This is a genomic window from Polyangium spumosum (genome assembly GCF_009649845.1).
Taxonomy (GTDB): Bacteria; Myxococcota_A; Polyangia; order Polyangiales; family Polyangiaceae; genus Polyangium; species Polyangium spumosum.
This window is the reverse complement of sequence record NZ_WJIE01000003.1, coordinates 1-230,686: the sequence shown is the minus strand read 5'-3', so window position 1 is coordinate 230,686 and position 230,686 is coordinate 1. Positions and strand designations below refer to the sequence as shown.

Below are 230,686 nucleotides of genomic sequence, written 5' to 3'. Positions count from 1 at the left end.
CGCCATCCGCGCCTCTTCGCGCAGATCCGCGACCGGACGACCGCTCACGCCGCGGCCCCCTTCGCCGCGCCCTTGCCCTCGTCTTCCCCGGAAGACGCCGTCGTCTGATCGAGGATCGATCGCGCCGCGTTCGCGCGCGCCGAGCCGCTCGACAGGGTCGCGTGGTCGACGACCCAGTGCGTGTCGAGCAGGTCGAGGTAGTCGAGGTCGAGCTTGCCGCCCGAGGGCAGGATGAACACGGCCGCGATGTGCGCCGAGCGCCGCACCGCCTGCACCATCTCCCGCGGGATGTAGAGCGCCGCGTGCGTGAAGAGGTGCACGACGGGCGTGCGTGGATCGCGGTGCTTGTGGAGGTCGAGCTCCGTCGCGAGCTCCGCGAACACACGCGCGGGGTTCCTCCCTCGCTCACCCTTGAACGAGAGCACATGCGCCGTCGGCAGCTTGTCGCCGTGCGCCCGGTGAATCTCGTAGAGCCGCGCGTCGAAGAAGCGGAACGCGACGTCCTCGCCCTCGAGCAGGAGCTTCTTCGCGGTCGCGATCGCCATCCCGCGCGCAAATGTCTGCCGGTCGCCGCGCATCGAGGCCGACGCGTCGACGAGCAGGTAGTGCACCCGCCGCTGCTCGTCGCGGCTCTGCTCGCGCGCGTAGTAGAGCACCTCGTTGTCGAGCAACCTGCGCGCGAGCTCGAGGTCGTCCCACGCGAGCTCCGTGAGCACGAGCCCGTCGATCGATCCACGCGTCCCGATCCCCGAGTAGCCGTGCGCCGCCGTCGTCCCAGCCGCGGGGCGCGTCTTCGTCTCCAGCACGCTCGGCAGGATCTCCAGCGAGAAGTTCACGATGTCGTTCGCCTCCGGCGACTCCAGCGCCGCGAGAAGATCGACCTGCGTGAGCGCGCCGCCCGCGCCATCGGCGCCGAGCATGCCGAAGAGCCGCAGCGTGTCGAGGTCGAGCGCGTCCGTCATCGTCAGCACGAAGAGCCGCGAGACCTCCAGCGCCGCGAGCGCCGACGCCTCGAAGCCACGCCGCGCCGTGGAGAAGAGCTGCGGGAGCTGTTGATCGATCCGTTCGAAGAGCGACGCATCCATCGGCACCGTCGCGCGGTACGCCGGCGGCACGTTCACGCGCGACGCCACGGCGCCGAGCAGCCGCGAGAGCAGCACGATGACGAGGTCGTCGCTCATCTTGAGCTCGGGCGCGCGCCGCGCCGCCTCGCTCTGCCCGAGCTCCTCGAGCACGCGCCGGTAGCTGTCGAGCAGCCGCAAGAGATCGGGCATGCCCCGCGCGATGGACGCCGGCTCCACGCGCGGGCCGAGCTCCACGTGATCACGCGACGTCGCGAAGAGCAGCCCCACGTCGTGCACGAGCGCGAAGGGCAAGACGACGCCGAGCCGCCCGAGCCCCTCGTGCCACTTCACCGCCCGGAGCGCGAGCACGGTGCTCCCAGGGCGCACCTGGGACAAGGCGAGGGAGCCGAGCGGCCCCGTCACCGACGTTTCGCCGAGGAGATGGTCCGGGACCGGCACGGGCAGACAACCTAGCAGGGGTTTGGGGCGTAGGGCGCCAAAGGCGAGCCGAAGCCCCAACCGTCGACCGCAGGGGCCTCGCGAGACTATCCTTCGGCGCTTTGCACCTCCTCGATGTGATCTCCGCGGCCGACGAGGCCCTCCTCCGCGCCGCCCACGGCTCGCCCGCCTGGGCCACGCCCCTCTTCGTCGCCGTCACCGTCGTCGGCGGCGGCTGGGGCATGTTCGGGCTCGTCCCCTTCCTCGTGCGCGAAGAGACCCGCGCCACGACGGCGCGCCTCATCGCCGCCCTCGTCGCCACGAGCGCGCTCGTCTCCACCGTGAAGGCCCTCGTCGGCCGCGCCCGCCCTTGCGACGTGCTCGCCGCCTGCGAGCCCGTCTTCATCAGCTCCCCGGGCGGACACTCCTTCCCGAGTGGACACGCCGCCGGCTCGTTCGCCTTCGCGGCCTTCGTCGCGTCCGCGTGGCCTCGCTTCGCCGTCCCCGCGTTCGTCTTCGCCGCGCTCGTCGCCTGGTCGCGTTGTTTCCTCGGCGTGCACTACCCGAGCGACATCCTCGCGGGCGCGCTCGTCGGCACGTCGATCGGCTTGCTCGTCGCGCGTTACGGCCCGCGCTTCGAGCTCAAAGGTTCATCACGCAGCGGAACCCGATCACCGGCGTCGTCGCGTCCGGCACCTGGTGGAACCGCATCGCAGGATTGAGCCACAGCAACACGCCGCCGTTGAAGCCGCCGCCGCGGATCGCCTTCCGATCACCCGCGGGCGCGCCCTTCGGGTTGATCTCCTCCTCGGCCTTGTACGTCTCGTACCAGTCCGCGGTCCACTCCCACACGTTGCCCACGAAGTCGTCCGCGCCGAAGCGCGTCTTGCCCTTCGGGAAGCTGCCCACCGGCGCCGTGCCCGCGTAGCCGTCGTCGATGTCGTAGAGCGTGCCCGTGAGCTTGAGGCCCTGCGCCTTCTCCCACGCCGCCCACTCCTTGCCGCCCGCGTTCATGTGCCCCGCCGCGGCGTCGTCGTCGCCCCAGGGGAACTTGCGCCCGTCGGAGCCACGCGCCGCGTACTCCCACTCCGCCTCCGTGGGCAGGCGCTTCTTGCGCCACTTGCAGTACCCGTCGGCCTGGAACCAGCTCACGCAGTTGACCGGGTGGCTCTCGCGGCCCGCCTTGCCGAACGTGCAGAGCTCCGCGTATGCCTCGCGCTTCTTCTCGTGCTCCTCGTCCGTGCTGCCCGCGACCTTCGGCCAGTTCGGCGCGGCCTCCGGGCGCTTGCATTCGCCCTGGTCCGAGCACTCCTTGTACTCGGCCGCCGTCACCTCGTGCAGGTCGACGCAGAACGTGTCGAGGATGACCTTGTGCGCCGGTTGCCACAGCTTGAACGACGGTTCGTCCGAGCCCATGAAGAACTTGCCGCCCGGCACGAGCACCATCCCCGCCGGGCACTCCGTCGGCCGCGCCGCCGTCGCCATCACCGACGCGCTCGCGCTCGGCAGAGCGCTCGCCACGGGCGCGCTCGATCCCACCGTAGGCGTGTTGCCCGCGGGCTTCGTGAACATCTTGTACGCCGCGAAGCTCCCGCCGAGCAGCGCGATCGCCGCGACGGCCGCGAACGCCATCAGCCCCTTGCCTTGATCCGCGACCGGCGCGCGGTCCGTGTTGCTCGTCGCCATCGGCACAGGGCCGGTGAACGGCGCTTGCGGCGCGTTCTGCGTCGGCCCCGGCAGCGCCGGCAAGGACGGCGCTCCCTCCATCATCGCCGTCCCGCCGCTCGGGCGCGGCAGCGTCTCCTGCAGCGGGCCCGGCATGCTCGCGCGTGACGCGCTCCTGCCGCCCGGCGACGACGTGATCGACGACGACACGCCGCTCGTCGTCCCCGGGTTCCACGCGATGTCCGGGAACACCGCCTCGTGCAGCGCGGCCCAGAAGCGGCCCATCGACGGATACCGATCGGTCGGCGCGACCGCGAGCGCCTTCTCGAACACCGCCTCGACCTCGGGCGAGACGGGCACGCCGAGCGTGCGCGGCGTCGGCCTGCGGGTCGGATCGCGGCTCGCGACCGCGAACTGGATGAAGTCGTCCCCCTCGAACGCCGGGATCCCGCCGCGCAGCACCTCGACCACGATGAGCGCCATCGCGAACACGTCGGTCCACGGCCCCGTCGCGCCGTACGATCGGCTGAACTGCTCGGGCGCCCCGTAGTTCGGGGTGAACGCCGTGATCTCCTTGCCCGTCTGCGCGAGCTCGGCCGTCGCCGCCGCGTGATCGGCCATCACCTTCGCGATGCCGAAGTCGAGGATCTTCGTGAACGGCGAGGCCCCGCGCGGGTCGCCGATGACGAAGACGTTCGCGGGCTTGATGTCGCGGTGCGCGATGTTCTTCGCGTGCGCGATCTCCAGCGCCACCGCGACCGGCTCGAGCAACGCGAGCGCCTCGTGGATCTCGCGCGGCTTCGCGCCCGCGACGCGCTCCTCGAAGAGCACGTGATCGAGCGTCTTGCCCTCGAGCCACTCGAGCACCATGTACGGGATCCACATCCCGTCCGCGGTCGTGAACTTGCCGATGTCGCGCGCTTGCACGATCGCCGCCGAGCGGCTCGACAGGCTCGCGAGCAGGCGGCCCTCCTGGATGAAGCCGTCGAGCAGCTCGTCGCGCTTGTTCTCGGGCGCCTGCGCGAGGATGCGGAAGCACTTGATCGCGACCGGCTGCTGCCAGATGAGGTGCTCGGCGCGGTAGACGACGCTGAAGCCACCCTCGCCGATCATCGAGTCGATCCGGTATTTCTCGGCGAGGATCGTCCCCGTGATGCCGAGCGGGTCGTTTTGCTGGCTCGTCGTCATGGGCAAACGCTGAGGTGCCTTCGGCTCATTGTTCGCCCGCGACTATACCGCGCTCGGTCCCCGCGTGCGTGATCGGATCGTGATTTCCGTGCTCGGCCGCGCCGAGGACCACCCCGCGCTCCCCGAGGTCCGCGAGCACCTCCGCCGTGCCGCGCAAGACGGCCTCGCCGAGCGGCTCCCCGCGCTCCGCGCACGCCTCCGTCACCGCCTCCCCGAGCCGCGCTCCCCCGACGAGCCGCGCGAGGATCGTGGCCGCGAGCGGCGAGAGCACGAGGCACCGGACCTCGTGCGCCCCGTCCCGGTAGAGCAGGAGGGCCGTGGGTTCTTCCTCGGGCGCGCCCGGCGCGTCCTCCGCCCACCTGTGCACCGCCCACCGGTACGAAACGACGCGCGCCCCAGCCCCGAAACACACCGCCCGATCGAGCGCGAGTGCCGCGCCGCTCGGCTGGCTCGCCGCGGGCGCCGCCGCCACCTCGAACCGTACGACCTCGTAACGTCCTAGATCCGGAATCCACGGCGAAACCGCGGGATCCTCCGCCCAGCGCGGCGCCGCCCAGCCGACGAGCTCGGCCGCCGCGTCGCGCAGGTACGGCGAGCTCGGCAGCGCCTCGTCGAGCCATCGATCGACGGTCGCCTCGAACCGCGCCCCGAGCGCTCGCGCCGTGCGTGGCATCTGCGCCCGCACCGCCGACACGATCCCGCGCCGAACGAGCGACCTGTAAATCCCGACGCGCCCGTCCTCCGGCGGACCCTGCACGACCGCCGCGAACACCTCCGCGACCTCCGCGATCGCGGCCCGCCCCTCCTCCTCTTCAACCACGATCCCGCGCCTCCCACGCCGCGAGCCCTGCCTGGTAGGCCGCCTCCACGCGCGTGACCTCCGCGAGCAGCTCGTCGAGCGGCGGGATCGCGTGATCCCGCTCCAGCACCACCGGCACGGGCCCCGTCCGCTCGACGGTCCACGTGAGCAACGACAGCACCTCGCCCACCACGTCCGCGCCGTGCGTGTCGATGACGAGGTCCGTCCCGGCGCGCTTCTCGTGGCCCGCCACGTGGATCGCGGCCACCCGATCGAGCGGGATCTCCGCGAGGAACACGAGCGGATCCTGCCCATCGTTGATCGCGTTCACGAACACGTTGTTCACGTCGAGCAGGAGCTTCGACCCCGAACGATCGAGCACCTCCGCGAGGAACGCCGCCTCGCCGAGCTCGGGCCTGCCCGGCACGACGTACCGCGTGATGTTCTCGACCACCATCGGCACGCCGAGCCGATCCTCGGCCTCCCGCGCGCGCGAGGCCACGTACTTCGCGGCCCCGACCGTCAGCGGAAGCGGCAAGAGCTCGTGCGCCATCCGCCCTCGTATCCCCGAGAAACACAGGTGATCCGAGTGGAACGGCACGCCGAACCTCCGCGTGAACGCGGCGAGCTCGCGCATGTAGGCGTCATCGAAGGGATCGAGCCCGCCGAGCGACATCGACAGGCCGTGCGAGAGCAGCGGAAAACGCGCGGCGATCCGCTCGAGCGCCGCCGGGATGAACCCGCCCCGGCGCATGTAGTTCTCCGGCGCGACCTCGAAAAAACGCACGGGGCCGAGCGGCGCGTCCGCCTCGACCCGCGCGAGCACGTCGTCGAGGAAGTCGAACCGGAGCCCCAGCCCGACCCCTGTGATCATCGTCCCGAGAGCCACCCTCTACGCGCAGGATCCTTCGCCGCAGGCCGCCTCCGCGCCGGCCTTCTTGGGCGCCGCGGCCTTCTTCGCCGCGGGCTTCGGCGCCGGCGCCGCTGCCTTCGCCGGGGCCGGCGTCGCTGCGGGCGCGGGCGCTGCCGCGGGCGCGGGCGTCGTCGTCGCCGCCGGAGCCGCCGCTTCTTTCGGCGCCTCCGCGGGCGCCGCCGCCGCGTTCGTCGCCCCTGCGGCCTCCGTCCCCGCCGCCTCCTCGGTCTTCTCTGCCGGCGCGGCCTCTGCGGGCGCCTCGGCCTGCGGCTCCTCCGCGGCCTTCACCGGCTCCTGCGTCCCGGCACAACCGGCGATCATCGCGCTCGCGCCGAGCGCCGCGAGGGTCTCGTAAATGCTCTTCGCGTTCATCGTCTGCTCCTCGATCCTTGGTCCACCAACTACGGCCTCCACCCCCTCGCGGTTCCGCTGCCCTGGATCCGCGCCCCTCCCGAGGCCTGCGCGTCGCTCCGTCTACTCTCTGCCCGAAGCCCCCCGGGCGGCAACAAGAAAGGCTTGACACCCGCCCTCGCGCCGCCGTGCTCCTTGACCACGCGCCTCGCGCGGCCGCCATCCGCCCTCGTTACATCCCTCGGGTCCGGGTCGCCCGTCTGGACGTGCAGGGTCCGACCTGCACAGCCCTCGTGGCCCGCAGCGTGCACCGGGACGCACCAAAGGCGAGGCTCGTTCCCGGCAACGCGCCTCGATCCATAGCTGAGGAGGAAGCAATGACCACCGGACGAATCGTGGCGGCCGTGCTCGCTTTCGCCGCTCTGGGAGCGCCGACGTTGGCTCACGCGCAGAACAACCAGGGAGGCATGCCTCCTGCCGATGAACCCGTCATCCAGAGGGTCCCGCGGCCGCAGTCGTTCTCCGTGGAAGGCGGCGCCGGTGTCGTCGGCTTCCTCGGCGGCGTCGGCAGCCTCGGCGTCGGCTGGAACGTGCGTATCACGGGCGCGATCAACGATCGCTGGGCCCTCGAGGGCAACTACCTCGGCAGCGCCAACACCCGCGCCGACACGCGCGACTCGCTCGTGATGACCTCCCTCGACGCGGGCCTCCGCTACAACCTCGCCGCCGCCAACGCTCTGCCGCTGCAGCCCTTCGTCGTCGGCGGCGTCGGTTACGCCGGCTTCGCGGGCAACTACGGCGACGCCTTCACGCTCGTCGTGCCCGTCGGCGTGGGCGCCGACCGCTTGCTCACCGAGAACATCAAGGTCGGCGCGCGCTTCAACTACCGCCCGGCGTTCTTCGACAACCTGGGCTCGCCCATCACGCCTGCCGGCGACGAGCCCGGCGCCGACACCTGGAGCCTCCTGGCGCAGGTCGGCGGCGGCTTCTGAGCGCCTGAACGACCAAGAGGCGGACCCCGCGGGCGTCCGCCTCATTTCGTCCAGGACGCACGTCCCGTCGACGCCACGATCCGCCGCGCGAGCGCGCGAACGGTCAGCGGCGCCGAGCCCTCCACTTTGTTGTTCACCAGCACCATGAGGCTCCGCCCCTCGTGGGCGCAGCGCTTCGCGACCTCGACGACGTCGCCGCGGCTCTCCTCGTCGGGGGAGACGATCTTGTCGAACGGCGCGCAGATCCGCCTCCTCTCTTCGTATCGCTCGCCGGGCCGGATGGACAGTCGGCACACGACGAGCGGCGCCGTGAGGATCTTCGGCACGGCGAGCTGACGGCCGATCGTGGGCATTCGCTCCCAGAGCCCGAGCACGTGGGTCACCCCGTGTCGCGCGAGCGCGTCGAGGTACGCCCTCGAGAGCAGCTCCGGGTTGCGGAGCTCCACCGCGTAACGAAACGATCGTGGCGCCTCTTCGAAGAACCGATCGAGCCGCTCGGCGAGCTCCGCGGGATCCATCCGCTCCTCGGCGCGTATCGGCGAAAGCACGAGGAGCAACACGCCCACGTTCCGGGAGAAGCTCCGCTCGATCGGCGCGAGCACGTGGTCTTCGAACGCGCGTGGATCGAGGAACGAGCGGGAGCGCTCGCCCGTGTGTGGATCCCGCCGCGCCACGATACCGCTCCACACCTTCATGGCGCAGCCGTACCCGTCGGGCAGATCGTCGCGGTACCGCGCGAGCTCCTCGCTGCGCAGCGGCGCGTAGTAGCTCCGATCGATCCCCACCGTGCGGAAGAGCGGGTTCTGTGCATAGAGGTGGAGCCCGCGGGTCGTGATCTCGCGCTCGGCGATCTCGCGCGGGTAGAAAATTCCGCGCCACCCGGGAAACGTCCAGGTGGACGTCCCGAGGCGGACCTCGGGCGCGAGCTCTCGTGCGAGCGCGCGGTCTGCATCGATCTCGGGGAGCTCGGGCTCTGCCCTCCCCGAGAACAACACGAGCTGCTTCATCGTAACCACCTTGGGCTGGGCGAGCCGCGACGAACCTAGCACGTGATGGTTGTTCCGTCTCGCCGCGGACAAACCCCAGGGTTTGGCGGTGGATTTCAGGTGTGCCGCGCTACGTTCGTATGTAGCTTCTACGGTTCGGCGCCGCCTGACGTGGGCATCGTGCTTTGGTGAACGGACTGTGTTGACTCGTGATAGGGGTGGCATGGTAGCTGCTACCCGCGCGTGCGCGAACGGTCACTTGCAGAGCATGTTGAGACACGTCGCGAGTAACCACGGTTGGACAGACGGCACTCGACGTCGACGTCGGGACCGGCTAGCCTTTCTAGGCCGACGGTCGGCCGCCTTCGAGGTCCCGATGTCGATTGTCAAGACCATCACACCGGCTCCGCCCATGGAAGCCGACTTCGCCACGAGCCGATACAGGATGATCATGGCGGCTCGGTTTACGGTAGGCGGCTTTGCGCGGGAGTGGGGTCACTGCCACCTGCTCGCCAACTATCTCGCCCGTTACGTGAGCGCGAACGAGGGTGACCCCGAGCGTCATGCGACGCTGCTTTCGACGTTCATCAACGAGCTGCTCGAGGTCATCTATCGCAACCACGCGCCCGAGGGGCAGATCGACCTCATCTTCCGCAAGCGAGGCCGGCACGTGGTCCTGCAGCTCACGCTCCCGGTCACCGAGCAGAATCGAGTGTTTTACCGTATGGCCGTGCAGATCGTGAATCAACCCGATCTGAAGAGCTGGTATCGCGCCAGGCTCGAGGAGCCGGCGGAGGGCGAGGATACGATGCTCGGTTTGCTCGAGCTTGCTGCCGTGTACACCTGCACCCTCACCATATCCGAGCCGCCGGGGCAGGACAGGTTGAGCCTCTTCCTCGAGCTGCCCGAGGTGGACGAAATGGGGGAGGTATGAGCAACTCCATCGCTCCCGCGTCTTCTGGTACGCCTTCCTCAGGGGTCCCTCCTTCATGTATGCCCGTGGCGCTCAACATGCGCCTGACGGGCAACGAGGAGCAGGAGGTGACCCTCACGGGGACGCTCCGCCCGTTCGTCGCCGAGGAGATGGCCTCGGTCCGGAGCTCGCTCGAGCAGGCCGCGCGGAGCGCGCGGGGCACGTTGTGCGTGAACTTGAAGCGCCTCAAGTACATGAACAACGTCGCGTTCCTCGAGCTGAACCGCTTCGTGCGGTGGGTGGCTCACGCGCGCCCCGACCTGCGCATCAAGTTCGTCCTTTCGAGCGTCATACCCTGGGCCATACGGAAGTTCCAGGTCATCGCCGAGCTCTATCCGGCCGTCACGATCGAGGTCTATGACAAGGCCCTCTATCCGACCCAGCCGGTGCTCGAGGACGACGAGTTCATCAACGTCCTCCGGATGCAGGAGAAGCTCATCTGGAACCACGAGCAGGACATCCTCGTGCAGCACGGCTTGCGGCCGGGGCTCCGGGTGGCGGACATCTGCTGTGGCCTCGGCTGCTTCGACATCTTCATCCAGCGTGACTTCCGGCCCGAGTATCTCGTCGGGGTCGATCATTCGAGGCCTCTCCTCCGGTATGCCCGTCAGGTGGTATCGGATTACGGCCTGGAGAACATCGAGTATCAATACGGCGACGCCGCGGCGCTCCTCCTCGCGGACAACTCGTTCGACTTCGTGGCTTGCCGGCTATCGCTCCAGATCTTCCACCAGCCCGAGAAGATCCTCCACGAGCTCGTGCGGATATGCCGCCCCGGCGGTCGTATCTACATCACGAACGAGATGCTTTCCTGTATGGTGGGATACCCGAATGAGGAGGTCATCCAGCAGGGGTACAAGAGCTTCCTCCAGGTGAGCCGTCAGGGCGGCGTCGACCTCGACATGGGCCCGAAGGGTCGGTTCCTCCTCCAGGGCGCGGGGCTCGAGGACATCAAGATCAGCCAGATCAACGTCAGCAACACGAACTCCGATCCGAACGACCTCGCGCGCGTGGTCGAGCTCTGGATCCGCGTCGCCTGGCAGTTTGGCGCGGCGGCTGGCGCCGATCCTTCGCTGCACGCCGACGTCGAGAAGGGCCTGCGGGCCCACATGGAGACCATCCTCAGCGACCGCGGTTACGCGGTATGGCCCATCATCGCGGCGTCCGGGCGCAAGCCGTTCCGGACCAGTTGAACCCATGCGCCAAGCGCCTGGCGGGGTCGGCGGATCGATCGCCCAGGCGAACGTCGCCCGGGAAAGGACGCATGTTTCGTGTGGATCCCGGAACGCAGACGGTCTAACGTCGCAAATCTGCCGGAAGCCCCGTGGGCGTTGCCAGGAGATAGGTAGACGTGTCGTCAGACGCTCGTGAGAGTCTCAGGGGAGCGGGAGCCAGCGGCCTGCTCGCGAGATTCAAGAAATTCAACACCAAGTTTCTTCTGGTCACGGGCGTCAGCGTTCTGCTCGGCGCGATCCTCAACATGCTCGTCGCCCGGCAGGGCATCCACAAGCTGAGCCTCGAGGCGACCCGCGAGATCGAGGCGGGCCTCAATATCGCCTACCGCGAGTCGCTGACGAACCACCTCGTCGACACGAGCCAGCACGTCAACTCGAGCTTCCAGCACGCCATCGCCGACATCGAGGTCGTCTCCGACATCGCCCAGACCGTCGCGGATCGGGGCGAGGACATGAACGGCATTCACGCGACGATCTCGGGGATGCCGTATTTCAAGGATCGGTTCACGTTCACGCCTGCGTTTCAGCGGAAGGACAAGGACGGCAAGGAGCAGCCCGCGGGCGGCTGGCTCCAGAACGACGCTGCCGAGCCCGCGGTCATCTCGGCCTGGGGGTACATGCAGAAGGACGGCGCGATCGTGCCCGAGGCGCAGGCGGCGATCGAGAGGTCGGCGTACCTCGACCTCATCATGCCGGCCTTCACGCGGCATGGCGCGCCGAAGCTCCAGATCTACATGGTCGGGCCGCCGGCGCTGCCCTTCGTTCGCCTCGCCCCGTACGCCGACCTCGGCAAGGTCTTCGACGAGCTCTACCCGGGCCATAACGCGACGAACTTCTACGAGTTCTTTTATGCCGGCCTGGTCCCGAGCTGGGAGACGTGGATCAAGGAGCCGGGAGGCGTCAAGGCTCGCAAGAACTACGTGACGATCTTCCCGCCGTACATGGATGCCGGCGGCGGCGGCCTGATCATGACGATCTTCCACCCGGTGTGGTCGAAGGATCGGACGGGCATCGAGGGCGCGTTTGGGGTCGATCTCACGCTGGAGACGCTGATTACGTACATCAAGGACGTGAAGCTCGCGGAGACGGGCTTCGCGTTCCTCGCGCAGGCGAACGGCAACGTCGTCGCGGTGAACGACGAGGGCGTGAAGAAGCTCGGGCTGAAGACGAAGGCCGACAAGCAGGGCCTCGAGCTCTTGCAGCGGTTCTTGAAGGACAGCACCGAGCCCCAGGTCGCGGCGATCGCGCTCCCGAGCGACGGCGCGGTGCACTACCGCGAGGACGTGCAGATCGGCGGCCAGCCGCACATCATGGTGCTGAAGCAGCTCACGACGTTCCAGACGCTGGCGGACGGGAAAATCGCGCCGGAGAACTGGACGCTCGGCTTCGTGGTGCCGAAGAAGGAGATCTACGCGTCTCTGTTCAAGGCGCAGGACGCGATCGAGACGAGCCGGACGAGCATCGTGGCGAGCCAGGCGTTCGTCTCATTTGGCTCGATCCTCGTGCTCATGGCGGGCGTCTTCCTCGTCTCGCGGAAGATGACGGGCACCTTGGTGGCGCTCTCCGAGGGCGCGACGCGTATGCGCCAGGGCGACTACGCCGTGCGCGTGCATGTGACGAGCGAGGACGAGATCGGCCAGCTCACGGGGGCCTTCAACGAGATGGCCGCCGAGATCCAGGCGCACACGAACAACCTCGAGCAGCTCGTCAAGGCGCGCACGGGTGAGCTCGAGGATGCGAACAAGGAGATCATGAGCCTCAACGCCCAGCTCGCGCAGGAGAACCTGCGGCTCGGCGCGGAGCTCAACGTGGCGCGGCAGCTCCAGCTCATGGTGCTCCCGCCCGCGCAGGAGCTGCAGGAGATCAAGGACCTCGACATCGCGGGGTACATGTCGCCTGCGGACGAGGTCGGCGGTGATTATTACGATGTGCTCCGCGGCAACGGCGTCATCAAGATCGGCATCGGCGACGTGACCGGGCACGGCCTCGAGAGCGGCGTGCTCATGTTGATGGTGCAGACCGCGGTCCGTACGCTGCTCGCCAGCAACGAGACGGATCCGATGCGGTTCCTCGGCATCGTCAACAAGGTCATCTACCAGAACATCCAGCGCATCAGCTCGGACAAGAACCTCACGCTATCGCTGATGGACTACAGCGACGGCAAGCTCCGGCTCACGGGTCAGCACGAAGAGGTCATCGTCGTGCGGGTTTCGGGCGAGCTCGAGCGCGTGGACACGACCGGGCTCGGGCTGCCGGTGGGCATGGACGAGGACATCACCGAGTTCCTCGCCAACATGGAGATCGCGCTGGAGTCGGGGGACGTCGTCGTTCTCTTCACGGACGGGGTGACGGAGGCGGAGCGCACCGACACGGCGCAGTATGGCGTCGAGCGGCTATGCGAGGTCATCGCTCAGCACCACAAGAAGACGTCGCAGGAGATCAAGGACGCGATCATCGAAGACCTGATGAGCCACATCGGTACGAACAAGGTCTACGATGACATCACCGTGTTGGTCATCAAGAGGCTATGACGCGTAGGAGACCGGCAACACTATGAGTGAGATCATTGGCGTCTATTCGCTGGACGACTCGTTCAGCGAGCACATGTCGTTGACCCTGTACCCGGATTCGTTCGCGGTGCGGTGGAGCCTCTGCAACCTCACGGCGAACTTCATGGCGGAGTACTTCGCCGAGCTTTTTCCGGACGCGGACAACGACGGGAAGCTCATCAGCCGGGCGGAGGTGAGCGGCGCGGTGAGCTACGTGCTCAACGAGCTCGTGGAGAACGCCGTCAAGTTCAACCGCAGCGGTGACATCAACGTCACGGTCGGGATTGGCAAGGAAGACCTGGTGTGCCTGGTGAGCAACCACATCGCCAACGGCGAGGTCCCTCCGTTGCGGGAGAAGCTCCTCGAGCTCTCGCGTGAGGATCCGGGTGAGCTCTTGCGTCGCCAGGCCGAGGCCAACGCGGAGGACGTCGAGGCGACGGGCTCCGGGCTCGGGTATCTCATCATCATGAGCGATTACGGCGTGAGCCTGGGGTGGAAGCTCGATCCGGTCTCAGCGCAGAACACTTGCATCAGGACGATGGCGCGGCTGCCCATCTTGAAGGAAAGGGCTAGAATGGAAATCAAAGGTGGTAACTATCGAGTCTGGTACGATCCCGCGGAGGTCACGGTCTACTTCGAGGGTATCCTGCGCCTCGGCGGGCCGCAGGAATACCAGCCGATCGAGGATCTCCTCGAGAAGGTCCTCCTGGGGAACGCGAAGTCGATCACGATCGACATGCGCACCCTGAACTTCCTGAACAGCTCTGGCATCAACGTGCTCTACAAGTTCGCCATCGCCATGCGGAAGAAGGGTGACGTGCAGCTCGTCGTCCGGGGCTCGAAGGCGATCCCGTGGCAGGGCAAGTCGCTCCCGAACCTGAAGAAGTTCAACCAGAACTTCGAGATGATCTTCTGTGACTGATAGGAGAGGGGAACGAAGGGCGCCCGTGGCGGAGGATTTCTTCGAACGATGACCGCATCGAAGGACAGCTCGTCGGATCCGGTGGCCGAAGCTCGGTCGGAGCAGACGGATCTCGAAGCCGTCAAGGCGCTCCTATCGGATGACGCTGCTTGCAAGGCTTTGCTCGCGCGCGAGGGTGGGGCTCTGGAGCTCCTCGCTCGGTGTCGAGGGCTCGTCTTGCATAACGAGCGTATGCAGGCCGACATGGACGAGATGTCCGTGGTGCACGAGCTCACGCTCGAGCATGCGACACGTATCGAGAACGAGCTCGAGCTTCAGAACCGGATCGTGAGCGAGGACCTCGAGGTCGCCCGAGGCATCCAGCAGGCGCTCTTGCCAGATTCGTCGACGCTCTCCGCGGACCTGGAAATCGCCATTTACCACAAGCAGCTCGCGGAGGTTGGAGGGGACTACTACGACTTTTCCCAGCTACCCGGGGAACGCTTTGCGGTCAGCGTGTTCGACATCTCGGGGCACGGGGTGTCGGCGGCGCTCATCATGGCCTTCTTGAAGTCGCAGATCGAGAATGCGACGCGGCGCTCCGATAGCCCGAGCGCGATCGTGGATTGGGTCAACCGTGCGTCGTATGCCTTCCTCCGCGGAGTGAGGCGTTACGCCACGGTGAACTTCGTCGTGTTCAGCGATCGGTTCATCCGGTACGTATCCGGCGGCGGTTACGGACTTCTGGTCCGGCACGGGATGCAGCGAACGTTCAACAGGGTGGGCAATTACATCGGTTTGAGGACCAAGCCGTTTCGTGAGTTCGAGCTGCCGTTCGAGCAGGGAGACGTCCTGGCGCTATACACGGACGGTATGGTCGAGGCTTTAGATGCAGAGGGAAAGGGTTATACCGTGCAACGTCTCAACGACATCATCGCGCGGCATAGCGAAGAGCCCGTCCAGGATATCCTGAAAAGATGTGTAGACGATTACACAGCCTTCAGGGCCGAGGACATCGACGACATCACGCTCCTCATCATGCGAAGGTGCGCTAAATGAGCGCCGGGGGCAACCGGACGCAGACGGCGGTTGGAGCGTCGATTTCCATCGCGCCGCTCGATCACGTCGCCGGAGACGTGGCAGGCCTGCTCGGGAACTTTCTCTTCGACCTCCTGGGGATGTTCTACCCGCGGCAGATCTGCTCGAAGGCGAACGTGGTCGTCATCGAGCTGGTCACCAACGTGATGGAGCACTGCTCGATCCGCGACGGCGCATTGCGCGTCGACCTCAAGATCGACGGCGACGAGCTCATGATCACCGTGGCGAATCCCGCCACGGAAGACGAGTTCAAAGCCGTGCAGGAACGCTTCACCGTCATCGCCAACGCCGAGGACCCGCGGAAGCTGCTCGCGGACACGGTCTATCGCCGGCGTATCGACAAGGCGAAGGGAGGCCTCGGCCTCATGCGGCTCACCGCGGAGAGCAAGTTCAAGCTCACGGCTGAGTACGAGCAGGGGTTCCTCGTTGTCAAAGCGCTATTCCCGATGAGAGGTTTCGCATGAAGGTCCTCACCTACGGTGAAATCATGGACGGCGGCCTGAGCGTGTTCCACTCGGTCGCGAAGCTCGATGATCATCACCTGATCCTGACGTTCGAGGGCGTCATCCGGGTGGACAACCCCTACCGCTACCTCCACACGTACCTCGAGGAGCTCGCGAAGGTCCTCCCCCGGCAATCCGTCACCGAGACGACGATGGACTTCGTCAAGATGCGCTTCTGCAACTCGAACGGGTTCTACGTCATCATGGATATCGTCGACGCGGTCTACAACCTCGTCCCCGGCCGCGTCACCGTGCGCCGTATCGCCGATGACGACTGGCAATGCGAGACCTTGCCCATCCTGCTCAACCTGAGCGAGGAGCACATTGCCGCGAGGACGACCTTCGAGGACGTCAAAGCGCCCTGACGGAGCGCCCAGACCGCCCCGCTCGTTCGTCACGCCCGGGCCTCCGGCCCACGCCCGAAATTCGCCGCGCCCGCGCCGAATTCCTTTGATTCCATTCCAGTCCGGACCGTCCACGCGCGCGCCTTCGCGGGCTCGCGGAATCGCCCCAGCGCGAGATCCGTACTACCCTAGAAGAGCATTTGAACCAGACGAACGACGTCGAGAAGGCATTGGACCGGTCGAAGCCCGCGCCGCCCGATGCGTGGAAACGATACGCGGTCGCCGTGCTCGCGGCTGCGATCGGGCTCGTCGTGCGATGGTCGCTGAGGCCGCTCCTCGGCGATTCGAACCCTTTCATCCTGCTCTTTCCCGCCGTCGTCGTGAGCGGTTGGTATGGCGGATTTCGCGCCGGTATCCTCACCACGCTCCTCGGGGCCGCCGGGGTGTTCGCGTTTTTCCTGAATATCCAATCCGTGGACCACGGCGGCGAGACGGAGTGGTTCAGCGGCGTGCTCGTCTTTTTCATGATGGGCACGCTCATCAGCTGGGTCACGCACCAGCGGAACGTCGCCATCAACCACCTCCGTGAGGCCCACGAGAGCGAGCGCCGAGCGCGGCTCGACGCCGAAGAGCTCATGGCGCGCGAGGAGTCCCTCCGGAGCCAGGCCGAGGCGGCGAACCGCGCCAAAGACGAATTTCTGGCAATGCTGGGGCACGAGCTGCGCAACCCGCTCGCCCCGATGGTCACGGCGCTCGAGCTGATCCGGATGCGCAGCGGCGGCCATCTCGGCCGCCCGGAGCAGGTGATCGAGCGGCAAGTGCATCACCTCGGCCGGATGGTCGACGATCTGCTCGACGTCTCGCGCGTCGCGCGGGGCCTCATTTCGCTCTCGAAGCGCCCGACCGAGCTCGAGCCGATCATCACGCGAGCGCTCGAGATGGCGAGCCCGCTGCTCGAGAAGCGCCGCCACCACGTGAGCGTGAACGTGCCCCGGAGCGCGCTCTGCGTGGACGCCGATCCCGACCGGCTGGCGCAGGTCTTCGCCAACCTGCTCACGAACGCGGCGAAGTACACCGATCCCGGCGGGCGCGTCGAGGTCTCGGCCGAGCGGCGCGGCGACACGATCGTGGCCACGGTGCGCGACACGGGCGTGGGCATGTCGAAGGAGCTGCTCGCGCGCGTCTTCGAGCCGTTCGTGCAAGGCGCGCAGAGCATGGAGCGGAGCGCGGGCGGGCTCGGCATCGGCCTGACGCTCGTCAAGAGCCTGGTGTCGCTGCACGGCGGCGAGGTGTCGGCGTACAGCGACGGCGCGGGCCGCGGCAGCACGATCGAGGTGCGGCTGCCCGCGTGCGAGCAGGCGGCGCTCGGCGAGGCGGAGCCGGCGCGAGCGGCGGCCGAGGCGTGCCCTGCGCATCGGGTGCTGGTCGTCGACGACAACGAGGACGCGGCGACGCTCCTGGCGGAGATGATCCGCGCGCAAGGCTGGCCCGTGGCCGTGGCGTTCGACGGGCCGCAGGCCCTGGCCATGATCGAGTCGTTCGCGCCGGACGTGGCGGTGCTCGACATCGGGCTGCCCGTGATGGACGGCTACGAGCTCGCCGCGCGGATCCGCGAGCGGCTCGGGCCACGAGCGCCGCGGCTCCTCGCGGTGACGGGTTACGGGCAGGAGGAGGATCGCAAACAGGCGAGCGAGGCGGGCTTCGAGCACCACCTCGTCAAGCCGGTCAGCGTCGACGAGCTCCTCGCTGCGATGGCTCCGAGGAACGGGGGTTGATGAACTACGTTGCGCGCCACAGTGGATTCGAACCACTGGCCTTCGGCTCCGGAGGCCGACGCTCTATCCAGCTGAGCTAGTGGCGCACGCCGCGTCTCGGACGCGGGGCCAGCAACCTAGCGGGAAGTTTGCCCCTGCGCAAGTCCTTCGAGCATCGAAGCGCGGAGAGGCCGTCGGGGTCGGTTTTTGGGGGCGGGCCGCAAAGTTGGCCCTCTCGGCCGACATCCGGCATCCGGGCCTCATGGATGCACGCAAGCGGCTCTCTCTCCTGGCCCTCGGGGTGCTCGCGCTCGCCGGGTGCAAAGGCAAGAGCTCCCCCGAGGGCATCGTCAGCCTGTCTGCGCCTGCGGAGCAGGTCGCGCTCGATCCGGCGACGGTGCCCAGGGAGGGCGGCCCCCGCATCGGCGCCGTGGAGATGGCGGCGATCATCTACACGAAGCCGGATCGGAGGTCGCCGAAGCTCGGCTACCTGCGCGCGGGCGCGACCGCGGTTCGCGGCGAGAAGCCCGCCGCGTTCGACGACTGCCAGGGCGGCTATTACCGCGTGCTGCCGGCCGGATACATCTGCGCCGAGGGCAGCGCGACGATCGACATGAAGCACCCGATCCTGCGGGCGCTCACGCGGCGGCCGGACCTCTCGAAGCCCATGCCGTATCCTTACGCGTTCGTACGAGCGATCGCGCCGAACTACTACCGGCCCCCGAAGAAGGCAGAGCAGTTCCAGTACGAGATGCGCCTCAAGGAGCACCTGCGCAGCTACAAGCGCCTCAAGAAGAAGTGGGACGCGATCGAGGTCGGCGCGAACGACGTGCCGCTCGACGCCGAGGGCAACGCGATCGGCGATCCCCCGAGCGAGCCGCCGGAGCTCTCGGATCCGGAGCTCTTCGGCGGCGACGGGAGCGACGCGATCCCCTGGTTCTTCCAGGGCGGCCGCAAGATCCCGAACATCAGCTCGTTCAAGGTCCCGGACTACGCGATCATCACGAACCGGGTCGCTCGGCACGCGGGGCTCGCGCTCATCGGCACGTTCGTCGGCGACAACGATCGGCGCTTCGCGATGACCACGGACGCGCGCCTCGTGCCGACCTCGAAGCTCAAGCCCGCGCGTGGATCGACGTTCCACGGCGTCGACATGACGAAGGGCTGGGAGCTGCCGCTCGCGTTCGTGCGCGTGACGGGCGCGTACAAGTACGACACGAGCGAGCGCTCGCTGAAGAAGGCAGGCAAGCTCGCGTTCCACGTGCCGATCCAGCTCACGGGCAAGAGCACGCGGATCGGCAAGACGCGCCTCGTCGAGGCCAAGGACGGGTCGTGGCTCAAGGACAGCGACGTGGCGATCGCGGTCAAACCGTCGGAGCTGCCGAGCTTCGCGGCGAAGACGAAGAAGTGGATCGACATCTCGATCCTGAGCCAGATCCTCATCCTCTACGAGGGGACGAAGCCCGTGTACGCGACGGCGGTGGCGACGGGGCGCGACGGGCTCGGGGATCCGAAGAAGACGTACTCGACCGTGCGCGGCACCTTCAAGATCCGCGAGAAGCACGTCACGACCACGATGGACTCGCACGAGGTCGGCAACAAGTTCGAGCTGCGCGACGTGCCGTGGGTGCAGTACTTCGAGGCGGGTTACGCGCTCCACGCGGCGCCGTGGCACGACGAGTACGGCAAGCCCCGGAGCCACGGCTGCATCAACCTCTCGCCGATCGACGCGCGCCGCGTCTTCATGTGGACCGATCCGCCGCTCCCGACGGACTGGCACGGCGTGCAGGCGAGCGAAAACACGGGCGAAGGCACCGTGGTGCACATCCATCCCTGAGAGGGTGTTCCACAGGCTGCTGCGCGGCGCGATGCGTCGGTCGGACTCGCTCAGCGTACAAAGTACGCCTCGCTCGCCCTCCCTAGCCTCGCGCCGCTCGCGACGCCTGTAGAACACCCTCTGAGAGAAACCGCGCGCGAGGCGCTCTCCGCCTTCAGGGTTTGACGGCGGAGAGCGTCCAGTGCCGATCGCTCGTCATCCGCACCGCGGACGCGGGGATCCCGAGCGGCGCGACGAGCGCGACGACCTCGGCCACGGTGAGCGCCGCGGCGAGGGAGGCGCGGAAGAGGGATCGTTGGTGCTCAAACGAAGGCAAAGCAGCGGGATCGGCCGGGGGCGCGCCGCCGTGGAGCGCGACGAGGTGATCGATCTCGGCTTCGCTGTCGGGCCGGTGCAGGTCGCGCACGAAGAGCACGCCGCCGCGCGAGGTCACGCGCCACATCTCCGCGAGGACCGCCGCGGGCTCGGGGATGTGGTGGACGATCGAGTTCGAGAGGACGGCGCCGAAGGAGCCGTCCGGCCAGGGCAGGGCCTTCGCGTCGATCTTCGCGACGGTCACGCGTGACGCGAGCCCGGCGCGCGTGATGTTCTCCTGCGCGAGGGCGAGCATGTGGTCGGCGAGATCGATCGCCACGACCTCGGCGCCCTCCGCGAGCCTGCAGAGCTCGATGGGGATCCGCGCCGTTCCCGTGCCGACGTCGAGCACGCGCCCGGGGCTCGGCAGGACCGCGAGCACGTCCTCGCAGAACGCGCGGTTCACCGCGGCGTGGTCCATAGCGTCGTAGTCACGGGCCTCCTCGGGCGTGTCCATGACCTCGGGTTCGAGGACGCGCAGCAGCATGCCTTCGCCTCTTTCGTTTGAGTGCAAACGAGTTTATCCGTCCAGACCGAGCGCGTCCTGGAACGTCGCTCCTTGCGCCAGGAGCCCCGGCAGTCCGCCCGTGTGCACGAACAGGATCCGCTTGCCGGCGAGCGGGCCTTTGGCCCCCGCGAGGTCCATCAGCGCCGAGAACGCCTTGCCCGTGTAGACCGGGTCGAGCACCATCCCGGACAGACCCGCGACGCTCGTGATGAGGCGGCGCTGCTCGGGCGTGCTCACCGCGTAGGCCGGGCCCTTGTGGGCGTCGTCGACCGTCACGCGCGTGGGCTCGGGCAGGCGCGGGTCGAGCGCGCGCGCCTCCCGCACGATGCCCTCGATCCGCGCCTGGAACGTCGGCGCGTCGTCACACACCGCCACGGCCACGACCTCGCTCGCGACCCCGTACAGCGCCGCGCCGAGCGCCGCGCCCGCCGCCGTGCCGCCCGATCCACACGCGACCACGATCGCGTCGAACGCCTTGCCGCCGCCGAGCCCGAGATCGAGCTGCCTGCGCACCTCGCCCATGGCCTCGACGTACCCGAGCGCGCCGAGCCCGTTCGAGCCTCCCTCGGGGATCACGTAGGGCTTGTGCCCCTCGCGGCGCAGCTCCTCGGCGGCCGCGTCGAGGATGCGCTCGCGATCCCGGTACTGCTCGGGCGAGATGAGCCGGATCTCCGCGCCGGCGAGGCGGTCGATCAGCACGTTGCCCTCGAGCGGCGCGCGGGTCGGGTCGAGCGACGGATCGTTCGACCTCAAGAAGAGCACCGCCCGCAGGCCGAGCGAGGCGGCCGCGAGCGCGGTCGCGCGGGCGTGGTTCGATTGCAGGCCCCCGCAGGTGATCACGGTGTCCGACTCGAGCGAGAGGGCCGCGCCGAGCAAGAACTCGAGCTTGCGGATCTTGTTGCCCGCCTCGGCGCCGCCCGTCATGTCGTCGCGCTTGACCCAGAGGTCGATGCCCGTCGCGACGGCGAGCCTGCGCGGGCGCTGGAGGGGGGTCGGCAGGTGAGCGAGCGGGAGGCGCTTTCGAAGAGTCATTCGATCTCGACGAGCTTGGCACCCCCCTCGACGGTGGCGCCAGCGGACACGTAGACCTTCTTCACCCGACCGTCGCGGGTGGACGCGAGCTCGTTCTCCATCTTCATCGCTTCGACCACGACGAGCGGCCGCCCCGCGTGCACCTCGTCGCCCTCGGCCACGAGGACCTTGAGCACGCGCCCGGGCATCGGCGACGTGATGAGCCCCTCGCCGCCGCCGCTCTTGCCGCCCTGCACGCTCGAGAGCGCGCGCAGCCGTTCGTTCTCGACGCGCGCGTAAAACCGCCGCGAGGACGTCACGACGCCGACCTCGGGCGGCGTGCCCTCCATCCAGAGCTCGACCGAGCGCCCGCCGATGTCGAGGTGCACCGCGCCCTGGTGGTCGTAGGCGTCGATCTCGATCGTTCGTCCCTCGACCTCGGCGCGGATCTCGCCCGAGGGCAGCACGGTCAGATCGACGGGGACCTCGCGTCCGGAGGGGAACTTGACGAAGTAACGCATGGATCTCAGTTGGGCTTCGGCACCAGAGCGCAGCGGCCCTCGTGACACACGCAGGGGTTCGCGTCGACGCTCTTGCAATCGAGCATCGTGGAGCAGACCGTGTCCGGCGTGCGCGGCTTCGCGTGGGCGACGGCGACACACGCGTGCGCATGGCAAGGCTCCGAGGGCGCGCACTCGGCGTCCTTCGTGCACGGGTCCTCGCTCACCACGGGCGCGGGCAGGCCGCAGGTGATCGGGCCCGCGGCGGGAGGCGGCTCGTTCGTGGCGGGCTCGGTCGACGCGGGCTCTTTTGCGCCGGGCTCGCTCGACCCCGGCCCCTCGGCAGCGGAGCCGGCGCACGCGGCCAGTACGAGCACGAGCGCCGCGCAGGACCATCGCAGAGTTTGCATGGGGCCGGAGCTTAGGCGAAGAGCTCTCACCGTGAAAGGTTCCGCTTTTGTCCGTCCGTCCCTCGCTCCCTTCACGTGCCTCTCGGATGTACTAAGGTCGGCCCCGTGTTTACCCAGGAGCCGCTTCTCGTCGGGCGCCCGATCACCCTCGCCGATCTCGAGGACGTGAGCCGTCGCGGCCGCCCCGTCGCCCTTTGCCCCGAGGCCCGCGCGTGTATCCTCGCCTCGCGCCGCGCCGTCGACGCCATCGCCGAGGCTGGCGACGCCGCCCCCGCCGTCTACGGCATCAACACCGGCTTCGGCGCGCTCGCCGAGACGCGTATCGCCGAGCGCGACGTCATCGCCCTGCAGAAGAACCTCGTGCGCAGCCACGCGTGTGGCGTCGGCCCGGACCTCGGCGAGCCCGAGGTCCGCGCCATGATGGTCCTGCGCGCGCAGGTCGTCGCGCTCGGCCACTCCGGCGTGCGCGTCGAGGTCGTCGATCTGCTCCTCGCCATGCTCAACGCCGGCGTCGCGCCGCGTATCCCTTCGCAAGGATCCGTCGGCGCCTCGGGCGACCTCGCGCCGCTCGCGCACCTCGCGCTCACGCTCATGGGCGAGGGCGAGGCCTCCTTCCGCGGCGAGCGCATGTCGAGCGCCGAGGCCCTCGCGCGCGCCGCTCTCCGCCCTGTCGTCCTCGCCGCGAAGGAGGGCCTCGCGCTCATCAACGGCACGCAGTACATGGCCGCCGTCGGCGCGCTCGCCGTGCGTGACGCGCTCGATCTCTGCGCGATCGCCGACGTCGCCGGCGCGATGAGCCTCGAGGCGAACAAGGGCTCGAAGCGCCCCTTCGACGAGCGCCTCATGGCCGTCCGCCCGCACCCCGGTCAGGCCTCCTGCGCCACGAACCTGCGCGCCATGCTCGGCGACAGCGAGATCATGCAGAGCCACGACGGCTGCCCGCGCGTGCAGGACGCCTACTCGCTCCGCTGCATGCCGCAGGTGCACGGCGCCTCGCGGGACGCGCTCGGCTGGGCGGCCGACGTCCTCACGCGCGAGATCAACAGCGTCACCGACAACCCCACCGTCTTCCTCCGCGAGGACGGCGGCGCCGACCTGCTCTCCGGCGGCAACTTCCATGGCCAGCCGCTCGCGCTCGCGCTCGACCTCGCGGCCATGGCCACGGCCGAGCTCGCCAACATCAGCGAGCGCCGCGTCGAGCAGCTCGTCAACCCCGCGCTCTCGAGTGGCCTCACCCCGTTCCTCGCGCCGCAGAGTGGCCTGCACTCGGGCTTCATGATCGCCCAGGTCACGAGCGCCTCGCTCGTCAGCGAGAACAAGGTCCTCTGCCACCCCGCGAGCGTCGACTCGATCCCGTCGAGCGCCGGCCGCGAGGATCACGTCAGCATGGGCAGCGTGAGCGCCCGCAAGCTCGCGCAGGTCATCGAGAACGTCCGCACCTCGCTCGCGATCGAGATCCTCACGGCCGCCCAGGGCATCGATCAGCGCCGCCCCCTCCGCTCCTCGGCCGCCGTCGAGCGAGCGCACGCGACCGTACGCGCCGTCTCCCCCACGCTCGACGAGGACCGCCCGCTCTACCGCGACATCGCCGCTGTCCGCGACATCGTCCTCTCGGGCGCCCTCCGCCGCGCCGTCGAAGAGGTGACGGGGCCGCTCCGGTAAAAGCCCCGGCTCGCCATTTCGACACGGATCCGATACATTCGTTCAGGTGATCTCCGGGCGTGAAGACCCTTTTCCTGCGGCGGCCGTGCGCGACCTCATCGGCATCGTGCGGGCAATGTATGCGGCCGCCAAACTCGCGGGGGCGGGGCGCGTCGAGCTCGAGCGCATCGAGCGGGTCGGGCGGGACCTCGCGTCGGCGCTCGCCCTCGCGCAGCGGAGCGGGCCGAACACGATCGGCGCCGCGGCCGCGTGGAGGCGGGCCGAGGAGGCCGCCCTGCGCGCGGGCGACCTCGTCGACGCGCTCACGCCGGCCGAGCCGCTCATGCGCGCGGCGCGCGCGCGTATCGCGGGCAAGGCCGTGACCGAGGGGAAAAAGAAGGCAAGCGCGCGGTGAGTTCGCCCGCGGCGGAGCTCTGATATCCTCGCGGCTTCTCCCGAGGGACCCCTGGACCAAGCGATGCCCCGTTCGCCGCACGACATCGGCGAGGCCGTGATCGGCCCGCGCGCCGAGCTCTCCCTCGCCGCCGTCCGCTCCGACCTGCCCACGCTCGTGATGGGCATCCTCCTCGCGTCCGCGGGCGTCTTCGTCCTCGCGCTGTTCCTCTCCGGGCGTCGCGAAAGGTCGAACCTCGCGTACGGCCTGCTCGCGCTCTCGCTCGGCATCTACCTCCCCGCGGCCGCGCCCATCCGCGGCTTGCTCTTCGACGCGCCGATCGTCTGGGTGCACGTCGAGCTCGTTTGCCTCTACCTCGCGCCGATCTTCCTCGCGTCGTACTTCGAGCACGTCTTCGGCCCGGGCCGCTTCCGCTTGCTCCGCCACCTGCAGTGGGCGCATGGCGCGTACTTCCTCGGCGCGGCGCTGCTCGTCGCGACGGGGCTCGTGCCCGTACAGCGGACGCTCCTGCCGTTTGGGGTCCTCCTGCTCGGCACGATGGTGGTCATGAGCGCGCGCGCCGTCCTCGCTGCGGCGCGTGGCAACCTCGACGCCCGCATCTTCACCGTCGGGTTCCTCCTGGCGGCGGCGGCTGCCGTGCACGACGTGCTCGAGGAGATCGGCCTCGTCCCGCGTGGCGACGTCTCGCTCGGGCACGTCGGCCTCTTCGCCTTCACCCTCTCGCTCGGCGTCATCCTCGCGCGCCGCTTCTTCGAGGCGCACGACCGCATGGGCCGCTCCTTGCGAGTCCTCGAGCTCAGCCTCGCCTCGGCGCAGGCCCCCGATCGTGGTGGCCTCTCGCGTGTCGTGCTCGACGAGATCATCCGCCTGCTCGGCGCCCGCGCCGCGTTGCTCTTCGTCACGCGTGAGGGAGGCGCCGTCGCCGGGGCCGAGCTCGAGGTCGCGGCGGGCAGCGAGGCTGGCGGCGCGGAGACCCCGCTCGCCTCGGTGATCGCCGGCTTCGCGCCCGTCCTCGACGACCTCGTCGAAGAGGTCCGCCTCCGCCGCGAGGCGCGCGTGTGGAAGCACATCGAAGGCACGCGCCGCAGCGCCATGGCTGCGCCGCTCCGCGTCCGTGACGAGCTGCTCGGCGTCCTCTACCTCGAGAGCGACGCGTCGCGCCGGCCCTTCGACGCGGCCGACCTCTCGCTCCTCAACGCCCTCGGCGAGAAGCTCTCCATCAACATCGTCTCCACGCGCGCCGTCCGCGCCGAGCTCGAGAGCGCGCTCCACCAGAAGCGTATCGCCGAGCAGGCCGTGCTCCTCGAGGCTGCGTCGCGCCTCGCGTCGGGCGACATCAAGACCCCGATCCCCGTCGACGAGAAGAGCGAGTTCGCCGACCTCGCGCGTGGCCTCGACCAGATGCGCCGCGACGTGCAGCAGAAGATCCGCACCATCGAGGCCAAGAAGGCCGAGGTCGAGGTCCTGAACGAGGAGCTCCGCCGCAAGATCCAGCAGCACACGACGAGCCTCCTCTCCTCGCTGCGCACCGACGTCGACGTCGACGAGGACGACCTCGTCACGAGCGCGCCGAGCTTCGAGGTCGGCGCGCTCATCGCCGAGCGTTACCGCGTGATCGAGGAGATCGGCCAGGGCGCGATGGGCGTCGTCTACGAGGTCGAGCGTGTCCGCGACGCGCGCCGCTTCGCCATGAAGGTGCTCACGAGCCGCAGCGACAAGCTCGCCATGGCGCGTTTCGTGCGCGAGGCGCAGATCCTCTCCCGCCTCGACCACCCGAACCTCGCCTCGATCACCGACGTCGACGTCACGCCCGAGGGCCTGCTCTACCTCGTGATGGAGCTCTGCGAGGGCAAGCCGCTCCACCGCTGCAAGGAGCGCCATCGCGACGTCGCCTGGTGCCTCTCCGTGCTCCGGCAGATGGCGGCGGGCCTCGCCGCCGTGCACGCGCAGGGCGTGATCCACCGGGACCTCAAGCCTGGCAACGTCATGGTCTCCGCGGACGCCGAGGGTCATGCGCAGGTCAAGCTCGTCGACTTCGGCATCTCCACGCTCACGGGCGAGCACGGTCCCGAGCGCCCGCCCGTCTCCGAGCGAGGTCGCGACCTCGACACGCCGCCGTCCACGCGCCGCAGCCTCCCGCCGCCGCCGCAGGAGGTCACGCGGACGGGCATCCTCGTCGGCACGCCGACCTACATGGGCCCTGAGCTCGCGCAGGGCTCACGCCACTGGAAGGCGCACTCCGACGTCTTCAGCCTCGGGGTCATCGCCTACGAGATCCTGACGGGCAAGCGCCCCTTCAACGTGCCGCCGATCTTCGTCGGCATGCAGGGCCAAACCCTCCCGCGCCCCGCGGGCCTTCGCCGCGTCGAGGGATTGCAGGGCGGGCTCGCGCTGATGTTCGAGCGCTGCATGGATCCGGATCCAGCGGCGCGGCCGACGGCGCAGGAGGTCGCGGAGATGATCGGGCAGTATGGGGTCAGGTGACGGGGGGCCTTCCTCGACCCCATGGGGTGGTTGACGCAGCCGGAACGCCGAGACTAGGACCACATCGTGCTGAGCCACCTGGAGCTGGAGAATTTCACGGTCTTTCATGCCTTGAGCCTGGACTTCGTCCCGGGGCTCAACGTGTTCGTCGGTCCCAATGCGACGGGGAAGACACATCTGCTCAAGCTCCTCTACGCGGTGACGGAGGCGCATCGCCTCGAGAACGACATCGCGCAGAAGCTCTTGCGTGTCTTTTTACCCGAGCCGCGGCGCCTGGGGCGGCTCGTTCGCCGTACGAACCAGGCGCAGTCTGCGAGGGTGCGCCTCGTACGAGATGGCCACGACCTGTCCTTTCGCTTCAGCAGCAATCAATCGGTGGATTCGTTTTCGGATTTCACCAGCAAGTGGGCGACGCCGACGCCGAAGGACGGCAAGGGCGTGTTCATCCCTCCGAAGGACATGCTCGCGCATGCACCGGGATTCCGGTCTCTTTACGACCAGAAGGAAATCTATTTCGAGGAGACCTACCGCGACATCCTCGTGCACGCGTTCTCGCCCGTGAACAAGGGCAAGCCTTCGAAGGAGAGGATCGCGCTCCGGAAGAAGATCGAGGCGCTGATCAGCGGCAAGATCGAGATCAGCAATGAACACTTCTACCTGAGCAACGACCAAGGCAAGCTCGAATTCACGCTGCTGGCCGAGGGGCTACGCAAGTTCGCGCTTTTGCTCCAGCTCATCGAGAACGACACCTTGCGCCAGAGCTCCCTCCTGTTCTGGGACGAACCGGAGGCGAACATCAACCCGGTACGAATCAAGGACCTGGTGGACCTCCTGCTCCACCTGTCGCGGGAGATCGGCGTTCAGATCTTCCTGGCGACGCACAGTGATTTCCTCCTCAAGGAGCTGGATTTACAAGAGCGTCCTGGCGAGGCGCGCTTCTTCGCGTTTTATCGGGAGGCGGACAAGGTCCAGGTAGAAGTGGCCGAGCGGGCAGATGCGTTGACGCGCAACGCCATCGACGAGGAGAATTTGCGCCTGTATGACGAGGACATCGCTCGCGTGCTCGGGAGGGCGAAGTGACCGCAGAGCGGTGGTGGCGTGACGAGGAGACCGGCGACCTCGAGATCGACGTCTCCGCGGTATCCGAGCCCTGGCGCTTCGACGACGAGGAACACGGGATCAAACACTGGAAGAAGGTCGACTTCGTATTTCACTGGCCGGAAACGAAGGAGCTGTGGCTCGTCGAGATCAAGGATCCCGACAACCCCTACGTGCAGGGAGATCCCGCGCGCTCGATCGAAGACTTCAAGCAAAAGAAGCTCATTCACGAGAGCTTGGCGCCGAAGGCGAAGGATACGTTTCTTCACCTCCTCCTCGATGACGCGCTCCCGGCGGGCACCAGCATCACGTACATCGTCCTTTTCGCGTGTGACGCGCTCCCGCCCGCGAAGCGGGCAAAGTATTACCGAACCGCTGCCGATGAACTGCGCAGGGCACTCGGCCTGCCCGGACCCCGGGGACGAAGCTGGGTGAAGGCGGATCTCTACATCAAGGACTGTCTGATTCTCTCGCTCCACGAGTGGAATCAAGAGTTTGGAGACCGGGTGAAGGCGCGCCGGTTGTCGACCGTGTAGGTTGCCTGGCGACCCCCACCAAAACCCCACCAGCCAGTATCCTCGCCTACATCAACCCCCACCCAGATACCTCCTGCAGGTATTTCTGCCGACATCAACCCCCACCAAAATACCTCCTGCCGGTATTTCCGCCGACATCAACTCCCACCCAGAGACCTCCTGCCGGTATTTCCGCCGACATCAACCCCCACCCAGAGACTTCCTGCAGGTATTTCCGCCGACATCAACCCCCACCAAAAGACCTCCTGCAGGTATCCTCGCCGACATCGACCCCCAGCGATCCTCCTCCGCCAGGTCTCCTCACTCCCCCCGCATCACCCGCACCGGCTTCCCATCCGGCCCCATCTTCACCTCCCCCGGCGCCGGCGTCGCGCTGGGCGCCCCCGCGTTCACCGTGAACGACTGCACCCGCTCGCGCACCCGCCCTCCGAACGTCCCTCGCACCCGCACCGCCAGGTCTGCCCGCGTCGCCGGCGCCGTGAACGACACATCCACGTCCACCTTCTCGCCTCGCGCGAACCGCTGCCCTTGCACCGGCTCCTTCTCGCTCGTCACCACGAGACCGTCGACGCCCCAGACCTCCACCGTCACGTCGCTCGCGTCCTCGCCGAACGCGACCACCAGCGCCGCGCTCGACGTCGCGAGTTTGCCCTCCACCTTCACCGGCGCGCCCGGCTTCTGCGTCCGCGCCTCGCGCGTCTCGCGCCCCTTGCCCGCGTTCGCCTCCGGCGCCCCGTGATCGGGCTCCTTTCGATCCACCGTCCCGCAGGCTGCGATCGCCACACCCGCGAGCAGCAAGAGCGCGTGTTTCACGTTCGTCGTCTTCATGGAAGGACCTCGATCGTCGCCTCGTACGGGCCCGAGACCTCTCCGTAGCCCTGCACGTTCACCACGTACTCTTCCCCCTCCTGCGTGGCGAACGAGACGCTCTCCTCGCCGCTCAACGACGCCGAGCCATCGAGCTCCTTGCCGCGCAGGTACACATACAGATCCACGTCGTGCAGCGAGCTCGAGCGCACCTCGAGCGGCGCGCCCGTGCCCTTCACGCGCAGGAACCGGTTCTGCCCGAGCAGCGCCGGATCGATCCCGCCGATCAACGTGAGCTTCACCGTCGCGCCCGCCTCGACCGGCACGAACACCGGCAGCGCCCCCGGATCTCCCGCCGCGTGCGACTCGCCCGTGCCCCACGCGTCCTTCACCGGATCGATCCCGAACGCCGCGCCCGCGCCGTGGTGCGAGACCAGCGCGTCGATCGCCGTCGCCGCGTCCGGGTGCGCGCTCTTCAGCCCCGCGACGAACGGAAACAGCGTCACCATCGCCGGCGTCGTCTTCAGCTCGCCGATGAGCACCGCATAGACGCCTTGTAGCCCGAGCTCGACGCCGTCGAAGGCCTCGACGTTTTTATCGTACACGTCGAAGACCACGTTCTGCACCGTCGTCTCCGCGTACCAGCCCGGCTTCGCGCCCTCGCTCGTGTCGTTCTCCTCGATGTCCTCCCAGAACCCGTGGCCTTGCCCCGCGCCCATCGAGTCGCTGTAGATCGTGTCCGGATCCAGGATCATCGCCGAGAGCGCGTTGCAGAACCCCTCGCTGTAGGCGAGGCGCGGATCCAGCACGTCCCCGTAGCCGTGCGAGCCGCCCCAGCTATCCGAGCGCGTGATCCGATCCTCGAACGAATGACCCCACTCGTGCACCAGCACGTGCGTGTCGAACTCGTCCGTGTCCACGTTCTCCTTGCCGAGCACGTAGATCTCCTCGCCGTCCCAGTGCGAGGTCCCGATCTGGCCGAGCAGGACGAGCCCGTCCTCCGGCCGGTTGTCCACGCTCCAGTTGATCTCGAGCCGCGGGAACGCGGGCTTCGGCGTGGTCTCGTCGAGGAACCGCCGCGCCGCCGCGAAGGCCGCGTCGAGGATCGAGAACGGCGCCGCCACCCGCGCCTTGCCGTACGAGACCCCCGTCCAGCCCGTCGTCGCCACCACGTCGAGCGTCGTGTCGTCCTCCGCCACGACCTCCGCGCTCTCGAGCACGTACGTCGCGTCGCCCGAGGTGTTGTCCACGACGACGATCGGCGGCTCCATCGTCTGCGCGTAGACCCAGAGTTTCACGCGCGCCGTGCCCTCCCAGTCGAAGCCGTAGTGGCCCGCCCCGTCCGACGTCGTCTCCGCGAGCACCTCGTCGCTCGTCGCGTCGAGCAGCGCGACCCGCGCGCCTCGGATCGGCCTCGGGGCCGTCTTCGAATAGTCGAGCCCGTCCGCCGCGTGGTCGTACGCGACAGACTAGTAGAGCAACGTCCCCGAGAGCCGCGGCTCCTCGGGCGGCGGCGCGCCCGACCCGCCCGGCTTCACCTGGACCGTGTCGCTACAACCCGCGATCACGAGCGCGCCCAGCGCGATCCGCGTCGCCTGCCGAACCCCCGAGCGTGCCGATCCCGCGCCGAACATCCTCCAGAAGTACGGAGGCTCGTTTGCCCCGTCAACGTCCACGCGCCGCCCATTTCACGCGTCTGTCCCCGTCGTTTCCGGGCATCTCGATTGCAAGAGCTCCGGACACCATGCATTCGATGATGCTTCGACCGTCCCTGTGGCCATCCGCTGCGCTCTTGCTGCTCCTCGTGGCCTCCGGTTGCGCGGGGCCGGGGGAGGGTGACGACGACGCGGCTTCGTTCGACAGGTCCAGCGAGGTCGATAAAAAAAACGGCTCCGACGCGGGCAGATGCGAAGGAGGCGAGGCGCTCGAGCCGGGGAGCGACGTCGACCCGGACGATCCTTGTGGCTCGCTGCTCGCCGAGGGCGAGCCGCTCGCGCGCGCCGCGTGGGTGAGCGCGCCGGCCCCGAACTTCCACATCACGCAGCCCATCGGCGTCTCGTGGTTCGCCGAGTACGCCGTGCGCGCGCCGCTCGATCCCCAGGGCGACTACACGCTCGAGCTCGAGCGCTGCGACCGGCCGGCGCGCAAGCAGGCCACGTGCGCCACCTCGTCGCTGCCGCTGCCCGAGGCCGCGTGTGGCACGGGTTTCCTCCGCTTCGGCGTCGACGAGACCCAGTACCGGCGCGGGACGAACCTCTACACGTTCACCCTGCGCCTTCGCCGTGGTTGTGTCGTCGACAGCGCCGACGCGTTCTCCTTGACCGTCGAATATGCCCCGAGCCCCTAGGGGCGGAAAACGCTCCAATTCTTCGTGCCGGGACCCCGACCTCGGCTAGCATCGCGGCCGATGGACTTCGTCCCGGGGGTGATGATTGGGGACAAGTACCGCCTCGAGCGCAAGATCGCCGAGGGCGGCATGGGCGAGGTGTGGATCGCCAAGGAGCCCTCCGGCGCGCAGGTCGCGATCAAGCGCCTCCTGCCCGACGCCGCGCGGGATCCACACCTCGTCACGCGCTTCCGCCGCGAGGCGCTGCTGCTCGGCAAGGTCGAGAGTGATCACGTCTCGCGCGTCATCGAGCAGACGACCGATCCCGACTTCGGCCTCCTGCTCGTGATGGAGTACGTCGAGGGCCCGTCGCTCGCCGACCTGCTCGACAAACAGGGCATCCTCTCCGTCGAGGAGGTCCTCGACATCGGCGAGGGCGTCGCGCGCGCCATCGCCGACCTGCACCACGAGAGCATCATCCACCGCGACGTCAAACCCGAGAACATCATCCTGCGGCGCCTCGCGAGCGGAGAGCGCCGCGCCGTGCTCATCGATTTTGGCCTCGCCCGCCTGCTCGACCCGGCCGAGGACAAACGCGGCAAGGAGGAGACGCTCACCGGCATCACCCGCGCCGACATGGCCGTCGGCACCATCCCGTACATGGCGCCCGAGCAATTCCTGAACTCGCGCGAGGTCGGCGGCGCGGCCGACGTCTACGCCCTCGGCGCGATCCTCTATCGCGCCGCCTCCGGCCGGAACGTCTTCGGCGACCAGGACGACCTCGCGTACGCGCGCCAGAAGCTCAGCGACGAGGCCCCGCCCCTCGTGTTGCCTCGCAAGGGCGGCGTCGACGAGCCCGCCGCCGAGCGCCTCACCACCATCGTCATGCGCGCCCTCAAGCGCCGGCCCGCCGAGCGTTACGAGAGCATCGAGCTCATGCTGAAGGACCTCGCCGAGGCCCGCGCCCTCGGCCGCTCCCACGTGACGATCGACGGCGCCGACGCCCCGACGCAGGCGGCCCCCGTCTCCTCGCTCCTCGGCTCGGCGCCCACGCTTCTCCCCTTCCAAGGCGCCGACGCCGCCGTCCCGCCGCCGCCGGCCTCCGTGCGCCTCGGCCCTCCGGCGCCCGCCGCGCGCCCTCCCGCGGCGCTGACCGTCCCGATGCCGGCCGTCACCGACATCCCCGACCCTGGCCCGCCTGCGGCCTTGCGCCGCCCCACGCCTGCCGTCGGGATGCCTGCGGTCGTCGTCCCTCCCGCGGGCGCGCCGCTCGTGGCCCCGCCGCCCGTCGCTCCGCCGCCCGTCGCTCCGCCGCTCGGCCGTCCTCCCGGCGTCAGCTTCGCCGAGATCCCGGGCGCCACGCGCGCCGCGCCTGCGGTCGTCATCCCGGCGGACGCCGTCCCGCGCCGCGCCGCCTTCGCGTTTGGCCTCATCGCGCTCGGCGTCGGGTTCGTCCTCGGGTTCGTCGCGCACGCCATCCTCGCCAGCAACGGCGCACCCTGACAAACCCATTTCTCGCGGCGCGACCGCTGCGCCCGGTGATGGCCTTCGCCTGGAATGTCGGGTTATCCTGGAGCGTAACCGGGTCCCGCCGATGCGAACGACCGCGTCCACCTTCCTCCTCGCTGGCCTCACCACGCTCGTGGCCCTCGCGGCCTGCAAGTCCGGCGAAGAGAGCACGTCCTCCTCCGCTCCACCTCCGCCGCCGACCGCGAGCGCCGCGCCCAGCGCATTCCCTGCCCCCGCGCCGGTGATCGTGCGGGAGGGAGGCGCGCTCGTCCGTTCTCCTTCCGAGCCCGCGCTTTACCTCGCCGACGAAGATCAACAGGTCGTGCGGCGTATCGCGCTCCCGGCCGACGCCCGCAACCCGCCCGTCGCCGTGCACATGCCCGGCCCTCCGGCGGCCGTCCTCGCGACGGGGGATCGGGTCCTCGTCACGGTGCGTGGTATCCGCAAGAGCGACGATCTCGCCTCTCCGTACGAAGGCCCCGGCCTCCTGCTCGTCATGCGCCCCGATCCCGCCGCCGGCCTCGTCGAGCTCGGCCGCGTCGAGCTGCCTGCCGACGCCTGGGGCCTCGCGATCACCCCCGACGCGTCGACCGCGCTCGTCACCTCGCCGTGGGCACACGCCGTCTCGGCCGTCGACCTCGGCACGCTGAAGAAACGCTGGACCCTCGACGTCCCCCGCGAGCCTCGCGCCGTCGTCGCCTTGCCCGACGGGAAAACCGCGTACGTGACGCACCTCGTCCGCGCCGCGCTCACGCGGATCGACGCCCTCGACGGCGAGGCGCGCGCGAAGGACGTCCCCTTCCCGGGCGCGCCGCTGCGCACCCCGGCCGATCCTCTGCGGCGCGAGGCGGCGACGCTCGCGTATTCGGCCGTCCTCTCGCCGGACGGCGCCCGCCTCTTCGTCCCGCGCCACGCGCTCGGAGCGATGGGCGAGAGCGCGTGGAATGGCCAGAACACCGTCGACATCCTCTCGGTCGTGGAGGAGCGCCCCCTCGCCGAGCGGGCGCCTCGCTGGTTCGTCATGCAGGCGAAATCGTTTCAGAAGACGATCAGCGAGTTCGGCTTCGAGCACGACGACCCGCACCTCACGGGCCCTGCGCCGTCGCAGATCGGCGAGGTCTTCGTCCAGCCACGCGCCGTCGTGTATCGCAAGAAGACGCGCACCTTGCTCGTCGCCAGCGAAGGCACCGATCACCTCGTCGAGCTCGACGCGCTCTCCCTCGACCCCTCGCTCGGCGCCTTGCGCAAGTACGACCTCGGCGCCACGCGCAGCGACGACGAGAAGGACAAACCCGGCGACACCCGCTGCGGCGCGCCCACGGGGATCGCGCTCTCCGAGGACGAGGCCACGGCCTTCGTGTTCTGCCGGTCGAGCCACGACCTCGCGATCGTCCGGCTCGACGCCTACGACAAACGCGCCCCCTACGAACCTGCGCCCCCTGCCATATTTTCTCTCGGCCCGGATTTCCTCCCCGAGCAGGCCGCCCTCGGCCGCCGGCTTTATTACAATGCGCGCGACTGGCTCGTGAGCAACGCGTTCGCCTGCGCCGGCTGCCACCCCGAGGGCCGAGACGACGGGCACGTCTGGCACGAGGACATCCGGGAGAGCTTCGACGAGAAGGGCAAATACGAGCCGGGCGCGATACACGCCTTCGAGGACAAGCAGGCGTTCGAGGGCTTCATGAAGGGCGTCCCGCGCCAGACGCCGATGCTCGCGGGCCGCGTCGCCGCGCACGGCCCTTATGGCTGGAAGGGCGAGAGCCCCAACCTGAAGCACCGCGTGATCATCGGCTTCGGCATTCACCGCTGGCTCGGCGGCGGGCCGCTGAGTCATTCCGCGGACAAGACGATCCCGCGCGCCGAGGCCATCCTGGCGTTCGCCCGCCGTGGCCTCGTCCCGCCTCCGCGTCACAATCGCGAGAAGACGGCCGAGGAGGAGCGCGGCGAGGTCCTCTTCAACGACCCCAACGTCGGCTGCGCGACCTGCCACCTGCCGAGGACCGAATACACGAACCGCGCCCTCGTGGGGCTCGGCCCGTGGGCCTTCGACAAGGCCCGCTTCGACGCCGAGCCCGAGGGCGACTGGAAGTTCAAGACGCCCTCCTTGCTCTTTCTCGCCGGCAGCGCGCCTTATTATCACGACGGCAGCGCGGCCACGCTCGAGGAGCTCGTCGAGCGTAATGGCAAGCGCATGGGCCACACGGATCACCTTTCGAAGGAGGATCGGGCGGCGCTCGTCGCCTTTCTGAAGACGTTATGAGCACCTCGAACCTGCGCCGCGTTTTCGCGTTCTCGCCGCCGTTCCTCGCCCTCTTCGCCTTCTTTTCGCTCGCCGTGGCCGAGGAGACGCCGGCGCCCGCCGCCGCTCCTGCGGAGCCGAGCGCGCCATCCCTCGCGGCGTGGACGCCTCCCGAGGCGGCCTCCGACAAACCCACGGCCGAGGAGTGGGAGAAGGCCGCGCCGCTCGAGCTCCTCCGGCCCCACGACCATTGCACGGCGTCCGCGGTCCGCGAATGGCTGCGTATCTCCTGCCGGGATCCGTACGACCAGCTCAAGGGCCTTCGTGTCGTCGGCGGCTCCGAGAAGGACGTCTCGATCATCGATTACGCGGTCAAGGGCAAGACGAAGGACTTCGACGGCAAGGAGATCGAAAAGACCTTCGGCGCCCTCCACGTGATTTTCCCCGTCCGCAGGGGCGATCGGCGCCTGATGAGCCTCGTCACCTGGGCCTCCTGCGGCTGGAAGTGCTGGTACATGCGGGAGGACACGTTCGTGACCATCTCCGAGCTCTGGCTCCCGGGTGAGCAGAGGCCCACGATCGTCCTCCATTGAATTTTTGCGTCGCCGGCGCGGGTTGAAGGCTATCCAGGACAAGAAACGTCCGATCGTCCGCGCGTTTTCCCTCCCCTCGATGCCGCATCCATGCTGGGTAGGACAATTGTTGTCCTACCAGGATCACGTTTTTCGGTGCGGGTTCGTCCAATACGGTGCATATTCGCTCCTGGTCGTACCGAGCCGACAGCGCGAAGGGCGCGGAGAGGCCGGACGGCCGAGAGCTTCACCACCAGACAGACCCTTGGATTTCCGGCGAGAAGGAGGCCGGTCGGCGCGTCCGCGAGGGCGAACCGAGAACCATATCCACATGCCGCGACGTTCCACTCCCGATGCGTTTGCACTCCAGGTCGGCGCCCGTATTCGCGAGCTCCGTTACGAGATGAACATGTCCCTCGCGGCGCTCGCCGACGCGAGTGAGCTTTCGAAGGGCCACCTCTCCAGCGTCGAGCATGGCCTCGCCGCGATCACGATCGGCACGATCGCCCGGCTCGCCGAGGGCTTCGGCGTGCCTCCGATGTACCTCCTCACGTTCGCCGCCGAGGACGAGCGCGCCCACGCGGCCGAGCTCCTGCGGCACCTGCCCCAGAGCGAGGTGAGGAAGCTGCGCCGCCAGATCCAGGCGCAGGTCGCCGCCCGCAAGTAATCGCGCGTCCCACCACGAAATCTACCTGGAGAGCGCTGATCGGCAGGTCCGATCGGCGCTCTCGCTTTTTTGTCCACCACGAAAGAAGCTAGGACAGAGAATGTCCCTCACCCCGGCCGTTTTCCCTGGCCTGGATCCGCTCCACGTGCTGGGTAGGACATTCAAGGTCCGATCGCGATGCGGTTTTTCGTGCGAGTTCGTCGGAATGGGTGCATATTCGTTTTCGTGGTCGTCACGCGGTGGTCGCGAGAGAGCGGCGCGCGGGGCGACGAGAGCTTCGAGACACGAACCGCAACGTTTTCCCCGGCGTGAAGGAGGCCGGTCGGATCGCCTGCGAGGGCGAACCGAGAACCATATCAAAATGCCGCGACGTTCCACTCCCGAGCCGTTTGCCCTCCAGGTCGGTACCCGCATTCGTGCGCTTCGCAAGGAGCGCAACATGTCCCTCGGCGCCCTCGCCGACGCGAGCGCGCTCTCGAAGGGCCACCTCTCCAGCGTCGAGCACGGCCTCGCCGCGATCACGATCGGCACGATCGCCCGCCTCGCGGAGGGCTTCGGCGTGCCCCCGATGTACCTCCTCACGTTCGCCGCGGAGGACGAGCGCGCCAAGACCGCCGAATTGCTCCGTCACCTGTCCCAGACGGAGGTGCGGAAGCTGCGCCGCCAGATTCAGGCGCAGGTCGCCGCGCGCAAGTAAATCGATCCGCGCCCTCGCGCGTCCATCCGCTCCCGGGCGCGCGAGGGCCCGTCCGCTTCCTTGGCTTTGGGTCGGAGGTGCACCGAGACGTGCGCCTCCGGCCTACTTTTTGTTTCCGACGTCTCCGGCGCCTTCGAGGTGCCGCCGCCGTTGCTCGATCAGCCACGCCTTGGCCGATTCGTGGTCGTCGAAGAACCCCGCCACGTTCTTCGGCCCCTGCAGCAGGTTCGCCGCCCGCATGAAGAGCGATACCACCACGCGTATCTTGAAGTTCGCGCCCACGTAGGCCGAGTAATACACCGCCGCCGGCCTCGGCCGCTCCGCGCCCAGCTTGCGCGCGGCAGCCTCGAGGCCGCCGAAGCCCTGCATGTGGAAGAGCGCGAGCTGAAATTGGCCCTCGTGCTCTTCCATGTCCGGCAGATCGACGAGGACACGCATGTCCTCCAGGGTGATCGGCCCCCGGTACACCGTCACGGCGATCCCGGGCTCTTCGAAGGACAGCGTATGTTTCCCGAACTGAATCGGCTCGCGTGGTTTCATCGCCTCGTCAGGACCTCGCTCACGCCGGCAAGACCCGGAGTGAGCCCTTCACGACCCCATATCCCCCCTCCGTCTCGAGCGCCCGGAAGACCTCCGGCGCGCTGATCTCCCCTCCGAGCAGCCGCCGGTACGTCCCGACGATCCTCGCCACGTCCTCGGCCGTCTCGCGCACGAGCTCGATCCGGAAGCGCCGCGCGCCGCTTCGTTTCGCCGCCGAAGCGAGGCTCGCCGCGCTCTGCGCCGCCGCGTGGAACACCGTGTTCCGGCAGCCCACGTCCGCCTCCACCGGGTGCTCCATCCCCGCGCGGTCCCGGAGCGACACCTTGTGCTTCTCGCACGGCCTGCCGCAATCACGATGATCCTTCCCCGTGGAGAGCAGCGCCGCGATCACGCAATGCTCCATGTGGAAGAGCGGCATCGGGTGGTGCAGGACCACCTCGGCGAAGGGCCCGAACGGCGAGTCGAGCAGCCCCTCGAGCTGCGCCGCGTCGAGGTCGAACGAGGGCGTGAACGCCGAGAGCCCCCGCGAGAGCACCTCGGCCGCCGTCAATCGGTTCGTCACGTTCAGCGAGAAATCACCGATCCGCGGGATCACAAGCCCCGCGCCCTCGCGAAGCGCGCCGAGCCCCCGCACGAGCAAGAGATCCGGCTCGAGCGAGAGGAGGTACCGATCGATCTTCTCCTCGCCCGGCTTGCGAATACGCGGCGGCGCGACGCCGATCGTCACGTTCGTCCGCGACGCCCGGAGCGCGCGCAGGGCCGCGCCCGTACCCACGAGCTCCAGAAAATCGAGATACACCCCGTCCGCGCCCGCGTCGAGCGCCGCCGCGGCTTGCGCCTCCGTCCGGCAGAGCACGAAGAGGCCCGCCGGCGGCGGGCTCCGATCGGGCGGGCTCGCCGCGCGGACGAGGTCCTGGAAATGCACGGACGTCGTGTCGAGCTTCCGCGCGGCCGAGGCGAGCAATGCCTCGACGAGCGCGCGGCGCGCCCGGTTCAACGACGACGGCGGGATCATCACGCCCGCGGGCAGGTCCGCCTCGATCGCCGCGAGCTCGAAGGGCGTGTCGCCGAGCCGCCCGAGTTTGTCCTTCAATACCGACGCGACGTCCGCGCCGCCGCGCGCCTCGCCGATCGGCGCGTCGCCCGTCACGGCGCACCGGAGCCCCGACGTCGCGATCGCCTCGAACCGCGGCGTTTCGCCGATCGCGCCGGAGACCCGGATCGTGAGCGGGACCTTCCGCGGCGAGCGCTCGATCTCCGCGAGCACCGCCTTCTCCCTCGCCGGATCGTCCGTCTTCCACACGCGCCGGCCCGGCTTCGCGGCGTCCGCGCGTGCGTCGGGGCCGAGCCAGACGGAGACCTCCTCGCCCGGCTCGGCGCGTGGCGTGTCCGCGCCGCTCCTCGTGATCGTCCAGATGCGCCCGCCGATCTCGCCTTCGCCCGAGAATCCTCCCTCCACGAGCACGCCGTCGCCGCGCGAGATCGCCTCCTCGAGCCGGATCCGGAGCAGCGTCTTGCCTCGCGCCCGCGCCGTCCCGAGGAGCTCGCCCACCGGCAGACCCCGGTGATCACAGGCGCGCCCCTCCACGAGCCGCTGGTGATCCACGCCCGCGAGGAAGCCCGGACCCGAGCCGCGTGAATACGTCTGCAGCGCCGTTTTTCGGATCGAACCGAGCTCCTCCTTCGCGCTCGCCTCGAGCGCCGCGCGGTAGAGCCGCGTCGTCGCGGCCACGTAGTCGGGGCCCTTCAGCCGCCCTTCGATCTTCAGCGACGCGACGCCGAGCTCGGCGAGCTTGGGCGCGAGCGCGCTCGCCTCCAGATCCTCGGGCGACAGGAGATACGCGTGCTCCCCGAGGTCGCGCTTCTCGCCGTCGACGACGAGCTCGTAGGGCAGCCGGCAGGCCTGCGCGCAGGCCCCGCGGTTCGCGCTGCGACCGCCGATGGCCTCGCTCGTCAGACACTGCCCCGAATACGCGATGCAGAGCGCGCCGTGCACGAAGACCTCGAGCTCCACGTCCGTCGCGCGCCGGATCGCCGCGATGTCGTCCACGGAGAGCTCGCGCGCCAGGATGACGCGGCTCGCGCCGAGCTCACGCGCGAGCTCCGCGGCGCCCGCGTCGGTGCACGTCATCTGCGTCGACGCGTGGATCGGCAAGGCCGGCGCGATCGCCTTGACGAGCCGCGCGACCCCGAGATCCTGCACGATCACCGCGTCGACGCCCGCCTCCGCGCAGGCCCGCACGGCGTTCTCCACGTTCTCGAGCTCCTCGTCGAAGACGAGCGTGTTCAGCGTGACGTACCCTCTGACGCCGTGCTCGTGCAGGAACGTCATCGTCTTCGCGAGCCCCGCGGCGTCGAAGTTTTTCGCGCGCGCGCGGGCGTTGAACCCTTGGAGCCCAAAATAAACGGCGTCCGCGCCGGCGAGCACCGCGGCCCGCAGGGCGGCCTCGTCGCCGGCGGGGGCGAGGATCTCGGGGCGCCTCGGCGGCGCGGCAGAGCTCATGATCGGAAGGCTATATCGCAACCCGAAAGCGGTGGCACGCGCTCCGGGCGGATGTAACGATCGTCCGCCATGTCTGCGGAAGTCAACGAGACCCGAACGGCCCTCGACGAGCTCGACCATGAGCTCCTCGACCTCGTCGCGCGGCGCAGGGCGCTCGTCTCCGCGCTCTTCGTCAAGAAGCGGGCGCTCGGCCTGCCTCTCGTGGATCCCGTGCGCGAGGCCGAGCTCCTCGCCGAGCGCCGCGCTTACGCCGAGCGCCTCGGCGTCCCGGCCGAGCTCGCCGGTGCGATCTTCCGGGCCATCCTCGAAGACAGCCATACGCGGGCTTAGGCTCGGCGCGCGCTCGAGCGACACGAGCGCCCTCTCGTGCTAACCGCTCCCGACGTCATGGATTCGCTCCTCCAGGCCGTCCGTAGAGCCTGCCCGCCCGGCCTCTGGTCGAAGGGCGTCAACCTGGCCCGCGACGGCGCCGTCGTCCTCGACAAGAAGACCCAGAACGAGCTCACGTTCCGCGTCCGGGCCCCCGGCGTCGCCATCGCGCCCACGGTCACCCTGTACGTCGCGGACGAGGAGTGGACGTGTGATTGTGGTGGCAAATTCGATCCCTGCCAGCACGTCGCCGCCGCCGTGATCGTCGCCGCGAAGGCGCCCGAAGGCGCGATCCCCGCGGCCGGGACCGACGCGGGCCCGAGGGCCACGCCGGCCGCGAAGCCGCTCGGCAAGGTCGAATACGAGTTCAGCCGCGACGCGGGTACGCTTTTCCTGGAGCGCGCCGTGATCTTCCCCGACGGCCGCCGCGAGCCTCTCCTGGGCTCGATCACGAATCGTGTCTCGCGCGGCGACCTCCCGCTCCTGCCCACGCACGAGGACATCACGGTCGATCGAATGATCTCGACCTGGAAAGGCGGGGTCGTCCCGATTCCGCGGGTGCGGGAGCTCTTCGCGCTGCTCGAGAATGCGCCGAGCGTGCTCTTCGACGGTTTTCCGGTCCGCACGAACAAACAGGCCGTCCGCCCCTCGGCCGTCGTGCTCGACGGCAAGAATGGCGGCGTGCTCGTGCGCGTCGAGAAAGACCCCGCCGTCGACGAGGTGATCGCGCGCGGCGCCGCGCGCACGGGGGACGTCCTGCGTCCGCTCGGGGACACCTCGCTGACGGGCGACGCGTGGGAGAAATTGCCCATGGAGCGGCTCGTCGCCAAGGAGGAGCTCGGCACGTTCGTCACGAAGATCCTCCCCGAGCTCGACAAACACACGCGCCTCTCCGTGCGCACGAAGAGGCTCCCGGGCGTCGCGCGGAAGAGCCGCCCGCGCATTTCGATCGAGCTCTCGCAGGCCGGGCACACGCTCTCCGTGTTGCCGCTTCTCGTGTACGGGGATCCGCCGGAGGCGCGCGTCCAGCAGAATGTGCTCGTGCACCTCGGCGGCGCCGTGCCCGTGCGCGACGAGGCCGAGGAGCGCAGGCTCATCGAGCGATTGCGCGACGAGCTCAATTTGATCCCCGGCCGGCGCGTCGATCTCGACGGCGAGGCGGCCTTGCGGTTCGCCCAGAAGCTCAAGGGGTTCCGGGGCGGCGACCAGGGCGAGACGCTCGGCGAGCTCTTCGGCAAGCGCCCGCTCGTGCCCCGGTTCGACATCCAGGGCGACGGCTTCGACGTCGTCTTCGAATTGGCCTCCGAGGAGGGCGAGGAGGGCGCGGCGACGCGATTCGCGAGCGGCGCGGCCGTCATTCGCGCGTGGAAGGACGGGCTCGACATCGTCCCGCTCGAAGGCGGAGGCTTCGCGCCCTTGCCTTCCGATTGGCTCTCGCGTTTCGGGGATCGCGTGGCCGATTTGCTCGCCGCCCGCGCGGAGACCGAGGACCAGACGATCCCGCCCGCGCTCCTGCCCGCGCTCGCGCGCCTCTGCGAGGAGATCGACGCGCCGAGGCCCCCGGGTTTTTCCCGGCTCGCCCCCCTGCTCGAGGGTTTCTCCGGGATACCCGAGGCGCCCTTGCCCTCCGGCCTCTCCGCCACGCTCCGGTCCTATCAGCGCCGCGGCGTCGATTGGCTCTCGTTCTTGCGCGACACCGGCCTCGGCGGGATCCTCGCGGACGACATGGGCCTCGGGAAGACCTTGCAGGCGCTCGCGGCCATGCGCGGCCGGGCGCTCGTGGTTTGTCCGAAGAGCGTGCTCTTCAACTGGGAGGCCGAGATCCGCAAGTTCCGGCCGAGCCTCGAGGTCGCCCTCTACCACGGCCCGAAGCGCGCGCTCGATCCGAAGGCGGACGTCACGCTCACCACGTATTCGATGATGCGCATCGACGTCGAGGCGCTCTCGGCCGTGGAGTGGGACACGATCGTGCTCGACGAGGCGCAGGCCATCAAGAACCCCGACAGCCAGGTCGCGCGGGCCGCGTATGCATTGCGCGGGAAATTCAAGGTGGCGCTCAGCGGCACGCCCGTGGAGAACCGGCTCGAGGAGCTCTGGAGCCAGATGCATTTCGCGAACCGCGGGCTCCTCGGGGGGCGGGGCGATTTCAAGGCGCGTTACGCCGCGCCGATCGAGGACGGCCACGCCGGCGCGGCCGAGCGATTGCGGGAGCGGATCCGCCCCTTCGTGCTGCGCAGGCTGAAGCGCGAGGTCGCGCCCGAGCTGCCGCCGCGCACCGACGGCGTGCTCAGCGTGGAGCTCGACGAGAAGGAGCGCGCGGTGTACGACGCCGTGCGCGCGGCGACGCTGAATGACGTGGTGAAGCGCCTCGCCGAGGGCGGCAGCGTGCTCGCCGCGCTCGAGGCGCTGCTCCGGCTGAGGCAGGCCGCTTGCCACGCGGCGCTCGTGCCGGGGCAGGCGGCTTCGGGGTCGTCGAAGGTGGAGGCGCTCGTCGAGGCGCTCTCCGACGCGGCGGCGGACGGCCACAAGGCGCTCGTGTTCTCGCAATGGACGTCGCTGCTCGACCTCATCGAGCCGCACCTCGCCGAGGCCGGGATTTCTTTCAATCGGCTCGACGGCTCGACCGTGGATCGCGCGGGCGTGGTGAACGCGTTCCAGGCCGAAGGGGGCCCGCCCGTGATGCTGCTCTCGCTCAAGGCCGGCGGAACGGGCCTCAACCTGACCGCCGCCGATCACGTGTTCTTGATGGATCCGTGGTGGAACCCGGCCGTCGAGGACCAGGCCGCGGACCGCGCGCACCGTATCGGTCAGGACAAACCCGTCTTCGTGTATCGGCTCGTGGCCAAGGACACGGTGGAGGAGCGGATCCTCGCGTTGCAGGAGAAAAAGCGGCTCGTGGCCGACGCGGCGCTCGGCGAGGCGGCGCAGGCGGCGGGGATCACGCGCGACGATTTGATGGCGCTCCTCAGTTGATGGGACTGCCAACGACGTAGGCGCGGGGCGCCGTCGAGTTGCCGCCGGGCGCACGAACACCGGCGATTTCGAGGGCAAGTACCACGCTGGACCATGGGCATGCCGTTTGCCGCACGCGACGGCCATGAAGTGGGTACCGACGCTCTTTCTTTCCTTTTCCGCGGGTCTGGCGGCGACGGCGTGTGATGGGCCGGCGGCCGTGCCGGTCACGCCGAGCACGACGGCGCTCTATGAATCGCAAATGTACGTCGGCCGGGGGACGCCGAACGTATACGTGCTCGTCGTCGATGACGCAGATACGCCGGAGGCGGCCGAGCTCCGGCAGCACGCGACGGAGGCGCTCCGCGCGGCCCTGCTCGGCAACGTGCGGTCTCGAGAGGACGGCTGCTGGGGGACCAACGATCCCGCCGAATGGCGCCCGGGTGATGATCAGGTGGTCATCGTGCGTCCGAGCGCCCCGACCGCGCTTTCGCTCGTCACGCCGATCGACCGGCCGGCGCTCGCGTGGAAGACGATCACCTCGAAGGCCGAGGAGGTCGACGCCGTCGTGGCCGCGGCCGCCGAGGCCCTGGAGGCGCGGCTCGCGGCGCCGGGCGAGAGCTACCGGCCGCTGCGGGCGGCGCGCCGCGCGCTCGATCTCATGGAGGGATTGCATGCGCCCGAGACCGACGCGGAGGCGGAGTTTGTCGCGTCGCTCGCGCGAGGCACGATGCATGCGCTGCTCCTCGCGAGCACGCGCGACGACGAGGACGTGGCGCCCCCCGCGGATCTGCTCCCGAGCGAGCTCGCGCGCGATTCGACGTACCGGATGAGCCTCGTCGTGCCGTCGAACGCGGGGGAGTTCGGATGCCAGATCTTCAAGCAAGGCAAGACGCGCCTCGAAGCGTGGGGCAAGCTCGTGTATTCGACCGATTACGCGTGGCCGTGCGACGACAAAACGGCGTGGGCGAACATGCTCGGGACGTCTTACTTCCTGAGCTGCGGCCTCCCCTGCCTGGAGCGACCCCTCCAGATCGACGCGAGCGGGCGCGCCGAATGCAAGTTCCACGTCGCGCAGCCGGACCTCGAGCAATGTGATCCGGCCAAAGGATGGCGTGATCCGACCGAGGGGGAGGCGTTCGCCGAGTATGGTGGTGAGAAGCTGCGTCGTTGCGAGATCGTCCAGCACGAGGGCGCCGACCTCGAGGCGTGCCGCACCTCGCCCGATTGCCCGGACTGTCCGAGCGGGTTTTGCGTGACGGAGGTGGACTTCTTCCACGGCTCGACCTGCCCCGAGGGCGAATACCTCTGGAACTTCCGGTTCACCGGCGGGGCGAGGGCCGTGCCTTTTGGGCTCCTGGAGATGTCCTGCGCGACGAAGGACGATTGAGCGTCGCGGTGATCACCGCCGTGCCCGTCATCCAGGCGACGAGCGCGAGCGCGGCGAGCTTTTGCAGCGCGGGCAGCAGCGCCGAGGGGACCTCCTCCCCCGAGGCGACGTGCGCCGCATAAAGCGCGCCGTCGAGGGCCGCGAGGCCCACGGTGCATGCCGCGAGGCGCGCGGGCGCTCGCGGGCCGCCCTTCGCCGAAAGCAATCCAAAGGTGGCGAGCGCGGCCGCGACGAGCCCCGGCGCCCCCGCGACGAGAATGAGCAGCGCGTGGAGCAAACCATACCGCTGCGAGGGCGCGAGCGGGACCAGCGTCGCCGCGAGCGCCGAGGCGAGCCCGAAGACACGCACGGCGACCGAGAGCCCGACCCGCGCCGCGAAGAGCCGCGTGACCAGAAACCAGAACGGCAACGTGCCCGCCGCGAGGGCCATCATCCCCGCCTTGGCGAGCCACGCGCCCGGGTTCGTCCGCCCATCGAGGGCACGATCGGCCGTCAGGTCACAGAGGAAATTGCGGAAGAAGTCGTGCCCGGCGGCGGCCCGATCGAGCCACGTGCCGCCGGGATACAGGGCCATCGCGGCGCCGAGCAGCAAACACGAGCAGGCGACCGAGCCGATCACGAAGAGCGCCGCGGCGCGCACGGCGAGCGGCGGCGTCGCCGAGCCATGCGGGGGGCTCTCTTCGTCGGCCGGAGGCGCCATTGTCGCCCCGAGTTTACTTCGAGCTCTCTCCTTTGGAACGGCGCACGAGCACGAGGTGGTACATCGCGCCGAGGTGGCGAATCTCGGAGGCCGTGACGGTCGCGGCGTCGGCGCGCTCGTTCGGCTCGAAGCGGCTCAGGACGAGCAGCCCCGCCTGGTGCGCCATGAGCAGCCGGTTCTTGAACTCGGCGAGCCCGAGCCCGGATGCCTCGCCGCGCTCCTCGAGCGAACGGAAGAGCGCGGCGACGAACACCTTGCCCTCGTCCCGCGCCACGATCACCTCGCTCGCGGCATGCACCACGCGGGCCGCGAAATCACGCGGGGAGAGCACGATGAGCGGAGGCGTCGCGCCGCGGCGGCGCTCGTCGTCGCGAAGCTTGCGCGCGTGGGCGAGGAGGGCGGCGACGCCGTGCGGCGAGAGCTCGGCGAGCACGGCCTGAAGCTCGCTCGCCGGATCAAAGAGCGGCGGCGGGACGCTCGCGCGCGGCGGCGCGATCGACCCCGGCCTCTGGGCACGGACCTTCGTGCTGCTCTTGCGCTTCGGAAAAGGGCTGAGTCGACCCGGAGACATGACCGGTCAACGTACCAGCGACGGCCCGCCCGGCGCAACAGGGCTCGCGCGCGGCGGCGCCAGATGGTTCGGGCGCCAATGTTTCGTCACCGCGTGATCCGCGGCGCGCCTTCCTCGTCGACGGCTTCCTTCACGTCGGCGGCGTCGGAGGCGGCCTCGTCGCGCCCGTCGTTGGCCTTCTCCGCGGCGGCGCGCGCCGCGTCGCCCCGGCCGATTGCGGCGCCTGCGAGCGCCCAGAGCGAGACCGGGACGTCCGGGCCCGTCGTCGCTTTCGTGGTGCGGGAGAGGTAAATGCCGCCCGTGCGCTCGCCCTTGGTCTGCACCTCGGAGGTGCGGCGCGGGGCCGCCGGCGGGGGCGCGGCGGCGCGGCGCGCCGGGGTCTTCATGCCGCGTTTGCCCTTCTTCGCCATCTTCAGCCGCGCCTTGCTCGGCGCGTTCTTGGCGATCTCGACGCAGCTCTTCTTCATCGAGGGCGGGCACGAGATACGCACGTGGAAATGGTCGTCGTGCGGCAAACCGCCCGTGGGCTGCATCATGACCTGCGCGGCCCGCACGTAGAGGGCGCGGGAGACGCCGCGCGCGCGGGCGTGGGCGAGCAGGGCGTGCTTGATCGGGTCGGCCACGAAGACGTGGCTCACGCGCGCCTGGCGGTCGAGCAGGAGGTTCTGCAGAAAGAGCCAGTTCCGCGGGACGTCGAAGCGCGCGCCCGGCACGCTCGGGACCGTGAGCTTCTCGTCGACCTTCACGAACCCGTGGCGCAGCACGGGCTGGCCCTTCTCATTGACCAGGTAAAACCCGAGGTCCGCGTCGCGCCCGCTCTCGTGCGAGTGGTGATGCGCGAGCTCGCCGCCGCCCTTGCGCGAGATGTCGCCGACGCCGAGCACCGCGCCCGGGAACTTCTTGTGCACGGCCTTCGCCGCGCGATCGAGCGCGTGGACGAGCGCGGGCAGGCCCCAGCGCGTGTCCATGTCCTTGTAATTGTAGGCCGGCACGACGCGCAGGTAGGGCTTCTTCGTCGTATCGAGCCGAATGCCTCCTTCGAGGCGTCCGTCGTTCGGCGGGCCGACGGAATCGGCGCGCGGCGGAGGCGCGGGCTTCTTCGCGGGGCGCGTCGCCTCGGGCTTGCCCTTGCTCGCCCGTCCCGAGCGTCCCGTCGCTGGCGGCTCCGTCCTGGCGCGTCGTGCAGGGCTCGGGGGCTTGTGCGCCCCTGCGCGGGCGGCCTGCGGCGCGGCGGGCGCGGGAGGCGCGGCTTCGGCGGGCGTCGTGGGCATGCCGCAGAGCGCAATCGCGAGCGCGGCGGCGAGGGAGCGGAAGGGGCGGCTCACGGCCACGGGAATACGCCTGCGCCGCGGGCGGGGCCAAGTTCGAGGGATCCCCCTGGCCACCTGGGCGCGGCTCTGGTAGCACTCCGGGCCGTATGAACAAGGTCTACCAGAGCGCCCTCGACGCGTGTCGGGACATCCCCGACGGCGCGACGATCCTCGCGGGCGGCTTCGGCCTCTGCGGGATCCCCGAGAACTGCATCGCCGCGCTGCGCGAGCTCGGCACGAAGGACCTCGTCGTCGTCTCGAACAACTGCGGCGTCGACGATTTTGGCCTCGGCGTGCTCCTCCGGAACAAGCAAATCCGGAAGATGATTTCGTCCTACGTCGGCGAAAACAAGGAGTTCGAGCGCCAGTACCTCTCGGGTGAGCTCGAGGTCGAGCTCACGCCGCAAGGCACGCTCGCCGAGCGCATCCGGGCCGGCGGCGCGGGCATTCCGGCGTTTTACACCCCGACGGGCGCGCACACGGCCATCAGCGAGGGCGGCCTGCCCGTCCTCTACAACGCCGATGGCTCGGTGAAGAAGTACTCCGAGAAGAAGGAGATCCGATCCTTCAATGGTCGGGATTACGTGCTCGAGCCCGCGATCCAGGGCGACTTCGCCATCGTGAAGGCCTGGAAGGGGGATCGGTACGGCAACCTCGTCTACCGAAAGACGGCGATGAACTTCAACCCGATGATGGCCACGGCCGCGAAGGTGACGATCGCCGAGGTCGAGGAGCTCGTGGAGGTCGGCTCGCTCGATCCGGACACGATCCACACGCCGGGCCTCTACGTGCACCGCGTGGTCCAGGGCGCGAAGTACGAAAAGCGCATCGAGCGCAGGACCGTCCAGAAGCCCGCAGCGGGAGCGAAGGAGTAACCGATGAGCCTCTCGCGAGAGCAGATCGCACGCCGCGCGGCCCAGGAGCTGCGTGACGGCTTCTACGTGAACCTCGGCATCGGCATGCCGACCCTGGTCGCGAACTTCATCCCCAGCGGGATGGACGTCGTGCTCCAGAGCGAAAATGGCCTGCTCGGCATCGGCCCCTACCCGGAGTCGGGCAAGGAGGACGCGGACCTCATCAACGCTGGCAAAGAGACCGTGACGATGATGCCCGGCTCGGCCACGTTCTCGAGCGCGGAGAGCTTCGCGATGATCCGCGGCGGCCACATCGACCTCGCGATCCTCGGCGCGATGGAGGTCTCCGAGAAGGGCGACCTCGCGAACTGGATGATCCCGGGCAAGATGGTCAAGGGCATGGGCGGCGCGATGGACCTCGTCGTCTCGGCCAAGCGCGTCGTCGTGATCATGGACCACGCCGCGAAGAACGGCTCGCCCAAGATCCTGCGCGAGTGCGCCCTGCCGCTCACGGGCCGGGGCGTCGTGCACCGGATCATCACGGACCTCTCGGTCATCGACGTCACGCCCGAGGGCCTCGTCCTGCGCGAGCTCGCGCCGGGGGTCTCCGCGCGCGAGGTGCAGGCGAAGACCGAGCCGGCGCTCAAGGTGCCGCACGACGTGAAGGAGATCGACCTCGGCGGCGCCCAAGCCTCGTCCACATGAGCTGGCCCGACAAAAACCCGCCCAGCGCCGGGGAAAAGCGCTCGATCGGCGCGGGCGTCTTCCGGCGCTGCGAGGGCTGCGGCGAGACCATCACGGCCGACGTCCTCGCCGCGAGCTTCGAGGTTTGTCCGCGCTGCGACCACCACCACAAGCTCTCCGCGAAGGGCTGGCGGGCGCTGCTCTGCGACGACGGCGCGCTCGAAGCCTGGGACGAGCACCTCGCGCCCGACGACCCGCTGCGCTTCAGCGACGGCCGGAGCTACAGGGACCGGATCAGCGCCGCGCAGAAGAAGACCGGCGCGCGTGAGGGCATCGAGATCGGCAAGGCGAGCCTCGGCGGCCGGCCGATCGGCTACGGCGCGTTCGTCTTTGCCTTCATGGGCGGGAGCATGGGCTCGGTCGTCGGCGAGAAGATCACGCGCCTCTTCGAGCGCGCCGCCGAGGAGGAGCTGCCGGTCGTCTTGCTCTCGGCCTCGGGCGGCGCGCGTATGCAGGAGGGCATCCTCTCGCTCATGCAGATGGCGAAGAGCGTGTCGGCGCTCGAGCGCTTCCGGCAGCGGCGCCTGCCCTTCCTCTCGGTCCTCTTGCACCCGACGACCGGCGGCGTGGCCGCGAGCTTCGCGTTCCTCGGCGACGTCAACATCGCCGAGCCGAAGGCCCTCATCGGCTTCGCGGGGCCGCGGGTCATCGAGACGACGATCCGGCAGACCTTGCCGCCGGGCTTCCAGCGCGCAGAGTTCTTGCTGGAGCACGGCATGATCGACGCGATCGTCCCTCGGCTCATGATGAAGCAGACGATCGGGCTCTTGCTCGATCACCTGCAGGACGGGCGCGCCGCTCGGATGCCGCGCTGATCGGATGACCTCTTCACGCCTGATCCCCCTCGTCGACGACCTCATGCGTCGCGCGGGCCGGGGCATGTCGCTCGGCCTCGATCGCATGCACGCCGCGCTCGCGGCGCTGGGCAACCCCGAGGCGAAGCGGCGGTTCGTCCATGTCACGGGGACGAACGGCAAGGGCTCGACGAGCGCGATGGTCGAGGCGATCACGCGGGAGGCGGGCCTCCGGACCGGGCTTTACACGTCGCCGCACCTCTGCCGCTTCGCCGAGCGTATCCGCGTGGACGGCGAGCCCATTGCGGAGCTCGCGCTCGCGGACGCGCTCGAGCGGGTGCTCGTGGTCGCGCCGGAGGGGCTCACGTTTTTCGAGGCGATGACGCTCGCGGCGTTCGTCGCGTTCGACGCGGCGGACGTCGAGGTGGGCGTGATCGAGGTCGGGATCGGGGGGCGGCTCGACGCGACGAACGTGCTCGAACGGCCGCTCGGGACGGCGATCACGTCGGTCGCGCTCGACCACACCGCGCTGCTCGGCGAGACGCGCGGGGCCATCACGCGGGACAAGGCGGGCATCTTCCGGCGCGACGTGCCCGTCGTGCTGGGTCCGCTCGACGACGAGGCGCTCGCGGCGGCGCTCGAGGTGGCGAGGGACGTGGGCGCGGGGCCGGTGCTGCGCGTGGCGCGGCCGAGCGAGCGGGCCACGAATGCGGACGGGGTCTGCGTGTTCGAGGCGCGGGCGCTCCCGGACGGGCGTGCGCGGATCGAGGGGCTCTTGCCGGAGGTCGTCGAGGCCGAGCTCGGGCTCGCCGGCGCGCATCAAATCGGCAATGCGGCGGTGGCAACGGCGCTCGTGGTGTCGTCGATGCCCGCGTTGAAAGCGCGGCCGGAGCTCATCACGCGGGGCCTCGCGGCGGCGCGCTGGCCGGGGCGGCTCGAGCGCATCGAGAGGGCAGGAAAAACCGTCCTCCTCGATTGCGCGCACAATCCCCACGGCGCCGCTGCGCTGGCCGAGCACGTGTGTTCCCTCGGGCTATCGCCCGATCGGGTGGTGCTCGTCTTCGGGGCGCTCGCGGACAAGGCGTGGGTGGGTATGCTCGACGTGCTCGGCCCGCTCGCCGATCGGCGCATTTATGCCGAGCCGAAGGGGCGGGCGCCGGTGAAGGCGACCGAGCTTTCGGCGCGTTTTGCCGGGCTCGTGGCGCCCGAGGGGCGCGAGGCGATCCGGCGGGCGCTCGTCGTGGCGGGCCCATCGGACCTCGTCGTCGTGGCGGGGTCGATTTATCTCGTGGGCGAGATCCGCGGCGAGCTGCTGGGCTTGGCCTGTGATCCGGTCGTCGCCTTGTAGGAGCCGCTTCGTTGCGAGATTTGCCGGCGCGGCGTAGAGTGCGCGCCGATGAGCTCGCGAGCATTCGACGTCATCGTGATCGGCAGCGGCCCCGGCGGGGAAGGGGCGGCGATGAAGTGCGCCAAGGAGGGCCGCAGCGTCTGCGTCGTCGACCAGCGCCACCTGGTCGGGGGCGCTTGCACGCACACGGCCACCATCCCTTCGAAGGCGCTTCGCCACGCGATCCAGCGCTTCGTGGAGATGCGCCACGTCCCTGGGTTCCGGGCGAGCCCCGACGCGCAGCCCTCGTTCGGCGACCTCACCCGCACGGCGGGCAGCGTCATCGCGCGCCAGACCGACATGCGGCAGACGTTCTACGAGCGCAACAAGGTCGAGGTCGTCGAGGGCCGCGCCCGTTTCCTCGACGCGAACACCGTCGAGGTCGGGCAGCCGAAGGGCGCGGTCGACGTCCTCACGGCCAAGGCGTTCATCATCGCCGCCGGCTCGCGGCCGTATCACCCGCCGGACGTCGATTTCACGCATCCGCGCGTCTACGACTCCGACACGATCCTCGGGATGGAGGAGATGCCGCAGTCGATGATCGTGTATGGCGCGGGCGTCATCGGCTGCGAGTGGGGGAGCATGTTCCGCATGCTCGGCGTGAAGCTGAACCTCATCAATACCCGCGACAAACTGCTCTCGTTCCTCGACGACGAGATCGTCGACGCGCTCGCGTATCACCTGCGCGACATGGGCTGCCTCATCCGGCACAACGAGGAGTACGAGCGGGTGGAGGGCCAGGACGACGGCGTGGTCCTGCACCTCAAGAGCGGCAAGAAGATCAAGGCCGACGTCCTGCTCTGGGCGAACGGGCGCACGGGCAATTCGAATGGGATGGGGCTCGAGGACCTCGGGGTCCCCCTCGATTCTCGCGGCAACATCAAGGTGAACGAGGCCTACCAGACGTCCGTGCCGCACATCTACGCGGTGGGCGACATCGTGGGTTTCCCCTCGCTCGCGAGCGCGGCCTACGATCAGGGCCGCTTCGCCGCGACGCACCTCGTCGAGGGCCGGCTCGAGACGAGGCTCGTCGAGGACATCCCGACGGGCATCTATACCTCGCCCGAGATCTCCTCCGTGGGCCGGACCGAGCGTGAGTTGACGAAGGCGGGGATCCCCTACGAGGTGGGCCACGCGCAGTTCAAGTCGCTCGCCCGCGCGCAGATCACGGGGCGGACCGTGGGGATGCTCAAGATCCTGTTCCACCGCGAGACGCTGGAGCTGCTCGGCGTGCATTGCTTCGGGGACAACGCGAGCGAGATCATCCACATCGGCCAGGCGATCATGTCGCAGGAGGGCAAGGCGAACAGCCTCCTGTATTTCGTGAACACCACGTTCAACTACCCGACGATGGCCGAGGCGTACCGCGTGGCGGCGCTGAACGGGCTGAACCGGGTGTTTTGAGGCGGGTTCGTCCTCCGCGCCGCGGCGCTGTTCGCCACGGCACGCGCATTCGCTCTTGAGTCGCGGGGCGAGGGGCGCATAAGGTGTCTCTTCGAGCGGAGGAGAGACCCATGCACGTCACGCAGGCGAACGACGGAATCAAGATCGCTTACCGCAGCTTCGGGGAGGGCCCCGAGGTGGTGTTCCTCGTCCACGGCTGGATGGTCTCGGGCGCGGTCCACGACGACCTGCTCGAGCACCTCGAGCGCGACGGCTTGCGCATCATCGTGCCCGACCTGCGCGGCGCGGGCCAGTCCGACAAACCCGAGGAGGGCTACTCGATCAAGCGTTATGCGGACGATGTCCTCTCGATCGCGGACGCCGAGGGCATCAAGTCCTTCACCGTCGTCGGCCACAGCATGGGCGGCCAGATCGCCCAGTGGCTCGCCGCCCACCACGCCGATCGCGTGAACGGCGTCGTGCTGCTTTGCCCCGTGCCCGCGAGCGGCGCGCCGCTGCCCCCCGAGGCGATCGGCCTCTTCTCGAGCGCCGGCGGCAACCGCGACGCGCAGCGGACGATCCTCGGCCTCGCCTGCAAGGAGCTCGCGCCCGCCTCGCTCGAGCGCCTGCTCGACGACGGTGCGCGCACGTTGCCTGCGGCCGTGCGGCTCTCGTTCGACGTGTGGCGCACGGGCGGGTTTTCCGACGTGCTCGGGCAGATCAAGGCGCCGCTGCTCGTCGTGGGCACCGACGATCCCTTCTTGCCGCCTGCCGCGCTGAAGGGCGAGATCGTCTCGAAGGTCCGCGGCGCTCGTTTCGCCTACCTGCCCGGGCCGGGGCACTACGTGCAGGTCGAGCGACCGCGCGAGACGGCCGCGCTCTTGCAAGCCTTCCTCGCCGCCCACCGGCCGTGAGCCGATCGGGTCGGCGCGCCTCCCTCCCGAGGCGGGTTTCCCTGCTTTCGAGCGGCCGGTCGTTCTGATAAAACCTCGGCCGTGGCCCTACCGCCGAACATCTGCCTGGTGAACGCCGCGCGCAGCCTTTGCGACGACGTGTTTTTTGCGATTGCCTCGACCGCCCGCCTCGACGACGGCACCTTGCGTGCGCTCGCGAAGCGGCGCGCGCCTGCGCTGCAGGCGGCCGCGCGTGGGGCGCCGCCGGAGCACCTCGGCGCGTGGGACACGTGGCTCGTGAAGATGGCGGCCGCGATGGCCCCGATCCAGCCGCCGCGGTGGCTCGCGATGGCCGACGTGATCGACGAGGGGATCTCGCTCGAAGGCGGGGCGCGGGGCGTGCGCTCGCTCTTCACGACGAAGCCGAGCGAGAAGGACGTGGCGCGGGTGAAGTCGTTCGGGGGGTTCGCCGCGCGCGCGCTCACGGCCGTGCTCGGGGCGACGGGCTCGTTCCAGATGGAGGCGAAGTCGCAATGCGGCTGCTTCATCGCGTCGCTCGGATTGCCCGAGGAGGACGAGCAGGCGCTCTCGAAGGAGGAGCCCGTGAAGGCGGAGGCGCTCGAGGTGCCGGAGGGTTTGCCGCCGAAGATCGCGCGGGCGGTCTTGCGGGGCGCGTTTTACGCGGCGATGCTGGAGGGGGTCGACCCGCGTGAGGAGCAGGCGGTCCTCTTGATCGGCAAAAAGACGTCCTTGCCGGCCGAGGAGATCACGGCGGCGCACGGGGAGGCGCGGCAGCGTATCGAGGCGGCGCGGGCGTTCGGCGCGCCGTGCGTGGACGGGATTCGCTGGGTGCTGGAGGGGGAAAAGGAGTCGAGCGACCTGCTCGCGGTCGCGGCGGCGAAGCTGACGTTGCCCATGAATCACCGCACGGAGGCGATCACGGCGGTGAACGTGGGGGGCAAGGTGGTGCTCGCGAAGAAACACACGCTCGACAAGAAGCAACGTGAAGCGGCGCTCGGCATAACGTGGGCGGCGGCGCTGCGGTCGGATCCTTCGTACGTGCGGCGGAGCGAGCTCGCATTGCGGCACGACGCGTTCGCCGCGGACCTCGGGGACGAGGGGGCGGGGAAGGACGCGCGGCGGGGGGTCGAATCGTTCCTCGAGGACGAGCTTCGCGCGCTCGGTCCGCTGGTGCCTCCGCCGATGCCGTGAGGACGAGGTCGTCGACGACGGGGACGAGGTCGTCCTACCCGGGGGACGACCTCGTCCTGCCAGAGGAGGAGATCGTCCTACCCGGGGGATGAGATCGTCCCGCCAGAGGATGAGGTCGTCCTACCCGGGGACGAGGTCGTCCTGCCAGGGGGATGAGATCGTCCTGCCAGGGGACGAGATCGTCCTGCCCGGGGGACGAGGTCGTCCTGCCCAGGGGCACGAGATCGTCCTGCCAGAGGATGAGGTCGCCCATCAGGGGGATGAGATCGTCCTGCCAGAGGACGAGATCGTCCTACCCGGAGGACGAAGTGTCGGCCATGTGTGTCGACGGACGAACGTCCGTCCGTCTCGTCCCGTGGTATGCACTTGCACGCGTCTACGTGTGCGAGCGGGTGGAAAACTCGGACCAACTCTGGTACAGAGGTGGACAACGACGCAGCGGAGGCAGCATGACGACGGCGAGGGACCTGGCGAGAGACGAGGCGGACGAGCCCGCGTCGAAGAGTGGGGTGCAGGCCACCCACCCTCTCGTCGCTGCCGTCGCGTGTGCTCCGCTGGATCCGGTGACCGACGAGGAGTTCGAGTCCTTGCAATGGATTCTGCGCACCGCTGACGACTGGATCGGGCACGAAGAATTCGTCGCCGATCTTGGCATCGGTCCGTAGTTCGTGAAGCCGTTCGAGGTCGTCTGGCGGCGTGTGCACGACGTCCAGGTCCGCAACCTGGACAAGGCGGTTGCGCAAGCGATATGCACGGCCGTCTACGCGGCGGCCGCAGATGGCAGCGGGGATATCAGAAGGACTCGCGCTGATACGCCGGACTGGATCAGCATCAACGTCCGCGGAGCCGTCGCGTATGCATACGTCGACCGCGCTGCGCACAAGCTGATCGTGCTCAACGTCGTCAGAGCGCGATAGCCACGACCCCGCCCCCCGAAGCCTTCACGGCCGCCGCGTGATCTGCACGAGCCTCTCCGGCGGGCCGAGCGGCGCGCTTTCGGGGGCGTCCGTGCTCTCGAGGACGAGCTCGAACAGGCCGTGATCGAAGGGTCTTCCCTCGGCGGGCGCGGCGGGGACGAGGCGCTCGCGTTTGCCCTCGGCGGCGAGGGTGCGGGCGCGGAAATGGCAATATGGGTTGTTGCCGGGGCGCCCGAAGAGCGCGTGCGCGGTGAACGTGCAGCCGCCCATGCAGACCTCGGCGAAGGGGCAGGCGCGGCAGAATCCCCAGAGGTCGTCCGGCGTGCGATGGCGCGCGAAGGCGAGGGCCGGCGCTTCGTCCCAGATCACGCCGAGGGGGCGCTCGCGTAAAGAGCCGCCGACGTACGGGGTGCTCTGCAAGGACGGGCAACCCTTCACCGCGCCGTCGGATTCGATGCCGAGGACACGTTTTCCCGCCTGACAACCCACGAAATGGTCGCGCCCGCCCTCCTTCACCGAGCGCAAGAGCGCCTCCTCGGGCCCGAAGTAGCCGAGGTTGTTGCCGGGCATCAGCGTGATGCCGTCACGAAAGGCGCGGCGCTTCAGCGCGGCCACGCGCGGCACGAGGTCGAGCAGATCGTACGGCTGCAGGAGCATGTCCGGGCGATCCGCGGCGCGGCCGAGGGCCGCCGTGATCTGGACCTGCCAGGCGACGATGCCCTGGGCCCGGAGGTGCTCGTAGAGCGGCTCGAGGTCACCCCGATTGACACGATTGACGTTCGTGTTCGCCGCGACGAGCAGCCCCGCCCCGCGCAGGTGGCCGATCGCGCGCGTGGCGCTCTCGAAGCTCGATTTCGCGCGCCGGATGAGGTCGTGCGCGGGCGCGAGCCCGTCGACGCTCACCGAGACGCTGTGCAGCCCGGCGTCTTTCATGGCCCGCGCGAGCGGCGCGTCGATCCCGCGGCCGCCCGTGGTCATCGTCGGCCGGATGCCCGCCTCACGCAGGGCCCGGACGATTTCGAGGAAACCCTCGTGCAGGTACGCCTCGCCGCCGATGAGCACGACCTCCCGCGCGCCGCGCTCCTTCAATTGCCGGACGACGCCGAGCGCCTCCGCCGTCCCGAGCTCGGTCGTCCGCGGCCCCCCGGCGCGTGATCCACAATGGGCGCAGGGCTGATCGCAGCGGAGGGTGAGCTCCCAGACGACATAGGCGGGGAAGTATTCGTCGGGGATCACGGGGACGCGGCGGAGGGGCATGGCGGGGGCAGAGGGTACCACCGTTTTGCGCCTCAGGCGCCCGGCCCCGCTGCGTCGCGGCTCCATTCGTCCTCGATCGCGCGCGCGAAATCCTCGAATTCTCGCTCCAGGCGCGTGATGAGCTCCTCCGCGCCGTCGATCGCGCCGGACCTCGCCAGGCTCTCGAGCCGCGCGCTCGTCTCCGCCACCCGCTTCGCGCCCACCGCGCCGCTCGAACCCTTGAGCGCGTGCGCGCGCCGCTCGAGGTCGACCACGTCACGCTTCTTCGAGGCCTCTCGCAATCCCACCATGCGCCCCGGCACCTCCGCGAGGAAGGCGCGCCCGATCTCTTCGAGCGCCCCGAGCTCGCGCAGCCCCTCGACCATCCGCGCGTCGAGGACCGGCCCTGCGTCCTCCGACGCGCTCACGCCGCGCGGCGCCCCCGCGGCGTCGCGCGAGAGCGCCACGTGACGCACGAGCATGCGCTGGAGATCGGCGCGCTCGATGGGCTTGGCGAGGTGGTCGTCCATGCCGGCCGAAAGCGCGCGCTCCCGGTCCTGCGCCATCGCATTCGCCGTCAGCGCGACGATGGGCGTACGCGAGAGCCCCCGCGCCTCCTCCCGCCGGCGAATCTCCTCGGTGGCGCGATACCCGTCCATCTCCGGCATCTGGCAATCCATCAGCACGAGCCGGTACGACCCGCGCTCGAACGCCTCCACCGCGGCGCGCCCATTGTCGACCGTGGTCACCACGCAGCCGAGCGTCGCGAGCATCTTCTGCGCGACCTTCTGGTTGACCAGGTTGTCCTCGGCGAGCAGGACCCGAAGGCCCGCGTGCGCCCCTGAATCGACGGGTTTTTCGCTCCGGGGCGCCTCGTCGTGTATCGCCGCGCGTGGGCCCGCGACGGCCGAAAGCGCGGCCGTGAGCGCCGACCTGTGCACCGGCTTGTGGATCCGCGCGGCGCGCGCGCCCGGCGGGAGCGGCGGGGCCTCGCGCCCCACCGGCAAGAGCAGGATGAACGCGATCGACGCGGTCTTCGGGCTCGAGAGGGCCGCGTCCACGACGTCGCAGCCGCTCATCCCCGGCATGTCGCGGTCGACGAGCAGCACATCGTAGGGCCGCCCCGCCGACGCCGCCTGGTGCAGGAGGTTCATGGCCGCGCCACCGCCGTCGGCCTCGTCGGCCTTCATGCCGAGGCCCGTGAGCGTGGCGCAGAGGGCCGCGCGCGAGGCGGGGCTGTCGTCGACGACGAGCGCGCAGAGCCCCGCGACGTTGGGCTTCGTCGCGGCGCGCGACGCCCTCGGCGGGGCTTTTTCGAGCCGCGCCGTGAACCAGAACGTCGAGCCGCGGCCCTGCTCGCTCGAGAGGCCGAGCTCGCCGCCGAAGAGGCGCACGAGTTGCCTCGAAATCGCGAGCCCGAGCCCCGTCCCGCCGTGCCGCCGCGTGCTCGACCCGTCGGCCTGCGCGAAGGCGTCGAAGATTCGATCGTGGTCGCCGGGCGCGATCCCCACGCCGGTGTCCTTCACCTCGAAGCGCAGGAGCACCGAGCGCGTGTCCTCCGCGGCGACGGACACGCTCGTGACGGCCTCGCCCGCGTCGGTGAATTTGACGGCGTTGCCGAGCAGGTTCACGAGCACCTGCCGCAATCGGCCCGGATCCCCCGCGAGGTCCCTGGGCACCTCGTCCGGCAATCGCAGCACGAGCTCGACGTGTTTGTCGTGGGCGCGCTGGGCGAGCATGTCGAGCGTGCCCTCGAGCAGCGTATCGAGCTCGAACGGCTCGCGGGCGAGCTCCATCTTGCCCGCCTCCATCTTGGAGAAATCGAGGATGTCGTTGATGATCGACAAAAGGCCCTTGGCGGAGCCCTGGATGATGCCTGCGTACTCCTTCTGCACCGGGGCGAGCGAGGTCTCGAGCAAGAGCTCCGTCATGCCGAGCACGCCGTTCATGGGCGTGCGGATCTCGTGGCTCATGCGGGCCAGAAACTCGCTCTTCGCGCGGGCGGCCGACTCGGCCTGCTCCTTCGCGGCGCGTAGCTCGTCCTGCGTGCGGAGCAGGGCCGCGTTGTCCTCGCCGAGCCTGCGCCCCATTCCGACGACCCCGCGCGCCGTCTCGTCGAGCTCGACGACCGCGACCGGGACCGCCTCCTGCGCATAATGGCCCTCGCCGATGTTTCGCACGAGGTCGTTGATGCGCGTGAGCGGATCGGCGATGCCGCGGCTCATCGTCCGCGCCTTCCGGTAGAGGTAGACGAAGAAGCAAATGTAAAAGACGACGAGCCCGCCGACCATGTAAAGCGCGATGCGCCCGATCCGCTCGCCGAGCGTCACGGCCTGGCCGTCGATCCGGGCCTGGGGGACGATGACGACGAGCTTCCAGCCGGTCGCGTCGACCGTGCTCCAGGCGACGCGTTTCGCCTCCCCCGAGAGCGCGCCCTCGAAGAGCCCCTCCCGCTGGCGCTCCACGGCGCCCGACAGCTCGCCGACGTCCTTGCGTTTGTAGAGGTTGAACGCGTCGGGCTTGAAGGTGTCCTTCAAAATGGCGGCCTGATAATCGTGCTCCGTGAGCTCGGTGAGCGCGAAATCGCGCTCACCGCCCCGAGGCAGGGCCAGGATCGTGCCCGTTCGCCCGATGAGGACGCCATAACCCTCCCAGGGAATGCGTAGCCCGAGCACCTGCGCGACGAGCGTGGCCACCGTGACGTCGGCCCCCACCACGCCTTCGAGCGCCTCGCCGCGGTACACGGGCGCGATACACGACGCCATCCAGCCCTGCCCGGCCGGATCCACGTAGACGTCGGTCCAGACGACCTCGCGCGTCGGGTTGTGCTTCGCGTCGGCCTCGTAGTAGAAATTGTACGAGGGAATGTCCATGTCCGGCGGGTATTGCTTGCGCACGTCCATGAACGGATAGATGCGGTTCATCGAGTCCGACGTGTTCAGGTACGCCTGGACCCACAGCGGGTTGTTCCGAACGATCGATCGGAGCAGCGGGTCGAGGCGCTCGGTCTTCAATACCTTCTCGCGCTCGGCGTCGTCGATCTTCGTGCGGCTGCTGTAAAAAAGCGCGCTCCCTCCCTCGTCGCGCGTCCGGTAATACAACCCCTCCGGCGCGACCGCGTACCGCTCGAGCGCCGCCGTTCGCTCCGCGTCCGAGAGGCCGAGCGGCTCGTCGAGGGACCGGCCGACTTCGTCCGCGAGGACCTTGACGCCCACCGTGGCCGCCGAGAGCTGCTGGTCGAGGAAGGCCGCCTCCCGCGTCGCGATGCGCGACAGCTCCTCGCTCGCCACCGTGCGTATGGCGGCCGTGTTCTCGCGTTGCACGAACCGGTTCGCGCCGAGGTACGCGAGGATGAGGACGACCTCGACGAGAAGCAGCGGAATCAGCGCAGTGCGGAAGAACGCATGCCAGATCCAGCGAAAGAGGGGCTGGCCTTGCGGGGTGGTTCGGCGGGGCATGGTGCGTCCCCTCTTTCGGATCGGGGACGATCGGCGAGGGGGGAAGGTCCAATAAAGAAGAACCCCGCCGGGCCGTCAAGCACGAGCGGCGGAGCCGAGCCCGGCGCGGCACGCCGCGTTCCGCTTGCCTCCTCCGCGTGGCTCATGACATTCTTCCTTGCATGTTGAAGAGTTGCGTATCTTGTGAAGGCTTCGTCCCCGGATCGGCCTCGAGCTGCCCCCACTGCGGCGCGGCCGTGGCCACGAGCGGGGCGCCCTCGGCGCTCGCGGGCCTCGGGAAGAGCCTCGCGGCCCTGGCGACGGGCGGGGCGATGGCCGTCACGCTCATGGCTTGTTATGGCCTGCCCCCGTGCGAGTCGAGCGTGGACGCCGACGGCGACGGCGTCCCGGCCTGCAACGACTACGGCAACAGCGATTGCGACGATACGAACAGGGACATCCACCCGGGCGCCGAGGATCCGAAGGGCGACGGGATCGATCAGAACTGCGACGGCGTCGACGGCAAGGCCTGGGACGAGCCGGACGCGGGCGACGGCGGGGCGTGTATTTCCTGCGCGATGGGCCTGTCCACGCTGGGCACGACGGACGTCGACGTCTGCGAAGGCCCGGCCCTCACGGCGTTCCAGGCGCTCAAGCAATGCGCCTGCCAGGACGTCTGCGCGGCCGTATGCCAGGACAACTCTTTCTGCACGGGCGTCGCGACGCCGGCCGATTGCCAGGCCTGCCTCGATACGCAGTGCAGCACGCAGAAGCTCGATTGCCAGGAAAACTAGCCCGCCCGACGCCTAGCGCAGCGTGGCGACGAGGACCCCGAGCGTCGCCACGCACGCGCCCATGAGCCCCCACCCGATGCGGCGCAAATGCCGCGTGTGCACCCGGAACACGCTGACCCCGAGCGAGAGCATCACGAACGGCGCGAGCGCGATCGGCGCGCCGAGCGGGAGCACGCCCCGGAGCGCGAGGACCACGCTCGCCGCGCCGAGGCCGATCGTCACGACGTACGCGGCGACGAGCAGCACGCTCCCCTCGTGTTTCGCCCGCGCGATCACGGCGCGCACCGCGAGCGTGGACATGAGGAACGCCGTCGTCCACACGATCCAGGCCACCGCCGCGGGCAACACCGCGACGCCGCCCGCAAGCGCCACCGGAAAACCCGCCCCCGAGAGCGCCGCCGCCGCGACGATCTCCCCCGCCGTCGTCTTCTCTTCCTTCCGCCAGACGAACGCCATGACCACGAGCCCGAGCAGCGCCGGCGGGACGAGCCCGAGCCTCGCCTCGGGCGGCGCGAAGAGCAAACCGACCACGCCCGCGAGCACCATCACGCAGGCGAGCACGGCGAGGCGGCTGGCCGCGCGCGGGCCGTCCTGCGCGCGGGCCTTCTTGCCGCGCTGGCCGAGCAGGACGAGCAGAGGCTCGTGCGCGAGGAACGCGGCCACCCACGCGATCGCGAGGCCAAACGCCGCGATCCCCGGCCGGCCGAGGGCGAGGCCGGCCACGAGCGGCAGGCCGAGCTGACCGTAAGCGCCATGCTCCCGCGGCGCGAGCGAACGCGCAGGAGCCGAGGCGGCGAGCGGGGCCGAGGACATGCTCCTTCCCATCGCACTCCGCGCCCCGGCTGGCAACGGCCGTGAGCGGCTCCTTTGGCTAGATCTCCTCCGATTCTTCGGCGCTCGAGCGTGGGTCGTGCTCCTCGATGAGCTCGTCGATCGTCGGCTCGGCGCGTTGCCGCTCGCGCTCGCGCTCGGCCTCTCCGTGTTGCATCTCCCGCTGGCGCACGCCCACCGTTCGTTTCGGGTCGTGGCCGTACTCCTGGTTCGGCATGGGTGGAGCCTCCTCCCCGCCTGCACCTGGGGCCGCCTCGGCCGCGCCGGAAGGGGTCGCGTGCAGGATCTTGCCACCGGAGCCCGTTCGTGAGACACAACTTGCCTGAACTGTCGGCCGAGGTGCCCGTCCCTCGGCGATGCAAGGGGATCGTGAAGTCGCTCCGCCATCTCGCCGCCCTCTGCGTGCCCTTCGTCCTGGTTGCCCTCGCGGGAGGGCCCTTGGGTTGCCAGCTCGTCGCCATTCCCGACGCGCCCCAGGCGCCGAAGGTCCAGCTCCCGCAGATGCCCCAGGCGCCCGAGCTCCCTTCGATGGACGTGCCTGCGCCGCCCTCGGTCTCGCTCCCATCGGCGCCCGAGAAGCCGAAGATGGACGTGCCGCTCGACGAGGACACCGAGGTCTGCTGCTTGCGGAGCGGCCCCGTCGAGCAGGTCTGCGGCGGTGACGCGAAGCGCTGCTGCACCATCAAGCTCGAGCGCGACACCTGCGAGAGCCAGGGTGGCCTCTGGTTCCACAGCGTCCGCGGCTGCGCCGGCGCTTGTTAGCAGGTCACGGAGGAGGCGAAGGCTGGTAGACTGGCCTTCATGCCTCTCCGGGCGGCTCGCTTTTTCGTTTTCCTCCTCGTTCCCGCATTCGCGGTGAGTTGTTTTGGCAAGGACCTGAGGGACGTCCTCGCCGAGCATCGCGCCCCGGTCGAGGCGAAGCTCGCCAAGGTGAAGGCCCTGCGCGAGCAGGCCCGCGCCCTGCCCGCGGTATCGAGCGACGCCGTGCACATCGCGGGCGGCCCTGCCCCCGTGCTCGCGTGGAAAGCGGGCGCCGTGGGTGTCAATGCCTCCATCGTTCACCTGGAGGATCTCGACGACCTCACGGAGCTCGGGAACATCCGACATCGGGCGTCGCTGAGCAAGACGATCAATCGATGCGCGTCGGTGTTCGCGACCCATCGGGAGCCGTACAACGCGGCGTACCCGCGATTGACGCCGCCGCCGCCGATGAGCAGCCATGGCGCGGACGAGGTGCTCGGCCTCTGTCAGGCATTGCGGTACCTGCTCGTGATTCGCTCCCTCGCGTTCGTGGAGCCCTCGGACCCGCGGGCCTCGATCTCGTGCAGCGTGGGAGACGCGGGCGCGGACGGCGGCAATGCGAGCGCGAGCGAGACCTGTCATCGATTCGACGGCGGGTATCTGAAGGCGGACGTGCTCGTCTTCGACGTGGAGACGCAGCGCCACCTCGGCGGGTTCGTTTTCGTGGCCGAGAGCAGCGCCATGGTCGACGTCACCACGAGCGGGGTGAACGTCAAGGGCGGGCTCGAGCGCAATTTCGACGGCAACATCGATGACGCGCTCCAGGCGGCGGCGCGCAAGGTGCTCCCTGACCTCCCCACCGGGAACTGATCATGGCATCGATATCGTGGCGAAACGACGGGCCGGAGCGGGAGCAGGTGGAGGGCCTCATCAAGGAGATCGAGGCCACGTGCTCCGCCGAGATCGTGGTCACGGTGCGGCCCCGGTCGGGGGTGTATCGCCAGGCGGACCACCTGTTCGGCGCGATATGCGCGTTCCTCGGCCTCTGCGTCTACATTTATGCGCCCACGGAGTTCACGGACGACCTCGTGCCGCCGGCCTTGCTCCTTTTGTTCGTCGCGGGGGCCGTCTTCTGCGCGAACGTCGCGCCGCTGCGCCGGCTCCTGCTCTCCGAGGCGCTCATGGCGCGGCAGGTGCGCTCGGCCGCGCGGGAGGCGTTCCTGGACCAGGGTATCGCGGGGACGCGGGATCGTACGGGGATCCTCATTTACATCTCCGTCTTCGAGCGCCGCGCCGAGGTCGTCACCGACATCGGCATCCTCCGCCGCGAAAGTGAAGATCAGCCCGGCCGGGCCATTCGCGAGATCGAGCGCGCCGTGGCGGAGCGTTTGCCCATGGAGGGGTTTGCCGCGGCGGTACGGGGCCTCGGCGCCTGGCTGAAGGAGGCGCTGCCGCCGCGCGTGGACGACATCAACGAGCTCAGCGACGAGGTGAGGTGACCATGAGACGGATCGAGCGGCTCCTCGGATCGGCGCTCCTCTCGCTCCTGCTTTTGTGCCCGAGCGAAGACGCCTCCGCGCGCCCCGGCGGCGGCAGCTCGTTCAAGGGCGGCTCGCGTTCGTCCGGAAGCAGCAGCCGTTCGTCGAGCAGCAGCAGCAGCGGCAGCCGTTCGTCGAGCAGCGGCAGCCGTTCCTCCGGATCGAGCTGGAGCAGCCGGCCAACAACGTACGGTGGGAGCGCCGGGAGCGGCTCGAGGAGCGAGGTCACGCCGAGAAAAACCGTCTGGGCGTTCCGAGACCAGAGCGGTGTTCTTCGTGCCAAACAGAATGCGTCGCCCAGCGTCTCCTTGTATCCGGCGCCCGCGCCGCACGCGCCCATTCCGATCGGGCCCGACACGACGTCGACCGGGGAGCGGATCTTCGGGTTCGTCTTCGGCGCGGGCTTCTTCGCGGTGGGCGCGGGCGTGCTCGCGACGCCCATGTTCCTCATCGGGCTGTTCCTCCGGAGGCAACGAAGGCGCTTGATGCTCGACGTCGGCTGGTCGTCCGCCGGCCATTTCGTCTCGCCAGGCGCCTCCCACGTGCCGGAGGAGAGCCCGGCCGAGGTCCGCCGCAAAATGGAGTGGCTGCGCGGACAGGACCCCGATTTTTCGGTCATCCTCCTCGAAGACTTCATCACCGCGCTCTACGTCGAGGCGCACACGGCGCGTGGCTCGAATGCCCTCGAGAAGTATTCCCCTTATCTCCGCCCGGCGGCGCGGAGCACCCTCGGCAGCTTGCCGCGCGTGCCGGTCAGCACGGTGATCGTGGGGGCGCTCCGGCTCGTCCATTTCGCGACGGACGGTCGGACGCAGCAGAGCCGGCTCGTCGTGGAGCTCGAGTCCAATTCTACGGAGGAGCCGCCGGGCGCCGCCCCGGTCTCCCATTACGCGCTGGAGCGCTGGACCTTCGTGCGGTCCTTCGGCGCGCGCTCGCGTTCGCCCGATCGGGTCCGCTCGTTCGCCTGCCCCAACTGCGGCGCCCCGCTCGAGCGCACGACGCACGGGCGCTGCACGTATTGCAGCCAGGCCGTGGACTCGGGCCAGTTCGATTGGGTCGTCGAGAAGATCGACCTCCTCGCCCGCGAGACGCGTGGCCCGATGCTCACCGGCACGACGGAGGAGGAGGGCACCGAGCTGCCCACGGTGCTCGATCCGGGGCTCTCCGCCGCGAGAATCGAGATGGCGCGTCGCGATCCGTCCTTCAACGAGCAGGCGTTCTTCGGGCGCGTGCAATGGATCTTCGCGACCATGCAGCACGCGTGGACGTCGCTCGAATGGCAGCGCGCCCGCCCGTGCCTCACGGATCGGCTGTGGAGGGCGCAGAGCTACTGGATCGAGGCCTACCGGCAGCAAGGGCTGCGCAACGTCACCGAGAATGCGCGTATCCTGCGCATCGAGCTCGTGCGGATCGCCGCGGACCGGTGGTACGAGGCCGCGACCGTGCGGGTGCACGCGACGGGGCTCGATTACACCGTCCGGACGGTGGACGGCGTGGTCGTCGGGGGCCATCGGGCAAAGGAGCGCGCGTACACCGAATACTGGACCCTCGTGCGGAGCGCGGCCAGGCACGGCCCCACGCGCGCGCAGCCGGCCTGCCCGCAATGCGGCGCGACGCTCACCATGGAGATGGCCGAGCGCTGCGGTCATTGCGGGACGCTCGTCGAGGCGAGCACGTTCGACTGGGTGCTGAGCCGGATCGAGCAGGACGAGGTGTACACCGGTTGATCGGCCCGCCCGGTCGTCGTCCGGCGGGCGTGTTTCTGCACGCCCGTGCGCTCGTCCCGAGCGGCATGTTTCTTGGATTGCCCGTGGGCATGAAACACCTCATGGCGCTCGGGATGGTTGCATTCGGGTTGGGCCTCGCGGCGTGCGGGGGCGGGAGCGGCGAGGGCGCGAAGACGCCGGAGGCCGTCGAAGAGGACGCCGAGAAGGCGGGCGAGAAGGCTGGAGAGGCCATGGAAGAGGCCGGCGACAAGGCGGAGGAGGCCGGCGACAAGGCCGAGCAGGAGATGAAGCAGGAGTAAACGCGGGCTCGGAGCCGATCAGGCTCGCCCGCTCGTCGGCGGCGCGTGCGGCGCGGCTCCCACACGCCGCGGCCCGTCGGACACACGCCGGAGCACGTAACCACACGTTTTTATTCATCTCCTGGCCGGGCGCAGGGCGTGGAAGGAGCGTGGACCATGCCCTCCGCCCGCACCCGTCCCCTCTGGCTCGTCCCGGCCGTGCTCTTCGCCTCCTCGTTCGGGCTCGTCTGCAGCAGCACGCCGTCCGTTCCCACCACCGTGCCCGGACAACCCCCGCCGCCCGTCTTGATCGAGCGGGCGGTGCACGAGGGCGACGAGCCGCTCGTGTTTCCTCCGGCCGTCTCGCGGAATGCTCGTCTCCCGGTGCATGGTTACGAGGTCGATCGCTCTTCCGCCGACCTCGCCGTACGCAGCCCGGGGCTCGACAGCGACGGCACATTCTCCTTCCACGGCACCTCGTTCCGTATCGTCTTCAATCAGCCCGTCGCGCGCCCCGCGGCGGATCCGGCCGCGAAGAGGCCCACGAAGGCCGCGGAGGGCACGATTCGCTTGACGCCCAGCGTGGAGGGGGAGGCGCGCTGGATCGACGACACCACGCTCGAATTCGTGGCGAAGCGCCCGTTCGACACGGAGACCACGTACGCGGTCGAGCTCGGCGAATTGAAGACGCCCGCGGGCGCCTCCCTGAAGCAGGCGTGGAGAGCGCAATTCAAGGCGACCCCGGGCGTCACGATCGCCGGAAAGGATCTCGGATACCTGCCCGTCCCCGGCCGCCACCGCGTGATCGCGATGCACCCGAACGACGGCCGCGAGATCGGCGCGCGCGAGACGTTCGCCGTGCTTTACGATCAGCCGATCGACCTCCCCCTCGCGCGCAGCCTGATCACGCTGAGGGACGCGGCCACCAAGGTGCCCGTCTCGATTGTCCTCGACCACCCGAAGGCGCCGACGTTCCAGGGGATCAAGGTCGATCCGAATTTCGTCGTGCTCGTCCGCCCCGCCTCGCCCCTGCCGGCGGGCAAGAGGCTCGTCCTCCAGGCCAAACCTCGTCATCTGGAGAAGCTCCATCAGGCGCGCGAGGTCGACGTGACCGTGGCCGAGCCGCTCGTGTTCCGCGACGTGACCTGCGAATGGTACTGGGACGACGACGGCCGGCAGCGGTCGTGCACGTTCCAGGACGGGAAGCTCTTCACGGCGGGGCGCGAGATTCGCGTGTCGTTCAATCATCCCATCGCGACCGCCGACGACAAACTCGCCTCCCGCGTTCGCGTGAGCCCGCCCGTGCGGAACATGAGCGTGCGGAACGAGCGCTGGGACGACGAAATCGTGATCCGCGGGGAGTTCGAGCCCTCGAAATCGTACGAGGTCACGGTCGACGGGCTCGTCGATGATCACAAAAGCCGCCTCGCGAAGCCCGTGTCTTTCCGCGTCGAGATGGCCCCGATGCCCGCGAGCGTGACCATGGCGGACGGCATGTTGTGGCTCGACCCGGAGACGACGCGCCATTTCGTCGTGACCTCGCGCAACGTCTCGAAGGCCTCGCTGCTCGCCTGGCCCGTCGACTCCGCGGATCGCGCCGCGCAGGAGGCCGCGCTCCGGCGGGTGCGCACGCGCGAGTTGCCCCCCGAGGCCGCGCCGGTGCGGATCCCCATCGCCGTCAAGGCCGAGCGAAACAAGCTCGTCACGACGCAGATCGACCTCTCGAAGCACCTCTCGGCGGGGCGGAGCTACGTCACCACGATCGTGGCCGACGAGCTCGCCCACAACGCGAAGCTCGCGAAGATGCCGCGGGGCAGCGAGGCGGGAAAGCCGCTCGTCGCTCTGATTCGCCCCGGCGACGAGCGTTCGCTCGCCGTGCACACACGCGCGACGCCGAATGCGACGATCGTGCAGGTCTCGCGGCTCGCGGGCGGCGCGCCGGTGCCGGGCGCGCTCGTGCGACTCTCCGGGGACGAGGATTCGGCGGGCGTGACGACGGACGCCTCGGGCGTGGCGCTCCTGCCCTTCGACCTGCGCACGACGGAGAGGCCTTTCCTCGACGTGCGCGCGCAGGACGCGGATTTTATTCTCCCGCTCGGCGGCGAGGGGATCTCGGAGCGTCAAATCTTCCCCGACCTCGCCTCGGGCGAGGACGCCCCCTCCTCGTTCGGCCGGGCGTTCGTCCTGACGGACCGTGGCATTTATCGGCCCGGGTCGAGCGTGTTCGTCAAGGCCACCGTGCGCAAGCCCGATGGGGCGCTGCTCTCGCCGATCGTGGGCGCGCCCCTGCGATTGCACGTCGTGGGGCCGACGGGCGATGACGTCTTTTCGCAGACGCTCACGACGAACGACATGGGGAGCGTCTCCGCGACGGTCGCCATTCCGGCGGACGCGAAGATCGGCCGGCACCAGATCCTGCTTTCGCAGCCGGAGAAGACGGAGGAGTCGCTCGCGAAGACGATCGTGCAGGTCGCGGAGTTCGAGCCGCCTCGATTCGTCGTCGACGTCGACGCGGCCGCGGACGCCAGGAATACGCTGCGCGCCGAGGTGCGCGCCCGGTATCTCTTCGGCGCGCCCATGGACGGCGCGACGGCGTCGTGGACGGTGCGGCGCGAAGGCGCGCCATTCCCCGAGGGGCCCTTGACCTCGGCGGGGCTCTCGTTCCGGCGCGCGCCTCGCTGGTTCGACGACGAAGAGCAGCCGTGGTCGCGCGCGGGCGAGGGGTCGCTCTCCGCCGAGGGGAAACTCGCGGTCGTGCAGGCGCTCGAGGTCGCGCCCGCGCTCGGGCCGCAGAGGTTCGTGATCGAGGCGGACGTGACCGACGCCTCGCACCGCCACGTCGCAGGGCGGGGGAGCGTCGTGGTTCATCCCGCCAAACGATATGCGGGGCTCAAGCTCCCCTCGACGTGGTACGGGGTCGGCGACGACGTGCCCGTCGAGCTCGGCGTGATCGATCCGGAGGGCAAGCCCGTCGAGGGACAAACCGTGACGGCGAAGCTCGAGCGGATCGAGTGGCAATACGCGAAGCGGCGCGGCGCGGGCGGGTCGCTCGAATGGGACTGGACGTCGAAGCGGATCGAGGCCGGCCGCTGCACGGCCACGAGCGCGCGGCAGCCGGTGAAATGCACCGTGAACATCGGCCGCTCGGGCAGCTACGAGATCACGGCCGAGGTCGACGGCCGGCCCGGCGGCGCCATGGGGCTCTGGGCGTACGGGAGCGAGGGGGACGCGCTGCCGGCCGCGCCGGAGCGGCCCCACGCGCTGGAGCTCGCGGCCGACAAATCGAGATATGCGCCCGGCGAGACGGCGAAGATCCTGGTGCGTAATCCGTTCCCCGAGGCGACGCTCGTGACAACCCTCGAGCAGGGCGATCTGATCGAAAAACGGGCGATGCGGGTCAAGGCGGGCGCGACGGTGATCGAGGTGCCGCTCCGGGCCGAGCACGCGCCGTACGTGCACGCGACGGCGACGCTCCTGCCGATCGGCGCGAAGGGTCGCGTCGCGACCGATTACAAGATCGGCGCGGTGCGCCTGCCCGTGGCGATGGCGGGCGCCCGGCTCTCGGTCGCGACGCGGAGCGACAAACCTTTTTACGGACCGGGTGAGGAGGCCGAGATCAGCGTCGAGGTGAAGGACGGCGGCAAGCCCGAGGGGGACGCCGAGGTCGCGCTCGCGGTCGTGGACGAGGGCGTCCTTCGATTGACGGATTTCCACCCGATCGATCCGGCCGCGGCGCTCCGGCCCGGCCGAGGCCTTTCCTTCCGCGTGCGTGATTCGCGGAGCGACCTCGGCGAGCTCTTCGAGCGCAGCCACGTGCCCGGCGACGGCGGCGGCGCGGCGCTCTCGACGATCACCGAGGCGCGCAAGAAATTCGTGGAGACCGCGCTGTTTTTGCCCGACGTGCGCACGGATGCGCAGGGCAAAGCGAAGGTGCGGTTCAAGCTCCCGGACAACCTCACGGAGTTCCGGATCATGGCGGTCGCGCTCGATCGCGAGGGCAAAGGGGCGCAGAACGAGTCGAGCTTCTTCGTGAAGAAGCCGGTGATGCTCGTGCCGGTCGTGCCGCGATTCGCGCGCGTGGGAGATCGATTCGAGGCGGCGGCGATGCTCCACAACGAGACGGCGAATGCGCTCGGCGCGACGGTGCGGCTCGGGGCGCGCTCGCAGACGGTGAACGTGCCGGCGGGCGGCAAGGCGCGCGTGGGATTCCCGCTCGAGCCGGCGGCCGCGGGCGCGCTCCCACTCGTGTTTTCGGCCGAGGACGAGGCGGGCAAGAGGCTCGACGAGGTGGAGGCGAAGCTCTCGGTGGACGAGCCCGGGATCGACGAGCGTCCGCGGCTCGGCGGGGCGTTTCTCCGGCAACAAGAGGTCTTGCTGGACGTACCTCCCGGCGTGATCGATCGGGGCGGGTTCGTCACGGTGAAGGTAGGCGAGCACCTCTGGCCCGAGCTCGGGGCGCGGCTCGAATGGCTGCTCGGGTATCCGCACGGGTGCGTGGAGCAGACGACGTCGAGCACGCTGCCGCTCATCGCGGCGCGCACGATCCTGCCGCGGATCGGCGTCACGCGCCTCTCTCCGGGGGAGCTCCAGAAGCGGATCGCGTCGGGTATCCAGCGGCTCGCGACCATGCGCACGGATTCGGGCGGCCTCGCCTACTGGCCTGGCGGCGATGATCCGAACGTGTATGGCACGGCGTACGCGATCCGGGCCGTCCTTCTCGCGAAGAAGGCCGGCGTGAACCCGCCCGTCGGCCTGCTCGAGGGAATGCAGCAATTCCTCGCGGATCGAATGCTCGACGAGGACACCGCGCCCGAGGTCTCGGCCGCGATCGCCGAGAGCCTCGCCGACGCGGGCGCGCTCGATCGGAGCGCGGCGGACGCGCTCTTCGATCGGAAGGACAACCAGAGCGTCTTCGGGCTCGGCAGCCTCGCCCTCGCGCTCGCGTCGCTCCCGGGCCAGGAGGATCGCGTGAAGGCGCTGCTCGACCTGATCGAGGCGAGCTTCGACGCGCGCGGCGCGCTCGTGAACACGAAGCGGATGAACGATTTCTATTATTACGGCTCGCCCGCGCGATCCCGCGCGCAGGCGGCCATCGCGCTCGCGCGGCTGCGTCGGTCCTCGCCGATCCTCCCGCTGCTCCTGCGCGAGATCGCGGCCGACATGGACGCGTACACGACCCAGGCGACGGCGTATTCGCTCCTCGCGCTCGGCCAGCACCTCGAAGCGAGCACGGACGACGGCGTGACCGTTCGCGTGAAGCTCGACGGGGAGGTCCTCGCTCCCTCGGCGGATCTCGGCTTCGGAAGCAAAGAGTTCGCCATTCCATTGAGCCGCGTGCGGGGCAAGAAGGCGAAGCTCGTGCTGGAGGCCGAGGGAGATCGTTCGGTCGGGTATGCGATCGCGTCGGCCTGGCAGCGGGCGATCGCGGCCGCGGATTCGCCGGCCGGGACCCGGGGCGAGAATGGACCGTCCGTGTACCGCGTGATCAGCGATCCGCGCGGCGGCGCCGTGGATCTCTCCAAGATCAAGGCGGGCGACCTCCTCCGCGTGGCCCTCTATGCGCGGCTCCCGGAGGTGGACGACCAGCGGCGCGGGTATGTCGCGCTCACGGATCGTTTGCCCGCGGGCTTCGAGCCGGTGCAGCCCGACCTCGCGACGGTGGCGAGCGCGCCGGGGATCGATTCCCATCATCCGTTCTACTCCGCGCTTCGCTGGGAATCGTCGGAGGCGAGCCACATCGAGATGCGGGACGACCGCGTGAACATTTACTTCGACAAGGTCTGGGGAGATTCGGTCGCCGCGACGTTCCTCGTGCGGGCGACGACGCCGGGCGTCTTCGCGCTGCCGGCGGCGGTAGGCGAGCTCATGTACGAGCCCGACGGCGCCGGGTACAGCGACGCGGGGCAGGTGACGATCCAATGAAATGGCGACCCTCCAGGAAGGCCCTCGGGCGGCTCGCCCTCGCGGCGGGCGTGATCACCTGCGTCGTCCTCGGCGTCGCCGTCGCATCGCAGCACGTGCGCGCCGCGGCGGGGGAGCCCTCGGCGAGCCTCGCGGACCGCTGGCACGAGGGGCATCAAATCGTCGATCGCGAGGGGCGCCTCCTGCGCGAGATCGGCTCCGAGGCCGAGCAACGCGGCAGGCCCGTCTCGCTCGATCAAATGGGCGATCGTATCGTGCTCGCGACGCTCGTGAGCGAGGACAAACGTTTCTTCGAGCACGACGGCGTCGACGGGCGAGCGATCGCGCGGGCGATCGGGCAGAACCTCAAGGGCCGGCGTATCGTGTCCGGCGCGAGCACGATCACCCAGCAGCTCGTGAAATTGCTGGACGCCGAGGGAAAACCGTCCCCGCGGACGCTCGAGCGCAAGGTCACGGAGGCGGCGCGGGCGCAGAACCTCGAGGAGGCCGTGGACAAACGGACGATCCTGGAGGCATACATGAACCGGCTCGGGTATGGCCACGGGCTCACCGGGCCGGAGGCGGCGGCGCTCGGGTATTTCGGGGTCTCGGCGAAGGATCTGAGCTGGGCGCAGGCCGCGTGGCTCGCGGTGCTGCCGCGCGCGCCTTCGTTTCTCGGTTCGTATGATCATCCGGAGCGCGCGCGCCTCCGGCAGCGGGCGCTGCTCGACGATCTGCGCGAGGGGGGCGTGATGAGCGAGGCCGACCACGCGCGCGCCGTGGACGAGCCGATCGTGGTGCGGAGGGTCCAGAGGCCGTTTTACGCGCCACACTTCGTCGACGCGACCCTGCGCGAGGTGTCGAAGCCGGGCGAGCGGGGGCACGGGGTGACGAAGACGACGCTCGATCTTCGATTGCAGGAGGATACCGAGGGGCTCGTGCGCACGCACCTCGCGGCGCTCGCCTCGCTGGGCGCGAAGAATGCGGCGGTGATCGTGGTCGACAACAAGGGCGGGGAGGTGCTCGCCTGGGTCGGGAGTGGTTCGTACTGGGACCCTTCGATCGCGGGGCAGGTCGACATGGTGCGGGCCCGGAGGCAGCCGGGGTCGACGCTGAAGCCGTTCGTGTATGCCCTCGCATTCGCCGACGGGCATTCGGCCGCGGAGCCGCTCGCGGACGTGCCGACGCGATTCAGCGAGCAGGGCGGGACGTACGCGCCTGGCAATTTCGACGGGACATTCGAGGGGCCGATCAGCGCGCGGGAGGCGCTCGCGGGCAGCCTGAACGTGCCCGCGGTGCGGCTCGCGGCGGAGGTGGGGGAGGGGCGGCTGCTCGAATCGCTCAGGAACCTCGGGTTCTCGAGCCTCGATCGGGAAGCGAAGCATTATGGTTTGTCGCTCGCGCTCGGGACCGGCGAGGTGACGCTGCGCGAGCTCGCGGGCGCGTACGTGGCGCTCGCGCGGGGCGGAGAGCGGATTCCGACCAGAATCGTCTCCGGCGAGGAGCCGGCGGGCGAGCCCGTGCGCGTGATGGATGCGGCCGTGGCCTCGCTCGTGACGGAGTCGCTCTCCGATCCGCTGGCGCGCGTGCGGGGGCTGCACGGGCGAGGGCCGTTCGACCTCGGGTTTCCGGTGGCCGTGAAGACGGGGACGAGCTCGGGGCACCGCGATACGTGGTGCGTCGGATTCACGCACGAGCGGACCGTGGCGGTATGGATCGGCAATGCGGACGGCGCGCCGACGCAAAAGCTCACCGGCGCGAGCGGCGCGGGGCCGCTCTTCGCCGACGTGATGCGGCGCGCCATGGAGGATATGCCCTCGCGCGCGCCGCTCTGGGACGAGGCGCACCTCGAATCTGCGGAGGTTTGTCCCCTCACGGGAAAGCTCCCCGGGCCCGCCTGCGTGGATCACGCGTCGCGGCATTTTATTCGCGGAGAGGCGCCCAAGGAGACGTGTGATTGGCACGTGCGCGCCAGCACGCGGGAGGGGGCGCGCCCGGGCGAGGCGCCGTTCTCCTGCGATTCGCGGGGGAGCCGCACGATCGTGGTGTTGCCGGAGGCCTACGAGGGCTTTCTCGGGGCCCTGCCGCTCGGCGCGCCGGGCCGTGATCCCTTTGGTTTGCCCTGGCTCTCGCGTTCGTCCGTGCGGGGCTGCGGGGACGCGACGCACGCGGAGCCGGCCCTTCGAATCGACGGGCCCGCGGCGGGCAGCGTCTTCGTGTACGCGGAGGAGGCGGGCGCCGCGCAAGCGATCGTGCTCTCGGCGTCGGCCGCCGGGGAGCCGCGCGTCGGCGAGGTCGAGTTCGTGGTGGATGGCGAGGTCGTGGGCCGATCCCGCTTCCCGTTCCGGGTCCGGTATCACGCGACGCGGGGGGATCACGAGCTCGTGGTACGCCCGGTCGATGCCCTCCTCGCGGTTCGAACGGCAAAAACGAGCTTCTCCGTGCGATGAACGAATACGGCGTTTGACACGCCGGGGGGAGCCGCCCTAGCATGCCGGGCGGAGGGGCGAACCTCGGGATGATCACACGCATCGAGATCGACGGATTCAAGTCGTTGCGCGCCTTCTCGCTCGATCTCGAGCCGCTCACCGCGATCGTCGGGCCGAACGGGGCGGGGAAGTCCAATCTCTTCGACGCGCTCGCCCTGCTCGCGAAGGTGGCGGAGACGAACCTGGTCACCGCGTTCAAGGGCGGACGAGGGCGTATTCGGGACCAGTTCGCGCGCACGCCCGAGGGGGTGGAGCGTTCGATGCGCTTCGCCGTCGAGCTCCTGCTCTTGCCCGGGTCGTCGAGGCACGAGCTCGGGCAGTCGCGCGTGCGCTACGAGGTCGAGATCGAGCGGACGATCGAGCGCGGGGGGCTCGACGGGCTCGTGATCACGCGGGAGCGGCTCTTGCCGCTGCGGCAGGGCGCGGACGCGTGGATCGAGCATCACCCGCATTGGGGGCCGCTCGCGCGGTACGGGACGGCGGAGCTCTGCGTCGAGCTCGAAGGGGCCTCGGGGCCGGAGCGGATCGTGCGGATGGAGCCGGGCGACGGCGGCCCTTCGTTATCGGTGGACATCGGGCGGGACCGCAGCCTGCTTTCGCTCCCTTATGCGCTCGTGACGGCGCTCGTCGAGGCGACGAGCCGCGAGCTCCGCAGCTTTCGGCTCCTGCACCTCGAGCCGCATCGGCTCACGAAGCCGAGCGACCGAGCGGCCGGTACGACGCTGGCGGAGGACGGATCGAACCTGCCGACCGTGCTCGCCGCGCTCGGGCCGGAGTCGCGCGCGGCGATCCGGAAGGACATGGAGACGCTCCTGCCCGGGTTTCGTGGCTTCGAGGTGACGCCCTTCGAGGACGAGCTCCGGCTGGAGGCCGATTTCATGGATACGAAGCGCCTGCCGGCCCGGCTCCTCTCGGACGGAATGCTCCGGCTGCTCGCGCTCTTCACGCTCTTGCGATCGGCGCGGCGGGGGGCGATCGTGGCGATCGAGGAGCCCGAGAACGGCGTGTATCCGGGCAGGCTGCGCGCGCTCGTGGATTCGCTGCTCTCGGCGACGTCGCCGACGCTCGGGGAGGTGACGACCGTACCGCAAGTGCTCCTGTCCACGCATTCGACCGCGATCATCGCGTCGCTCCGCGGTTTGCCCCGGGCGATCGTGTTCGCCGACCTCGTGCGCGGGCGTGACGGGATGCGCTCGACGAGGATGCGGCACGTGGTATCGGAGGGGGAGAGCGAGAGCGGTGCGGTCCCGAGCGTGTCCTCGGGCGAAATGATGCGGCTCCTCGAGTCGTCCCGACCCTGGGACGATTGAGAAAACCCATCCTTCGGGGCGCGCGTCGATCTCGATTGCGTGCTGGGCACGAAGGGGACGGGGATGGAGGGGGACGCGTTTGTCCGGCCGGCGTCCGTCGACCGGATTCCGACCGAATTCCAGTACTGGACGAACATGAAGGAGGCGGGCGCGCAGAAGCGTCGCAGGCGCCTCCGGATGCTGCTCGGCTTCGATCCCGTATTGCCTGACGAGCTCGTCCGGACGTTCGCGTATTCTTATTACGACGCGGATCCCGTGGCCGAGGCGTTCGTCGAGGACGTCTACCTCGCGCGGGGGCAGGCGGCCGGGCGGGCGCTCGTGGATCGGGCCCTCGAATGCGGGGTGGCGTCCATCGAGGACGCGCCCGCGTCGCTCCGGGCGCTCTTCGCCGAGGTGGAGACAGAGCCGGCGTGGCTCGATTGGGAGAAGGTCGAGCTCGGCGCGCGGGTATGGCGGCGCCACGGGACGCACGTGTTCAGCTTCGCGGGCGCCGCCACGCTCGAAGGGTATCACGAGTGCTCGGTCGCGAAGCCGCTCGCGTTCACCGGCGCGTATGCCGGGGAATCGGCGCACCGGCGTTTCCTGGAGACGGTCGCGTTCTGGATCGACGTCTCGGAGCCGGGCGGATTGCGGCCGGGCGGGACGGGGAGGAAGACGGCGCTGCGCGTCCGATTGATGCACGTATTCGTGCGCAAGCGGCTCCTCCGGCACCCGGCGTGGGACCTCGACGCCTGGGGCGTCCCGATCAGCCAGGCCGACGGCCTGGTCACGCTCATGGCGGGCAGCGTGGGCCTCGTCGCGCTGAAGAAGCTCGGTTATCGCACGAGCCGCGAGGAGATCGAGGCGCTCATGCATTTCTGGCGGTACGTGGGGCATTTGATGGGCATGCAGCCCCGGTGGTATCCGCCTACCTACGAGGACGGCCTGCGCCTCCTGTTCACGACCCTCGAGAAGGGCGCGAAGAAGGCGGGCGAGGACGGCGTGGTCCTGGCGCGGTCGTACGTGCGATCGTATGCGCCGCGCGAGGGGGATCCGCCGCTCGTGGCCCTGCGGAAGAGGCTCGAATACCACATCGAGCTCGGCTATACGCATTTCTTCGTCTCCTCGGCCTCGTTCCGCGCCTTCGGCTTGCCGGATCCGGGGCTCTGGAGGTTTCACCCGTACGCGCAGGCCCCGCTCGTCTTCGCGCTGGAGACGGCGCGCAAGCACGTCGGGAGGATCGACGATTGGGCGGAGCGGTTCGCGCGGCGGCGCGCGCAGCAATGGCTCGACGCGCACCTCGGGCCCCGGCGCGCGGAGTACAAGGCGGTCGAGACGTTCACGCGTTGAGGCGGGAGGGGCGGCGCGGCCCAGCGCTGCCGAGGGCGTGTCCGAGCGCGGCGCTCAGCGTGCCGAAGGTGGAGAGCTTCGCGACGTCGATTCCGAGCGAGACGATGATCGTGGCCACGCGGGGCGAGATGCCCGAGACGAGGCACTGGCAGCCGAGGAGCGTGGCGGCGCGGACCATGGCCATGAGGTGCTCCAGCGTCGCGGCGTCCACGTCCTCGAGGCCCGTCAGATCGAGGATGCTGACGCGGACATTGCCGCGGGAGATCTCGGCGAGCAGCGCGTCGGTCATGGCCGAGGCGCGGGCCTCGTCGACGGCGCCGAGCACGGGCATCGCGAGGACGCCGTCCCAGACATGGAGGAGCGGGCTCTTGAGCTGCCGGAGCGCCCGCTCGTTGCGCTCGAGCGCGAGGGATTGCTCGATGCGGTCGGTGATGTCGAAGATGTAGCCGAAGTAATGGGTGATCTGGCCGCTCTCCGGGTCGCGGCGGATGACCGTGTAATCGGCGATCCAGAGCGTTCGTCCGTCGCGCCGCTTCAGGCGATAGGGCTCGTGGGCGAACCATTCGGCGCCGCTCGCGCTGAACGTGGCGACCTCTTCGCCCACGCGTTTCAGGTCCTCCGGGTACACGAGGTCGGAGTATTTGAGCGCGCCCGCGAGGTAATCCTCCATGGGAAAACCCGTGAGATCGATCACGTTCTGGGAGACATACTCGACGGGCCAGCCCTCGGTGGCGCGCCATCGAAAGACGACGACCGGGCCCACGGAGAAGAGGAGGCGCTCCTGCTTTCGCGTGCGCAGGCTCTCGATGGTGCGATTGAGGTTCTGTTCGATGTCGCCGAGCGGGCCCTCGTCGATATCCTGGATCAGGTCGGGCACCGCCTCCTCGGCGATACGCGCCAAGGAATTGGCGATTCGACGCAGTCTCTCGGCATGATCCATGTGGGTTCCTTCGGTTCGAGCATCCCCCCGAAGCACCTACCCCACGGAAGAAAAACGATCCCACTCTACCCCAGTCGAGCTCCCGTCGACAAGAGCCATCGTGCGCGACGCTCGAATCAAATTCGGGGATGGTGGAATGGGCTGTGCGCTCCTCTACCTCGTGCAGTGTCGCCAAAATGTGGTTTGTGGCACGTGGTCAGCTTGCTTGCTCTGGGGGTGGGCACGCTTGCGTTCGTGGTTTTGTTTTCCATATAACCAGACGAATTTGCTGCATTTCTCGGCGCTTTGGGGCGGGGTGTGCCGGGGCGCACGCGCAGCTTGGACGTTTTTGTTGTTGCGAATGTTTGACGTCAAAATTATAAGATTTGAACTCAAACGATCGAAGGAGTTGCCGTGTCCCTTTCCGCGAAGCGTCCAAGCCAGTTCAAAGTGTTCCGACGCAGGGACATCGACAGCATCCCCCAGCTCGCGGCGCTCCCGGCGTCCGAGCGGAATGCCATGAAGGTCGTCTCGGCGGTTCTCCCGTTCCGGGTGAACAACTACGTGCTCGACGAGCTGATCGACTGGTCCAACATCCCCGACGATCCGATCTACCGGCTGACGTTTCCGCACCGGGACATGCTCGGCGATGACGATTTTCGTCGCATGGAGAGCCTGCTCGCCACGAACCCGCCCCCGGCGGCGGTGGAGGCCGCGGCGCGAGAGATCCAGGGACGGTTGAACCCGCACCCGGCGGGGCAGCTCGAGTTCAACGTCCCCATGCTGGACGGGCAGCCGGTGCGCGGACTCCAGCACAAGTACCGGGAGACCGTGCTCCTGTTCCCCACGCAGGGGCAGACCTGCCACGCCTACTGCACCTATTGTTTCCGGTGGCCCCAGTTCGTCGGGCTCGACGACCTGAAGTTCGCCAGCAACGAGGTCGACGAGTTTGTCCGGTATATCCAGGCCCACCCGGAGGTCACGAGCGTCCTCTTGACGGGCGGCGATCCGATGGTCATGCGGACGGGCTTGCTCCGCCGCTACATCGAGCCGCTCCTCGCGCTGCCGCAGGTCGCGTCGATCCGCGTCGGGACGAAGTCCATGGCCTACTGGCCGTTCCGGTTCCTCGACGACGCCGACGCGGACGATCTCTTGCGCCTGTTCGAGCAGGTGGTCCGCGCGGGAAAGAACCTCGCATTCATGGCCCACTACAGCCACCCGCGCGAGCTCGCGACCACGGCGGCAAAAGAGGCGCTCGCCCGCGTCCTCTCGACCGGGGCGACGGTGCGGTGCCAGGCGCCCCTGATCCGTCACGTCAATGATAGGGCCGAGGTGTGGGAGGACATGTGGCGGACGCAGGTCCGCGCAGGCGCGGTGCCGTATTACATGTTCATCGAGCGTGATACCGGGGCGCGTCATTACTTCGAGGTGCCCCTCGTTCGCGCGCACGAGATCTTCCGGGACGCCTACGCGCGTGTCTCGGGGCTCGCCCGGACGGTCCGGGGCCCCTCGATGAGCGCGACGCCGGGCAAGGTCGTCATCGACGGCACGCCGGAGATCATGGGCACGAAGGTGTTCGCGTTGCGCTTCACGCAGGCGCGGGACCCGGCCTGGGTCGGGCGGCCCTTCTTCGCGCGGTTCGACCCTCGGGCCACCTGGCTCGACCACCTGCGGCCCGCCTTCGGCGAAAAGGAGTTTTTCTTCGAACCCTCCCTCGAACGAATGAAGTATTCGAGGGAGAACCCGCTGAAGCCGAGGACGCGCCTGTCGCTGATCGACGAGGTCGGCGTCGCATGAGGAGGGCCCAGCGCCCCCGTCCGTGAGGAGTAGTCATGTGCGGAATTCTCGGAGCATTCTCCGTCGATCAGCCTTTCGCCACGCCGCCCATTCCAGCAAATAGCCTCGAGCGCATGCGCCACCGCGGCCCGGACGCGCAGGGCTGGTACGTCGACGATCACGCGATCCTCGGGTTCCGCCGGCTGGCCATCCTGGATCTCGTCGGCGGCGGTCAGCCGCTCTACAGCGAGGATGAGCAGATCGTCGTCGTCGTCAATGGCGAGATCTACAATCATCACGCGCTGCGCGAGACGCTGAAGGCGCGCCACCGGTTCCGCACCCGCGTCGACGGAGAGGTCCTCATTCACCTCTACGAGGAGCGGGGGATCGAGTTCGTCAACGAGCTCAGCGGCATGTTCGCCTTCGCGCTCTACGATCGAGCGAAGCGCCGCCTGATCCTCGGTCGCGATCGGCCCGGGCTGAAGCCGCTCTTTTACCGGTGGAGCGACGGCGTGCTCCATTTCGCCTCCGAGATGAAGCCCCTCCTGCACGATCGAAAGCCCGCCGTGTGCCGGGAGGCCGTGTCCGATTACCTGCGCTTCGGCTACGTCCCCGCGCCGCTCACGATCCTCGACGGCGTGAACAAGCTCCCGGCAGGCTCGGTGCTCGTCGTGCAGCCCGACACCGCCCCGCGCACGATCCCGTACTGGAAGCTGCGCTTCGAGCACGACGACCGGAAGACGTCGTCGCCCTCCCAGCTCGGGAAATGGGAGGAGGAGCTCCGGCACACCCTGCAAAATGCCGTGCAGGCCCGCCTGGAGAGCGAGGTCCCGATGGGGTTCCTCCTCAGCGGCGGCGTCGATTCGGCCAGCGTCTTCGCGCTGGGCGCGAGCGCGCTTCGAGACCGGAAGGTGCAAGCGTTCACCATAGGATTCCGAGGCGCCGCGATCGACGAATCGGAGGCCGCAGGAGAGGTGGCCAGCCGCTACCAGGCCGAGCACCGCGTCATTCACCTGGACCGCGACGACTCGATGTCGCTCGACGATATTCTGTATTCGGTCGAGGAGCCGGTCTCGACGGACGCATTGCTCCCGACGGCCTGCGTCTTTGGCGCCGTGGCCCGGGCAAACATCACGACGGTGCTGTCGGGCGAGGGGAGCGACGAGCTGTTCGCCGGGTACCGGAAGTTCGCCGTGGCGACCCGCGATCCGGCCGCCAAGGACCTCAGCCCGCTCGAGAGGTACCTGCTGCACGAGGAGTTCGTCTTCCCCTCGCGCGCGGAGCGAGAGGCGCTGCTCGGCGAGAGTGTCTCCGATTCACGCTTCAGCGAGCTCGAACGGGAAGCGCAGGAGCTCGACCCGCTCTCGCAGATGCTCCTCATCGAGACCCGGATGCGGCTGCCGGACCGCATCAATTTGCGGCTCGACCGCACGAGCATGGCGCAGAGCATCGAGGCGCGCGCGCCGTTCATGGAACACAAGGTGATGGAGTTCGCCGCCCGCATCCCGCACGTGTTCCGCACGGGCCCCACGTTCAACAAGTATCTCCTGCGCCACGCGATGCGTGACCATTTGCCGTCGGTCGTCCTCGACGCGCGAAAGGCTCCCTTCCACGCGCCGGATACCTGGTTCACGAATCACCGCGACAGCGACGCGCTGCTCGGCCGCGACGCCGTCGCCGAGGCGGGCCTGGTGAGGCCGGAGCCGGTTCAGGCGCTGCGCGAGCGCGCCCGCGGCGGCGATCGCGCAGCGCAGGAGAAGCTGTTCTCGTTGTTCGTGCTGCACGCGTGGCACCGCGCGTTCTATCGGCGATGAGAATGGCATTCAGCCGGCCGGCGCGGGGTCGCCGGCCGGCGGGGCGTCGCCCTTCTTGTCGTCCTTCTTCGGCTCCTCATCGCCTTTGCCCTTGAGCCAGGGGAATCGCTCCTCCTGCTTGGCGAGCCATTTCTTCAAATCCTTGTAGAGCCAGCCGCCCTTCGAGCGGCCCGTGACGTCGCGCAGCAAAATGGCGGCCTGGCCGTGGCCGACGCGGGCGGCGTAGAGGTCGTCCATCACGGTCTTCGCGGTGTTCGTGCGGCGGACCGAGTCGAGGTGGTCGAAGAGCTGCTCGACCTTGTTGAGCACGCGTTGCCCGAGGCCCGCCTTGCCCGTCGCCTGGAGCTTCGTCACCTTGTCCCGCTCGAGGTTCGATAAGCGCTCGAGGGCGGCGTTGATCAGGTTGGCGTGTTTCTGCCAGTCGGGGTCGTCGCTCGTCTTCGCGCGCTTGACCGCGTCGAGGGCCTCGCGGCAATCGATCAGGCTGAAATCGTTGTACGACATGAAGAACGTGAGCACCTCGGCGCGCGCGCTCGGCGTGGTCTCCATCTTCTCGATGTTATGACGCACGCGATCCATCGAGAGCCAGCGATACACGAAATCGAGGCCCGTGCCCTTGATGTTCTGCGTGCCCATGATGCGCACGTCCATCCCGGGCGGGATCTGCTTCACCATGAAATCGATGACCTGATCCCCCGTGGAGCCGGCGTTCCAGAGGACGCAGACGCGCTCGAGGAAGAGCTCGCGGTAGGCGGTGCGGAAGATCGTGTCCGCCTCGGCCCACGCCTTCTGGTCGAGCGCGCCCGAGACGCGCTTCTTCGCGTCGTCGCGGAGCTTCGTGCGCTTGGCGTAGCGGATCGTGTGCGTGACGATGTCGGGGCGGATGTCGTCCTTGCCCTCGGGTGGCGTTTTTCCGGACAAGGCTTTTTCGATCGCGCCGCCGAGCTCCTCGGGCGTGGCCGAGAAGAGCGGGCGGGCGTCCTCGACGATCTTGCGGGCGTCCTCGTCCTCCATCGGCAGGGCCTTGAGCATGATGAGGAGCGTCTCTTCGAGGGCCTCGCCTGCCGCGCGCGTGCCGGTGCGGCGGAGGTATTCGTCGAACTTGACGAGGGCCTTTTCCTTGTCGGCGTCGGCCGTGATGCGGGTGCCGCCGAGCCAGCTATCGAGGGCCTCGGTGATGAACTGCATCATGCCGCCGAGGTTCGTGTTGATGAGGACGATGTGGTCGCAGCCGGCGTCGTCGACGAAGATCTGCGCGAAGACGCGGGAGCGGGCGACGCGGTCGGCGCGGTTGTTGACGACGGCGCAGGTGGCCCGGTCGGGCGTCTCGTCGGGGTTGTGTTTGTCGTAGGCGAGGCGGGTCCAGTTGGAGAGGAAGCCGGCGCGCTCGTTGGCGCTCATCCCATTGGAGAAGGTGAGCTTGCGGCCGCGGTATTCGACCGTGGGATACGTCTTCAAGACGCCGAGGTCGAGGATGACGTGGTCGGCGATCTCGACGAGCGCCTTTTCACGGTCGATCTGGAAATAATCGGCGAGCTCGAGGACGAGCGCGACGTTGCGCGGGTGCTCCTGGTACGGGAGGCGCTGGAGGAGGTCGACGGGGATGAGGTCCGCCTCGATGGGCGCGACGTGGACGAGCTTCGTCTTCTTGCGGCGCGCGTTGTCGAGGAAGAGCGGGAACATCTGCTCTTCGGAGGTGAAGGTGACGCCGTCCTGAGGCATGAAGCAGGAGATGACGCGCGCGACGTCCTCGCCGCCGGGGCCCTGGATGTCCTCGTGGTCGGGGTAGGCGTTCGTGAGCGTGGTGATCGGGTCCTGCATCCATTCGTTGCAGAGCGTCTCGACGAAGCGCGGCTGGAGCGCCATGCACTCCCAGAGGAAGACCTGGCAATGGAGGTTCTTCCCGGTGAAGAGGACGTTCCGCTGCTCCCAGATCGTGGCCTTGTCGTAGGGGCGATAGATGAAGATCTCGCCGGCCGGCAGGTCCCGCATCGCGTGAATGAACATGGCCTCGCAGCCGGTGGTCTTCACGACGACGTCGTACCGCATGGCGTGGAAGAGCGCGGCCTTCAATCGCTCGGAGCCGGATTTGCCGCGGGTGCCCCAGCCGCCGATCGAGAGCGGAATGGCGGCGCGCGCCTTCTCGATGCCACGCATGATGACGGCCGTGCGGAGCATGAGGTACGAAAAGAGGCTCCACACGACGACGGCGAGGTGCGCCGGGGTGTTGCCCGAGGGCGAGAGCAAGAACGAGAGGACGTGCTCGGCGAGCGGCGGGAGCGCGAAGGGGAGCGGGGCGTAGAAATTACGCGGGAGGTGGGGGACGAGCTGGAAGCGGGCATTCTCGACCTCACCCTCGGTGTCGACGACGTCGAGGGAAAACCCGAGCTCCTGGGCCTTTTGCCAGAAGAGCTTTTTCTCGCGCGGCTCGCTGGCCGAGAGGGAGCGCTGGCGGACGAGGGCGAGCTGAGGATATTCGAGCGAGAGCCTCCAGCGGACCCGCATGCGCTCCTTCAGCGTGGCCGGGCCGCGGAGAAGGACGGTGCCGACGGGCGTGATCATGCGCAAGGGTTTGCCCGAGATGGAGCAGACCGCGAGCAACTCGTCGACGCGCGGCAAGAAGGGGCCCCAGCCGGCGACGGGCGGGCAGAGCTGGCGCTCGCCGGGGACGCGGGTGGGCGTCACCTCGGCCATGCCATACGGCGGGACGACGATCTCGCCCTGCCAGACGCGGCCCTGGGTGTGGGGGTAACCTTTGCGTTTGTCCGGCATGGGCGTCTTGAGCTCGTTCAAGAAACGCCAGAATCGCCAGCGCCGGGGCTCGCCGCGCCAGAGGGTGTATCTGCCGGGGCCGAGCTTCTGCAGGGAGACGGTCATGTCGCCGCGGGCGGCGACGGCGAGGGCGCGCTCGAGGTCACGCGTCGGGGTGTTCGGCGGGACGTCGAATCGAGCGGAGCGGCCCTCTTTGATCTTTTCGAGTTTGTCCTTGAACCGCTGCGCGAGGGCCACGAGCTCGGGGTCGGCCGCGACCTCGAGCCAGCGGAGCGTGGCCGCCGCGCCCTCGGTGAGCTCCGCGCCGGCCTTTTCATTGTTGGCGAGCGCGGCGAGGGCCTCGGCGAAATGGGACCGGCGGAGGATCGGCGTTTCGCCCGCAGCGACGAGCTTGACCGATTCGAGCGCGACCCGCACGGGGAGCGAGTCTTCGGGTTTCGTGAGGGCGCGCTGGATGACGCCGAGCAGGGCCTCGGCCGCGGCAGGATCACCATTCTCGGCGGGAGGCTCGTTCGCGGCGCGCGGGCCCTCGCAGGCGAAGCCGCCCGCGCGCTTCGTGAGCACGCGCATGCCGAGGCCGCGGACGCGGGGCGATTTGTCCTCGGTGACGATCTTGACGAGCTCTTCGAGCCCACCTTCGACGCGGGTTTGTCCGAGGAAGCGAGCGAGCTCCTGGCGGACGTGTTCGCTCGGGTCGTCCTTCGCGATGAGGGCGGTGTCGAGGCGGGCGCGGTCGTCGCCGAGGGTAGCGAGGATCCGCAAGGCATTGCGGCGGATGATGGGGCCGTCCTTGCCGGAGCGAATGCGGAGGCGCTCGGAGATGACGCCGCGGACGCCGTCAGGGAAGACGAGGGCGGCGATCTCGAGCGAAGCGACCTGCGCCCAGCGCATGGCGTCGACACCACGCGCCCACGCGAGGACCTGGCGCGCCCGCTCGACGCCGAAGCGGCCGAGGCGCTGCGAAGGGGCGAGGCGCGCGAGCAGGGCCGAGAGGACACGTAATGCCGCGACCCGGACGGGCTGAGGGCGCCCGGCCGAGGCGTGCGACATGGCGAACTCGAGCACGCCGCCGCCCGAGAGGAGGCGAAACGCGTCGTTTTCGGAGAGGGATCGGGCCTGGGTGATCGTCGCCTCGTAGGCGACCTCGACGGCGTCGACCTGGTCGGCGATGCGGGCGGCGAAGCGCTCCTGGACGGCCTCCATGTCGAGCCAGCGCTTCGTGGCCTGGATGTCGCGGCGGGCGTCGAGGCGGCTCCTGGCCGAGGCGCGGAGGTGGGCGATGAGGATCTGGCGTTTGTCCTCGGGCGTGGAGGCGCCCTGGTAGGCGACCATGAGCGAGGCGCCCTCGCCGTTGAGGCGGTCGAGCTCGCCGACGGCGACGTCGGCGGCGCGGACGAGGGAGGCGATGAGGATGCCCGGAGGGTGCGGGCCAGGGCCGAGCTCGGCGGCGATGTTCTCGGCGAGGTGCGAGACGGTGGGGACACGCAGCTTCGCCATGAGGGGCGAGATGCTCTGGAAGAGCTCGACCGCGAGCGCGTCCCGCCCGTCGGCGTGGCGGGATCTACGTTTGATGAGCGCGGGAGCGAGGGGGTACTTCAGGCTCAAGGCGGCGTGCCCCAGGTCGGCTCGGAGGAGGTGCGGCGCCTGTCGACGCGGCCGCTGCCTTCTTCGAGCCGAGCGCGGAACGGTGCCTCCCGCGGCGGCAGGTCACGAAGGCCCCTGCCACCCGCGAGGTCGTATCCCACGAAGATACCTCCGGAAAGTCGGAAGGGCGAGGCTTCGCGGGGGACGTCGAGCAAGACCCGACCCTCGGCGCCCGCGCTGAGGCGATGGCCGCGGGTGAGCCACGTCCAGAACGTGAGCTGGGCGCTCGCGCCGCTGCGAAGGAAGGATTCGGCGCGGTCGTAGCCGGCCGGCCGGTAGCTGGTGAAGGCGCCGAGGGTGATCCAGGGCGAGAGGCCACGGCCCGGGAGGAGGTGGAGCTGGGCTTCGAGGTCGGCGCGGTCGATGCCGGCGAAGTCGGGGGTGGTGCGGGTGGAGACGCCGAGGCTCGCGAGGGCGTCGACGGCCGGGCGGAAGAGGGCGCGGAGGCCCACGACGCCGTAGGTGGGGTGGGTGCTGGAATAACGGGTCCAGACCTCGCGGTCGGCGTCGTCGCGGCCGGCGAGGGTGGGGTCGGTGAGGATGAGGGCGGCGCCGCCCCAGGGGACGAGGGAGACGGAGTCGGCGAGGGGGACCGACCAGAGGACACCGGCGAGGCCGCGGGCGCCGAGGCCGAAGGTGTCCACCGGCTGGGCGACGACGCGGCCGCGGACGAAGAGGCCGGGGACGAAGCCGTTCGGGGCGAGGTCGAAGGAGCCGGCGAGGCCAAAGCTCGGGGCGCCGAAGCGGGCGCGGGCGAAGAAGGAGCCCTGGGTCCAGGCGTGGATGGATTCGAGCTCGCGGCGCAGGGCGACGCCGACCTCGAGGAGGCGCGCGCCGGTGAGCCTGTCCTCGTCGCCGACGTCGAGGTCGACGAGGCGGGCGTAAGCGGAGAGGAGGGCCCGGCCGGGATCGGCGTCGGAGACGATGTCGGGGGCGACGCGGAGGGGTGGCTCGGGGGCGCCGGTGGGCGAGGGGCGGAGGGCCGGAACGGGCGGGACGCGGCGAGGTTTGGGCAAGCCGACGGGGACGGCGAGCTGGACGCGGACGAGGGCGCGGCCGCCGGGGGAGGTGACGTGGAGGGTGTGGGGGCCGTCGGGCAGGACGGGGAAACGTTTTTCGAGCTCCTGGCCGAGCGGGAGGAGGGTGTTCGGGTCACCACCGACGAGGTGCGCGGCCGGATCGGCGGCGGGATCGAGGGTGAGCTCGCCGCGGGAGGTGGTGCTGGGGAGGTCGACGTGCGGGTCGATGGACCAGCCGAGGGTGCGAGGTTCGCCGGCGGGGCCGCGGGCCTGGAGGCGGACGACGGTGGGGGCGGCGAAGGTGAGCTCGAGGGGGCGCTCGGGGTCGATCTCGAACCACTCGGAGACGACGCGGGCCTGCACGGAGAAGCCGCCGTCCCCCTCGAACCGAGCGGAGCCGAGGACATTTCGGCCACGCGGGGCGCGGATCTCGACGCGGTGCCGGCCCCGCGGGAGGGAGAGGGTGCATGCCGTGTGGGTAGATGTGGGATTGTTTCCACAAGGCGTGGGTTTACCGTCGATCTCGACCGTGAGCTGGCAGGCGGGGTCGTCTTCGAGGGCGAGGCAGTGGGTCGTGATGCCGAGGTTCGTGGGCTTGTTCCGGCGGACGCGGAGCTCGACGTGCTGGCCTTCGGCGAGCAGGAGGGCGTCGTCGGGGGCGTCGAGCAGGGCGCGGCGGACCTTCATGCCGAGCGAAGGGGCGCGGCCCCCGCGGACGTCGACGAGGGCGGTGCCCGCGGCGTTGTCGGCGCGGGCGACGGCGAGCCAACCCACGGCAGGCGCGAGGCGCGCGAAGGCGTGTGAGGCGGGATCGCCGTTCTCGACGGCGTGGTGCGCGAGGACGTAGCTGCGCAGGGCGCGGGCGCGGTCGCCGTCGTCGGCGGCGCGGTCGGCGGAGAGGGAGGCGGCGCGGGCGAGGGCAGGGCCGGAGCCGTGTACGAAGCCGATACGTTCGAAGATCTCGGCGGCGATCCAGCCGGCGCCGGTGCGCTCGGCGAGGACGGCGTAGAGCAAGCCGTCGGCATGGGTGGAGGCGCGGGCGTTGCCCTCGAGGAGGGCCTTCAGGGCGGCGGCGGTGTCGTCGGCGGCCTCGGCGCGGCGGGCGCGGGTGAGCGGATCGAGGTCCTTCGGCAAGGGGAGGGGCGGGATACGCGGGATGAGGCCGAGGGGGACGACGGCGGGGCTCTCGGCAGGCAGGCGGAGGGCCTGCGCGGGGCCCTGGGCGTCCGGCTCCTCGACCGCTTCGAGGGGGATTTCGCCCTTGCGGTCGAGGGCGGCGAGCGTGGAATACCCGAGGGATTCGAGGGCCTCGGCGCGCTGTTTTCGGAGCTCGTCCTGCTGGGCAGGCGGGGCCTTTTCGAGGGCGCGGGTGGCATCGCGGACGCGGGCGAGGAGGAGGGCGATGGCCTCGGGGGAGGTCTCTCGGGCCGCGGCGGGGACACGCGGCTCGGGGGGGCGGCGCGGGTGGAGGCGCGCCGAGACGCGCAGGAGGGCCTCTTCCTCGGTCTCGACCTGGAGCTCGCCGACGTCGGCGGGGACGGGGACCTCGATCGCGCCGGTCGCGCCGGCGTCGACCCAGGCCTCGTAGACGCGGTCGCCGACACGGATGTGGAGGCGTCGAGGCTTGCGGGCGCCGCTCTCGGCGGCGTGCGCGACGACGCGGGCGACGGTGGCGCGGCCAGGGTCGGGGATGCGGAACCTGGCGTCACCCTTCAAGCGGACCCAGCGGGTGAGCTCGCGGAGGGTGTCGCAAGGCGCCGAGCCGTCGCGAGGGATGCGGGCGAAGAGGGGGACGGCGCCGAGAGGGCGCTCGAAGGCGTGGCGGCCCGGGGTGACGGCGAGGCCGGTGCCGAGCCCGGCGCCGGTGTGGACGGCGGCGGCGACGCCGTCGATGCGGAGGGAGGTCTCGGCGGCCGGGTCGGTCTGGCTGGAAATGACGAGGAGGCGGGTGTGGGTCGCGGGCGCGGGGGGCGGGAGGACGTCGATGTCGGCGCGGCCCTCGCGGAGGACGGTCCAGCGCAGGCCACGCGTGCCGACGAGGGCGCAGCGGGCGCTGCCGAAGGTGTCGAACGGGACGGAGATGTCGTTCCAGACGACCGAGCCGGAGGGCGGGTCGAGGGTGTCCCAGGGCGCCTCGCGGATCCAGGTGCGTCGGGCGCGGTCGGCGGCGCCGGGCAGGTCGCCGTGGAGCCAGGCATACCGCTCGGCGAGGGGCGCGGCGGCGGGGCGGCGGCCGTCCTCGGGGGGCGTGAGCATGGCGCGGAGCGCGTCGAGGGCGGCGCGGTCGTCCTCGTGGGTGGCCTCGGGCAGAGGGCGCTCCCAGGGGCGCGGCGGCGGGAGGGGGTCGCGGTGGGAAGCGGCGAGGCGCTCGAGGACGGCGCGCAGGACAGGGCCGACGGCGCCGGCGGGCAGGGCGCGGGCGAGGTCTGTGGCGCGTTCGGCGGCCTCGCGTGCCTCCCCTGGAGTTGTTGCCCAATTTACAGATTCGGCGAGGAGGAAGGCGCGGAGGGCGGGGGGGACGTCGTTCGCCTGGGCGCGTTTCCTGGCGGCCTGGGCGTCAACCGCGCGGCCCGAGCGATCGGCGGCGGCGGCGAGGCGGAGGGCGGCGGCCGCGGCGGGCTCCTTCGCGCCGTCGGTGAGGGCGTCGAGGCGGGCTTCGCGGTCCCGGGCGCGAGGCACGACGTCGAGGACATCGGCGCGCTTGCGGAAGGCGGTGGCGGCGACGGCGATCTCGCCTTCGAGGGCCTCGACGGAGACGCGGCGGTGGTCGACCGGCAAGGGGACGCGGATCGTCTGCGTCGCGGTCCATCGCTCGGCGTCGGCGGTGCGGGTGGCGACGTCCCAGGAGAGCTCGCGGACGATGAGGTCGCCGGCGCGCACGACGGCGCGGGCGGCGCCGATGCCGCGGGCCTGGATGGAGAGGCGAACGACGTCGGAGGCGGGCGCGTCGACGACGATGCGGTTCGCCCTGGCGGCGAGCGCGCCGCGGGAGGCGAGGACGAGGCGCCACGGGGAGGCGTCGGGGTCGGCGCTGAGGTGATCCGCGGCCTCGCGGGCGTCACGGCCGCCTTCGAGGGAGACCGGGCGGCGGACGAACCAGGGCTCGACGAGGGGGCGGACGAGGAGGGAGCTCTCGAGCCAGCGGACGGTGAGCCAGTCGCGGGTGGAATCGGGCGGCGCGGCTTCGAGCGCGCTCTTCGCGGCGAAGAGCCAGCGCAGGATCGAGGCGGCCTCGGGGATGGTGGTCTCGGGGCGGGGCGCGGATGGATCACGCAGCCAGCGCGTGACGTCCTCGTCGAGCCTGTGCCAGGCGAGCGAGGAGCGGAGGAGGCTGCCCATCGAGGCGGTGATCGAGGCGGGTTTGTCGGTCCGGACCACGAGGAACCGGGCGCCGGTCCACATGGGGACGTCGACGACGCGGGTCTCGGGGCCGCTCGGGGCGCGCGGGGGGATGGTCTTCGGCAGCGGGAGCCACGTCACCACATCGGGCACGTCGCGCACGCCGGTCCCGAGGCCCACGGCGGCGACGGGTCCTTCGAGGCGGACGCGATCACCGGGCTCGATGGGCAGGAGCAAGACCGAGCCCTTCGCGAGGGAGATCGGCGCGCTCGGATCGACCTCGGCGGCGCTGCCTCGCGTGGGGGTCTCGAGCGAGAAGGGCGCGACGCGGGCGCGAGAGGGCGCGACCCAGCCGGGAGGATCGAGGCTCGGCTCGGCGGCGCGCGCCGCCCTGGGCGCGAGGCCGAGGGCGAGGCCGAGGGCCGCGGCGAGGGCAGACCGAACGTTCATGGGTTCGGGGGTTTTGGCTGGGCGAAGATCGGGTCGAGCGCGGCGGCGAAGCGCGCGCGTTTCTGTTTGTCGGCGCCGAGCCCGTCGCGGAGCGTGCGCGCGATCTCGATGTGGAAGAAGGGCGCGCCGAGCTCGCGGCAGGTGCGCGCCTGCTGGTTGATCGTGCCGCCGAGGATCGAGACGTCGGTCGGGTAGAGACGAACCTTCGTGCCTTCGACGGCAGGCCCGAGGCGCGCGGCGAGGGCCGCGGCGTCGGCGTTCGTCTTGGCGGCGCTCACGATGACGCCCGTGCCCTCGGACTTGTCGTCGCGGAAGCCGTGGATCTGCACGGTGACGGCGCCTCGCACGAGCGCGACGAGCTCGCGGTGGGCCGCGTGGAAGAACGAACGCTCCGCGTGGGCCACGTCCGAAGCGACCACCGGGGCCGCCACGTTCGGATCGTCCGCCTCGTCGCGATCGACCCCCGCGGGCTCCTCCACGGCCGCGCCTTTCTCGTCGTCGGCCTCGTCCTTCTCGTCGACCTCGTCCCCTTCTTCCGCGGCCTTGTCCTTGCTCCCGCTCGCCGCCTTCTCGTCCTTCGCGCCCGCGTCCTTCGTGGCGTCCGCGGGCCGATCGATGTAGCGGTGCGCCGTGTTGACGAGCAGCACCCGCGCCGCTTGCGCCTCGAACACCGCGAGCGCGATCGGCAACGTGCCTGCGTCGTGGAACGTGTGCGGTGCCTCCACGAAGATCGGCCTCGCGCGCCCCGTGCGCATCACGACCACGCCCGCGCCGCGTTTCCTCCTCCGCACCTCTTCGAGCAGCCACACGTCGCCGAGCACCCGGAGCGAAAACCCCGCGGGCGCCTTCTTCGGCGGCTCTTTGCGTTCGGTCGCGGCGACGAGCGCGTCGCGCACCCACGCGGCGTAGGCGCGCTCTTCCGCGTCCGTCGGCGCCTTGTACGTGATCGTCCGGCGACCGCCCTTGCGCAGCTTGGCGAGCCTCTCTTCGAGGGCCTTCGTCGCCTCCTCGTCCACGCCGGTCATCATGGCGGAAGCCTCCGCGGGGGGACAAGCCGCAGCCGCAGGCGCGGGCGGGCTCTTCGGGCAGGAGGGCGTCCCACAACCGAAGAGCAACGTCGTCGCGACGAGCCCTGCCAAACGCGCACTCTTCACAGATCGTCCTCCGACCAAAGCCTGGGCTCGAGGTCCCCGGGCAGCGGCGCCTGTCCCACGAGCACCGCCCCGATCCACACGCGATCGAAGCTCTCGATCTTGATCGTCCGCAGGCCGGGCGCGAGGTCGTCGCCGATCGGGATCTTCACCTTGGCGAGCCCGTCCGGGTTTTGCCGCGCCTCCTTCGCCGTCCTGCGCGCCTCCCAGAGCAGACCCATGCCCGCGTCGCCCGTGCGGCCCGAGAGCTCGCCGCTCGCCGTCGTGATCGACCGGAAAAACGCGCCCTTCTGCCGCGCGGGGTTGCCCCCGTCGATGCTGTAGCGGATCTTGAAGGGCCGCGCCGAGCTCTCGCTGATCACGAAGAGCACGAGCGTGAGCGACTCGCCCGGGCGCTGCCGGAACGTGAAGGTGAGCGGACTGCGCGCGGGCAACTCGAAGACGTCGCGGCGCCGCATGATCGCGCCGCCCTCCCACGGTGAGCCGTCTGCATACACGAGCCCGTCGCCGATGCCCTTCACCTGGATGTCGTGGATGCCCGCCGGGAGGCTCGCCCGGAGCACGCCCGAGAGCGACGCGATCGGCTGCTCCACCATGTTTTTGCCGTCGATCCAGAGCTCGGCCATCTTCCCGAGCCGCGACGGGTGCGCCCGGTAGAGCACCTTCAGCCGCCCGCCGCGCTCCCCCGCGTAGCCGATCCCGAGCTTCAGCGCGCTCCCGAGATCGAGCGGCGTCCAGCCGTCGTGCGGCAAGAGCTCCTTCGCGGCGAGCTCGTACGGGGCGAGGAAACGCCTGCGGACGGGGGCTTGATCCGGCACGAGGGTGCGCTCGGGCTTCTGGCCCGCCTCGCTCGGCGAAGGTTTGCCCCGGAGCTCGATGCGGACCTGCTCGTAGAGGTCGGCGACGCGGCCCTGGCGCTCGAGCTCGTTCTGGTTCTCGGCGCGGATGGGCGTCCAGGTGCGCACGTCGAAGGGCGCGTAGCGCCAGAGCTCGTCCTCGGCGAGCTCGACGCGGTAAGGCACGCGCAGGATGTCCTCGGGCACGCCGGGATCGAGCACGCGCAGGTGCACGCGCATGTGCGCGTCGCCGAGGATCTCGATCTTCGTGGCGCCCTTCGGGATGCGCAGGATCGCGCGGCGCGGATCGGTCGCGTCGGCCTCGGTCTTGTCGCTCGCGGCGATCGCGCCCTCGGCGGCTTGATCCCGCGGCCGGCCCCAGCGTTCGAAGCGCGAGCGGGGCAAGGTCTGTCGCAGCTCGGCGCGCTCGTTCGGCCCGGAGCCCCAGCGCGCGACGACCGTGCCGGCCATCGAGTCGGGCGCGCCCGCCTCGGGAAGCTCCGCGCGGAGCAGGAGGCCGAGGTACGGCTGCTCGGGCGCCACACGCGCGACGACCGGCCGCTCGGGGTCGAGCTTGAGGTACTTCACGACCCGCACGTCGGGCCGGATCTCGAGCCGCTCTCCCTCGAAGGGCAGCGCGATCAGGTCGCCGATCTGCGCCCGCTCGTAAGGTTTCGGAAGGACGAACCGCACGAGGAAATCGTCGCCCTTGCCCTCGACCACGAACGTGCGTGGGTTCAGGCGCGACGACGACACGTGGAACACGCCGTCCTCCGGCACCGTGAGCATACGCGCGCCGCCGCCTCCGCCTTCGCTGACCGTCACGGATCGCCCCGGCGGCGCGAGCACGTCGAGCTCGACCGGGCCCATCACGTTGATCGCGGCCGCGTGCCGCTCGCCGACCGAGTGACCCGGCACCGTGCCCGCGGCCGCGGGGAAGGGCGTGCGGTAGTTGCGGAGCAGGAGCCTCCGCAGCGTGTAGTCTTTGCCTTCGAGCCCGGCCGCGTCGAGGCGCCGATCCCAGCCCGAGAGCGCGCGTGATCGCGCCGTCTCGGGCAGGTCCTCGAAGCCGAGCGAGGTCATGTCGGAGACGACGCGGGATCGATCCTCGTCGTCGAGGCTCATCTCGTAGAACTTGCGCTCGTACGATCCGCGCCGGTAGCGGCCTTCCACCCGCGAGAGCACGTCCTTCACCGAGATCGGCAGCCCGCGCATGCGCATCACGCCGCCGCGCGGGAGCAGCTCCGCCGTGGTGATCGTGGTCGTGCGTGGATCGAGCACCCACTCGTCGCCTTGCGCGACCCGCGCCGCGTACTCGCCCGCCGTGGCGCCGTCCTTGTCGTCGCAGGAGAGCCGGCTCTCGAGCTCGAACCTGTGCGTCTGGACGTCCTTGCCCTTCTCGTCGACGAACGTCGCTTCGAACCCGTACGAAAACCGAGCCTTTGGATCACAAACGGTCGCGCGCGCCACGAGCGCCCAGGTCGAGACCACGACCGCGTCGATCGACGAGGGCACCTTCACGGAGACGGGTTTGTCCGGGTCGACGCGGTAGGCGAGGATCTCGTCCATCGCCGGCAGCGCGAGGTGGGACGCGGGCGGCGGCGCGCTGAGCGGCCAGAGCAAGGCCGCCCAGCCGAAGAAGACGAGCGCGACGATGAACCAGCGGATGATCACGGGCTTTCCATCACCCGTATGCTGGTCAGGCCCGTCGCCACCGCGCGCCGCACCCGCACGATCGAGGCGAGCGGCCTCGGCGCCCGCGGCACCCGGCTGTTCCCGAGCGGCACCAGCACGACCTGCCCGGGCTCCGCGACGAGCGCCCAGATCCGCCGGGACACCTGGTCCCGCACCACCTCGACGTGGCAGCCCCGATCGTCCTTGATCGCCGCCCGCAGATCGAACGGGTTGTGCTGATCGAGGTACCGCTCGAAGCTCTCGAGGCGCACATCGACGTCGCAGCGGTCCGCCGCCTCCGCCGTGAAGCTCGGGCAACGTGACGTCGAGGCCTCCGCCGGGGCCGCGTCGTCCGCCTTCTTCTTCCCGTCCTTCTTCTTCTTCGCCCCCTTGGGCGCGGGCGGCGCCGCCTTGCACGCGACGAGCTCGAACGCGCGCGACGCGACGTCCTCCGAGCCGAGATCCACGCCGAGCCGACCGAGCCGCGGCGTGAGGATGCCGTCGCTCTCGACGGCGGACATCGCCGATCGCAGCTCGCCCGACATGTACACGAGCGCGAACCGTCCATCGGCGAACTTGCGCGCGTAGCTCATCGAGAGATCCGCCGAGCCGTTGTACGGGGCGTGCTCGCGCGCTCCGTCGAACATCCCCACGCGCAAGCCGAGATCGCCGAACACCTCCACCATCGGCCGCGCCCACACGGGCACCTGCTCGCGCCGGATCACCTCACGCCCGAACGAGACCACGACGTCACCCGTGTAGTCGCGCTCCGGGGCGATGCCCTGCATGCTGACGCCGCTCTTGCCCTCGCCGAGCCAGACCTCGTGCACGCGCTGGAAGAACGATCGCCGCGACACCCGCCGCCGCGGATCGGCGATCCCGCGCGGATCGGCGCTCGGCAGCGCGCCCGCGAGCAGGAGCCCGCGCGCCCCGAGCGCGTCGTAGAGCGACAAACCCGCGCCGAACGTCCCGATCTCCCAGCGCGGCGCAGGCACCTCGACGAGGATGTCGCCCGGCGCGACCGCTTCTTCCGCATGCTCCACCTTCACGAACAAGCTCGCGTTCCCGCGCCGCCCGCCCGTCGTGTCCTCCACGAGCCCCCACGCCTCGAGCTCGCCCTCGGGCCGGTGCACCCGCACGATCGTGTAGCCGAACCTCGCCGCGACCGCGCGCTCCCACGCCGTCCACCTCGGCTCGAGCCCCACGTGCGTCATCCGCCGCGAGAGCGTCGCGTCGAAGAGGCGCAGCTCCTCGATCGTCGGCCCGCGATAACCCGCCGTCCCCACCGACGTCAGCGCGACGAGCCGGCTCACGAGCTCGTGCCGCAAGCCGAGCGGCCACACGTCGACCTCCCGCGCGCCGAGCAGCGATCCCCCGACCTCCTCCGCGAGCGACACGGGCACACGCAACGTCGGCGCGTTCGACCACGGCCGCTGCGACGCCCCTTGCACCGGCGCCCGCCACGAGAGCGTCACGTCCTTGCCGAGCATGCGGCCGAGCGCCATCACGTCGAAGCCCTCGGGCACCGATCCGACCGCGCTCAAGCCTGGCGCCGTGTCTCCCGGCGCGGCCTCGACCACGAGCATCTGCTCCAGCCCGAGCCGCTTGCCGAGCTCCGCCGCGAACGCCTCGTCGAGCGCCCTCTGCCCCTCGTGCCGTGACAGGAGCACGATCGCCCGCGCCTCGAGCGCCTCCGCCGCCGCGTGCGCGAGCGCCGACAGCGCCGAGCCGGGCCCCTCGGGCGAGGCGAGCACCAGCGTCCCTCCACGACGCGCGTCGAGCCCCGGCTCCGCCTTCGGCCTCGGCCGCACCGCGAAGCGTGGCGCGGGCGTCACGTCGTCCGGATCGATCTCCGACGCGCGCGGACGCGCCACCACCCAGCCGCCTTTTTCTTCCCGCGCGACCACGAGCCCTGCGGTCTTCGCCGTCGTGAGCGTCCGCGGCGAGACCTCCTCCCCGCCGCGCGCCGCGTCGAACGCGTCCACCTCGCTCGCGACCTCGAGCGCCACCTCCACCGCGGCGATCCCTGCCGATCGCTCCGCCGCCGGCCTCGGCCTCGGCCCCGTGTCGCCCAGCGTGAGCTCGTACGGCACGCTCGCGCCGCTCGTGATCATCGCGATCTCCGAGATCGCGGCGCGCGGCACGAGCAGCCCCTCCGCCTTCACGAGCCCGTAGCCGATCCCGTTGCCCACGAGGAACGCCGTGATCGACACCTGCAGCGTCGGCATGACGACGATGCCGATGTGGTCCTTGTTCCACATCTTCACCGCCAGCAGGCTCGGCAAGAGGTAGCCGAAGCCGAAGTAGTCGATCATCGGTACACCCGGCCAGAAATAGGCCAGGACGAACCCGAGGATCATCTTCACGAAGAAGCCCGTGATGTAACACATGAGCATGCGCCGCGGCCCGACGATGAGCATGCGCGAGAAGGGCGGCATGCTCATCAAGACCTTCGATGCGCCGTACACGAGCAGCGCTTCGACCGTCGTCGTCACGAGCTTCAAGGGCTCGTAACACGCGACCGCGAGCAATCCCGGGACGAGGATGCCGTTGTAGTCCCAGCCGTACTTGACGTTGTTCCGCGCGCCGAGCAGCGCGCCGATGACGAGGATGATCTGCGCCTTCGGCGACTCGAGGAACTTGATCGACAGGCTCTCGTTGATGACCTGGAACCGCGACACCGAGAGGTTCGTCGTCTGCAGGAGCAAGACGAGCAGGACCCAGGTCAACACCGTCACGAACCCGACGCGCGGGAACGCCTTGATGATGCCCGCGTTCCAGAACGTGTTCGACACGAGCGGCACGAGCACGAGCCCCACGCTGTAGAGCTCACGCGAGTGCGCGTAGCCGTACTGCGCCTCGACGCGCGGAACGATCACGCCCTCGAAGAGCAGCCGCACGAGCACCGCGCCCACGATGAACAGGTAAAACCGCTCGCGCCCGAACGCCGCCGACCACGCGCCGAGGTGCGTGACCCACCGGCCCACGCCCGCGACGAGCCAGTACGTCACGACAGACTCGACGATGATGAAGATCGCGGTCGCGGGGGCGGCGATGAAGATCGTCGCGAGGTAACCCGGGACGACGAGGCCCGCGTACGTCCAGCCGAAGAGCTCGGTGAAGACGGTCCCGATCACGAGGCCGATGAGCACGGCGACGTGCAGGCTTCGATCGAGACCGTTGGGCGGGAAGACGGCGAGAGAGGCCAGCATGGCGTCGCGGCTAGGAAATCCGGCGCGAAGAGAGCCCCATCTTCGCGCCGGCCCGGCCGCGCTGTCGAGTCAACGCGTGTTCCTCGATCAGGGGAAGGTGAGCGCGAGCCCCATCGCGTTGGGCGCCCCCCATCCCGTCGGATAATCCCAGCCGGCCTTGGCGGGTTTGGTCGCAGGGCCGCTCGACGTGATGTCCTTGAACGTCGCCTTCACTGCGTCGTTCGTGTAGAGGATCGAGTTGATCCAGCCGAGGTTCGGCAGGTTGTTCGCCGCGCGGTAGCTGTTCACCGACGCGAGGAGCCCCGCGAAGACCGGCGACGAGAACGACGTGCCGCCGTAGCGCTGCCACGTCGAGCCCGGTCCGTTCGGGTTGATGTAGTAGATCCAGAACGGCGACGACGGCGAGGCGTTGAGGCCGACGTCGCTCGTCGCGCGTCGCCCCTCGATCTCCACGTTCGTCACGAACGGCATCTGCCAATCGGGCTTCAGGAAGGTGAGCGAGTCGCCGCAGCCCGACGCGGGCCACGCGGTCTCGCCCGTGACGGTCGTGCCGCTCGAGTTCCACAGGAGGCGCGTGCCGCCGACGGCCGTCACCCACGGGCTCACCGAGGGTGTGTCCTGTCCGGCCGAGTCGCCCGACGCCGCCATCACGGTGATGCCGAGCGCCGCCGCTTGCAGGGCCGAGTCGTTGTACTGGATGCGCACCGGCGCGGGCTCGGAGTCCTCGCGATGCGCGAACGAGTCCGTGATCACCGAGACCTCGCCGCGGCCGATCGCCTCGTTGAACGTGTAGACCATCGACGTGTTGCGCGAGTCGGGCCCCGAGTACACGTGCAGCTCCGCCATGGGCGCCATCGCGCCCGACCACTGCGTGTCGAGCGTCGTCTCCACGTACCGCGTGCCGAGCGGCTCCATCGTCGTGATGACGGTGGGATCGTCGCGGATGATCCCGAACGACTGCCAGAACGTCTGCAGATCCTTGAACCGGAACGTCGCGCCCACGGTGACGCCGAGCTTCACGCCCTGGCCGCGGTAGCCCATCGCGTGGAGCTGATCGATCGCGTACGCCTTGGCGATCTTCGCGGGCGTCGAGTCGTACTGGGACACGTTCTGCGGGGCCTGCACGACGATGCCGCCGCTCTCGGGCGTGAGCGGGCCCTTCGGCGCCGGCAGATCGCAGGTGATCACGCCGCCGATCCGCTGCGCCACCCAGAGCGGCACCTTCAGCGGCTCGAGCGTGCCGTACACGTCGATGAGCGGGCCACCCGGCTGCGGGTTCTCGCGCTCGAAGACGTGCAGCGTCGTCTGGAACGTCTCGTTGAACTGCGCGACGGTCCCCTTGAACTGGAGCAACATCCGGTTCGCCGCGACGTACGGCACCTGGAAGCCCTCCGACTCGAGCCAGAGCTTCACCAGGTGCGGATCGGCCTCCGGCGGCGCGTGCGCGGTCATCCACTGATCGACCGACATGTAGCTCCGGAACATCGGATGGCCCGGGTCGTACATGTTGCGGACGATCTCCTCGAGGATGATCTTGTCCCGCATCGGGAAGGCGATCAGCGAGCGGAACTCCGCGGCCGGATCTGCGGCGCCCATGTCGTAGTAGACGCCCGGCAGCGGGTTCGGGATGCCGTCGATGCTCGTCACGGGTTCGAGCTCGGCGTCCGTGAAATCCGGCAGCGCGTCGGGCAGCTCGCCCGCGTCCGGCTCACCACCACCCGCGCCGCTCGACGAGCTGCTGGACGAACTCGACGAGCTGCTGGACGAGCTCGACGAGCTGCTGCTGGACGAGCTCGACGAGCTGCTGCTCGACGCGGCCATGCCGCCCATGCCGCCCATGCCGCCCGCGCCCGCCTGACCGCCTTCGCCACCCGCGCCGCCGACGCCGCCTGCGCCGCCCTTGCCGCCGATGCCGCCACTGCCGGCCTCTCCGCCTTGGCCCCCGCTCCCTCCTTCCCCGCCGACGCCGCCTGCGCCGCCGATGCCGCCGACGCCGCCTGCGCCGCCTTGTGCGGGGCCTGCGCCGGTGCCGCCGGTGGGGAGTGTCTCCCCGCCGTCTCCGCTGCAGCTAGCTGCGGCGAAGGCCGTGCCGTTCACGAGGGCGAGCAGTGTGATCACCCTCGCCGTGGTGGAGGAAGGGAATCGCAAGGAGAGCATGGTGGGCGATGCTCCCTCCATGCGGGGAAAAAATCCACCGATTCCGGGTGATGCGCAGCACGCGTCCGGGGCAGAATCGTGCTGAAATGTCCGGAAAGAAAGCAGTATTTGGACGGGCCCGAGAAATGGGATCCTGGGCACGGGCCCTGGTAGCATCGAGAACCGGCCCATGGATCCGCCCACGCCGCTGGGACTTTGAGGTATAACGGCCAGGCTGCGTGAGGACTGCAAACATCTACGGTGAGGACCGGAGACCGCTGCGATCCAGACCCGTAGGGGCACCACGGGAGCAAACCGGTCGATATTCCAGGATCGAGAAAGTGCAACGATCGACGTTCCCACAGCGAGACGGGTGAGCTCTACCGGGCATCGGTCCGGTGGCAGGAAAATTGCCGCTCACGCTGAACCCGTACCCCCTCGATGCGAAGTTTCGCCCGACGCCTTCTCGAGACACGCAAGATCCCGAAGCCGTTTCGCGCCCCGCGGCCGATGGCGTTCGAGAAGGATCGCTCACGCCTTTCGAGCCGCGCTCGCCTCGAAGCCACGGCCATCCTCGTCGCGGGTATCACGGCTGCGATCGCGCCGCTCGGCGCGGCCGACGACGAGGCGCGTGAGCTCACCCTGCGCGCGATCGCGGGCCAGAGCCCCTCGTCGCACGTGCTCGTCGTCCACACCTCGCCCGAGGTGCTCGCCGAACGCGACTGCATCGGCACGCTGGAGGAGCTCGTCGTGATTGGACACGCGCGTGGCGTGCTCATGGTGCCGCCGCTCGACGCGTTCTGCGTGAACCGCAGCAAGCCGGACACGGAGCGGGCCGCGTCGCTCCAGGTGCTGCCACCCGGCATCGTGCGGCGAGGCTCGCGGGGCGCGGCGATCGGCTTCGCGGCGTCGCCCGCGGATCGTCCGGCGCTCGCCGCGCTCGGGATCAAGGAGGCGCCGTGGATCGTGCCCGCGCCGGCCGAGAGCGTGCCGAAGGTCGCGCTCGCCGACATCGCTGGGGGGCGGACGCCGCACTCCGTCGCGGCCGGGCGCGTGGTGATCGCCGCGCTCGACTCGCCGTTCGAGCCCCGCGCGAGCGCGCAGGGCGCGGCTGCGACGTCCATGGGCACCCACGTCGCCTCTGCGCTCGGCGGTCTGCTCGACGGCGGCGCGCGGCGCGAGGCTCCGCGCTGGATCAGCGCGCTCGTCGCGGCGCTCTCGGTCGTGCTCCTCGCGTTCGCCCGGAGGGTCGCGTCGATCAAGGCCGCGCTCGTCACGCTCGGCGTGTGCGTGACCGCGACGATCCTCGGGCAAGCGATCCTCGCCGCGTCGACGACGCGTGGCCTCTTGCCTTCGGCGAGCCTCGTCGCGGGTATGCTCGCGGGCGCGATCGTGGCGCTCTCGCTCGACCTCTCGGGCTGGCGGCGCGCGGTCACCCGCACCTCGGATCTGCTCGGCCGCGACGGCGTCTTCCGGCGCGTGCAGACCGAGCCTGACGCGGCCTTCTGGCCGCGCCTCGGCCGGCTCGCGGGCAAGCTCTTCCCGGCTGACTTCGTGCTCGTCGCGGAGCTGCCTCCGGCCGAGTGGCACCTCAAGTTCTGGGACGACGGCGACATCGGCGAGCACCTCATCGCCGAGCGTCGCCGCGACGTGCGCCGCAGGCCGTACATCAACGACAGCGGCGTCGCGGCCCCGCACGTGGTCACGGACTACCTGAAGAACCCCGGCGAGCCCACGCTCGTCGTGCCGCTCATCGCGCTCGGCGAGACCGAGGGTTACGTGTTCTTCTGCGGCGCGAAGGCCGAGGCTGCGTTCACCAAGTCGCCCGAGCGGCTCGAGCGCCTCGCGCGCGAGCTCGCGCTCATCGCGCGGCGGCGCAGGCTCGGCAACCTGGGCGAGGGCGAGCCCATCTCCGGCGCGCGCCTTCTCGACGCGCCCTTGCCTCCGTCCGAGCGCCTCGTGCACCGCGCCGACGTCGCGGCGAAGGAGATCGCCACGTTCAGCGAGGTGCTGCGCAGCTCCCCCGTCGGCCTCTTTTATGCGGACGCGCTCGGCGACGTGCGGCTCACGAGCCGCGAGCTTGGTCGATGGCTCGGCGCGCGTGGTGTCTCCGTCCCGCCCGAGTCGGCCGACGGCGCGCTCCCGCCGGGCTCGATCCACCTGAGCCAGATCCTCGTCGCGCTCACGGGCTGCACGGCGGAGGAGGCCTCGACGAGCCTGGCCGAGGTGCTGCAGAGCGAAGCGGGCCTCACGGGCCGCAGCCAGCCGGGCACCTCGCCGACGTTTGTCTTGACGGTACGAGCGCTCCGGCAGAAGGCGGACGGCTTCTCCTCGATCGTCGGGTACGTCGCGTCGGTCGTCGAGCAGCCCGAGGACAAACCCACGAACGTCCGCGCGCTCGCCACGGCGCCGACGCATGATCCGCTGAGCGCGTTCCCGCTCTCCGAGGTGATCGCGCAGGCGGTCGCGGGCACGGCGCGGACGACGGGGCGGCAGGTGAAGATCGAGCCGATGCGGGGCATGGGCCACGTGATCGGGCATCGGTCTGCGCTGGAGAAGGCGCTCGAGGCGTTCATGGTCGAGGCGGCGGGCCAGTCGCCTTCGGCGCAGCCGCCGGTGATCTCGGTGCGGGAGACGAGCACGGCGGTCGAGCTCTCGATCCTCGACTGGAGCCTCGGTTTTGGTTTGCCCGAGTCGGCGCTGCAGCGTGTGCTCATCGCGCCCGGCGCGGCGCCGCCGGGGCTCGAGGTCCTGGGGCGGCTGATCATGGCGATCGAGGACAGCCACGGCGCCGTGCAAATTCGCAGTGAGGATGGATGGGGCCTCACGCTGGTGGTGAGCTTGCTCCGCGCCAAACCTCGGGTGAAGGTGGCGATGGGCGAGGGGAGCGCGAGCGCGGTGGACAACGTCGTGGCGCTCGGGCGCAACACGGCGAAGTAGGTGTCGGCGTGGCGTGACGGACGGCGCGTGCGTCCGTCCCTCCATCGCTCCCCCGTTGCGGTTCGCGGGCGACGTGTGTCATCGTCGACGCCATGCGCGTCGCCGTTTGCTTGATGCTCGTGGCTTGTCCGCTCGTGATCGCGGCCGGGTGTTTTGGCGAGGGTGGGGTCGATGCTCCGCCGCCGTCGGCTGGGTCGGGCAGCTCGAGCTCGGCGGGCGGCGCGGGTGGCAGCGGTGGAATGGGCGTGGGGGGAATGGGCGGCGCGGGCGGCGTGGGTGGAGCGAGCTCGTCGAGCTCCTCGTCGGGCTCGGGCGGACAAGGCGGCGCGGGTGGTGGAGCCTCCGTCGTCGCGTGCCCCGGGAAGCCAGGTATGGTGCAGGTGCAGGCTCCGGCCGGTGGCAACTTCTATTGCATCGACAGCACCGAGGTCACGAGCGCGGCGTACGTCTCCTGGGCGGAGACGATGCCGATGCTCACCCAGCCTCCGCAATGCGAGTGGAACACGTCCCTCCTCCCGCAAACCGTCCCGCCGAAGAGCAACCTGCCCATGGCGAACGTCGACTGGTGCGACGCCTACGCGTACTGTGCGGCGCACGAGAAGCGGCTCTGCGGCCGTATCGACGGCGGGCCTTTGCCATTCTCCGAGAGCGCGGCCGATGAAGCGCTGAGCCAATGGCACAACGTATGTACCGCCGGGGGCACGAGGACCTACCCTTACGGTGACACGTACGATCCGGTCGCTTGCAACGGGCAGGACAAGGACGCCGCCGACGACAAGCCCCTCGCGGTCGGCGTCACCACGTGTGAAGGTGGCTTCCTCGGGATCTTCGACCTGAGCGGGAACGTCTGGGAGTGGGAAGACTCCTGCGACGAGGCCGAGGACGCCGGTACACCCGCGGAGCACAACTGTCGGCGCCGCGGAGGTGGCTATTCCAGCAAGCAAGTCGACATGGATTGCTCCACGGCGAGCACGATCGCGCGCGCATCGGCCAACTCGCAGACCGGCTTCCGCTGCTGCGCCGACCCGTCGGCGATGCCCTGATCAGCCGATCCGGATCTTCTTCTTCAGCGCGGCGAGCTCGTCGTCGATCTCCGGGTTCGACGGCTTCCCGTCCTTCGAGATCGTCCCGCCGCCTTCGAGCTGCGCGAACTTCGACTCGAGCTCCATGTCGCTCATCCCGCCCGAGCGCAGCGCGTCGTCGAGCTCGCGCGCGGCGGCCACCTCGGCGACCTTGCCTTCGATCTTGTCCTCCATGCGCCGGAACTCCGCGAACGCGCCGCCCGTCCCACGTCCGCCGAGACCCTCGGCGCCGCCGCCGGCCTTCGCCTGCTGGAGCTGCGTCGCGATCGTCCCTTTGCGCGCCTCGAGCTCCTGCTGCTTCTGCTCCATGCGCTCGAGCTCTTTTTTCATGTTCAGCGCGGCCGCGCGTTGCTCGGCGCGCAGGGCTTCGGCGCGGTCGCGCTCGGCGATGATGCGCTTCTTCTGCACGAGCGCCTCGCGCGCGAGCGACTCGTCGCCGGCCTTCAGGGCGAGCTCGGCGCGGCGCTCCCACTTCTGCGTCTCGGCGTCGATCTCGTCGACCTTCTTGCGCAGCACCTTCTCGGCCGCCACCGCCTCGACCAGCTCCTTACGCGCCGCGCGGATCTGCTCCTTCATCTCCTCGATGATCAGATCGACCGACTTTTTCGGGTCTTCTGCCTTGTCGAGGAGCGCGTTGACGTTGCTCGAGATGACCTTGCCCATCCGGTCGAAGATGCCCATGCGGAGAAGGTGCACCGGCAGGCGGCGGCTGTAAAGCCGGAGGGTGGGGGGAGGCGGGGGGATCAGGCCGTCGTCTGCAACGTCGTCGCCGCGCCCTCGGCCAGCGCCGCTTGCGCCGCCGCGAGCCGCGCGATCGGCACCCGCAGCGGCGAGCACGACACGTAGTCGAGCTTCACCCGCTCGAAGAACCGGATCGACGCCGGATCACCGCCGTGCTCGCCGCACACGCCGAGCTCCAGGTTCGGCCGCGTCTTCCGGCCGCGCTCGCACGCGATCGCCACGAGCTCGCCCACGCCCTCCGTGTCGAGGCTCTGGAACGGATCCTTCGGCAGGATCCCCGCCTCCACGTACGCCCCGAGGAACTTCCCCGCGTCGTCGCGCGAGATCCCCATCGTCGTCTGCGTCAGATCGTTCGTCCCGAAGCTCATGAACTCCGCCTCCTCGGCGAGCTCCGAGGCGCGCAGCGCCGCGCGGGGCAGCTCGATCATCGTGCCGAACAGGTACGCCACCGACCGGCCCTTCTCGGCGAACACCTCGCTCGCCACCCGCACGATCGTCGCCTTCGCCAGCGCGAGCTCCTTCCGCGTCATCGCCAGCGGGATCATGATCTCGAGCTTCGGCGCCTCGCCCTTCTCGGCCACCTCGCACGCCGCCTCGAAGATCGCGCGCGCTTGCATCTCGTTGATCTCCGGGAACGTCACCCCGAGCCGACAGCCGCGGTGGCCGAGCATCGGGTTCAGCTCGTGCAGCTCCTCCACCTTGCGCACGAGCTCCGCCGGCCGGACCTTCATCACCTGCGCCAGCTCCTCGATCTGCTTGCGCTCCTGCGGCAGGAACTCGTGCAGCGGCGGATCGAGCAGCCGGATCGTCACGGGCAGCCCGGACATCTCCTGGAAGATCGCGACGAAGTCCTCGCGCTGGTAGGGCAAGAGCTTCGCGAGCGCCGCTTTACGCGCCTCCACGTCGCGGGCGAGGATCATCTCGCGCACCGCCGCGATCCGTTTGTCGTCGAAGAACATGTGCTCCGTGCGGCAGAGCCCGATCCCTTCGGCCCCGTACGATCGCGCCGTCTTCGCGTCTGCGCCCGTGTCCGCGTTCGCCAGCACCTTCAGGCGCCGCGACGTGTCCGCCCAGCGCATGAGCTCCTCGTACTCCGCCGACAGCGACGCCGGCGCCGTCGGGATCGCGCCGAGGTAGACCGAACCCGTCGCGCCATCGAGCGTGATCACGTCGCCCGCCTTCACGCTTACCGTGTCCGTGGGCCGACCGAGCTCGTCGTAGATCGTCACGGTCATCGTCGCCGTCTCGTAACTCACGGCGACCGCCGAGCAGCCTGCGACGCAGCACTTGCCCATGCCACGCGCCACCACCGCCGCGTGGCTCGTCATGCCGCCGCGCGCCGTCAGGATCCCGTTCGCCGCCTTCATCCCGTGGATGTCCTCGGGCGACGTCTCCGCGCGCACCAGGATCACCGGCAGCCCTTGCGCGGCCTTCCGCTCCGCCTCGTCCGCGTGGAACACCACCTGCCCGCTCGCCGCGCCCGGGCTCGCAGGGAGCCCCCGCGCGAGCAGCTTCTTCGGCGCCTTCGGATCGATCGTCGGGTGCAGGAGCTGCTCGATCGACGCCGGGTCGACGCGCATCACCGCCTCGCGTTGATCGATGAGCCCCTCCTTCGCCATCTCCACCGCGATCCGCACGCCCGCGCGCCCCGTGCGTTTCCCGTTGCGCGTCTGGAGCAGGTACAGCTTGCCCGACTGCACCGTGAACTCGAGGTCCTGCATGTCGCGGAAGTGCTTCTCCAGCCGCTCCTGCGTGCGCATGAGCTCCGCGTACGCCTCCGGCATGCGCACCTCGAGCGAGCCCTCGTCGTTGCCTTGACCCTTCGCGACGGGGTTCGGCGTGCGTACGCCGGCCACCACGTCCTCGCCTTGCGCGTTCGCCAGCCACTCGCCGAAGAAGCGCTTCTCGCCCGTCGACGGGTCCCGCGTGAACGCCACGCCCGTGCCCGAGTCTTCACCGAGGTTGCCGAACACCATCGCTTGCACGTTGCACGCGGTGCCCCACGCCTCGGGGATGTCGTGCATCTTGCGGTAGGTCTTCGCGCGGTTGTTGTTCCAGCTCCGGAACACCGCCACGACCGCGCCCTCGAGCTGCGCCCACGGATCGTCCGGGAACGGCGCGCCCGTCTCCTCCTGCACGATGCGGCGTTGCTCCTTCACGAGCGAACGAAGTGTCTCCTCGTCGAACATCGAGTCGGGCAGCTTGCGCTGCAGCTCCGCCACCGTGAGCCTCTGCGCCTCCACCATCCCGCGCGCCGCGGCGGCCTTGCGCCGGGCGATCTCCAGCGCGTCGTCGAAGCGCTTCCGGTGCAGCCCGAGCACCACGTCCGCGTACGTCACGATGAACCTGCGGTAGGCGTCGAGCGCGAAGCGCGCGTTTTTCGTGCGCTCGCCGAGGCCGGCCACGATCGCCTCGTTCAGGCCGAGGTTCAGGATCGTGTCCATCATCCCGGGCATCGACGCGCGCGCGCCCGAGCGCACGCTCACGAGCAGCGGGTTCGAGGGGTCGCCGAAGCGGCTGCCCACGATCTCCTCGACCCGCCGGATGGCGTCGCGCGCCTCGTCGATCACGCCGTCAGGCATCTTCCCGCCCGAGGCGAAGAAGGCCGTGCAGACCTCCGTCGTGATCGTGAAGCCGGGCGGCACGGGGATGCCGAGCCGGGTCATCTCGTGGAGCCCCGCGCCCTTGCCGCCGAGCAGTGCCTTCTGCGTCCCGTCGCCGTCGGCCTGCCCGCCCCCGAAGAAGTAGATGCGCTTCGCCATGGCGCTTCCTTCCATGGTTGACGTGCAGGGCGCAAGAGGAACCGTTTTGGACCCGGCCTTCGGTGAGCGAGGCCCAGGTGGAAAAGTTTTCCAGAAAGGGGACTCTCAGGAGACCAAGATCTGGAAAATTTTTCCACTTCGCCCTCGCTACGTGAGGGCACCACGCAAACTTTTCACAAATTTGGACTCCCCCTCGAGGGTCGCGAGTAAAAGTTTTCCACTTCGCCCTCTCTCCCCTGTGGCAAGTGCGTAAAACGATTCCCAGTTGGAGACTTGTGAGTGAGCCCCGGGCCGTTCGGGACAGGGGAGGCGGGGCGCGGTAGAGTCGGCCCGCCGATGTTTCGCGGCTCTTCCTTCTTCGCACTCGCCCTCGGGTTATTCGTTTCTCTCGGCAACCAGCCCGCTGCGTTCGCCCAGAAGCCCGGCGCCGCGCCTCCCGCCCCCGCGCCGCCGCCCGCGCCCGTCCTCCCGGACTAAGTGGACAGGAGAAACGCACAACTTGGGCAAGCTTGCGCGTCGAGCGCAAAATTGCGCAAGGGGTCGCGGGTGGAACGGTCATTTTCACCGGGAAAGGCGCGCCGGAGATTCGGCACCGGGTATGCATCGATGATATGGATCCCATTGGTGTCTCGATGTCACCCGCGTGCATCGAGGTGCACCCTTGGCCCCTCCCTCCATGATGTCGAAGCTCATTGCCCCGTGCGCCAGGCACGGTCGTCTCTCCAGGCGCGTCTCGCGCATGGCTCTCGCCGGGTGGCTCGCGCTCACCTCGTGCGCCAATCCGCTCGGGGGTACGACGAGCATGGCTGGATCCGAGGGCGGGGGCGGCGATTCGTTCGACGCAGGGGTCTCCGATCGCCTCCGGCTCGACCCGGAGAGCCCCGTCCTCTCGCTGGCCTTGCCGCTCGCGGGGCAGACCGTGGCTTTCAAGTGTATCGACAACCTCACCGGCGCGGCCCTCCCCGACGTCACGTTTTCCCTGGGGCACGGCGACCTCGGCGTCCTCTCGTCGGCGGGCGTGTTCACCCCGAACGGCCAGCGCGCCGGACAGGTTCAGGTGCGCTGCGCTCACGGCGCATACGCGACCGCGACCACGCTCCGTGTGCGGATCCGCGCCGTCGATACCGATCCTGGCCTCGTCCCTGCGCAGATCGACGCGCTCCGGGGCCCTCCGGGGCTCGTGGATCCTGATTTTCGGTTCCTTTATCCTTATGATGATACGGTCTTTCCTCGCGGCATACCCGCGCCGGAGATCCATCTGAGCGAAGGAAGCGCGCCCGGCGAGGTGTTTTCGGTCCGAATCGTGGCCAGCGACTTCGAGTACGAAGGGTTCTTCAACCAGGGCTCGAAGGGCACACGTCTCGTGATGTCACAGCCCGCCTGGGACGCGCTCGGCGCCTCGGCGGGCGGCGCGCAGGTCGAGGTCCGCGTCGAGAAGCTCTCCGGGGGCAAGAAATACGGACCGATCTCACGGACGTGGCGGCTCGCGCCCGGCGCCCTCCACGGTTCCATTTATTACAACACGTACGACTCTTTGCTCGCCCAGAAGACGGGCGCGGTCATGCGAATCAAGGCCGGGGCCAAGAGCCCGGAGGTGCTGATCGGCGGCTGCACCGTGTGTCACGGCGTCTCCGCCGACGGGTCCACCCTCGCGGCCGCGAACCATGACGGGCCCGGCGGCACCTTCGATCTCTCTGCGGCGAGCATCGATCCCCCGCTCCTCTGGAAGGAGCCGGAGCGAGCCGCGTTCGCCGCGCTTTATCCGAAAGGCGGCGACGTCCTGGTCACGAGCGCCCTGCCTGGTGGGTACTGGCCTCCCAACACGGCCGGCTCCTCGGCGGGGCCCTTCGCGAGCGAATTGCGGACGCGCGCGGGCGTCGTGATCCCGTCGAGCGGGATCGAATCATATCATGCGCAGACGCCTGCCTTCTCGCACGACGGCGCCTGGCTCGCGTTCACGGATCGCGACCCCGTCTTCCCTTACCCGAGCGTCCTCGCCATCCTCCGGTACGACGCGGCGAGCCGGACGTTCAGCGATTACGATGTCCTCGCCGCACCCAAGGTCGGACACCACCTCTCGTGGCCCTCGTTCACGCCCGACGGCCGTTATGTCGTGTATCAGGACGGCCAGAGCGGCGATCTCGCGACCTGGAAAGAGACGACCCCCGTCAACGAGGGGCGGCTGCTCGCCGTCGACCGGGTGACCAAGCTGCCGGTCTATCTCCAGCGATTGAATGGCGACGGCGCCATGCCCGCGGGCGACCGCGACGAACGGAAGAACTACATCCCGTCCGTCGCTCCTTTCGCCTCCGGAGGTTATTTCTGGGTCATGTTCACCTCGCGCCGCACCTATGGGAACAAGCTGACGGGGCCGGAGACGGATACCAAGCGGCTCTGGATCGCCGCCATCGACATCGACGCGCCGCCCGGCGTCGATCCCTCGCACCCCGCGTTTTACCTCGCGGGGCAGGAGCTCGAGTCGGGCAACACGCGCGGCTTCTGGGTCCTCGAGCCGTGCCGGAAGGACGGCGAGGCCTGCGAGAGCGGCGTGCAATGCTGCGGCGGGCGATGTGATCCCAAGGGAAATCCCCCGGCTTTGCGATGTGGTCCGCCGGACGGCACGTGCTCGGACGAGCTCGAGGTCTGCGTGACGAGCGCGGATTGCTGCGAGGATCGCGATCTCGTTTGCATCAACGAGCGTTGCACCCTCGTGCCGCCAAAATGAGCGAGAGGAGAGGCATGCCGTACACGAGAGCGAGAGCGGCAGGGTTCGTTCTGCTCGGGCTGACGCTCGGGGCGGGCTGCGCGGCGGGCGGCGGCGGCGACGCGCGAGGCGCGGGGGGAGGCATCGCCGGGGGATGTACACGCGCCTCGGATTGCGAGGTGCTCGCAGGGCCGTGCCGGGCGGCGGCCTGTATCAACGGCTCATGCGAAGCCGTGCCGGCGAGCGAGCTTGGCGCCTGCGACGACGGCCTGTTTTGCACGATCGACGATAGCTGTCGCGGCGGCGTTTGCGTCGGAGGCGCCTCGCGGGGGTGCGCGTCGCCGGACGACTGTCACATCGGGGTCTGCGACGAGGCCGCGGGGGCCTGCACGAGCATGGTCGGCAACGAAGGCGCGACCTGCGACACTGGCGATCTCTGCGCCGCGGGGGGCGCGTGCAGCAATGGCGCTTGCGTAGGCGCGGTCGCGGTGGATTGCACGGCGCTCGATGGTCCATGCACGAAGGGGATCTGCGACCCTGCGAAAGGGTGCGTGGCCATCCCGGCGAACGACGGCGGAGCGTGCGGGGAGGCGAAGGCCGAGGACTGCAAGGCCGGTCGGTGCGCGGGCGGGCAGTGCGAGGTCGTCGCCGCAAACGAGGGAAAACCCTGTGATGACGGCTCGTTCTGCACCCTGGGCGAGTTCTGCCAGGCCGGCGTCTGCGGGGCAGGGGGCCCGAGGCCGTGCGCCGCGCCCTCGGCGTGCTGGACGGCGACGTGCGACGAGGCGGCGGATATCTGCGTGGCGTCGCCAGGCAACGAAGGCGCGGCGTGCGACGACGGGGACCCCTGCAGGGCCGAGACGAAATGCGCGAATGGCGCGTGCATCGGCGGCGTCGCTGCGAACGAGGGGGCGGCGTGCGACGACGGGCTCGCGTGCACGACGGGCGAGGTCTGCGCGGCCGGCGTGTGCGTGACGGCGACCGGGCCGCGGGTCTATTTCCGCGAGGATTTTTCGAGCAACGAGCGAGGGTGGCTCCTCGGCCCCGAGTGGGCGATCGGGCCGGCGAAGGAATCGAGCGGTGACGCATTCGGCGCGGACCCAGGCCTCGATCACACGTCGACAGCCGACAACGGGGTGGCCGGGGTGGTGATCGGCGGCGCGGCGTCGACGGTCGCGCATCCCTTCCATTGGCTGGAGAGCCCCGCGTTCGACACGTCGGGCGCCGAGGGGACGGTGGTGTTCGGCTTCCATCGGTGGCTGAACAGCGATTTCGCGCCGCACATGGACAACGCGATCGAGGTATGGGATGGGGCCGCGTGGGTGCGGTTATGGTCGAGCGGCCCGCCCCCGCGGGTCCAGGATTCGCCGGTCGTCGGGAAGGGGTGGACGTACTTGCAGCACGACGTGACGGCGTACAAGAATGCCGCGATGCGGGTGCGGTTCGGCGTCAGCGTGGGGGGCATGTCGCTGAAGGTGGGGTCGTGGAACGTCGATGACGTGGTGGTGGCGGATCAGGCGTGCCCGTGAATGGATGGGCCTGCGGTCGAGCGGCGTGAGGGCGTCGTGTTGGAGGGTACCTTGCAGCGAGAAGAGCGATTCCTGATGCGGTGGAGGCATTTGTCGTGGGTGTCGGCGCTGGCGTTTCTTGGCGCATCGGTCGGAGCCGGTTGCCTGACGCTGGAGGCTGGGAATCCGCAAGGATCCGGGGGGCCCGGGGGAATGAGTGGGCAAGGGGGTGCGGGGGGACCGGGCGGGATGGGGGGCGCGGGCGCGGGGGGTGGCGGCAGCGGTCCGGGGTCGTCGGGCAGCGGTGGTTCGGCGGCTTGCATGGAGAACGGTGATTGCACGGGACCGTTCAAGGTATGCTACGAATACGTCTGCGAGGGGAGCGTCTGCATGCAGAAGCCGCAAGCTTACGGGGTCCCGGCTCCCTCACAGGTGTATGGCGACTGCCGCACGCTGGTCTGTGATGGTCAGGGGAACATCGTCGCAACCGAGGACTTCTTCGATCTCTTTGACGATGTTAACAGTTGTACCGTCGAGTACTGTTTGCAGGGCGTCATCGTTCATGACCCCTCATTTTACGCCGAGTCTTGCGGTGCCGGATTTTGCGACGACTACGGAAAATGTCGCGAGTGCGCAATCACGATGAATTGCACCGGTGGTCTGATTTGCCACGAAAACAGATGCGTCGCTTTGAATTGTGCGAACGGCGTGCTGGATGGAGCGGAGTCGGCCGTCGATTGCGGTGGTCCGTGCGCACCATGCAAGGATGGTAAGCCCTGCATCGTGAACGGGGATTGCCTGAGCGGCGTCTGCTCGGGGGCCAACGTGTGCCTGGCCCCCACGTGCGTGGATGGCAAGAGGAACGGGGAAGAAGCTGATATCGACTGCGGCGGACCGAGCTGCGCGCAGAAATGCGCCCCCGCTTCACCCTGTGCCTCGCACGGGGATTGCGCGAGCGGAGTCTGCGTCAAGGCCGTTTGTCAGGGGCCCAGCTGCAGCGACGGCACAAAGAACGGCAACGAGACAGGCATTGATTGCGGTGGGATCTGCGCTTCCTGTAGCCCGTGAAAAGCACCGCTCCCCATCCGTGCCGTCGCAGGACTGGAAACATCCCAGCGACCGGCACCGGAGGGCGTGGTGTGACTGATGCTCAGTGCGTGCGTCCAGTATGCTTGTTTACAGGGGTCGATTTCCCCGCGGCCAGCGCGAGGAGTTCGCACTTGCGTCGCTTGGGCTCGTCGTAACTCACGCTCACCTCGCAGGGATCACTCGTGACCACACGCGGAGACTGCGAGAGGAACGGCGATAGCTCGGACGGCACGCCGGTATCGCGATTCCTAATGTGGAGGTTCGACACGGTGTTGTCCGTCTCGAAGTAATGACATCCGCTGCACGTCGAGAAGGCAAAGAGACGTCGCGCAGTGCAGACGTTGGGGTCCATGTACGACATATCATTCGTTCGATTCCACTGAATCGCGTTTATGCCCGATCGGGAACGCGAGTCCCCTGCCAAAAAGTGCACGCCATTGTACATCGCGGGGACGACGTGCGTGCCATTGATGATGCTCGTCTGGTTCTCCGTCAGGAAGGCGTCCAGGGTGGTCGTCTGGTTCGTGACGTTGATGGGATCCCATACGCTGTCGTGCGGAGGCGTCTGCCCGGTGGTAGTGTTGACCAGGAACCTGTCGTTCGTTCCGCACGTCTGTCCAGGCAGGCAGCCAAGCTTGAACTCCCGCATCGACCAGACCTTCTGGGAGGCGATGGCGGGCGGGGGGTGGAATGTCTTTTCGTCGGAGCGTACCTGCGCGATCGAGCTGCCGTTATTGGGGTTACCCGCCACCAAGCCGTTCTTGACGAACCCCTCGGTGATGGTCTGAAGCGCGTTTTTGTAACCCGCGTCGAAGGTCGTGAAATTGCCGAGCGCACGCCAAGCGAGGGCCCACTGCTGCGCGGTGCGGTTGTTCGTCGGCAGCTTGTACTCGAAGATCATCGTCGCGTCCGGCAACTGCGTCGCGTTCGCGACGCTGTCGACGCTGTTCGGCACCTGCGTGAAGCCGAAAACGAATCGGCCCTCTCCCGCGTCACCGCCGCTGACGATGTTCCCGTAGGGGTCCACGCTGCCGGCGCCACCCGAACGGAGGTCGACGCGATTGAAGATGCCTAGCAGACGGAAGGGCGCGAGCTTGGGATTGAGGTTGCACGCACCTCCGAATTGATCGTACTTGAGGCCAATCGCGCAGCCACTCTTCTGCCGCCAAGGATCGATGATCAGGCTACGGATCGGCGTGCGCGCCTGGAGAGTCTGGCCGTTGACGACGATGTCGTCCGCCTCGAACGACTCTAGCCACTTGAGCACGAACCTCGACACGTTGTTGCTCCCAGCCATCTGCGACATCAGGTACCAGAAGCTCCACTTCCCGTTGATCTGCGTCTTGTTGGGATCGGTGCATAACGGGTTGTCCATGATCGTACGGCACGGATCATCTACGACCGCCGGATTGGTAATGACGAGCTCTTTGTCGTACTTGACGTTGGGGATCTGCGCGGCGAACCCCGGACACGCGGTGACCTCGGCCTGGCTCACCGAATCGGTCAGTCCCTCCTCCTCCGTGCCCTGATCCCAGCTCGTATCGGCCACACATGCCGCGAGACCGACGGCGACGAGACCTGCAATGCCACTATGAATGAAATTCTTCATGGTACTCTCCACAAGCGGGACGCTATCCGGGGCCGCGTTTCACCGTCACGTGTCCTAGCGGCGCCGACGGCGCGCTGTTCGTCAGGACGATAGGTGCACTCGTCGTGCCAACCCCGAAAACACGCCATTCGAGGGAGTTCGTTCGGAGCGTGCTCCGCGCTTGCGCAACACGGCTCGCGCAATCTTGCGCAACCTGAGCCCCACTTGCGCAAACCTACACAACCGCCCCCTCCCCGCCGGGGCGGGCTCCCCCTCACCGATTCTTCCGCGGCCTCGGGATTCCGTACAGGTCGAGCCGCGTCAAGAGCGTCCTCCGCGAGATCCCCAGCATCTCCGCGGCCTTCGACTGATTGCCCCCGCAATACTCGAGCGCCTCCACGATGCGACGGCGCTCGTCCGCGCCCACCGGCACGCGAAGCGGCGCGATCGCCGGCTCCACGTCGCTCGGGCTCGACACGCGGGGCGGCGGCGGCGGGATCGTCACGAGCTCCGGGCTCGACTTCCGCCCGCCGGAGGGCCCTCGCCCGCCGAGCCCCAGATGGTCGGGCAGAATCGTCCCCCCCGCGCTCAGCACCACCGCCCGCTCGATCACGTTGCGTAACTCCCGGATGTTCCCCGGCCAGGCATGCCCGCGCAGCGCCTCCAGCGCTGCCTCGGACAGCCGCGGCTCCGCCCGCATGTTCATCTGCACCGCCGACCGCGCGATGAAGCTCCGTGCGATCGGCTCGATCTCCGACGTCCGCTCCCGCAGCGGCGGGATCTCGATCGTCACCCCATTCAGACGGAAATACAGATCCTGCCGGAACGCGCCGCGCGCCACCTCGTCCTCCAGATCGCGGTTCGTCGCCGACACGAAACGCACGTCGATCGGCTTCTTCTGCAGCCCGCCGACCCGCAGCACCTTCCGCTCCTCCAGCACCCGGAGGAGCTTCACCTGCACCGACACCGGCAGCTCACCCACCTCGTCCAGGAAGACCGTCCCGCCCGCGGCCACCTCGAAGAGCCCCGGTTTGGCCCGGGTCGCGCCGGTGAACGCCCCCGCCTCGTGCCCGAACAGCTCGCTCTCCAGCAGCGATTCGTGGATCGCTGCGCAATTCAGGCAAACGAGCGGCCCCCGCGCCCGCGTCGAGCGCCGGTGAATGGCCTCCGCCATCACCTCCTTGCCCACCCCCGTCTCGCCCAGCAAGAGCACGCTGATCGCGCTCTGTGCCACGAGGTCCACGAGCTCGTAGAGCTTCCGCATGGCGCTGTCGTGGACGACCGGCACGGAGAAGGAGCGGACGACGCGGGACGATGCGGGGTTCTCCTCGGCGTCCCCGCGTTGCACGACGAGCAGCGTCGCCCCGAGCTGCACCCCGTCTCCGAGCGCGATGTCCATCGAATGCCCCGGCGAGACCCGCCGCTCGACGATTCGCGCCGTCCCGTCCGACTCCTCGGACGTCATCACGCGCAGCCCGTTCGAGCTCCCCGTGTCCTCGACGCGCAGTGGCGGACCGAGGTCGAGGACCGCGTGCCGGCGCGAAACGGACGGGTCGTGCAGGTGGACTTGATTCCGGGGATCACGCCCGATCGTGAGCCGACCGGAGGCTGGTAGTCGCCGCGTGCTCGTCGCGTCGGACGTGGTGATGACGAGCTCGAGCGGGCCGAGGTCCCTCTTCGTCATCCGGGGGCCTCCCCGATATCCCCCCCGGTCTCGTGCTCTCGACAGGACGTGTGGCGCTCGAGCCTCGCTCTCCGAGCGATGGTGCAGTAACAATCGTCACGTGACCCGCGGCGACTCACAGCGCACATCTTGAACCTGTCGATGAAAAACCGACTCTTCCAGGTTACATCTTCTTTGGTAGTGAAAGCAACTACGTTCTTCCAGAAGTACCAGGGTGGGGAATGCCGTGACCATGCGTGTTACTTCGTACGGGCATGACCCTCCAGACGGATTCCAGAGGCATCGGCGACGTCCACGTGCGATCGTGCCCGCGGTGATGCGAAGCACGCTCTTCCTTTCTTCGTTCGTGCTCTCGGCGTTCCTTTTCCCGGCCGGATCCGCGCTCGCCGCCGAATCCCCGAAGCCCGCCCCCGCGCCGCCGCCCGCGCCCGTCCTCGTCCCGCCCCGGCCCCTCGCCGCCCTGGAGGCCGCCTATCCCGAGGTGCCGGGGCTCACGGGCGAGGCGGACGTCGTGCTCGACGTCACGGTCGCCGCGGATGGAAGCGTCAAGGAGGCGCGGATCTTCTCGGGGGACGCGCCCTTCACGGACGCCGCGACCCGCGCCGCGCCGGGCTGGCGCTTCGAGCCGGCGACGCGCGACGGGAAGCCCATTCCTGCGCGAATTCGTGTCCTCGTCCATTTCACGCCCCCCGAGCCGGCCGCCGAGGAGCCCGCCGCCGAGGCCGCCGCGCCCGGAAAAACCCCGGCCCCGAAGCCGGCGGGCCCCGCGCCGATCGAGGTCATCGCCCTCGGCGAGCGCCGCGCCGCCGGCACCTCCTCGCTCGGGCGCGCCGAGGTCCGCGTCCTGCCGGGCGCGTTCGGCGATCCTTTTCGCGCGATCGAGTCCCTGCCCGGCGTCACGCCCATCTTCTCGGGGTTGCCCTTCTTCTACATTCGCGGCGCTCCGCCCGGCAACGTCGGGTATTACCTCGACAACGTCCGCGTCCCTTATCTTTATCACCTCGCCCTCGGCCCCTCGGTCGTCAACCCGGCGATCGTCGACCGGGTCGACCTCTATCCGGGCGGTTATCCCGCGCAATATGGCCGTTTCGCGGGCGGCATCGTGGCGGGCGAGACGACGAAGCCCAAGGGCGAGCTGCACGGCGAGGCGAACATCCGCGTCTTCGACGCCGGCGCCATGGTCGAGACCCCGATCGGCGACCGCGCCACCGTCATGGCCGGCGGCCGATTCTCGTACACCGCGGCCGCGCTCTCCCTGCTCGCGCCCGACACCACCCTCAATTACTGGGACTACCAGGCCCGCGCGACCTTCGACGTCACCCCCACGGACAGGCTCACCCTGTTCGCGTTCGGCGCCCACGATTACCTCGGCGCCATCGAAGGCGGAGAGGAGCAGGGCCTCTTCGACGTCCAGTTCCACCGCATCGATCTCCGTTACGACAAGGACATCAGCCCCCGCACGCGCCTGCGCCAGGCGATCTCGTTCGGCTACGACCGGACGGCCGTCGGCGGCCAGGAGGGCATTTATGCGCGCGATTTTCTCTTCAGCGCGCGCAGCCAGATCCTCCACCGCAGGAGCGAGACCCTGCTCCTCCGGGCCGGCGTGGACGCGAACTACGACCATTACGATCTCGTCGTCGGGGGCAACGTGGACCCGGAAGAAGGCGATCAGACGCAGACCTTCCTCGACCAGTTTTTCCCGCCGCGACAGGACATCGCGGTCGGGTTTTACGCGGACGCCGTCCTCGACGCCGGCCGCGGGGTCGAGTTCACCCCCGGCGCGCGTATCGACCTCTGGGGCTCGGGCGGCGTGACCGCGCTGAGCGCCGACGTGCGGCTCGCCATGAAGGTCCCCATCCTCCCCCGCATGAAGCTCGTCTCCGCGATGGGCCTCGCCCACCAGCCGCCCGGCTTCGTCTTGCCCGTCCCCGGCATCTCCATCGGCAGGCTCGCCGGGGGCTTGCAAAGGAGCGTCCAGACGAGCACCGGCCTCGACGTGAAATTGCCCTGGGGCTTCGAGGCGACGGGCACGTTTTTCCTCAATGGCTTCTTCAACATGTCCGACGCGCTCGACACCGCCTCCCGGGGCATCCAGCAAGGCCCGGTCGGGCCCGGCGGAGGCCCGCCGGGGGGGCCGCCCGAGAATGACGACGGCGGCCCGAATCAGCTCGCCGAGCGCGCCCTCGGCACGGCGGTGGGGCTCGAGCTGTACATTCGCCGCAAGCTGACGGAGCGGCTCGGCGGATACATCGCGTATACGTTGTCGCGATCGTCGAGGAGCCTCAATTTCTCCTCGGGCCCGGCGCAATTCGACAGGACCCACGTGCTGAACGGCGCCGTCTCCTGGGACGCCGGCAAGGGCTGGCGCCTCGGCTCGCGCCTCGTCTTTTACACGGGCCTTCCCGTCACGCCCGCGAACGCCGCGATCTGGGGCAAGAGCCGCACGGACCCGTTCTTCCGCATCGACGCGCGTATCGAGAAGCGCTGGAACCTGAAGAAACGCGGCTGGGTCTCGCTCGTGATCGAGATGCTGAACGCGACGCTCAGCACCGAGCAGACGGGCATCGAATGCAAGAGGAACGAGTGCGAGCCGCAGGAGATCGGGCCCGTCACGGTCCCGAGCATCGGCGTCGAGGGCGGGTTGTAATCACTTCACCTTGCAGCGCCCGCCCGCGCCAGCCAGGGACCGGCCATACGGCACCTTCGGCCCCTTGGGTTTCACGTACACCGCGCCGCCCGGCCCGGGCCGCGGGACGACGGCCCCCGAGGCCTGCGGGCGGCCCGGCGAGAGCTCCTCGATGATCACGACCACGTCGGCGCCGTCCTGCTCGACCCCCGCGATGCTCGGCCGCCGCGGCGCGTCCTCGGCCTGCCCGGGGCAAGGCACGCCCTTGCCGCTCACGGCGACCACCGCCACGTCCGCGCCGAGCTTCGGCGCCTCGGAGCGCCACGAGAAGCGCGGATCCCCCGGCTCACCCACCACGACCGCGAGGCACGAACACACGGCCTGCCGGGGCGCGTCCTTCGTGAGGCTCACGTCGTGCCGCACGCGTTTTTCCGTGGGCGGCGTCGCGCCACCCACCCCCGTGAGGGGCGTGGGCGCCTGATCGAGCTCGCTCAGCTTCTCGGTGCGGCGGAGCGGCTGGCCCGTGGGATCCACGAGGACCTCGGACCAGCCGTCGGGGTTCGCCGGCGAGTGTTGCTCTCCGCCGCAGCCGAGGGAGAGGGCGAACACGAGCACGAACGAAAGGGGCAGGGGTGCCTTCCGCATACCGGCGCGAGGATCGCACCTCCGCCCCGGCGGCGACAAGAAAACTCAAGGCGGGAGCTTCATTTCGCAGAGAAACCCCCGCTTCTCGCCGCAGGGCCGGTCGTCGAACGAAGCCGCGGTCCCCGGCGCGGCCGAGAGCATCACGCAGTCCTGCTTGTTGCCCTGGTCGCCGGGCTTTTCCTCCTTCCACGCCGTGTACCCCCACGGCTCGCCGTTCGACCACGCGAACGTGCCCTCGACCTCCCGGTCCGTCCCGCCGATCCAGACGTCACCCGTCACCACGCTCGCCACGAACCAGAACTCCTCGGCCGAGCTCAGCGCGGCGAGATCGGCGCCGAGCTCCACGCATTGCTCACGCGCGTTGCTCCAGTCGACGGAATCGCCATGGTGCAAATAACACGAGCCCGTCGTGGGCGATTTCCATTGCCAGGGCAGAGGGCAATCGCCGGGGCAGCTCCGGCACGAGGGGTCCCCGCCCTCGCCGCCCGCCCCGCCGCTCCCCTCGGACGAGCCCTGGCAGCCCGTCTGATCGATACGCGTGCCGTCCTCGCAGAGCGCGAGCACGCCCTCCTCGATGCCGGCGATCGCATTGCAGCCGAGGGCCTGGCCGAGCACGAGGAGCCCGAGCCACCAAAAGGGACGCCCGCGAGGCCGCCCCGTTTGTCGTTTTTCGCTCAAAACACACCTCCGACCACGAGCCCCGCGCCCGACCCCACCGCGCCGACGCCGGCACGCGCGGGCGTGCCGGCTGGCGCCGTGAGATATAGGACGAGCCCCCCCGCCGCCGCCAGGGCGCCAGCGAGGATCGTGCCCGTGGCCGCGTCGCCGCGCATTCGCGCCTCGCCGCGGAGCGCGACCCCCGTCGCGTCGCAGAGGTTGCCCTCGATGCAATGGGCCGCCGAGGCGTCTCTCCCCGCGATGGCCTGCACCCCGAGGATCGAGCCCGCGACGACCGAGACGACGCCCGCGCCTCCCAGCGCGACGCCCGCGACCCTCTGCACCGTCCCGCGCGAATGCGAGGGCGGCGTCGGCGCCGCCGCGGGCTTCGGCTCCGGCAGCTCCGCGAGCTCCGGAATGGCCGTCGTCACCTGCGTGGCCTCGCCCGCGGGCACCACCACCTCCACGCGGAAGGGGCGTTTGCCCCGGGCCATCGCCTCGATGACGTGTTTGCCCGGGTCGACGGGCACGGCCGTCCCCCAGAGCGCGCGCCCGAGGGGCTGGCCGTCCTTGCGAATCTCCAGATCGGTGAGGTGATCGGCCCACGGCGCCGTGACCACGAGCCGCGCGAGCCTCGGCTCGAGCGCCGCGGCCCGCTCGCGCGCCACCGTCTCGCGCTCGACCTGGCCTTTTTCACGCGCGGCATACGCGGCCGCCCGGAACTCGGCCCAGGCGCTCGCGGTGCGCCCGATTTTCTCCAGGCAATCGGCGAGGTTCAGGAGCGTCCCCACGCCCGCGTCGAGCCGCTGGCTCTCGGCGAATTTGGGGCAGGCCACCGCATATTGCCCCTCGCGCATGAGCCGTTTGCCATCGTCGAAGAGCACCTCCGCGGCGGCCCGACGCGCGGCGTGGTCCCCCTCCTCGGGCGGCGCCGCGGCGGCGCGGCCGGAGGCGAGCGCGAGGGCGAGGGCGGCTGCGGGCGCGAGGACGTCCCACCGCCGGCGAGGATGTGCGGCGCGTCTCGGGTTGGTCATCATATCACTCGCGGTCCGCGAAGGGATTCGGCTTCTGCGCGGACGACGACGGAGGTTTGTCCGGAGACCTGTCCGTCGCTCCCTGCGTTCGTGGCCTGTGCCAGCCGCCGGGCGGGGGCTTGATCGCAGGGCGCGGCGCGGGCCGCGTCTCTTCCACGACCCGCGGCGGCGCCTTCGTCTCCGTGGCCTCGGGCGAGGGCTTCGGCGGCGTCACCTTCGCGAATGCCGAGGCGAGCGAGGCCTCGATTCCGCCGCGCGCCTGCGCCGCGGCCACCTCCGGCGTCGCGTACACGCTTCGAAGCCGGATCCCCGCGCCACCTGCGAGGACGAGCGCCGCGAAGACCACGAGGACCGAGAGGGGCCGCGGCAAGCGTGGCCATTTCGAGGACGCGGCCCCGCGCTCGAGCACGGCGGTCGCCGCCACGGGCGGCGTCGAATGCAAGGGCGACAAGAAGATACGCGGATCGGTCAGCGTCGGGCTCGTGCACGCGTCGTTCAGGGCGGCGCGCCCGTTCGGGGTTCGATCCGCGGCCTGCCCGCGAGAGAGCAGGCGCATGGCCCGTTCGCTCGACGCGATGGCCCCGGGCCGGCCGAAGGGCGAGAGCGCGACCGCGAGCTCGGCGACGTTCGTGTATCTATCGGCCGGGTTTTTCTCGAGGCAACGCAGGATGGCCGCGTCGAGCTCGGGCGGCACCTCCGGCATGCGTGAATGGAGCGGCGTCGGCGGGTCCTTCAGGATGGCCGCGCAGAGCTCGGGCAAGCTTTGCCAGGGGAACGGTCCTTCCCCCGCGATGAGCTCGTAGAGGGTCACGCCGATGGACCAGATGTCGGAGCGCGGATCGGCGTCGCGCGTCGCGCGGAGCTGCTCGGGCGACATGTACATCGGCGATCCGATCACGGCGGACGTCGTCGTGAGCGGCCCGCCGCGCGCCGACGACGATTCGGAGTCGAGAGAGAACTTGGAAATGCCAAAATCGAGCACCTTCACGGAGCGGGATCCGTCCGGGCGCCTGGCGAGGAACAGGTTGTCGGGCTTGAGGTCGCGATGGACGATGCCGAGGGAATGGGCCTCGGCGATCGCCTCGCACGCCTCGAGCACGTACGAGACGGCGTCTTCGATGGGGAGGGGGCCGCTGCGGGCGAGGTGCGCGCCGAGGTCCGAGCCCTCGAGCAGCTCGAGCACCATGTAGGGCTGGCCGCTCGGCAATCGCCCGATATCGAGGACACGCGTCGCGTGTTCGTTCTGGATCATGGCCGCGGCCCTGGCCTCGCGGGCGAACCGGGCGACGACCTCCTCGTTCTGGACAGCGGATTTGAGCAGGAACTTGAGCGCGACTTTGTGCCCGAGCTCGACGTGCGTGGCGGCCACGATCACGCCCATGCCGCCTTTGCCGAGGACACGCAGGACGCGATACTTGCCATCGAGGACGTCGCCGATGGCCACGGGCAGACCCGAAGGCTCGTCCTCCCACGACGAATCCGACCTGCGCTCGACCTGCATTCGTCCCCCCCGCCCGACGATCTCCCGTGCGTCTGCGACCTCGCACACCATAGCGCAGGGCCCATCTCTCGCCCGTGCCTGAGCGCCGGTATTCTCCCGTACGGTGTTTTTTAAGGGGACACGAACGTCCGCGGCGGCGCGTGGTCTCTGGTTATCCGCGCCGGGCGCAAGCCTTCACGACAGGGCGCGCAGGAACGCGAGCAAGACGGTATCGAATCGATCCGCCTCCTCGTAATGCGGATTGTGCCCGCTACGCTCGAGGATGTCGAGGCGGCCGCGCGGCAGCTTCTCGATGGACTCGGCCCAGAGCTCGACAGGGCAGACGTAATCGTATCGGCCCGAGAGGGCGAGGACGGGGCAAGGGATCTCGCCGAGCGCCGGGACGAGGCTGAAGCGCCCCGCCTCCGGGACGATCACCGATTGCATGTAACGAGCGAATCCCCTCGGAGCGCCGCCCCAGAGGGCGCCGGCGTCGAGCGTCGGGTCGCGCCAGACGAGCGGATGCAGGGAAAGGTATCGACGGAGCGCGAGCTCGTCGGGATCCGTGGCGCTCGCATCGAGGGCGAGGAGCTCGGCCTGCTTCCGGGCGAGGAGCGCCTTTTCGCTCTCGCTCGCCTCGGCCTCCCACCGCGTGGTGCCCACGCTGAATGCGCGGCTGAAATCCGGAACGCTCCCCACGGCGACGACCGCGGCGACGTGCTCGGGGTGGCGCAGCCCGAGCGCGAGCGCGATCGCCCCGTGGTTCGAATGACCCATGACGACGGCCCGATCGATGCCGAGCCCCTCGCGTGCGGCGTCGAGGTCGTCGGCGAGCGTCGTGTACGTCGCGCCCTCGGGGGTCCCCGACGATTCGCCGGTCCCGCGCATCTCCACGTAGACGAGCGAATGGCTCTCGAGGAGCCGTCGGGAGAAGGTGCGGCGGTAGAATTCGACTCCGCAGCCCGTGGGCACGAGGATCGGAGGGCCCGAGCCCTCCGTGAGCACGTGGAGCTCGGCGCCGTCCACGCGGATCCGCCTGCTCGTGGATTCGGTCATTGGTTTTGCCCTGAAACAATCGATCAGAACGTGCCGACGCAGCCCACGCCGCCACCCTTGCCGTCCACGCCGGGCGCGCATTTCAGCGTGAATGCCGGCGCGCGTCCGACGTTCGGGCATTCGAGGTCGGGCGCCGAGCGCGTCACCGCGAAGACCACGATGCCCGTCGTGAGGGCGGCGGCGCCCAGGATGTACCCCACGACCTGGAGCCCGGTCGTCACCTTGATTCCGGATTCGATCGTGGGGCACTGGGCGCTCGCGCCCGAGGTGCCGCAGAGGTTCGCGTCGAAATTGTCGAGCCTGCCCGAATGCACGACCGACGCCGCGATCGCGCCGCCCACCACCGCGAGCCCGCCCACGCCGACCACGATCGGCCAGACGGGCGCCGTGGCCGCGACGACCGGCGCCCCGACCGCGCCGACGGGCGCCGTGACGGCGCCGATGGGGGCCCCGAGGTTCGGGGCGTCGAGCCCGACACTCGGAGCGTCGATCGTGGGGGTCGGAGCATTGACGCCGGCATGGGGCGCGGTCACGCCGCCGACGACGGGCGCCGTGATTCCGCCGACGGCTCCCGTGAGACCTCCCACCGGCTTTTTGAGCCCGCCCGTGAGCCCCCCGGCGAGCCCGCCGACCGTCCCTCCCACGGCTCCCGTGAGCCCTCCGGCGGCCACGCCCACGTCGGGCGTATCGAGCTTCGCGCTCGCGCGGGCCACGGCGCCCACGGCGACACGCGCGCGGACCGTCAAATCGGGCTTTCCGGGCGGGCGGACCACGACCGAGACGTCCCCCGGCGCGAGGTAAATGGGCGAGGTCATGGGTAATGCCGCCGCGACCTGCCCCCGCACGAGCACGAGGGCGCCGGGGAGGTCTCCCTCGACCACGAGGCCGCCGAGCTGTTGCGAGAGCTCACCGAGCGCGGCGTCGATCCTCGCGCGGACCGGCTCGTACGCCGCGCGCGCCTCCACGCGGAATCGATGCAACGCGAGCCAGGCTTCGTCGAGGCGCCCGACCGCCTGCAGGGCGAGGCCGAGGTCGCCGAGGATCGTCACGTCGCCCGAGAGCTCGAATGCGCGCTCCAGGTCCGGCAGCGCCTCTCTCCAACGACCCGCGTCGATGTTCACTTTGGCGCGGGCGCGCAGCTCGGCCACCTCTTGGGCACGCACGTCCACGGTCGCCTTCACGCCGGCGTCGACCCGCGGCGCCTCGGCCGAGAGGTCCCCGGAGAGCGCCGGCCTGCACTTCTGCTGGGTGGATCCGCAGCCCAGCAGGCCGGCGGCGAAGCTCGTCACGAGCAACAGCGGGGCGACGTGGAGGGAGCGGCGCTTCGAGGCTCTCATCCTTCGACCACATATCACGAAAAGCCGAGCTCTTTCAATTCCGAGCAGCGACACGGCGAGGCTCGACACGTTTGCGCGTCGCGGCAATGACCCGCCGGCTCATGGTTGCGGGCGCGCCCTCATTTCCAGCGCTCGGCCAGCTCCGGGAGGACCGTCACGGACATTTGCACGAGGTGCGCCATGTGTTGATCGGGCGTTTGCCCCGAATAACCACGCACGTGCAAGCCGCCTTTTTTGCCCTCCGTCGTCTGCTCGAGCTTCGTGTCCTGCGCGCCCTTGTTGAACGCCGCGAGCGCCGTCTTCGTGGTCACGCGCGGCGGCGTCGCCTGCGCCGCCGTCCGCTCGGCGCCCACCTCTCGCAGGAGCGCGTCCGCGGTCTCCGCCGTGCTCGCGTATTTCGTGCCCCCGATGTCCGAGTGCGTGATCGAAAAGAGCCGCTTCCCCTCGGCGGCGAGCTTCGCGAATCGCGTGAAGGGCGCGAGCCGCAGGGGGTCGACGGTCTTCGCCTTCGGGTCGAGGTAAGCGGCGTGGATCCCGTCGAGCACGAGCACCGAGTCGATCCGCTCCACGTTTTTCGTCACGTCGAGCAGCTTCGCGAGCGCCCCGTACCCCGCGCTCCACGAGCCCAGCGCGACGCGCCGCACCCTGGCGTCGCGCAGCCCTTGTTTCTTCGCGGTATCCTGGATTTTTTCGATCGTCAGGTCGAGCACGCCCGCGACCGAGAATTTGTCCTCGTACGGCCCGGAGCCATTGCCCGCGTTCACGACGTACACGATCGCGTTGACCCCGGCCGCGGCGACGCTCTCCTCGACGAGCTGCGTATTGCCGTGGAAATGCATGTACAGGTCGAACTCGCCGTCGTCGGAGCGGAACCTGGGCGGCACGTGCAGGAGGCCGCCGTTCACGAAGACGTGGCCCTCGCGCTTGAGCTTGTAATCGGCGCGCTTCTCGGGCGGGAGCTCGGGCTTCGGCGGGAGCTTCGGCGGCGGCATGTGCTCGGCGCGCAGGAGCTCCGAGGGGCCGCCGGTCGCCGCGGCGACCCCGCCCATGATCGCCGCCCCGAGCACGAGCGAGGAGGCCACGCCCCCGATCAAGGCTCGTCGCGCCGGTCTCGACAGGGCCTGCAGCGCGGAGGCGTCCTTGCGCGAACGCACGAGCCAGAACGCGGCGGCCGCGAGGAGGGCCGCGGCGAGCGAGATCGTCCCGAAAAAACCTCCGATCGCCCGCAATGCGAAGGCGTTCGTGACGGCGAGCAGCACGAGCGAGAGGACGGCCGCGAGGGCGGCGACGAGGGCCACGTGCTCGAACCCGAGTATTTTCCCGCCGCCGCTCGCATTGACGGACCCCAGGAGCGTCGACGCGCGCCCGGCGAGCTCCGCCGAAATCGCGCCCGCGGCGGGCGTTTGGGCCGGCGGAGGGGGAATGGCCGGCGGGCTCTCCGGCTCGGCGTTCACCGTCGCGGCCAATCCATCGGACGTCATGGGCGGCAGGTCCCCCGGCGCCGCGGGCGCCGTGGTCTCGACCGCCGGAGGCGCGGGCACGGTGGCTTCGAGGGGCTTCGGCTCCGCGGCGGCGGGAGGGTCGACCGGGACGGTCGCCGCGAGCGCGTCCTCTTTTTCCGGCGCGTCCGCGGCCGGCTCCGGCGGTGCGGCGCGGATCAAGGTGGGCCCGTCGAGCGTGGGCTCGGGCGCGGGGGAGGGCGCGGCAGGCCGCACAGCCCCGGGGGCGAACGGCAGCGGACCGCCGTTCGGCGGCAGCATGATCGTCTTCACTTGCGCGGCGAGCGGGCCCGCCTCGCTGGAGGCCGCTTTTTCTTCGGCAGGCGGCGAAGGCGCCCCGACGCCGCCCGCAGCGCCGACCTGGATCGCCGGCAAGGTCTGGTCTCGCGGGATCGCGTCGATCGGCACGAAGCCCTTCGCGCAGCGGGGGCAGGTCGTCTGCGCGCGTAATGCTTCGGTCTCGATGGATAATTTCTGCCCGCAGAAGGGGCAGTACAGTTGGATCGCTGCCATGTCGTCCGGCGATCGAGGTTATCCGAAGTGCCCGCCGGGCAGAAGCGGGGAATCGACGTGCGGATCGTGCGACGTCAAACGATCTTGGCAGGTTTTTCCGGTGGTTTGGTAAAAACGGTCAGGATTCGCCCGACCCTCCGACGCGGCGCCGACGATTGCAATCGCGACGGCGCGGCCTCGGCGAGCGCATTCACCGCGCCCCGATCCCGAGCCTCTTCCGCAGCCGCGGCGTCTCGCGCTCCCGCACCGCAATGCATTGATTCGCCTGCGCCTCGAGCGCCGCGAGCTTCTTCGGGCTCACGGAAGCCGCCTCGAAGATCGCCTTGAACACGCGCAAGGCGTCGTCCCGCGTCGCCACGTCACACGCCTCGCCCACCGCGCTCGACAGCTCGAGCAAGAGCCCCGCGCCGAACCGCGGGGCGAGCTCCGACCCACGCGCGCGGATCCACCCGAGCGACGTGGACAAGGTCTCCGGCGCGCGCGCCGACTCGTGGAACGCGCGGGCGAACTCGTGCGCCCGCAGCTCGCCGGCCCGCGCGATGTCGAGGCCACGGCCGAGCTCCGCCGGATCGCCGATCCTCCCGATCGCCCGCGCCGCGATGACCCGCTCCTCCGGCGTCGCCGAGAGCCGCACCGCGTCCCGGAGCGACCGGAGCCGCTCGTCCCCCCCGCTCCGCGCCGCGACGAGCAGCGCCACCGCCGTCGTGTCCGCGTCGATCGCGCGGGGATCGTCGAGGTACGCCGTCGCGCGTGTCGCCGCTTGCCGCAGCGTCCACGGCTCCTCCGCGAGCACGCCGAGCGCCTCGAGCACGGCCACGCGCGCGAGGCGCGTGGTGTCGTCGTCCTGCTTGCGTGTCGCCCAGCCGAGCTCCTTGCCGAGCGGCAAAAAGAGCGAGCTCACGAAGCGGCCGAGCGCCTCGCGTGACGCCGAGTCCGGCAGCACCACGCGGATCCACCGGAGGCTCTCCGTCATCTCGGCGAGCACGGCAGGGTGTCGCTCGCCCCGGAGCGACGCGAGCAGATCGAGGAGCGCGTCCGCGCCGAGCTCGCCGCTGCGCACGAGCGCGAGCGCGTTCGCCACGAGGCCCACGCGCTCGGCGGGAGAGAGCTTCTTCGCCACCTTCACGAGCGCGTCCCACGACGCGCGCGGCAGCACGAAACGATAGTACCCGCGCTCGTCCGCGTTCGGATGGATCCACGCCGGGCAGCCGCGCCGCGGGAGCTCGAGCGTCAGCCGATCCGAGAGCAGCCCGCACGCGGGCGCGCCTTCGCCCTCGTACGCGACGCACGCGGGCACGACGAACCCTCGCGCCGGCGAGGCGAGCGTGAGCTCGGCGCGCGGCGGTTTGTCCTTTTCGCAGGTGAGCTCGGCGCGCACGAGCGGCACGCCCGTTCGTTCGAGGAAGGGCCGCGCCACGGCGGCGACGTCCTTGCCCGAGACCTCGCCGAGCGCCCTGAGCAGCGCGTCCGTCGAGGCCGTGCCGTGCGCGTGCGCGGACGTGTGCGCGACGAGGCCCTTCTGCATCACGTCTTCGCCGAGCCAACCCTCCAGCATGCGGGCGAGGCTCGCGCCCTTCTCGTAGGTGATCGCGTCGAAGATGTCCTCGGCGTCTCCCGCGCTCACCACGGGCGCGCGCACCGCGCGGGAGGAGGGGAGCTCGTCGAGCTTCATGGCGAGGTGCTTGTCGCGCACGGCGAACGCGGCGGCGCTCGTGTCCTTCGTGATCGCGTCGACGACCTTCGCCGTCATCCACGTCGCGAGGCCCTCGTTCAGCCAGAGCTCGTCCCACCACGGCGGCCCGACGAGGTTGCCGAACCACTGATGCGAGAGCTCGTGCGCCACGATGGACGCCATCTCTTGCTTGCCTACCGCCGACGCCGCGTCGGGGTCGAGCAGCACGAGATCCTCGCGGAACGTCACGAGCCCCGGGTGCTCCATCGCCACGGCCATGAGGTCCGGGATCGCCACGAGATCGAGCTTTTTGTAAGGGTATGGCCGGCCGAAGAAGCCCGCGAGGATCCCGAGCTCGCGCGCCGCCGTGTCGAGCACGAGCTCGCCGAGCTTCGCCTTGCCTCGCGTCGTGATCAGGCGCAGCCGGATCGGATCCTTTTGACCACCAACGATCGTCTTCGCCTCGCGGACCTCGAGCGGCCCCACCGCGAGGGCGACGAGGTACGTCGGCAAGGGCTCGGTCGTGGCGAAGATGAACGTCTCGTGCGCGGCGTCCGGCGAGAGCGCGCGCCTGCTCTCCGGCGCGTTCGAGAGCGCGATCTGCCCCTTCGGCACCGTGACCTTCACGTCGAACGGCACCTTGAAGCCGGGCTCGTCGAAGCACGGGAAGACCCGCCGCGCGTCGACGGGCTCGAGCTGCGTGAAGGCGTACGACGCGCCCCGGTCCTCCACGCGGAACAGGCCCGCCGTGCCCTCGCCGAAGGGCGCGACCCAGGTGATCTCGATCGAAGCGCGCCCCGCTGGCAGCGGCGCGTCGAAGCCGAGCACGAGCTCGTCCGGCGTCGTCCGCCCCGCGCTCGGCCGCGTCGAGAGCTGCGCCTCCCGACGCTCGCCGGAGACCACCACCTGCGCCCGCTTGAGCTCGATGTCGGCCGCGTGCAGCACCACGTGCCTCGTCGGTCGGGGCAGCTCCACGTCGATCCGCACCTCGCCGGTGAAGCGTGGCTCCTTCGGGTTCACCCAGAGCGAGAGCGCATAGCGGAGCGGCCGCGCCGTGTCCGGCAGGCGGCCGTTCACGCGTGGCGGCGGAGGTGTCGGCGCCTCCTCGGCGGCCGTCCGCGTGGGCTCGACGCGGTAGACCGGCGCGTTCGGGATGCAGCCCGAGAGGGCCACCACGAGAGGCAAAACGAGCCTCGCTCCGCGAGACCTGGCAAGCATCGCGCTCACGTTCGCCGCGCCGCGAGGCCCGGTCAAGCGGCAGGCTCGGGCGCGCCCCGGAAGCCGAGCGCCCGCGCCTGCGCCGGCCCCGTGTCCCTGCGTCGCCAGAGCACCGCGTCGAGCACGTAGTGCGTCGCCTGCGGCAGCGCGAGCAGGGGCACGATCACCGCCCGCGCCGCGGGGCCGAGCAGCGGCGCCTCGCGCGCCCCGCCGAAGAGCAAGGGTTTTTCATGCCAGACCAGCCGATCCCAGAGCGCCTCCTCGGCGAACGCGAGGGCGAGCGCCACCCCCATGAACGCGAGCACGCCGCCGGCCACGATCCGCGCGACGAGCCCCCTCGGCGCCTCCCGCGCGCGCTCCCGCGCGAACGCCCAGAGCAGCGCCATGTACGGGATCCCGTGCACGAGCACGTTCGTCACGGTGAACTGGAAGTCCGAGTTCGTCGCGACGATCCCCGAGAACCAGGTGATCGCCGTCGTCGCCACCACGAGGTGCTTGCCCGGGTTGTTCGGCCCGCCGCGGCGCCACGTGATCACCACGCGCGCCGCGTACGCCACGAGCAGCGCGGCCCAGACGATCCCCGCGGGCACGACGAGCGCCGAGAGCCACGGCAAGGTCACGAAGTCGTCCTCGACGAACCACCGGAACGCGCGAGGGAGGTGGGCGTGCCAGTAGAGCAGCGGGAAGCACGTCGACGCGTAGATCGTGGCGTCGTCGAGCGCGCGGCCGAGCTGCGATCGTTCGCCGGCCCGCGCGCGGTAGATCGCCACCCAGCCTGCTTGCTGCCGGACGAAGTGCAGCACCGCGACGTACGCGAGCACGCGCCAGAACAGCCGCTCGGACGTGGCGTGCAGGAGCGCGCCCGCGGCCCAGCACCCGAGCGGCGTGGCGATGTAGAGCGCGCGGCGCTTCGCGAGCTCCTCGCGATCGAGGTACGTCCGGAAGAACGTCGTGTGGACGTGCGCGACGTCGACCACGAGCACGAACGTGATCCATCCCCAGAGCGGCAACACGCCCTCGTCGCTCAGCGCGGGCGCGAGCGCGGCGAGCACGAGCGCGAGCGCCGCGGACCCCCCGAAGACGGCCACGTCCACGCGCGCGCCCCAGATCCAGGGCCCGTTCACGACGCGCTCGGGGACCTCCCCCGGATCACTAGCCGTGGATCGCCGCGGCGATGATCCAGGAGAGGCCGAGGATCACCGAGCCGATCACGATCGCCAGCGCGGTGTTCTGGTCCTCCTCGATCTCCTTGCGGATCGAGAACGGCGTCACCTTCGTGATGATGAGGAACGCGACGGCGAAGACGACGAGTCCGATCCCGACGAAGATGAGGGTGGCGAGCGAGGCCTTGAGTAGCTGCGAGATGTCGAGCATCGATGCTTTCCCGAAGGCCCGGACGGGCCGTGCCGGCAGGGTAAGGGAAGTGGGCCCGGCTGGGAAGCCTCGACGTCGCGGGCGGAAGCGGCTACGTCCCTGGGCGACCATGGCCATCGCGCGGCTCTCCGGCGTCGACATCCATTACGACACCTTCGGCGAGTCCGGGCCGGCGGTGCTGCTCGTCATGGGCCTCGGCTCGAGGGGCGACAACTGGACCCCCATTTCGCGGGCCCTCGCCGGCCGGGGCTTCCGCGTGATCCAGTTCGATAACCGCGACGTCGGGCGCTCCTCGCGCTTCCCGGGAGGGAGCTACGAGATCGCGGACATGGCCGCGGACGCCGTCGGGCTGCTCGATCACCTCGGCGCCCGCGAGGCGCGGCTCGTCGGCATTTCGATGGGCGGCATGATCGCCCAGGAGCTCGCCGCCTCGTTCCCGGAGAGGTTCTCGCGCCTCGTGCTGCTCGCCACGTGGCCGGGCGGCGACCTCGCCAGGAAGCCCGAGAGCCCGATCCTCGCCGAGCTCGCGGCGCTCGCGCGCGGGGAGGAGGAAGATCGCGCGGCGGCCGAGGCGCGCCTCGGCGCATTTTATCGAGCGATCACGGGCCCTGCGTTCGTCCAGAAGAACCCGGAGCTCCTCGACATGGCCGTCGCCTTCGCGCTCGAGGGCGCCCCCGAGGTCGAGGGGCTCATGCGCCAGATCCGGGCGATCAGCAGGTTTGCCATCGGCGATCGGCTCGGCGAGATCCGCGCGCCGACGCTCGTCCTGCACGGCGACGCCGATCCGCTCATTCCGTACGAAAATGGCGAGATCATCGCGCGGCGGATCCCGGGGGCGCGGCTCTGCACGCTCCGCGGCGTGGGGCACCTCGTCCCGCTGGAGGCGCCGCTCGCGACCTTCGGGGCGCTGCTCGATTTTCTGTCCTGATGTGGTCCGGCTCGTCCGCGCGGGTGGGTGGTCCGTCCCATGCATCGCGGATCGGCATGGTAGATACACGCACGGATGGGATGTCGGGACTGGCGTGGGTGGCGTTGATCCTCACGATCGTAGGCGCCCTCAACTGGGCGCTCGTGGGGCTCTTCGAGTGGAACCTCGTGGCCGCCCTTTTCGGCACGATGTCGACGCTCACGCGCATCGTGTACGTGCTCGTGGGCCTGGCGGGTCTGTATTTGATTTTCCTCTCGACCCGCCTGGTGCAGCGGCCAAGGACAAGAGTCTGACGGCGGCCCGGCCTCGATCGTCCGTGATCCCTCCGCGGAAAACTCTGGACAAGCGGGTCCGTCCAGGTTTCGATGCCCGACGTTTGCGCGCTGCACGGAGAGCAGCCCGTGAGGAGGTCGGAGCATGCGTGGTGGGATTCGGTCGATGGGTCGGGCGGTGCTCATTGGGGCCGTCGCGCTCATCGCGGGAGGCTGCAGTGACGATGCGTCGACGACCGCCACGGGGGTGGGAGGCCAGGGCGGAAACGCGGGCCAGGGTGGGGCGGGCGGTCAGGGCGGCGAAGCGGGCCAGGGCGGCCAGGGCGGGGACGCGGGCCAAGGAGGCGGCGGCCCCGTCTGCGGCGACGGCGGGCTCGACAGCGGCGAGGCGTGTGACGACGGCAATACGACCGACGGGGACGGCTGCTCGGCTGCGTGCGCCGTCGAAGCCGGATTCGAATGCGACAAGGCCCCGAGCGTCTGCGTGGCGACGTGCGGGGACGGCATGCTCGTCGGCGCCGAGGCGTGTGACGACGCGAATACCGAGGACGGCGACGGCTGCTCGGGGGCGTGCGCCATCGAATCGGGCTGGAGCTGCTCCGGCGAGCCGAGTGTTTGCGCGTCCGGCTGCGGCGACGGTCTGATCGTCGGGGCGGAGGCGTGTGACGACGGCAATCTCGCGAGCGCCGACGGCTGCTCGTCCGCCTGCGAGCTCGAGCCCGGCTGGGATTGCGCGGGCAGCCCGACCGTGTGCACGGACCTCGACGAGTGCACGCTGAACACGGACAACTGCGGCGCGAATGCGGCGTGTTCGAACCTGCCCGGCTCGTTCTCGTGCGCGTGCGACGCGGGATACGCGGGCGACGGCCTCACGTGCATGGACGTGGACGAGTGCGCGCTCTCCACGGACAACTGCGATCCGAACGCGGCGTGTTCGAACCTGCCCGGCTCGTTCTCGTGCACGTGCAACATGGGATACGCCGGTGACGGCGTCCTGTGCATGGACGTGGACGAGTGCTCGCTGAACACGGACAACTGCGACGCGAACGCGGCCTGCACGAACCTGCCGGGCTCGTTCTCGTGCGCGTGCAACATGGGATATGCCGGCGACGGCGTCCTCTGCACGGACGTGGACGAGTGCACATTGAACACGGACAACTGTGACGTGAACGCGGCGTGCACGAACCTGCCCGGCTCGTTCTCGTGTACGTGCGACATGGGATACACCGGCAATGGTGTCACCTGCACGGACGTGAACGAATGTTCTCTGGGCACGGACGACTGTGATCCGAACGCGGCGTGCGCGAACCTGCCCGGCTCGTTCTCCTGCGCCTGCAACGCGGGTTTTTCCGGCAATGGCAAGACCTGCACGCCCGTCTGCGGCGACGGCCTCGTGGTCGCGGGCGAGGCGTGTGACGATGGGGGCACGGTGTCCGGCGACGGATGCTCGTCGACCTGCCAGGTGGAGACCGGCTACACCTGCGGCGGCGCGCCGAGCGTGTGTGCGCCGACCTGCGGCGATGGGCTCCTCCTGCCCGGCGAGAAATGCGACGACGGGGACGCCGCGGGCGGCGACGGTTGCAGCGCGCTCTGCGTGGTCGAGCCGTATTTCCGGTGCAAGGGCGCCCCGAGCACCTGCGCCCGCATCAAGATCGCGTACGCCCCCTCGAACAACGACTCCGCAACGTATCGCGCCGCCATCGCGGCGATCACCGGCGGGACGGTGACGTACCTCGATCCTCGCTCGTCCTCGCCCTCCCTCGCGACGCTGAACACGTACGATTGCGTGCACACCTGGGTCAACGAGGCGTACGCCGGGCCGAATACATTTGGCAACAACCTCGGTAACTTCGTGGACGCGGGTGGCAACGTCGTCCTCGGCGTCTTCTCGACGTACACGAACGGCGCCTCGCTGGGCGGCAAGATCATGACCGTCGGTTATTCGCCCGTGGTTTCGCCGACCGGGGACAACCATTACACGGAGGCGAGCTACGCGGGGGATGGCGTGACGTTCCTCCACAACGGCGTCGCGGCGTATGGCTCGTTCCACCGCGACATGCTCATCCTCCAGGGCTCCGGTATCGTCGACGGCACGTATGACGACGGCGAGATCGCGCATGCGTACCGCCCCGATTTCAAGGTCGTCTACTCGAACGGCACGGGCCACCCGAACATGCTGGGCACGGGCGACTGGGCCCGGCTCGTGGCGAACGGCTGCGCGGCCGGCTTCCTCCAGTAAAATTCGTTGATTTCGTGATTCTCCGGGGCGACGATGGTCGTCATGGGGACGACCGTTCGTGCTCTCCTCCTCCTCGCCCTCCTCGCCGGCTGCGGCGCGCGCACCGAGCTCCACGTCTGCCGGGTGGAGGGCGAGGAGCGTGAATGCGAGACCATCTGCGGCAAGGGCGTGGAGACGTGTGTCCTCGGGCAATGGGAGGGCTGCACGGCGCCGAGGCCCTCGTCGACGATCCCCATCGAGGTGACGATCCGCGATTTCAGCGCCTCCCACCCCGACATGGAGGAGGCCGCGATCGGGCTCGATCTGGGGATCGTCCGGACGAACCTCGGCGGCGACGGCAAGCCCGTCTACGCGGGGGAGCCCACGACACCCACGACGAGCGGCGCGGCGAACTTCGATTCATGGTATCGCGACGTCCCCGGGGTCAACGCCTCGACGTCGTTTTCGCTCGAGCTCGCGTCGAGCCCGGCCGCGCCGAACCTGTATCAGTTCAACGCGCCCGACTTTTTCCCGATCGACGGGCAGCTCCTCGGGAACGAGGGAAACCCGCACAATTTTCATTTCACGCTGGAGATGAGGGTGCCCTTCCGGTACGTCGGCGGCGAGTCGCTCACGTTTCGCGGCGACGACGACCTCTGGGTCTTCCTCAACGACAGGCTCGCCATCGACCTCGGGGGCGTGCACGCGACCGAGAGCCGGACGATCCTCCTCGACGACGAGGCTGAAACCCTGGGCCTCACGAAAGGCGAGGTGTTTCCGTTCGCGCTCTTCTTCGCCGAGCGGCACACGTCGGGGTCGAATTTCTACCTCGAAACGACGATCGCCGAGTTCGACGTCTGCCCGGAGTGACGGTCACGCCGTCGCTTCGTCGTCGGCCGGCTTCTTCTTGCGTTTTTTCTTCTTCGGCGCCGCGGGCGGGGTGGGTTCGTCCTGCAAAACCGCCGGCGGCGGGGCTTCGCCGAGCAGGATTTGTCGCACGATACGCGTCGCCTCCTCGGCGCGGGATGCGGGGACCATCACCTCGATGGGGACAAACGGGTGGGCGAATCGCGCCATCGTCCGGTAATGGATGCCGCGCAAAAGGACCGGGATCCCTTCGCTGCGCAGGGCGGCGGCGGCCATGTCCGCCGCGAAGACGCGGTGCTCCGGCCAGACCGAGACGAGCTCGCCCTCGATTTGCATGCGGGCCCGGGCCTCGGCCACGAAATCGAGGACGAACATGGTCACGAGCGGGAGGAAAAACGCGCTCGTCCCCGGGCCCACGTCCACGAACATCGGCAAGATCACGAAGACGCAGAGCGGCAAAATGCTCATGCGAAGGGCCGCGAGGATCTCGGTGTTCCCTTCGTCGAGCGGCCGGCTCGCGGGCGCGACCTCGCGGACGCGGCGCCAGATGGCTTCACGGGCAGTCGGCGTCTGGAATCCCCATCCGAAGGCCACGACGAGGGCGGTCGTGAGGACGAGCTGGACCACGAGGGGCGCGCCGTTTTGCTGGAAATACCAGTCGCCGACGGCGTAGGGGATGAGGCCGATGGTCGACAGCAGCCAGAGCAGCCCCCCGAGGCTCCCGGGGACGAGCGCGGGCGCGATGCCGCTCGTGGGCAGCCGGAGCGGCGGCGGCTCTGCGCCCGTCGGGCCGGCGCCTCGTCGATAAGGCTCCGCGCCTGCCGGTCTCGCGCGCACCCGCTCATCCCGGGAGGCAGGCCAGCGCGCACAAGCTATCGTCGCGGCCACGAGCAAGGCGGGAATGGCGAAGATACGAACGATCTCGGCCGCCGTGGGCGGCTCGCCCGTGAACGTGCCCGAGAGGACCCCGTGGAGGAGCACGCCCTCGTCGACGAGCTTCGGGAACAGGTAGAGCAACGCGAATCCATTGCCGAGGCCTCGCCGCGTCACCCACGACGCGAGGAGCACGAGCAAGCTGGTCCCACCGAGCAGGCTGCCCATCACGGCGAGCCGTGACGCGTCGAGCCTCAGCGAATCGACGAGCGTCGAAATACCGTACGCGTGGATGAGCGTGAATCCCATGGCCAGCACGATCATGGCCCGCCCGAGCTTCTCGCGGCCCTCGGGGCCCGCGTGCCGGAGGGGGCGCAGGGCAGGGACGCTCCACGCGACGAGCTCGACGAGCAGCGCCGCGGTCAAGACGGGCTGGAGCCCGATCGCGAACACGCTCAGGTTGATGAGCGACGCGCGGGGCGGCAGGGCGGCCGGATCGATTCCAGGCAAGGGCACGAGCCTCACCCCGGCGATCGCGATGGCGAGCGCAAAGGCCGTCACCCCGACCCGCGACAAGAAACCCGGCGGGAGCGGGCGCGTCGCGGGCTCGGACGAAGGAGCCGCGTCGTATGCCGGTCCGTCGACGAGCTCGACCCCGCAATCGGCGCAGTCCGGTCGATCCACGTCGTATTCGGCCGGCGTTCCGGTGCGCTGCCGATGCGAACACGCGACGTTCGGGCAAAACTTCATGCGTCCCCTCGAAGCGAGGATCCGCGCCTCGGCCCCCGGCGTCAAGCCCTTGTTCCCGGCGCGCGCTGCGCGTAGCCTGGGCGTCGCGAGGTCGAGTGATGCAACGATGTACACGAAGTGGGGCGCTCCTTTTTTGTCTCTTCACGGGCCTGCTCTCCGGCTGCGGAGGCGAGCCCGAGCCTGCGCCCGTCGATCCCAAGACGAACCCGAACGAAGGCCCCTCCGCGGGGAACCCGGACGGCACCTGCGCCGTGCCCGCCGAGGCGCAGGCCGTGGACACATCGAACCCGACGCAGGTCGTCGGCAATGGCACGAAGGAGAGCTGCACCTCGGATGCATTCGTCGACGCCGTGGCGAAGGGCGGCATCATCACCTTCGATTGCGGCCCGGATCCGGTCGTCATCACGCTCGACCGCACGGCAAAAATTTTCAATGACACGGGCCCCGAGATCGTGATCGACGGCGGGGGCAAGGTCACGCTGAGCGGCGCGGGGCAGCGTCGTATTCTCTACATGAACACCTGTGACGAGGCGCAGAAGTGGACGACGCCGATGTGCCAGAACCAGGACCACCCGCGGCTCACGGTGCAAAACCTGACGTTCGTCGACGGCAACGCAAAAGGCGAGGATCCGGACGGCGGGGGCGCGATCTTCGTGCGGGGAGGCCGCTTCAAGGTGGTGAACAGCCGCTTCTTCCACAACGTCTGCGACGACGTCGGCCCGGACGTCGGCGGCGGCGCGATCCGCGTGCTCAGCCAGTACGAGGGGCTGCCCGTGTACGTCGTGAGCAGCACGTTCGGCGGGAGCGAGGAGCTCGGGAACGTCTGCTCGAACGGCGGCGCGCTCTCCAGCATCGGCGTCTCGTACACGGTCCTCAATAGCCTGATGTCGCACCAGCGCGCGATCGGCAATGGCGCCAACCCGGCGAAGGACGGCACGCCCGGCGGCGGCAGCGGCGGCGCCATTTACAACGACGGCAACACGTTCACGCTGACCGTGTGCGGGACCAAGATCACGGACAACCACGCGAACGAAGGGGGCGGCGCCATCTTCTTCGTGAGCAACGATCGCACGGGTACGCTCGTCATCGAGGACTCCGTGCTCTCGAAGAACCCGAGCCTCGGCTTCGAAACCCCGGGCTACCCCGGCATCTTCGTGCTCGCGAACGGCGATCCGCAGGTCACGAACTCCACCCTCGAATGAGCGCGCCATGTCCACCATCCACATCTCCGCGGCGCCGGGCGATTTCGCCGACGTGGTCCTCATGCCGGGGGATCCGCTCCGCGCCCGCTACATCGCCGAGCGTTTCCTGGAAGAGCCGCGCGAGGTGACGGCCGTGCGCAACATGCTCGGCTTCACCGGCCATTACCAGGGGCAACGTGTCTCGGTGATGGGGCACGGGATGGGTATCCCGTCGATCTCGATCTACGCGACGGAGCTCATCCGCCATTACGGCGTGCGTGTCCTCGTCCGCGTGGGGAGCTGCGGCGCGCTCCGGCCGGAGGTCGACCTGAACGACGTGATCGTGGCCCTCGCCGCGGGGACGGACTCTCGTGTCAATCGTGTCCGTTTCCTCGAGCACGATTTCCCGGCCGTCGCCGATTTCAATTTGGCGCGGCGGGCGATGGAGATCGCCGAGCGCCGCGGCCAGACCGTCCGGGCGGGCTCGGTGTTCAGCTCGGATCTCTTTTACATGCCGGATGTCGCGCTGCTGCACGCGACGCTCGTGCGGATGGGCATGCTCGCGATCGAGATGGAGGTGGCGGGCCTCTATGGCGTGGCCGCCGAGCAAGGCGCGCGGGCGCTCGCGTTGCTTTCGGTCGCGGATCACCTGCCGACGGGCCGGGCGCTCTCCTCCGCGGATCGCGAGACCAGCTTCCATACGATGATGGAGATCGCGCTCGAGCTCGCGGCCGTCGAGGCAGCCGCCATGGCGCCGCGATAGGTTTTCCCTCAGCGGCGCGTCGCGAGGGTGTAGAGCACGGAGAGGTCGTTCTCGAGGTCCATCGCGTCCTCGCCCTGGTCCCAGCCGAGGGCGCGACCGAGCTTTCGGATCGCCTCGGTGTCGTCCCGATCGATGTCGCGCACCTCGAACCCCGCCGCCAGGTAGGCCTCGCGCGGGAACGGCGAGCGCCCGTCGGACCAGGGCACGAAGGGTTTGTCCGGAGGCGTCGGGGCCGGGCAGATGTTGTAGATCAGGAAAAACCCCCCGGGGCGGAGCGCGTCGAAGACCGCGCGGAGGAAGGTGGCGTCGTCCACGCCGAGCCGGATGAGCATCTTCTCGTCCGCCGGTCTGTCCGGGTGAATGTACCCTTTCTTGAGGACGTTCTTCGAGACGATGACGTCGAACGGCCCGGCCAGCGCCGCGCGGAGCTCGGGGTCGCCCGGCCAGCCCCCGTGAAGGAGCCGGACCGACCCGGGCGCGCCGGAGAGGCCGGGGATCGGGCCTTGATCGCCGGGCGCGGCATAAAGCGCGGCGAGCAGCGGATCGACGTCGACGCCGGCCGCATGGACGCCGAGGCTCGCGAGCATCCGGAGGTGCCCCGCGCCGCCGTACCCGAAATCGAAGAATCGCGACCCCGGCGGGAGCGTGGCCCCCGCCTCGCCGAGCACGTCGAGCGCGCGCGTGTATGCGAGCGGCGAACCATACCTCGTGTGGTAATAAAATTCCTCGTCGACGACGCGCTCTTTGTCCGTGCCGGCAAACAACGTGCGCGGCGCGACCGCCGGGAGCGAAGGCGCGGCCGCGAGGAACCGGCGCGCGAGATCCGAGCGGACGAGCGGGGCGAGTTTGTCCGCGTCGGCCCGGATGCGTTTGATGCCCTGCGAGGCGTCGGCCTTCGCCGCGGGCGGGGGGGAGGCTTCGGGGGCGGGGGCGGGGGCGCCGCCGCACGCCGAGAGGACAAACGAGGCCGAGAGAATGGCGGCGAGGCGGAGGCCCTTTCGCGTCGACATGGCGCCCGCGTAGCAGGGGCGCGTGGCCGGATCAATCGCTTGACGCCCGTCCGGTCCGAAAGATACGGTGGAGGGCGACGCGGCGCGAGGTTCGGCGATGCACGTGGAGGAGCGCAAGGAGGAGGAGGGGTCGAACGAGCAGGAGCTCGGGGTCCTCCTCGGCGAGTACGGGGCGCTGAAGTCCGAGCAGAGCGCGCGGATCGGTTTTCGTGACAACCTGCTTTACGTGACCGTGGGCGCCGTCGGCGCCGTGACGAGCGTGGCGCTCGGCGGCTTCGGCGGCAGCGGCGGGCCGATGCACGCGGCGTTCCTCGTCGTCCCCTGGGTGACGGCCATCCTCGGCTGGACCTACCTCGTGAACGACCAGAAGATCACGGCGATCCGGATGTACGTGGAGGACGAGCTCGCGAAGCGCGTCAAGCGCAGCGCCAAGGCGCGGCAGGCCGTCTTCGCGTGGGAAGGTTTTCATCGACGGGACGGGCGGCGCAAGCTGCGAAAATGGGTCCAGCTCGGGATCGATCTCGGCACGTTCGTCGCCCCGGGGCTCTGCGCGCTCGCGGCGTACATGGTGCACCTGTCCGCGGACAAACGTTCCCCCACGTGGTACGTCTCGGCCCTCATGCTCGTGGAGGCGGTTGTCCTCGTGGTGCTCGCGGCGCTGTTCGTCGACCACACGCGCGAGGCGTCCCGGCCGAAGCCGCGCTGATTCGCGCGGGCCGCGTGTCATTTTTTCCGGGCGCTCCGTCCCGGAGAGGCGCGGGGGGACATCGTGGCAAACGGCGGCGAGGCGGGAATCTCGCTCTCGCGGGCCCGTTTTTTCCCGCGTGAAAAAGCTCGAAACGTTCACGGATCGGGTCGTCGCGTTGACGTCGCGGATCGTCCAGACGTTGTTCCTCTACGCCGTCGTCGTCGTCCTGGTGCCCGCCTTCATGGCGGTCATCGTCGTGCCGGGGATCGGCGTCATCATGGCCTGCACGCGGTGGGTCCTCGCCGCCCCCGGCGGTTTGTCGTGGTACCCGATGGCCTTCGGAGGGCTCTTCTACGGGGTGTACATGCTGCCCATTGCGATCCTCCATGGCACGTTCGCCCGGCGCCTCTCCAGGCGCGTCGCGCGCCTCGTCCCGGTGCGCGTGGTCGAGGCGCTGCCCGAGCGGTTCGTGGCGATCGAGGCCTGGGTCGTGGGAGGGCGCCCGGCCCCGTCTCGGTCGACCCAGGATCCCGCGAAGCCGACGCCCGACGAGTGGGTCGCCTATCCGCTCGTGCTCCAGGACGCCGCCGGCGACCTGCTCCGCGTCGAGCGCTGGGACGGCGAAGACCGGCCGATCGACGAGGGCGCCGTGCCTTACGGCGTGGTCCGCGTGGGGCACCGCGTCGTCGCCGTGGGGGAGGTCCGGCGCGACGAGGCGGGCTCGGGCATGTACCGCGTCCCCGCCCGCGGCGCGCGGCTCGTGCGGGGCAAGGCGCCTTACTTTCGCGTCCGGGAGGGAGACCTCCACGAGCTGGCCAGTGAGCTCCACCGCAGCGAGACCTCCCCCCTGTGGGGCATCAGCGGCCTCGTCGCGCTCGCGCTTGGCCTCGGGGCGATGCTTGGCGCCCAGTCCGCAGCTTTGTCGTGGTTCCCGTAATGACCACTGCGAAGCGCGTTGCGCACTGCGGCGATCGCCGCTCCATCGTGGAATGGCTTTTGACGCGGCGCCCCGGACGGATGTAGCATCACGCGCCGTGCCGCCGCTTCGTTACTTCGTACCCAATGGGTTCACCGGGCTTTCGCTTCTCCTCGGCCTCGGCTCCGTCGTGATGAGCGCGGAGGGCAACTTCCGCCTCGCGGCGTGGATGATCCTCTGGGGGGTGCTCCTCGACAAACTCGACGGCAGCGCCGCGCGCCTGCTCGACGCGACGAGCAAGTTCGGCGTCGAGTTCGACAGCTTCGCCGACTTCGTGGTCTTCGGCATCGCCCCGGCGGCGCTGATCTACTACCGGCTCCTGCCGATCGGGCCCTTCCTCGGCTGGGAGAAACACGCGCTCATGGGGGTGTCGGGCCTCTACGCGCTCGCGCTCGCCGTGCGCCTCGCGCGCTTCAACGTGATGACCGGCGGCGAGAGCATCTTCTTCGGCCTGCCCGGCACGTTGATGGGCGCCATCATCGCCTCGGGTTTCCTCACGTGGGACAAGTACGGGTTGCCCGAGCGAACGCTCATTTATAGCCCCGCGGTGCTGGTGATCGCCGCGGGCCTCATGGTGAGCTCGGTCCGCCTTCCGAAGCTCAAGCTGCGCAAGAACAAGGTCTTCAACGCGTTCACGGTGTGCAACGTCGTGGGGGCCTACCTCTGCGCGCCGCTCCGGATCCTGCCCGAGTACCTCTTCGGGATCGCCCTCGTCTACACCGTGGGCGGGGTCGTGTATTGCCTGATGAACCCGAGCGTCGGTCTGGAAGCCGAACCCGAGTCGTCCCCCGATCCCGCCCCCGCCGAGCGCCTCGCCTGATTTTCCCGCGAATCCTGCCCCCAGGCGGGCTCGATCGACCACGCCGCCACCCCACGACGCCCCGGGCGCGGCGTGCCCTGACAAAACCATTTTTCATCATCCGGGACGCGAATTCGAGGCTGCGGACGCACGCCGTATTCGCGTGAGCGAACTCACGTTTTTGCTGGTCCCGCGTGTTCCGCTCGCTATCCTCCTCTCGTAATCCGAGTAGCCAATTCGGGGAGGGCGACATGAGGGCCATCGGTGCTCCGGGCAGCCGCTTTCGAACGTTCCAGGGCGCGACGCCCGCGCTTCTCTCGATGCTGCTCTCGTTCGGCGCGGGATCTTGCTCCACGCCGCCGGACGAAGGTCCCTCGCGCGCGAGCGAAGCGGCGCTCGGCGAGGCGAAAGAGGCGAAAGCGGGCGGCAAAAAGACGAAGGCCCTGCGCGTCGAGCGCTCGGTGATCGTGACGGATCTGCCGACGCTCGATCGTTTTTCGTTGAAGCGGGTGCTCGATTTCATCGCGGAGACGAGCGGGGACCCGGGCCTCGACGCCGCGAAGCTCTACCAGCGAGTCTGGGACACCAACAACACGAAGGCCGGGGGCTTCGTGCCCGACGGGCAACACTGCGACGACCAGAAAGACGCGAGCGGCAAGCCGGTGCTGAACGGATTCCCGCTGGATTGTCCGCGGCAGGAGGGCGCGCTCGCGGACCTCTCCAAGCACGACCCGTTCAAGAGCGGCCCGAACGGCGATCCCTACTCGCCCATCGCCATCGCGAACCGGTTCGACCTGGCGCCGCCGGATGGGCAGACCTGCGGGGAGTATCGTATCGTCTTCGCCAAGGGCTCCCAGGCGTCTCCGGTCGAGACCGCCGGCAACAGGCTCGGCCGCAACCGCAATTTCATGATCTTCGAGGCCGTCTTGCCCAATCCGGAGCCCAAAAAAGGCCTGGCGGGCTGTGCGAAGGTGGTCGAGTTCTGGGCGAAGCTCAGCGAGATCGACTCGCCCAAGAAACGAGCCGAGAAGCTCGGTGCGTTCTTCTTCGAGGGTATCGGGGACTTCCCGGCGGCATTCGAGTTCGACCATTTCACGGGTGAGGTGGACCCGCAGACCGGCGCGCAGCGCAGCGGTCGTGTCCGCACGAACCAGTTCATGGCCGACACCGAGGCCGGCGGGCTCGGACAGCCGTGGCAGCTACGCGAGTACAACCTCGCGCGCGCCTGCTCCAGCAAGGGGAAAAAGGGGAAAAAGGCCTGCAAGGCCCAGGTCGCGATGGTCCCGACCCAGCTCACCCCAGATAGCAGCCTGTTCGACGATAAAAACACGAGCCCGCGGGCGCTCCTGTTCCGCGATCCGAATTACGCCGGCAGCTTCATCAGCCAGATCCCGGCGCTCGCCCAGGACGACATCAACCGCCTCAACATGAACAACCTGGGCCGGGAGTTTTACGGCGGGCAGAGCACGTCGCAGCCCGCGCGCCAGCCCGGCGGTCCGCCGGTCGAAAATGACACGAACTACACCTTCGTGTTCGACTCCACCGGGCCGTTCGCCGCGAGGATCCGGGCGAAGCTCAAGGCGATCGGGAGCGAGCTTTCCCCCACGGAGATCGTGCGCCGTGGCATGACCCAGGGCTGCGGGGGCTGCCACCAGCTCAACGGGTCGACGGCGGGGACCTTCGGCGGAGATCCCAGCGGAAACAAGATCGGCGACGGCCTCGTATGGCCGGACCTGGCGGAGGGGCCGGCGCTCCCGTCGGGCGTGCGGCCCCGCGCCTTCACGCACATCTCCGACGCGCTGCTCGTTCCGCTCGAGAGTGGCGTCACCTGCGACACCACATGCACCGCCGAGCCCCGGAGCTGTTCGTGCGCATGGGCCATCTCGCAGGCGCTGTCCGAGTTCTTCGTACCGTTTCGGCGAGATGAGATCGCCGACTACCTGAAGAGCTTGCCGGCCCGCGATGACGACGATGACGACGATGACGACGATGACGACGATGACGACGACGACGACGACGACGATGACGACGACGATGACGACTGGGGCAAGGGCAAGGGCAAGGGTAGGGGCAAGGGCAAGGACGACTGATTTCGGCCGTATCGTAACGTCGCCGTCCGAGCGCCTCGCCTGATTTCCCGGGATTTCCGCCCCGGATGGGCTATCATGGGTTCCGCTCATGATGCCCCGCGCCCCGTCCTCGCTAGCGACGATCGTGATGACGTTCGTCCTGGTCCTCGCCGCGTCTCCCGCGTGGGCGAAGGGAAAAAAGAAGCCGCCGCCGCCGCCGCTCCAGGGCAAGACGATCGATTACGCGTGGGACGGCAAGGACATTGGCCACCCGGAGCGCGCCTGGCTCGGTCGGGCATTCGTGCACCAGACGGCCCTCGCGGACGCCTCGGCGAAGCGGCCGCTCCTGGTCTTCATCCACGGCCTGAACAAGGAGCGCATCAAGTACCGGTGGATGGGCGGGGGGAACGAGGGCGACGTGCGGCGCATCGTCGCCGCGCTCGTCGAGGCAGGGAAGATCCCGCCGGTGATCGTGGCCGCGCCGAGCTCGATCGTGCCCTCGGCCGTGACGAACGCCGTGACGAGCTGGCCCGCCTTCGACCTCGATAGGTTCGTCGAGGAGACCCGCAAGGCGCTCGACGGCACGACCGGCATCGATTCGAGCCGCATCCTCGTCGCGGCGCACTCGGGCGGCGGCTGCAACACGCGCGGCGGGATCGGCACGGCGATCGGCGGGAAAACGAAGGTCTTCGCGGCGCTCTCGATCGACACGTGTATGCTGCCCGATATGGCGAAGCTGCTCGCGAGCGGCCGGCCCGATATGCACGTGATCGTCTCGTGGCAGACGCTCTCGTGGGCGAAGCGGCCGTTCGGCGGGTTCCGCTCGGTCTTCACGAAGGGCGTCGCCGCGAACCCCGCCGCGGCCGGCTTTTTGCGGGAGCTCGAGCACGTACGACCTCGCGAGCCCATGCCGCACGACGCCATGGTGGGGTTGACCCTCGATCGGTGGCTTCCGACGTTGCTCGCTCAGGGTGGAAGTACTTCATGGCCGAAGCCGTAGGCCGAACGAGCGGCCATCCGGGCCGACGGGGTCGAGCCGCCGGTGGAGACATGAGAGCCGGACCGGGACGATGGGCGTGGGTGGTCGCGGCGCTCGTGGGCGGCGTCGCGGGCCTCGGGTTCTTCGCGTTCGATTACGGCGAGGGGCTCAGCTACTTCTCCCCCGATCCGCGGGCCTGCGCGAATTGCCACGTCATGCACGAGCATTACGCGTCGTGGCAGAAGGGCGGCCACCATCAGGCCGCGGCGTGCGTCGATTGCCACCTGCCGCACGACTTCGTCGGGAAATACCTCGCGAAAGCGGAGAATGGATTCTGGCATTCGAAGGGGTTCGTCTTCATGGACTTCCACGAGCCCATACGAATCAAGGAGAGCAACAGCGAGATCCTCCAGGCGTCGTGCCTGCGGTGCCACGGCGAATTCGTGCACGAGCTCGTCTCCGGCAGCCGCAGCGTGAACGAGGACGCGGTCCTCTGCGTGCATTGCCACCGAGGCGTCGGCCACGGCGCCCGTTATTGAAGAAAATCGACCGGACCCCACGTGACCATGGCTGACATGGATGACAAAGAGCGTTCGACCCCGCCGCCGTCGGCCCGCCGCCGAGCCGTCAAATACCTCATCGCCATCGCGGCGCTCTCGGGGGTGACCATCTTCGCCCTGGCCGCCCTCGTCGTCACGATGTACGAGCGCAAGGACGAGGCGAAGACCCCGTACGTCCGTCTGGTCGAGGTCGGCGAAACCACGACGGATCCGGTGCAGTGGGGGAAGAACTGGCCGCGCCAGTTCGACTCGTACCAGCGCACGGTCGACGCCACGCATACGCAATACGGCGGATCGGAGGGGAGCATCCCGGAGTCGCGCCTGGAGGCGGATCCGTGGCTGAAGCGGATGTTCGCCGGATATGCCTTCGCCCTGGATTTCCGCGAGCGTCGGGGCCACGCCTACATGCTCTACGACCAGGAGCAAACGAAGCGTATCACCGAGAGGCCCCAGCCGGGCGCCTGCCTGCATTGCCACGCGTCGGTCGTGCCCACCTGGCGGCGGGTCGGCCTCGAAGCCGTCGGCAAGGCGCTGCCCGACGCGCAGGGCTTCGATTGGCCCGCGGTGATGCGGGGATTCGAGAAGATGAGCACGATCCCCTATCAGGAGGCCCACGCGGAGCTGCTCCGCACGCCCGATGGGACACCCGCCGGGGCTCCGCTCGCCGAGCAGGCCGGGGAGGCGCATCCCGTCTCCTGCGTGGACTGCCACGACCCGGAGACGATGGCCCTGCGGGTGACGCGCCCGGGGTTCGTCCGCGGCATTCAATCACTCGCGCAGAGCGACGCGCCCACGCCGCACCTGCCGAGCATCGAGCGCTGGCGCAAGGGCGACCGGAAATCCCCCTACGATCCGAACGTGGACGCCACGCGCCAGGAGATGCGCTCGTTCGCCTGCGCCCAGTGCCACGTGGAGTATTATTGCGGGCCGAAGACCACGCTGTTTTTCCCGTGGTCGAAGGGGCTGCGCGCCGAGGACATCGAGGCGCACTACGACGAGACGCGTTTTCCCGACGGCAAGCCGTTCATGGATTTCGTTCACGCCGAGACCGGCGCGCCCATTTACAAGGCGCAACACCCGGAGTTCGAGACGTGGAGCCAGGGCGTTCACGCCCGCAGCGGCGTTTCGTGCGCCGATTGCCACATGCCCTACAAGCGCGAGGGCGCGACGAAGGTCTCCGACCACTGGGTGCGCAGCCCGCTGCTCAATGTCTCCCGCGCTTGCCAGACCTGCCATCCCCACCCCGAGGACGAGCTGCTCGCCCGCGTGAAGACGACGCAGGACCGGACGCACGCGTTGATGGGGCGCGCCGGCAAGGCGCTCACGGACATGCTGGACGCCATCAAGGCCGCCAAGGCCGCCGGAGCCACGGACGAAGCGCTGAAGCCCGTGCTCGACCTCCAGCGCAAGGCGCAATGGCGGCTGGATTTCGTGAACGCGGAGAACTCGATGGGCTTCCACGCGGATCAGGAGACGGCGCGCCTGCTCGGCGAGTCGATCGATGATTGCCGAAAGGCCCACGTCCAGGCGCTCGGCATCGTCGCGCAGGGAAATGCCCCGCCTCCTGCGGCGCCGCCGCCCGCGGCGCCCGCGCCCTGAACCACGCGGAGTGGTATCGTGCGGGCGCACCCCGTGGCACGTGGAGGGCCGAGATGCCGACGTTGGTCTACAACCCTGGTGAGCCGGACGAGCGCTCCTTCCCCATCGGGGAGGCCTCCGTGACGATCGGTCGCGCGGAGGACCAGGGCATCTACATCCCACACAAGAGCCTGTCGCGGAGCCACGCGCGCATCGAGCCTTCGGAGGGGCGGTTCTTCGTCGTCGATCTGGAGAGCAAGAACGGCACGCTCGTCAACGGCATGCGCGTCAAGCGCAAGGAGATCAAGCACGGCGACACGGTCACGCTCGGCGATCTCGATTTGCTGTTCCGGGTCGAGGACACGCAAGATGCGGACAGGTTCGTCGGGACGCACCACACGTTGCCCCAGGCGACGCGCGCGCTCTTGCGCAGCCCCATCGCGCGGCTCGTCGGCGAGCCTGGCACGGCAGGGAGCCAGGATCCCGGGGCGCGAGCGCACGGGCGGCTGCGGATCCTGATGGAGGTCGCCAAGCTGCTCCCGGTCTCGGACGACATCGATTCGCTCCTCCGAAGGACGCTCGACCTCGTCTTCCAGATCCTCGACGTCGATCGGGGCGTGATCCTCTTGATCGACGAGCAGACGCGCGCGCTCGTGCCGCGCGTGATGAAGACCGCGCAGCCCGCGCAGGGTGATCTGCCGATTTACAGCGAGAACATCGTCGAGTACGTCCTGCGCAAGAGCGTCGCGGCGCTCTTCGCCGACGCCGTCAGCGACGCGCGCCTCGGCTCGGCCCGGTCCGTCGTCGTGCAGTCGATCCGCGCGTCGATGTGCGTGCCGCTGAAGCCGAGGGACGACGTCATCGGCGTGCTCTACGTCGACAACCTCCGCGCGACGCACCTCTTCTCCGAGGACGATCTCGATTTTCTCGTCGCCTTCGCGAGCCAGGTGGCCGTCGCCATCGAGAACGCGCGGCTGTACCGGCGCGTCGAGCAGGAGACGGTCGCGCGGATGCAGCTCATCATGGAGGCGAAGCTCGCGTCGCTCGGCGCGATGGTGTCGGGCATCGCGCACGAGCTCAGAAACCCGCTGCATTTCATGATGAACTTCGCCGAGATCTCCACGGGCCTGGCCGCCGATCTCGCGGAGGCGCTGCGCGCGCATGGCCATCGGTTCCCGGACGACGCGCGTACGGAGCTGGACGAGCTCCTGGGCGATCTGGTCGAAAACACGCGCCGGATCAGCGAACACGGGCGGCGGGCGAGCACGATCATCCAGAACATGACGCAGCACGCGCGCCGGACGGCAGGCGCGCGCGAGGCCGCCGACCTGAACACCGTGGTGACGGAGAGCGTGCACCTCGCCCGCAAAGGGCCCCACGGGGCCGGGCTCGAGCTGAAGGTGGTGGCGGAATACGATCCGGCAATCGGGCCCGTGGAAATGGTGACCCACGACATGGGCCGGGTCTTCCTCAACGTGGTCGAGAATGCGCTCGACGCGATGCGGGAGAAGCAGCGCGAACGGGGCCCGGGCTACGTGCCCGAGCTGCGCGTCTCCACGGCAGGGCGCGGAGACCAGGTCGAGGTGCACATCCGCGACAATGGTACGGGCATCCCGAAGCGGCTCGAGGAGCGGATCTTCGAGCCATTCTTCACGACGAAGCCGTCGGGGCAGGGGACGGGGCTCGGGCTCTCGCTGAGCCACGAGATCGTCGTGCTGGGACATCAAGGCTCGATGCGGGTGGAGACGGTGCCGGGGGAGTTCGCGGAGTTCGTGATCACCATCCCGAGGGGCGCGGGGGGAATGTCGAGGCGGTGAGGGGTGGGCGGCTATTCGTACAGCACTTCGAGCGCCTGCAGGATGTTTTCCCCGATGGGAGAGCCGAGGCCCGTGCACGGGTTCCACACCTCCCCCGGGCGCGCGTCGTAGCCGCCGTTGCTGCCCTGCTCGGTGGTGCGGAACAGATTCTTTTTTTCGCGTTGTAGCTCGTAGAGGAAGGGGTTGATGAACCCCAGCCTGCGGCCCAGCATCTGGTTGAGCCGGACGATGAGCCCGGCCAGCATCGGCGAGGCGGCGCTCGTGGCTCCGCCGGAGCCCCATTGACCATTAAAGTGGATGTGATAGCCGTGGAGCAGATCGGCGCTCGCCGCGATGTCCGGGATTCCGCGCCCGCGGTGGCGCTCGAGCGGCTGCACCACCGTGCCCCGAGCGGTCATCGTCACGGCTTCGGGCACGTCCAGGCCTTCCTGATAGGCGGGGAGCGAATTCAGAAGACTGACGCCCCCGCCACTCGCGCCGCCGAGACCGCTGTAGACGACATGGCCCCTCTCGTCTTCGATGCTCCAGCGCTGTGCTAGCTGGTTCCAGACCACCTCTTCGCGGATCCGACCGCCCTCGGCGATGAGCTTGGTGCCGCCACAGGCGAGCACGAGGGGGCTCGCGGCCGGATAACAGGTGACCGGACCCATCACCAGGAGCGGCAGCCCCTGCTTCTCGGATGCGTGGACCGGATTCATCGAGCCGAAATCGCCAGAGGGTGCGCAGATGGTGATTCCCAGGAGCGCGGCCTTGACCAGCAGCTCGTTCAGAGCTGCCTCCTCGGCTTCGCTGATACTGGCGTCCGCGCCCTCCGGCGCACACCAGGCCACGGACAGCACCGACGGCTGATTCTGCGTATCGAAGATGGCCGTCGCCATCACACGATAAAGATCCTGAATGGCGAAGTCCTGCGAGTGTCGATTGTAAAGGACAATCTTTGCGCCTGGACAGATCGTCCCCGCGAGTTCGACGTCCATGGTGATGTGCACGTCGAACGTGTAGTTGGGCTCCTTCGGTCCCTCCCCGGCAGGAACATGCGTGATGACAGGCATCGGGGCGAATGTTTCGAAGTAGTGCGCGATATCCTGCGTGCTGTACGTGCCAGCCATCTCGATGAGCCCCAGGCATTGCCCTTCGCCGGGGAGGCAATGCGCAGGCGCTGGATACGCGTAGAGCTCTGCGACCTGCCGTGCGGAGTGGTTCGACGACGCGGGAGCTCCGGCGCCGGCTTGCGCCCGGCGTTGATATGCGGGGGCGTGCATCGCTGGGAGAACGCGCGCGGTCCGGAGAACGTGGACCACGCCCTCGAGGTGCTCGACGCCCTCGAATGAGCGCGTCGGCCCTTCCAGCGTCAGAGCGGCCATGAGCTTCACCGCGCCCGTGAGCTTCTCGCCCTCGAGCCTGCTACCAGGATCGACAACGCGCAGCCCCCTTTGCATCACGAATCTTTCGACCACCTCGAGAGCGCTCGGGTCCGCGCCATGACGTTCCTCGAATCGAGCGTAGTCGAGGTGCCCTGGTGGGGGGAAAGCGGTGGGGTCCCTGCTCGCCGGTCTCGATGGAGGGTATTGGCAGATCTGCTGGACCGACGGGAGCTCACTCCGGGGGCGGAGCACCAATGTGTAGCGGGCCACATCGTCTCGCGGGGTCTCGCTGCTCGTGAGGTCCGCGCGGGTGCCGGTCACTTCCTCGGGCAAGTTCGTCCTCCTTCCGATTGCTCGCGTCATGGTACCGAATCTCTTGCCGGGTGGAAGTCCGTACTGCGTCGCTCTGCCTCTGGAAAGCGCCCCCGATCGCGTGTACCGTGGGCCGAACATTCGCCGATGAACCGTGTCCTGCGCTTCAAGCACCACCTCCGCGTCGAGCCGCTGGACGGCGAGCGCGTCTTCCTCGTCGCCGAGCAGGAAAGGTTCATGCTGCAGGGGCGCGTATACGCGTTGATCGCGCCGCTCCTCGACGGGCGACATTCGGAGCGGGAGGTGGTCGCAGCGCTCCGCGGGCAGGCCTCGCTGCCCGAGATCTACTACGCGCTTCTGACGCTGGAGCAGCGAGGCTACATCGCCGAGGAGATGGCTGCGCTCCCGGGGGAGGTCATGGGTTTCTGGCAATCCCTCGGCGCGGAGATTCGGCAGGTGACGGAGCGGCTCGCGGCGGCGCCCGTCTCCGTCCGCGCGCTGGGGGGCGCGGATGTCGGTCCGCTCGTCGAGGCCTTGAAGGGCGCAGGCGTCGCGGTGGAGGAGGATGCAGGGATCTGGGTCGTTCTCACCGGCGATTACCTCGATCCGGAGCTCTCCGCGTGGAACCGCGAGGCGTGGCGCCGCGGTATCACGTGGATGCCCGTCAAGCCGTCCGGCAATGCGCCGTGGTTCGGGCCCGTCTTCCGGCCGGGAGGGGCCTGCTGGGAGTGCCTCGCGCAGCGTCTCCGCGTGAATCGGCCGGTGGAGAGTTTTCTCGAGGGGCGTCGCGGCAATGGCGCGGCGATCCATGCTCCGCGGGTGGGGCTCGCGACGAGCGCGCGTGCGGCCATGGAGCTCGCGGCCGTGGCGCTGGCTCGGTGGATCGGGGAGGGGGGCGGTCCGGTCGGCGACAAACTGCTGGTCCTCGACCTCGCGCGGTTCGTGATCGCAGAGCACGCCGTGACGAAGCGGCCGCAATGCGCGGGGTGTGGTGATCCCGAATTCCTGCAGAAGCGCGCTCTCTCGCCGGTGGTATTGGAGAGCCGCCCGCGGCGATTCACCGAGGATGGTGGGTATCGCGCCGTCTCGCCGGAGGAGACGTGCGCGCGCCTGGAGCATCTCATCAGCCCGATCACCGGCGTGCTCAGCAGCCTCGGGCCGGTGCCCGGGCATGAGTATCCGCGGGGGACGGCCTATCGCGCCTCGTTCCGGCTGAAGCCCGTGGAGGACGGGCCATCGTTCGATGATTTCCACCGGGCGAGCGCGGGCAAGGGTCGAACGCCCGCGCAGGCTCGGGCCAGCGCGCTGTGCGAGGGCCTCGAGCGATACAGCGCCATTTTTCAGGGCGACGAGCCGCGGATCCGCGCGAGCCTCGCCGAGCTCGGAGACCAGGCCATTCACCCGCGCGACCTGGACCATTTCAGCGCGGCGCAATACGCGGCGCGTGCCGTCACGAATCCATCGGTCCGCGACAGGCGGCTCGTCGTCCCGCCGCCCTTGGATGACCGGACGCCCATCGACTGGACCCCGGTCTGGTCGCTCACCCACGAACGGCGCCGGTACGTTCCGACGTCCTATTGCTACATCAACGTGCCTCTGCCGCCGCAGGAGCAGTTCTGCCAGTTCAACTCCAATGGTAACGCCGCGGGGAACTGCCTGGAGGAGGCGATCCTGCAGGGGTTTCTGGAGCTCGTGGAGCGCGACGCCGTCGCCGTGTGGTGGTACAATCGGCTCCGCCGGCCGGGGGTCGATCTGAAGAGCTTCGAGGACCCCGTTCTCCTCGGATTCGAGGAGCATTATCGAGACAACGGTTTTCCCCTCTGGGTCCTGGACCTCACACACGACCTGGGAATCTTCGCATTCGTCGCGCTCGCCAGGTCCGCGGACGGGCGCTTTTGTGTTGGATTCGGCAGTCATTTCGACGCACGTATTGGTATTTCGAGGGCGCTCACGGAGCTCAATCAGACGTTCGACCCGTCGCCGGGCGCGCCCATGCTCTGGGACGCGGCATCGGTGCGCGATCCAGGCTACCTGCTCCCCGATGATGCCGCGCCGCTGCGCCGTCGCTGCGACTATGCCGTGCAGAGCGGCGACGACCTCTGCGCCGATATCCGCCTGTGCGTGGACCGGGCCGCGCGCGCAGGGCTGGAGACGCTGGTGCTCGACCAGACCCGGCCCGACATCGGGCTCTCCGTGGTCAAGGTGATCATCCCGGGAATGCGCCATTACTGGCCGCGCCTGGGGGCCGGGCGATTGTATGACGTGCCGGTCCGCATGGGCTGGCTGAATCGTTCGCTCACGGAGAATGAGATCAACCCGGTGCACCTCCTGGGGTGACCGCGCCGGAGGCAGGACAGCCATGCGTGATGGTTTCAGGATCCTGGACGCGGATCGCCACGTGATCGAGCCGATCGATCTGTGGAGGAAATACCTCCCGCCCGAGCTCGCGGCCTCTGCTCCATACATGGTAGACATTCCCACGACCGAGTCGCTGCCCGCGCGGATCCATCGGCTGGGCGAGAAAGGCCTCCTGCCGCCGTTGCCGGTGCCCATGCTCGCCGGGGAGCCGGTATGGCACAAGCTCACGGAGCGAGCGCGCGTCGAGCTCGCCTGGACCAGTTATCGGCGAGCCGGGCAGATGGTCGCGGGGGCGAGCCCGGAGGCGCAGCTCGAGGCCATGGACCGAACGGGTATCGACGCGGCGCTCCTGTATCCCACGTTTGCGATGTACCTGGTGGGCATCGACGGCCTGGATCCACGGCTCGCCGCGGAGCTCGCCGGCGCTTACAATGCCTGGCTTCATGATTTCTGCGGCCGGGACCACGCGCGCCTCCTGGGGGTGGGGCTCATCAGCCCGCACGACCCCGCCGGGATGGTGGCGCAGCTCGATCGTGTCGCGGCGTACGGGTGGAAGGTGGTGGTGCTCCGGCCAAACCCCATCCAGGGCAGGACGCTCGGGCATCCGGCCTATGAGCCTTTCTGGGCGGAGTGCGAGAGACGCTCGATCGCCGTCGCCATCCACGAGGGGACGCACGCGCGTTCACCCGCCGCGGGCGCGGATCGCTTCGATACGCGCTTCGCCCTGCACGCGTGCTCGCACCCCATGGAGCAGATGATGGCGCTCCTCGCCTTGATCGACGGGGGCGTGCTCGAGCGCCATCCGGGGCTACGCGTGTCGTTCCTCGAGTCCGGCTGCGGCTGGCTCCCCTATTGGTTGTGGCGCCTGGACGAGATCGAATACAAGAGCCTGGCGTACGAGGTCGCGGAGCACGTGCGCCGGCCGCCCTCCGAATACTTTCGCCGGCAGGGGCTCGTGGCCTTCGAACCCGAGGAGCCCTATCTGGCGGATGTCCTGCGGCACATCGGCGAAGAGCACCTCGTCTTCGGGACGGATTTCCCTCACCTCGATCACGACGATCGTATCGTCGATCGGGCCCTTGCGCTGCGAGAACGAATTCCGGGAGACGCGCTCCGGAAGATGTTATGGGACAACGCGGCCCGGTTCTGCGGGCTCGATGGGTGAGGGAGGCGCCCCTTTACGGCGCAATGCATCCACGCGGAGGAGGTTGTCCGTCGTGGTCTCGTTCTCCATGGCCACCTGGAGCGCGGCGCCGGGGCCATAGGCTTGTTCGAACTCGGCGATGAGGTCCGGGTGAGCCGTCGCCAGGGGCACGTGCCAGCCGTCGAGCTCCACTGCGTATTTATTGGCCTGGGCCCAGCCCACCTCGTCCGCGAGCGGCCCGAGGTTTTCGCGCGAGCGCCCCACGAGCACGGCCGCGGCTTGCCGGCGCGTGAGCGGCTGCTCCACGACGGCCCCGGGGAGGTCGCGCGTATCGGTGAGGTGATACGCATCGAGCCCCGCGCGGTTCACCGAGAGGAGCGGCAATTGACCCCTCCCGGGAAGCCAGCGCGCATTCCAGGCGCGGACCTCCCGGTCGATGGCGGCGATGAGCTCGGGATGATGGCCCGCGACGCTCGAGAAATCCCCGTCGAAATAATACGCGACGAGCCGCGCGTCGGCGCCTTCGGGCAGGATGTCGCCATAGACCTCCGCCGGCCGGAGGTTCGTGATGCCGTAACGCTCTGGGTATTTCCAGTACGGGCTGAAGCGGAACAGGCAGAGAGGCATGAAAATCTTGGGCGGCTCGAGGTGATGGAGCAGGGGCAGGAGCGTGAGGTAATGCGCGTAGTCCTCCGCGCGATCGCCCGGGAACCCGAAGAGCAGGCCCCAGATCAGGCTCAGGTAGCTCGCGCGCGCATAGCGGAGGAGCGCGACGTTGTGCCGCGCGAGGGTCCCCTTATCCATCCGCCGGAGAAGCGGGCTCGAGAGGGCCTCGATCCCCGGCTGGGCGATGTCCACGCCGGCCTTCCGGAGCAGAACGACCTTCTCCAGCGTGAGGTTCGCCTTCTCCTCGTAGAACATCCGCACGCCCGGCAGCTCCTCGGGCAGCCGCGGCAGGACGCTCTTGAAATAGGAGTGCGGCATGATGTCGTCCACGTTGTGCACGCGCCGGGAGGGGTGCTTGGCGAGGAGCTCCTGGAGCTCGCCGATGACGCGATCGGGCGATTTTTCGCGATAGCGCATCGAGGCCACGCCGCAGAAGGTGCAATGGTGCTTCTGGCCCCACCAGCAGCCCCGGCTGCTCTCGTAGGAGAGCGCGACCATCCCCCGGGAGAGGGCGTCGTCCTCGAAGCAGGCGCGGCGCTGCCGATAATATTCTTCGTAATCAGGCGTCGGCAAGGCGTCGAGGTCCATGCAGACCTCCCCCTCGACGACGCGCCCGTCCGGGCGCGCGCCGGCGAGGAAGGAGGGGAAGGCCTTCTCGCATTCACCGGAGAAGGCAAAATCGATCGCGTCGCTCAACGAGGCGATTCCCTCCGCCATGCCCCCGGTGCAATTGGCCCCGCCGATGATGGTCGTGGTCCCGGGCGCGCGCTCTTTGATCCGCCGCAGGATCGCGATGCTCGACGCCGTTTGCTCGAAGACGGTCGTGCAACCCACGATGGGACAGCCAATCTCCGCGACGGCCCGCGCGAAGCGCGTCGCCCAGTCCTCGACGTGTGTCGCCAGCTCGACGAGTCCTTTGAAATCGATGACGCATCGCTTGCGCCCGAATCCCGCCTCCAGGCATATCGACGAGAGCTTCGCCTCGGCCTGCCGACCGAGGAGGGGCACGCCATGGGCAGCGCGGGCGAAGATGCGCTCTCCGAGCATGTTGCTGAAGACCCGTCCCCCGGACCAGTGGAGGGTCACGGCGTCGCTGAGCGCGTGATAGACGGGCTGCGTGATCTCCCGGGCCAGGAACATGCCGGCATAAATCACCGCGACCTCGAAGCCCTTCGCTCTCGCGCAGCCCTGGAGGAGGTGCACGCCCAGGTGGGGAAAATCGAGCGCCGCGAAGGGAGGGACGATCAAGACGGCGTCCGGGCGCCGCGGGAGGTATTCGAATTCGATGGGCGCGGCATCGAAGCTCGAGAGGCCCGGTGGGTTCGGGGTGGTATCCATCGTCATCCTCCTCTCTGATGATGCGAGCGGCCCATCGCCCGGAGCGCGGGTCGATGGACCACTCATCGGGATCCTGTCAGCAGCAGAAGCAGGGATAGCTGCGGCCGCGCATGTATTCGACGAGCGCGAGCGGGGCGTCCTGTACGTTGTTCGGGCGCCTGGGGAGCCACATGGTCACATGGGCCTCCGGGAGGGGGACCGCATCGGGATCCTCACCCTTCGCCTCGCTGTTCTGGCTCGACGAGCCCTTCACCTCCAAGGTCGCAGATTGGTGCAGATGATAATCGCAATGCTGCGCCAGGAACTCACGAGGGTTATCCTTCAGCGCGCTCTCGTACTTTTCCGGGTCGCTCCACACCAGCGCCACCGCCTTCGTCCAGGCGATCTGCCATTCCTCGAGCGTGCGCAACGCCTCGATCGTCACGGCCTTCGATGGTTGCTGCGAACCATCGCCGGCGCCCTTGTGTCCGTCCGCCATGTCATCACCTCCTGGCGCAGTAGAATGTGTTCGACATCCCTGCGCCCAGCATGGAGATGTAACACAGCCACGTCCCCTTTGGAGCCTGTTCTGGCGTCTCCACGACCGGGATGATTCCGATGTCCTCAACTTTTTGCGCTATACTTGGCAGGCGTCGCCTGTCCTGTTCCCGACGCACGCGCACTATCTGACGGCGGTCGATGGGATGGCAGCGGGCCTCGCGGCTGCGTTCGCGCGCGCGTACAATGACTGGTAGCGCGACCTTTGCCGTGAGGAGCCCAGGCGGCTGCGCGGCGCAGGCCTGATCAGCAAGCAGGTCGCGGTGGCAATTCACGAGGGCACGCACGCGCGCGTCTCCACGGCGGGCGCCGATCGGTTCCGCACCCGCTTTGTGCAGCACGCCTGCTCGCATCCCATGGAGCAGATGATGGCCTTCCTGGCCTTGCTCGAGGCGGGCATCCTCGAACGGCACCCGCGGCTCGAGGTCGCGTTCCTGGAGGCCGGCGCGGGGTGGTTGCCGTACTGGTTGGGGCAGCTCGACGAGGTGGAGTACCGCGCGCTCGCCGGCGAGGTGTCGGAGAACGTCCGGCAAAAGCCGTCGATTTACTTCCGGAGGCAGTGTTATGTCACCGCCGAACGTGGTGAGCCTGGGCTGCTGGAGGTCTTGCGCTGGGCGGGCGAGGACCAGGTGCTTTTTGGCACGGATTTCCCGCACCTCGATCACACGGGCGATATCATCGACGGGGTCTTTCAGACGTGGAGCGATTTGCCGCGCGAAACGCTGCAGAAGAGCTGGAGAGGGACGAGCGCGAGCTCATGGATCTCTACGGCGTGCCTCGCATTCCAGCAGGGCGAGCATACATCGCGAAGCACTGGGAGGGATCGGCTTTCGGGGGTGCGTACCACGTCTGGCTCGCGGGGTACGGATCCGGAGGGATCAGCAAGCGAATGCTCAACCCGCCGCCGGGTATCTCGATCCATGTCGTCGGCGAAGCCTATTCGCAAAATCACGGTTGGGTCGAGGGCGCGCTGGAGACGGCCGAGGCGCTCCGGCGGACGCACTTCGGCCTGCAGCCGCCCCCAACGATGGCCTTGACAGACATCGCGGATGCTGGTGTTGTGCTTCTCTGCGGGGGGCAAACCCAGTGACCAGCAGAACGGATGAGGCGGGCTACCGACCCATGGGGAACGAGGGCTCTCTGCTCGTGGTCGGCACGGGCATCCAGTGGGGTGGGCAAACGACGATCGCCGCCAGGCACGCGATCGAAAAGGCCGAGCGAGTGCTGTTCGTCGTCGCCGATCCCTGGGCCTCGCAGTGGGTGCTCAGCCTGAATCCGCGCGCCGAGCAGCTTCCGTATCCGCTGGATGGACGTCCTCGCAGGCAGATCTATAGCGACATGGTGGAGCGCATCCTGAGCGAGGTACGGCTGGGACGACAAGTGTGCGCGGTCTTCTATGGGCATCCGGGCTTTCTCACGTTTCCCGGGCACGAGGCCGTTCGTCGCGCGCGCAGCGAAGGGTTCTCTGCGCGCATGTTGCCCGGTGTGTCCTCACTCGACTGCTTGATCGCCGATCTTGGGCTCGATCCTGGGCACGACGGCTGGCAGGTCTTCGAAGCGACGAGCTTTCTGACGCGCCCGCGTCAATTTGACATCCACACGTCGCTAATTCTCTGTCAGATTGGCGGGATCGGGAACCTCGGTCCATTCGACCCCTCCGACAGGGAGCGGATCCGGCGTGGACTCTCCGCTCTCGGCGAGCTGCTGTGCAGCCAGTTTCCGGCGACTCATGAGGCCGTGATCTACGAGGCGTCCGTTCACCCCGTCGATCCGCCCAGGATCGAGCGGATCACGCTCGGTCGACTCGAAGAGACGTCCGTGTCGGAGCTCTCGACGCTCCACGTGCCGCCCCTCGAGCGAGCTCCGCTCGACGCACGGATGATCGCGCGGCTGGGCATGGCCGCGCTGACGGACGAGCCTGACCGGAAGCACCTTTCCCGCGCCTGATCTTCATCATATAGAACAAGGAGGCATTCCCTGTGAACGACGAGATTGACAAGAGGAAGGGCTCACCGCAGCAGGCCGAGATGCTCCGTACGAGCGGCCTTTATGCAGACGCGATCGATTGCTTCACGGCGTGGCTCGCGCACAACGCGAACGATTCCTGGAGCCTCGCGCATCGCGGAGCCGCGAGGGCGGCGCTCGGCGATCATCGAGGCGCCATCGCCGATCTCGACCTGGCGATCGAGATGCGCAGGGGACGCTACCCCTGGGCTTTCGCACAGAAGGGAGAGGCGCACCGCGTCTACGTGCGCGATAGCCTTCCGTGGATCGAGGAGAACCTGCCGAGGATCGAGCAAGAGATCGACAGGTCGCTCGCGTCCTTCGCCGAGGCGATCAAGCAGTCCAGCGGTTACGCCTGGGCTTATGCACACAAGGGGGCAATGCACGCGGTCGCGAGCTTCATCTACAAGAGGATGCCCGGCATGAGCGGCGATGCAGGGCGTCACTTCAGCGAGGGGTCCAGGTGCTTCGAGAAGGCCGCCGAGCTGAACGGCGCGTACGCCTGGGCCATCGCTTTCCACGCCCTCCTGCACGCGACCAATGAGGATTTCACGAAGGCGCAAGCGCTGATGGGGCTGGCCATGCAGCGCAACGTGAACCACGATCTGCACCAGCACAGGGCAATGGCCGAGCTCCTGTATTATGGAGGCCAATACAAGGAGGCCTTGGTCCAGGGGTGGCTGACGCGTCAGGTCGACCCCGAGGACATCCTCGTGCTCTATTTCATCGCGCAGAGCCTCCACCGAACGGGGAGCGCGAACGCGAAGGGCGCCAGCGATCTTGCGCTCGATCGGCTCTGGACCCTGCTCAACATCAACGTCCTCATGATCTCCGGCCTCTACTACGCGAGGGGCGAGCCGAAGCAGGCCGCGGATATGCTTCGACTGCTGCTCGGGAAGCAGAACATGGAGACGCTATTCATTGCCCACAACGATCCGGTCTGGCAAGCATTGAAGAACAAGGACGCGGCGGGTGATGAAATGTCACCGGTCTACCACGCGCTCATCTCGGGCAAGGACTGCGTAGAGGACACGTCGGGGAAAGAGGTGAAGAAATGAATGAAATGGGAGAAGCCAGGTCGGCGCATCTCTTCGACTTGCTCACGCAGCTGAGCGTCGATCCCTTCAAATTCGAGGCGCTGCTGCGGGATCCGGCGAAGGTCATGGCGGAGGCCGGGCTTTCGCCCGCCGAGCAGGCGCTCATCGAGCGCCGCCTCCAGGGGGAGAGCCACGCGGCGACGCCGCCGGTGAGGGGCGCGTTCGTCTGGGATCCCGGTGATGATCCCGATCCGAACCCGGATCCGATGCCCGAGAGGCCCGCAGACGCCTTCCTCGCGAGCAGGGCCTGAGGCGCAGCCGTCCAGCGCCGGCGTCTGCCGGCGCCATGGGCAGCTAATCCAGCAATTCGCGCGCCTCACGGAGCAGCGGCGTGTCGTGCCCCTCGGAGAACCACGCGTAGATAGGGCGAATGGCCTCTTTTGCCGCGTCGATGTCGCCGCGCTGGCGGAGCAGCCTTGCCAGCGCGGTGCTGGCCTTCAGCTCGAGCATCCTCGCGCTTTGCAGCTGAGCGACCGCGATGGCCTGCCGGAAGCAATCCTCGGCGGCGCGCTCCGCGCTCGCGTCTCGCGCGAGCAAGCACGCACCCTTGAGGCGCAGTAGCTCGGCCTTGTAGTAGAGCTCCGAGCTCTCCTCGCCTTGCCGCAGCGTGGCTTCCAGCCGCGCGAGCGCGGCATCGCACTGGCCGACCTCGATCTCGAGCTCCGCGCAGAGGGCGCTCCATGCCGACATTCCGCACTCCTGTCCCGCCGCGCGGAGATTGGCGACGAGGCGCCCGGCAGCTTCGGCGTCGCGCTTGACCCAGCTCCGGAAGATGTTTCCATAGCTCTGAAGCATACCGAGGCCATACCGTTCGGATATTTCCAGGACGGTCTCCGTCAGCTCCATCGCCCTGTCGCGCTCGAGCTGCCAGAAATGAATGGCTGCCAGGTAGAAGAGGGCGGCCAGGTAGCTCTCGTTGTGCTTCACCTCGCGGCCCCAATCCACCGCGGCCTGGCCGTGGCGTATGGCTTGTTCGGGGTATCCGAGGAACCAGAGCAGGTTGGCCTGTGTCATGTGGGCGTACACGCGGGAGTCGAGGCCGAACATGAATGCATGTCCGCGGTGCGCGGCGGGCTCATAGAGCGGCAGCGCGCGGTCGATCTGCCGCCGCCCCTCCTCGAACTTGCCCTCGGTGAGCAGCGCCTGGGCGAGCAGGCAAAGCGTGGCCAGCTCGTGACCGACATCCTGTGTGCGCTCGGCGAAGGTGAGCATACGCTCCGCGAGCGCGCGCGCCTTCAAGCGATAGCCGCGCAGGTGGTGGTACATGAAAAGCGCCCACAAGGTCGGCATCGAGTGGGGGCCGTCGCCCAGGGTATCAAGCAATTCCTGGGAGCGCGCGAGCGTCGTCGCGACCTCGGGCGACGCATAACCCTGGCGAGCCATCAGCCCCATGGTGAGCATGCCGTTCAAGCCCAGCTCGGTCTGGGCACGCTCTTCCGGTGCTTCAATGGCGTCCACCCATGAAAGCGCATCCCGAGCCTGGCTCGTGGCTTCTGCGAACGACGAGCGCTGAAGCGCGCTCATGGTCGCCTTCTGCGCATACCCGATCGCCTCCCGCTTCTGCTCCGCCGCCGCGTGGTGATGTGCCAGCAGATCCGGCCGGTCGTTCACCACGCTGGGGAACTTCTCCTCGAGCGCCTTCGTGATCCGCGCGTGCACCCCCTGCCGCGATCGCTTCAGCATCGAGTCGTACGCCGCGTCGCGCACGAGCGCGTGCTTGAACAGGTACGCCGGGTTCTTGAGCCTCCGCTTGCGGTAAGCGAGCTCCGCCGCGACGAGTTTGTCCAGGTGCTCCTGCACCTCCGCCGGGTCGAGCGCGCTCACCTCGCGCAAGAGCTCGAACGTGAACTCCCGGCCGATCGCGGCGGCGACCTGCGCCGTCTCCTTGGCGCCGCCGATCCGATCGAGGCGCGCCATCAGCGAGTCGCGTAGCGTGCTCGGGATGGAGTGCTCGGAGAGCGGTCGCGCGAGCACGTAACGGTCTTCGCGCTCGACCAGCGTGCCGGCCTCGATCATCGCCAGGATGAGCTCCTCCACGAAGAGCGGCACGCCGTCGGTGCGGTTCGTGATCTGCTCGAGCACCTCCGCGGGCAACCCGCGGCCGCCCGTCACCTTCGCCGCCATCTGCTCGATCTCCGGCTTGCCCAGGCGGCCGAGCTGGATCTGGAGCGCGGCGTTCGAGGGCCACGGCGGCGTGAACTCGGGCCGCGCCGTGAAGAGCGCGAGCACGCGCGCGGAGCCCACCTCGGCGACGAGCTGGCCGAGCAGCTCGACCGTGCTCGGATCGGCCCAGTGCAGGTCCTCGATCGCGAGGACGACGGGCTCCTTCTCGCTCATCTCGAAGAGCAACGAGAGCACCGCGTTGCGCGTCAGCTCGCGCTGCTTCTGCGGCGAGACGTCGAGCGGCGCCCACTTGCTCGGCAGCGACATCGACAGGAGCGGCGCGAAGAGCGGCATCACCTCGGAGAGGTCGAAGCCGTGCAACGAGAGCAGCGCCTCGAGCTTGCCGAGCCGGACCTCCGACCCGCCCTCGCGCTGCGGATCGAGCAGGCGATCGAGCAGGTCGACGATGGGGTAAAAGGCGCTGTTCACGCTGTCCGGCGTGCAGCGGCACTCGAGCCAGGTGCGCGCCTCGCTGCCGAGCCGCTCGTCGAGCTCGCGGGCGAGGCGCGATTTGCCGATGCCCGGCTCGCCGCTCACGAGCGCCGCTTGCCCGGCGCCGCCGCGGGTCCGCGTGAAGAGATCGAGCAGCGTCGCGAGCTCGCGCTCGCGGCCGACGAGCGGCATGTCGCGCACGCCCGACGACGGATCGCCCTCGCGCAGCACGAAGGTCTCCACCGGCGCGGTGCTGTCGTCGACGGCGCGTACGCCGTACTCCTCGAGGAGGAACTGCTTGCGGAGAAGGCGCTGCGTGCTGCCGCTGAGGAGGATGGTCCCGGCCTTCGCGAGGCCGGAGAGGCGCGTGGCGAGCTTGGGCGTCGTGCCCATCACGTAGCCGAGGCCGGTGGTGGGGGTGGGATCACGCAGCTCGCGCGCGACCACGAGGCCCGTATGGATGCCGATGCGCAGGTCGACGCGCGCCTTGCGCTCGGCGAGCAGCGCGGGGCTGCGCCGGCGGATCTCCGCGGCCATCGCGAGGGCCGCGCGCGCCGCGCGCCGGGCGTCGTCCTCGCGGGCCGCGGGGTAGCCGAAGTAGAAGAGCACCGCGTCGCCCAGCGCGCCCGCTACGTGGCCCTCGAAGCGGCGGGCGATCTCCGTGCACGCCTCCTGGTGCACGCCGAGGATCTGATCGAGCTCCTCCACGTCGGCCGCCCTCGGCCCCACGCCCGCCGCGCTGAGGCTGCAGCACAACGCGGTGATCTGCCGGCGCTCGCCCTCGACGAGCCGCTGTGACGGGGGGCTGGGTCGGTACGCGGCGTTTGGCATGTTGATCGTCGCCGTCGCCGCGTCCGGGGCCGCCGGCGTGATCTGCACGGGCCCGGTCCGCTGGCGCAGCCCGCTCATGTCGCACGCCTCGAGCTCGCGCATGAGCGGCTGGGCCGCGGCGTCGCGCGCCTCGGGGTTCTTCGAGGTCACGCGCCGGAGGATCCTCCCGAGCCGGTGATCGGCGATGTAGTCGGGGATCGGGATGGGATCGGGAGAGAGCTGCTTGAACACGACCTCGGCGAGGGTCGCGCCGTCGACGACGCGCTTGCCCGTGAGGCACTCGAGGAAGACCAGGCCCCAGGCGTAGAGGTCGGACTGCGGCGTCGGGGGCTGGCCGAGGAGCTGCTCCGGCGCCGCGTAGGAGGGCGTGCCGATCGACTCGTTGCTCACCGTCAGGCGCTCTTTGTCCTCGCGCCGCGCCTCCTGCGTGAGCGCGCCGATGCCGAAATCGAGCACGACCGCGTTCCTTCGCGCGCCGGTGGGGATGATCATGATGTTGGCGGGCTTGAGGTCGCGGTGGACCACGCCCTGGGCGTGCGAGCACGCGAGCGCGTCGAGGATCTGCGTCATGAAGTGCCGGACCTCGAACGGATCGAGGCGGCCCTCCTCGGCGATCACCTCCGCGAGGTTCTTCCCGGGTACGAAGGCGAAGACGGAGTAAACGATGCCATCGGCGGCTTGCCCCGAGTCCATGAGGCGGACGATGTTGGGGTGGTGCATCTGCGCGCAGATCTGCATCTCGCGCTGGAAACGAGCGATCCGCTTCGCCTGCGCCTGCGAGCCGTCGGTCTCCGGCAGGCGCAGCACCTTGATGGCCACGGATTGCCCGGTCGCGAGCTGCCGCGCCTTGTACACCGTGCCAAACCCGCCCTCCCCGAGCTGATCGAGGAGCTCGTACCGGTCGCGAAACACCGCCTTGATCGTCTCGGCTGTATCCTGCATCGTGACGTTCCCCGGCCAGGATACATCACAAGCACTCCGCGGTTTGCCGTATCTGCGCAGGGCGCGCCCGAAGGCTGCGCCGGCCGCGTGGTGACGACAGGACGAACCCTCGAACACTCCCGCCGCGCAGGGCGCCGGCGCACACGCGCGCTCGGCTCGGCCGCGCTCCGCTGCCCCGAGCGCTTCGAATGGCAACCTCGTTCCAGGGCCTTGCCTGATACCTGGCGGAACGCGCGCACGCGGCCTACCGCTTGCAGGCGCCCCTCCCGATGCCGCGCGTGTGCCCTCGAGGACCCTCTCCCAGGACCTGGTACGGCCTCGCCGGGGTGCTGCTCGGGGGGGCCCTCGGCGCGCTCGGGGCCGGCTGCTCGGCGAACAATACGCCACGCGTGGACACACGATGCACATTCGTGCCGGCGTCGAGCCCGCGCCCGCCCGGCGGCGCCGCTCTGAAGGCCGAGACCGTCGCGGACGGGCTCGAAGTGCCGTGGGGGCTCGCCTTTTTGCCCAGCGGGGACCTGCTCGTGACCGAGCGGCCGGGCCGCGTCCGCCTGCTGCGCCAGGGCGCGTTGACGCCTCCCCTGCTCGTCCTGCCCGCGGTCGAGGAGGGGGAGGGCGGGTTGCTCGGCATTGTCGTGGATCCCGAGTTCTCCAAGAATCGTTATTTTTATACATACGCCACGATGCGCGGGCCGGACGGGCCCGAGAATCAGATCGAGCGATATCGGCTCGCGGAGGACCTCGCGAGCGCGACGCGTGACAAGGTGCTGCTCGCGGGGATCCCGGCGGGTCGATTCCACAATGGCGGACGGCTCCGCTTCGGGCCGGACGGTATGCTTTACGTGGGGACGGGGGACGCGCAGCACCCGGAGCTCGCGCGGGATCCGAAGAGCCTCGCCGGCAAGCTCTTGCGAATGACGCGGGACGGGGAGATCCCCGCGGACAACCCCACGCGCCGGAGCCTCGTGTACCTGAGCGGCGCGCGGAACGTGCAGGCCTTCGCGTTCGCGCCGAGCGGGGAGGTGCTCGTCGCGGATCACGGGCCGAGCGGGGAGATGGGCCGGGAGGGGCACGACGAGATCACGCGGGCGAAGGCGGGCGACGATCTCGGCTGGCCCACGTATTACGGCTGCGAGGTGGCGCTCGGGGTGACGGCGCCGTCGTTGGTCTTCGAGCAGGCGACGCCGCCGGGCGGGGCCGTGCTTTACGAGGGGGACGCCATTCGCGAGTGGAAAGGGAGCCTGATCGTGGCGACGCTCGGCTCGCAGCACCTGCACCGCGTGAGCTTCGCGCGGGACGATCCGCGGCGGGTCGAGCACCACGAGGTGTATTTCCAGGGCAACGGGCCGACGGGGCTCGGGCGGCTGCGGGACGTGGTGACGGGGCCCGACGGGGCGCTCTACGTGACCACGAGCAATTGCGACGGCCGCGGCGATTGTCCTCCCGACGGGGACAAGATTTACCGAATCACCCGGTGGTCGCCGCCGCCGGCGCCGCTCCCTTCGCCGGAGGGGTGACGAACCTTTTCCGTGGTGGGAGCGGGACGGCACTTTTGCTAGGGTCCCGGGGCCGTCGTGTGGATCGCTCGCCCGCCCTTCGCCGTGCTGCTCGCCCTTTTGCCGCTCGGCTGCGTGCAGACGCCACCCGGCCCGCCGCTCTGCGCCGCGGACGTGCCCTGCGCCGCCGCGGGTGACATCTGCGTGGTCGGCCGCTGTCGGCCGAAAAAGGACACGTCCTTCGCCGCGATGGACGCGCGCCGCCTCCTGCTCTTCCCGGACGCGGTCGCGGTCGTCTCGTCGAAGGGGCCGAGCGGCGGCGGGGAGGCGCTGCCGGAGGTGGTCTCGCTCGGGAGCCGCGCGGCCGGGGAGACGTCGCTCCTGCTCCGCTTCGAGGTGCCCGTCGCCCACGCGGGGGAGGTCGCGTCGGCGTTCCTCGTGCTGGAGACGGCGACGTCGTCCGAGCCACCCACCGAGCCCGTGCCCCTCTCGATCGCGCGGATCCTCGAGCCCTGGCGCGACGATTTCGTCTCGTGGGGCCGGAGCCCGCGGCTCGACGTGGCCGAGAAGGCGGGCACGGTCTTCGTGACGTCCCCGAGCCCGATCCGGTTCGACGTGACACACGTGGTGAAGCGCTGGGCGCAGAGGACGGGCGAGGAGCACGGCCTCGCGGTGCTCGCGGACGACGCGGATCCGCGCGGGGTCACGATCTCGCTCGGCGTCGTGGAGAAGCGGGGCCCGCGCCTCGAGGTCTACGTCCGGTGACGACCGGCGAGCCGCTCCTCTCGGTCCGCGACCTCGCCGTCTCGTTCGCGACCGCCGAGGGAACCCGCGTGCAGGCGCTCGACGGCGTCTCGTTCGACGTCCCGCAAGGCAAGACCGTCGGGCTCGTGGGCGAGTCGGGCTGCGGCAAGACGGCGACGGCGCTGTCGATCCTGCGCCTCTTGCCCGCGCCGAGCGCGCAGATCGATCGCGGCGCGATCGTCTTCCAGGGCGAAGACCTGCTCCGGCTCCCGGAGCGCGCGATGCAGCGGGTGCGCGGCGGCAAGATCGGCATGGTGTTCCAGGAGCCGCTGACGGCGCTCACGCCCGTCTACTCGGTGGGCGCGCAGGTCATGGAGGCGATCCGCCTGCAGGAGCGCATGTCCCTCAAGGAGGCGAAGACCCGCGCGATCGAGCTCCTGCGCAAGGTGGGTTTGTCCCACCCCGCCGAGCGCTTCGACAGCTACCCGCACGAGCTCAGCGGGGGCATGCGGCAGCGGGTGCTCCTGGCGATGGCGCTCGCCGCGCCGCCGCGGCTGCTCGTCGCGGACGAACCCACGAGCGCGCTCGACATGGCGCTACGCGCGCAGATCATGGCCCTGCTCGCCGACCAGGCGCGCGAGCTCGGGATGAGCTTGCTCGTGATCACCCACGATCTGCCGTTCGTCGCGGAGATCGCGCACGAGATCGTGGTGCTTTACGCGGGGCAGGTGGTCGAGACGGGGCCACCTTCGCGGGTGCTCGCGTCGCCGCGGCACCCGTACACGCAGGCCCTCGTGCGTAGCGTGCCGCCCGCGGGCTCGTTCCGGAAGCGCGGCGAGAAGCGCAAGGCCCTGCCGACGATCGAAGGATCACTGCCGGATCCGGGGAGCGCTCCCCGCGGATGCCGCTTCGCGCCGCGTTGCCCGGACGTGATGGATCGGTGCCGCGAGGAGGCGCCGCCGCTCTTCGTCTCCTCGCGCCCGCCCGCGTCGGTCCGGTGTTTCCTGCACGAGCGGGCGGCAGAGCCGGGAGGAGGCGCGGCGTGAGCGGACCGGACAAACCGCGCTCGACCAAGCCGCTGCTCCAGGTCGAGAAGCTCTCGACCTTGTTCCCGGTCCGGCAGGGCCTCTTCAAGGCGACGAAGTTCCTGCACGCGGTCGACGGCGTGAGCTTCTACATCCGGCCCGGCGAGACGCTGGGGCTCGTGGGCGAGTCGGGTTGCGGCAAGAGCACGCTCGGGCGCACGGTGCTGCGCCTCGTCGAGCCCACGCTCGGGCGCATCGTCTTCGACGGGCAGGACATCACGCGCCTCTCCGAGCGCGCGCTCCGACCGCTGCGCCGGCGCATGCAGATCGTCTTTCAGGACCCGTACTCGTCCTTGAACCCGCGCTTGACGGTGCGCGAGATCGTCGGCGAAGGGATCGCGGCGCTCCGGCTCGCGAAGACCACGCGCGAGGCGGACGAGACCGTCCTCGAGATGGTCACGAAGGTGGGGCTCGGGCCCGCGTCGCTCGATCGGTACCCGAGCGAATTCTCGGGCGGGCAGCGGCAGCGGATCGCCATCGCGCGGGCGCTCGCGGTGCGGCCCGACTTCGTGGTCTGCGACGAACCGACGAGCGCGCTCGACGTGTCGGTGCAGGCGCAGATCCTCAACCTGCTCGAGCGGCTGCAGGACGAGCTCTCGGTGAGCTACCTGTTCATCTCGCACGACCTGCGCGTGGTGGGCTACATGAGCCACCGCATCGCGGTGATGTACCTCGGCCGCATCGTGGAGATGGGCCCGGCGCGCGAGGTGTCGGAGCGGAGGCTCCATCCGTACACGCGCGCGCTCTTCGGGGCGCTGCCGCGCGAGGACGGTGATCCGCGGCCGAGGCGCGTGCTCCATGGCGAGCCGCCGCGCCCGCTCGAACCGCCGCGCGGCTGCGTGTTCCAGTCCCGTTGCCCGAAGTCGGAGCCGGGGCGCTGCGACGTCGAGGCGCCGGAGCTCACGGAGCTCGTGCCCGGCAGCCACCACCGCGTGGCTTGTTTCCACCCGGAGGGCGTCGACGCGCACGCGCCGCGCTCGAGCGCGCGGCCCTCGGTGCCGGCGCTGCCGCCCGCGGACGTGTGAACGTCAGCCGCCGATCTGATCGGACGACTCGGCGTCCTCGATCCGGATGTCGGGCGAGGGCAGCTCGAGCTCCTCGCAGGCGAGGACCGCCTCGAGCTTGATCGGGTTGGCGATGGTCGGGGTTTGTCCGACCGTGAGGGCCTCGACCACGGCGCCGAGCGTCCAGCGGCCGAGGGAGGCGAGGCGCACGTCGTCGCCGCTCATCTGGAGCGTGTCGCGCAGGTCCTCGTGCTGCTGGAGCAGATCGTCGGCCTCGCGGCCGAGGACCATGCGGGCCGTGCGGACGACGCGGCGGAGCACGCTGTTCCAGGCCGTGAGTGTCTCCTCGTCGGTGACGTCGTCGAGGATGTCGAGGCCCACGGGCAGGCGCGCGATCCGCTCGATGTAGCGGTGGAGCAGGGCGCCGCGCAGGAGGCGGCCGTGCTGCGGGGCGATGATCTCGACCGGCGGATCGAGGGCGCGGATGGCGTCCATCGCGCGGACGAGCACGCGGTTCGTCGGCATGTACGTCTGGTGGAAGGCGCGGATGCCGGGCCAGTCGCTCTCGTCGGCCCAGAGCCCGCGCGCCTCGATTGGCGTGAGGCCGCCGAAGAGGTCGCCCGTGAAGAGCACGCGTGTCTCCGGGTCGTAGAGCATCACGGCGCCGCGGAAGTGGCAGAAGGGGCTCGGGACGGGCAGCATCGTGTGGCCCGTGGGCACGTCGAAGCCGCGCGGGAAGCGGGCCGTGTCGATGTATCGCTCGGGCGGCAGGTTGAAGTGCACGATGAGGCGCCAGGTCGACTCCGAGCAGACGATCGAGGCGCCGGGCGCGTAGCGGGCCGAGATCACGGCGGCGCTCGAGCCGACGTCCGGGTCCTGGTGGTTGATGTACAGCGCCGAGAGCTTGTTCATCCCGCCGATGAGCGTGCCGATCTTGGCCGAGACGACGGCGAAGTCCGAGCTCGATCCGGGGTCGACGAGCATGTGGAACGGACCCGCCTGCTCGAAGCCGGGCTTGGGGCGGAAGATGCGCAGGTACGGGTTCGCGTGGAAGATGCTCTTCGGATCACGCTTGCCGACCCAGAACGTGTCCTTCGCGATCTCGATGGGCGAGACGATCTCGGGCCGGTCGAGCTGTTGCGGCGTGGGGCGCGACGCGCCGTGCGGGCTCGCGGCGGGCGAGAGGGGGCCGCCGCCGCGCGAGGGCAGGAGCTGCGGGGGCGTGCCGGACGACGCGTACGCCGCGACGGCGTGGGGCGCGAGCGGCGGCGAGGTGGTCGGCGTGGGCATCGTGTCCGGCTGCATGCGCTTGGCGACGCCCATGGCGAGGGTGGCCGGCTCGGAGCTCGTGCCGAGCTTCGGCTCCGCGTGCGCCTTGGCCTGCGCGCGGGGGCCTTCGACGTGGATGCCGGGCGAGATGCGGGTCGTCGGCTGCATCGCGTCGACGACGGCGGCGCGCATCGAGGCGGCGTCGGGGAAGCGGTTCGCCTTCTCGAACTGGAGGGCGCGGTCGACGATGTCGACCACGGCCTTCGGCAGGCCGGGCGCGACGAGCGCGAGCGAGCCGACGGGCTTGGTGGCGGCGAGGATCAGGCTGCCGGTGATGTTTTGCGCCTCGTGCACGAGGTGGCCCGAGAGGAGCGTGTAGAGGGTCGCGCCGACGGCCCAGAGGTCGCTCGTCGCGTCGACCTCGGCCCAGTCGCCGCGCGCCTGCTCGGGGGGCATGAAGCCGGGCGTGCCCATGGTCGTGCCGAAGCTCGTGGCGATGCGGCCTTGCTGGACGGCCGCCTCGAGCACGCGGGCGAGGCCGAAATCGAGGACCTTGATGGTGCCGCTCTGCGTGAGGAAGATGTTCTCGGGCTTGAGGTCGCGGTGGAGGATGCGCTTCTCGTGGGCGGCGACGAGCACGTCGAGCACGGCGTGCGCGAGCGTGAGCACCTCGGGCGTGGGCAGCCTGCCGCCGCAGCGCTGGGCGATGCGGTCGTAGGTCTCGCCTTCGAGCAGCTCCATGACGAGGAAGGCGAGCCCGTCGTCGGTCTCGTCGTCGTCGAGGATGCGCACGACGCCGGGGTGGCCGACGGCGTTGGCGGCGTAGCCCTCGTGGTGGAACCGGGCCTTGATCGCGGGCTCGGCGGCGAGGTCCGGGTGCAGCACCTTGACGGCCGCGCGGTTCTTGTTGCGATGCGTGGCCCCGTAGACGGCCGCCATGCCGCCCACGCCGAGCAGCATATCGAGCCGCCATTTCCCTTTCAAAAGCGTGCCGATGCGCGCCTCTGCGCGCCCTCGATTCGCCCGTTCCATGGCGATCATGCGGTCGTTTCCCCTCGGGGGACCCTCCGCGACCACATTGCGGAAAGCTCCAGAGTGAAGTGAATGTCAGGATAGCATGGCCACGCGGACCAGGCGAGGCGATCACCATCGCAATGCCTGTCACGTCACTGACGTTGCTCCCTCGAAATGGGTATCACCCAATTCGTCGACGGGACGGCGACCGGAGCGCGTGTCGTCGGACCATGGAGGACAAACGCGCCCACCCCGCATGTGGAGGTGGGCGCGTGAGGGTCCGATCAGGACTGGGCCTGCTCTTCTTCTTCTTCGACTTCGGCGGCCTCGTCCTGCGCGCTCGGCACGACGCCCGTCCCGAGCTGCGACATGATCTGGGTGCGCCACGAGATCAACGTCTGCGCGCGGCGGCCCGCCGTCGAATCCGACAGCCCGCTGAGCTTCACGATCTGCTTCGTGATCGCGTCCTGCGCGGGCGGTTTGTCGGAGAGGATCCCGGGGGCGATCGCGCCGATGATTTCGCTGTCCTGGATGGACTTGCGGAACTCCTCGCGCTCCTCGCCGCTCCCGGCCGCGGCATTACGCAGCGCCTTGCCGACCTCGGTGACGCCGAACCCGCCGCCCTCTTCCTCCACCAGGAACCCGAGCACCCGAGCGGTGTGGAGCCCGTAGAGGACGTGGCGGGGGTTGATCCCGGTGCGGTCGGAGACGTCGGCCTTCGTTTTCGAGCCATCGGCGACGGCATCGATGATGCGGCGGACGTTTTCGAGGCTGTCTGCTTGGGGAATGTCTTTGCTTTCGAGACGACGGCGAGCGGTCGGCATGTTGAGGAGGCGGAGTCTACATGCAGACCGGCGTGTGTTCCGCCAAAAATTTGCCCGAACGTGTCGAGCCCCCGCCGGAGGCCCCTCCACGCGGCTGGAACCGCGTGACGAGGCCCCCTCGACGGGAGCATGATCGATACTTTTGACCCGGCTTACGTGGCGTGGATCACGTGACTCGCGGGGGAGCGAGGTCAACGAACGGCGCTCGGGGCGCCCGCGGTCGCGGCGCGGTAGGCGGCGAGGGCCTTCTGCCAGTCGGCCACGGCGTCGATCTGGCGGAGCGCCGCTTCGAGCGCGGCCTGCTCGCGCAAGTTCACGAGCAGGAGCGTGCCTTCGCCGAGCTCGAAGCGCTTGAGCTCCTGGTCGGCGAGCCTGCGCGCGACGTCGACCTCGGCGCGCGCCGCCGCGGCGCGCTGCTCGGCCGCCACGAGCGCAGAGGCCGCGTCGCGGACGTCGGCGACCACGCGATCACGCTGCAGCCGCGCCTGGGCCTCGATGCGCGAGACCTGCGCCGACGCGGCCTGCTCGCGCCCGGTGGCGGCGCGGTTGAGCAGCGGGATGTCGACGACGACGGCCGCCTCGAGCACGGGCTTCGCTTGTTTCGGATCCCCCGGGCCGAGGTCCTGCGAGCCGACGACGACGAGGTCGATCGCAGGGCGCCGCTGGTTCTCGGCCCAGCGGCGCTCGACCTCGGCTTGCTCCTTCTGCGCGTCGAGGCGCTTGAGCTCGGGCCTCCGCTCCAGCGCAGCCCGCTCGTCCGCTCGGATACGCGCGACGTCGAGCGGCGTGGGCTCGGGCATCGACGAGGGCAAACGCGAGGGCTCGGGCAGGATGGACGAACCATCGGCGGCGCGCAGGAAGAGCGAGAGCTCGATCGCCGACTGTTCGAGCGCGCGCTGCGCGGAGACGAGCTGCGCCCTGCGCTGGAGGATCGCGCGCTGGTTCTCCTGCCGCTCGATCGCAGGCACGTCCCCCGTCTCCACGCGCCGCGCGAGCGCGCCGTCGCGCACGATCGCGAGGTCGAGCCAGGAACGCGCGACGGCGAGCCTCCGGCCCGCGGCGACCCAGTCCCAGTAGCGGAACGAGGCGACACGCGTGGCGTCGATGCGCTGCTGATCGGCGCCCTGCGTGGCCGCGTCGACGCCGAGCTCGGCGCGCCGGATGCTCGCGCGGCGGCGGTCGATCGGGCCGTCGCGCCAGAGGTTGAGCCGCGCGCCGGCGCGGACCTCGCCGTACTGGTTCGTGGCGAGCTTGCCGTCGTAGACGGGGTACGCGCCGAGGCCGAGGCGGTAGCCGGCGAAGACGCTCGATCCCCACCACGGCAGCGGCTGCTCGACGAAGGTGTCGAGCCGCTGCGAGGGATAGCCGCCGATGGGGATCACGGCCGCGCTCGTGCGCCACGATGGATCGAACCCGCCGGACGCCGAGAGCTTCTCGGCCTCGGCCACGGCGCGATCCTGCTGGGCCGCGAGGATGAGCGGGAAGCGCTGCTCGACCGTGCGGACGAGCTCGTCGAGCCCGAGCTCTCCGGCGCTCGTCGAGGCCGTCGTCGCGGGCCCCGGCGGCGTGGGGAGCGAGGTGGTCACGTCCGTCGCCCCCGAGGGAGTTTGTCCGTTCGCGACCGCCGTCCACGCGAGCCCGAGCATGATGGCGAGCCCGCGGGCGAGGGTTCGTCCGGGAACCGTCACTTGCCACCTCCCTTCTGGTCGCCCTTGTCCTTGCCGTCCTTCGAGCCGTCGTCCGGCAGCGCGGGCCACTGCGGCGGGAAGCCGTTGAACTGGCGCCAGAGCTCGTAGCCGAGCGAGACGCGGTCGAGCAGGACCCAGCCGTTCGCGCGCGTGCCTTGCCGCAGGTATTGCCTCGCGGGCCAGGGCTCGACGCCGTCCGGCGTGACGACCACGCGGAACTTGCCGGCGCCGTCGTCCGTGGCGTCGACGAACGCGACCTTGCCGCCGTAGGTGCCGACGGCCGCCGAGGGCCAGCCGGAGAACTGGATCGCGGGCCAACCCTCGAACTGGAGGCGCACGTCGCGGCCCGGGGTGACGAGGTTGACGTCGTTGCCGTCGACCCAGAGCTCGACCGCCGCCTCGTCGGTGTCGGGCACGAGCACCGCGAGGACCTCGCCCGACTTGATCATCTCGCCGCCCTGCTTGGCGACGACGCGCAGCACCGTGCCCGCGCGTGGCGCCTTGACGCTCTGGGTGAGCTGCCGGGCGAGCCGCACCTCCATGCGCGCCAGCTCCGCGGTCGCCGACGCGATCTCGGACTCGGCGGACGCGCGGGAAGCCGTCGCGTCGTTGATGGAGGCGCTCGCGTCGTTGCGGATCTTCGCGAGGTCTGCGCCGAGCGCGGTCTCCTCGGAGCGAGCGGCCGAGACCGCGGCGCCTGCCCGATCCATGTCGGTGCGCGTGCGCGCCTCGTCGAGCTCCGCGAGCTCGACCTGCCGCTTGGACGACAGGCCCTCGTCGAAGAGCGAGCGCTGCCTCGCCAGGTTGAGCTCGGCCGTCTTGTGCGCCGCCTTCGCCGCGACGACCGCTTGTTCTGCGGCGCGCACGCGGTCCCTCGCCATCTTCACGCGCGACGAGGCCGCGTCGAGCGCGCTGTCGCGGGAAGACTCGAGCGACCGGATACGATCTCCCACGGCGGAGACGCGCGCGCGGGCCGCCTCGATCCGCGCGTCGACGGCGTCCTTCTCGCGCTCGAGGCGCGAGACGAGCTCCGGATCGTTGTCGGCGATGTCGGCGATCGCCGCGCCCTCCGCGACGCGGTCGCCCTCCTGCACGTGCCAGCGCACGACGCGGCCCTCGACGGGCGCCTCGATCGTCTGCTGGCGATCGAGCGGGGCGAAGGCGATCACCCGCCCGTGCGCCGGCGAGTTCTGCTGCCAGGGCACCACCACGAGCGAGAGCGCCACCAGCACGAACAGCGTGATCAGCATCCGCGCGATCGTCCGCGTCAGCCGCGGCGCGCGGACGAGGCGCATCACGTCGCGCTCCCCTTCGAGGACCATCGTTCGGTGTGGGTTCAGTCTGGAAGGCATCGGCTTGTCGCTCCCTCGGACGTGCGCCTTCAGGGCAGATCACCCGCGCGCAGGGGGCGCACCCTGCCCGCGTCGAGCACGAGGATCTCGTCGCAGCTCCGCAAGACATCGCGGTCGTGCGTCAGGACGAGCGCGGTCCACGGGGCCGCGCGGTCGAGCAGCGCCGCGTGGATCGCCTTGCGCGACGCCGGCTCGAGCTCGGCGAGCGCCGTGTCGAGGACGACGAGGCGGGGCCGGCCTGCGATGGCGCGGGCCACGCAGAGGCGCTGCGCCTGACCGTGCGAGAGCAGCCCGCCGCCCGTCGGCAGCCGCGTCTCGAGCCCCTCGGGCAGGGCCGCGATGTCGTCCCAGAGCCCCACGGCTTCGAGCGCCGCGCGCACGTCGCGTGTCTGCACCTCGTGCCGGCCGACGCGCACGTTCTCCGCGACCGTGCCGTCGAAGATCTCGACGCCGCGGACGAGCGCGATGTGCTCCCGCAGCGAGCTCACGTCGACGTCGCGCAGGTCCGCGCCGTCGACGTCGATGTGCCCGCGCGTGGGGGCGCGCAGGCCGTAGAGCATGTCCGCGAGCGTGCTCTTGCCCGCGCCGCTCGGGCCGACCACGGCCACGCGCGCGCCGGGGGCGAGCGAGAGGTTCAACTCGTTGATGAGCGGCTCCTTGCCGGGGTAGGCGAAGGCGACGTCGACGAGCCGCACGCGCGCGCCCGCCTCGCTCCGCGGGATGTACGTCCCGCCGGGCACCTCGAGCGGCAGATCGACGAGCTGCCCGAGTTTGTCCACGCCCGCGAGCAGGTCGTAGAAGCTCTCCAGCGTCTTGCCGAACTTCGCGATGCCCGCCACGACCGTCGTCACGATCAGCTCCGCCGCGACGAGCTGCCCGAGCGTGAGCTTGCCGCGGATGACGAGCCAGCCGCCGACGCCGAGCAGCGCCGCGCTGGCGATCGCTTGCACCACGAGCGAGCCGGCGATCTGGCGGAACAGCACCTTCCAGTGCTTCCTGCGCGCCTCGAGCCACGTGTGGAGCAGGTCCTCGGCGCGCGCGCGCGCGAAGCCCGAGGCGCCCACCGAGCGGAACGCGGCCGGGTGCCGCGCCATCTCCTCGAGCCACGCGGCGACCGCGTACTTCGCCTTCGACTCCTTGACCGACGTCTTCACCGCGCCGCGCCCGAGGCCGAGCAGGACGAACGACACCGCGATCACCAGCGCCACGTCGAACGCGAGCAGGAGCGGGTGGTAGAACGCCAGCACGAGCATGCCCACGGCCGTCTGCAAGAGGATGGAGACGCCGTCGACGAGCAATGTGGCCGCGCCCTTCTGCACCGTGAGCACGTCGAAGAAGCGGTTCACGAGCTCCGGCCCGTAGGCGCCGCCGAGCGCGTCGGATCGCACGCGCGGCAGCCGGAACGCGAGGTCCACCGAGACGCGCACGAAGACCCGCTGCTGGATGCGCTCGACGACCCACGCCCAGAGCGCGCGGAGCACGCCGGCGAACGCGAGCCCGACGAACACCAGCAACGTCAGCACGACGAGCGGCTGGAGCAGCCCGCCGAACGCCACCGTGTTCACCAGCGCCTGCACCCCGATCGGCGCCGCGAGCGACACGACGCCCACGCCGATCGCGTAGACGAGCGCCACGCCGATGTCGTCGCGCTCGAGGCGCAGCAACGACACGAGCCTGCCGAGCGGCGAGGGCGCGCCGTTGCCGCCGCCGCCGCCGCCGAGCGCGCCGAGCGGCTCCAGCGGATCGGCGATCGCCCACGTCACGGGCTCGGTCGGGCTCGCCGCGCCCACGATCGCCGCCAGCTTCTCGGGCCCGGCCCACGTGGGTTTGTCCCCGCCGCTCGCCGCCGCCACGCGCACCGCGCCGGGGCGCCCGTCCACGAGCACCATCGCGCGCGCGGGTCCGTCCTCGCCTGCCCCGAGCGTCACCGCTGGCGCCAGCGCTCGCGCGGCCGCTATCGCCTCCGCGCTCGATCGGCGCACCGTCCGGATGCGCAGTCCGACCTTGATGCCTGCGCGCGCGAGCTCGTCGAACCACGCCTCGGGCCCGACGAACGCCGTGTCCTGCCGGGCCTCGTCGACCGCCTCGCGCGCCGCGCCGCGCTCGACCTCGACGCCGGCGCTCTTGCCGAGGAGCTCGAGCGCGTGGAGCAGCGGCTCCGTCAGGCCGGCGTCGCGGGCGGCCCTGGCCGCGGCGGAGCACGACTCCGAGGACGGAGGCGACGTCGCCTCCTGCGTCTCCGGCGCAACGTCTTGCGGAGGAGGGCGGCGAGGGGCGGGCGGGACGATTTCCGGTTGGGCCACGGTGCCCCGCTCTCTTCACCTCCCGTGCCAGGCGCGGACCGGCCTCGCACCCGCTGGTTCTGCGGCGCTTCGTCCCCGACGCGGTGCGACGCCGGATCCCAGGTGCGACTTTGTGCCGCACTCCCGAATCACGAAACGGATTTCATGTTTCGTGGATCGTGACCCGAAGATCCCGTCTCTTCGATCACTCGTCTTCGCCCAGCCATCGCTGGATCGTGCGGCGGTTGATCCCGAGCGCGGCCGCGGCGCGCACCTTGTTGCCGCCGAAGCGCTCGAGCACGTGCTTCACGTAGGCGCGGTCCACCTCTTCGAGCGTCATCATGCGCTCGGCGGCGCTCGCGAAGAGGTCGGGCGTGCTCGGCTTCTGCACCGTCGGCGGCAGGTCGTCCGGGCTGATCCACTCGGCCTGCGCCAGGGCCACCGCGCGCTCGACCGCGTTCTCCAGCTCGCGCACGTTGCCGGGCCATTCGTAGGCCATCAGCACGCGCGCCGCGGCCCCCGAGAAGCCCTGGATCGGGAGCCCCGCCCGCGCCTTCGCCCGCTGCAGGAAGTGCTCGGCCAAGGGCAGGATGTCCTCCGGCCGGTCGCGCAGCGGCGGGATCGCGATCTCGATCACGGCGAGCCGGTAGAACAGATCCTCGCGGAACCGGCCCTCCTTCACGGCCCTGCGCAGGTCGTGGTTCGTCGCGGCCACCACGCGCGCGTCGATGGGCACGTTGCGCGTCGCGCCGAGGGGACGCACCTCGCGCTCCTCGAGCACGCGCAGGATCTTCGCCTGGAGCACGAGCGGCAGATCGCCGATCTCGTCGAGGAAAAGCGTGCCCCCGTCGGCCTCGACGAACAGGCCCTTCTTGTCCTGCCGCGCGTCCGTGAACGCGCCCTTCTTGTAACCGAAGAGCTCGCTCTCCAGCAGCGTCTCCGGGATCGCCGCCGCGTTCACCGCGACGAACGGCCCCTCCTTGCGCCGGCTCGCCTCGTGCAGCGCGCGGGCGACGAGCTCCTTTCCGCTGCCGCTCGGCCCCGTCACGAGCACCGTCGCCGGCGAGTCGGCCACGCGCCGCACCACGCTCGTGATGTCCGCCAGCGCGCGGCTCTTGCCGATGATGCCCTTCAGCGCGCTCTCCGTCGCGAGCGCCCCGCGCAGCGCCTCGACCTCGCCCCGCAGCCGCCTCGCCTCCATCGCCCGGTCGAGCGCGACGCCGAGCACGGCCGGCTCGACGGGCTTCGTCAGGAAATCGTAGGCGCCTTGCCGCACCGCGCGGACCGCGATCTCGATCGACCCGAACGCCGTGATCGCGACGATCACGATGCGCGGATCGGCCTTGCGGGTCCACTCGATGAGCTCGATGCCGCTTCCATCCGGCAGGCGCATGTCCGTGAGGAGGATCTCCACGTCACCCGCCTCGATCCGCGCGCGGCCCTCGGCGATCGTCGCGGCCCTCGACGCGCCGAGGCCTCGTTTCTCGGCGATGCCCACGAAGAGCTCCGCGAGGGGCGTATCGTCCTCCACCACGAGCAGGTTCATCGGCGTTCGTTTCGCGCTCTCCATCCCGTCCTCGCGCCTTCTCGCGACTGTCGCGGCTCCGTCGCTCGGGCAGGCCGCCCCCGTGCCATAACGAGCTCGTCCATGAACCTCGCGCGCAAGCGGCTCACCCGCAAGCTCCTCGCCATCTTCGCCACCCCCGTCGTCCTCGGCTTCGTGCTCACGGGGGTCGTCTCCCTCCGGACGATCCGTACGTCCCTCGTCGAGAGCAGCGAGCGCGCGCTCGCCGACAACATCGCCACGCTCCGAACGGCCGCCCTGCCCATCGCGGCGAAGGGGCAAACGGAGGAGGCCGCGGCGCTCGTCGAGCGCGTCGCCGACGAGGAGACCGTACACGGCGTGGCCTTCTACGACGAACGAGGCGCGCCGTTTGCTCGCTCGTCGGCGCTCGTGAACGCGCCCTCCGCCCTCGACGTCATGGCCGCGCGCGCCGTCTCCCTCGGGGCGTCGAGCCATGGAACCGTCCGCGTCGGCGACGAGGAGGTCCTCGTCCACGTCGAGCCCGTCCGTGACGCGCCTGGCCTCGGCGCGGTGGTCATGACCCGCGAACTCGGCCCGATCGATCGCATGATCGACCTCGCCCTGATCCGGCTCGCGCTCACGGGTGGCGCGGCGGCGCTCTGCGTGTCGCTCATCGCGATCTGGATCTCGCGCGTGCTCGGGCGCGAGTGGGGCAACCTCGTGCACGCCGTCGATCGGGTGGCTGCGGGTGACCTCGACGTGCGCGTCGAGGCCTCGCCGCGGCTCGAGCTCGACCGCGTCGCCCGCGCCATCAACGACATGACCCGCTCGCTCGCCGAGACACGCGAGAAGCTGCTCGCGGCCGAGGCGGAGCGGACCGAGCTCGCCGCGCGGATGCGGCACGCGCAGGCCCTCGCGGTCGTGGGGCAGGTGGCCGGCTCCTTCGCGCACGAGATCGGCTCGCCGCTCAACACCATCCTCGGCTGGTCGCGCCTCTCGGCCGCGGACGAGGACCTGCCTGGCCCCGTGCGCGCGCAGTTCGAAACCATCGCCGCCCAGTGCGAGCGCATCCGCCGCATCGTCCAGCGCATGCTCGACGTGAGCCGCCCGCCCACCGATCACGTCGTCCCCGTCGAGCTCGCGGACGTCGTGCGTGACGTGACCGCCTTCCTCGCGCCCGACCTGCGCGTGCGTCGGATCGATCTGCGCCTCCGTGTCGCCGAGCGCCTGCCGCCGATCGTCGCCGTTCGGGATCGGCTGCTCCAGGTCGTGATGAACCTCTGCATCAACGCGATCCAGGCGCAGCCGGGGGGCGGCACGCTCCGGATCTCGCTCGCGCTCGACGACGCGGACCCCGAGCGTGAGCCACGCCTGCGGCTCGAGGTCGCCGACGCGGGGCCGGGGATCCCCGAGGACAAGCGGTCGCAGGTCTTCGAGCTCTTTTATTCGACGAAGGTCGAGATCGGAGGCACGGGGCTCGGGCTGCCCATCGTCGCCGACGTCGTGCGGGACCTCGGCGGCCGCGTCGAGATCGCGGACGCGCCCGAAGGTGGCGCCCTCTTCCGCGTGCTCCTGCCGGCCGCCTCGAGCGCTCGCTAGAGCACGAGCGCAGGCCCGCTCGCCCGCGTGAGCGACTCGCCGCTCCTGAACCGCAGATGCCGCACGAACACCTCGTCCGTGTCCGCCGCGTCTCGCCCCAGCACCACCGTCGCGCCCGACTCCGTACGCACGACGACCTGATCCAGCGGCGTGAGGAAGCTCCGCGCCTGGCTCGCCGAGATCACCCGCAGCCACGGCGCCGTCTCGGCCCCGCGCTTCGCGACCCAGGCCGCGATCGGCGTCGCGGGGATCTCGGCCGCCAGGCCCGTGTAGACCCACGGCGCGTCCGTCGGCACGCGGAAGCTCGCCTCCGAGGTGCCGCTCGTGATCCGCGCGAGCCCCTCCGACGGCGCCAGCCGCAGCGACACGGTCGGCTCGTTCGCCGCGCTGCTCGTCGTCGTGATCTCGGCGCGCACGATCCGCCCGCGCGCGTCGAGCGTCACGTCCTCGATCACCTGCCGCTCGGCCCTGCTCGCGAGCATGATCCGCGTCTCGCCGTGCAGCCTCTCCGTCCCATCCGGGCCGATCGATCGCCAGGTCTGGCTCATGGAACCACGCTGGCCTTCGAAGACGAACGTCGACTCGACGCTCTCCCGCGCGAATCCTTTCGAATCACCTGCGCCCGCGGGGGCGTCGCAGGCGGCGGTGAGCGAAGCAGCGACCACGATCGATACGGCGGCAAACCACATCTGCGAAGTGCGCATCACGAAGGCCCTCCGTCGGTCCGTTCGAGGAGATCGACGCAGGGGCCGCGCCCGTGTGACGGAAATTCTTCAGCGTGTACAGCCGAGCCGCGTCGACCGCTCGCGCGCCTCGTCCGCCGTCACGCTCCGGGGCCGCGCGCGCCCCCATCGATCGAGCACGGTCTTGTAGGACGCACACGCGCCCTTCGTGTCCCCCGACGCTTCCCGCGCTTGACCGAGCCACAGATGGGCCCGCGTGTGCGCCATCGGGAAGCTCAGCGCAGAGCAGCTCCCGGCTGCCTGCTCGAGCCAGCGCTTCGCCTCTTCGAGCTGCCCGCCGAGCAGGAACGTCACGCCCGCCGACGCGCCCACCAGCGTGCCCGGCACGTACGGCGGCAGCGGCGCGTGCTCCGCGAGCGCCGCGAGCGCGCCTTGCGCGTCCTCCGCCGTGATCGTCGTCGCCGCCCAGCCGTGCAGCCACAGATAACTCCGCGCGGCCGGCGTCACCCGGGACGACCACTCCGCGAGCCACGCGCGCCGCCGCGACGCGAGCCCCTCGCGCGTGATCACCCCGGCCTTGCGCGCCGTCACCAGGAGCGCGGGCGTCGCGTCGTTCGACAGCGCCGAGTCCTCCGCGCTCGGATCCGGCTCCCACGCGCCCTGACGATCCAGATAATCGAGCGCGACCGCCCCGGCCTCCGCGTGTCGCCCCGACTCGATCAAGAGCTCCGCGACCGCGCGCGCCGCGATCCCGTGATCGTTGCGCCGCGCGCTGCCCTCCGCCTTCCGCTCGAGGGCCCGCGCGTGCGCGAGCGCCTCCTCGAAATCGCCGTGGAGGGCTGCCTTGCGCATCGCGCCTGTGACGAGCACGCGGCTGCGCACGACCTCCGCCACGTTTGGCGCGAGCTCGCCGACCTGCTTGCCCGCGTGCCGGAGCGCCTCCTCCACCGTCGCGCTCGGCTCGCCCCTCGACGCCAGCGCGTCGGCGAGCAGCGGGTACGACAGGTGCGGCTGCGCGCCGCGGGCGATCATCTGCCGCGCCGTCGACTCCATCGCCGCGCATCGCCCCGCGTAGCCCTCCAGCCGCGCGCGGTACGACAGGCACGCCATCGCGTCCGGCGCCACCACGAGGCAACGCTCGATCGCCTTTTGCGCCTCGTCGAACTTGCCCCGGTACGCCTCGAACACCGCCAGCGACGAGAGCGCCCGCGCGAACTGCGGGTCGAGCTCGATCGCGCGTGACAGGTGCCCGATGGCCGCCTGGAAATCGTCGAAGTTGCCGCGGGCGAGCGCCAGGAAGAACCAGAGCTGCGCGTCGCCCGGGTGGTCCTCGAGCATGGCCTCCAGCCTCTTGCCCGCCTCGGCCCAGTCCGCGGGCTCGCGCTGCACCACGGGCTCGATCGCGTCGAGCAACGCGCGATCCCGCGGCGACAGCGCGTCGCTCCGCGCCCGCGCTTGCCGATAACTCTCGCGGATGCCGCCCTGATGTTGCGCCATCCCGATCGCCGCGAACTGCACGTGGGCCGAGGCCAGCCCCGGATCGAGCGTGATCGCCCGCTGGAACTCCGGCCCCCACGACCCGCCTGCCCGGAACGCCTCGAGCCCCGCGTGGTACGCCGCGCGCGCCTCCTCGTTCGACGAGCCCGAGCTCGGCAGATCCGTCGCCACGACCTTCGCGTCCGCGCGTGTCGCCGCGACCTTCGCGCTCGTCGCCTCCGTCGCCTTCGTTTGCTCTGCGCTGCGCAGCTTCGACGCCCCGAGGATCGCGCCGACCACGAAGAGCAGCACCACGAGCGCCGCCGGCCCGAGCAAGCGTGGCGCGCCCGGCGCTCTCGGGGCCTCGTGATCGAGCTCCTCCGCGATCGCCCCGGCGTTCTCGTAACGATCGTGCGGCTCCTTCTGCAGACACCTCCGCGCGACACGATCGAGGTCCGGATCGACGCCCGCGTGTATCGACGCCGGCGCGGTCGGCTCCGACGCTTCGATCGACGCCAGCACCGCGGCGGCGTTTCTCCCGGCGAAGGGCCGCTTCCCCGTCAGCATCTCGTAGAGCATCACCCCGAACGAGAACACGTCGCTCCGCGCGTCCACCGGGCGACCCCGCGCTTGCTCGGGCGACATATAGCTCGGCGTCCCGAGGATCGCGCCTTCCGCCGTCGCCACCGGCACCGGATCGAGCTCCGCGTGTGTCGCCTTCGCCAGCCCGAAATCGAGCAGGATCACCCGCCCGTCGCCCTCGATCATCACGTTCTCGGGCTTCAGGTCGCGGTGCACGAGGCCTCGTGCGTGCGCCTTCGCCAGCGCGCGGGCGAGGTCCTTCGCGATGCGCCGCGCCTCGCCCGGCGGCAGCGCCCGCGCGTCCTTTGGCCTCGCGTCGAGCCGCTCGCGCAGCGTCGATCCGCAGAGCCGCTCCATCGCGATGAACGCTCGCCCTTGGTCCTCGCCGACGTCGTAGATCGCCACCACGCCTGCGTGCTCGAGCGCCGCCGCGGCCCGCGCCTCGCGCAGGAGCCGCCGCTTGCGCTCCTCGTCCTCCGACAGCAGCACCTTCAGCGCGACCTCGCGCCCGAGCGTCGGATCCGTCGCGGCGAACACCACGCCCATCCCGCCGCGCCCGATCTCCTCGCGCACCACGAAGCGCCCGACCCGCTCGCCTGGGCGCGGCAACGTCGCCGGCGCGCACTTCGTGGCCCGCGGAGGGATCCGCGCGATCTTCTCCAGGAACGGATCGGGCGTGATCGAGCCCTCGCCGTCCTCCCCGGAAGGCGATGACGACGACGAGATCGACGTGTCCTCGTCGCTCTCTTCGACGTCCCGTCGCACGTCGCCCGTGCGTCCGGACAAGGGCTCGCCTTTCATGGACCGCGCCGAGTGTACCATCCGGCCGCGCGCCTCGTCGGCGCGTTCATATACCGGTCATTTCATGACCGAGCCGGGCATCGTCGCGCTTGCGAACCGAGGATCGCCGGGTATCGTCGTGGAGTCCATGCCCATCTGCGGCAGGGGTAGCCACGGACTCCACGGCGCATGACGAGCCCTCCTCCGTTTCCCGTTCAGTGTATCGACGTTCCGCGTGAGAAACGGCGCGACGAACAGCTCGGTTCGAAGGCGAAGTTCTGGTTCGAGAGTGCGAAGGACCACTGGAGCCTCTTCAAGGAGGGCCGCGAGAACGAGGACTGGGCGGAGAAAGTTGGGTCGGAATTTGCCCGCCTTCTCGGGCTGCCGTGCGCCGAAGTCGACCTCGCCGTGTGCGAGGGTCGCCGGGGAATCGTCTCCCCTTCGTTCCTGAGCAAGGAAGACGAGCTCATTCACGGCAACCAGGTCTTGCTCAGCCTCGACCCGAGTTATCCATCGGGCGAGGGATACCATGTTCACCATCATACGCTGGATGCCGTGTTCAACGCTCTCGAGGAGCTTCGCGTGGGGGCGTGGCCAGCGGCCGCGCTGCCTCTGCCGAGTGAGCTCGACGGCCGCGATGTATTCGTTGGATACCTCCTGCTCGACGCATTGATCGGAAACTCCGATCGGCACCACGAGAACTGGGGCGTCGTGAAACGCGCTGACGTCCGCCTGCTTTCGCCCACGTACGACCATGGGAGCTCTCTCGGTCGAAATGAGCCCGAAAGAAAGATGGAAGAGCGGCTCCGCGGCAACGATCGGCGGTTCACGGTCGACGTGTACGCATCCAGGTGTCGCTCTGCCTTGTATGAAACGTCCGACGCGAGCCATCCCATGAGCACGCGGAGGGCATTCGAACTCACCCTGACGAGGCGCCCCGCCGCCGCCCGACACTGGTTGTCGAACCTCCGCGCTGTCGACGACGCGAGCGTCTCGGGGATCTTGGACTGCATACCCGAGGAGCGCTGCTCCCCGTTGCACCGTCGTTTTGCACGCCGGATCCTCGAGCTCAACCGTCACTACCTGCTCGCACTCGCGCCGGAAGCACATGTCTGACCCGATCCCCGTTCTTTACGTCGCATGGCAAGACGCCGTCTCGCGCCGATGGTATCCCGTGGGGCGCCTGCGGAGGCTGGCGGATAGCCGGTACGAGTTCGTGTACGTTCGGGGCTTCGAGGTCGCTCGCGGGGCAGCTTCGATGTCGCCGATCATCGGCTTCCCCGACACCTCGAAACGCTACGTCTCTGCAGATCTGTTTCCGATCTTCAAGAACCGCATCATGTCTCGGAGTCGCGGTGATTACCCCGTGTACATCGAGCGCCTCGGATTGACGGATCCGTCGCCTGATCCGCTCCTGATCCTGGCGAGGAGCGAGGGGCATAAAGTCACGGATTCCTATTACCTCTTCCCACAACCGACCGAAGTCGTCTCACCGAGCGGAGAGCGTCGTTATTCGCTCAGCTTCTTCGTACATGGTATGAAGTACGTGCGGGAGGAGGCCAGAGCGCGGGCCATGAGCGCACCGCTCCACGAGAAGCTGTTTCTCTTGAGCGATCTCCAGAACCCGGCCGACCCTGCCGCCATGATGATTCGTACGTCGGACAATCATCTCCTGGGCTGGGTACCCCGGTATTATTGCTCTGATTTACAAGAACTGTGGCGGCGGACGAGCGCCATCGAGTTGACCGTGGAACACGTAAACCCGGCCCCTACGCCGTCCTGGCTGGTCTTGATGTGCCGCGTCGAAGCTCCCTGGCCCGAAGGCTTTCACGCGCTCTCGGCCCCCGAGTACGAGCCGCTCGCGGAGAGCGCCCGGGACGCAGGCGTCGCACACGGCAAGTAGAATTCGCTTGACGTGCGGATGAACTTGTGTTGCCACCACTCTCGTAGCACCTCGCATGAACGCGGACACCCGGCGCACGATCGACGCAGACATCCGCCGCCTCGCCGAGGCTGGGGACGTCGGCGCCGCCACCTCCGTCGCGCTGCGCGCTTACGGCCCTGAGATCTTCGAGTTCGTCGCGGCGCTCCATCGCAACGAGACCGACGCCTCCGAGGTGTTTTCCCTTTTTGCCGAGAAGCTCTGGAAGAGCCTCCCGAGCTTTCGCTGGGACGCCTCCTTCCGGACCTGGGCGTATGCCGTCGCGCGCACCTCCTCCCTCGATTTTCGTCGCGCGGAGAAGCGCCGGGCTGCGCGGGTCGTGCCCTTGCCGGAGGGCTCCTCGCTTTCGGCGATCGAGGCTGAGGTCCGCACGGTCACTCGCTCGTATCTGCGCACCGAGCGGCGGGATCGTTTCGCCGAGCTCCGGGCGCGCCTCTCGCCCGAGGAGCAGGAGCTCCTCATGCTCCGCGTCGATCGGCAGCTCTCCTGGGACGACCTCGCGGTCGTGCTCCACGGCGAGGACGCGCCGCCGCTCCGGGCGGACGAGAAAAAACGCGCCGCCGCGCGCCTGCGCAAGCGCTTCCAGCACCTCAAGGAAAAGCTCTACGAGATGGGGCGGCGCGAGGGGCTCGTCGGCGACGAGGGCTGACACAAAAAGCTCTTTCGCGGCGCGGCGCTGCCTGCTATCGCACGCGGCGAGATGAGCCGCATCTACCGCACCCTTCCTCCGTCGGGCACCGCGCTCGGCATTGCGTTCTCCGGGGGCCTCGACACGCGCACGGCCGTGGCCTGGCTCTCGCGCCAGGGCCTCCGCGTCCATTGTTATACCGCCGATCTCGGCCAGCCGGACGAGAAGAACCCGGCGGACATCCCGCCGATCGCGCTCACGCACGGCGCCGTGCATGCCCGGCTCGTCGATTGCCGCGAGGCCATGGCGCGCGAGGGCATCATCGCGATCCAGTGCGGCGCGTTCCACCTCTCCACGGCCGGCCGCAAATACTTCAATACCACGCCCCTCGGCCGCGCCGTCACCACCACGGCGATCGTCCGCGCCATGCGCGAGGAGGGCGTGCACGTCTTCGGCGACGGCAGCACCCACAAGGGCAACGACATCCAGCGGTTTTACCGGTATGGTGTCCTCGTCGATCCCGAGCTGAAAATCTACAAACCCTGGCTCGACCAGAAGTTCGTCGACGCCTTCGGCGGCCGCACCGAGATGGCCGAGTACCTCCAGTCGATCGGAATGCCCTACCACATGGGCACCGAGAAGGCGTACAGCACCGACGCCAACGTCCTCGGCGCCACGCACGAGGCGAAGGACCTCGAGTTCCTCGACAAGGGCATCACGATCGTCAACCCCATCATGGGCGCGGCCTTCTGGCGCTCGGACGTCGCCATCGCCGAGGAGGACGTCACGGTCGAGTATGCCGAGGGCGTGCCCGTCGCCTTGAACGGCGCGCGTTTCTCCTCGCTCTTCGCCCTCATCGTCGCGGCGAACGAGATCGGCGGGCGGCACGGGCTCGGCATGAGTGATCAGATCGAAAATCGCGTCATCGGCGCCAAGAGCCGCGGCATTTACGAGGCCCCTGGCATGGCATTGCTCCACATTGCCTACGAGCGCCTCCTCTCGGCCACGCACAACGAGGAGACGACCGACCTCTACGTGACCCTCGGCCGCCGCCTCGGCCGCCTGCTCTACGAGGGCAAGTGGTACGACCCCGAGGCGATGATGCTCAAGGAGTCGCTCGCCCGCTGGGTCGCCACGCCCATCAGCGGTATCGTGCGCCTCTCGCTCCGCCGCGGCGACGATTACACGATCCTCGAGACCCGCGCCGAGAAGAGCGCGTATGCCCCGGAGAAGCTCTCCATGGAGAAGACCGAGGCCGCCTTCACCCCCGAAGATCGAATCGGCGCCCTCGAGATCCAGAACCTCGCCGTCTCGGACAACCGCACCCTCCTGCTCCATTATGCCGATCGCCTCGGCCGCCTCGCCGGCCCGGCGGCCTCGTCGTTCGGCGACGTGCTCGGCGAGGGGGACGCGCCGAAGCGCCTCCCGGGTTCGGGCTCGTCCGAAGGCGCGTGAGCCTCGGCGCGGCGGATCGCTTGTCGCGGCGCGGGTGCGTTGGTAGCGTCACCTGCCCGCCATGCTCCTGCGACGCCCCGCGCTCCTCGACCCAGGCACGTTTTTCCACGGCCGTTATCGTGTGATCCAGCCGATCAAGTCCGGCGGGATGGGCACGGTGTACGAGGTCCTGGACGAGAAGACCTCGAGCCGCCGCGCGCTCAAGGTCATGCTCCCGAATCTCGTGACCAGCGAGGAGGGCCGCAAGCGCTTCGAGCTCGAGGCGCGGGCGACGGGCGCGATCGAGAGTGATCACATCGTCCGTATCCTCGACGTCGGCGTCGACAAGACCACGGACCTGCCTTTCCTCGTGATGGAGCTCCTCCGGGGCAGCGACCTCGGCGCCCTGCTCGATCGGGGCGAGCGAATCCCTGTCGGGGACGCGCTCCACTATCTCGCGCAGACGGCGCTCGCCCTCGACAAGCTCCACGCGGCGGGCGTCGTCCACCGCGACCTCAAGCCCGAGAACCTCTTCGTCACGTCCCGCGACGACGGCACGCCTTGCGTCAAGCTCCTCGATTTTGGGGTCGTGAAGACCGTCGATCCTGCGGTCGCCGGCATCAACACCCGCGGCATCCTCGGCACGCCGCTCTACATGGCGCCCGAGCAGGTCGAGGCCTCGCGCGCCGTCGGCCCTGCGGCCGACATTTATGCGCTCGGCCAGCTCGCGTATGAATTGCTCGTCGGCGAGCCTTACTGGGCGGAGGAGCTCGAGCGCGCGGGCTCGCCGATCATGCTCGCGGTGGACATCAGCGACGGCCCGCGCGAGGCGCCGGAGACGCGGGCGAAGCGCCGCAGGGGCGTGGTCCTTCCGCCCGGCTTCGACCTCTGGTTCGCGGAGATGACGGCGAGGTCCGTGGAGGCGCGGTTTTCGCGGGCCACGACGGCGATCCTCTCGCTCCGGGACCTCGTGCGCGAGAGCCTCGTCCCGATGCAGCCGGAGCCGGCGGCCACCTCGTCGAAGAGGCAGGCGCCCACCGAGGCGCCGCCTCCGCCGCGTGAGGTGGCGAAGAAGGGATATCTGGTGACGGTCGACAACACGACGCGGGTCGTCCGTGTCGACGTGTGGGGCTTCTGGGACGCTTCGGACGGCAAGGCCTACTGGGAGGAGTTCGAGCGCCAGACGAGGCCGCTGCTCGGCAAGCCCTGGTACGTGCTGGCGAACATCTCGAACTTCCCGCCGCAGAAGCCCGAGGTGAGCGTGTTCGTCGAGAAGACGATGAAACACGCGCGCGAGAATGGCCTCGTCCGGGCGGCGAACCTCGTGAGCAGCGCGCTCGGTCGGATGCAGATCCAGCGATTGTCGGTGGAGACGGGGTTGCCGCTTTATTCGTTCTTCACGGCGGAGGGGGATGCTTTGCGGTGGCTGGTGACGGGGAGGTGAGGTGGGCCCGGGGCCCCCGGCTCATCCCAGCTTCGGCGGCTTCCCTCGGAGACAGCTCCAGATGGCGAGCACCCCGATGACTTTCTTGTCCCGATCGTACACGTAATAAATATGATATTGGGTCCGTCGCAGCAGCAGCCGACGGACCCCTCGGTCCGCTCTCGGCGCGTAGGGCGCTCCCATCTCGGGCGCCCTCTTCAGGAGTCGCAGCGCAAGGGCGAGCTCATTCGTGAAGAGCGACGAGCTCCCCTGGTTGTCCCGCCACCACGCCTCGACCGCTCGAGCTTGCGCGGCCGAGCGTCCCAGGAAAACGACCTTCATCCGCGCGCCCGCAGCTCGTCGAGCAACGTCTCTGCGTCGATGCCCCCGCCGGCCTGCATGTCTGCGAGCCCCTCGTCGAGCGCGGTATGCAACGCGGCGCGCTCGTCCTCGTCGAGCTCATCGCCCGGATCGGCCACCACGAGATCGAGCACCGTGCCCTCGGGCAGATCCGTCGGTTCATCCACCACGATGCGGCCGTTCTGAACACGTGCTTTCAGGGCTTGCACCCGGGCGAGTCTACCCTCCTCGGTCCGGGAGCGCCAGCCTCACCCACCCCAACCCTCCCTCTCCACACAGTGGAGAGGGAGGGAGTTTCCACCTCGAACCCGCGCATTTCGCCCCCTCTCCGCCGCGCGGAGAGGGGGTTGGGGGGTGAGGCTGGCCGCCGGTGCCTATGAACCACCCTCTCTCGAACGCCGCTCACCCCGCCGGATCCGCCTCCCCCTCCTCATTCTCCGCGTCCCCCTTCTTCTTCCCCCGCGTCCCCGCCCCGAGCGCCTCGAACTCCGCGAGGATGGCCGGATCGTCCTCGAACTCGATGCGCCCTGCGCCCTCGATCCGCGCCACGGCGGCGAGGATCCGGTTTGCCGTTCGATTGCGTGCCCGCGTCGTGCCTGGCGCTGTCGCGCGTTTTTGCTCCTGCTGCGCGTCGGCCTGCGTGATTGCGGCCAGCGATTGCTTCAGCTTGGCGATGTCCTTCGGCACGATCCCGAGCGACGTCGCCTCGTCCGGGGCTTTCTCGGCGCGCTCGAGGATGTGCTGAATGGCGACCTGCACGTCTCGCACGTTCGTCTTGTTCACCTTCTGCCCGATGCCGTAGGCGCGTTTCACGTCGACCGGCGCCTTCGCGCGGCGGATGGCGGCGCGGATCTGCTTCACCTGGGCGTGTCCGCTTTCGAGCGCCACGTTTTGCGCGCTCGTGGCTGCGACGGCCTCGCCCTGCGCGAATTTCGCGCCGGGGACGGCCTCGCCGAGTTTTTCGATGTCGATGATGAGCCCATCGACCAGCCCTTGCGGCAACCGCGGGCCGAGCGCTGCGTTGTGGACGAGGGCGAGGTTCAAGGCCTTGAGGCCGAGCTGCGTGATGGTGTTGAAGCTCTTGCTGGGAAGCGTGTTGGTCACGATGAGCGGTGCATTCATGATGATTCCTCCCTCGGGTCTCGTGGGGGTTTGGCGTCGATGCCGGTTCGCGATAGTTGCACGACGTGTGCCAACAGAGACCCGTGAAAGGCGCGGAGGGACCCGTGAAGAGCGCGGAGGGACCCGTGAAAGGCGCGGAGGGACCCGTGAAGAGCGCGGAGGGACCCGTGAAAGGCGCGGAGAGACCCGTGAAGAGCGCGGAGGGACCCGTGAAGAGCGCGGAGGCACCCGTGAAGAGCGCGGAGGCACCCGTGAAAGGCGCGGAATCACTCGTGAAGAGCGCGGAGGGACCCGTGAAAGGCGCGGAGGGACCCGTGAAGAGCGCGGAGGGACCCGTGAAGAGCGCGGAGCGGGTCGGGAGTGATGAAAGTTACGTTCGCCCCTGCCGGAGCGCCCTCTGGGGCGCTTCGAAACGGATCACCTCGCTCCAGAACGGAGCGCCGTAAGCCGCCTCTCAGCCTGTCCCCTCGCCCCCGACCCTGCTCCTGTCAGGAGACCGACCCCAGCGTGACCGACGCCCGCGGGGCTGATCTCGCGCGAATCTCCACGAACCACGCGCGCGCCGCTGCGCGGGTATCGAAGAAGCGGTGACCGATCTTTGCGCCCGTGATCAAACTGGTGGCGCGAATGATCAGATCCAGCACCACCCGGACCGGCGCGGGCGTGCCCACGTACGCGACGAAATGCGGAGGCAGCTTCCGCGGCCGATCCCGCAGCTCGTACCGCGATTCCTGGTTGAATTCGGTCACCTCGGCGATGTCGCAGAGGACGAAGACGACACCATCCGCGAGCAATCGCGTGTCCGCCTCGCGGGCGAGCGCCTTCATCTCGCCGGGTAAAATTTTCCCGCGGAGCTCCATGACGAGGACGTCACCGGGTTCCAATCGAACGACGTGCTTGCCGATCCGCGTCTCCCCCCCGCTCATGCGCGCGATCGTGCTTCAACGTGGAGGGGATGTAAAGGCCCGCGTTCGCCTCGCCGTCAAATTTTCGACACTCGTTCCGCCACTCTATTCTCGCCTGCCCGCGCCCTCGAGCCGCGCCCCCACCTCGCTCGCGGCCCGCTCCCCCGATTGCAGCGCGCCCTCCATGTAGCCCGTCCACTCCGTCGCCGTCTCGGTCCCGGCCCAGTGGATACGCCCCGCCGGCTCACGTAAAACGCGCCCGACCCCGGTCATCACCCCGGGGCCCATCACCCCGACGGGACAACCACGCGTCCATTCCTCCGTCGACCAGTCGTGCTCGACGTATTCGACCGGCCGGAGCGCCCGCTCGCCGAACATCCGCGCGAGGCTGCCGAGCACCACGGCGCGCCGCTCCTCCGCCGGCCTCTCCGAGAAGACACGCGCCTTCTGCCCCACCACGAACCCGAGCAACGAATGCACCGCCCCGTCGTGCGAGCCATTGTCGAACACCACCGACATCGGCCCCGTGCTCGTCACGGCCTCGCCCGACAGCCCCGCCTCCCGCCAGAAAGGACGGTCATAGAGCGCGATACATTTCACCGTCGACCCCATCGGCATCCGCTGCGAGAGCTGATCCCGCACCACCGGCAGCAGGGGACGGTATTCGATACGCCCCGCGAGCGCCGGAGGCACGGCCACGATGGCGTATCGCGCCCGCACCGAGACCCCGTCCGCCGTCACGACCACGCCGCGCGTGTCCTGCTCGATACGGCGCGCGGGCGCCGAGAGCACGACCGCGCCGCCGAGCCGCGCGGCGAGCCGGATCGAGAGCTCCTGCGCGCTGCCCACGAAGCGACGCTCCTGCGCCCCGCCCTCGATCTCGACGAGGCGCATGAGGCCGCCGCCCGCGCGCAGGTACGCGAGGAAATACAGCATCGAGATCTCGCGCGGCTCGGCGCCGAAGACCACCCGCACCGCCGCGTCGAAGAGCTCCCGCACGTCGGCCCGCGATATCAACACCTGCGTGGCCGTCTCCAGCGTCTGGTCGTCCCACGCCAAAGCCTCGGCCGCGGCGAGCGGCCGGCCCTCGGGCAGGCGCGCGGCGAGCGCGTCGAGCTTGCGTAACGCGAGGTGCAGCGCCACGAGCCCCGGCACGGGGAGCGAAGGAATGGTCCCCGCATACGTCGAGATTCGCCCGTCCCGAACCAGGATCTTTTCTCCAGAATGGTACGTCGGGAACGTCGAGACCTCGAGCTCGGCCGCGAGGCGCGCGAGCCGCTTTTGCCCCGCGCCGAGCCATTGCCCCCCGAGGTCGAGGACACGGCCCCCGATCTCCCGGCCGAGCGTGCGCCCGCCGACGCGATCCCGCGCCTCGAGCACGACGACGCTCTTGCCATGACGCGAGAGCGCGTCCGCGGCCGAGAGGCCCGCGAGGCCGGCGCCGACGATGACGACGTCGGCCTCGTGTTCTTTCATGGAAGGGGCCATGGCCTCGAAAACTCAGATTCGCTCGAGGACGAGCGCGATCCCCTGCCCGCCGCCGATGCAGGCGCTGCCCACGGCGATGTTCTTGCCCGTGCGGCGCAGGGTGTGGACGAGGTGCGCCGTGATCCGCGCGCCCGAGGCGCCGAGCGGGTGGCCGAGCGCGATGGCGCCGCCATTCACGTTCGACTTGTCGAGCGGCAGCCCGAGCTCCTTCTGCACGGCGAGCCATTGCGGCGCGAACGCCTCGTTCACGTCGAAGAGGTCGACCGCGTCGAGGGAGAGCCCCGCGCGCTCGAGGGCCTTGGGAATGGCGGCGGCCGGGCCGATGCCCATGAGGGAGGGCTCGACGCCCGCCGAGGCCCATTGCAGGAGCCGCGCGAGCGGCGTCCAGCCCTTCTCCTTCGCCTTCTCAGCCGTCGTGACCACGAGCATGGCCGCGCCGTCGCAGATACCGCTCGCGTTGCCGGCCGTGACGGTGCCGTCTTTCTTGAAGACGGGGGCGAGCTTGGCGAGCGCCTCGGGCGTCGATTGTGGCCTGGGGTGCTCGTCGACGGCGAAGGAGACGGGCGGCGCGCCGCGCTTGCCCGGCAGCTCGATCGGCGTGATCTCGTCCTTGAAGGCGCCGGCCTCGTTCGCCGCGGCCCAGAGCTTCTGGCTGCGCAGGGCATATTCGTCGCATTCGGCGCGCGAGATGCCGTACTTCGTGGCCAGGTTCTCGGCGGTGATGGCCATCGGCGCATTGACGTAACTATCGGTGAGCGCGCTCCAGAGCGAATCTTCGAGCGCCGGGGCCTTGCCAAAAGCAAACCCCTCGCGCCCGCCGCGCAGGACGTGGGGCGCCTGCGACATGTTCTCGGTGCCGCCGGCGAGCACCACGTCGGCGTCGCCGAGCAGAATGAGCTGGGCGGCTTGCACGACGGCCTCGAAGCCGGAGCCGCAGAGCCGGTTCACCGTGAGGGCCGGGACCTCGATGGGCACGCCTGCCTTGAGGCCCACGTGGCGCGCGCAGTAGATCGCGTCGGCGCTCGTCTGCATGACGTTGCCGACGACGACGTGCCCGACGTCGCCCGGCGCCGCGCCGGCCTGGGCGAGGGCAGCTTTCGCGGCGTGTGCCGCCAGGTCGTTCGCCGAGACACCCTTGAGCGCGCCATTCATCGCCCCGAACGCGGTGCGCTTCGCGCCGACGATGACGATGTCCTTGCTGAGCTTGGCCATGTTTTCTCCGTGCCTGTCCTGTGAGGGGCCGGGAGCATGCGACGGACGGCGGGGCCAAGCAAGAGGGGAGTGGGGGGCCGGAGCCCCCCACGCCGGCCCCAGACTCAGGGACGCTCGACCTTGAACACCGGCGACGTCCACGTCTCCCAGTGCGCCGGGTTGCTCGCGTCACCGAGCGCCTTGAGGACCGTCATCTTCAGCATGTAGCTCCCATTCGGCACCTTCACGATGTTCCTGCCCATCGTCGTCGTCCCATTCCACGCGAACGAGTACGTGCCCGTCGGGTCCGCATTGCGGCCGACGTACGTGTACGTGTAGGCCGTGCCCCACGGCTTCGCGAGTGGCCCCGCCTCGACCACCTCGACCTTCAGCATCGCCACCTGGTGCTCCAGGTGCACCGTGACGTAGGGCACGTTCCCCGTCCCCGACATCGAGAAGATCGCGCCGGCCTCCTCCTTGCCGTACGTGCTCGGGGCCGTTTGGCGCGACAGCCACGGGAAGCCTTGCCCCGTCGGGACCAGCGCGACGATCGTTTGATAGTCGCCCTTGAAGCCCATGTACGGCACGCTCAGGGTCGTATTCGTCCCCGCCTGCGTGAATCGCAGGAAGCCGCCATAAACGCCCCTCTCGTCGAGGTCCGCGTTCGGCTCGATCGTCACGTCCACCGTCGCCGTGCCGTGCGCCGGCACCATCACGCTCTGCGCGCTGAACGTGGCGCTCGGCGGCACGCTCGGCCGCGACAGCGCCGCGGGCGTGCCGTACGTGCCCACCGTGGAGACGCCCGGCTCGTGCGATACGTCGTACGTGATGTCCGCGTCGGTGTCGTTCCTCAACGTGATCGTGCGCGTCGTCGGGCCCGCCGCCTCGCCGAGCGCGATGCGGCTCGGCCAGACGCTCGCCTCGGTGAGCGCGGCCTGATCCACACGAATGAGGCCCGCGCCCTGCCGGTGCGCGCTGTCGAGGTGCCCCTGCGTCGGGTCGATACCCCAGAGGACCGGCTGGGCCGTGTTCTGCAGGCGCGCCCGGATGGCCTCGAAATCGGTCTCGCCCGTCGCCTCGATGAGCAGCGCGATGGCGCCGGCCGTGTGCGGCGAGGCCATCGACGTGCCGCTCTGCGAGGTGAAGCCGCCGAGCTCGAGCGGATACGTCGAATAGATCGCCCCGCCCGGCGACGTGAGGTCCGGCTTGAACGAGAGGTCCGGCCCGGCGCCCCACGAGCTGAACGATGAAATGCTGCCGCCGACGCTGTTCTCCGCGGTGACCGTGTCGTCGGTCCAGGTGAGGGTCACGGCCCCCGCGTCCATACGGGCGACGATGACGTCCCCGTCCGCCTGCGTGATTCCAACGCCCGGGATGCCCACGGGCGTCGTCCCGGCGGGCGAGCCCGCGGGGATCGAGAGGCCGGGGACGAGCCCCCCGCCCGTGTTGTTGTAGAAGACGATGGCGACCGCGCCCGCGGCCTCCGCATTCTTGGCTTTCTCGAAGAAGGTGCAGCCGCCGCGCCGCACGAGCGCCACCTGGCCCGTCAGGCTGCCCGCCGCCGGCGGGTTCACGTTGCACGCGTCCGTGTTGATCGTCGCCGCCGTGGCCGTACGCGCGAGCTCGAACGCGCCGCTGAGCGGCGGGATCGGCGCGGTCGAGCTCGCGTTGTACCCGATGAGCTTGTCGTCGGGCGAAATGGCGAACGCGATCGACGTGAGGTGCGTGTTCTCGAGCGAGGCCGACGCGAGCACGTTCGTGCCGACGCCCGGCGCGCCCGTGGCCCAGACGCCGCGGTCGCCATTGTTGCCGCCCGAGCAGGAGACGATCGTGCCGCTCAAGGAGAGGTTCGACGCGGCCACGGCCGTCGGATACTGGGGCCATTGATATCCCGAGCCGATGCTCATGTTGACGACGCGCATGCCGTCCTGTTGTGCGCGCTCCATCGCCTTGATCATGATGTCCGGGCTCGTCGAGCCCCCGCACCCGAACACGCGATAAGCGCCGAGCGTGACGTCGGGCGCGACGCCCACCACCGACCCATTCGCGCCCACGATGCCGGCGACGTGGGTCCCGTGCCCGCCGCAATCGTCCGGGTCCGGGTCGGGCGCCAGGTAGGACCCCGGGCTGCCGGACGCGAAGTCGTCGCCGACGAAATCGTACCCATACGCGACCTTGCAGCCCGGACCGAAGCAGCCGCCGCCGAGGTCGGGGTGGTCGTAATCGACGCCGCTGTCGATGATGCCGACGCGGATGTCCTTGCCCCGGAGCCCGAGCTGGCTCCGCGCGATGTCCACGCCCGTCATCGCGATCGCCGTCGCCATGTCCGTCTGCGCCCCGCCGCCTTCGTCCGGGCTGTCCTCGGGCAGGATCGGGATCACGGGCCACACCGACTTGACGCCCGGGATCCGGGCGAGGTCCGCGACCTGCTCGGGCGCCACGCGGAGGGAGAGGCCATTCCAGAGGCGATGGAACGAGAGCCGCTCGGTGTACCTGATCCCGCGCTTCTCGGCCTCGGCCGCGAACACGACCTTCTGCTGGAAGAGCAGCGACTCCGACCCGCCGCGCAGGAGCGGCGTCTCCTCGAGCTCCACGAACCAGAGATCCGGCGTCTCGTTCTGCTCGGGCGCCACGACGGCCGAGGGATCGTACGTATCGTCGTTACCCAGAGCCTGCTGCCCGTCGGGCTCTCCGCCGCAAGCCGCGAGCATGGAGGGCAATGCAAGTAGATGAATCCAGCGAAAGCGCCTCATGTGTACCTCTTCGGCCGCCGCGTTTGGGGCCCTTTCCAGACAAGTGCCCTCGCCGCAACGAGGCGTCAAGGGGCAGGGAGGCCTTGCCGTCCGCGACGCCGGCCCCATTTCCTCCGCGCGCGCCCTGCGGACGGGGCGGGCGGGAGGGGTGAGAAATGCGAGTTTCATCGAGGGGGTCGCTGTTCGTGCTTTTTGGTCTGCTCGGCGCTCCGTCCCTCCTCGCCCCTCGCGCCGCGGCGAGCGACGGGGGCATTCAGAGCGGAGCCGCGGAGGTCGGGGCGCCCTTGCTCGAAGGCATGGGCAGCCACCGTCGACCCATCACGACGCGCGTGCCCGCCGCCCAGCGTTATTTCGACCAGGGCCTCACGCTCGCGTATGGATTCAACCACGCGGAGGCCGAGCGCTCGTTCCTCGCGGCCGCGCGCCTCGATCCCTCCTGCGCCATGTGTTCCTGGGGCGCGGCCCTCGTGCTCGGCCCGAACATCAATGCGGCGATGAAGGACGCCGACGTCCCGCGCGCGTATGCACATCTCGAGCGCGCCCTCGCGCTCGCGCCCGGCGCCGCGCCGCGCGAGCAGGCCCTCATCCAGGCCCTCGCGAAGCGGTACACGAAAGAGCCCGTCGCCGACCGCGCCCCGCTCGATCGCGCGTACGCCGACGCCATGGGCGAGGTCGCGCGCCGCTTCCCGGACGACGTGGACATCCTCGCCCTCCACGCCGAGGCGCTCATGGACCTGAGCCCCTGGAAGTACTGGGAGGGCGGGGCGCCCCGGGCGAATACCCAGGAGATCATCGGCACGCTCGAGCGCGCGATGCGGCTCGACCCGAACCACCCCGGGGCGAACCATTATTACATCCACGTCATGGAGGCCTCGACGACGCCCGAGCGCGCGCTCGACGCGGCGAACCGGCTCGCCCACCTCGTGCCGGGCGCCGGGCACCTCGTGCACATGCCGGGGCACATCTACATTCGCGTGGGGATGTACCACGAGGCGGCGCTCGCCAACGAGCGCGCCATCCTCGCCGACAATCGATACGCGCGCCACGCGGATCCGGCGAACTTCTATCTCCGGATGTACCGCATGCACAACCCGCATTTCCTGTGGTTCGCGACGACGCTCGAAGGGCGATCGGCCGACGCGCTCCGCGCCGCGCGGCTGCTCGTGGCCATGATCGGCGAGGGCAGCGCGAGCGGCTGGCACGGCGGCCACGGCGGGGGCGGCGAGGTCGACGTGATGACCGAACATTTCCTGGCCACGCCCCTCTATGCAATGGTCCGCTTCGGGCGCTGGCGGGACATCCTGCGCGAGGCGGCGCCGCCCCTGGACCGCCCGTACTCGCGGGGCGTGTATCATTACGCGAGCGCGATTGCTCACTCTCGGCTCGGCGACGAGGCGGCGGCGCTCGGCCACCTCGCCAATCTCGGAAAATACGCGGACCTCCACGCGCTCGCCGAGAGCACGGTGTCGGGCGTGAACTCGCCGAAGGCCGTGCTCTCCGTGGCCTACCGCGTCGCGAGCGGCGAGCTCGCGGCGGATCGGGGCGACCTCGAGGGGGCGATCCGGCAGCTCGAAATGGCCGTGAAGCTCGAGGACGGGCTCCGGTACATGGAGCCCGCGGACTGGCACCACCCGACGCGGCAGATCCTCGGCGCCATCCTGCTCCGCGCGGGAAAGGCCGCGGAGGCAGAGCGCGTGTACCGGGAGGACCTCGCGAACCTGCCGGAGAACGGGTATTCGCTCTTCGGCCTCGCCCAGGCCCTCGAGGGGCAGGGCAAGGCGATCGAGGCGGCGGAGGTCCGGCGCAGATTCGAGGTCGCCTTCGCGCGGGCCGACATCCGCCTCGAAGCGTCGCGGTTCTGAAACGTTCCTGCCCGCCACCCGATTCGGCTATCCTCGCCCGCGAGGAGGCCTTCGGTGACGAAAACACGCAAGAACACGCTCGGATGGATCGCCCTCGGGTTGCTCGGGGCTGTCGCAGGCGGCGCCTGCGGGGACGGCGGAAGCACGAAAACCCCGGAAACCCCCCCGCCCGCGGTGGACCCGCTCGCCCATTGCCAGTTCGAAACCCCGCCGGAGCGCCCGAGCAAACCGGCGAATACGCCGACGGACGTCCGGGCCGGCTACGGCGCGGCCGTCCTGCCCCTGCCCATCGGCGCGCCCGTGGGCGGTTACGCCTCCCGCGCCATCGGCCTCGGCGGCGCCAAACCCGTCGACGACAGGCCCCGCCGCTTCGGCAAGAGCCTCGTCCCCACCGTGGGCGTCCACGACGCGCCGCGCGCCGAGGCCCTCGCCCTCGAGGCCGGCGGCGAGCGCGTGGTCATCCTGCGCGTCGACGCCCCGCTCCTCAACGAGAACACGCTCTTCGAGCTCGAATCCAGGGTCGCCCCCGACGGCTCCATGCGCGGCCGTATCATCATGACCGCCTCGCATAGCCACGCCGCCTGGGCCGGCTACCAGCCGAGCTTCGTGCTCATGCCCGGCGTCGACCGGCCCAAGCTCGCGCTCGCCGAGCGCGCCGTCGCCGGCATGGCCGAGGCCGTGAAACAAGCGCTCGACGGGCTCGCGCCCGCGAAGATCGGCGTCACGGTCGAGAAGGATTTCGACCCGAACGACGAGGTCAACCGCGACAGGCGCGGCGACAACAACGACGTCCTCGGCCCCGACGGCAACGACGCGGGCAAAGGCAAGGACCCGACGCTCTGGGTCCTGCGCGTGGACAAGGCCGACGGCTCGCCGCTCGCGGCCCTCGTCGATTTCCCCATCCACGGTACGATCGGCGGCGGCGACAACCCGCTCGTCTCGACCGACGCCCCCGGCGCCGTCGCGCGCGCGCTCAGCGTCGAGCTCGGTTACCCCGTGCTGCACCTGCAAGGCGCCGCCGGTGACGTCTCGCCCGCGGGCCACGACGGCCGCTCGGCCTGCCCCGACTCGCTGCGTTGCCTCGACATCCCGCGCCTCGAGACGCTCGGCGCCCGCGCGACCGAGCTCATCAAGCCCGTCATCGACGGCGTGCAGACGGGCGACAAGGCCGCGCTCGAGATCGTGACGCGTAGCTTCTACATCGGCCGCGAGGGCGTGGTGAAGCGCCCCGACGGCACCGAGCTGCGCTACGCGGCGTACGATCCGAACGTCGAGGAGTACGTGCCGGACGGGGTCTTTCTCGACGAAAACGGCAAGGTGAAGAGCCCCGTCGACGAGTTCAACACCTACGCCGGCGCGGGCCTCTGCGGCGAGCAGAGCGGCGCCGGCGCGCTCGCGGGGTTGCCCGGCGCGCTCAGCATGCCGGTCTACGGCTCGTGCCTCGAGATCAAGAAGGGCGGCAGCCTCATCTTCGGCATCTTCGACGTGAGCAGCGACGTGCCCCTGCCGCTCTGCGACACCGTGCGCACGACGGCCGCGGCATTACGGATCTCGGGCACGCCGACGGGGGATTACCTCGTCGTCACGGCGCCCGGCGAGGCCGTCGCGCCCTGGGCGGCGTACCTGCGCGGGCTCTCGCCGGCGGGCGCGGATCGGACGTTGCTCATCGGGTATGCCGACGATCACGTGGGATACATCCTCACGGGCGAGGACTGGCTCGCCGGCGGTTACGAGCCGAGCATCAACATCTGGGGCCCGCTCGAGGGCGAGATGATCCTCGCCGGCGTGCTCGACGCGGCGAAGCTCGCGTGGACGCCCGAAATCGAGGACCCCGAGGTCGGCTCCTCGCGCTTCGCCGCCTGGAAATACCCCGACGAGGCGCCGATCACGGCGCTCGAGACCACCGATCACGGCATGACGGCGGCCGTCTCGCCTTCGCTCTTCTGGCCCGACACCGCGACGGCCGAGGTGGGCGCGGCCGAGGTGCCTCGCAGCGTCGGCGCCGCGCGGTTCGCCTGGTATGGCGGCGACCCTGCCGTCGACCTGCCGGAGGTCTTCATCGAGCGCGAGGCCGCGCTCGGGATGTACCAGCCCCTCGCCGACGCGAAGGGCCGGCCGGCGACGTCCTACGACGGCGCGATTGTCACGACGTACTCGCCCGATCCGGTGAACGCGGAGGCGCCCGAGCGTCACGTCTACACCGCGACGTGGCAGCCCGTCCCGCCCGATCTCTTCTCCGCGCAGAAGCCCATGCTGCCGTTCTCGCTGCCGCTCGGAAAGTATCGGTTCCGCGTGAAGGGCAAGGCGCTCGCGGCGTCGGGCGAGACGACCTACGAGCTCACGAGCGCGCCCTTCGAGGTCGTCGCGGCGCCACTCGCGGCCACGTCGACCGCGATACGCGGCGATGCGTCGATCGACCTCGTGGCGAGCCTCGGCGCGGCGCCGGGCCTGCGTGCATTGCGGGTGGGGCCGAGTGATTCGGGCGTGCCGCTGCTCGGGCCGTGGAGTGTGACGGTGACGTTCGGGGACAACCAGACGAAGATCGTCGAGGTCACGCCCGACGGCGAGGGGAAGGCCAGCGTGGCGCTCACGGCGCAGGAGGCGCTGGACGCGGTGACGGTCGAGGTGCGTGACGTGGCGGGTAATGGTGGGATGATGACCGTGAATTAACGGCGCCGCGCCTCTTTGCCGTACTTCTCGCGCGCGGACTTCTTCAGCTCCTTCGCGAGCTTCTTCACGTCCTTCGCCTCGTCGCGCGTCACTTTGCCGTCCTTGCCCGCCTCCTTCGCGGCGGCGCGGATCGCGACGACGCCTGCCTCGAAGTCCTTGCGAATTTGCGCCTTCATCGACTCCGGCAGGGGATGCGCGGCGAGCAGCGCCTCCATTTGCTCGCGGGCGCGCTTGATCTTCGCCTCGACCTTCTCGTCGAAGCGGGCCGCGTCGACGGGGAACTCGCCCTTGCCGTGTTTCTTCTTGTCGATCTTCTCGACCCGGGGCGTCTTGCCTTTCTCCTCGGCGGAGGCGGCGATCGGGGCGGTCGCGAGCGCAAAAGCGAAGGCGAGGGCGACGGGGCGAACGAAAGAACGAAGGCTCGACATGGCGGGGCTCCTTTACGGGCGATTGCCGTGGTTCGAGCGGAGGAAGAGCACGCGGCGTGCCAGGGGTTCGAGTCTGGATCCAGGCCGATTTTGCGGGGTTTGGCCTGCGGAGCGGGCGCCGCACCTGCGGAATCGGGCGCCCGGTGCGGCAGGGCGCGCGCAGGGCCGGGGGGCCGGCACGAGGTCGATTACTGGCCCGCGAGCGCCTCGAACCACGGCCGGATCGGGCGCGTCCCTCGCGCCTCGGCCACCGAATCCGAGGTCGTGACGGCCGCGACGAACTCCATCATGTCGGCGAGGCGCGGGTGCGGGAGCCTGAGCGCGGCGCTCCAGAGCTGGAACACGCCCTTCGGCACGTGCACGATCCGCGGCCTCTTCCCCACGACCTCGAACGCGATCCGCAGGATCTCCTCGCGGGTCAGGATCTCCGGCCCGCCCACCGTGACGACCTCGGGCCCCTGCTCCACCACCGAGGCCACGACCTCCGCGACGCAGATCGGGTGCACCGGGTTCGCCTTCGCCGTCCCGTCGCCGACGACGGAGCCAAACCCCGCGCGGGCCATCTCGACGAGGTCCCCGAGCGCCGAATAAATCCCGGTTGGCCGGACGAACGAACACGAGAGCCCCGAGGCGCGGATCAGGTCCTCGGTGTCGAGGTGCGCCCGGATGTACCGCGTATGATCGTATCCGGGCCCGGGGTGCGCGGAGAGATACACGAATCGCCTGGCCGAGGCGCGCCGCGCCGCTTCGAGCAGGTTCCGGTGGGCGACGAGGTCCACGTCGCGAAAGGAGCGCCGCTCGGAGAACCCGAGCGCCACGTTCGCGCCGAGGCAGGAGACGACGACGTCGATCCCCGCGAGGGCCTCGCCGAGCGAACCGGCCCGCGTCGCGTCCCCGAGGACGACCTCGCTCGCGAGCGGGCGTATCTTTTCGGCATTCTTCGCGCTGCGGGAGAACGTGCGCACGAAATGGCCCTCCGCGCGGAGGAGCCGCAGGGCCTCGGCGCCGACGGCGCCGGTCGCGCCGGCGAGGAGGATACGCAGCGCGCTCATGGTCGCCTCATTCGCTCGTCGCCCGGATCCCGAACCGGGCCATCAATCGCTGCAGGTGCCTCCGGTCGACGCCCGCCTCGCGCGCCGCCCGGGACACGTTGCCGCCCGATTGCGCGAGGATCGCCTCCACGTAGGCCCGCTCGAAGCGCTCGACCCAGGCGTCCTTCGCCTCGTGATACGGCAGCTTGAGCAGGTTCGCCTCGACGCCGCTCGCCTGCGCCGTCTCCTTCGGCGCCTCGGGGTTCGGCGGGGCCTCGGCCTTGCGCTCCTCGGCCCGCGGGCTCACCGCGGGCTCGCCCGGCGCGGCGAAGGCGCCGAGCACGGCCCAGCGCTCCACGATGTTGCGGAGTTCCCGCACGTTGCCGGGAAAATCGTAACGCGACAGCATCGCGATCGCCGTCTCGTCGAGCCGCGCGCACGGCGGCAGGCCCGACGCCGCGCGCCGCCGCGCGAGCTCGTCCTGGATGTGATCCACGAGCAGCCGCAGATCCTCGATCCGCGTCCGCAAGGGCGGCACCCGCACGATCACCACGGCGAGGCGATAGTAGAGGTCCTGCCGGAACCGCCCCGCCTGCACCTCACGCGCGAGCGAGCGGTTCGTCGCCGCCACGATCCGCACGTCGACCGAGCGTGAGCGATCCGAGCCCACGGCCTTGACCTCGCGCCGCTCGAGCGCGCGCAAGAGCTTCGCCTGCATGTCGAGCGGCAGCTCGCCGACCTCGTCGAGGAAGATCGTCCCCCGATCCGCCGCCACGAACGCCCCCTGCCGCTCCCGCACCGCGCCCGTGAACGCGCCCTTCTCGTGGCCGAAGAGCTCACTCTCGAGGAGCTCCCGCGGGATCGCCCCGCAGTTCACCGCGACGAACGCGCCCGCGCGCGCGCTCGCCTCGTGCAGCCCCTCGGCCGCGAGCTCCTTGCCCGTGCCCGTCTCGCCTTCGAGCAGCACGGTCAGGTCGCTGGCGGCCACGCGCTCGAGCAACGCGAACATCTCGCGCATCGCCGGGCTCGCGCCGAGCATGCGGCCGAACCGCGCGCGCGGGCTGATCTCCTGCTCCACCGTCTCGGCGAGTGGCTCGAGGCGAAGCACGCTGTTGCCGAGGCGCACGAGCGTGTCGTCGGTGATGGCGACGCGCTCGATGCGCAGGTCCCCCACGAAGGTGCCGTTCGTGGAGCCGAAGTCCGTGAGCGAGAAGCCGTGGGGCCCGAGGCGCACGGCGAGGTGCTCGCGCGAGACGGCCGGGTCGCGCAGGGCCACGTCGACGTCGGGGCTACTGCCCACGCGGACCTCGTCCTGCGCGAAGACGTGCGCGGCGCCCACGTCACGCGCGTCGGGCGCGTCGACCACGACGACGCGCAGCTTGCGGATGCGGCGCACGGAGGGGCCGCTCGTCGCGTCGATCACCTCGGTCACGGGCCGCCGTCCACCCGACCCGGCGGGGGCGCTGCCGAGCACTTTCGTCCCTCTCTCGCCGTCGCTCATGGCTCGCGCTCCTCTGCCTCCTCGTCGTCCTTGTTGCCCGCCTTCTTCGGGGACACGAGCACCACCTGCTCGTTCGGGCGCATCCGGAAGGTGTACTCGCGCCGCGCGCCCTTCGGAAGCACGACGACGACCGTGTGCTCCCCCGGCCGGAGCTCGAGCCTTCCATCAGCGGGCAAGACAACCTTCTGCCCGTCGACCTCGACCTGCGCGCGCCGACCTGCGACGGCCGCGAGCGAGACCGAGCCCCGCTGATTGCGCACCATCACGCGCGCCGAGACCTGCCCCATCACGAAGAGGAGCACGGCGCCGAGGGCGACGGGCAAATACACGTTCGAGGGGCGCCTCGGCGGCGGCGCGGGCGGGGGGGGCGGGGGGGGCGGGGGGGGCGGGGGGGGCGGCGCGGGCGCGGGCGCGGGGGCCGCCGCGGCGAGCGCGGGTCTTTCGGACGAACCACGCGCCTCGGGTACCACGAGCGGCGCGAGCGCCGTTGGCTCCTCGGGGGCGCGCGCGTGATGCGCCGCGACACGCGCGGCGAGGGCCTCCCGATCGAGCGCGAGCGCCGAGAGGCCCTGCACGATCGACGCGCTCGTGGGCCTGCGCGCCGGGTCCCGCGCGAGCGCCGCGACGAGGCCCGGCACGCGCGCGTCCCACGCCGCGAGGTCCCGCGGAGGCTCGCCACGCGCGCCGGCCGAGGCGAGGTCGTCCTCCGGGAAGATGCGCCGCCCGAGCGCGCACTCGGCGACCACCACCGCCCAGCCGTAGACGTCACTCGCGGCGCTCGCCTCGCCGGGCAGCGCCGCCTCCGGGGCCAGATAACCCGGCGTCCCCGCGACCTCGGCCCGCGCCTCGCCCGCGCGCCGCGCGAGGCCGAGGTCGACGAGCTTCGCCTCGCCGGTCTCGTCGATCATCACGTTCGAGGCCGCGAGGTCGCCGTGCACCCAGCCCTTCTCGTGCAGCGCCGCGAGCGCCCGCGCGACGTCGAGCGCCACCGCGCGCACCGCGCCCTCGGGCATCGGCGGCTCCCCGCTCGTGACCTCGTCGAGCGGCGCCCCGCGCACGTGTTCGATGGCCACGTACGGCAGGCCCGCGAGCTCGCCGCGCGCCGCGAGGGCGGGCAGGGCCGAGGCGCGCACCTCGGCGAGCACCTCGCCTTCGCGCTGGATGGCCTGCGCGGCGCGGCCCGAGGCGCGTTCGCCCAGCACGGGCCGCTTCACCACGAACGTCTGCCCGCTCCGGTCGCCGAGCCGGACGGCGACGAGCACGTCCGACCGCGCGCGCCGCGAGAGGAGCTGCACGAGGAGGAAGTCGCCGAAGAGCTCGGGCACGAACGGCGCGGGCACGGGCGGACCTTACCCGAGAACGACCGCAGGCGGGAACCTTCGGCCGCCGGCGGCGTCCGCACCCCGCATGCGCCGTCCTCGCCCCCTCGTCGCCGCCCACGTCCTCTTGCTCTTCGCGGGCGTCTCCGGATGCCTCGCCGCGCCCGACGAGGCCGACGACCCGCAGGCCACCCTCGCCGCGACCCGCGGCGCCCCTGCCATTCTCGAGACGGCCTCCGCCATGGCCGAGGACCATTTCGTCGAGGAAGAATCCAAAGCAGAGACCCTCCTCGCGCCCCGCGGCTTCGGCACGGTGACGGGCCGCCTCCCGGGGACGAGCACCGTCGTCCCGGGCGTGCGCCTGCGCGCCCACGCCGTGCGCGTGATCATTCGTGACGGATTCGCGCGCACCGAGATCGAGGAGGAGCTCGCGAACGACACGAACACCGTCCTCGAAGGCCGCTACGTCTTCCCGCTCCCGCCGGACGCGAGCTTGTCGCGCCTCGCGCTCTGGGTGGGCGACGAGCTCGTCGAGGGCGAGATGGTCGAGCGCGCGCGGGCGGCCCGCATCTTCCAGGGCATCGTCGACGACACCGTGCGCCCGCGCGACCCGGCGCTGCTCGAATGGACGCAGAACAGCTCCTTCTCGCTGAAGATCTTCCCGATGCCGGCGCGCGGCAGCCGCAAGGTGATCCTCGCCTACGACGAGGTCCTGCCCGTGACGAACGGCGTCGCGCGGTACACGTATCCGCTCTCGCTCGGCGAGGATCGGGCCGTTCGAATGGACGATTTCCGCGTCCACGTCACGGTGGAGGACGCGGGCGGCGCCGCGGCCGAGGCGAAGGTCCTCGGGCACGCGGCCTCGCTCCGCACCACGGAGGGCCGCCTCGAGGCCGATTTCCAGGCCGAGTCGTTCGTCCCCGACGCCGATTTCGTCCTCGAATTCCCGCGGCCCGAGGCGCCCGTCCTCCCCGTCGCGGTCGAGGGCGGCGAGGGGGGGGCCCCCGGGTTTTTCGCGGTACGTGTGCCCGTCCCGACGCCGGCCGCCGAGAGCGTGCTCGCGCCGCGTGACGAGAAGGTAATCGTCCTCGACGCGAGCCACGGCGTGACGCGCGAGGGCCTCTCCGCCGAGGTCGCCGTCGCCGAGGTGATCTTGCGTCGATTGCGGGAAGACGAGCGCTTCGTGGTCCTGCTTTGCGACAGCGATTGTGTCTCCTATCCCGAGCGGGGCCTCGCCAGGAAGAGCGACGCCTCCCTCGCCGAGGCCTCTCGATTCCTGCACGAGCGCGCGCCCGAGGGCGCCTCCGACCTCGCCTCGGCGCTCGTCTCCGGCCTCGCGCGGGTCGAGACGAAGGCGCGCGGACAGGTCGTGTATCTCGGCGACGGCGCGCCCTCCGCGGGCGAATTGAAGGTCGATTCGATCGCCGCGCGGGTCCGCCCGGCGCTCGTGGACAAACAGGCCGAGCTCCGCCTGTTCGGCGCGGGTCCGTCCATTGACGAGCTCGTGCTCGGCGGCCTCGCGGAGGAGCTCTCGGCCTCGTACGAGCGGCTCGCGGCAGGCAGCGGATCGCTCGCGCAACGCGCGCATACCCTCGCGAAGGGCCTCGACGTGCCGCTCCTCGTGCATGCGAAGCTCGAGCTGCCGGCGGGGTTCGACGACGTCTTTCCGCGCAAGCTCCCGGCTCTGCGCGCCGGCGAGGAGGTGGTCCTCGTGGGTCGAATGGCCGGGGCGCCCTCGGCCGAGAGCGCCGACGTGGTGCTCCGGGGCGAATTCGACGGCATGGAGGTCATGGAAGCGCGGAGGCTCGTATTCGCCGCGGCGCCCGGCGCCGATCGGAAGGTCCTCGCGCGGCGCTGGGCCACGGCGCGGATTCGCGAGCTCGGGCGGACCTCGGACGACGCCGCCGCCAAGGAGACCGTCGCGCTCTCCCAGCAATACCACGTGCAGAGCCGCCTCACGTCGCTGCTCGTCCTGGAGAACGACCGCATGTTCGCCGCGTTCGGCATTCCGCGCACGCAGGGCAAGACGGGCCTCTCCACCGCGGTCGAGCCGGGCCGCGGGGGATGGGGCGACTCGGTCGGCGATTCGTTCGGCGCCGGCGGGCTCGGTTTGTCCGGGATTGGCGAGGGCGGGGGCGGGCTCGGGCAAGGGTTTGGCGCGAGTCACGGGAGGATCGGGACCCTCGGCGGCGGAGCGGCGGCTCCGTCGTGGAACGGGAGCCCGGCCGTGCGTATGGGCGCGGCGAGCGTGAGCGGGAGGCTCCCGCCCGAGATCATCCAGCGTATCGTGCGCCGGAACTTCGGGCGATTCCGCCTCTGCTACGAGCGTGGGCTGCGGACGAACCCCGACCTCTCGGGGCGCGTCGCCGTCCGGTTCGTCATTGGCCGTGACGGCTCGGTCGTGAACGTGGCCAATGGCGGCAGCGATCTGCCGAACGCGGAGGTCGTCACCTGCGTGGTCCGCGCCTTCCAGGGCCTCTCGTTCCCCCAGCCGGAGGGCGGGATCGTGACCGTGAATTACCCGATCCTGTTCTCGCCCAGCGGCGGCTCGTCGTTGGCGCGCGCCTCTCGTCCGGCGTCCAGGTGGGGCGCCTCCTCCTGGATCGGCAAAGGCGACGAGGCGTGGCGCGGCGCGGGCAAGGACGCGCTCGCGAAGCTCGAGAAGGCGAGCCGCGAGGCGCCGGAGAGCCGCCGGGCGCGCGAGGCGTGGATCACGAGCCTGCTCGCGCGAGGTCGATTCGAGGCGGCGCTCCGCGAGGCCTCGAAATACATCGAGCTCGACCCCGACCGCGCCCGCGCCCACGAGCTCCACGCGGAGGCCGCCGCGGCGCTCGGCGAGGACACAGCCGCGCTCGTCGCGCTCGACAATCAGGCGGAGCTCGATCCGTCGAATGCCGCCGCCCACAGGCGCGCGGCGCGGGCCTTCGAGGCGTCGGGCGACGAGCGCCGGGCCTGCGCCCATTTCCGCTCGTATGCCGAGCTCCGCCCGGCCGACGCGAACGGCACGTACGACGCGCTCCGCTGCCGCGCGCGGGTCCTCGGCGAGCGTAACGTCGTGCTCGCGGCGATCGCGGCCGCGACAAACCCGAGCAAGCGCCTCGTGTCCCTGCGGGAGGCCCTCGAAAAGGGCGAGGCGCCGGCCCACGCGGCGGGCGAGCCCGCGGGCGAACGGATCTCGGCGAAGCTCACGTGCGCCGAGGGCGTCGAGGGGTGTCCGCGCGTCGTCATGATCGACCCGGCGGGCCGCGTCGCGACGCCGATCGTGCCGGGGACGGGCCGCTCGGGCGCGTCGTGGGTCACGGCGAATGCGTCGAGCGGGACGTACCGCGTCCTCGTCACCGGAGGCCTTGCGGCCACGCGGGGAGAGCTCGTGGTTCGTCTGGACGATACAATCAAGAGGTTCGAGGTGCGCGGCGGGCAGGGCGCGCGGACGGCGGCGGTGGTCTCCGTGGCGCCCTGACGTATCGCACAAAAAAGAAAGGCCGCGTCTCCCGGAGGAGCGCGGCCTTTTTCATCGGGAAGGAGCTCGAATCAGACGATCTCGGCGCTCCGATACGGATGCGAATCGTCCACCTTCGTCGAAGCCCCCTTCTTCATGGGGATCAGGCCCGCCGCCCGCGTCGCCACGAGGCTGCCGATCGCCACGAGCACCACGACCACCGGCACGATGTCGCCCACCACCGGGAGCATGCCGGCCAGCACGAAGAGCGCGCAACCGAAGGCGAGGTGCGCATATTCGTTCTTCGTCTTGTGCCCGATGAGCGCGCGACCCACGACCTCCAGCACCGCGCACATCGCCGCGAAGACCCCGAACACCCCCGCCAGGAGCCCCACGACCGCGACCGGAATGCCCACCACCGTGATGCAGAGCGCCACGAGCAGCGCGACCGCGCCGAGCGAGCCCACGACCCCGAGCGCGAACGAGCGCATCGGTCGGGCCGCGATCTCCACCTTGAGCGACTCCGCGCGCTTCGTGAAGAGCGCGAGCAAGACCGCGCCGAGCGCGAAGAGCAGCGCCCCGCCCGTCATCGATTCGCTGGCCTCACGCATGAAGCGCTGCGCGTTCGTCGACTCATCGTCGTCGTCGGCCTGGATACGCGTCGAGACATCACCCTTGACGACCGCCCCTTCCTCCCGCACGAGCTTGCCGCCCACGATTCTCGCGTCGCCGTCGAGGCGCGCGCCCTTCGTCACGTGGAGCGACCCGCCCATCACCTGGGCATCCCCCATCACGTGCGCGCCCGGCTCGAGCGTCACCGTCCCGCCCGCGACCTCCACGTCGCCCGTGACGGTCCCGCGAATCGTGAGCGCGCCGCCGACCAGATGGACGTCCTTGACGACCTCGTCCTTCTCGATGGTGAGGCTCTGCCCCACCACCTCACGATCCTTGCCCTCGCCCTTCCTCGCCTTCGCCTCGCCGCCCTCGCCCTCCTCGGCCGCCGGCGCGTCCGCCGAAAGGTTTGGCGGGACAGGCGGCACGGGCGGCACCGGCGGCACGGCCGGGACCGGCGGCACGGGCGGCACGGGCGGCACGGGCGGCGCCGCGGGGGCGTCCGAGGCCTTCGCCGCCGAGGCGCGGGAGATCGAGATCAACGTGCCGTCGCGGCGCGCGACGTAATCGGAGCCCTCGAGCAGGAGCGCGAGGACCTTGTCGGCGGGCTGGTCCTTGACGTGCAGGGACGCGGGCTCGTTCGAGGGGGCGTGGATCACGACGCTCCAGCCCGCGGCCTCGGCGAGGCGCTTGATGGCGTCCTCCTGCGGCACGCGATCGACGTCGAGGCTGATCTTCTTCTCCTCTGCCGGCCATTCGCCTTGTTTCTCGACCGCCCCGAGCGCGGGGGCCGCGGTCGTCAGAGCCAACAGCGAGAACGCGAGCCCAGAAAGTCCACGCATGTCACACGCCTCCTTCTTGCGCAAAATCGTTCGAGGACCCCGGACGCGACACGCGCGATACGACGAGGCCCGAAATCATGAGCACCGCCGACGCCGCGAAGGCGAGCGCCGGGAACATTTCACTCTTCGATACGACCGCCGCGCTCCGCCCGAGCATGAGCATGGCGTGCCCGATCGTCCCGACGAGCGTCGGGACGTGGGCGATTTGATCCAGAATCGCCGGCAACGCGCCGAGCGCCGCCAGGAGGAGCGCACCCAGGACCGCGCGCTTCGGCAGCGTCGCGAGGCCCCGCACGGACGCGGGGGCCTTCGCCGCCGCCTTTTCGGCCACCCTGACCGGGGCGAACGACGGCTCCGCCAGCTCCGCGAGCAATTCACCCGCGTGCACCGAGAGCAGCGCCTCCGCGCCGAGGCGCTCTGCGCAATGGTCACAACCGTCGAGGTGAGAGAGGGCGTCTGCCGGGACGATCCCCGCTTCTCCGTCGGCCACGCTCGAGAGCACGACATCCGTCACGTGTCCGTCGTGCTGGAAGGCCAGATCCGGCGGGAGTTTGTCGAGATCGTCCATCACCGTCGCTCCTCTATCTTCACGGAATCATTCGCCGACCGTCTCCGCGAGCAGCCGCCGGCCGCGCGCGAGCCACGTCGCCACGGTCCCGAGCGGGACGCCGAGGCGCTTGCAAATATCCTGGTATCCGAGCCCCTCGACGTGGAACATCACCAGCGCGCGCCGCTGCTCCTCGGGCAACGTGCCGAGCGCCCGCTCCAGTCGGGTCGCTCGCTCGGCGCTCGCCGTGCGCTCCTCCGGACCCGGCGAAGGGTCCGGCACCAGGTCGAGCCAGGCCGTCGTGGTGTCCTCGGACGCGGATGCAGACTCCATCCGCGCCTCCACCCGCCGCGTGCGCTTGCGGCTCCGCAGCGCGTCGAGCGCCACGTGCCGCGCGATGCCGATCACCCACGGTCGGAGCGGCTCTCCGTCGCGCAGTCGGCTCTTGCCTTCGAGCGCGCGGGAGAGCGCCTCGTGCGTGCAATCCTCGACGTCCGGGTGATCCCGGCGTTCGCCGAGGACACACGCCACCACCGCCACGACGATCTGTCGTAGCGAAGCTGTCTCCTCCGGTGAGACGGCCGCCGTTCGGGGCGTCGCCTTCGGGCCGGGGATGTTTGGTGTCATGGGTGCGGGCTGCATCCTCGCCGCCCTGTTCGTCAGCGAGGGGGGAGAAATTTCGAGCCCCTGTTTTTTTTCTCGGGGGCGACAGAAATCCGCCTCCCTCTTGCGCTCGGTGAGCGCTCGTAGGATCTTGCATCCGTGTTACCCGAGCAGCGCAAGACCGTCTGCCCTTATTGCGGAGTCGGATGCGGGCTCGTGGCCACGACGGACGGCAAGCGTGTCCTCAAGCTCGTCGGTGACCCCGAGCACCCCGCGAACCTCGGCCGCCTCTGCTTGAAGGGCGCCCTCGCCGCGCAGACCCTCGTCGCGCCCTCGCGGCTCCGCCACGCCTTGGTTCGTGGCGCGGACGGGTCCCTCGTCCCGACGACGCCGGAGGAGGCCGTGGGCGAGATCGCGACGCGGCTCGGGCGGATCCTCGCGGAGCATGGCCCCTCCGCGGTCGCGGTCTACCTCTCCGGGCAGCTCACGACCGAGGCGCAGTACCTCGGCAACAAGCTCGGCAAGGGGTTCCTCCGGACGAACCACGTCGATTCGAACAGCCGCCTCTGCATGGCGAGCGCTGCGGCGGGGATGACGCTCTCGCTCGGCGCGGACGGGCCGCCGCTCACGTTCGCCGACATCGAGGAGGCCGACGCGTTCGTGTTCATCGGTTCGAACGCGGCCGATTGTCACCCCGTCGCGTTCGATCGGGTCCAGCGGCGCATGAAGACCTCGGGCGCGCGCGCGATCGTCGTCGATCCGCGCCGCACGAAGACGGCCGCGCAGGGGACGATGCACCTCGCCGTCCGTCCCGGGACGGACATCGCGCTCCTGAATGGCTGGTTGCGTCTCTGCGTGGAGATGGGCGCGATCGACGAGGCGTTCATCGCCGCGCACACGGAGGGCTGGGACGAGCTCCGGGGGATGCTCGACGAATACGAGCCCGCGCGTGTCGCTGCGATCTGCGGGATCAGCGAGGGAGAGATCCGCGCGTCGGCCGAGATCATCGCGAAGACCGAGCGGCTCATCTCGTTCTGGACGATGGGCGTGAACCAGACGACGCTCGGCACCTTCACGACGAACACGATCATCAACCTGCACCTCGCGACGGGCCGGATCGGCAAGCCGGGGGCGGGTCCGTTCAGTTTGACGGGACAACCCAATGCGATGGGCGGCCGGGACATGGGGTACATGAGCCACGGCCTGCCCGGGCAGCGAAAGGTGCTCGACGAGGCGCACCGGGCGGAGGTGGAGGCGCTCTGGGGGCTGCCGGCGGGGTCGATCGGCGAGGCGCCGGGGCACGACGCGGTCGCGATGTTCGAAGCAATGGAGCGCGGCGAGATCCGCGCGATCTGGATCATCGGGACGAACCCGGCGGCGAGCATGCCGAATTTGCCCGTGGTGCGGCGGGGGCTCGAGCGGGCGGAGCTCGTGATCGTGCAGGACGCGTTTTATCCCACGGAGACGACGCGGTTCGCCCACGTGGTCTTGCCGGGCGCGTTGAACCTGGAGCAGGAGGGGACGTTCACGAACAGCGATCGGACGATCTCGCTGCTCGAGCGCGTGGCGGAGCCGCCGGGCGACGCGCGGCCGGACTGGCAATGGGTGCGGGACGTCGCGCGGGCGATGGGCTTCGGCGCGTCGTTCGATTTCGACGCGGCGGGCGACATTTTCCGGGAAATGGCGATGATGACCCGGGGCCGGCCGAACGATCAGACGGGCGTCGATTACGAGATCCTGCGCGCAGAGGGCCCGCAGCGCTGGCCGCATCCGCACGCGGGGGCGCCGCGGGCGCTGCACGAGGGGCACGTCTTCGCGACGCCTTCCGGGAAGGCGCAATTCTTCGCGCGGCCGTACGTGCCGCCGGAGGAGCAGCCGGACGCGCGATATCCGCTGGTGCTGACGACGGGGCGGGTGGAGGCGCACTGGCACACGCGCACGAAGACGGGCACGGTGGAGCGATTGAACCGGATCGATCCGGCGCCGTACCTGGCGATGAACCCGGAGGACGCGCGGGAGCTCGGGCTCGCCGAGGGGGCGCGGGTGCTCGTGAAGAGCCGCCGCGGCGAGGCGAAGACGGTGGTCCGCGTGACGCGGGACATCGGCCCGGGCGTGGTGTTCATGCCGATGCATTGGAACGACCTGTGGGAGGTCGGAGCATCGGTGAACGAGGTGACGACGTCCGAGACCGATCCGCTCAGCAAGGAGCCGGCGCTCAAGCGGTGCGCGGTCTCGGTGGAGCGGCTCGGCTAGAGCGCCGTGATCACGACCTGCGTGGATTTCCCATTTCCGTCGCCGGGCCTCACGCCGCCCCAGCCTTCGGGCAGGGCGGGCTCGGTCCACTGGAAGAGAAAATGGCCGTCCTCGGGGGAGACGTTCACGCACTCGGCGCTCTTCGGGTTGCCGAAATCTTCGTGCCAGTAGGCCACGTGCATCGCGAGCGGGGCCCGGAGGTACTGGATGTTCGGGACCTCCGAGATCCAGAGCTTCTTCGGGGGCCACTCCTTGTCCGGTGACATCACGGCGACCCGGTCCTTCCATTCGATCGGGAAGACGCCGGTCTTCGTCATCGAATGGACGTACGGATCGTAGCCGGGGATGGGGGCGCCGCCCTTGCCGGGGGAGAAGAGGGTCGCGTAGACGGGTTTGTCGCCCTCGTAGGCCGTGAGCGTGCCGGGGTTGATCTTGACCTCGATCCATTTCTCGCCGGGCTTCACCGAGCGCGGGAGCTTCTTCGGCGCCCGCGTGACGGTGACGCTCTCCGCGAGGACGAAGGCGCCGGGCTCGTTCCGTAGCGCGAGGTAGGCCTTCTTGCCGGCGACGACGCGCCCTTCGACCTGCACGTATCCCTTCGACGGAATGGTTTGTCCGGAAGGAACCATCTTGCCGTCCTCGCCGCGGGTGAAGCGCGGGATGGGCTCGTGCTTGCGGTTCCAGGCGAGCGGGAGGCGGACGTCGCCGCCGAGGCGCACGCCGTGGAAGGTGGTGCGGCGGAAGGGGCGCATGCGGTCGGCGGGGACGAGCATGAGGTCGGGCGTGACGAGCCAGGTGCGGCCCTCGGCCTCGAAGGCGCGGGCGTAGGCGAGCATCGAGCCGTTCGGGATGACGCGCCAGACGAGCCGGGAGGGGTCGTAGGCGCCATTGCCGCCGACCGAGCGTTTTCCATTCGCGAAGATGGAGAAGACGGGGTCGGTCGCGCGGATCTTGTCCTTCTCGTCTCTGCTGATGAGCTCCTCGTGCCCGCGCGACCACTCGGCGAGCTGCACGAACGTGCCCGGCGGCCCGTAGCTCCGCTCGGCCTTCTCCTGCTCGGCCTTCGTGGGGACGCGGCTGTACATGGGCGCGCCGTTCGAGAAGGCATATCGATACGGCATGACGGCGTCCTCGCGGGGCGCGAGCTCGGCGAGGGCGCGATAATAAGGGTCATTCAGGTCGAGCGTGGTCTTGCGCGGATCGAGGCAGATGTAGCCGCGGGGGGCGACCTTGTAATAACCCCGGGGGCATTTTTTCCCCTCCACGGGCTCGCTCGAGAGGAGCGCGACGCTCGTGCCCATGCGGACGTAGCCGAGCGGCAGGCCCTCGGGCGCGGGTTTTTTGTAGATGTAGGCCTGATCCGCGATGGCGCCGATGCGCGGCAAATCGTTTGGCGTGGTTTTGCTCTCGGGCTTCGGGTCGGTCTTGGCGGACGTGAAGTGGAACGCGGGTTCGCCTTCGGGCGCGGGCGTGGCCTTGGCCTTGTTGAAGGGCGTGGTCCCCTCCTTTTTGCGCCTGTTCCACTCCTGCCATTCCTCGAGCTTGATGTCCTCTTTCCACTGCTCGATCTCGCGCCCCGTGGGCGGCACCACTCGCTCCTGCTCGTGCCGGTATTTGCCCTCGTAGGTGGGCTCGGGGGCAGGGGAGCAAGCGGGGGTCAGGAGGAGGACGAGCGGAAGGGCGCGGCCTTCGAGCTTCATGGTTCGAAGGGTACCGTGCGTGCTCCGCGGGAGGCAAAGATCGGTCGATCTCCGGCGGATCTCGGCCGGAAAGTGCGTCTCCTTCCCTTGCCGGTCGTGGCGGGGTAGCCTGAACATCCGAAGCGGAGAATCATGTTCACGAAGTCGTCGGGGTTCGCGTTTTTCACGGCCATCCTTCTCGGCGCGGGGTATGCGTCCGGACAGCCCTCTGCGGCGGACAAAGCCGCGGCGGACAAACTCTTCGAGGAGGGGCGGGCGCTGCTCGAGCAGAGCCGGCTGCCGGAGGCGTGCCAGAAGTTCGCGGAGAGTGATCGGTACGACCCGTCGGTGGGGACGCGGCTGAACCTGGGGGATTGTCACGAGCGGCAGGGGAAGACGGCGAGCGCGTACGGCCACTTCGGGGACGCGGCGCGGCTGGCGCGGGAGCGCGGGGACAGGTCACGCGAGGTGGTGGCGGAGGAGCGGCGGCGCGCGCTGGAGGAGAAGCTGTCGCGGGTGCGGGTCACGGCGCCGGCGGCTGTGCCGGGGCTCGAGGTGGAGCTCGACGGCAAGGTGCTGGGGGCGGCGGTGTTCGGGACGGCGCTGCCGGTGGATCCGGGCAAACACGAGGTGGAGGCGCGGGCGCCGGGCAGGCGCGTTTTCCGCGAGGAGAAGGTGGTGCCGGCGGGTCCGGCGACGGTGGAGGTGGTGGTGCCGGAGCTCGTGGTGGCGCAGGTGGAGGAGGGGGCGGCGGCGCCGAAGGGTGGATGGACGACGCTGCGCACGGTGGGGTTTGCGACGGGGATCGCGGGGGTCGTGGGGATCGGGGTGGGGGTTGGGTTCGGGGTGAACGCGCTCCAGAAGAACGCGGCGTCGAAGGAGGCGTGTGACGCGGGGGATCCGACGCGGTGCACGGAGGAGGGGATCTCGTTGCGGGACGCGGCGGGCGTGAGCGCGGACGTGTCGTCGGTGATGCTGGGGATTTCCGGCGTGGTGCTCGCGACGGGGGTGGTGCTCTTCGTGGTGGGTGGAAACGAGAAGGCGAAGCCGGCGGAGCGCGCGTGGGTCGTGCCGGTGGTGGGACGAGGGAGCTTCGGCGTGAGCGCCGGGATGGAGTTCTGAGATGCGAACACGAGCGACGACGTGGATGCCGGGGATGGTGGCCCTGGTGGTGGTGAGCGGGTACGGGTGCAAGCAGATCATCGGCTGGGAGCCTGCGACGCTCATGGAGCCGGACGCGGGCGGAGGCGGGAGCGGAGGCGAAGGCGGGAGCGGGGGCGAAGGCGGCGTCGGCGGCGTCGGCGGGAGCGGGGGCGAAGGCGGTGTCGGCGGGAGCGGAGGCGCGGGAGGGGCGCCGCCTGAGTGCATGGTTGCGGCGGATTGTCAAGGTGAAACGCACGAGGTGGGGGCGTGCGAGCTGGGGAAGTGCGTGTACACGTGCGAGGCGGGGTGGGACGACTGCACGGCGGCGCCAGGGTGCGAGACGGACCTGACGACGAAGGAGAATTGTGGGGCTTGTGGGAATGGGTGTGCGGCGTTTTGTAAGGCGGGGACGTGTAATGATCCGGTCAGTGTGGCGGGGGGGTATCACCATCACTGTGCGGTGCTGAAGGATGGGGAGGTTTATTGTTGGGGGAGGAATGAGATGGGGGAGGTTGGGGCAGATGCACCGATTTTGAGCAAATCGCCGGTAAAAGTCTCCTTGCCGGCCCCCGGTAGCGCCAAGCAGGTCGATGGCAGTGGTTACTTTGGAGGTAGCTATAGCGCCCGCACGTGCGCCGTCCTGACAGATGGCACAGTTGCGTGTTGGGGCGAGGGCAACGGCACGCCGACGAAAGTAAGTTCATTGACAAACATCGTCCATGTTTCGGTCGGAGGAGGGCATTATTGCGCCGTTAATTCTGTCGGTGGACTATATTGCTGGGGTAGAAATAATCATGGTCAAGTTGGTAACGGGAGCACCAGCTTTCAGCCAATCCCGGTACTGGTTGACTCAGATGTTGTTGTCGTAGACGCGAGCACGACTCACACGTGCGCCGTAAAGAAAAGCGGCTCAGTGTCCTGCTGGGGGTACAATTTTCAGGGGCAGCTCGGAATTGGTTCGATGAATAATAGCCCCTCGCCAACCATGGTCCCCGGACTTGCGTCCATCTCCGGCGTCAGTTGTGGTGAGAACCATACCTGTGCCATGAACAGCGCTGGGATCTGGTGTTGGGGCGGGAACCAAGTCGGACAGTTGGGTATCGGTTCCATTATGGACAAGAATGTTCCCCAGTCGCTTTCGCTTCAGGGAAAGAGCCCGACATTCATCGATTTGGGATACAGTGATTCTTTCGCTGTCCTCGATGGCCAGTTGTTCGCTTGGGGGCTGAACAACTTCGGGCAGCTCGGGATCGGGAACACGACGAATGCCCACAATCCCGCAGGAACCGGCTTGCAGACCGTCGTGGCTGTTAGGGCTGGAGTGCGGTCGGCTTGCGCACTAAACGATGCCGGACGGACCCGCTGCTGGGGAGACAATACTTACGGTCAACTCGGAGACGGGACGACCACAAGTAAACTCACCCCGACGAACGTCGTGTGGCCTTAGGGAGATGGGGCCCCGCTCCCGCCGCCAATTTCGTACTTGAGCTCGACGTCTTCGACATAGGTCCCGACGAACGGGCTGGTTCGCGTGCAGGTCGGAATTTTGTCCCCGCACGTCGAGCCGGAGCATGCGTATGAAGTCCTCTGGACGGCCTCACCCGAGATCGCATTCCCATCAGTGATGATGGTGATCGTGGACGTGACCGTCGTGGTACGCTTGGATCCAGTCCCATCCGGCATGTCGTAGTCGACGTCTGTGTCCTTGCCCGTGAACGTGTACCCGTCGCCCTCCTCCAAGCCTTCGAGGGTGACAGAGCCCGTATCGAGGTAAAGCTTGTCCTCGATGCTCGCGTAGAGGATCCACGTGCCGGTGCCACGCAGGCTCGAGCTGTCGCTCGCCTGATTCGCCGGCGGATCCGTCTCCGGGTAATAACACCCACTACTCGCATCCGTCTCCCCGAACGAAACCCGATAAATCCAAGTATCCCCCGGCTCGACCCCGCACCCGGTCAGACCGGCCAGCGCCGCTGCGCAGGGGAGCGCCTGGAGCAAGCTCTTTCCGAAACCCATGGCTCTTTCTCCTCGTTCAGTCCTGTCGGGACGTCAGCCCCCTCGTCCCCCCCTCCATCACGCCTGTGCTTACCCCAACACTCTCCAACGTTGTGAGATGGCTTGGTGGTTCGCGCCTGCGTGTGTCGAGAGGACCGATCGTCCACAACTTTTTTCAGGCGAACGATACCTCGCCCACGTGGACAAACGGAACCTTTTCTAAAGTGAGCCGTCTCGCAGAAATATCCACCGCCAGGTGACTTACGTCACCTCCCACGAACCGCCGACCCAGCTTCGAAGCCGCAATCAAGGTGGTCCCGCTTCCACACATGAGGTCCGCCACCGTCGCGCCCTCCCGGCTCGACGCGCGCACGATGCGCTCGAGCAGCCGCTCCGGCTTCTGCGTCGGGTACCCCGTGCCCTCGACGCGCAGCGGCGTGTTCGCCACCATCGCAGGTACGTCCGTCCAAACACTGCCGAGACGACGGCCCTCGTCCGCGTAGTAACGGTACGTCCGACCGTTCACCACGCGCTCGCGGTAGAGCCGGCCCGCCTCGTCACGATGCCGGAAATGCATCTCCAGGCTCGTCGCCGCATACGGCTCGCGAAGCATCGGGTCGCTCGCGTTGTAGACGACCTCCCGACGCTCCCGCGCGTCCCGCGTGTACAGCAAGAGCGTCTGGTGCGTCACCGTGAACCCGCGCGCACCACGGCTGCCGTTGCCAGGCGTCCAGATCACCTCGCCCAGAAACGCGCCGCGGCCAAACAGCCGATCACACGCGACCTTCACCTCGTGCACCGTGCGATGATCGAGGTGCACGTAGATCGTCGCCCCACGGCTCATCCGCGCGCGGATCGCCTCGAGCCGCGGCAGGAGCATCGCCACGAGGCTCTCCGGATCGTACCGATCCTCGTACGCCACCGGCCCACCCGACGCCTGCTTCTTGCCCCGCGTCTCGCCCACCGCCGTGCGCGCCGTCATCGACGTGCCCACGCCATACGGAGGGTCGAGGTACACGAGGTCGAAGGCGACGTCCGGCGGCAGCGCAGCGCAAACATCCGCCGCGTCGCCGTGCGCGAGCAGGTTCATGGCGTCCTGGTCGTCGCCGCCGTCACGGGCTCGCCCGGCAGGAGATCGTCGATCAACGCCGAGAGCGCCTCCGCGTCGCTCCACGGCTCGAGCGCGAGCGGCTCCGGCAACCACGGCCACGCCGGCCCTCGTCCCTCGCAGCCCGCCACCGCCTCGGTCGGGCTGCACGCCACGCGCAGGTGGAAGTGGTCATCGTGTGGCGCGCTGTCCTTCGGCTGGAGCAGCACGTTCTCCGCCCGCCAGACGAGCTCCGGATCCTCGCCCCGCGCCCGCGCGTGTTCGATCAAGAGCGCCTCGAGCCAGCGCGCGACGAAGAGCCACTCGACGTCGGCCTCCGGCGACGCGACGAGCGCCTTCACGAGCTGCCAGTTGCGCTCGGTGTCGAAGCGGACGAACGGCGAGCGTTTGTCCTCGGTCGCCGCCAGGCCGTCCGCCCCGAACCGGACGAACCCGGGGCTCGGGATGGAGCGCCCGTCGGGCGTCGTGCAGTACAGGAGCAGATCCACGTCCCGGCCCGTGCGATGGGATCGGTGGCCATTCCTGCGCCCGCCGTGCCGGTTCGAAAGATCCCCGACGAGCAGCGGCGCGCCGGGGCGCGAGGCGGCGACCTCGCGGGCGGCGCGCTTCACGGTCGCGACGAGGCGCGGCGTGCCGTACCGCGCGCTCGTGTTGCGCAGGAGCCGGTAGCCGGCCCCGCGCGCGGGCAGCGCCGCCGCGCCCGTCAACACGCCCGCGTGGGGCAAACCAACCGATCCGGACAAACCCGGCGCGAGCGGCGTCGGCGTGCCCGTGCACGCGACGAGCAGCAGCACGAGCGTGGCACAAAACACGAGGAGCGAAGCGCGAGGAGGCATGACGAACGAGAGGAGGAAGGAGGATCGCGCCGAGGCGCGGGCGCATGAAAGCATCGGACGACGGGCGCGGGAAGAGGGCGCGCGGTCTTGCAGTTCGAGGCGCAGAGCGCCACCCTCGATGCCAGCATGGAAGAGCTGTTCCGCAACGACTTGGTGATCGTGACGCGCGAGCCGGGCATCATCCGGGTGCGACGGACCACGCTGCCGGTGATCCAGACGCTGAACAGCGGGGACATCGACGCGCTCGTGAGCGAGTTCCGGATCAAGGTCCCGCTCCGCGAGCGCAAGAACGTCGGCATGTTGCTCGACACGCGCGACGCGCCGATGGTGCTCGACGACGCGACGATGGAGCCGATCCGGCCGCTCCTGAACGAGGTGCTCATGGGCTTCGCGCGGCATGCGATCCTCGTGAAGACCGCCGTCGGCAAGCTGCAAGCGACGCGCAGGTCCCGCGAGGAGGCGAACCACCGCAGCGCCACGGTCACGGTCTTCGACGACGAGGCCGCGGCGCTCGTGTTCCTGCGCGGCGAGGAGCCCGCCGCGCCGCCGTCACGTTCGTCGAAGCGCTAGAAGCAGGGCCCGGCGCAGCTCTGCGCCACGCAGTTCGACCACTGGTTGCAGATGTCGCCCGTGCAGCACTGCTGCTGGCAGCTCGCGGGGGTGCCGCCGCCGACGGTGCAGCGCTGGTAGCAGCTCATGCTCGACGCGCACGGCGGGTTCCCGATGCACGCCTCCGTTTGCGCGCAGCAGCTCCCCACGATGCACTGCGAGCACGGCGTGCCGCCGGGGTCGAGGCTACACGCGCCCGCGTCGACGGCCGGCACGCCGCAGTGGCCGCCGTTGCACACGAGGCCGACGCAGCACTGCGGATCACTCACGCAGTTCGAACCCGTGGGCAAACACGAGCCCGCGCCGCAGATCCCGTTCTCGCAGACGCCCGTGCAGCACTCGCCTGCCCCGTTGCAGGGGAAGCCGTCGAGCTTGCATTGCGGCGCGCCGCAGACGTTGTTCGTGCAGACGCCCGTGCAGCACTCGGCGGGGCTGTTGCAGAAGGAGCCGTCGGGCTGGCACTGGCTGAAGCCGCAGGTGAAGAACTCCGGGTCGCAGAAGCCCGAGCAGCAGTCGGAGCCGTTGTCGCAGAAGAAGCCGTCGGGCTGGCACGCGCCGGGGAAACACGTGCCGCCGTCGCAGAGACCGGAGCAGCAGTCGCTCGGGGCGCTGCAGCCGAAGCCGTTTGGCATGCACTGGCCGAGGCCGCAGGTGTTCGTCAGCGGATCGCAGATGCCCCCGCAGCACTGGAAGTCGTTGACGCAGAAGATGCCGTCGGGCGTGCAGCCGCCGAGGCTGCAGGAGAAGGTCGAGAGGTCGCAGAAGCCCGAGCAGCACTCGAAGTCGTTCTGGCAGAAGAAGCCCTCGGGCTGGCACTGGGCGAAGCCGCAGCTCGCGGTGAACGGGTCGCAGAAGCCCGAGCAGCACTCGAAGTCGACCGCGCAGGCGGCGAAGTCGGGCAGGCACTGGTTGAAGCCGCAGCGCGACGTGAACGGGTCGCAGAAGCCCGCGCAGCACTGGGCGTGCGTGGTGCACGCGGCGCCGTCGACCTTGCAGACGCCGCCGCCGCAGACGCCGCCCTCGCAGATGTTGGAGCAGCAATCACTCGGCGCGCCGCAGCCCGCGCCGTCGAGGCTGCACGGCTGGAAGTTGCAGACGCCGCCCTGGCAGAAGCTCGAGCAGCACTCGAGCCCGACCTGGCAAGGCGAGCCGTTCGGGGAGCAGAAGCCGGGGCCGCAGACGCCCTCGGTGCAGAGGCCGGAGCAGCACTGCGAGGGGTCTTGACAGACGAACCCGTCCTGCTGGCAGGCGGAGCCGCAGACGTTCTGCGTGCAGTCGCCGTTGCAGCAGTCGGCGTCGTCGAAGCAGGTGGCGCCCTGGGGCTTGCAGACGGCGGGGCCGCAGAAGCCGTTCGTGCACTGGAAGCCGCAGCAGTCCTGGGGCGCGCTACACGCGGAGCCGTCGGGCTCGCACTCGATGCCGCCGCAGAAGCCCTGCCAGCAGTCGAGGTTGCAGCACTCCGCGCTCTCCACGCAGCCGAGGCCGTCAGGCTTGCAGGAGACGCCGCCGCAGAAGCCGTTCAGGCAGTCGAGGTTGCAGCAGTCGACGGTGGTCTCGCACGCGCTGCCCTGAGGCGCGCAGAGCTGCTCGGGCTTGCAGACCTCGTCCTGGCAGGAGAGGCCTGCGCAGCAGTCGCCGGGCAGGCCGCAGGTCTGGCCGAGCGCGCCGCAGCTCGCGCCGCCGCCCGTGGCGTAGAGGTCGAGGCCCCCGGTCCGCGAGCCACACGAGGCGAACGTCAGCAGCGACACGAGGACGAGGGCGAACGCGCAGGCGACACGCCAGGCAAGCGAAGGACGCATGCGCGGATTTTAGGGGGCGAGACATCTCGAGCGCGAAAAATTCGTGGTCGCGTCACGAGACCCGGGCGGCGCGAGGCGCGTTGCAGAGGGCCGGGGAGGGGCGCAAGATGCGCGGCCCGTCCATGCCTCCCCTCTCGAAGATCCCGCCGAAATCCACCCGAAAAGAGCCAACCGAGCCACGCGACACGGGCAGCGGCCTCGCGGGCGCGGCGCTCGCCGCGTTCGTGATCGCTGTGGTGATCGTGGGCGTGCGGTACTGGGGCAGCGGCGGGGAGGGAGAGGCCGACCGGCCGGTCGTCGACGCCGGGGAGGACGCCGAGGCGGCCGAGGACAAACCCCCGCCGCCGCGGTGCACCGCCATCTCGACCGAGCCGTTCGTCGTGGGCGAGGCGCAAGCGGCGAAGCCGAAGGCGCTAGATGCCGGCGAGGAAGAAGAGTTCGACGAGCTCGCGCCGTTCGCCGTGGAGCTCGGGCGCGGGACGACGTTCGAGGGTGGGTTCGCCGTGGGCGCGCTGCGGGACGGCGAGGGCGGGTCCGTGGCGATGGTGACGACGATCGGCTTCGACGGGCGCGGCGGCAAGCTCGTGCGGCTCGGCCGGAGCCGCGGGGACTTCGATGCGCCGACGGTGAGCGGATACAAGGGCTCGGTGCTCGCGGCGATGCTGGAGCCCAACGCGGGCGGGCGGTCGATCCGGCTCGCGCGGGTCAGCGGGGAGAAGGTCACCTGGGGGCCCGAGCTCGGCGAGGGGCGGGACGAGTCGCTCGCGGTGGACCTCGCGGCGTCGGGGTCGTCCGCGGTCGTCGTCTGGGACGACGTGACGCGGGACGGCAAGCAGACGATGGTGATGCTGGCCCCGTTCGACCCGGAGACGATGAAGGCGAAGGGCGAGCCGCGGCCGGTGTCGCCGCCGAAGCAGGACGCGGAGACGCCGAGGCTCGCGGCCCGGCCGGGCGGGCTCTGGCTCGCGTATGCGGTCGTCGGGACGGCGCGCAAGCCCAAGGACGAGGACACGGGGCTCGTGGGGGAGGCGATCGCGCCGCGGTGGGTCGAGGTGCTGCCGCTCGACGAGCACGGGGCGGCGGTGTCCTTGCCGCGGGCGGTGACGCCGAAGGACGGGCACGCGCTCGCCTTCGACGTCGAGCCGAGCGAGGACGGGGGGATGGTCGTGACGTACCGCGATGACGACACGCCGAGCGGGTCGAGCGGGGGGCGCGTCATGAGCGTGTGGGTGCGTCTGTCCGGGGTGGGGGAGGCGAAGCTGCTCACCGAGGAGCCGGGCTCGGCGGGGGTGCCGGACCTGATGCCCGGGTGGCTCTCGGTCTCGTCGCTCTCGGGGGCGACGCGGATCGGGACGATGACGCCGCGCGGGGAGCTCGTGGGGGAGCTCCGGCCGGAGCCCCTGCTCGGCAACGGGGAGGTGTTGGCGGCGACACAGGCGGCGCTGCTCGTGGCGCGACCGGCGGGCAAGGCGATGAAGCTCAGCGTGATGCAGTGTGTTCCGGACGACCCTTCCGGGGTGTCGGACGGGGGGGTGGAGGCGGGGACAAAACCTCTCTGAGGGGCTTGACAAAGATTTTTTGGACGATCGGCCTTTTCAACACATTTAGGCCATCGTGGGGAGCTCCAACCAGCGACCGCCGTCGCACATCACGTACAAGCCCAGGGTTCAAGAACTGCATGGTCTCTTCCAAGGGGAGGTCCGCGAGCGTCTCGCGGGCCTCGGCGTCCGAGGAGAAGACGTCGAGGAGCTCGTGCAGGTCGTTTTTTCCATCGCCAACCGTCGTCTCGCGGTGATCCCGCGGAACAACGAGGCCGCCAGGCGTTGGCTGATGGAAGTGGTCAGAAAGCAGGTGTCGAATTACCGAAATTTGTACAGACACGCCCATGAGGTGCTCGACCCGGGGGCCATCGAGGAGGCGCTCGCGCATCCCGAGGACCCCGAGGAGCACTACGCGACCATCGCCCTCGTACAGGCGGCCGCGCGCCTGATGCCCGCGCAGGAGCGGGAGATCCTGCTCCGCCACGACGTGGACGGGGAGCCGCTGCGCGAGATCGCGGCGTGGCTCGGGCTCAAGAAGAGCGGCGCGCACGTGCGCGTGAAGCTGGCGCGCAAGCGCTTCGTGGAGAAGCTCGCGCTCGTCGAGAGGATGCGGCCGGGCGGGAAGAGGCTGCGGCGGAGCAGGCTCATGCCGATCTGGATCCCGCCGTGTTTCCTCGCGGCGTGGCGGTGGATCGTGGACAAGTTCCTGCGGAGGAGGTGATTCGTCCAGGGAGCGCCGAACACGAGGGCGCGAGGCCCTCGAGGTTTTTCCCGGTATTATTACGACTTTTATGATTCCCGCGCCCCGAGCCCCTCTCCCTCGCGGGGGAGGGGGGCGGTGGCCTCCGGCGCCCCTCTCCCCGCAGGAGCGGGGCGAGGAGGGAGGGGCAGGCCCTTTCGCTCCGCACACGGCATCCACACCCGAAACGTCGTCCCTCGGCCGAGCGCCGACACGCACGCGATGCGGCCCTCGTGTGCGGTCACGATGCGACGCACCGTGGCGAGGCCGATCCCGGTGCCCGGCGCGTGGACGCCGGGGACGCGGTAAAACGGCTCGAAGATGCGGTCCTTGGCCCCCTCGGGGATGCCCGGGCCCGTGTCCTCGACGGCGAGCTCCACGAACCCGTCGTCCGTCCGGCAGGCGCGCACCACGACGCGCCGCTCCTCGCGGCCTGCGAGGTACTTCAGCGCGTTGCCGAGCAGGTTGAGCACCACCACGTGCAAGAGCTCCGGCGAGCACGCCACGCGTGTGTCCTCGACCTGGATCGTCACCTCCGCGCGCACCTCGGTCGCCGTCTGCGCGAGCTCCTCCGCGACCTCCGCGATCACCTCGCGCATCGAGGCCATCTGGCGCGTGTCGTCGGGGCGGCTCGACCGTGAGAACGCGAGCAGGCCCTCGAGCACCGCGTTTGCCCGCGTCACCGAGCGCTCGAGCGAGGCGGCGATCCGCTCGGTCGCCTCCTTGTCGTCGGCGCGCCGGAGGCGGGGCGGCACGAGCGAGATCGGCGTGAGCAGGTTCCGCAGATCGTGGGCGATGCGGCCGGCGAACGCGTCGAGATCCGCGTTGACCCGCGAGAGCCGCTCGACGGTCTCGGCGAGGTCGCGCCGCGCCGCTTCGGCCTCGGCGCGGGCGCGCTCCTCCCGCGCGAAGAGGGCGAGCCGCTCCTCGGCGGCGCGGTAGAGCCGGTGCATCGTGCGCGTCAGCAGCACGCCGAGGCCCGCCGCGAGCAGCACCGCGCCGCAGGCGACGATCACGACGAGCCTCGACGCGCGGCTCGCGGCCTGCCGGGCGCCGTCGCGGGCGACCTCGAGGCGCGAGTCCACGAAGAGCTCGTAGTCGCCGATCGCCACCTCCAGCGCGCCGAGCTTCGGGATCACCTCGGCCCCGACGACGCGGCCCACGTCCTCGGGCTTGCCGCCTGCGCGGTGCACCGCGAACGCCCGCGCGAGGGCCTCGTGGTGGGCCTTCTGCGCGGCCGCGATGCGCTCGAGGCGCGCGCGCTCGGCCGGGTCCTCGGCCCGCGCGAGCAACACGCCGAGCCGGGCCTCGAACGCCTTCCGCGCCGCGTAGCTCTCCTCGAGCAGCTCGGCGTCGCTGGTGAGCAGGTAGGCTCGACCCTGCGCGGACTTCTCCATCGCGGAGGCGCGTAGCCGCTCGACCTCGATGAGCTCTGCGCCGTAGATGTCCTCGACGCGGTCCTGGCTCGCGATCACCGATTGCAGGGCGAAGCTCGCCACGCCGCCGATGACGAGCGCGGCGAGGATGGCGACGAGGTAGGCCGCGCCGATCGTCTGCTCGAGCTTGTGATCGAGCCTCATGGCGCGCCCCCGGGAAAAAGCGAAAAAGGAAGAGCCGCTGGGCGCGGCGAAGCGAAGAGGCTGACCGGCTGGGACACGGGTCGCGCGCCTCGCACGGGCCGTACCAGGCGCCGCTGCGCTTTCGGCGCACATCGACGCGTGTTTCGTCTATCGTGATTTCTGGATTCTTATCGGAGAGGTCGGACATGTCCGGACGGATCGGTGATGACCATGATGTCGCGCGCAGGCGGGTGCTCCTCGGCCTCGGCGCGGCGATCTCGGCGGCGGCCGTGGGTTGTGGCGGCGAGGCTTCGGCGACGGACGTCGGGGGCGCAGGCGTGGGCGCCGGCGCGTCCGGCGCGGGCGCGGGCGGCGCGGGCGGCGCGGGCGGAATGGGAATGGGCGGTGAAGGTGGCGCGGGCGGAGGGGATCCGGGCGAGAGTTGCACGGACTCGGGTGGTCTCACGCCCGAGGAGCTGCTCGCGCCGATCGACACGTTCGTGATCCTGATGATGGAGAATCGTTCGTTCGACCATTACCTCGGCAGCTTGCGCTCGATCGAGGGCCGCGACGTGATCGGCCTCGACGGCACGGAGAAGAACCCGGCGCCGGACGGGACCTGGGTCGGGGCCTTCAAGCTCGACGATTTCACGCCCGAAGATCCGCCGCACAACTGGGACGCCTCGCACGCGCAATGGAACGGCGGCAAGAACGACGGGTTCGTCCTGGCGCACGCGGGCTCTTCCCAGGCGGACGTGATGGGGTATCACGTGCGGGAGCAGCTCCCGGCCCTGTATGCGCTCGCCGACGCGCACGCCGTCTGCGACCGGTGGTTCGCCTCGGTCATGGGGCCGACCTGGCCGAACCGGTTTTACCTGCACGGCGGGACGAGCAAGGGGCAAAAGGGCAACCTGCCGGTCCTCGGGTACGACAGCATCTTCAAATACCTCGACGAGGCCAAGGTCAGCCACCGGGTGTATTTCCACGACGTCGCGTGGTGCTCGGGTGGGTATCTCAAGACGACGGGGCTCTCGGGCATTGAAAAGTTCTTCGAGGACGCGGCGGCGGGCGCGCTGCCGAACGTGGTCTTCATCGATCCGCAGTTCTTCGGCGCCGGGGCGAACGACGACCACCCGGATCACGACATCCGGCTCGGGCAGGCGCTCATCGCGAGCGTCTACGCGGCGCTCGCCAAGAGCCCGCAATGGGGCCGGTGCATGTTCGTCCTGACCTACGACGAGCACGGCGGGTTCTTCGACCACGTCTCTCCGCCGACGACGGAGGACGACGAGGCCGAGTTCCGGCAGCTCGGCTTCCGCGTCCCCTCGATCGTGGCCGGGCCGTTCACGCGGAAGGGTTGCGCGGTGAGCACGGAGCTCGAGCACGTCTCGGTGATCCGCACGTTATGCCGGCGGTTCGGGCTGCCGGCGTGGAACGAGCGAATCGCCGCGGCGAACGATCTGTCCTCGTGTATTCAGCCGGCGTATTTGACGGCGCCGCGTCCGCCGGTGGAGCTGCCGCCGGTGGACGTCTCGATGGTGGAGCTGCATGCGCGGGTGGAGCGGGCGGACACGCACCCCGAGCTCCGGGAGGCGCTCGATCGAGGGCTCATTCCGAGGCACCTCGACCGGCGCGGGGAGGGGATGGTGATCACGAAGCGGGTGATCGAGGCGGGGGCGAGGCTCGGGGTGGTGCGGGTGCGGGAGTGATCGAACGCGTCAGCCGGGCGCGCTGGAGGTGTCTTCAGGCGCCTGGTTGCGGTCGGAGCGCGTGCCGTAGAGGTGGCTCAATTCGAATGCGGCGGCGATTGCGGGTTGCTTGAGCTCGCGGGCCGCCGCGCGCGCGGCTTTGCGGGCGGAGCGGGCGAGGGTGACGACGATCCCGTCGATCAGATCGAGGTGCTCGGTCGCGGCCACGGTGCTCGTGCCCTCGCGCTCCTTGGCGACGGCGCGCAGGGTTTCGGCGGCTTTTCCGAGGCGCAGAGCGGCGCCGGGCCCGCCGCGGTCGAAGACGGCGGCGGCGATGGCCTCCTTCGTCAGGACGTCGCGGAGCGTATCGAGCTGGACGGCGAGTTTTTCGGCGTCGTCCTGGGCGGCGCGGGTCTGGTCGAGGGCGACGGCGATCGTATTGCTGGAGGCCTCGTCCCCCTCCTCGACGAGGGCATTGTGGCCGGCGTGGAGGATGCTGCGCGCGGTCTCGCGGGTGGTCTTCCCTTCCTGGAGGGCGGCGACGAAGCTTTTGTTGGTGAGTTTTCGGTCCCCCTGGACCTCGGCGCGCCCGAAGCCTGCGGCGATGAGCGTATCCCGCGCGTCGGAGAGGCGCGTGGCGTCGGCGGCGATGAAGCCGTGGTTTTTGAGGGCGGAGCCGTGCTTCTCGAAGGCCTCGAGGGTCTTGTTGGCTTGCTTCAGGGTGTCGGCGGAGCCGAACTGCTTGCCGATGCGGAGGTATTCCTGGCGAGCCTTGGGAGCGATGGTGGACGTGTCGATGGGGGGCATGAGGTCTCCTTTCCCGTGAGAGGAAGGCGAGGTGTGATGTTGCGTCGTGACGGTAACGCTCCGTGGCGTCTCGGCAATGGCGGATTCGTGCTGTGGGACGCTGGGGGGCGTCTCGAAGCGGGTGGGGGGCGTCTCGAAGCGGGTGGGGGGCGTCTCGAAGGAGGTTCGGGGCGCCGATGTACGGCGGGGGGCGCGTCTCGAAGGAGCTCGGGGGCGTCGATGTAGAGGTCGGGGGCGTCGATGTAGAAGTCGGGGGGCGTCGATGTAGAGGTCGGGGGGCGTCTCGAAGGCGCTCGCGGACGTCGATGTACGGGGAAGGGGCGTCGATGTACGGCGCGGGGGGTGTGCAACCGGAATCTTGGGTGACACTTCAGACCGGCAGCCTGGGTGACACTTCCTCGCTCCTCGAGGCATCGACCCACCACCTTGGGTAGCGCGGACCGGCGGCGCAGGGACGTGGACCGGCAGC

General features: G+C 69.7%; 173 protein-coding genes, 1 tRNA gene and 1 pseudogene (1 of these 175 cut by a window edge). 93 read left to right on the top strand and 82 right to left on the bottom strand.

What is annotated here, in order from left to right:
* Together GF068_RS10970 and GF068_RS10965 are read right to left on the bottom strand one after the other, a co-directional pair.
* Positions 1-48 carry the 5' end (the start) of a HEAT repeat domain-containing protein gene (locus GF068_RS10970; RefSeq protein WP_338046321.1) on the bottom strand. The gene continues 1,818 nt to the left of window position 1, outside the view, so 48 of the gene's 1,866 nt are visible here — the first part of the coding sequence; its start codon is at positions 46-48; its stop codon lies off the left edge, out of view.
* Positions 45-1,523, bottom strand: a complete 1,479-nt coding sequence (locus GF068_RS10965) for a hypothetical protein (RefSeq protein ID WP_240806828.1) — start codon at positions 1,521-1,523, stop codon at positions 45-47. Before GF068_RS10965 ends, GF068_RS10970 begins: the two co-directional genes overlap by 4 nt.
* Positions 1,524-1,624: 101 nt before the next feature.
* Between GF068_RS10965 and GF068_RS10960 the strand changes: the two genes are divergently transcribed.
* A complete protein-coding gene (locus tag GF068_RS10960; RefSeq protein ID WP_206079441.1) occupies positions 1,625-2,224 on the top strand; it encodes a phosphatase PAP2 family protein in 600 nt (199 codons plus the stop codon).
* Here GF068_RS10960 and GF068_RS10955 read toward each other — a convergent pair.
* The 4 genes from GF068_RS10955 to GF068_RS10940 are packed head-to-tail and all read right to left on the bottom strand — an operon-like array spanning position 2,145 to position 6,439.
* Positions 2,145-4,355, bottom strand: a complete 2,211-nt coding sequence (locus GF068_RS10955; RefSeq protein WP_153819322.1) for a bifunctional serine/threonine-protein kinase/formylglycine-generating enzyme family protein — start codon at positions 4,353-4,355, stop codon at positions 2,145-2,147. The genes GF068_RS10960 and GF068_RS10955 overlap by 80 nt on opposite strands.
* A 25-nt stretch (positions 4,356-4,380) precedes the next feature.
* Complete coding sequence (locus tag GF068_RS10950; protein WP_153819321.1) at positions 4,381-5,175, bottom strand: HvfC family peptide modification chaperone; 795 nt, start codon at positions 5,173-5,175, stop codon at positions 4,381-4,383.
* The gene (locus tag GF068_RS10945; RefSeq protein ID WP_153819320.1) at positions 5,168-6,028 is read right to left on the bottom strand and encodes an MbnB/TglH/ChrH family RiPP precursor modification enzyme; all 861 of its coding nucleotides are present in this window, start codon (positions 6,026-6,028) and stop codon (positions 5,168-5,170) included. The genes GF068_RS10950 and GF068_RS10945 overlap by 8 nt, the downstream gene beginning before the upstream one ends.
* Positions 6,029-6,046: 18 nt before the next feature.
* Positions 6,047-6,439 (bottom strand): hypothetical protein, encoded by a 393-nt coding sequence (locus GF068_RS10940; RefSeq protein ID WP_153819319.1) that lies wholly within the window; start codon positions 6,437-6,439, stop codon positions 6,047-6,049.
* 356 nt (positions 6,440-6,795) lie between these two features.
* Between GF068_RS10940 and GF068_RS10935 the strand changes: the two genes are divergently transcribed.
* Positions 6,796-7,410 (top strand): outer membrane beta-barrel protein, encoded by a 615-nt coding sequence (locus tag GF068_RS10935; protein WP_153819318.1) that lies wholly within the window; start codon positions 6,796-6,798, stop codon positions 7,408-7,410.
* A 41-nt stretch (positions 7,411-7,451) separates the two neighbouring features.
* On the opposite strand, the gene GF068_RS10930 is transcribed toward GF068_RS10935, so the two are convergent.
* Positions 7,452-8,417, bottom strand: a complete 966-nt coding sequence (locus GF068_RS10930) for a DUF72 domain-containing protein (protein ID WP_170319422.1) — start codon at positions 8,415-8,417, stop codon at positions 7,452-7,454.
* A gap of 430 nt (positions 8,418-8,847) precedes the next feature.
* Between GF068_RS10930 and GF068_RS10925 the strand changes: the two genes are divergently transcribed.
* From GF068_RS10925 to GF068_RS10890, 8 genes are all read left to right on the top strand, one after another.
* Entirely contained in the window at positions 8,848-9,330 is a 483-nt protein-coding gene (locus GF068_RS10925) for a hypothetical protein (protein ID WP_153819316.1), read from the top strand.
* Positions 9,331-9,389: 59 nt separating this feature from the next.
* Entirely contained in the window at positions 9,390-10,562 is a 1,173-nt protein-coding gene (locus GF068_RS10920) for a class I SAM-dependent methyltransferase (RefSeq protein WP_153819315.1), read from the top strand.
* Positions 10,563-10,720: 158 nt separating this feature from the next.
* Positions 10,721-13,135 carry a SpoIIE family protein phosphatase gene (locus tag GF068_RS10915; RefSeq protein ID WP_338046319.1) on the top strand — a complete coding sequence of 805 codons (2,415 nt, stop codon included), beginning with the start codon at positions 10,721-10,723 and terminating at the stop codon, positions 13,133-13,135.
* 22 nt (positions 13,136-13,157) lie between these two features.
* A complete protein-coding gene (locus tag GF068_RS10910) occupies positions 13,158-14,075 on the top strand; it encodes a slr1658 superfamily regulator (protein WP_136928627.1) in 918 nt (305 codons plus the stop codon).
* A gap of 243 nt (positions 14,076-14,318) precedes the next feature.
* Positions 14,319-15,113 carry a PP2C family protein-serine/threonine phosphatase gene (locus GF068_RS10905; RefSeq protein ID WP_240806827.1) on the top strand — a complete coding sequence of 265 codons (795 nt, stop codon included), beginning with the start codon at positions 14,319-14,321 and terminating at the stop codon, positions 15,111-15,113.
* Positions 15,110-15,616, top strand: coding sequence for an ATP-binding protein (locus GF068_RS10900; RefSeq protein ID WP_153819313.1), 507 nt, complete (start codon positions 15,110-15,112; stop codon positions 15,614-15,616). The genes GF068_RS10905 and GF068_RS10900 overlap by 4 nt, the downstream gene beginning before the upstream one ends.
* Positions 15,613-16,020 (top strand): hypothetical protein, encoded by a 408-nt coding sequence (locus GF068_RS10895; protein WP_153819312.1) that lies wholly within the window; start codon positions 15,613-15,615, stop codon positions 16,018-16,020. The genes GF068_RS10900 and GF068_RS10895 overlap by 4 nt, the downstream gene beginning before the upstream one ends.
* A 179-nt stretch (positions 16,021-16,199) precedes the next feature.
* Entirely contained in the window at positions 16,200-17,774 is a 1,575-nt protein-coding gene (locus tag GF068_RS10890; RefSeq protein ID WP_153819311.1) for an ATP-binding response regulator, read from the top strand.
* 12 nt (positions 17,775-17,786) lie between these two features.
* Here the strand turns inward: GF068_RS10890 and GF068_RS10885 are convergent.
* Positions 17,787-17,860: transfer RNA gene (locus tag GF068_RS10885), tRNA-Arg, on the bottom strand.
* 155 nt (positions 17,861-18,015) lie between these two features.
* Here GF068_RS10885 and GF068_RS10880 point away from each other — a divergent pair.
* Positions 18,016-19,590: a L,D-transpeptidase gene (locus GF068_RS10880; RefSeq protein ID WP_153819310.1), complete on the top strand. Its 1,575-nt coding sequence runs from the start codon at positions 18,016-18,018 to the stop codon at positions 19,588-19,590.
* A gap of 154 nt (positions 19,591-19,744) precedes the next feature.
* Here GF068_RS10880 and GF068_RS10875 read toward each other — a convergent pair whose 3' ends face one another.
* Genes GF068_RS10875 through GF068_RS43485 form a run of 4 tightly spaced genes read right to left on the bottom strand, consistent with a single transcriptional unit; the run spans position 19,745 to position 22,373 of the window.
* The gene (locus tag GF068_RS10875) at positions 19,745-20,431 is read right to left on the bottom strand and encodes a class I SAM-dependent methyltransferase (protein ID WP_153819309.1); all 687 of its coding nucleotides are present in this window, start codon (positions 20,429-20,431) and stop codon (positions 19,745-19,747) included.
* 33 nt (positions 20,432-20,464) lie between these two features.
* On the bottom strand, positions 20,465-21,484 hold the full coding sequence (locus tag GF068_RS10870) for a pyridoxal-phosphate dependent enzyme (RefSeq protein ID WP_153819308.1): 1,020 nt from the start codon (positions 21,482-21,484) through the stop codon (positions 20,465-20,467).
* A complete protein-coding gene (locus GF068_RS43490; protein ID WP_170319421.1) occupies positions 21,481-21,984 on the bottom strand; it encodes an acyl-CoA carboxylase biotin carboxyl carrier protein subunit in 504 nt (167 codons plus the stop codon). Before GF068_RS43490 ends, GF068_RS10870 begins: the two co-directional genes overlap by 4 nt.
* 5 nt (positions 21,985-21,989) lie before the next feature.
* On the bottom strand, positions 21,990-22,373 hold the full coding sequence (locus GF068_RS43485) for a hypothetical protein (RefSeq protein WP_170319420.1): 384 nt from the start codon (positions 22,371-22,373) through the stop codon (positions 21,990-21,992).
* A 105-nt stretch (positions 22,374-22,478) separates the two neighbouring features.
* On the opposite strand from GF068_RS43485, the gene hutH reads away from it, so the two are divergent.
* The 5 genes from hutH to GF068_RS10840 all read left to right on the top strand — a co-directional run bounded on the left by hutH (position 22,479) and on the right by GF068_RS10840 (position 28,547).
* Positions 22,479-24,035 carry a histidine ammonia-lyase gene (hutH, locus tag GF068_RS10860; protein WP_338046318.1) on the top strand — a complete coding sequence of 519 codons (1,557 nt, stop codon included), beginning with the start codon at positions 22,479-22,481 and terminating at the stop codon, positions 24,033-24,035.
* 46 nt (positions 24,036-24,081) lie between these two features.
* Positions 24,082-24,429 (top strand): hypothetical protein, encoded by a 348-nt coding sequence (locus GF068_RS10855; protein ID WP_338046317.1) that lies wholly within the window; start codon positions 24,082-24,084, stop codon positions 24,427-24,429.
* Between the two features lie 63 nt (positions 24,430-24,492).
* On the top strand, positions 24,493-26,913 hold the full coding sequence (locus tag GF068_RS10850; protein WP_153819306.1) for a protein kinase domain-containing protein: 2,421 nt from the start codon (positions 24,493-24,495) through the stop codon (positions 26,911-26,913).
* A gap of 66 nt (positions 26,914-26,979) precedes the next feature.
* Complete coding sequence (locus tag GF068_RS10845; protein ID WP_153819305.1) at positions 26,980-27,993, top strand: AAA family ATPase; 1,014 nt, start codon at positions 26,980-26,982, stop codon at positions 27,991-27,993.
* Positions 27,990-28,547, top strand: a complete 558-nt coding sequence (locus GF068_RS10840) for a hypothetical protein (RefSeq protein ID WP_153819304.1) — start codon at positions 27,990-27,992, stop codon at positions 28,545-28,547. Before GF068_RS10845 ends, GF068_RS10840 begins: the two co-directional genes overlap by 4 nt.
* Before the next feature lie 300 nt (positions 28,548-28,847).
* Here GF068_RS10840 and GF068_RS10835 read toward each other — a convergent pair whose 3' ends face one another.
* The 3 genes from GF068_RS10835 to GF068_RS10825 form a co-directional block, all read right to left on the bottom strand.
* Positions 28,848-29,375 (bottom strand): hypothetical protein, encoded by a 528-nt coding sequence (locus GF068_RS10835; protein ID WP_153819303.1) that lies wholly within the window; start codon positions 29,373-29,375, stop codon positions 28,848-28,850.
* A complete protein-coding gene (locus GF068_RS10830; protein ID WP_153819302.1) occupies positions 29,372-30,718 on the bottom strand; it encodes a hypothetical protein in 1,347 nt (448 codons plus the stop codon). Before GF068_RS10830 ends, GF068_RS10835 begins: the two co-directional genes overlap by 4 nt.
* Before the next feature lie 105 nt (positions 30,719-30,823).
* Positions 30,824-31,030 (bottom strand): hypothetical protein, encoded by a 207-nt coding sequence (locus GF068_RS10825; protein WP_153819301.1) that lies wholly within the window; start codon positions 31,028-31,030, stop codon positions 30,824-30,826.
* A 77-nt stretch (positions 31,031-31,107) separates the two neighbouring features.
* Here GF068_RS10825 and GF068_RS10820 point away from each other — a divergent pair, with 77 nt between their 5' ends.
* The 6 genes from GF068_RS10820 (at position 31,108) to GF068_RS46985 (ending at position 37,364) form a co-directional block, all read left to right on the top strand.
* Positions 31,108-31,701: a hypothetical protein gene (locus GF068_RS10820; RefSeq protein WP_153819300.1), complete on the top strand. Its 594-nt coding sequence runs from the start codon at positions 31,108-31,110 to the stop codon at positions 31,699-31,701.
* A gap of 60 nt (positions 31,702-31,761) precedes the next feature.
* Complete coding sequence (locus GF068_RS46205; protein ID WP_153819299.1) at positions 31,762-33,183, top strand: serine/threonine-protein kinase; 1,422 nt, start codon at positions 31,762-31,764, stop codon at positions 33,181-33,183.
* A gap of 91 nt (positions 33,184-33,274) precedes the next feature.
* Positions 33,275-35,449 carry a hypothetical protein gene (locus GF068_RS10810; protein ID WP_153819298.1) on the top strand — a complete coding sequence of 725 codons (2,175 nt, stop codon included), beginning with the start codon at positions 33,275-33,277 and terminating at the stop codon, positions 35,447-35,449.
* Positions 35,446-36,021 carry a hypothetical protein gene (locus GF068_RS10805; protein ID WP_153819297.1) on the top strand — a complete coding sequence of 192 codons (576 nt, stop codon included), beginning with the start codon at positions 35,446-35,448 and terminating at the stop codon, positions 36,019-36,021. The genes GF068_RS10810 and GF068_RS10805 overlap by 4 nt, the downstream gene beginning before the upstream one ends.
* A 310-nt stretch (positions 36,022-36,331) precedes the next feature.
* The gene (locus tag GF068_RS43480; protein WP_170319419.1) at positions 36,332-36,667 is read left to right on the top strand and encodes a helix-turn-helix domain-containing protein; all 336 of its coding nucleotides are present in this window, start codon (positions 36,332-36,334) and stop codon (positions 36,665-36,667) included.
* A 100-nt stretch (positions 36,668-36,767) separates the two neighbouring features.
* The gene (locus tag GF068_RS46985; protein WP_153819295.1) at positions 36,768-37,364 is read left to right on the top strand and encodes a helix-turn-helix domain-containing protein; all 597 of its coding nucleotides are present in this window, start codon (positions 36,768-36,770) and stop codon (positions 37,362-37,364) included.
* Between the two features lie 102 nt (positions 37,365-37,466).
* Here GF068_RS46985 and GF068_RS10790 read toward each other — a convergent pair whose 3' ends face one another.
* The gene (locus tag GF068_RS10790; RefSeq protein WP_153819294.1) at positions 37,467-37,904 is read right to left on the bottom strand and encodes a hypothetical protein; all 438 of its coding nucleotides are present in this window, start codon (positions 37,902-37,904) and stop codon (positions 37,467-37,469) included.
* Positions 37,905-37,923: 19 nt separating this feature from the next.
* Positions 37,924-40,407: a peptidase U32 family protein gene (locus GF068_RS10785; protein ID WP_153819293.1), complete on the bottom strand. Its 2,484-nt coding sequence runs from the start codon at positions 40,405-40,407 to the stop codon at positions 37,924-37,926.
* Positions 40,408-40,476: 69 nt separating this feature from the next.
* Here GF068_RS10785 and GF068_RS10780 point away from each other — a divergent pair, with 69 nt between their 5' ends.
* The 3 genes from GF068_RS10780 (at position 40,477) to GF068_RS10770 (ending at position 45,118) form a co-directional block, all read left to right on the top strand.
* Positions 40,477-40,737 (top strand): chorismate mutase, encoded by a 261-nt coding sequence (locus tag GF068_RS10780; protein ID WP_153819292.1) that lies wholly within the window; start codon positions 40,477-40,479, stop codon positions 40,735-40,737.
* Positions 40,738-40,794: 57 nt separating this feature from the next.
* Positions 40,795-43,749, top strand: coding sequence for a DEAD/DEAH box helicase (locus tag GF068_RS10775; RefSeq protein WP_153819291.1), 2,955 nt, complete (start codon positions 40,795-40,797; stop codon positions 43,747-43,749).
* Positions 43,750-43,873: 124 nt separating this feature from the next.
* Positions 43,874-45,118, top strand: coding sequence for a hypothetical protein (locus GF068_RS10770; protein ID WP_153819290.1), 1,245 nt, complete (start codon positions 43,874-43,876; stop codon positions 45,116-45,118).
* Here GF068_RS10770 and GF068_RS10765 read toward each other — a convergent pair.
* The 3 genes from GF068_RS10765 to GF068_RS10755 all read right to left on the bottom strand — a co-directional run bounded on the left by GF068_RS10765 (position 45,051) and on the right by GF068_RS10755 (position 47,714).
* Entirely contained in the window at positions 45,051-45,818 is a 768-nt protein-coding gene (locus GF068_RS10765) for a hypothetical protein (protein WP_153819289.1), read from the bottom strand. The two genes, GF068_RS10770 and GF068_RS10765, sit on opposite strands and share 68 nt — an antisense overlap.
* A gap of 13 nt (positions 45,819-45,831) precedes the next feature.
* The gene (locus tag GF068_RS10760; protein ID WP_153819288.1) at positions 45,832-46,389 is read right to left on the bottom strand and encodes a hypothetical protein; all 558 of its coding nucleotides are present in this window, start codon (positions 46,387-46,389) and stop codon (positions 45,832-45,834) included.
* 86 nt (positions 46,390-46,475) lie between these two features.
* Positions 46,476-47,714, bottom strand: a complete 1,239-nt coding sequence (locus GF068_RS10755) for a penicillin-insensitive murein endopeptidase (RefSeq protein ID WP_338046316.1) — start codon at positions 47,712-47,714, stop codon at positions 46,476-46,478.
* A 92-nt stretch (positions 47,715-47,806) separates the two neighbouring features.
* Here GF068_RS10755 and GF068_RS10750 point away from each other — a divergent pair, with 92 nt between their 5' ends.
* From GF068_RS10750 to GF068_RS10710, 9 genes are all read left to right on the top strand, one after another.
* Positions 47,807-48,574: a CoA transferase subunit A gene (locus GF068_RS10750; RefSeq protein ID WP_153819287.1), complete on the top strand. Its 768-nt coding sequence runs from the start codon at positions 47,807-47,809 to the stop codon at positions 48,572-48,574.
* Between the two features lie 3 nt (positions 48,575-48,577).
* The gene (locus tag GF068_RS10745) at positions 48,578-49,258 is read left to right on the top strand and encodes a CoA transferase subunit B (RefSeq protein WP_153819286.1); all 681 of its coding nucleotides are present in this window, start codon (positions 48,578-48,580) and stop codon (positions 49,256-49,258) included.
* On the top strand, positions 49,255-50,112 hold the full coding sequence (gene accD, locus GF068_RS10740; RefSeq protein WP_153819285.1) for an acetyl-CoA carboxylase, carboxyltransferase subunit beta: 858 nt from the start codon (positions 49,255-49,257) through the stop codon (positions 50,110-50,112). The genes GF068_RS10745 and accD overlap by 4 nt, the downstream gene beginning before the upstream one ends.
* A gap of 4 nt (positions 50,113-50,116) precedes the next feature.
* Entirely contained in the window at positions 50,117-51,439 is a 1,323-nt protein-coding gene (locus GF068_RS10735) for a bifunctional folylpolyglutamate synthase/dihydrofolate synthase (protein ID WP_153819284.1), read from the top strand.
* A 48-nt stretch (positions 51,440-51,487) separates the two neighbouring features.
* Positions 51,488-52,882, top strand: a complete 1,395-nt coding sequence (gene sthA, locus GF068_RS10730) for a Si-specific NAD(P)(+) transhydrogenase (RefSeq protein WP_153819283.1) — start codon at positions 51,488-51,490, stop codon at positions 52,880-52,882.
* A 110-nt stretch (positions 52,883-52,992) separates the two neighbouring features.
* Positions 52,993-53,775, top strand: coding sequence for an alpha/beta fold hydrolase (locus GF068_RS10725; RefSeq protein ID WP_153819282.1), 783 nt, complete (start codon positions 52,993-52,995; stop codon positions 53,773-53,775).
* 81 nt (positions 53,776-53,856) lie between these two features.
* Positions 53,857-54,966, top strand: a complete 1,110-nt coding sequence (locus tag GF068_RS10720) for a hypothetical protein (protein ID WP_153819281.1) — start codon at positions 53,857-53,859, stop codon at positions 54,964-54,966.
* Positions 54,967-55,415: 449 nt separating this feature from the next.
* Entirely contained in the window at positions 55,416-55,631 is a 216-nt protein-coding gene (locus tag GF068_RS10715; protein ID WP_153819280.1) for a hypothetical protein, read from the top strand.
* 3 nt (positions 55,632-55,634) lie between these two features.
* Entirely contained in the window at positions 55,635-55,883 is a 249-nt protein-coding gene (locus GF068_RS10710) for a hypothetical protein (protein ID WP_153819279.1), read from the top strand.
* 24 nt (positions 55,884-55,907) lie between these two features.
* Here the strand turns inward: GF068_RS10710 and GF068_RS10705 are convergent, their stop codons facing one another.
* Together GF068_RS10705 and GF068_RS10700 are read right to left on the bottom strand one after the other, a co-directional pair.
* A complete protein-coding gene (locus GF068_RS10705) occupies positions 55,908-57,140 on the bottom strand; it encodes a radical SAM/SPASM domain-containing protein (RefSeq protein ID WP_153819278.1) in 1,233 nt (410 codons plus the stop codon).
* 32 nt (positions 57,141-57,172) lie between these two features.
* Positions 57,173-60,577 carry a hybrid sensor histidine kinase/response regulator gene (locus tag GF068_RS10700; protein WP_153819277.1) on the bottom strand — a complete coding sequence of 1,135 codons (3,405 nt, stop codon included), beginning with the start codon at positions 60,575-60,577 and terminating at the stop codon, positions 57,173-57,175.
* A 161-nt stretch (positions 60,578-60,738) separates the two neighbouring features.
* Here GF068_RS10700 and GF068_RS10695 point away from each other — a divergent pair, with 161 nt between their 5' ends.
* Entirely contained in the window at positions 60,739-61,350 is a 612-nt protein-coding gene (locus tag GF068_RS10695) for a putative metal-binding motif-containing protein (RefSeq protein ID WP_153819276.1), read from the top strand.
* A 12-nt stretch (positions 61,351-61,362) separates the two neighbouring features.
* On the opposite strand, the gene GF068_RS10690 is transcribed toward GF068_RS10695, so the two are convergent.
* Entirely contained in the window at positions 61,363-62,163 is an 801-nt protein-coding gene (locus GF068_RS10690) for a YwiC-like family protein (RefSeq protein ID WP_170319417.1), read from the bottom strand.
* Positions 62,164-62,221: 58 nt separating this feature from the next.
* Positions 62,222-62,398 (bottom strand): hypothetical protein, encoded by a 177-nt coding sequence (locus GF068_RS43470; protein ID WP_170319416.1) that lies wholly within the window; start codon positions 62,396-62,398, stop codon positions 62,222-62,224.
* Positions 62,399-62,550: 152 nt separating this feature from the next.
* Between GF068_RS43470 and GF068_RS10685 the strand changes: the two genes are divergently transcribed.
* The 3 genes from GF068_RS10685 (at position 62,551) to GF068_RS10675 (ending at position 64,421) form a co-directional block, all read left to right on the top strand.
* On the top strand, positions 62,551-62,943 hold the full coding sequence (locus GF068_RS10685; RefSeq protein ID WP_153819274.1) for a hypothetical protein: 393 nt from the start codon (positions 62,551-62,553) through the stop codon (positions 62,941-62,943).
* A gap of 93 nt (positions 62,944-63,036) precedes the next feature.
* Positions 63,037-63,792 carry a hypothetical protein gene (locus GF068_RS10680; RefSeq protein WP_153819273.1) on the top strand — a complete coding sequence of 252 codons (756 nt, stop codon included), beginning with the start codon at positions 63,037-63,039 and terminating at the stop codon, positions 63,790-63,792.
* A 2-nt stretch (positions 63,793-63,794) separates the two neighbouring features.
* Positions 63,795-64,421, top strand: coding sequence for a TPM domain-containing protein (locus tag GF068_RS10675; protein ID WP_153819272.1), 627 nt, complete (start codon positions 63,795-63,797; stop codon positions 64,419-64,421).
* Here the strand turns inward: GF068_RS10675 and GF068_RS10670 are convergent.
* Positions 64,402-64,911, bottom strand: coding sequence for a hypothetical protein (locus GF068_RS10670; RefSeq protein WP_153819271.1), 510 nt, complete (start codon positions 64,909-64,911; stop codon positions 64,402-64,404). The two genes, GF068_RS10675 and GF068_RS10670, sit on opposite strands and share 20 nt — an antisense overlap.
* Here GF068_RS10670 and GF068_RS10665 point away from each other — a divergent pair.
* The 6 genes from GF068_RS10665 (at position 64,901) to GF068_RS10640 (ending at position 77,494) form a co-directional block, all read left to right on the top strand.
* Positions 64,901-66,187, top strand: a complete 1,287-nt coding sequence (locus tag GF068_RS10665; protein WP_153819270.1) for a Tim44 domain-containing protein — start codon at positions 64,901-64,903, stop codon at positions 66,185-66,187. The genes GF068_RS10670 and GF068_RS10665 overlap by 11 nt on opposite strands.
* A gap of 89 nt (positions 66,188-66,276) precedes the next feature.
* Positions 66,277-66,486 carry a YtxH domain-containing protein gene (locus tag GF068_RS10660; RefSeq protein WP_206079440.1) on the top strand — a complete coding sequence of 70 codons (210 nt, stop codon included), beginning with the start codon at positions 66,277-66,279 and terminating at the stop codon, positions 66,484-66,486.
* A 156-nt stretch (positions 66,487-66,642) separates the two neighbouring features.
* Positions 66,643-72,387, top strand: a complete 5,745-nt coding sequence (locus tag GF068_RS10655) for an alpha-2-macroglobulin family protein (protein WP_153819269.1) — start codon at positions 66,643-66,645, stop codon at positions 72,385-72,387.
* Complete coding sequence (gene pbpC, locus GF068_RS10650) at positions 72,384-74,816, top strand: penicillin-binding protein 1C (protein WP_153819268.1); 2,433 nt, start codon at positions 72,384-72,386, stop codon at positions 74,814-74,816. The genes GF068_RS10655 and pbpC overlap by 4 nt, the downstream gene beginning before the upstream one ends.
* A 68-nt stretch (positions 74,817-74,884) precedes the next feature.
* Complete coding sequence (locus tag GF068_RS10645) at positions 74,885-76,165, top strand: AAA family ATPase (RefSeq protein ID WP_170319415.1); 1,281 nt, start codon at positions 74,885-74,887, stop codon at positions 76,163-76,165.
* Positions 76,166-76,204: 39 nt separating this feature from the next.
* Complete coding sequence (locus GF068_RS10640; protein ID WP_206079439.1) at positions 76,205-77,494, top strand: oxygenase MpaB family protein; 1,290 nt, start codon at positions 76,205-76,207, stop codon at positions 77,492-77,494.
* On the opposite strand, the gene GF068_RS10635 is transcribed toward GF068_RS10640, so the two are convergent.
* Positions 77,484-78,434 (bottom strand): STAS domain-containing protein, encoded by a 951-nt coding sequence (locus GF068_RS10635; protein ID WP_153819266.1) that lies wholly within the window; start codon positions 78,432-78,434, stop codon positions 77,484-77,486. The two genes, GF068_RS10640 and GF068_RS10635, sit on opposite strands and share 11 nt — an antisense overlap.
* 393 nt (positions 78,435-78,827) lie before the next feature.
* Here GF068_RS10635 and GF068_RS10630 point away from each other — a divergent pair, with 393 nt between their 5' ends.
* Together GF068_RS10630 and asnB are read left to right on the top strand one after the other, a co-directional pair.
* The gene (locus GF068_RS10630) at positions 78,828-80,210 is read left to right on the top strand and encodes a KamA family radical SAM protein (protein WP_275939138.1); all 1,383 of its coding nucleotides are present in this window, start codon (positions 78,828-78,830) and stop codon (positions 80,208-80,210) included.
* A 35-nt stretch (positions 80,211-80,245) separates the two neighbouring features.
* The gene (gene asnB / locus GF068_RS10625; RefSeq protein ID WP_153819265.1) at positions 80,246-82,003 is read left to right on the top strand and encodes an asparagine synthase (glutamine-hydrolyzing); all 1,758 of its coding nucleotides are present in this window, start codon (positions 80,246-80,248) and stop codon (positions 82,001-82,003) included.
* A gap of 9 nt (positions 82,004-82,012) precedes the next feature.
* On the opposite strand, the gene GF068_RS10620 is transcribed toward asnB, so the two are convergent.
* The 6 genes from GF068_RS10620 to GF068_RS10595 form a co-directional block, all read right to left on the bottom strand.
* Positions 82,013-86,380 (bottom strand): capsule biosynthesis protein CapB, encoded by a 4,368-nt coding sequence (locus tag GF068_RS10620; RefSeq protein ID WP_153819264.1) that lies wholly within the window; start codon positions 86,378-86,380, stop codon positions 82,013-82,015.
* The gene (locus GF068_RS46200) at positions 86,377-91,227 is read right to left on the bottom strand and encodes a hypothetical protein (RefSeq protein ID WP_153819263.1); all 4,851 of its coding nucleotides are present in this window, start codon (positions 91,225-91,227) and stop codon (positions 86,377-86,379) included. The genes GF068_RS10620 and GF068_RS46200 overlap by 4 nt, the downstream gene beginning before the upstream one ends.
* Positions 91,224-92,381, bottom strand: a complete 1,158-nt coding sequence (locus tag GF068_RS10610) for a hypothetical protein (RefSeq protein WP_153819262.1) — start codon at positions 92,379-92,381, stop codon at positions 91,224-91,226. Before GF068_RS10610 ends, GF068_RS46200 begins: the two co-directional genes overlap by 4 nt.
* Positions 92,378-94,888 carry a hypothetical protein gene (locus GF068_RS10605; RefSeq protein ID WP_153819261.1) on the bottom strand — a complete coding sequence of 837 codons (2,511 nt, stop codon included), beginning with the start codon at positions 94,886-94,888 and terminating at the stop codon, positions 92,378-92,380. The genes GF068_RS10610 and GF068_RS10605 overlap by 4 nt, the downstream gene beginning before the upstream one ends.
* Positions 94,885-98,100, bottom strand: a complete 3,216-nt coding sequence (locus GF068_RS10600) for a poly-gamma-glutamate biosynthesis protein PgsC/CapC (RefSeq protein ID WP_153819260.1) — start codon at positions 98,098-98,100, stop codon at positions 94,885-94,887. The genes GF068_RS10605 and GF068_RS10600 overlap by 4 nt, the downstream gene beginning before the upstream one ends.
* Positions 98,101-98,187: 87 nt before the next feature.
* Positions 98,188-100,257: a S53 family peptidase gene (locus GF068_RS10595; RefSeq protein WP_153819259.1), complete on the bottom strand. Its 2,070-nt coding sequence runs from the start codon at positions 100,255-100,257 to the stop codon at positions 98,188-98,190.
* A gap of 489 nt (positions 100,258-100,746) precedes the next feature.
* Between GF068_RS10595 and GF068_RS10590 the strand changes: the two genes are divergently transcribed.
* Both GF068_RS10590 and GF068_RS10585 read left to right on the top strand, forming a co-directional pair.
* Positions 100,747-103,176, top strand: coding sequence for a hypothetical protein (locus tag GF068_RS10590; protein WP_153819258.1), 2,430 nt, complete (start codon positions 100,747-100,749; stop codon positions 103,174-103,176).
* A 92-nt stretch (positions 103,177-103,268) separates the two neighbouring features.
* Positions 103,269-104,219, top strand: coding sequence for a formylglycine-generating enzyme family protein (locus tag GF068_RS10585; RefSeq protein ID WP_153819257.1), 951 nt, complete (start codon positions 103,269-103,271; stop codon positions 104,217-104,219).
* Here GF068_RS10585 and GF068_RS10580 read toward each other — a convergent pair whose 3' ends face one another.
* Positions 104,220-104,939, bottom strand: coding sequence for a PspA/IM30 family protein (locus GF068_RS10580; RefSeq protein ID WP_153819256.1), 720 nt, complete (start codon positions 104,937-104,939; stop codon positions 104,220-104,222).
* A gap of 62 nt (positions 104,940-105,001) precedes the next feature.
* Positions 105,002-107,761: a pyruvate, phosphate dikinase gene (ppdK, locus tag GF068_RS10575; protein ID WP_153819255.1), complete on the bottom strand. Its 2,760-nt coding sequence runs from the start codon at positions 107,759-107,761 to the stop codon at positions 105,002-105,004.
* A gap of 336 nt (positions 107,762-108,097) precedes the next feature.
* On the opposite strand from ppdK, the gene GF068_RS10570 reads away from it, so the two are divergent.
* From GF068_RS10570 to GF068_RS10560, 3 genes are all read left to right on the top strand, one after another.
* Entirely contained in the window at positions 108,098-108,238 is a 141-nt protein-coding gene (locus tag GF068_RS10570; RefSeq protein ID WP_153819254.1) for a hypothetical protein, read from the top strand.
* Positions 108,239-108,563: 325 nt separating this feature from the next.
* Complete coding sequence (locus GF068_RS10565) at positions 108,564-110,486, top strand: TolB-like translocation protein (RefSeq protein WP_170319414.1); 1,923 nt, start codon at positions 108,564-108,566, stop codon at positions 110,484-110,486.
* Positions 110,487-110,500: 14 nt separating this feature from the next.
* Positions 110,501-111,994, top strand: coding sequence for a hypothetical protein (locus tag GF068_RS10560; RefSeq protein WP_153819252.1), 1,494 nt, complete (start codon positions 110,501-110,503; stop codon positions 111,992-111,994).
* Positions 111,995-112,399: 405 nt separating this feature from the next.
* Here GF068_RS10560 and GF068_RS10555 read toward each other — a convergent pair whose 3' ends face one another.
* From GF068_RS10555 to GF068_RS10545, 3 genes are all read right to left on the bottom strand, one after another.
* Positions 112,400-112,537 carry a hypothetical protein gene (locus GF068_RS10555; RefSeq protein ID WP_153819251.1) on the bottom strand — a complete coding sequence of 46 codons (138 nt, stop codon included), beginning with the start codon at positions 112,535-112,537 and terminating at the stop codon, positions 112,400-112,402.
* 586 nt (positions 112,538-113,123) lie between these two features.
* Entirely contained in the window at positions 113,124-114,671 is a 1,548-nt protein-coding gene (locus tag GF068_RS10550; RefSeq protein WP_153819250.1) for a hypothetical protein, read from the bottom strand.
* 253 nt (positions 114,672-114,924) lie between these two features.
* Positions 114,925-116,334, bottom strand: a complete 1,410-nt coding sequence (locus GF068_RS10545; RefSeq protein WP_153819249.1) for a sigma 54-interacting transcriptional regulator — start codon at positions 116,332-116,334, stop codon at positions 114,925-114,927.
* Positions 116,335-116,650: 316 nt separating this feature from the next.
* Between GF068_RS10545 and GF068_RS10540 the strand changes: the two genes are divergently transcribed.
* Positions 116,651-118,981, top strand: coding sequence for a TonB family protein (locus GF068_RS10540; RefSeq protein ID WP_153819248.1), 2,331 nt, complete (start codon positions 116,651-116,653; stop codon positions 118,979-118,981).
* On the opposite strand, the gene GF068_RS10535 is transcribed toward GF068_RS10540, so the two are convergent.
* The 10 genes from GF068_RS10535 to GF068_RS10495 all read right to left on the bottom strand — a co-directional run bounded on the left by GF068_RS10535 (position 118,982) and on the right by GF068_RS10495 (position 131,445).
* Positions 118,982-119,605, bottom strand: coding sequence for a hypothetical protein (locus GF068_RS10535; protein WP_153819247.1), 624 nt, complete (start codon positions 119,603-119,605; stop codon positions 118,982-118,984).
* 45 nt (positions 119,606-119,650) lie between these two features.
* Positions 119,651-120,220: a C-type lectin domain-containing protein gene (locus GF068_RS46195; protein ID WP_170319413.1), complete on the bottom strand. Its 570-nt coding sequence runs from the start codon at positions 120,218-120,220 to the stop codon at positions 119,651-119,653.
* Positions 120,221-120,279: 59 nt separating this feature from the next.
* Positions 120,280-121,296 carry a hypothetical protein gene (locus GF068_RS43460; RefSeq protein ID WP_170319412.1) on the bottom strand — a complete coding sequence of 339 codons (1,017 nt, stop codon included), beginning with the start codon at positions 121,294-121,296 and terminating at the stop codon, positions 120,280-120,282.
* 4 nt (positions 121,297-121,300) lie between these two features.
* Positions 121,301-122,797: a serine/threonine protein kinase gene (locus GF068_RS10525; RefSeq protein ID WP_170319411.1), complete on the bottom strand. Its 1,497-nt coding sequence runs from the start codon at positions 122,795-122,797 to the stop codon at positions 121,301-121,303.
* A 174-nt stretch (positions 122,798-122,971) separates the two neighbouring features.
* The gene (locus tag GF068_RS10520) at positions 122,972-123,832 is read right to left on the bottom strand and encodes an alpha/beta fold hydrolase (RefSeq protein ID WP_170319410.1); all 861 of its coding nucleotides are present in this window, start codon (positions 123,830-123,832) and stop codon (positions 122,972-122,974) included.
* A 23-nt stretch (positions 123,833-123,855) separates the two neighbouring features.
* Positions 123,856-125,169: a tetratricopeptide repeat protein gene (locus GF068_RS10515; protein ID WP_153819244.1), complete on the bottom strand. Its 1,314-nt coding sequence runs from the start codon at positions 125,167-125,169 to the stop codon at positions 123,856-123,858.
* Between the two features lie 119 nt (positions 125,170-125,288).
* Positions 125,289-127,181 (bottom strand): hypothetical protein, encoded by a 1,893-nt coding sequence (locus GF068_RS10510; protein ID WP_153819243.1) that lies wholly within the window; start codon positions 127,179-127,181, stop codon positions 125,289-125,291.
* A 190-nt stretch (positions 127,182-127,371) separates the two neighbouring features.
* Positions 127,372-130,029: a M1 family aminopeptidase gene (locus tag GF068_RS10505; RefSeq protein WP_170319409.1), complete on the bottom strand. Its 2,658-nt coding sequence runs from the start codon at positions 130,027-130,029 to the stop codon at positions 127,372-127,374.
* A gap of 74 nt (positions 130,030-130,103) precedes the next feature.
* Positions 130,104-131,195 (bottom strand): hypothetical protein, encoded by a 1,092-nt coding sequence (locus GF068_RS10500; RefSeq protein WP_153819241.1) that lies wholly within the window; start codon positions 131,193-131,195, stop codon positions 130,104-130,106.
* Positions 131,196-131,223: 28 nt separating this feature from the next.
* Positions 131,224-131,445 (bottom strand): DUF350 domain-containing protein, encoded by a 222-nt coding sequence (locus GF068_RS10495; RefSeq protein WP_153819240.1) that lies wholly within the window; start codon positions 131,443-131,445, stop codon positions 131,224-131,226.
* 109 nt (positions 131,446-131,554) lie between these two features.
* Here GF068_RS10495 and GF068_RS10490 point away from each other — a divergent pair, with 109 nt between their 5' ends.
* From GF068_RS10490 to GF068_RS10475, 4 genes are all read left to right on the top strand, one after another.
* Positions 131,555-132,373 (top strand): alpha/beta fold hydrolase, encoded by an 819-nt coding sequence (locus GF068_RS10490; RefSeq protein WP_170319408.1) that lies wholly within the window; start codon positions 131,555-131,557, stop codon positions 132,371-132,373.
* Positions 132,374-132,429: 56 nt separating this feature from the next.
* Positions 132,430-132,666 (top strand): DUF378 domain-containing protein, encoded by a 237-nt coding sequence (locus GF068_RS10485; RefSeq protein WP_206079438.1) that lies wholly within the window; start codon positions 132,430-132,432, stop codon positions 132,664-132,666.
* A 124-nt stretch (positions 132,667-132,790) separates the two neighbouring features.
* Positions 132,791-134,884: an EGF domain-containing protein gene (locus GF068_RS10480; RefSeq protein WP_153819237.1), complete on the top strand. Its 2,094-nt coding sequence runs from the start codon at positions 132,791-132,793 to the stop codon at positions 134,882-134,884.
* Between the two features lie 42 nt (positions 134,885-134,926).
* Positions 134,927-135,733, top strand: a complete 807-nt coding sequence (locus GF068_RS10475) for a fibro-slime domain-containing protein (protein WP_170319407.1) — start codon at positions 134,927-134,929, stop codon at positions 135,731-135,733.
* Positions 135,734-135,736: 3 nt separating this feature from the next.
* Here GF068_RS10475 and GF068_RS10470 read toward each other — a convergent pair whose 3' ends face one another.
* The gene (locus tag GF068_RS10470; RefSeq protein WP_153819235.1) at positions 135,737-137,467 is read right to left on the bottom strand and encodes a putative signal transducing protein; all 1,731 of its coding nucleotides are present in this window, start codon (positions 137,465-137,467) and stop codon (positions 135,737-135,739) included.
* Here GF068_RS10470 and GF068_RS10465 point away from each other — a divergent pair.
* Together GF068_RS10465 and deoD are read left to right on the top strand one after the other, a co-directional pair.
* The gene (locus tag GF068_RS10465) at positions 137,452-138,555 is read left to right on the top strand and encodes a hypothetical protein (RefSeq protein WP_153819234.1); all 1,104 of its coding nucleotides are present in this window, start codon (positions 137,452-137,454) and stop codon (positions 138,553-138,555) included. The genes GF068_RS10470 and GF068_RS10465 overlap by 16 nt on opposite strands.
* Positions 138,556-138,562: 7 nt before the next feature.
* Positions 138,563-139,297, top strand: coding sequence for a purine-nucleoside phosphorylase (gene deoD / locus GF068_RS10460; protein ID WP_153819233.1), 735 nt, complete (start codon positions 138,563-138,565; stop codon positions 139,295-139,297).
* A gap of 8 nt (positions 139,298-139,305) precedes the next feature.
* Here deoD and GF068_RS10455 read toward each other — a convergent pair whose 3' ends face one another.
* On the bottom strand, positions 139,306-140,307 hold the full coding sequence (locus tag GF068_RS10455; RefSeq protein ID WP_153819232.1) for a class I SAM-dependent methyltransferase: 1,002 nt from the start codon (positions 140,305-140,307) through the stop codon (positions 139,306-139,308).
* A 97-nt stretch (positions 140,308-140,404) separates the two neighbouring features.
* Here GF068_RS10455 and GF068_RS10450 point away from each other — a divergent pair, with 97 nt between their 5' ends.
* The 8 genes from GF068_RS10450 (at position 140,405) to GF068_RS10415 (ending at position 149,773) form a co-directional block, all read left to right on the top strand.
* The gene (locus GF068_RS10450; RefSeq protein WP_153819231.1) at positions 140,405-141,013 is read left to right on the top strand and encodes a hypothetical protein; all 609 of its coding nucleotides are present in this window, start codon (positions 140,405-140,407) and stop codon (positions 141,011-141,013) included.
* Positions 141,014-141,131: 118 nt separating this feature from the next.
* Positions 141,132-141,932 carry a hypothetical protein gene (locus GF068_RS10445; protein ID WP_153819230.1) on the top strand — a complete coding sequence of 267 codons (801 nt, stop codon included), beginning with the start codon at positions 141,132-141,134 and terminating at the stop codon, positions 141,930-141,932.
* 97 nt (positions 141,933-142,029) lie between these two features.
* On the top strand, positions 142,030-142,791 hold the full coding sequence (locus GF068_RS10440) for a CDP-alcohol phosphatidyltransferase family protein (RefSeq protein WP_170319406.1): 762 nt from the start codon (positions 142,030-142,032) through the stop codon (positions 142,789-142,791).
* Positions 142,792-143,021: 230 nt separating this feature from the next.
* A complete protein-coding gene (locus tag GF068_RS10435) occupies positions 143,022-144,860 on the top strand; it encodes a hypothetical protein (protein WP_153819228.1) in 1,839 nt (612 codons plus the stop codon).
* A 127-nt stretch (positions 144,861-144,987) separates the two neighbouring features.
* The gene (locus GF068_RS10430; RefSeq protein WP_153819227.1) at positions 144,988-145,839 is read left to right on the top strand and encodes an alpha/beta hydrolase; all 852 of its coding nucleotides are present in this window, start codon (positions 144,988-144,990) and stop codon (positions 145,837-145,839) included.
* A 50-nt stretch (positions 145,840-145,889) separates the two neighbouring features.
* The gene (gene nrfH / locus GF068_RS10425) at positions 145,890-146,357 is read left to right on the top strand and encodes a cytochrome c nitrite reductase small subunit (RefSeq protein ID WP_153819226.1); all 468 of its coding nucleotides are present in this window, start codon (positions 145,890-145,892) and stop codon (positions 146,355-146,357) included.
* A gap of 36 nt (positions 146,358-146,393) precedes the next feature.
* A complete protein-coding gene (locus tag GF068_RS10420; RefSeq protein WP_153819225.1) occupies positions 146,394-147,977 on the top strand; it encodes an ammonia-forming cytochrome c nitrite reductase subunit c552 in 1,584 nt (527 codons plus the stop codon).
* 53 nt (positions 147,978-148,030) lie between these two features.
* On the top strand, positions 148,031-149,773 hold the full coding sequence (locus tag GF068_RS10415) for an ATP-binding protein (RefSeq protein ID WP_153819224.1): 1,743 nt from the start codon (positions 148,031-148,033) through the stop codon (positions 149,771-149,773).
* A gap of 11 nt (positions 149,774-149,784) precedes the next feature.
* Here the strand turns inward: GF068_RS10415 and GF068_RS10410 are convergent, their stop codons facing one another.
* Complete coding sequence (locus GF068_RS10410; protein ID WP_153819223.1) at positions 149,785-151,230, bottom strand: S53 family peptidase; 1,446 nt, start codon at positions 151,228-151,230, stop codon at positions 149,785-149,787.
* Between the two features lie 366 nt (positions 151,231-151,596).
* On the opposite strand from GF068_RS10410, the gene GF068_RS10405 reads away from it, so the two are divergent.
* Positions 151,597-153,786: a TOMM precursor leader peptide-binding protein gene (locus GF068_RS10405; RefSeq protein WP_153819222.1), complete on the top strand. Its 2,190-nt coding sequence runs from the start codon at positions 151,597-151,599 to the stop codon at positions 153,784-153,786.
* 22 nt (positions 153,787-153,808) lie between these two features.
* Positions 153,809-154,972: an amidohydrolase family protein gene (locus GF068_RS10400; RefSeq protein WP_153819221.1), complete on the top strand. Its 1,164-nt coding sequence runs from the start codon at positions 153,809-153,811 to the stop codon at positions 154,970-154,972.
* Here the strand turns inward: GF068_RS10400 and GF068_RS10395 are convergent.
* Complete coding sequence (locus GF068_RS10395; protein WP_170319405.1) at positions 154,931-156,955, bottom strand: RiPP maturation radical SAM C-methyltransferase; 2,025 nt, start codon at positions 156,953-156,955, stop codon at positions 154,931-154,933. The two genes, GF068_RS10400 and GF068_RS10395, sit on opposite strands and share 42 nt — an antisense overlap.
* A 76-nt stretch (positions 156,956-157,031) precedes the next feature.
* On the bottom strand, positions 157,032-157,433 hold the full coding sequence (locus tag GF068_RS10390; protein ID WP_153819219.1) for a hypothetical protein: 402 nt from the start codon (positions 157,431-157,433) through the stop codon (positions 157,032-157,034).
* A 322-nt stretch (positions 157,434-157,755) separates the two neighbouring features.
* Between GF068_RS10390 and GF068_RS45000 the strand changes: the two are divergent.
* The 5 genes and pseudogenes from GF068_RS45000 to GF068_RS10370 form a co-directional block, all read left to right on the top strand.
* Positions 157,756-158,133: pseudogene (locus GF068_RS45000) on the top strand (amidohydrolase family protein); the annotation flags it as partial.
* A gap of 116 nt (positions 158,134-158,249) precedes the next feature.
* Positions 158,250-158,582, top strand: coding sequence for a hypothetical protein (locus GF068_RS44995; protein WP_170319393.1), 333 nt, complete (start codon positions 158,250-158,252; stop codon positions 158,580-158,582).
* A 32-nt stretch (positions 158,583-158,614) separates the two neighbouring features.
* Positions 158,615-159,439: an SAM-dependent methyltransferase gene (locus GF068_RS10380; RefSeq protein WP_153819218.1), complete on the top strand. Its 825-nt coding sequence runs from the start codon at positions 158,615-158,617 to the stop codon at positions 159,437-159,439.
* A gap of 32 nt (positions 159,440-159,471) precedes the next feature.
* Positions 159,472-160,554 (top strand): tetratricopeptide repeat protein, encoded by a 1,083-nt coding sequence (locus GF068_RS10375; protein ID WP_153819217.1) that lies wholly within the window; start codon positions 159,472-159,474, stop codon positions 160,552-160,554.
* A 5-nt stretch (positions 160,555-160,559) separates the two neighbouring features.
* Positions 160,560-160,844: a hypothetical protein gene (locus GF068_RS10370; protein WP_153819216.1), complete on the top strand. Its 285-nt coding sequence runs from the start codon at positions 160,560-160,562 to the stop codon at positions 160,842-160,844.
* A gap of 43 nt (positions 160,845-160,887) precedes the next feature.
* Here GF068_RS10370 and GF068_RS10365 read toward each other — a convergent pair whose 3' ends face one another.
* Positions 160,888-164,961, bottom strand: a complete 4,074-nt coding sequence (locus tag GF068_RS10365) for a TOMM system kinase/cyclase fusion protein (RefSeq protein ID WP_153819215.1) — start codon at positions 164,959-164,961, stop codon at positions 160,888-160,890.
* A gap of 326 nt (positions 164,962-165,287) precedes the next feature.
* Here GF068_RS10365 and GF068_RS10360 point away from each other — a divergent pair, with 326 nt between their 5' ends.
* The 4 genes from GF068_RS10360 to GF068_RS10345 are packed head-to-tail and all read left to right on the top strand — an operon-like array spanning position 165,288 to position 169,311.
* Positions 165,288-166,478 (top strand): PQQ-dependent sugar dehydrogenase, encoded by a 1,191-nt coding sequence (locus GF068_RS10360; RefSeq protein ID WP_170319404.1) that lies wholly within the window; start codon positions 165,288-165,290, stop codon positions 166,476-166,478.
* Positions 166,479-166,535: 57 nt separating this feature from the next.
* Positions 166,536-167,222: a DNRLRE domain-containing protein gene (locus GF068_RS10355; protein ID WP_153819213.1), complete on the top strand. Its 687-nt coding sequence runs from the start codon at positions 166,536-166,538 to the stop codon at positions 167,220-167,222.
* Positions 167,219-168,247 carry an ABC transporter ATP-binding protein gene (locus tag GF068_RS46980; protein WP_338046315.1) on the top strand — a complete coding sequence of 343 codons (1,029 nt, stop codon included), beginning with the start codon at positions 167,219-167,221 and terminating at the stop codon, positions 168,245-168,247. The genes GF068_RS10355 and GF068_RS46980 overlap by 4 nt, the downstream gene beginning before the upstream one ends.
* On the top strand, positions 168,244-169,311 hold the full coding sequence (locus GF068_RS10345) for an ABC transporter ATP-binding protein (protein WP_338046314.1): 1,068 nt from the start codon (positions 168,244-168,246) through the stop codon (positions 169,309-169,311). The genes GF068_RS46980 and GF068_RS10345 overlap by 4 nt, the downstream gene beginning before the upstream one ends.
* A 3-nt stretch (positions 169,312-169,314) precedes the next feature.
* Here GF068_RS10345 and GF068_RS10340 read toward each other — a convergent pair whose 3' ends face one another.
* From GF068_RS10340 to GF068_RS10315, 6 genes are all read right to left on the bottom strand, one after another.
* Positions 169,315-171,600 carry an oxygen-binding di-iron domain-containing protein gene (locus GF068_RS10340; RefSeq protein ID WP_153819211.1) on the bottom strand — a complete coding sequence of 762 codons (2,286 nt, stop codon included), beginning with the start codon at positions 171,598-171,600 and terminating at the stop codon, positions 169,315-169,317.
* A gap of 257 nt (positions 171,601-171,857) precedes the next feature.
* Positions 171,858-172,397, bottom strand: coding sequence for a hypothetical protein (locus GF068_RS10335; protein WP_153819210.1), 540 nt, complete (start codon positions 172,395-172,397; stop codon positions 171,858-171,860).
* Positions 172,398-172,588: 191 nt separating this feature from the next.
* Positions 172,589-174,085 (bottom strand): TolC family protein, encoded by a 1,497-nt coding sequence (locus tag GF068_RS10330; protein ID WP_153819209.1) that lies wholly within the window; start codon positions 174,083-174,085, stop codon positions 172,589-172,591.
* Positions 174,082-175,407: an HlyD family secretion protein gene (locus GF068_RS10325; RefSeq protein ID WP_240806826.1), complete on the bottom strand. Its 1,326-nt coding sequence runs from the start codon at positions 175,405-175,407 to the stop codon at positions 174,082-174,084. The genes GF068_RS10330 and GF068_RS10325 overlap by 4 nt, the downstream gene beginning before the upstream one ends.
* A gap of 59 nt (positions 175,408-175,466) precedes the next feature.
* The gene (locus GF068_RS46975) at positions 175,467-177,740 is read right to left on the bottom strand and encodes an ATP-binding cassette domain-containing protein (protein ID WP_206079437.1); all 2,274 of its coding nucleotides are present in this window, start codon (positions 177,738-177,740) and stop codon (positions 175,467-175,469) included.
* Between the two features lie 184 nt (positions 177,741-177,924).
* Positions 177,925-179,289, bottom strand: a complete 1,365-nt coding sequence (locus GF068_RS10315; protein WP_240806825.1) for a sigma-54-dependent transcriptional regulator — start codon at positions 179,287-179,289, stop codon at positions 177,925-177,927.
* Positions 179,290-179,367: 78 nt separating this feature from the next.
* On the opposite strand from GF068_RS10315, the gene GF068_RS10310 reads away from it, so the two are divergent.
* Positions 179,368-180,843 (top strand): sensor histidine kinase, encoded by a 1,476-nt coding sequence (locus GF068_RS10310; RefSeq protein WP_153819207.1) that lies wholly within the window; start codon positions 179,368-179,370, stop codon positions 180,841-180,843.
* On the opposite strand, the gene GF068_RS10305 is transcribed toward GF068_RS10310, so the two are convergent.
* Both GF068_RS10305 and GF068_RS10300 read right to left on the bottom strand, forming a co-directional pair.
* Positions 180,840-181,550: a hypothetical protein gene (locus GF068_RS10305; protein WP_153819206.1), complete on the bottom strand. Its 711-nt coding sequence runs from the start codon at positions 181,548-181,550 to the stop codon at positions 180,840-180,842. The two genes, GF068_RS10310 and GF068_RS10305, sit on opposite strands and share 4 nt — an antisense overlap.
* Before the next feature lie 66 nt (positions 181,551-181,616).
* Positions 181,617-184,349 (bottom strand): protein kinase domain-containing protein, encoded by a 2,733-nt coding sequence (locus GF068_RS10300; RefSeq protein WP_170319403.1) that lies wholly within the window; start codon positions 184,347-184,349, stop codon positions 181,617-181,619.
* 204 nt (positions 184,350-184,553) lie between these two features.
* Between GF068_RS10300 and GF068_RS10295 the strand changes: the two genes are divergently transcribed.
* The 5 genes from GF068_RS10295 (at position 184,554) to GF068_RS10275 (ending at position 189,812) form a co-directional block, all read left to right on the top strand.
* Complete coding sequence (locus tag GF068_RS10295) at positions 184,554-185,480, top strand: HipA domain-containing protein (protein ID WP_153819204.1); 927 nt, start codon at positions 184,554-184,556, stop codon at positions 185,478-185,480.
* A 142-nt stretch (positions 185,481-185,622) separates the two neighbouring features.
* Positions 185,623-186,267: an HIRAN domain-containing protein gene (locus GF068_RS10290; protein WP_170319402.1), complete on the top strand. Its 645-nt coding sequence runs from the start codon at positions 185,623-185,625 to the stop codon at positions 186,265-186,267.
* Between the two features lie 55 nt (positions 186,268-186,322).
* Positions 186,323-186,955 carry an RNA polymerase sigma factor gene (locus GF068_RS10285; protein WP_153819202.1) on the top strand — a complete coding sequence of 211 codons (633 nt, stop codon included), beginning with the start codon at positions 186,323-186,325 and terminating at the stop codon, positions 186,953-186,955.
* 51 nt (positions 186,956-187,006) lie between these two features.
* Positions 187,007-188,389, top strand: a complete 1,383-nt coding sequence (gene argG / locus GF068_RS10280) for an argininosuccinate synthase (protein WP_153819201.1) — start codon at positions 187,007-187,009, stop codon at positions 188,387-188,389.
* Positions 188,390-188,450: 61 nt separating this feature from the next.
* Positions 188,451-189,812 (top strand): serine/threonine-protein kinase, encoded by a 1,362-nt coding sequence (locus tag GF068_RS10275; RefSeq protein WP_153819200.1) that lies wholly within the window; start codon positions 188,451-188,453, stop codon positions 189,810-189,812.
* A gap of 21 nt (positions 189,813-189,833) precedes the next feature.
* Here the strand turns inward: GF068_RS10275 and GF068_RS47340 are convergent, their stop codons facing one another.
* From GF068_RS47340 to GF068_RS10235, 7 genes are all read right to left on the bottom strand, one after another.
* Positions 189,834-190,133 carry a type II toxin-antitoxin system RelE/ParE family toxin gene (locus tag GF068_RS47340; protein WP_153819199.1) on the bottom strand — a complete coding sequence of 100 codons (300 nt, stop codon included), beginning with the start codon at positions 190,131-190,133 and terminating at the stop codon, positions 189,834-189,836.
* A complete protein-coding gene (locus GF068_RS10265; RefSeq protein WP_153819198.1) occupies positions 190,130-190,360 on the bottom strand; it encodes a hypothetical protein in 231 nt (76 codons plus the stop codon). Before GF068_RS10265 ends, GF068_RS47340 begins: the two co-directional genes overlap by 4 nt.
* Positions 190,361-190,553: 193 nt before the next feature.
* Positions 190,554-191,273 carry a hypothetical protein gene (locus tag GF068_RS10260; protein WP_153819197.1) on the bottom strand — a complete coding sequence of 240 codons (720 nt, stop codon included), beginning with the start codon at positions 191,271-191,273 and terminating at the stop codon, positions 190,554-190,556.
* 488 nt (positions 191,274-191,761) lie between these two features.
* Positions 191,762-192,199, bottom strand: coding sequence for a SpoIIAA family protein (locus GF068_RS10250; RefSeq protein ID WP_153819195.1), 438 nt, complete (start codon positions 192,197-192,199; stop codon positions 191,762-191,764).
* 84 nt (positions 192,200-192,283) lie between these two features.
* Entirely contained in the window at positions 192,284-193,654 is a 1,371-nt protein-coding gene (locus GF068_RS10245; RefSeq protein WP_206079436.1) for a flavin monoamine oxidase family protein, read from the bottom strand.
* Between the two features lie 24 nt (positions 193,655-193,678).
* On the bottom strand, positions 193,679-194,878 hold the full coding sequence (locus GF068_RS10240; protein WP_153819193.1) for an acetyl-CoA C-acetyltransferase: 1,200 nt from the start codon (positions 194,876-194,878) through the stop codon (positions 193,679-193,681).
* Between the two features lie 104 nt (positions 194,879-194,982).
* On the bottom strand, positions 194,983-197,610 hold the full coding sequence (locus tag GF068_RS10235; protein WP_170319401.1) for a S8 family serine peptidase: 2,628 nt from the start codon (positions 197,608-197,610) through the stop codon (positions 194,983-194,985).
* Positions 197,611-197,765: 155 nt separating this feature from the next.
* Between GF068_RS10235 and GF068_RS10230 the strand changes: the two genes are divergently transcribed.
* Both GF068_RS10230 and GF068_RS10225 read left to right on the top strand, forming a co-directional pair.
* Positions 197,766-199,472 carry a tetratricopeptide repeat protein gene (locus GF068_RS10230; RefSeq protein WP_153819191.1) on the top strand — a complete coding sequence of 569 codons (1,707 nt, stop codon included), beginning with the start codon at positions 197,766-197,768 and terminating at the stop codon, positions 199,470-199,472.
* Positions 199,473-199,526: 54 nt separating this feature from the next.
* Positions 199,527-202,142, top strand: coding sequence for a neutral/alkaline non-lysosomal ceramidase N-terminal domain-containing protein (locus tag GF068_RS10225; RefSeq protein ID WP_153819190.1), 2,616 nt, complete (start codon positions 199,527-199,529; stop codon positions 202,140-202,142).
* Here GF068_RS10225 and GF068_RS10220 read toward each other — a convergent pair.
* The 4 genes from GF068_RS10220 to GF068_RS10205 all read right to left on the bottom strand — a co-directional run bounded on the left by GF068_RS10220 (position 202,139) and on the right by GF068_RS10205 (position 206,442).
* Complete coding sequence (locus GF068_RS10220; RefSeq protein WP_153819189.1) at positions 202,139-202,570, bottom strand: hypothetical protein; 432 nt, start codon at positions 202,568-202,570, stop codon at positions 202,139-202,141. The two genes, GF068_RS10225 and GF068_RS10220, sit on opposite strands and share 4 nt — an antisense overlap.
* A gap of 188 nt (positions 202,571-202,758) precedes the next feature.
* Entirely contained in the window at positions 202,759-203,622 is an 864-nt protein-coding gene (locus tag GF068_RS10215; protein WP_153819188.1) for an SDR family oxidoreductase, read from the bottom strand.
* Positions 203,623-203,629: 7 nt separating this feature from the next.
* Positions 203,630-205,102 (bottom strand): sigma 54-interacting transcriptional regulator, encoded by a 1,473-nt coding sequence (locus GF068_RS10210; protein ID WP_153819187.1) that lies wholly within the window; start codon positions 205,100-205,102, stop codon positions 203,630-203,632.
* Positions 205,099-206,442 carry a protein kinase domain-containing protein gene (locus tag GF068_RS10205; protein WP_153819186.1) on the bottom strand — a complete coding sequence of 448 codons (1,344 nt, stop codon included), beginning with the start codon at positions 206,440-206,442 and terminating at the stop codon, positions 205,099-205,101. The genes GF068_RS10210 and GF068_RS10205 overlap by 4 nt, the downstream gene beginning before the upstream one ends.
* Positions 206,443-206,509: 67 nt before the next feature.
* On the opposite strand from GF068_RS10205, the gene GF068_RS43450 reads away from it, so the two are divergent.
* Entirely contained in the window at positions 206,510-209,881 is a 3,372-nt protein-coding gene (locus tag GF068_RS43450) for an AgmX/PglI C-terminal domain-containing protein (protein WP_170319400.1), read from the top strand.
* Between the two features lie 71 nt (positions 209,882-209,952).
* Here GF068_RS43450 and GF068_RS10195 read toward each other — a convergent pair whose 3' ends face one another.
* The 3 genes from GF068_RS10195 to GF068_RS10185 are packed head-to-tail and all read right to left on the bottom strand — an operon-like array spanning position 209,953 to position 212,488.
* Positions 209,953-211,314, bottom strand: a complete 1,362-nt coding sequence (locus GF068_RS10195) for a DUF8173 domain-containing protein (RefSeq protein WP_153819185.1) — start codon at positions 211,312-211,314, stop codon at positions 209,953-209,955.
* Between the two features lies 1 nt (position 211,315).
* Complete coding sequence (locus GF068_RS10190) at positions 211,316-211,885, bottom strand: hypothetical protein (RefSeq protein ID WP_153819184.1); 570 nt, start codon at positions 211,883-211,885, stop codon at positions 211,316-211,318.
* A 24-nt stretch (positions 211,886-211,909) separates the two neighbouring features.
* Positions 211,910-212,488, bottom strand: coding sequence for an RNA polymerase sigma factor (locus GF068_RS10185; RefSeq protein ID WP_170319399.1), 579 nt, complete (start codon positions 212,486-212,488; stop codon positions 211,910-211,912).
* Positions 212,489-212,623: 135 nt separating this feature from the next.
* On the opposite strand from GF068_RS10185, the gene GF068_RS46970 reads away from it, so the two are divergent.
* Positions 212,624-214,717, top strand: coding sequence for a molybdopterin-dependent oxidoreductase (locus tag GF068_RS46970; protein ID WP_153819182.1), 2,094 nt, complete (start codon positions 212,624-212,626; stop codon positions 214,715-214,717).
* On the opposite strand, the gene GF068_RS10175 is transcribed toward GF068_RS46970, so the two are convergent.
* On the bottom strand, positions 214,714-216,417 hold the full coding sequence (locus GF068_RS10175) for a L,D-transpeptidase (RefSeq protein WP_170319398.1): 1,704 nt from the start codon (positions 216,415-216,417) through the stop codon (positions 214,714-214,716). The genes GF068_RS46970 and GF068_RS10175 overlap by 4 nt on opposite strands.
* 132 nt (positions 216,418-216,549) lie before the next feature.
* On the opposite strand from GF068_RS10175, the gene GF068_RS46190 reads away from it, so the two are divergent.
* Together GF068_RS46190 and GF068_RS47335 are read left to right on the top strand one after the other, a co-directional pair.
* On the top strand, positions 216,550-217,518 hold the full coding sequence (locus tag GF068_RS46190; protein WP_153819180.1) for a hypothetical protein: 969 nt from the start codon (positions 216,550-216,552) through the stop codon (positions 217,516-217,518).
* 1 nt (position 217,519) lies between these two features.
* Positions 217,520-218,986, top strand: a complete 1,467-nt coding sequence (locus GF068_RS47335; protein ID WP_153819179.1) for an RCC1 domain-containing protein — start codon at positions 217,520-217,522, stop codon at positions 218,984-218,986.
* Here GF068_RS47335 and GF068_RS10160 read toward each other — a convergent pair.
* From GF068_RS10160 to GF068_RS10150, 3 genes are all read right to left on the bottom strand, one after another.
* Positions 218,983-219,552, bottom strand: a complete 570-nt coding sequence (locus tag GF068_RS10160) for a hypothetical protein (RefSeq protein WP_153819178.1) — start codon at positions 219,550-219,552, stop codon at positions 218,983-218,985. The genes GF068_RS47335 and GF068_RS10160 overlap by 4 nt on opposite strands.
* A gap of 154 nt (positions 219,553-219,706) precedes the next feature.
* Entirely contained in the window at positions 219,707-220,621 is a 915-nt protein-coding gene (locus GF068_RS10155; RefSeq protein WP_153819177.1) for a DNA-methyltransferase, read from the bottom strand.
* Positions 220,618-221,475: a penicillin-insensitive murein endopeptidase gene (locus GF068_RS10150; protein WP_153819176.1), complete on the bottom strand. Its 858-nt coding sequence runs from the start codon at positions 221,473-221,475 to the stop codon at positions 220,618-220,620. Before GF068_RS10150 ends, GF068_RS10155 begins: the two co-directional genes overlap by 4 nt.
* Before the next feature lie 126 nt (positions 221,476-221,601).
* On the opposite strand from GF068_RS10150, the gene GF068_RS10145 reads away from it, so the two are divergent.
* Positions 221,602-222,045, top strand: coding sequence for a hypothetical protein (locus tag GF068_RS10145; protein ID WP_153819175.1), 444 nt, complete (start codon positions 221,602-221,604; stop codon positions 222,043-222,045).
* Here the strand turns inward: GF068_RS10145 and GF068_RS10140 are convergent.
* The gene (locus GF068_RS10140) at positions 222,042-223,883 is read right to left on the bottom strand and encodes a hypothetical protein (protein ID WP_153819174.1); all 1,842 of its coding nucleotides are present in this window, start codon (positions 223,881-223,883) and stop codon (positions 222,042-222,044) included. The two genes, GF068_RS10145 and GF068_RS10140, sit on opposite strands and share 4 nt — an antisense overlap.
* A 122-nt stretch (positions 223,884-224,005) precedes the next feature.
* Between GF068_RS10140 and GF068_RS10135 the strand changes: the two genes are divergently transcribed.
* Entirely contained in the window at positions 224,006-225,442 is a 1,437-nt protein-coding gene (locus GF068_RS10135; protein ID WP_206079435.1) for a hypothetical protein, read from the top strand.
* Between the two features lie 55 nt (positions 225,443-225,497).
* Entirely contained in the window at positions 225,498-226,145 is a 648-nt protein-coding gene (locus GF068_RS10130; RefSeq protein WP_153819173.1) for a sigma-70 family RNA polymerase sigma factor, read from the top strand.
* A gap of 68 nt (positions 226,146-226,213) precedes the next feature.
* On the opposite strand, the gene GF068_RS10125 is transcribed toward GF068_RS10130, so the two are convergent.
* Positions 226,214-227,743, bottom strand: coding sequence for a sensor histidine kinase (locus tag GF068_RS10125; RefSeq protein ID WP_170319396.1), 1,530 nt, complete (start codon positions 227,741-227,743; stop codon positions 226,214-226,216).
* A 185-nt stretch (positions 227,744-227,928) separates the two neighbouring features.
* Between GF068_RS10125 and GF068_RS10120 the strand changes: the two genes are divergently transcribed.
* A complete protein-coding gene (locus GF068_RS10120) occupies positions 227,929-229,431 on the top strand; it encodes an alkaline phosphatase family protein (protein WP_153819171.1) in 1,503 nt (500 codons plus the stop codon).
* 9 nt (positions 229,432-229,440) lie between these two features.
* Here GF068_RS10120 and GF068_RS10115 read toward each other — a convergent pair whose 3' ends face one another.
* Positions 229,441-230,217, bottom strand: a complete 777-nt coding sequence (locus GF068_RS10115) for a hypothetical protein (RefSeq protein WP_153819170.1) — start codon at positions 230,215-230,217, stop codon at positions 229,441-229,443.
* Positions 230,218-230,686 lie beyond the last annotated feature (469 nt).

What these genes read in the sequence shown, in the direction of transcription:
- GF068_RS10955 (WP_153819322.1), bottom strand. Translation starts at nt 4,355, where the DNA reads ATGACGACGAGCCAGCAAAACGACCCGCTCGGCATCACGGGGACGATC.
- GF068_RS10945 (WP_153819320.1), bottom strand. Translation starts at nt 6,028, where the DNA reads ATGATCACAGGGGTCGGGCTGGGGCTCCGGTTCGACTTCCTCGACGAC.
- GF068_RS10940 (WP_153819319.1), bottom strand. Translation starts at nt 6,439, where the DNA reads ATGAACGCGAAGAGCATTTACGAGACCCTCGCGGCGCTCGGCGCGAGC.
- GF068_RS10935 (WP_153819318.1), top strand. Translation starts at nt 6,796, where the DNA reads ATGACCACCGGACGAATCGTGGCGGCCGTGCTCGCTTTCGCCGCTCTG.
- GF068_RS10930 (WP_170319422.1), bottom strand. Translation starts at nt 8,417, where the DNA reads ATGAAGCAGCTCGTGTTGTTCTCGGGGAGGGCAGAGCCCGAGCTCCCC.
- GF068_RS10925 (WP_153819316.1), top strand. Translation starts at nt 8,848, where the DNA reads ATGGCGGCTCGGTTTACGGTAGGCGGCTTTGCGCGGGAGTGGGGTCAC.
- GF068_RS10920 (WP_153819315.1), top strand. Translation starts at nt 9,390, where the DNA reads ATGCCCGTGGCGCTCAACATGCGCCTGACGGGCAACGAGGAGCAGGAG.
- GF068_RS10910 (WP_136928627.1), top strand. Translation starts at nt 13,158, where the DNA reads ATGAGTGAGATCATTGGCGTCTATTCGCTGGACGACTCGTTCAGCGAG.
- GF068_RS10905 (WP_240806827.1), top strand. Translation starts at nt 14,319, where the DNA reads ATGGACGAGATGTCCGTGGTGCACGAGCTCACGCTCGAGCATGCGACA.
- GF068_RS10900 (WP_153819313.1), top strand. Translation starts at nt 15,110, where the DNA reads ATGAGCGCCGGGGGCAACCGGACGCAGACGGCGGTTGGAGCGTCGATT.
- GF068_RS10895 (WP_153819312.1), top strand. Translation starts at nt 15,613, where the DNA reads ATGAAGGTCCTCACCTACGGTGAAATCATGGACGGCGGCCTGAGCGTG.
- GF068_RS10880 (WP_153819310.1), top strand. Translation starts at nt 18,016, where the DNA reads ATGGATGCACGCAAGCGGCTCTCTCTCCTGGCCCTCGGGGTGCTCGCG.
- GF068_RS10875 (WP_153819309.1), bottom strand. Translation starts at nt 20,431, where the DNA reads ATGCTGCTGCGCGTCCTCGAACCCGAGGTCATGGACACGCCCGAGGAG.
- GF068_RS10870 (WP_153819308.1), bottom strand. Translation starts at nt 21,484, where the DNA reads ATGACTCTTCGAAAGCGCCTCCCGCTCGCTCACCTGCCGACCCCCCTC.
- GF068_RS43490 (WP_170319421.1), bottom strand. Translation starts at nt 21,984, where the DNA reads ATGCGTTACTTCGTCAAGTTCCCCTCCGGACGCGAGGTCCCCGTCGAT.
- GF068_RS43485 (WP_170319420.1), bottom strand. Translation starts at nt 22,373, where the DNA reads ATGCAAACTCTGCGATGGTCCTGCGCGGCGCTCGTGCTCGTACTGGCC.
- GF068_RS10850 (WP_153819306.1), top strand. Translation starts at nt 24,493, where the DNA reads ATGCCCCGTTCGCCGCACGACATCGGCGAGGCCGTGATCGGCCCGCGC.
- GF068_RS10835 (WP_153819303.1), bottom strand. Translation starts at nt 29,375, where the DNA reads ATGAAGACGACGAACGTGAAACACGCGCTCTTGCTGCTCGCGGGTGTG.
- GF068_RS10820 (WP_153819300.1), top strand. Translation starts at nt 31,108, where the DNA reads ATGATGCTTCGACCGTCCCTGTGGCCATCCGCTGCGCTCTTGCTGCTC.
- GF068_RS46205 (WP_153819299.1), top strand. Translation starts at nt 31,762, where the DNA reads ATGGACTTCGTCCCGGGGGTGATGATTGGGGACAAGTACCGCCTCGAG.
- GF068_RS10810 (WP_153819298.1), top strand. Translation starts at nt 33,275, where the DNA reads ATGCGAACGACCGCGTCCACCTTCCTCCTCGCTGGCCTCACCACGCTC.
- GF068_RS10805 (WP_153819297.1), top strand. Translation starts at nt 35,446, where the DNA reads ATGAGCACCTCGAACCTGCGCCGCGTTTTCGCGTTCTCGCCGCCGTTC.
- GF068_RS43480 (WP_170319419.1), top strand. Translation starts at nt 36,332, where the DNA reads ATGCCGCGACGTTCCACTCCCGATGCGTTTGCACTCCAGGTCGGCGCC.
- GF068_RS46985 (WP_153819295.1), top strand. Translation starts at nt 36,768, where the DNA reads ATGTCCCTCACCCCGGCCGTTTTCCCTGGCCTGGATCCGCTCCACGTG.
- GF068_RS10790 (WP_153819294.1), bottom strand. Translation starts at nt 37,904, where the DNA reads ATGAAACCACGCGAGCCGATTCAGTTCGGGAAACATACGCTGTCCTTC.
- GF068_RS10785 (WP_153819293.1), bottom strand. Translation starts at nt 40,407, where the DNA reads ATGAGCTCTGCCGCGCCGCCGAGGCGCCCCGAGATCCTCGCCCCCGCC.
- GF068_RS10780 (WP_153819292.1), top strand. Translation starts at nt 40,477, where the DNA reads ATGTCTGCGGAAGTCAACGAGACCCGAACGGCCCTCGACGAGCTCGAC.
- GF068_RS10775 (WP_153819291.1), top strand. Translation starts at nt 40,795, where the DNA reads ATGGATTCGCTCCTCCAGGCCGTCCGTAGAGCCTGCCCGCCCGGCCTC.
- GF068_RS10770 (WP_153819290.1), top strand. Translation starts at nt 43,874, where the DNA reads ATGAAGTGGGTACCGACGCTCTTTCTTTCCTTTTCCGCGGGTCTGGCG.
- GF068_RS10765 (WP_153819289.1), bottom strand. Translation starts at nt 45,818, where the DNA reads ATGGCGCCTCCGGCCGACGAAGAGAGCCCCCCGCATGGCTCGGCGACG.
- GF068_RS10760 (WP_153819288.1), bottom strand. Translation starts at nt 46,389, where the DNA reads ATGTCTCCGGGTCGACTCAGCCCTTTTCCGAAGCGCAAGAGCAGCACG.
- GF068_RS10750 (WP_153819287.1), top strand. Translation starts at nt 47,807, where the DNA reads ATGAACAAGGTCTACCAGAGCGCCCTCGACGCGTGTCGGGACATCCCC.
- GF068_RS10745 (WP_153819286.1), top strand. Translation starts at nt 48,578, where the DNA reads ATGAGCCTCTCGCGAGAGCAGATCGCACGCCGCGCGGCCCAGGAGCTG.
- accD (WP_153819285.1), top strand. Translation starts at nt 49,255, where the DNA reads ATGAGCTGGCCCGACAAAAACCCGCCCAGCGCCGGGGAAAAGCGCTCG.
- GF068_RS10735 (WP_153819284.1), top strand. Translation starts at nt 50,117, where the DNA reads ATGACCTCTTCACGCCTGATCCCCCTCGTCGACGACCTCATGCGTCGC.
- sthA (WP_153819283.1), top strand. Translation starts at nt 51,488, where the DNA reads ATGAGCTCGCGAGCATTCGACGTCATCGTGATCGGCAGCGGCCCCGGC.
- GF068_RS10725 (WP_153819282.1), top strand. Translation starts at nt 52,993, where the DNA reads ATGCACGTCACGCAGGCGAACGACGGAATCAAGATCGCTTACCGCAGC.
- GF068_RS10715 (WP_153819280.1), top strand. Translation starts at nt 55,416, where the DNA reads ATGACGACGGCGAGGGACCTGGCGAGAGACGAGGCGGACGAGCCCGCG.
- GF068_RS10705 (WP_153819278.1), bottom strand. Translation starts at nt 57,140, where the DNA reads ATGCCCCTCCGCCGCGTCCCCGTGATCCCCGACGAATACTTCCCCGCC.
- GF068_RS10700 (WP_153819277.1), bottom strand. Translation starts at nt 60,577, where the DNA reads ATGCCCCGCCGAACCACCCCGCAAGGCCAGCCCCTCTTTCGCTGGATC.
- GF068_RS10695 (WP_153819276.1), top strand. Translation starts at nt 60,739, where the DNA reads ATGTTGAAGAGTTGCGTATCTTGTGAAGGCTTCGTCCCCGGATCGGCC.
- GF068_RS10690 (WP_170319417.1), bottom strand. Translation starts at nt 62,163, where the DNA reads ATGTCCTCGGCCCCGCTCGCCGCCTCGGCTCCTGCGCGTTCGCTCGCG.
- GF068_RS43470 (WP_170319416.1), bottom strand. Translation starts at nt 62,398, where the DNA reads ATGCCGAACCAGGAGTACGGCCACGACCCGAAACGAACGGTGGGCGTG.
- GF068_RS10675 (WP_153819272.1), top strand. Translation starts at nt 63,795, where the DNA reads ATGGCATCGATATCGTGGCGAAACGACGGGCCGGAGCGGGAGCAGGTG.
- GF068_RS10665 (WP_153819270.1), top strand. Translation starts at nt 64,901, where the DNA reads ATGTTCCTCATCGGGCTGTTCCTCCGGAGGCAACGAAGGCGCTTGATG.
- GF068_RS10670 (WP_153819271.1), bottom strand. Translation starts at nt 64,911, where the DNA reads ATGAGGAACATGGGCGTCGCGAGCACGCCCGCGCCCACCGCGAAGAAG.
- GF068_RS10660 (WP_206079440.1), top strand. Translation starts at nt 66,277, where the DNA reads ATGAAACACCTCATGGCGCTCGGGATGGTTGCATTCGGGTTGGGCCTC.
- GF068_RS10655 (WP_153819269.1), top strand. Translation starts at nt 66,643, where the DNA reads ATGCCCTCCGCCCGCACCCGTCCCCTCTGGCTCGTCCCGGCCGTGCTC.
- pbpC (WP_153819268.1), top strand. Translation starts at nt 72,384, where the DNA reads ATGAAATGGCGACCCTCCAGGAAGGCCCTCGGGCGGCTCGCCCTCGCG.
- GF068_RS10645 (WP_170319415.1), top strand. Translation starts at nt 74,885, where the DNA reads ATGATCACACGCATCGAGATCGACGGATTCAAGTCGTTGCGCGCCTTC.
- GF068_RS10635 (WP_153819266.1), bottom strand. Translation starts at nt 78,434, where the DNA reads ATGGATCATGCCGAGAGACTGCGTCGAATCGCCAATTCCTTGGCGCGT.
- asnB (WP_153819265.1), top strand. Translation starts at nt 80,246, where the DNA reads ATGTGCGGAATTCTCGGAGCATTCTCCGTCGATCAGCCTTTCGCCACG.
- GF068_RS46200 (WP_153819263.1), bottom strand. Translation starts at nt 91,227, where the DNA reads ATGAACGTTCGGTCTGCCCTCGCCGCGGCCCTCGGCCTCGCCCTCGGC.
- GF068_RS10600 (WP_153819260.1), bottom strand. Translation starts at nt 98,100, where the DNA reads ATGCTGGCCTCTCTCGCCGTCTTCCCGCCCAACGGTCTCGATCGAAGC.
- GF068_RS10595 (WP_153819259.1), bottom strand. Translation starts at nt 100,257, where the DNA reads ATGCTCTCCTTGCGATTCCCTTCCTCCACCACGGCGAGGGTGATCACA.
- GF068_RS10590 (WP_153819258.1), top strand. Translation starts at nt 100,747, where the DNA reads ATGGCGTTCGAGAAGGATCGCTCACGCCTTTCGAGCCGCGCTCGCCTC.
- GF068_RS10585 (WP_153819257.1), top strand. Translation starts at nt 103,269, where the DNA reads ATGCGCGTCGCCGTTTGCTTGATGCTCGTGGCTTGTCCGCTCGTGATC.
- GF068_RS10580 (WP_153819256.1), bottom strand. Translation starts at nt 104,939, where the DNA reads ATGGGCATCTTCGACCGGATGGGCAAGGTCATCTCGAGCAACGTCAAC.
- ppdK (WP_153819255.1), bottom strand. Translation starts at nt 107,761, where the DNA reads ATGGCGAAGCGCATCTACTTCTTCGGGGGCGGGCAGGCCGACGGCGAC.
- GF068_RS10570 (WP_153819254.1), top strand. Translation starts at nt 108,098, where the DNA reads ATGTTTCGCGGCTCTTCCTTCTTCGCACTCGCCCTCGGGTTATTCGTT.
- GF068_RS10565 (WP_170319414.1), top strand. Translation starts at nt 108,564, where the DNA reads ATGGCTGGATCCGAGGGCGGGGGCGGCGATTCGTTCGACGCAGGGGTC.
- GF068_RS10560 (WP_153819252.1), top strand. Translation starts at nt 110,501, where the DNA reads ATGCCGTACACGAGAGCGAGAGCGGCAGGGTTCGTTCTGCTCGGGCTG.
- GF068_RS10555 (WP_153819251.1), bottom strand. Translation starts at nt 112,537, where the DNA reads ATGAACGATGACGCCCTGCAAACAGTACTCGACGGTACAACTGTTAAC.
- GF068_RS10550 (WP_153819250.1), bottom strand. Translation starts at nt 114,671, where the DNA reads ATGAAGAATTTCATTCATAGTGGCATTGCAGGTCTCGTCGCCGTCGGT.
- GF068_RS10545 (WP_153819249.1), bottom strand. Translation starts at nt 116,334, where the DNA reads ATGACGAAGAGGGACCTCGGCCCGCTCGAGCTCGTCATCACCACGTCC.
- GF068_RS10540 (WP_153819248.1), top strand. Translation starts at nt 116,651, where the DNA reads ATGCGAAGCACGCTCTTCCTTTCTTCGTTCGTGCTCTCGGCGTTCCTT.
- GF068_RS10535 (WP_153819247.1), bottom strand. Translation starts at nt 119,605, where the DNA reads ATGCGGAAGGCACCCCTGCCCCTTTCGTTCGTGCTCGTGTTCGCCCTC.
- GF068_RS43460 (WP_170319412.1), bottom strand. Translation starts at nt 121,296, where the DNA reads ATGACCAACCCGAGACGCGCCGCACATCCTCGCCGGCGGTGGGACGTC.
- GF068_RS10525 (WP_170319411.1), bottom strand. Translation starts at nt 122,797, where the DNA reads ATGCAGGTCGAGCGCAGGTCGGATTCGTCGTGGGAGGACGAGCCTTCG.
- GF068_RS10520 (WP_170319410.1), bottom strand. Translation starts at nt 123,832, where the DNA reads ATGACCGAATCCACGAGCAGGCGGATCCGCGTGGACGGCGCCGAGCTC.
- GF068_RS10515 (WP_153819244.1), bottom strand. Translation starts at nt 125,169, where the DNA reads ATGAGAGCCTCGAAGCGCCGCTCCCTCCACGTCGCCCCGCTGTTGCTC.
- GF068_RS10510 (WP_153819243.1), bottom strand. Translation starts at nt 127,181, where the DNA reads ATGGCAGCGATCCAACTGTACTGCCCCTTCTGCGGGCAGAAATTATCC.
- GF068_RS10495 (WP_153819240.1), bottom strand. Translation starts at nt 131,445, where the DNA reads ATGCTCGACATCTCGCAGCTACTCAAGGCCTCGCTCGCCACCCTCATC.
- GF068_RS10490 (WP_170319408.1), top strand. Translation starts at nt 131,555, where the DNA reads ATGGCCATCGCGCGGCTCTCCGGCGTCGACATCCATTACGACACCTTC.
- GF068_RS10485 (WP_206079438.1), top strand. Translation starts at nt 132,430, where the DNA reads ATGGTAGATACACGCACGGATGGGATGTCGGGACTGGCGTGGGTGGCG.
- GF068_RS10480 (WP_153819237.1), top strand. Translation starts at nt 132,791, where the DNA reads ATGCGTGGTGGGATTCGGTCGATGGGTCGGGCGGTGCTCATTGGGGCC.
- GF068_RS10475 (WP_170319407.1), top strand. Translation starts at nt 134,927, where the DNA reads ATGGGGACGACCGTTCGTGCTCTCCTCCTCCTCGCCCTCCTCGCCGGC.
- GF068_RS10465 (WP_153819234.1), top strand. Translation starts at nt 137,452, where the DNA reads ATGCAACGATGTACACGAAGTGGGGCGCTCCTTTTTTGTCTCTTCACG.
- deoD (WP_153819233.1), top strand. Translation starts at nt 138,563, where the DNA reads ATGTCCACCATCCACATCTCCGCGGCGCCGGGCGATTTCGCCGACGTG.
- GF068_RS10455 (WP_153819232.1), bottom strand. Translation starts at nt 140,307, where the DNA reads ATGTCGACGCGAAAGGGCCTCCGCCTCGCCGCCATTCTCTCGGCCTCG.
- GF068_RS10450 (WP_153819231.1), top strand. Translation starts at nt 140,405, where the DNA reads ATGCACGTGGAGGAGCGCAAGGAGGAGGAGGGGTCGAACGAGCAGGAG.
- GF068_RS10435 (WP_153819228.1), top strand. Translation starts at nt 143,022, where the DNA reads ATGAGGGCCATCGGTGCTCCGGGCAGCCGCTTTCGAACGTTCCAGGGC.
- GF068_RS10430 (WP_153819227.1), top strand. Translation starts at nt 144,988, where the DNA reads ATGACGTTCGTCCTGGTCCTCGCCGCGTCTCCCGCGTGGGCGAAGGGA.
- nrfH (WP_153819226.1), top strand. Translation starts at nt 145,890, where the DNA reads ATGAGAGCCGGACCGGGACGATGGGCGTGGGTGGTCGCGGCGCTCGTG.
- GF068_RS10420 (WP_153819225.1), top strand. Translation starts at nt 146,394, where the DNA reads ATGGATGACAAAGAGCGTTCGACCCCGCCGCCGTCGGCCCGCCGCCGA.
- GF068_RS10415 (WP_153819224.1), top strand. Translation starts at nt 148,031, where the DNA reads ATGCCGACGTTGGTCTACAACCCTGGTGAGCCGGACGAGCGCTCCTTC.
- GF068_RS10405 (WP_153819222.1), top strand. Translation starts at nt 151,597, where the DNA reads ATGAACCGTGTCCTGCGCTTCAAGCACCACCTCCGCGTCGAGCCGCTG.
- GF068_RS10400 (WP_153819221.1), top strand. Translation starts at nt 153,809, where the DNA reads ATGCGTGATGGTTTCAGGATCCTGGACGCGGATCGCCACGTGATCGAG.
- GF068_RS10395 (WP_170319405.1), bottom strand. Translation starts at nt 156,955, where the DNA reads ATGGATACCACCCCGAACCCACCGGGCCTCTCGAGCTTCGATGCCGCG.
- GF068_RS10390 (WP_153819219.1), bottom strand. Translation starts at nt 157,433, where the DNA reads ATGGCGGACGGACACAAGGGCGCCGGCGATGGTTCGCAGCAACCATCG.
- GF068_RS44995 (WP_170319393.1), top strand. Translation starts at nt 158,250, where the DNA reads ATGGATCTCTACGGCGTGCCTCGCATTCCAGCAGGGCGAGCATACATC.
- GF068_RS10380 (WP_153819218.1), top strand. Translation starts at nt 158,615, where the DNA reads ATGGGGAACGAGGGCTCTCTGCTCGTGGTCGGCACGGGCATCCAGTGG.
- GF068_RS10370 (WP_153819216.1), top strand. Translation starts at nt 160,560, where the DNA reads ATGGGAGAAGCCAGGTCGGCGCATCTCTTCGACTTGCTCACGCAGCTG.
- GF068_RS10365 (WP_153819215.1), bottom strand. Translation starts at nt 164,961, where the DNA reads ATGCAGGATACAGCCGAGACGATCAAGGCGGTGTTTCGCGACCGGTAC.
- GF068_RS10340 (WP_153819211.1), bottom strand. Translation starts at nt 171,600, where the DNA reads ATGATCGCCATGGAACGGGCGAATCGAGGGCGCGCAGAGGCGCGCATC.
- GF068_RS10335 (WP_153819210.1), bottom strand. Translation starts at nt 172,397, where the DNA reads ATGCCGACCGCTCGCCGTCGTCTCGAAAGCAAAGACATTCCCCAAGCA.
- GF068_RS10325 (WP_240806826.1), bottom strand. Translation starts at nt 175,407, where the DNA reads ATGGTCCTCGAAGGGGAGCGCGACGTGATGCGCCTCGTCCGCGCGCCG.
- GF068_RS10315 (WP_240806825.1), bottom strand. Translation starts at nt 179,289, where the DNA reads ATGGAGAGCGCGAAACGAACGCCGATGAACCTGCTCGTGGTGGAGGAC.
- GF068_RS10310 (WP_153819207.1), top strand. Translation starts at nt 179,368, where the DNA reads ATGAACCTCGCGCGCAAGCGGCTCACCCGCAAGCTCCTCGCCATCTTC.
- GF068_RS10295 (WP_153819204.1), top strand. Translation starts at nt 184,554, where the DNA reads ATGACGAGCCCTCCTCCGTTTCCCGTTCAGTGTATCGACGTTCCGCGT.
- GF068_RS10290 (WP_170319402.1), top strand. Translation starts at nt 185,623, where the DNA reads ATGTCGCCGATCATCGGCTTCCCCGACACCTCGAAACGCTACGTCTCT.
- GF068_RS10285 (WP_153819202.1), top strand. Translation starts at nt 186,323, where the DNA reads ATGAACGCGGACACCCGGCGCACGATCGACGCAGACATCCGCCGCCTC.
- argG (WP_153819201.1), top strand. Translation starts at nt 187,007, where the DNA reads ATGAGCCGCATCTACCGCACCCTTCCTCCGTCGGGCACCGCGCTCGGC.
- GF068_RS10275 (WP_153819200.1), top strand. Translation starts at nt 188,451, where the DNA reads ATGCTCCTGCGACGCCCCGCGCTCCTCGACCCAGGCACGTTTTTCCAC.
- GF068_RS47340 (WP_153819199.1), bottom strand. Translation starts at nt 190,133, where the DNA reads ATGAAGGTCGTTTTCCTGGGACGCTCGGCCGCGCAAGCTCGAGCGGTC.
- GF068_RS10260 (WP_153819197.1), bottom strand. Translation starts at nt 191,273, where the DNA reads ATGAATGCACCGCTCATCGTGACCAACACGCTTCCCAGCAAGAGCTTC.
- GF068_RS10250 (WP_153819195.1), bottom strand. Translation starts at nt 192,199, where the DNA reads ATGAGCGGGGGGGAGACGCGGATCGGCAAGCACGTCGTTCGATTGGAA.
- GF068_RS10245 (WP_206079436.1), bottom strand. Translation starts at nt 193,654, where the DNA reads ATGAAAGAACACGAGGCCGACGTCGTCATCGTCGGCGCCGGCCTCGCG.
- GF068_RS10240 (WP_153819193.1), bottom strand. Translation starts at nt 194,878, where the DNA reads ATGGCCAAGCTCAGCAAGGACATCGTCATCGTCGGCGCGAAGCGCACC.
- GF068_RS10235 (WP_170319401.1), bottom strand. Translation starts at nt 197,610, where the DNA reads ATGAGGCGCTTTCGCTGGATTCATCTACTTGCATTGCCCTCCATGCTC.
- GF068_RS10230 (WP_153819191.1), top strand. Translation starts at nt 197,766, where the DNA reads ATGCGAGTTTCATCGAGGGGGTCGCTGTTCGTGCTTTTTGGTCTGCTC.
- GF068_RS10220 (WP_153819189.1), bottom strand. Translation starts at nt 202,570, where the DNA reads ATGTCGAGCCTTCGTTCTTTCGTTCGCCCCGTCGCCCTCGCCTTCGCT.
- GF068_RS10215 (WP_153819188.1), bottom strand. Translation starts at nt 203,622, where the DNA reads ATGAGCGCGCTGCGTATCCTCCTCGCCGGCGCGACCGGCGCCGTCGGC.
- GF068_RS10210 (WP_153819187.1), bottom strand. Translation starts at nt 205,102, where the DNA reads ATGAGCGACGGCGAGAGAGGGACGAAAGTGCTCGGCAGCGCCCCCGCC.
- GF068_RS43450 (WP_170319400.1), top strand. Translation starts at nt 206,510, where the DNA reads ATGCGCCGTCCTCGCCCCCTCGTCGCCGCCCACGTCCTCTTGCTCTTC.
- GF068_RS10195 (WP_153819185.1), bottom strand. Translation starts at nt 211,314, where the DNA reads ATGCGTGGACTTTCTGGGCTCGCGTTCTCGCTGTTGGCTCTGACGACC.
- GF068_RS10185 (WP_170319399.1), bottom strand. Translation starts at nt 212,488, where the DNA reads ATGACACCAAACATCCCCGGCCCGAAGGCGACGCCCCGAACGGCGGCC.
- GF068_RS10175 (WP_170319398.1), bottom strand. Translation starts at nt 216,417, where the DNA reads ATGAAGCTCGAAGGCCGCGCCCTTCCGCTCGTCCTCCTCCTGACCCCC.
- GF068_RS46190 (WP_153819180.1), top strand. Translation starts at nt 216,550, where the DNA reads ATGTTCACGAAGTCGTCGGGGTTCGCGTTTTTCACGGCCATCCTTCTC.
- GF068_RS47335 (WP_153819179.1), top strand. Translation starts at nt 217,520, where the DNA reads ATGCGAACACGAGCGACGACGTGGATGCCGGGGATGGTGGCCCTGGTG.
- GF068_RS10160 (WP_153819178.1), bottom strand. Translation starts at nt 219,552, where the DNA reads ATGGGTTTCGGAAAGAGCTTGCTCCAGGCGCTCCCCTGCGCAGCGGCG.
- GF068_RS10155 (WP_153819177.1), bottom strand. Translation starts at nt 220,621, where the DNA reads ATGAACCTGCTCGCGCACGGCGACGCGGCGGATGTTTGCGCTGCGCTG.
- GF068_RS10150 (WP_153819176.1), bottom strand. Translation starts at nt 221,475, where the DNA reads ATGCCTCCTCGCGCTTCGCTCCTCGTGTTTTGTGCCACGCTCGTGCTG.
- GF068_RS10145 (WP_153819175.1), top strand. Translation starts at nt 221,602, where the DNA reads ATGGAAGAGCTGTTCCGCAACGACTTGGTGATCGTGACGCGCGAGCCG.
- GF068_RS10140 (WP_153819174.1), bottom strand. Translation starts at nt 223,883, where the DNA reads ATGCGTCCTTCGCTTGCCTGGCGTGTCGCCTGCGCGTTCGCCCTCGTC.
- GF068_RS10135 (WP_206079435.1), top strand. Translation starts at nt 224,006, where the DNA reads ATGCCTCCCCTCTCGAAGATCCCGCCGAAATCCACCCGAAAAGAGCCA.
- GF068_RS10125 (WP_170319396.1), bottom strand. Translation starts at nt 227,743, where the DNA reads ATGAGGCTCGATCACAAGCTCGAGCAGACGATCGGCGCGGCCTACCTC.
- GF068_RS10120 (WP_153819171.1), top strand. Translation starts at nt 227,929, where the DNA reads ATGTCCGGACGGATCGGTGATGACCATGATGTCGCGCGCAGGCGGGTG.
- GF068_RS10115 (WP_153819170.1), bottom strand. Translation starts at nt 230,217, where the DNA reads ATGCCCCCCATCGACACGTCCACCATCGCTCCCAAGGCTCGCCAGGAA.